Annotated in this window: 221 protein-coding genes, 3 tRNA genes, 1 pseudogene and 1 riboswitch (2 of these 226 only partly in view); of the genes and pseudogenes, 60 read left to right on the top strand and 165 right to left on the bottom strand. The window is 71.8% G+C overall.

Annotated features, from left to right (window positions below):
• A protein-coding gene (locus SNOUR_RS32545) for a histone deacetylase (protein WP_067354192.1) crosses the window boundary here: on the top strand, nt 1–70 show its final stretch. 662 nt of this gene lie to the left of the window's left edge; 70 of the gene's 732 nt are visible here — the last part of the coding sequence; its start codon lies beyond the left edge, outside the window; the stop codon is at nt 68–70.
• A 71-nt stretch (nt 71–141) separates the two neighbouring features.
• Nucleotides 142–1,473: a phosphoribosyltransferase gene (locus SNOUR_RS32540; protein WP_067358971.1), complete on the top strand. Its 1,332-nt coding sequence runs from the start codon at nt 142–144 to the stop codon at nt 1,471–1,473.
• Nucleotides 1,474–1,603: 130 nt separating this feature from the next.
• Here SNOUR_RS32540 and SNOUR_RS32535 read toward each other — a convergent pair whose 3' ends face one another.
• Nucleotides 1,604–2,719, bottom strand: coding sequence for a baeRF3 domain-containing protein (locus SNOUR_RS32535; protein WP_067354191.1), 1,116 nt, complete (start codon nt 2,717–2,719; stop codon nt 1,604–1,606).
• A 441-nt stretch (nt 2,720–3,160) separates the two neighbouring features.
• On the opposite strand from SNOUR_RS32535, the gene SNOUR_RS32530 reads away from it, so the two are divergent.
• Nucleotides 3,161–3,595, top strand: coding sequence for a CBS domain-containing protein (locus tag SNOUR_RS32530; RefSeq protein WP_067354188.1), 435 nt, complete (start codon nt 3,161–3,163; stop codon nt 3,593–3,595).
• Nucleotides 3,596–3,676: 81 nt separating this feature from the next.
• Here SNOUR_RS32530 and SNOUR_RS32525 read toward each other — a convergent pair whose 3' ends face one another.
• Entirely contained in the window at nt 3,677–4,897 is a 1,221-nt protein-coding gene (locus SNOUR_RS32525) for a 4-hydroxybenzoate 3-monooxygenase (RefSeq protein WP_067354185.1), read from the bottom strand.
• A 582-nt stretch (nt 4,898–5,479) separates the two neighbouring features.
• Here SNOUR_RS32525 and SNOUR_RS32520 point away from each other — a divergent pair.
• A complete protein-coding gene (locus SNOUR_RS32520; RefSeq protein ID WP_067354184.1) occupies nt 5,480–6,016 on the top strand; it encodes a hypothetical protein in 537 nt (178 codons plus the stop codon).
• A 46-nt stretch (nt 6,017–6,062) separates the two neighbouring features.
• Here SNOUR_RS32520 and SNOUR_RS32515 read toward each other — a convergent pair whose 3' ends face one another.
• The 3 genes from SNOUR_RS32515 to SNOUR_RS32505 all read right to left on the bottom strand — a co-directional run bounded on the left by SNOUR_RS32515 (nt 6,063) and on the right by SNOUR_RS32505 (nt 8,175).
• Nucleotides 6,063–6,554 carry an NUDIX hydrolase gene (locus tag SNOUR_RS32515; RefSeq protein WP_067354181.1) on the bottom strand — a complete coding sequence of 164 codons (492 nt, stop codon included), beginning with the start codon at nt 6,552–6,554 and terminating at the stop codon, nt 6,063–6,065.
• 137 nt (nt 6,555–6,691) lie between these two features.
• Nucleotides 6,692–7,306, bottom strand: coding sequence for a hypothetical protein (locus SNOUR_RS32510; RefSeq protein ID WP_067354179.1), 615 nt, complete (start codon nt 7,304–7,306; stop codon nt 6,692–6,694).
• A 71-nt stretch (nt 7,307–7,377) separates the two neighbouring features.
• Complete coding sequence (locus tag SNOUR_RS32505; RefSeq protein ID WP_067354176.1) at nt 7,378–8,175, bottom strand: glutamate racemase; 798 nt, start codon at nt 8,173–8,175, stop codon at nt 7,378–7,380.
• 136 nt (nt 8,176–8,311) lie between these two features.
• Here SNOUR_RS32505 and SNOUR_RS32500 point away from each other — a divergent pair, with 136 nt between their 5' ends.
• Nucleotides 8,312–9,460: a glycosyltransferase gene (locus SNOUR_RS32500; RefSeq protein WP_174717987.1), complete on the top strand. Its 1,149-nt coding sequence runs from the start codon at nt 8,312–8,314 to the stop codon at nt 9,458–9,460.
• 4 nt (nt 9,461–9,464) lie between these two features.
• Here SNOUR_RS32500 and SNOUR_RS32495 read toward each other — a convergent pair whose 3' ends face one another.
• Nucleotides 9,465–10,733: a TerD family protein gene (locus SNOUR_RS32495; protein ID WP_067354172.1), complete on the bottom strand. Its 1,269-nt coding sequence runs from the start codon at nt 10,731–10,733 to the stop codon at nt 9,465–9,467.
• Nucleotides 10,734–10,987: 254 nt separating this feature from the next.
• Between SNOUR_RS32495 and SNOUR_RS32490 the strand changes: the two genes are divergently transcribed.
• The 5 genes from SNOUR_RS32490 to SNOUR_RS32470 all read left to right on the top strand — a co-directional run bounded on the left by SNOUR_RS32490 (nt 10,988) and on the right by SNOUR_RS32470 (nt 14,594).
• The gene (locus SNOUR_RS32490) at nt 10,988–11,437 is read left to right on the top strand and encodes a DUF6643 family protein (protein ID WP_067354170.1); all 450 of its coding nucleotides are present in this window, start codon (nt 10,988–10,990) and stop codon (nt 11,435–11,437) included.
• Nucleotides 11,438–11,483: 46 nt separating this feature from the next.
• Complete coding sequence (locus SNOUR_RS32485; RefSeq protein WP_067354167.1) at nt 11,484–12,308, top strand: MOSC domain-containing protein; 825 nt, start codon at nt 11,484–11,486, stop codon at nt 12,306–12,308.
• Between the two features lie 155 nt (nt 12,309–12,463).
• On the top strand, nt 12,464–13,315 hold the full coding sequence (locus SNOUR_RS32480) for an MEDS domain-containing protein (RefSeq protein WP_312634182.1): 852 nt from the start codon (nt 12,464–12,466) through the stop codon (nt 13,313–13,315).
• Nucleotides 13,309–13,773, top strand: a complete 465-nt coding sequence (locus SNOUR_RS32475) for an ATP-binding protein (protein WP_079142998.1) — start codon at nt 13,309–13,311, stop codon at nt 13,771–13,773. Before SNOUR_RS32480 ends, SNOUR_RS32475 begins: the two co-directional genes overlap by 7 nt.
• Nucleotides 13,774–13,991: 218 nt before the next feature.
• Complete coding sequence (locus tag SNOUR_RS32470) at nt 13,992–14,594, top strand: Rv1733c family protein (RefSeq protein ID WP_067354162.1); 603 nt, start codon at nt 13,992–13,994, stop codon at nt 14,592–14,594.
• Nucleotides 14,595–14,903: 309 nt separating this feature from the next.
• On the opposite strand, the gene SNOUR_RS32465 is transcribed toward SNOUR_RS32470, so the two are convergent.
• The 6 genes from SNOUR_RS32465 to SNOUR_RS32440 form a co-directional block, all read right to left on the bottom strand.
• Nucleotides 14,904–15,092: a hypothetical protein gene (locus SNOUR_RS32465; RefSeq protein ID WP_067354161.1), complete on the bottom strand. Its 189-nt coding sequence runs from the start codon at nt 15,090–15,092 to the stop codon at nt 14,904–14,906.
• A 682-nt stretch (nt 15,093–15,774) separates the two neighbouring features.
• A complete protein-coding gene (locus SNOUR_RS32460) occupies nt 15,775–16,623 on the bottom strand; it encodes a helix-turn-helix domain-containing protein (RefSeq protein WP_067354158.1) in 849 nt (282 codons plus the stop codon).
• Between the two features lie 3 nt (nt 16,624–16,626).
• Complete coding sequence (locus SNOUR_RS32455) at nt 16,627–17,133, bottom strand: DUF6879 family protein (protein ID WP_376738555.1); 507 nt, start codon at nt 17,131–17,133, stop codon at nt 16,627–16,629.
• Nucleotides 17,117–17,386, bottom strand: a complete 270-nt coding sequence (locus SNOUR_RS32450) for a hypothetical protein (protein ID WP_067354154.1) — start codon at nt 17,384–17,386, stop codon at nt 17,117–17,119. The genes SNOUR_RS32455 and SNOUR_RS32450 overlap by 17 nt, the downstream gene beginning before the upstream one ends.
• Nucleotides 17,387–17,632: 246 nt before the next feature.
• Nucleotides 17,633–17,839 carry a hypothetical protein gene (locus SNOUR_RS32445; protein WP_067354151.1) on the bottom strand — a complete coding sequence of 69 codons (207 nt, stop codon included), beginning with the start codon at nt 17,837–17,839 and terminating at the stop codon, nt 17,633–17,635.
• A 633-nt stretch (nt 17,840–18,472) separates the two neighbouring features.
• The gene (locus SNOUR_RS32440; RefSeq protein WP_067354149.1) at nt 18,473–18,688 is read right to left on the bottom strand and encodes a hypothetical protein; all 216 of its coding nucleotides are present in this window, start codon (nt 18,686–18,688) and stop codon (nt 18,473–18,475) included.
• 112 nt (nt 18,689–18,800) lie between these two features.
• Between SNOUR_RS32440 and SNOUR_RS32435 the strand changes: the two genes are divergently transcribed.
• From SNOUR_RS32435 to SNOUR_RS32425, 3 genes are all read left to right on the top strand, one after another.
• A complete protein-coding gene (locus tag SNOUR_RS32435; RefSeq protein ID WP_079142996.1) occupies nt 18,801–19,637 on the top strand; it encodes a helix-turn-helix domain-containing protein in 837 nt (278 codons plus the stop codon).
• Nucleotides 19,634–19,843: a DUF397 domain-containing protein gene (locus SNOUR_RS32430; protein ID WP_067354146.1), complete on the top strand. Its 210-nt coding sequence runs from the start codon at nt 19,634–19,636 to the stop codon at nt 19,841–19,843. Before SNOUR_RS32435 ends, SNOUR_RS32430 begins: the two co-directional genes overlap by 4 nt.
• Before the next feature lie 304 nt (nt 19,844–20,147).
• Complete coding sequence (locus tag SNOUR_RS32425; protein WP_067343972.1) at nt 20,148–21,338, top strand: IS110 family RNA-guided transposase; 1,191 nt, start codon at nt 20,148–20,150, stop codon at nt 21,336–21,338.
• Here the strand turns inward: SNOUR_RS32425 and SNOUR_RS32420 are convergent.
• From SNOUR_RS32420 to SNOUR_RS32275, 33 genes are all read right to left on the bottom strand, one after another.
• The gene (locus SNOUR_RS32420; RefSeq protein ID WP_067354145.1) at nt 21,326–21,799 is read right to left on the bottom strand and encodes a hypothetical protein; all 474 of its coding nucleotides are present in this window, start codon (nt 21,797–21,799) and stop codon (nt 21,326–21,328) included. The genes SNOUR_RS32425 and SNOUR_RS32420 overlap by 13 nt on opposite strands.
• 27 nt (nt 21,800–21,826) lie before the next feature.
• Nucleotides 21,827–21,976: a hypothetical protein gene (locus tag SNOUR_RS46475; RefSeq protein WP_159425948.1), complete on the bottom strand. Its 150-nt coding sequence runs from the start codon at nt 21,974–21,976 to the stop codon at nt 21,827–21,829.
• On the bottom strand, nt 21,958–22,245 hold the full coding sequence (locus tag SNOUR_RS49295) for an HNH endonuclease (RefSeq protein ID WP_159425947.1): 288 nt from the start codon (nt 22,243–22,245) through the stop codon (nt 21,958–21,960). Before SNOUR_RS49295 ends, SNOUR_RS46475 begins: the two co-directional genes overlap by 19 nt.
• Nucleotides 22,242–23,090: a sigma-70 family RNA polymerase sigma factor gene (locus tag SNOUR_RS32415; protein ID WP_067354142.1), complete on the bottom strand. Its 849-nt coding sequence runs from the start codon at nt 23,088–23,090 to the stop codon at nt 22,242–22,244. Before SNOUR_RS32415 ends, SNOUR_RS49295 begins: the two co-directional genes overlap by 4 nt.
• A gap of 319 nt (nt 23,091–23,409) precedes the next feature.
• On the bottom strand, nt 23,410–23,637 hold the full coding sequence (locus tag SNOUR_RS32410) for a hypothetical protein (protein WP_067354139.1): 228 nt from the start codon (nt 23,635–23,637) through the stop codon (nt 23,410–23,412).
• A gap of 282 nt (nt 23,638–23,919) precedes the next feature.
• Complete coding sequence (locus SNOUR_RS32405; RefSeq protein ID WP_067354136.1) at nt 23,920–24,588, bottom strand: ScbR family autoregulator-binding transcription factor; 669 nt, start codon at nt 24,586–24,588, stop codon at nt 23,920–23,922.
• Between the two features lie 344 nt (nt 24,589–24,932).
• Nucleotides 24,933–26,798, bottom strand: coding sequence for a DNA polymerase (locus SNOUR_RS32400; RefSeq protein WP_067354134.1), 1,866 nt, complete (start codon nt 26,796–26,798; stop codon nt 24,933–24,935).
• Between the two features lie 95 nt (nt 26,799–26,893).
• Nucleotides 26,894–29,326 carry a phage/plasmid primase, P4 family gene (locus SNOUR_RS32395; protein ID WP_067354131.1) on the bottom strand — a complete coding sequence of 811 codons (2,433 nt, stop codon included), beginning with the start codon at nt 29,324–29,326 and terminating at the stop codon, nt 26,894–26,896.
• 75 nt (nt 29,327–29,401) lie between these two features.
• A complete protein-coding gene (locus SNOUR_RS32390; RefSeq protein WP_067354129.1) occupies nt 29,402–29,797 on the bottom strand; it encodes a hypothetical protein in 396 nt (131 codons plus the stop codon).
• Entirely contained in the window at nt 29,794–29,916 is a 123-nt protein-coding gene (locus tag SNOUR_RS48550) for a hypothetical protein (protein WP_312634179.1), read from the bottom strand. Before SNOUR_RS48550 ends, SNOUR_RS32390 begins: the two co-directional genes overlap by 4 nt.
• Nucleotides 29,909–30,190, bottom strand: a complete 282-nt coding sequence (locus SNOUR_RS32385) for a hypothetical protein (RefSeq protein ID WP_067354122.1) — start codon at nt 30,188–30,190, stop codon at nt 29,909–29,911. Before SNOUR_RS32385 ends, SNOUR_RS48550 begins: the two co-directional genes overlap by 8 nt.
• Before the next feature lie 91 nt (nt 30,191–30,281).
• Nucleotides 30,282–31,022 (bottom strand): recombination directionality factor, encoded by a 741-nt coding sequence (locus tag SNOUR_RS32380; protein WP_067354121.1) that lies wholly within the window; start codon nt 31,020–31,022, stop codon nt 30,282–30,284.
• A 112-nt stretch (nt 31,023–31,134) separates the two neighbouring features.
• Nucleotides 31,135–31,932: a PD-(D/E)XK nuclease family protein gene (locus SNOUR_RS32375; RefSeq protein WP_067354118.1), complete on the bottom strand. Its 798-nt coding sequence runs from the start codon at nt 31,930–31,932 to the stop codon at nt 31,135–31,137.
• A gap of 128 nt (nt 31,933–32,060) precedes the next feature.
• A complete protein-coding gene (locus tag SNOUR_RS32370; protein ID WP_067354116.1) occupies nt 32,061–32,312 on the bottom strand; it encodes a hypothetical protein in 252 nt (83 codons plus the stop codon).
• Nucleotides 32,300–32,821 (bottom strand): deoxynucleotide monophosphate kinase family protein, encoded by a 522-nt coding sequence (locus SNOUR_RS32365; RefSeq protein WP_312634177.1) that lies wholly within the window; start codon nt 32,819–32,821, stop codon nt 32,300–32,302. The genes SNOUR_RS32370 and SNOUR_RS32365 overlap by 13 nt, the downstream gene beginning before the upstream one ends.
• Nucleotides 32,822–32,934: 113 nt before the next feature.
• Nucleotides 32,935–33,177, bottom strand: coding sequence for a hypothetical protein (locus tag SNOUR_RS32360; RefSeq protein ID WP_067354110.1), 243 nt, complete (start codon nt 33,175–33,177; stop codon nt 32,935–32,937).
• A 3-nt stretch (nt 33,178–33,180) separates the two neighbouring features.
• On the bottom strand, nt 33,181–34,212 hold the full coding sequence (locus SNOUR_RS32355) for a LysM peptidoglycan-binding domain-containing protein (RefSeq protein WP_067354108.1): 1,032 nt from the start codon (nt 34,210–34,212) through the stop codon (nt 33,181–33,183).
• A 73-nt stretch (nt 34,213–34,285) separates the two neighbouring features.
• Nucleotides 34,286–34,984 carry a hypothetical protein gene (locus SNOUR_RS32350; RefSeq protein WP_067354105.1) on the bottom strand — a complete coding sequence of 233 codons (699 nt, stop codon included), beginning with the start codon at nt 34,982–34,984 and terminating at the stop codon, nt 34,286–34,288.
• Entirely contained in the window at nt 34,984–36,780 is a 1,797-nt protein-coding gene (locus SNOUR_RS43490; protein WP_159425946.1) for a poly-gamma-glutamate hydrolase family protein, read from the bottom strand. The genes SNOUR_RS32350 and SNOUR_RS43490 overlap by 1 nt, the downstream gene beginning before the upstream one ends.
• The gene (locus tag SNOUR_RS32340) at nt 36,777–37,838 is read right to left on the bottom strand and encodes a hypothetical protein (protein ID WP_067354102.1); all 1,062 of its coding nucleotides are present in this window, start codon (nt 37,836–37,838) and stop codon (nt 36,777–36,779) included. The genes SNOUR_RS43490 and SNOUR_RS32340 overlap by 4 nt, the downstream gene beginning before the upstream one ends.
• A gap of 9 nt (nt 37,839–37,847) precedes the next feature.
• Nucleotides 37,848–38,747 carry a phage distal tail protein gene (locus SNOUR_RS32335; RefSeq protein ID WP_067354100.1) on the bottom strand — a complete coding sequence of 300 codons (900 nt, stop codon included), beginning with the start codon at nt 38,745–38,747 and terminating at the stop codon, nt 37,848–37,850.
• A 1-nt stretch (nt 38,748) separates the two neighbouring features.
• Nucleotides 38,749–41,235, bottom strand: coding sequence for a phage tail protein (locus SNOUR_RS32330; RefSeq protein WP_312634176.1), 2,487 nt, complete (start codon nt 41,233–41,235; stop codon nt 38,749–38,751).
• A gap of 173 nt (nt 41,236–41,408) precedes the next feature.
• The gene (locus SNOUR_RS46470; RefSeq protein ID WP_159425945.1) at nt 41,409–41,759 is read right to left on the bottom strand and encodes a hypothetical protein; all 351 of its coding nucleotides are present in this window, start codon (nt 41,757–41,759) and stop codon (nt 41,409–41,411) included.
• 59 nt (nt 41,760–41,818) lie between these two features.
• Complete coding sequence (locus SNOUR_RS32320) at nt 41,819–42,142, bottom strand: phage tail assembly protein (RefSeq protein ID WP_067354091.1); 324 nt, start codon at nt 42,140–42,142, stop codon at nt 41,819–41,821.
• Between the two features lie 123 nt (nt 42,143–42,265).
• Entirely contained in the window at nt 42,266–42,853 is a 588-nt protein-coding gene (locus SNOUR_RS32315) for a phage tail tube protein (protein WP_067354089.1), read from the bottom strand.
• A 19-nt stretch (nt 42,854–42,872) separates the two neighbouring features.
• Entirely contained in the window at nt 42,873–43,280 is a 408-nt protein-coding gene (locus SNOUR_RS32310; protein ID WP_067354086.1) for a phage tail termination protein, read from the bottom strand.
• Complete coding sequence (locus SNOUR_RS32305) at nt 43,277–43,558, bottom strand: DUF5403 family protein (protein ID WP_067354084.1); 282 nt, start codon at nt 43,556–43,558, stop codon at nt 43,277–43,279. The genes SNOUR_RS32310 and SNOUR_RS32305 overlap by 4 nt, the downstream gene beginning before the upstream one ends.
• Before the next feature lie 4 nt (nt 43,559–43,562).
• Entirely contained in the window at nt 43,563–43,886 is a 324-nt protein-coding gene (locus SNOUR_RS32300) for a hypothetical protein (RefSeq protein WP_067354081.1), read from the bottom strand.
• A complete protein-coding gene (locus SNOUR_RS32295; RefSeq protein ID WP_067354079.1) occupies nt 43,883–44,254 on the bottom strand; it encodes a Gp19/Gp15/Gp42 family protein in 372 nt (123 codons plus the stop codon). Before SNOUR_RS32295 ends, SNOUR_RS32300 begins: the two co-directional genes overlap by 4 nt.
• A gap of 7 nt (nt 44,255–44,261) precedes the next feature.
• The gene (locus SNOUR_RS32290) at nt 44,262–45,200 is read right to left on the bottom strand and encodes a phage major capsid protein (protein ID WP_067354076.1); all 939 of its coding nucleotides are present in this window, start codon (nt 45,198–45,200) and stop codon (nt 44,262–44,264) included.
• Nucleotides 45,201–45,291: 91 nt separating this feature from the next.
• Nucleotides 45,292–45,801 (bottom strand): hypothetical protein, encoded by a 510-nt coding sequence (locus SNOUR_RS32285; protein ID WP_067354074.1) that lies wholly within the window; start codon nt 45,799–45,801, stop codon nt 45,292–45,294.
• A 13-nt stretch (nt 45,802–45,814) separates the two neighbouring features.
• Nucleotides 45,815–46,708 (bottom strand): VG15 protein, encoded by an 894-nt coding sequence (locus tag SNOUR_RS32280; protein ID WP_312634175.1) that lies wholly within the window; start codon nt 46,706–46,708, stop codon nt 45,815–45,817.
• Between the two features lie 91 nt (nt 46,709–46,799).
• On the bottom strand, nt 46,800–48,230 hold the full coding sequence (locus tag SNOUR_RS32275; protein ID WP_376738554.1) for a phage portal protein: 1,431 nt from the start codon (nt 48,228–48,230) through the stop codon (nt 46,800–46,802).
• A gap of 103 nt (nt 48,231–48,333) precedes the next feature.
• On the opposite strand from SNOUR_RS32275, the gene SNOUR_RS32270 reads away from it, so the two are divergent.
• Nucleotides 48,334–49,467 carry an IS630 family transposase gene (locus SNOUR_RS32270; protein WP_312634173.1) on the top strand — a complete coding sequence of 378 codons (1,134 nt, stop codon included), beginning with the start codon at nt 48,334–48,336 and terminating at the stop codon, nt 49,465–49,467.
• A 3-nt stretch (nt 49,468–49,470) separates the two neighbouring features.
• Here SNOUR_RS32270 and SNOUR_RS32265 read toward each other — a convergent pair whose 3' ends face one another.
• Nucleotides 49,471–49,935 carry a GNAT family N-acetyltransferase gene (locus SNOUR_RS32265; protein WP_312634171.1) on the bottom strand — a complete coding sequence of 155 codons (465 nt, stop codon included), beginning with the start codon at nt 49,933–49,935 and terminating at the stop codon, nt 49,471–49,473.
• Nucleotides 49,936–50,156: 221 nt separating this feature from the next.
• Between SNOUR_RS32265 and SNOUR_RS46465 the strand changes: the two genes are divergently transcribed.
• Nucleotides 50,157–50,498 (top strand): hypothetical protein, encoded by a 342-nt coding sequence (locus SNOUR_RS46465; RefSeq protein ID WP_159425944.1) that lies wholly within the window; start codon nt 50,157–50,159, stop codon nt 50,496–50,498.
• On the opposite strand, the gene SNOUR_RS32255 is transcribed toward SNOUR_RS46465, so the two are convergent.
• The 3 genes from SNOUR_RS32255 to SNOUR_RS32245 all read right to left on the bottom strand — a co-directional run bounded on the left by SNOUR_RS32255 (nt 50,495) and on the right by SNOUR_RS32245 (nt 54,275).
• Entirely contained in the window at nt 50,495–51,721 is a 1,227-nt protein-coding gene (locus SNOUR_RS32255) for a terminase large subunit domain-containing protein (protein WP_312634169.1), read from the bottom strand. The genes SNOUR_RS46465 and SNOUR_RS32255 overlap by 4 nt on opposite strands.
• A 395-nt stretch (nt 51,722–52,116) precedes the next feature.
• Nucleotides 52,117–52,542, bottom strand: coding sequence for a phage terminase small subunit (locus SNOUR_RS32250; RefSeq protein ID WP_067354058.1), 426 nt, complete (start codon nt 52,540–52,542; stop codon nt 52,117–52,119).
• Between the two features lie 668 nt (nt 52,543–53,210).
• The gene (locus SNOUR_RS32245; RefSeq protein WP_067354056.1) at nt 53,211–54,275 is read right to left on the bottom strand and encodes an RICIN domain-containing protein; all 1,065 of its coding nucleotides are present in this window, start codon (nt 54,273–54,275) and stop codon (nt 53,211–53,213) included.
• Between the two features lie 1,337 nt (nt 54,276–55,612).
• Between SNOUR_RS32245 and SNOUR_RS46460 the strand changes: the two genes are divergently transcribed.
• Nucleotides 55,613–55,861 carry a hypothetical protein gene (locus SNOUR_RS46460; RefSeq protein WP_159425943.1) on the top strand — a complete coding sequence of 83 codons (249 nt, stop codon included), beginning with the start codon at nt 55,613–55,615 and terminating at the stop codon, nt 55,859–55,861.
• 106 nt (nt 55,862–55,967) lie between these two features.
• On the opposite strand, the gene SNOUR_RS32235 is transcribed toward SNOUR_RS46460, so the two are convergent.
• Nucleotides 55,968–56,037 (bottom strand) — tRNA-OTHER (locus SNOUR_RS32235).
• Between the two features lie 408 nt (nt 56,038–56,445).
• The gene (locus tag SNOUR_RS32230; protein WP_079142991.1) at nt 56,446–57,945 is read right to left on the bottom strand and encodes a recombinase family protein; all 1,500 of its coding nucleotides are present in this window, start codon (nt 57,943–57,945) and stop codon (nt 56,446–56,448) included.
• A 53-nt stretch (nt 57,946–57,998) separates the two neighbouring features.
• Between SNOUR_RS32230 and SNOUR_RS32225 the strand changes: the two genes are divergently transcribed.
• Nucleotides 57,999–60,422, top strand: a complete 2,424-nt coding sequence (locus SNOUR_RS32225; RefSeq protein WP_067354051.1) for a right-handed parallel beta-helix repeat-containing protein — start codon at nt 57,999–58,001, stop codon at nt 60,420–60,422.
• Here the strand turns inward: SNOUR_RS32225 and SNOUR_RS32220 are convergent.
• On the bottom strand, nt 60,392–62,800 hold the full coding sequence (locus SNOUR_RS32220; protein WP_174717920.1) for a hypothetical protein: 2,409 nt from the start codon (nt 62,798–62,800) through the stop codon (nt 60,392–60,394). The genes SNOUR_RS32225 and SNOUR_RS32220 overlap by 31 nt on opposite strands.
• Nucleotides 62,801–63,105: 305 nt before the next feature.
• Here SNOUR_RS32220 and SNOUR_RS32215 point away from each other — a divergent pair, with 305 nt between their 5' ends.
• Nucleotides 63,106–63,954, top strand: a complete 849-nt coding sequence (locus SNOUR_RS32215) for a DeoR/GlpR family DNA-binding transcription regulator (protein WP_067354048.1) — start codon at nt 63,106–63,108, stop codon at nt 63,952–63,954.
• Nucleotides 63,955–64,013: 59 nt separating this feature from the next.
• Nucleotides 64,014–64,487 (top strand): SRPBCC family protein, encoded by a 474-nt coding sequence (locus SNOUR_RS32210; RefSeq protein ID WP_067354047.1) that lies wholly within the window; start codon nt 64,014–64,016, stop codon nt 64,485–64,487.
• On the opposite strand, the gene SNOUR_RS32205 is transcribed toward SNOUR_RS32210, so the two are convergent.
• Complete coding sequence (locus tag SNOUR_RS32205; RefSeq protein WP_174717919.1) at nt 64,436–65,593, bottom strand: PLP-dependent cysteine synthase family protein; 1,158 nt, start codon at nt 65,591–65,593, stop codon at nt 64,436–64,438. The genes SNOUR_RS32210 and SNOUR_RS32205 overlap by 52 nt on opposite strands.
• Nucleotides 65,594–65,838: 245 nt before the next feature.
• Here SNOUR_RS32205 and SNOUR_RS32200 point away from each other — a divergent pair, with 245 nt between their 5' ends.
• Both SNOUR_RS32200 and SNOUR_RS32195 read left to right on the top strand, forming a co-directional pair.
• Complete coding sequence (locus tag SNOUR_RS32200; RefSeq protein WP_067354043.1) at nt 65,839–66,126, top strand: hypothetical protein; 288 nt, start codon at nt 65,839–65,841, stop codon at nt 66,124–66,126.
• 211 nt (nt 66,127–66,337) lie between these two features.
• Complete coding sequence (locus tag SNOUR_RS32195) at nt 66,338–66,838, top strand: ATP-binding protein (protein ID WP_067354040.1); 501 nt, start codon at nt 66,338–66,340, stop codon at nt 66,836–66,838.
• Nucleotides 66,839–66,847: 9 nt separating this feature from the next.
• Here SNOUR_RS32195 and SNOUR_RS32190 read toward each other — a convergent pair whose 3' ends face one another.
• On the bottom strand, nt 66,848–67,168 hold the full coding sequence (locus tag SNOUR_RS32190) for an SHOCT domain-containing protein (RefSeq protein WP_067354038.1): 321 nt from the start codon (nt 67,166–67,168) through the stop codon (nt 66,848–66,850).
• 237 nt (nt 67,169–67,405) lie between these two features.
• Here SNOUR_RS32190 and SNOUR_RS32185 point away from each other — a divergent pair, with 237 nt between their 5' ends.
• The 3 genes from SNOUR_RS32185 to SNOUR_RS32175 are packed head-to-tail and all read left to right on the top strand — an operon-like array spanning nt 67,406 to nt 69,632.
• Nucleotides 67,406–68,026 (top strand): TetR/AcrR family transcriptional regulator, encoded by a 621-nt coding sequence (locus SNOUR_RS32185; RefSeq protein WP_067354035.1) that lies wholly within the window; start codon nt 67,406–67,408, stop codon nt 68,024–68,026.
• Between the two features lie 26 nt (nt 68,027–68,052).
• Nucleotides 68,053–68,640 (top strand): DUF4865 family protein, encoded by a 588-nt coding sequence (locus SNOUR_RS32180; RefSeq protein WP_067354033.1) that lies wholly within the window; start codon nt 68,053–68,055, stop codon nt 68,638–68,640.
• Nucleotides 68,634–69,632 (top strand): phosphotriesterase family protein, encoded by a 999-nt coding sequence (locus SNOUR_RS32175; protein WP_099055741.1) that lies wholly within the window; start codon nt 68,634–68,636, stop codon nt 69,630–69,632. Before SNOUR_RS32180 ends, SNOUR_RS32175 begins: the two co-directional genes overlap by 7 nt.
• Before the next feature lie 435 nt (nt 69,633–70,067).
• Here SNOUR_RS32175 and SNOUR_RS32170 read toward each other — a convergent pair whose 3' ends face one another.
• Nucleotides 70,068–71,294, bottom strand: coding sequence for an ROK family protein (locus SNOUR_RS32170; protein ID WP_067354031.1), 1,227 nt, complete (start codon nt 71,292–71,294; stop codon nt 70,068–70,070).
• A 17-nt stretch (nt 71,295–71,311) separates the two neighbouring features.
• On the opposite strand from SNOUR_RS32170, the gene SNOUR_RS32160 reads away from it, so the two are divergent.
• Both SNOUR_RS32160 and SNOUR_RS32155 read left to right on the top strand, forming a co-directional pair.
• Complete coding sequence (locus SNOUR_RS32160; protein ID WP_376738553.1) at nt 71,312–72,643, top strand: MFS transporter; 1,332 nt, start codon at nt 71,312–71,314, stop codon at nt 72,641–72,643.
• Between the two features lie 197 nt (nt 72,644–72,840).
• Entirely contained in the window at nt 72,841–73,596 is a 756-nt protein-coding gene (locus tag SNOUR_RS32155) for a maleylpyruvate isomerase family mycothiol-dependent enzyme (RefSeq protein ID WP_067354024.1), read from the top strand.
• Between the two features lie 48 nt (nt 73,597–73,644).
• On the opposite strand, the gene SNOUR_RS32150 is transcribed toward SNOUR_RS32155, so the two are convergent.
• The 3 genes from SNOUR_RS32150 to SNOUR_RS32140 all read right to left on the bottom strand — a co-directional run bounded on the left by SNOUR_RS32150 (nt 73,645) and on the right by SNOUR_RS32140 (nt 77,021).
• Complete coding sequence (locus SNOUR_RS32150; protein WP_067354022.1) at nt 73,645–74,310, bottom strand: response regulator transcription factor; 666 nt, start codon at nt 74,308–74,310, stop codon at nt 73,645–73,647.
• Entirely contained in the window at nt 74,307–75,557 is a 1,251-nt protein-coding gene (locus SNOUR_RS32145) for a sensor histidine kinase (protein WP_079142989.1), read from the bottom strand. Before SNOUR_RS32145 ends, SNOUR_RS32150 begins: the two co-directional genes overlap by 4 nt.
• A gap of 183 nt (nt 75,558–75,740) precedes the next feature.
• Nucleotides 75,741–77,021 (bottom strand): geranylgeranyl reductase family protein, encoded by a 1,281-nt coding sequence (locus SNOUR_RS32140; protein ID WP_067354020.1) that lies wholly within the window; start codon nt 77,019–77,021, stop codon nt 75,741–75,743.
• A 177-nt stretch (nt 77,022–77,198) separates the two neighbouring features.
• On the opposite strand from SNOUR_RS32140, the gene SNOUR_RS32135 reads away from it, so the two are divergent.
• Entirely contained in the window at nt 77,199–78,569 is a 1,371-nt protein-coding gene (locus tag SNOUR_RS32135; RefSeq protein WP_067354017.1) for a dipeptidase, read from the top strand.
• A gap of 518 nt (nt 78,570–79,087) precedes the next feature.
• Here the strand turns inward: SNOUR_RS32135 and SNOUR_RS32130 are convergent.
• From SNOUR_RS32130 to SNOUR_RS32120, 3 genes are all read right to left on the bottom strand, one after another.
• Nucleotides 79,088–80,122, bottom strand: coding sequence for an NUDIX hydrolase (locus SNOUR_RS32130; protein ID WP_067354015.1), 1,035 nt, complete (start codon nt 80,120–80,122; stop codon nt 79,088–79,090).
• A 292-nt stretch (nt 80,123–80,414) separates the two neighbouring features.
• Nucleotides 80,415–82,406, bottom strand: coding sequence for a serine/threonine-protein kinase (locus SNOUR_RS32125; RefSeq protein WP_079143593.1), 1,992 nt, complete (start codon nt 82,404–82,406; stop codon nt 80,415–80,417).
• A 227-nt stretch (nt 82,407–82,633) separates the two neighbouring features.
• Nucleotides 82,634–83,590, bottom strand: coding sequence for an ROK family protein (locus tag SNOUR_RS32120; protein ID WP_067354012.1), 957 nt, complete (start codon nt 83,588–83,590; stop codon nt 82,634–82,636).
• A 184-nt stretch (nt 83,591–83,774) separates the two neighbouring features.
• Between SNOUR_RS32120 and SNOUR_RS32115 the strand changes: the two genes are divergently transcribed.
• Entirely contained in the window at nt 83,775–84,815 is a 1,041-nt protein-coding gene (locus SNOUR_RS32115) for a LacI family DNA-binding transcriptional regulator (protein WP_067354010.1), read from the top strand.
• A 396-nt stretch (nt 84,816–85,211) separates the two neighbouring features.
• Here SNOUR_RS32115 and SNOUR_RS32110 read toward each other — a convergent pair whose 3' ends face one another.
• Nucleotides 85,212–86,495, bottom strand: coding sequence for a DUF6986 family protein (locus tag SNOUR_RS32110; protein ID WP_067354008.1), 1,284 nt, complete (start codon nt 86,493–86,495; stop codon nt 85,212–85,214).
• 206 nt (nt 86,496–86,701) lie between these two features.
• Here SNOUR_RS32110 and SNOUR_RS32105 point away from each other — a divergent pair, with 206 nt between their 5' ends.
• Nucleotides 86,702–87,220, top strand: coding sequence for a DinB family protein (locus SNOUR_RS32105; RefSeq protein ID WP_067354005.1), 519 nt, complete (start codon nt 86,702–86,704; stop codon nt 87,218–87,220).
• Nucleotides 87,221–87,324: 104 nt separating this feature from the next.
• Here the strand turns inward: SNOUR_RS32105 and SNOUR_RS32100 are convergent, their stop codons facing one another.
• The 4 genes from SNOUR_RS32100 to SNOUR_RS32085 form a co-directional block, all read right to left on the bottom strand.
• On the bottom strand, nt 87,325–88,287 hold the full coding sequence (locus tag SNOUR_RS32100; RefSeq protein ID WP_067354003.1) for an electron transfer flavoprotein subunit alpha/FixB family protein: 963 nt from the start codon (nt 88,285–88,287) through the stop codon (nt 87,325–87,327).
• A 147-nt stretch (nt 88,288–88,434) separates the two neighbouring features.
• Nucleotides 88,435–89,223 (bottom strand): electron transfer flavoprotein subunit beta/FixA family protein, encoded by a 789-nt coding sequence (locus SNOUR_RS32095; RefSeq protein ID WP_079142988.1) that lies wholly within the window; start codon nt 89,221–89,223, stop codon nt 88,435–88,437.
• 212 nt (nt 89,224–89,435) lie between these two features.
• Nucleotides 89,436–89,942 (bottom strand): flavin reductase family protein, encoded by a 507-nt coding sequence (locus tag SNOUR_RS32090; protein WP_067353998.1) that lies wholly within the window; start codon nt 89,940–89,942, stop codon nt 89,436–89,438.
• A gap of 231 nt (nt 89,943–90,173) precedes the next feature.
• A complete protein-coding gene (locus SNOUR_RS32085) occupies nt 90,174–90,506 on the bottom strand; it encodes a TlpA family protein disulfide reductase (RefSeq protein WP_067353995.1) in 333 nt (110 codons plus the stop codon).
• Nucleotides 90,507–91,001: 495 nt separating this feature from the next.
• Between SNOUR_RS32085 and SNOUR_RS32080 the strand changes: the two genes are divergently transcribed.
• Nucleotides 91,002–91,715: a lysophospholipid acyltransferase family protein gene (locus SNOUR_RS32080; protein ID WP_067353993.1), complete on the top strand. Its 714-nt coding sequence runs from the start codon at nt 91,002–91,004 to the stop codon at nt 91,713–91,715.
• An 89-nt stretch (nt 91,716–91,804) separates the two neighbouring features.
• Here the strand turns inward: SNOUR_RS32080 and SNOUR_RS32075 are convergent, their stop codons facing one another.
• The 4 genes from SNOUR_RS32075 to SNOUR_RS32060 all read right to left on the bottom strand — a co-directional run bounded on the left by SNOUR_RS32075 (nt 91,805) and on the right by SNOUR_RS32060 (nt 96,328).
• A complete protein-coding gene (locus SNOUR_RS32075) occupies nt 91,805–92,509 on the bottom strand; it encodes a B3/B4 domain-containing protein (protein ID WP_067353984.1) in 705 nt (234 codons plus the stop codon).
• Nucleotides 92,510–93,006: 497 nt separating this feature from the next.
• Entirely contained in the window at nt 93,007–94,077 is a 1,071-nt protein-coding gene (locus SNOUR_RS32070) for a threonine aldolase family protein (RefSeq protein ID WP_376738597.1), read from the bottom strand.
• Nucleotides 94,074–94,835 (bottom strand): SDR family NAD(P)-dependent oxidoreductase, encoded by a 762-nt coding sequence (locus SNOUR_RS32065; protein ID WP_067358961.1) that lies wholly within the window; start codon nt 94,833–94,835, stop codon nt 94,074–94,076. Before SNOUR_RS32065 ends, SNOUR_RS32070 begins: the two co-directional genes overlap by 4 nt.
• A 95-nt stretch (nt 94,836–94,930) precedes the next feature.
• Nucleotides 94,931–96,328, bottom strand: a complete 1,398-nt coding sequence (locus SNOUR_RS32060; RefSeq protein WP_067353980.1) for a DUF6421 family protein — start codon at nt 96,326–96,328, stop codon at nt 94,931–94,933.
• A gap of 838 nt (nt 96,329–97,166) precedes the next feature.
• Here SNOUR_RS32060 and SNOUR_RS32055 point away from each other — a divergent pair.
• Nucleotides 97,167–97,850, top strand: coding sequence for a glycerophosphodiester phosphodiesterase (locus SNOUR_RS32055; RefSeq protein WP_067358960.1), 684 nt, complete (start codon nt 97,167–97,169; stop codon nt 97,848–97,850).
• Nucleotides 97,851–97,936: 86 nt separating this feature from the next.
• Here the strand turns inward: SNOUR_RS32055 and SNOUR_RS32050 are convergent, their stop codons facing one another.
• Complete coding sequence (locus SNOUR_RS32050) at nt 97,937–98,470, bottom strand: GNAT family N-acetyltransferase (RefSeq protein WP_067353978.1); 534 nt, start codon at nt 98,468–98,470, stop codon at nt 97,937–97,939.
• Nucleotides 98,471–98,575: 105 nt separating this feature from the next.
• Between SNOUR_RS32050 and SNOUR_RS32045 the strand changes: the two genes are divergently transcribed.
• The 6 genes from SNOUR_RS32045 to SNOUR_RS32020 all read left to right on the top strand — a co-directional run bounded on the left by SNOUR_RS32045 (nt 98,576) and on the right by SNOUR_RS32020 (nt 104,320).
• Nucleotides 98,576–98,962 (top strand): VOC family protein, encoded by a 387-nt coding sequence (locus SNOUR_RS32045; protein WP_067353975.1) that lies wholly within the window; start codon nt 98,576–98,578, stop codon nt 98,960–98,962.
• 111 nt (nt 98,963–99,073) lie between these two features.
• On the top strand, nt 99,074–100,627 hold the full coding sequence (locus SNOUR_RS32040) for an FAD-dependent monooxygenase (RefSeq protein ID WP_067353973.1): 1,554 nt from the start codon (nt 99,074–99,076) through the stop codon (nt 100,625–100,627).
• A gap of 146 nt (nt 100,628–100,773) precedes the next feature.
• The gene (locus tag SNOUR_RS32035; RefSeq protein WP_067353970.1) at nt 100,774–101,397 is read left to right on the top strand and encodes a DUF5134 domain-containing protein; all 624 of its coding nucleotides are present in this window, start codon (nt 100,774–100,776) and stop codon (nt 101,395–101,397) included.
• 122 nt (nt 101,398–101,519) lie between these two features.
• Entirely contained in the window at nt 101,520–102,455 is a 936-nt protein-coding gene (locus tag SNOUR_RS32030; RefSeq protein WP_067353968.1) for a M56 family metallopeptidase, read from the top strand.
• A gap of 23 nt (nt 102,456–102,478) precedes the next feature.
• Entirely contained in the window at nt 102,479–103,273 is a 795-nt protein-coding gene (locus SNOUR_RS32025; protein ID WP_079142987.1) for an HAD family hydrolase, read from the top strand.
• Nucleotides 103,274–103,864: 591 nt separating this feature from the next.
• Nucleotides 103,865–104,320, top strand: coding sequence for a nuclear transport factor 2 family protein (locus SNOUR_RS32020; protein WP_067353966.1), 456 nt, complete (start codon nt 103,865–103,867; stop codon nt 104,318–104,320).
• A gap of 159 nt (nt 104,321–104,479) precedes the next feature.
• Here the strand turns inward: SNOUR_RS32020 and SNOUR_RS46455 are convergent, their stop codons facing one another.
• Nucleotides 104,480–104,704: a hypothetical protein gene (locus tag SNOUR_RS46455; protein WP_159425942.1), complete on the bottom strand. Its 225-nt coding sequence runs from the start codon at nt 104,702–104,704 to the stop codon at nt 104,480–104,482.
• A 206-nt stretch (nt 104,705–104,910) separates the two neighbouring features.
• Between SNOUR_RS46455 and SNOUR_RS32015 the strand changes: the two genes are divergently transcribed.
• Together SNOUR_RS32015 and SNOUR_RS32010 are read left to right on the top strand one after the other, a co-directional pair.
• On the top strand, nt 104,911–105,324 hold the full coding sequence (locus SNOUR_RS32015) for a hypothetical protein (RefSeq protein ID WP_067353963.1): 414 nt from the start codon (nt 104,911–104,913) through the stop codon (nt 105,322–105,324).
• Nucleotides 105,325–105,560: 236 nt separating this feature from the next.
• Nucleotides 105,561–105,770, top strand: a complete 210-nt coding sequence (locus SNOUR_RS32010) for a hypothetical protein (RefSeq protein WP_312634166.1) — start codon at nt 105,561–105,563, stop codon at nt 105,768–105,770.
• Nucleotides 105,771–105,989: 219 nt separating this feature from the next.
• On the opposite strand, the gene SNOUR_RS32005 is transcribed toward SNOUR_RS32010, so the two are convergent.
• Together SNOUR_RS32005 and SNOUR_RS46450 are read right to left on the bottom strand one after the other, a co-directional pair.
• Complete coding sequence (locus SNOUR_RS32005; protein WP_067353961.1) at nt 105,990–107,099, bottom strand: alkene reductase; 1,110 nt, start codon at nt 107,097–107,099, stop codon at nt 105,990–105,992.
• A gap of 298 nt (nt 107,100–107,397) precedes the next feature.
• Complete coding sequence (locus SNOUR_RS46450) at nt 107,398–107,559, bottom strand: hypothetical protein (protein WP_159425941.1); 162 nt, start codon at nt 107,557–107,559, stop codon at nt 107,398–107,400.
• A 173-nt stretch (nt 107,560–107,732) separates the two neighbouring features.
• Here SNOUR_RS46450 and SNOUR_RS32000 point away from each other — a divergent pair, with 173 nt between their 5' ends.
• The gene (locus SNOUR_RS32000) at nt 107,733–108,980 is read left to right on the top strand and encodes a lipase family protein (RefSeq protein WP_067353959.1); all 1,248 of its coding nucleotides are present in this window, start codon (nt 107,733–107,735) and stop codon (nt 108,978–108,980) included.
• A 110-nt stretch (nt 108,981–109,090) separates the two neighbouring features.
• Here the strand turns inward: SNOUR_RS32000 and SNOUR_RS31995 are convergent, their stop codons facing one another.
• Nucleotides 109,091–110,476 carry a C39 family peptidase gene (locus tag SNOUR_RS31995; protein WP_067353956.1) on the bottom strand — a complete coding sequence of 462 codons (1,386 nt, stop codon included), beginning with the start codon at nt 110,474–110,476 and terminating at the stop codon, nt 109,091–109,093.
• 167 nt (nt 110,477–110,643) lie between these two features.
• On the opposite strand from SNOUR_RS31995, the gene SNOUR_RS31990 reads away from it, so the two are divergent.
• Nucleotides 110,644–111,234: a uridine kinase family protein gene (locus SNOUR_RS31990; RefSeq protein ID WP_067353954.1), complete on the top strand. Its 591-nt coding sequence runs from the start codon at nt 110,644–110,646 to the stop codon at nt 111,232–111,234.
• Nucleotides 111,235–111,738: 504 nt separating this feature from the next.
• A complete protein-coding gene (locus tag SNOUR_RS31985; RefSeq protein WP_067353951.1) occupies nt 111,739–113,640 on the top strand; it encodes an AAA family ATPase in 1,902 nt (633 codons plus the stop codon).
• Nucleotides 113,641–113,701: 61 nt separating this feature from the next.
• On the opposite strand, the gene SNOUR_RS31980 is transcribed toward SNOUR_RS31985, so the two are convergent.
• From SNOUR_RS31980 to ribD, 10 genes are all read right to left on the bottom strand, one after another.
• Entirely contained in the window at nt 113,702–114,832 is a 1,131-nt protein-coding gene (locus SNOUR_RS31980; protein WP_067353948.1) for a hemolysin family protein, read from the bottom strand.
• Nucleotides 114,829–116,199 (bottom strand): hemolysin family protein, encoded by a 1,371-nt coding sequence (locus SNOUR_RS31975; protein ID WP_067353946.1) that lies wholly within the window; start codon nt 116,197–116,199, stop codon nt 114,829–114,831. Before SNOUR_RS31975 ends, SNOUR_RS31980 begins: the two co-directional genes overlap by 4 nt.
• A 172-nt stretch (nt 116,200–116,371) precedes the next feature.
• Nucleotides 116,372–116,842, bottom strand: a complete 471-nt coding sequence (locus tag SNOUR_RS31970; RefSeq protein WP_067353943.1) for a PH domain-containing protein — start codon at nt 116,840–116,842, stop codon at nt 116,372–116,374.
• A gap of 45 nt (nt 116,843–116,887) precedes the next feature.
• Nucleotides 116,888–117,736, bottom strand: coding sequence for an ATP phosphoribosyltransferase (gene hisG, locus SNOUR_RS31965; protein ID WP_067353940.1), 849 nt, complete (start codon nt 117,734–117,736; stop codon nt 116,888–116,890).
• Nucleotides 117,737–117,790: 54 nt separating this feature from the next.
• Nucleotides 117,791–118,063: a phosphoribosyl-ATP diphosphatase gene (locus tag SNOUR_RS31960; RefSeq protein ID WP_016571913.1), complete on the bottom strand. Its 273-nt coding sequence runs from the start codon at nt 118,061–118,063 to the stop codon at nt 117,791–117,793.
• A gap of 82 nt (nt 118,064–118,145) precedes the next feature.
• Complete coding sequence (gene ribH, locus SNOUR_RS31955; RefSeq protein WP_039638068.1) at nt 118,146–118,631, bottom strand: 6,7-dimethyl-8-ribityllumazine synthase; 486 nt, start codon at nt 118,629–118,631, stop codon at nt 118,146–118,148.
• 45 nt (nt 118,632–118,676) lie between these two features.
• Nucleotides 118,677–120,032 (bottom strand): bifunctional 3,4-dihydroxy-2-butanone-4-phosphate synthase/GTP cyclohydrolase II, encoded by a 1,356-nt coding sequence (locus tag SNOUR_RS31950; RefSeq protein ID WP_067353939.1) that lies wholly within the window; start codon nt 120,030–120,032, stop codon nt 118,677–118,679.
• Between the two features lie 91 nt (nt 120,033–120,123).
• The gene (locus SNOUR_RS31945) at nt 120,124–120,780 is read right to left on the bottom strand and encodes a nicotinamide mononucleotide transporter family protein (RefSeq protein ID WP_067353937.1); all 657 of its coding nucleotides are present in this window, start codon (nt 120,778–120,780) and stop codon (nt 120,124–120,126) included.
• Nucleotides 120,777–121,412, bottom strand: a complete 636-nt coding sequence (locus SNOUR_RS31940) for a riboflavin synthase (RefSeq protein ID WP_067353934.1) — start codon at nt 121,410–121,412, stop codon at nt 120,777–120,779. The genes SNOUR_RS31945 and SNOUR_RS31940 overlap by 4 nt, the downstream gene beginning before the upstream one ends.
• 1 nt (nt 121,413) lies before the next feature.
• Nucleotides 121,414–122,583 carry a bifunctional diaminohydroxyphosphoribosylaminopyrimidine deaminase/5-amino-6-(5-phosphoribosylamino)uracil reductase RibD gene (gene ribD / locus SNOUR_RS31935; protein ID WP_067358958.1) on the bottom strand — a complete coding sequence of 390 codons (1,170 nt, stop codon included), beginning with the start codon at nt 122,581–122,583 and terminating at the stop codon, nt 121,414–121,416.
• A 187-nt stretch (nt 122,584–122,770) separates the two neighbouring features.
• Nucleotides 122,771–122,901, bottom strand: a riboswitch (FMN riboswitch).
• 167 nt (nt 122,902–123,068) lie between these two features.
• On the opposite strand from ribD, the gene SNOUR_RS31930 reads away from it, so the two are divergent.
• On the top strand, nt 123,069–123,857 hold the full coding sequence (locus tag SNOUR_RS31930; protein ID WP_067353931.1) for an SDR family oxidoreductase: 789 nt from the start codon (nt 123,069–123,071) through the stop codon (nt 123,855–123,857).
• Between the two features lie 56 nt (nt 123,858–123,913).
• Here SNOUR_RS31930 and SNOUR_RS31925 read toward each other — a convergent pair whose 3' ends face one another.
• Nucleotides 123,914–125,170 (bottom strand): ROK family transcriptional regulator, encoded by a 1,257-nt coding sequence (locus SNOUR_RS31925; RefSeq protein ID WP_067353929.1) that lies wholly within the window; start codon nt 125,168–125,170, stop codon nt 123,914–123,916.
• A 70-nt stretch (nt 125,171–125,240) separates the two neighbouring features.
• Here SNOUR_RS31925 and SNOUR_RS31920 point away from each other — a divergent pair, with 70 nt between their 5' ends.
• Nucleotides 125,241–126,545, top strand: coding sequence for an MFS transporter (locus SNOUR_RS31920; protein WP_067353927.1), 1,305 nt, complete (start codon nt 125,241–125,243; stop codon nt 126,543–126,545).
• A gap of 10 nt (nt 126,546–126,555) precedes the next feature.
• On the opposite strand, the gene SNOUR_RS31915 is transcribed toward SNOUR_RS31920, so the two are convergent.
• Entirely contained in the window at nt 126,556–127,044 is a 489-nt protein-coding gene (locus SNOUR_RS31915) for an acyl-CoA thioesterase (RefSeq protein WP_067353925.1), read from the bottom strand.
• Between the two features lie 365 nt (nt 127,045–127,409).
• Complete coding sequence (locus SNOUR_RS46445) at nt 127,410–128,159, bottom strand: hypothetical protein (protein ID WP_159425940.1); 750 nt, start codon at nt 128,157–128,159, stop codon at nt 127,410–127,412.
• Between the two features lie 121 nt (nt 128,160–128,280).
• Between SNOUR_RS46445 and SNOUR_RS31910 the strand changes: the two genes are divergently transcribed.
• Complete coding sequence (locus tag SNOUR_RS31910) at nt 128,281–128,481, top strand: hypothetical protein (protein ID WP_067353922.1); 201 nt, start codon at nt 128,281–128,283, stop codon at nt 128,479–128,481.
• A gap of 1,032 nt (nt 128,482–129,513) precedes the next feature.
• Here SNOUR_RS31910 and SNOUR_RS31905 read toward each other — a convergent pair.
• Nucleotides 129,514–130,899 (bottom strand): uracil-xanthine permease family protein, encoded by a 1,386-nt coding sequence (locus tag SNOUR_RS31905; protein ID WP_067353921.1) that lies wholly within the window; start codon nt 130,897–130,899, stop codon nt 129,514–129,516.
• Between the two features lie 120 nt (nt 130,900–131,019).
• Between SNOUR_RS31905 and SNOUR_RS43485 the strand changes: the two are divergent.
• Nucleotides 131,020–131,479, top strand: a pseudogene (locus tag SNOUR_RS43485) (solute carrier family 23 protein); the annotation flags it as partial.
• Nucleotides 131,480–131,519: 40 nt separating this feature from the next.
• Here SNOUR_RS43485 and SNOUR_RS31900 read toward each other — a convergent pair.
• A complete protein-coding gene (locus tag SNOUR_RS31900; protein ID WP_067353918.1) occupies nt 131,520–131,975 on the bottom strand; it encodes a phospholipase in 456 nt (151 codons plus the stop codon).
• Nucleotides 131,976–132,253: 278 nt separating this feature from the next.
• On the opposite strand from SNOUR_RS31900, the gene SNOUR_RS31895 reads away from it, so the two are divergent.
• Nucleotides 132,254–133,009 (top strand): DUF5995 family protein, encoded by a 756-nt coding sequence (locus tag SNOUR_RS31895; RefSeq protein ID WP_312634163.1) that lies wholly within the window; start codon nt 132,254–132,256, stop codon nt 133,007–133,009.
• Between the two features lie 82 nt (nt 133,010–133,091).
• A complete protein-coding gene (locus SNOUR_RS31890) occupies nt 133,092–134,024 on the top strand; it encodes a TIGR03619 family F420-dependent LLM class oxidoreductase (protein ID WP_067353916.1) in 933 nt (310 codons plus the stop codon).
• Nucleotides 134,025–134,141: 117 nt separating this feature from the next.
• On the opposite strand, the gene SNOUR_RS31885 is transcribed toward SNOUR_RS31890, so the two are convergent.
• From SNOUR_RS31885 to SNOUR_RS31875, 3 genes are all read right to left on the bottom strand, one after another.
• Entirely contained in the window at nt 134,142–135,848 is a 1,707-nt protein-coding gene (locus tag SNOUR_RS31885) for a flavin monoamine oxidase family protein (RefSeq protein ID WP_067353914.1), read from the bottom strand.
• A 155-nt stretch (nt 135,849–136,003) separates the two neighbouring features.
• Entirely contained in the window at nt 136,004–136,810 is an 807-nt protein-coding gene (locus tag SNOUR_RS31880) for a carbon-nitrogen hydrolase family protein (protein WP_067353912.1), read from the bottom strand.
• 179 nt (nt 136,811–136,989) lie between these two features.
• Nucleotides 136,990–137,904, bottom strand: a complete 915-nt coding sequence (locus SNOUR_RS31875) for a LysR family transcriptional regulator (RefSeq protein ID WP_067353909.1) — start codon at nt 137,902–137,904, stop codon at nt 136,990–136,992.
• Between the two features lie 136 nt (nt 137,905–138,040).
• Between SNOUR_RS31875 and SNOUR_RS31870 the strand changes: the two genes are divergently transcribed.
• Nucleotides 138,041–138,565 carry a nuclear transport factor 2 family protein gene (locus SNOUR_RS31870; RefSeq protein WP_079142985.1) on the top strand — a complete coding sequence of 175 codons (525 nt, stop codon included), beginning with the start codon at nt 138,041–138,043 and terminating at the stop codon, nt 138,563–138,565.
• Nucleotides 138,566–138,575: 10 nt separating this feature from the next.
• On the opposite strand, the gene SNOUR_RS31865 is transcribed toward SNOUR_RS31870, so the two are convergent.
• The 10 genes from SNOUR_RS31865 to fmt form a co-directional block, all read right to left on the bottom strand.
• The gene (locus SNOUR_RS31865; protein WP_067353906.1) at nt 138,576–139,031 is read right to left on the bottom strand and encodes an Lrp/AsnC family transcriptional regulator; all 456 of its coding nucleotides are present in this window, start codon (nt 139,029–139,031) and stop codon (nt 138,576–138,578) included.
• A gap of 10 nt (nt 139,032–139,041) precedes the next feature.
• Nucleotides 139,042–140,514, bottom strand: coding sequence for an amino acid permease (locus SNOUR_RS31860; RefSeq protein ID WP_067353905.1), 1,473 nt, complete (start codon nt 140,512–140,514; stop codon nt 139,042–139,044).
• 354 nt (nt 140,515–140,868) lie between these two features.
• Nucleotides 140,869–142,332: a GuaB1 family IMP dehydrogenase-related protein gene (locus tag SNOUR_RS31855; RefSeq protein WP_039638048.1), complete on the bottom strand. Its 1,464-nt coding sequence runs from the start codon at nt 142,330–142,332 to the stop codon at nt 140,869–140,871.
• 171 nt (nt 142,333–142,503) lie between these two features.
• A complete protein-coding gene (locus tag SNOUR_RS31850) occupies nt 142,504–142,947 on the bottom strand; it encodes a barstar family protein (RefSeq protein WP_039638047.1) in 444 nt (147 codons plus the stop codon).
• Nucleotides 142,944–143,408 (bottom strand): guanyl-specific ribonuclease, encoded by a 465-nt coding sequence (locus SNOUR_RS31845; protein WP_079142984.1) that lies wholly within the window; start codon nt 143,406–143,408, stop codon nt 142,944–142,946. Before SNOUR_RS31845 ends, SNOUR_RS31850 begins: the two co-directional genes overlap by 4 nt.
• Before the next feature lie 59 nt (nt 143,409–143,467).
• Nucleotides 143,468–144,457 carry a sugar-binding transcriptional regulator gene (locus SNOUR_RS31840; RefSeq protein ID WP_067353902.1) on the bottom strand — a complete coding sequence of 330 codons (990 nt, stop codon included), beginning with the start codon at nt 144,455–144,457 and terminating at the stop codon, nt 143,468–143,470.
• A 207-nt stretch (nt 144,458–144,664) separates the two neighbouring features.
• Nucleotides 144,665–145,345, bottom strand: coding sequence for a ribulose-phosphate 3-epimerase (gene rpe / locus SNOUR_RS31835; protein WP_039638046.1), 681 nt, complete (start codon nt 145,343–145,345; stop codon nt 144,665–144,667).
• Between the two features lie 131 nt (nt 145,346–145,476).
• Nucleotides 145,477–147,699: an NADP-dependent isocitrate dehydrogenase gene (locus tag SNOUR_RS31830; protein ID WP_067353900.1), complete on the bottom strand. Its 2,223-nt coding sequence runs from the start codon at nt 147,697–147,699 to the stop codon at nt 145,477–145,479.
• A 149-nt stretch (nt 147,700–147,848) separates the two neighbouring features.
• Complete coding sequence (locus SNOUR_RS31825; RefSeq protein ID WP_067353897.1) at nt 147,849–149,288, bottom strand: RsmB/NOP family class I SAM-dependent RNA methyltransferase; 1,440 nt, start codon at nt 149,286–149,288, stop codon at nt 147,849–147,851.
• A gap of 111 nt (nt 149,289–149,399) precedes the next feature.
• On the bottom strand, nt 149,400–150,338 hold the full coding sequence (fmt, locus tag SNOUR_RS31820; RefSeq protein ID WP_067353894.1) for a methionyl-tRNA formyltransferase: 939 nt from the start codon (nt 150,336–150,338) through the stop codon (nt 149,400–149,402).
• Between the two features lie 250 nt (nt 150,339–150,588).
• On the opposite strand from fmt, the gene SNOUR_RS31815 reads away from it, so the two are divergent.
• Entirely contained in the window at nt 150,589–151,143 is a 555-nt protein-coding gene (locus SNOUR_RS31815; protein ID WP_067353893.1) for a hypothetical protein, read from the top strand.
• A 137-nt stretch (nt 151,144–151,280) separates the two neighbouring features.
• Here SNOUR_RS31815 and SNOUR_RS31810 read toward each other — a convergent pair whose 3' ends face one another.
• The 14 genes from SNOUR_RS31810 to pyrR form a co-directional block, all read right to left on the bottom strand.
• Nucleotides 151,281–153,422: a primosomal protein N' gene (locus SNOUR_RS31810; RefSeq protein ID WP_079142983.1), complete on the bottom strand. Its 2,142-nt coding sequence runs from the start codon at nt 153,420–153,422 to the stop codon at nt 151,281–151,283.
• A 115-nt stretch (nt 153,423–153,537) separates the two neighbouring features.
• Nucleotides 153,538–154,746: a methionine adenosyltransferase gene (gene metK, locus SNOUR_RS31805; protein ID WP_067353890.1), complete on the bottom strand. Its 1,209-nt coding sequence runs from the start codon at nt 154,744–154,746 to the stop codon at nt 153,538–153,540.
• A gap of 286 nt (nt 154,747–155,032) precedes the next feature.
• Complete coding sequence (coaBC, locus tag SNOUR_RS31800; RefSeq protein WP_067353887.1) at nt 155,033–156,250, bottom strand: bifunctional phosphopantothenoylcysteine decarboxylase/phosphopantothenate--cysteine ligase CoaBC; 1,218 nt, start codon at nt 156,248–156,250, stop codon at nt 155,033–155,035.
• Between the two features lie 141 nt (nt 156,251–156,391).
• Nucleotides 156,392–156,667, bottom strand: coding sequence for a DNA-directed RNA polymerase subunit omega (rpoZ, locus tag SNOUR_RS31795; RefSeq protein WP_016572365.1), 276 nt, complete (start codon nt 156,665–156,667; stop codon nt 156,392–156,394).
• 79 nt (nt 156,668–156,746) lie between these two features.
• Complete coding sequence (gmk, locus tag SNOUR_RS31790; protein ID WP_052287018.1) at nt 156,747–157,367, bottom strand: guanylate kinase; 621 nt, start codon at nt 157,365–157,367, stop codon at nt 156,747–156,749.
• 38 nt (nt 157,368–157,405) lie between these two features.
• On the bottom strand, nt 157,406–157,729 hold the full coding sequence (locus SNOUR_RS31785; protein WP_016572363.1) for an integration host factor: 324 nt from the start codon (nt 157,727–157,729) through the stop codon (nt 157,406–157,408).
• 205 nt (nt 157,730–157,934) lie between these two features.
• Nucleotides 157,935–158,774, bottom strand: coding sequence for an orotidine-5'-phosphate decarboxylase (gene pyrF / locus SNOUR_RS31780; RefSeq protein ID WP_079143590.1), 840 nt, complete (start codon nt 158,772–158,774; stop codon nt 157,935–157,937).
• Between the two features lie 50 nt (nt 158,775–158,824).
• A complete protein-coding gene (locus tag SNOUR_RS31775; protein ID WP_067353883.1) occupies nt 158,825–159,934 on the bottom strand; it encodes a quinone-dependent dihydroorotate dehydrogenase in 1,110 nt (369 codons plus the stop codon).
• 81 nt (nt 159,935–160,015) lie between these two features.
• On the bottom strand, nt 160,016–163,327 hold the full coding sequence (gene carB, locus SNOUR_RS31770) for a carbamoyl-phosphate synthase large subunit (protein WP_067353882.1): 3,312 nt from the start codon (nt 163,325–163,327) through the stop codon (nt 160,016–160,018).
• Nucleotides 163,320–164,495 (bottom strand): glutamine-hydrolyzing carbamoyl-phosphate synthase small subunit, encoded by a 1,176-nt coding sequence (gene carA / locus SNOUR_RS31765; RefSeq protein ID WP_067353879.1) that lies wholly within the window; start codon nt 164,493–164,495, stop codon nt 163,320–163,322. Before carA ends, carB begins: the two co-directional genes overlap by 8 nt.
• Complete coding sequence (locus SNOUR_RS31760) at nt 164,492–165,130, bottom strand: PH-like domain-containing protein (RefSeq protein ID WP_067353878.1); 639 nt, start codon at nt 165,128–165,130, stop codon at nt 164,492–164,494. Before SNOUR_RS31760 ends, carA begins: the two co-directional genes overlap by 4 nt.
• Entirely contained in the window at nt 165,127–166,413 is a 1,287-nt protein-coding gene (locus SNOUR_RS31755; protein ID WP_067353865.1) for a dihydroorotase, read from the bottom strand. Before SNOUR_RS31755 ends, SNOUR_RS31760 begins: the two co-directional genes overlap by 4 nt.
• A gap of 5 nt (nt 166,414–166,418) precedes the next feature.
• A complete protein-coding gene (locus SNOUR_RS31750; protein ID WP_067353862.1) occupies nt 166,419–167,396 on the bottom strand; it encodes an aspartate carbamoyltransferase catalytic subunit in 978 nt (325 codons plus the stop codon).
• 95 nt (nt 167,397–167,491) lie between these two features.
• Complete coding sequence (pyrR, locus tag SNOUR_RS31745) at nt 167,492–168,130, bottom strand: bifunctional pyr operon transcriptional regulator/uracil phosphoribosyltransferase PyrR (RefSeq protein WP_039638028.1); 639 nt, start codon at nt 168,128–168,130, stop codon at nt 167,492–167,494.
• A 222-nt stretch (nt 168,131–168,352) separates the two neighbouring features.
• On the opposite strand from pyrR, the gene bldD reads away from it, so the two are divergent.
• Nucleotides 168,353–168,853: a transcriptional regulator BldD gene (gene bldD, locus SNOUR_RS31740; protein ID WP_018539834.1), complete on the top strand. Its 501-nt coding sequence runs from the start codon at nt 168,353–168,355 to the stop codon at nt 168,851–168,853.
• 215 nt (nt 168,854–169,068) lie between these two features.
• On the opposite strand, the gene nusB is transcribed toward bldD, so the two are convergent.
• The 15 genes from nusB to rpsD all read right to left on the bottom strand — a co-directional run bounded on the left by nusB (nt 169,069) and on the right by rpsD (nt 183,669).
• Nucleotides 169,069–169,506, bottom strand: coding sequence for a transcription antitermination factor NusB (gene nusB / locus SNOUR_RS31735; RefSeq protein WP_067353859.1), 438 nt, complete (start codon nt 169,504–169,506; stop codon nt 169,069–169,071).
• A gap of 2 nt (nt 169,507–169,508) precedes the next feature.
• Entirely contained in the window at nt 169,509–170,075 is a 567-nt protein-coding gene (gene efp, locus SNOUR_RS31730; protein WP_067353856.1) for an elongation factor P, read from the bottom strand.
• Between the two features lie 66 nt (nt 170,076–170,141).
• Nucleotides 170,142–171,257 carry an aminopeptidase P family protein gene (locus SNOUR_RS31725; RefSeq protein ID WP_067353855.1) on the bottom strand — a complete coding sequence of 372 codons (1,116 nt, stop codon included), beginning with the start codon at nt 171,255–171,257 and terminating at the stop codon, nt 170,142–170,144.
• Between the two features lie 66 nt (nt 171,258–171,323).
• Nucleotides 171,324–172,238 (bottom strand): Pro-rich N-terminal domain-containing protein, encoded by a 915-nt coding sequence (locus SNOUR_RS31720; RefSeq protein ID WP_067353852.1) that lies wholly within the window; start codon nt 172,236–172,238, stop codon nt 171,324–171,326.
• A 229-nt stretch (nt 172,239–172,467) separates the two neighbouring features.
• Nucleotides 172,468–172,908, bottom strand: a complete 441-nt coding sequence (aroQ, locus tag SNOUR_RS31715) for a type II 3-dehydroquinate dehydratase (protein WP_067353851.1) — start codon at nt 172,906–172,908, stop codon at nt 172,468–172,470.
• Nucleotides 172,905–173,996 (bottom strand): 3-dehydroquinate synthase, encoded by a 1,092-nt coding sequence (gene aroB / locus SNOUR_RS31710; RefSeq protein ID WP_067353849.1) that lies wholly within the window; start codon nt 173,994–173,996, stop codon nt 172,905–172,907. Before aroB ends, aroQ begins: the two co-directional genes overlap by 4 nt.
• On the bottom strand, nt 173,993–174,547 hold the full coding sequence (locus SNOUR_RS31705; protein ID WP_067353847.1) for a shikimate kinase: 555 nt from the start codon (nt 174,545–174,547) through the stop codon (nt 173,993–173,995). Before SNOUR_RS31705 ends, aroB begins: the two co-directional genes overlap by 4 nt.
• On the bottom strand, nt 174,544–175,728 hold the full coding sequence (gene aroC / locus SNOUR_RS31700; protein WP_067353846.1) for a chorismate synthase: 1,185 nt from the start codon (nt 175,726–175,728) through the stop codon (nt 174,544–174,546). The genes SNOUR_RS31705 and aroC overlap by 4 nt, the downstream gene beginning before the upstream one ends.
• Nucleotides 175,729–175,843: 115 nt before the next feature.
• Nucleotides 175,844–176,680 carry a shikimate dehydrogenase gene (locus tag SNOUR_RS31695; RefSeq protein ID WP_067353844.1) on the bottom strand — a complete coding sequence of 279 codons (837 nt, stop codon included), beginning with the start codon at nt 176,678–176,680 and terminating at the stop codon, nt 175,844–175,846.
• Between the two features lie 10 nt (nt 176,681–176,690).
• A complete protein-coding gene (gene mltG / locus SNOUR_RS31690) occupies nt 176,691–178,565 on the bottom strand; it encodes an endolytic transglycosylase MltG (protein ID WP_067353842.1) in 1,875 nt (624 codons plus the stop codon).
• Between the two features lie 126 nt (nt 178,566–178,691).
• A complete protein-coding gene (ruvX, locus tag SNOUR_RS31685) occupies nt 178,692–179,156 on the bottom strand; it encodes a Holliday junction resolvase RuvX (RefSeq protein WP_067353841.1) in 465 nt (154 codons plus the stop codon).
• 14 nt (nt 179,157–179,170) lie between these two features.
• Nucleotides 179,171–181,840 (bottom strand): alanine--tRNA ligase, encoded by a 2,670-nt coding sequence (gene alaS, locus SNOUR_RS31680; protein WP_067353839.1) that lies wholly within the window; start codon nt 181,838–181,840, stop codon nt 179,171–179,173.
• Nucleotides 181,840–182,175, bottom strand: coding sequence for a DUF6167 family protein (locus tag SNOUR_RS31675; protein WP_039638013.1), 336 nt, complete (start codon nt 182,173–182,175; stop codon nt 181,840–181,842). Before SNOUR_RS31675 ends, alaS begins: the two co-directional genes overlap by 1 nt.
• Nucleotides 182,176–182,183: 8 nt before the next feature.
• On the bottom strand, nt 182,184–182,618 hold the full coding sequence (locus tag SNOUR_RS31670; protein ID WP_229921457.1) for a DUF948 domain-containing protein: 435 nt from the start codon (nt 182,616–182,618) through the stop codon (nt 182,184–182,186).
• A gap of 439 nt (nt 182,619–183,057) precedes the next feature.
• The gene (rpsD, locus tag SNOUR_RS31665; protein WP_067353833.1) at nt 183,058–183,669 is read right to left on the bottom strand and encodes a 30S ribosomal protein S4; all 612 of its coding nucleotides are present in this window, start codon (nt 183,667–183,669) and stop codon (nt 183,058–183,060) included.
• A 182-nt stretch (nt 183,670–183,851) separates the two neighbouring features.
• On the opposite strand from rpsD, the gene SNOUR_RS31660 reads away from it, so the two are divergent.
• Nucleotides 183,852–184,643: a DUF2470 domain-containing protein gene (locus tag SNOUR_RS31660; RefSeq protein ID WP_067353830.1), complete on the top strand. Its 792-nt coding sequence runs from the start codon at nt 183,852–183,854 to the stop codon at nt 184,641–184,643.
• 33 nt (nt 184,644–184,676) lie between these two features.
• Here the strand turns inward: SNOUR_RS31660 and SNOUR_RS31655 are convergent, their stop codons facing one another.
• The 4 genes from SNOUR_RS31655 to SNOUR_RS31640 all read right to left on the bottom strand — a co-directional run bounded on the left by SNOUR_RS31655 (nt 184,677) and on the right by SNOUR_RS31640 (nt 188,971).
• On the bottom strand, nt 184,677–186,038 hold the full coding sequence (locus SNOUR_RS31655; RefSeq protein WP_067353828.1) for a replication-associated recombination protein A: 1,362 nt from the start codon (nt 186,036–186,038) through the stop codon (nt 184,677–184,679).
• A gap of 105 nt (nt 186,039–186,143) precedes the next feature.
• Nucleotides 186,144–186,785 (bottom strand): vitamin K epoxide reductase family protein, encoded by a 642-nt coding sequence (locus SNOUR_RS31650; protein ID WP_067353826.1) that lies wholly within the window; start codon nt 186,783–186,785, stop codon nt 186,144–186,146.
• A gap of 194 nt (nt 186,786–186,979) precedes the next feature.
• Nucleotides 186,980–188,242, bottom strand: coding sequence for a histidine--tRNA ligase (gene hisS / locus SNOUR_RS31645; RefSeq protein ID WP_067353823.1), 1,263 nt, complete (start codon nt 188,240–188,242; stop codon nt 186,980–186,982).
• A 12-nt stretch (nt 188,243–188,254) separates the two neighbouring features.
• Nucleotides 188,255–188,971 carry an MBL fold metallo-hydrolase gene (locus SNOUR_RS31640; RefSeq protein WP_067353820.1) on the bottom strand — a complete coding sequence of 239 codons (717 nt, stop codon included), beginning with the start codon at nt 188,969–188,971 and terminating at the stop codon, nt 188,255–188,257.
• 226 nt (nt 188,972–189,197) lie between these two features.
• Between SNOUR_RS31640 and SNOUR_RS31635 the strand changes: the two genes are divergently transcribed.
• Together SNOUR_RS31635 and SNOUR_RS31630 are read left to right on the top strand one after the other, a co-directional pair.
• Nucleotides 189,198–190,007 carry a peptidylprolyl isomerase gene (locus SNOUR_RS31635; RefSeq protein ID WP_067353819.1) on the top strand — a complete coding sequence of 270 codons (810 nt, stop codon included), beginning with the start codon at nt 189,198–189,200 and terminating at the stop codon, nt 190,005–190,007.
• A 241-nt stretch (nt 190,008–190,248) separates the two neighbouring features.
• Nucleotides 190,249–191,478, top strand: a complete 1,230-nt coding sequence (locus tag SNOUR_RS31630; protein WP_067353816.1) for a DUF349 domain-containing protein — start codon at nt 190,249–190,251, stop codon at nt 191,476–191,478.
• A 64-nt stretch (nt 191,479–191,542) separates the two neighbouring features.
• Here the strand turns inward: SNOUR_RS31630 and SNOUR_RS31625 are convergent, their stop codons facing one another.
• The 18 genes from SNOUR_RS31625 to pgsA form a co-directional block, all read right to left on the bottom strand.
• Entirely contained in the window at nt 191,543–192,685 is a 1,143-nt protein-coding gene (locus SNOUR_RS31625) for a caspase, EACC1-associated type (RefSeq protein WP_067353814.1), read from the bottom strand.
• Complete coding sequence (locus tag SNOUR_RS31620; RefSeq protein WP_067353812.1) at nt 192,669–193,064, bottom strand: effector-associated constant component EACC1; 396 nt, start codon at nt 193,062–193,064, stop codon at nt 192,669–192,671. The genes SNOUR_RS31625 and SNOUR_RS31620 overlap by 17 nt, the downstream gene beginning before the upstream one ends.
• The gene (locus tag SNOUR_RS31615) at nt 193,057–194,352 is read right to left on the bottom strand and encodes a serine/threonine-protein kinase (RefSeq protein WP_067353809.1); all 1,296 of its coding nucleotides are present in this window, start codon (nt 194,350–194,352) and stop codon (nt 193,057–193,059) included. The genes SNOUR_RS31620 and SNOUR_RS31615 overlap by 8 nt, the downstream gene beginning before the upstream one ends.
• 57 nt (nt 194,353–194,409) lie before the next feature.
• On the bottom strand, nt 194,410–196,950 hold the full coding sequence (locus SNOUR_RS31610; RefSeq protein ID WP_067353807.1) for a RelA/SpoT family protein: 2,541 nt from the start codon (nt 196,948–196,950) through the stop codon (nt 194,410–194,412).
• Between the two features lie 197 nt (nt 196,951–197,147).
• On the bottom strand, nt 197,148–197,696 hold the full coding sequence (locus SNOUR_RS31605; RefSeq protein WP_067353805.1) for an adenine phosphoribosyltransferase: 549 nt from the start codon (nt 197,694–197,696) through the stop codon (nt 197,148–197,150).
• Nucleotides 197,693–198,817, bottom strand: a complete 1,125-nt coding sequence (secF, locus tag SNOUR_RS31600; RefSeq protein WP_067353803.1) for a protein translocase subunit SecF — start codon at nt 198,815–198,817, stop codon at nt 197,693–197,695. The genes SNOUR_RS31605 and secF overlap by 4 nt, the downstream gene beginning before the upstream one ends.
• Nucleotide 198,818: 1 nt before the next feature.
• Nucleotides 198,819–200,573, bottom strand: coding sequence for a protein translocase subunit SecD (gene secD, locus SNOUR_RS31595; protein WP_067353801.1), 1,755 nt, complete (start codon nt 200,571–200,573; stop codon nt 198,819–198,821).
• Nucleotides 200,574–200,727: 154 nt separating this feature from the next.
• A complete protein-coding gene (yajC, locus tag SNOUR_RS31590; protein WP_079142981.1) occupies nt 200,728–201,267 on the bottom strand; it encodes a preprotein translocase subunit YajC in 540 nt (179 codons plus the stop codon).
• 163 nt (nt 201,268–201,430) lie between these two features.
• Nucleotides 201,431–202,519 (bottom strand): Holliday junction branch migration DNA helicase RuvB, encoded by a 1,089-nt coding sequence (gene ruvB, locus SNOUR_RS31585; protein ID WP_067353798.1) that lies wholly within the window; start codon nt 202,517–202,519, stop codon nt 201,431–201,433.
• A gap of 76 nt (nt 202,520–202,595) precedes the next feature.
• The gene (gene ruvA / locus SNOUR_RS31580) at nt 202,596–203,216 is read right to left on the bottom strand and encodes a Holliday junction branch migration protein RuvA (RefSeq protein ID WP_067353795.1); all 621 of its coding nucleotides are present in this window, start codon (nt 203,214–203,216) and stop codon (nt 202,596–202,598) included.
• Nucleotides 203,213–203,764 carry a crossover junction endodeoxyribonuclease RuvC gene (gene ruvC, locus SNOUR_RS31575; RefSeq protein WP_067353793.1) on the bottom strand — a complete coding sequence of 184 codons (552 nt, stop codon included), beginning with the start codon at nt 203,762–203,764 and terminating at the stop codon, nt 203,213–203,215. The genes ruvA and ruvC overlap by 4 nt, the downstream gene beginning before the upstream one ends.
• A gap of 133 nt (nt 203,765–203,897) precedes the next feature.
• Nucleotides 203,898–204,650: a YebC/PmpR family DNA-binding transcriptional regulator gene (locus tag SNOUR_RS31570; protein ID WP_039637994.1), complete on the bottom strand. Its 753-nt coding sequence runs from the start codon at nt 204,648–204,650 to the stop codon at nt 203,898–203,900.
• 63 nt (nt 204,651–204,713) lie between these two features.
• Nucleotides 204,714–205,307: a pyridoxal 5'-phosphate synthase glutaminase subunit PdxT gene (gene pdxT, locus SNOUR_RS31565; protein WP_067353790.1), complete on the bottom strand. Its 594-nt coding sequence runs from the start codon at nt 205,305–205,307 to the stop codon at nt 204,714–204,716.
• 14 nt (nt 205,308–205,321) lie between these two features.
• Nucleotides 205,322–206,233, bottom strand: a complete 912-nt coding sequence (pdxS, locus tag SNOUR_RS31560) for a pyridoxal 5'-phosphate synthase lyase subunit PdxS (RefSeq protein WP_018539801.1) — start codon at nt 206,231–206,233, stop codon at nt 205,322–205,324.
• A gap of 146 nt (nt 206,234–206,379) precedes the next feature.
• Nucleotides 206,380–206,925: a LemA family protein gene (locus SNOUR_RS31555; RefSeq protein ID WP_067353787.1), complete on the bottom strand. Its 546-nt coding sequence runs from the start codon at nt 206,923–206,925 to the stop codon at nt 206,380–206,382.
• A gap of 699 nt (nt 206,926–207,624) precedes the next feature.
• Nucleotides 207,625–208,791 (bottom strand): glycosyltransferase family 4 protein, encoded by a 1,167-nt coding sequence (locus tag SNOUR_RS31550; RefSeq protein ID WP_067353784.1) that lies wholly within the window; start codon nt 208,789–208,791, stop codon nt 207,625–207,627.
• Nucleotides 208,788–209,711, bottom strand: coding sequence for a phosphatidylinositol mannoside acyltransferase (locus SNOUR_RS31545; protein WP_067353782.1), 924 nt, complete (start codon nt 209,709–209,711; stop codon nt 208,788–208,790). Before SNOUR_RS31545 ends, SNOUR_RS31550 begins: the two co-directional genes overlap by 4 nt.
• Complete coding sequence (gene pgsA / locus SNOUR_RS31540; RefSeq protein WP_067353780.1) at nt 209,711–210,364, bottom strand: phosphatidylinositol phosphate synthase; 654 nt, start codon at nt 210,362–210,364, stop codon at nt 209,711–209,713. The genes SNOUR_RS31545 and pgsA overlap by 1 nt, the downstream gene beginning before the upstream one ends.
• Nucleotides 210,365–210,641: 277 nt before the next feature.
• Here pgsA and SNOUR_RS31535 point away from each other — a divergent pair, with 277 nt between their 5' ends.
• Both SNOUR_RS31535 and SNOUR_RS31530 read left to right on the top strand, forming a co-directional pair.
• A complete protein-coding gene (locus SNOUR_RS31535; protein WP_067353778.1) occupies nt 210,642–212,840 on the top strand; it encodes an elongation factor G-like protein EF-G2 in 2,199 nt (732 codons plus the stop codon).
• Between the two features lie 184 nt (nt 212,841–213,024).
• Complete coding sequence (locus SNOUR_RS31530) at nt 213,025–214,683, top strand: AbeC-like domain-containing protein (RefSeq protein WP_067353775.1); 1,659 nt, start codon at nt 213,025–213,027, stop codon at nt 214,681–214,683.
• A 68-nt stretch (nt 214,684–214,751) separates the two neighbouring features.
• On the opposite strand, the gene SNOUR_RS31525 is transcribed toward SNOUR_RS31530, so the two are convergent.
• From SNOUR_RS31525 to SNOUR_RS31500, 6 genes are all read right to left on the bottom strand, one after another.
• Nucleotides 214,752–215,960: a YncE family protein gene (locus SNOUR_RS31525; RefSeq protein WP_067353772.1), complete on the bottom strand. Its 1,209-nt coding sequence runs from the start codon at nt 215,958–215,960 to the stop codon at nt 214,752–214,754.
• Nucleotides 215,960–216,739: a polysaccharide deacetylase family protein gene (locus SNOUR_RS31520; protein ID WP_079142980.1), complete on the bottom strand. Its 780-nt coding sequence runs from the start codon at nt 216,737–216,739 to the stop codon at nt 215,960–215,962. The genes SNOUR_RS31525 and SNOUR_RS31520 overlap by 1 nt, the downstream gene beginning before the upstream one ends.
• A 116-nt stretch (nt 216,740–216,855) precedes the next feature.
• The gene (locus SNOUR_RS31515) at nt 216,856–217,413 is read right to left on the bottom strand and encodes an HIT family protein (RefSeq protein ID WP_039637985.1); all 558 of its coding nucleotides are present in this window, start codon (nt 217,411–217,413) and stop codon (nt 216,856–216,858) included.
• 72 nt (nt 217,414–217,485) lie between these two features.
• Complete coding sequence (gene thrS / locus SNOUR_RS31510; protein WP_067353769.1) at nt 217,486–219,468, bottom strand: threonine--tRNA ligase; 1,983 nt, start codon at nt 219,466–219,468, stop codon at nt 217,486–217,488.
• Between the two features lie 102 nt (nt 219,469–219,570).
• The gene (locus tag SNOUR_RS31505; protein ID WP_067353766.1) at nt 219,571–220,782 is read right to left on the bottom strand and encodes a hypothetical protein; all 1,212 of its coding nucleotides are present in this window, start codon (nt 220,780–220,782) and stop codon (nt 219,571–219,573) included.
• Complete coding sequence (locus SNOUR_RS31500) at nt 220,782–221,369, bottom strand: DUF4365 domain-containing protein (RefSeq protein WP_067353763.1); 588 nt, start codon at nt 221,367–221,369, stop codon at nt 220,782–220,784. Before SNOUR_RS31500 ends, SNOUR_RS31505 begins: the two co-directional genes overlap by 1 nt.
• A 226-nt stretch (nt 221,370–221,595) precedes the next feature.
• Between SNOUR_RS31500 and SNOUR_RS31495 the strand changes: the two genes are divergently transcribed.
• Nucleotides 221,596–222,321 carry an exonuclease domain-containing protein gene (locus SNOUR_RS31495; RefSeq protein WP_067358951.1) on the top strand — a complete coding sequence of 242 codons (726 nt, stop codon included), beginning with the start codon at nt 221,596–221,598 and terminating at the stop codon, nt 222,319–222,321.
• A gap of 137 nt (nt 222,322–222,458) precedes the next feature.
• Here SNOUR_RS31495 and SNOUR_RS31490 read toward each other — a convergent pair.
• The 3 genes from SNOUR_RS31490 to SNOUR_RS31480 all read right to left on the bottom strand — a co-directional run bounded on the left by SNOUR_RS31490 (nt 222,459) and on the right by SNOUR_RS31480 (nt 223,244).
• Nucleotides 222,459–222,530, bottom strand: a tRNA-Val gene (locus SNOUR_RS31490).
• An 84-nt stretch (nt 222,531–222,614) separates the two neighbouring features.
• A complete protein-coding gene (locus SNOUR_RS31485) occupies nt 222,615–223,085 on the bottom strand; it encodes an SRPBCC family protein (RefSeq protein WP_067353761.1) in 471 nt (156 codons plus the stop codon).
• A gap of 87 nt (nt 223,086–223,172) precedes the next feature.
• Nucleotides 223,173–223,244, bottom strand: a tRNA-Val gene (locus tag SNOUR_RS31480).
• 374 nt (nt 223,245–223,618) lie between these two features.
• On the opposite strand from SNOUR_RS31480, the gene SNOUR_RS31475 reads away from it, so the two are divergent.
• Complete coding sequence (locus SNOUR_RS31475; protein WP_003959770.1) at nt 223,619–224,032, top strand: SsgA family sporulation/cell division regulator; 414 nt, start codon at nt 223,619–223,621, stop codon at nt 224,030–224,032.
• A gap of 216 nt (nt 224,033–224,248) precedes the next feature.
• Nucleotides 224,249–224,815, top strand: a complete 567-nt coding sequence (locus tag SNOUR_RS31470; protein ID WP_067353759.1) for a CGNR zinc finger domain-containing protein — start codon at nt 224,249–224,251, stop codon at nt 224,813–224,815.
• A 73-nt stretch (nt 224,816–224,888) separates the two neighbouring features.
• Here SNOUR_RS31470 and SNOUR_RS47300 read toward each other — a convergent pair whose 3' ends face one another.
• Nucleotides 224,889–225,044: a hypothetical protein gene (locus SNOUR_RS47300; RefSeq protein ID WP_167390759.1), complete on the bottom strand. Its 156-nt coding sequence runs from the start codon at nt 225,042–225,044 to the stop codon at nt 224,889–224,891.
• Nucleotides 225,045–225,112: 68 nt separating this feature from the next.
• Nucleotides 225,113–225,559: a hypothetical protein gene (locus tag SNOUR_RS31465; RefSeq protein ID WP_039637974.1), complete on the bottom strand. Its 447-nt coding sequence runs from the start codon at nt 225,557–225,559 to the stop codon at nt 225,113–225,115.
• 173 nt (nt 225,560–225,732) lie between these two features.
• On the opposite strand from SNOUR_RS31465, the gene SNOUR_RS31460 reads away from it, so the two are divergent.
• On the top strand, nt 225,733–226,049 hold the 5' portion of the coding sequence (locus SNOUR_RS31460; protein WP_067353756.1) for a DsbA family protein. 235 nt of this gene lie beyond the right edge of the window; 317 of the gene's 552 nt are visible here — the first part of the coding sequence; the start codon lies at nt 225,733–225,735; its stop codon lies beyond the right edge, outside the window.

Here is a 226,049-nt window from a genome sequence, read left to right as displayed (position 1 = left end):
CCTGCTGACCGCGGACCCGGCCGGGCCCGCCCCGGCCGCCCCGCCCGCGCCGTCCCGACTTGCGGACTGACCGCGGGTGGGGTTATGCCGGAGTCAGGTGTGGACGTGGCTTCCGTCTCCCCTGGGTAGGGGGTGCACACTGTGCTGTTCACTGACCGCGCGGACGCCGGACGGCGGCTGGCCGAGGCGCTGCGCCATGTGGCGAAGGAAAATCCCGTCGTCCTGGGCCTGCCGCGGGGCGGAGTCCCGGTGGCGTATCAAGTGGCCCAGGCCCTCGACGCGCCCCTCGATGTGATCGTGGTCCGCAAGCTCGGCGTCCCGTACCAGCGGGAGCTGGGGTTCGGCGCGATCGGCGAGGGCGGCGTGCGCGTACTGAGCCAGGACATCATCCGCCGGGGCCGGGTCGGCCCCGGGGACGTCGACGCGGTGCAGCGCACCGAGGAGGCGGAACTGGCGCGCCAGGCCGAGCGGTTCCGGGCCGGCCGGCCGCGGCGCGCGCTCGACGGCCGGACCGTGATCGTGATCGACGACGGCATCGCGACCGGGGCGACGGCGGAGGCCGCCTGCCAGGTGGTCCGCGCCCAGGGCGCGGCCCGGGTGGTGCTGGCGGTGCCGGTGGCCCCGCCGGACGCCGCCGAGCGCCTGCGCACCGCCGCCGACGAGTTCGTCTGCCTGTCCACCCCCTACGCGTTCTCCGCGGTCGGCGAGTGGTACCAGGACTTCTCCCAGACCTCGGACGACGAGGTGGTCTCCCTGCTCTCCCAGGCCGCCGCCGGCACGGCTCCCCTGGCCGGTGCGGCGGGCGGCAGGCGGGCCAGGACGGCGCACCGCGCCGGTGACTGGGAGGAGGTGCGGGTCGAGGCCGGGCCGGTCGTGCTGACCGGGGACCTCACCCTGCCGGTGCCGGGCGGACCGGTCGTGATGTTCGCGCACGGCTCCGGCAGCAGCCGGCACAGCCCGCGCAACCGCGCGGTGGCCACCGCGCTGAACCGCGCGGGTCTGGGCACCCTCCTGTTCGACCTGCTGACCCCCGCCGAGGAGTCCGACCGGGCCAACGTCTTCGACATCGACACGCTGGCCCGGCGCCTGGCCGACGCCACCCGCTGGCTGCGGGCCCGGGAGTCCGTCCCGATCGGCTACTTCGGCGCGAGCACCGGCGCCGCGGCCGCTCTGCGGGCCGCCGCCTACCCCGACGCGGGCATCGCCGCCGTGGTCTCCCGCGGCGGCCGGCCCGACCTCGCGGGCCGCTCGCTGCTCTCCTCCGTGGAGGCCCCGACGCTGCTGATCGTCGGCGGCGCCGACACCCTGGTACTGGATCTCAACCGTCAGGCACAGTCCGTGCTGACCTGCGAGAACAAGCTCGAAATCGTCCCCGGCGCGACCCATCTCTTCGAGGAGCGGGGCGCCCTGGACAAGGTGTCCACGCTGGCCCGCGACTGGTTCACCCGCCACTTCCACCTGCTCCCGGCGTAGCGGTGGGCGGGCGGCGACGAACGGCGCGGAGCCGGCGCGACAGACAGTGGCCAACGGGCAACCCGTTGGCCACTGTTGCGCTCGGTGTCGTGCTCGGCGCCCAGCAGCTGGTGGGCCCGGCACCTGGCGGCTAGTACCGGAGCGTCCCCGCGATCCCGCCCACTTCGGCGAGCGCGCCGTCCGGTACGAACCGCACCTCCGCGCCGGTGTCCAGGGACCGCTCCACGATCGAGTCCACGATGTCGTCGACGGCGTCCCGTTCACCGCGCTCGGCCGGCATCAGATGGCCGCCGGTGTCCCGTACCGTCTCCCGGTAGTTCTCCTCCACGGCCAGCAGGGCGACCCGCCCGGTCTCCGCGTTCTGCCGGATCTCGTCCAGCCCGGCCGCGAAGGTCCGCCGACCGCGCGCCCGGTCCAGTTCGGCCAGCACATCGGCGACTTCGGCCTCCGCGCGCTTCTCCGCGTACGGCCGGACGGCCTGCCAGAGGGACTCGGGCGGCCCGGTGGCCAGCCCGGCCTGCGGCACCGGCGTCACCGGGAGCTTGGTGCCGGCGCCGCCGCGCATGACCGTCCCCACGTCGTCGAGGAGGGAGAGCGCCGCCGCCTTGCCGACCACGTACAGCGGCCGGGGGTCGGCCTTGAGCACGGTGGCCAGCGCGATGTCCGCCTCGCGCAGGAACTTGCGGGTGTGCTCGTCACGGAAGGTGCTGGGCACCTCACCCACCTGCAACTGGTCCTCGGGGTCGGGATCGACCAGGCTGCGGGTGAGCGGGAAGGCGCCGCGCCGCACCTCGGTGAGGCGGTCCAGCGCGCCGCTCCACAGGCTGACGTGGTCGGCGGAGACCGCCAGCACCCAGAAGGGGTGCTCGGCGGCGTGCGCGGCGACGAGGTTGCGGGTGAGGAAGGTGTCCGAGAGCACCACCCGGGCCGGGACGGTGCGGCCCAGCGACCACACCTGGTGCTCCCCCGGCGCCGCGAAGAGGACCATGCCCTCCTCGGCATGGGTCAGATCGACCTCCGACGCCGCCTTGTCCAACTGCTCGATGACGTCGATCCGTCGCTCCCTGGAGACGTCCGGATCGGCCTGCAGCCGCTCCTTGGCCTCGGCGAGCATGTTCCGCAGCAGGACCGGGTCCTGTGCGTTGTCCGGCTCACGGCGATGCGTGGGCATCAGCACCGACACGGCGGGGTAGGGCCGCTGCCGGCGAAGCTTGGCGAGTTCAGCAGGGCTGAGCGCAGCATGCATCGGAACCCTTCTTTCGGTGAGCGGATTCACGGAACGGATTCTCGGAGCGGATTCACGGATACGGGTTCACGGAACGGGTTGACGGAACGGATTCACGGACACGGTTTCAAGGAGCGCTGCAGAGCGCGGAATCGAGGAGTCCGGACCGTCCGGAGCAGCCCCTTCGGATAGCCTCGCCCGACCCCCGGCGCGCTACCACACTATGAACGATATGCCCGTTTCTCCGGTGGGGCAGCAGGTGCGGCGGCAGCCGCGTCGCGGCCGTGCGGCAGCGGGATTTCGGGCCGGTCACCGGCGTCCCGGCCCCGGAAGCGACCTTGCGCCATCCGTGGTGTCATCGAAGTGTGGGCGTCCGGCGAACCACGCGGACGCCATGCGACGAACGCTCCGGAGAAGCCCGAGAGGAACCCTCAGAAGAACGCTGCGACAGCGGGAGGAATCATGGCCGGCAAGCTGCGAGCCCGGGACATCATGACCGGCGGCGTGCAATGCGTCGGCGCGCACCAGTCGTTGCAGGACGCGGCGAAGATGATGCGCGACCTGAAGGTCGGCGCGCTGCCCATCTGCGGCGACAACAACAGGCTGACGGGGATGATCACCGACCGTGACATCGTCATCAAGTGCTGCGCCGAGGGCATCGACCCGTCCACGGTGCAGGCCGGTTCCCTGCAGAGCAAGATCCACTGGATCGACGCCGAGGCGGACGCCGGCGACGTCCTGCGCGCCATGGAACAGCACCGGATCAAGCGCCTCCCGGTGATCGACACCAAGGGCGGTCACCAACTGGTGGGCATGATCACCGAGGCCAACCTGGCCAAGAACCTCACCGAGGCGCAGGTCGCCGAATTCGCCGCCCGCGTCTACGCGACCGCCTGACGCGCCCGCCCCAGCGGCCGAGGGCGCCCTCTCCGCGCCCGGCACGACACCCGGCCGCTGGCGGCCCCCGGCGCGGTGTCCCTAGAGGTCCGCCTCCTCACCGAGGTAGAGCCCGGCGAACGCCTTGGCCGCGGCCTCCGAACCGAGCAGCCGCCGCAGCCGGGCCGTGGCCGTCCCGGCGCGGAACCGATCGCCCGACGAGGCGCCGTGCAGCACCTCGGAGAGCCACTGCGAGAACTCCAGGTACTGCCAGACCCGCCGCAGGCTCGCGGCCGAGTAGCCGGCCAGCCCGCGGTCGTCGCCCTTGTAGTGGGCGATCAGCGCCTCACCGAGCAACAGGGCGTCGTTGATCGCGAGGTTCATGCCCTTGGCCGCGATCGGCGCCAGCAGGTGCGCCGCGTCCCCGGCCAGGTGCAGCCGACCGTGGGTCATCGGCTCCACCACGTAGTTGTGCATCGCCAGCACGGTCTTCTCGCTCAACGGCCCCTCGCGCAGCGGCCGGGCGCCGTCGGCGGCCAGCCGGAGGTGCAGTTCCGCCCACACCCGCTCGTCCGGCCAGTCCGCGACCCCGTCCCCGGCCGGGACCTCCAGGTAGTAGCGGGTGACGTGCGCGCTGCGCGCCATGTGCGCGCCGAATCCCCGCGGGTGGATGCCGAAGACCACGCCGTCCGCTGAGGGCGGCGCCTCGGCCAGCACCGCGAGCCAGGCGACCCCGTGGTCGTGACGGGTGATCCGCGCCCGCCCCTCGGGTATCGCCGCCCGGCTCACCCCGCGCGCCCCGTCGGCGCCGACGATGTGGTCACAGGCGATCCGGTGCCGTGCGCCGGTGACCGGATCGCCGAACGAGACCGCGGGGTGCGGCCCGTCGATGTCGTGCAGCCGTACGTCGCGCACCCCGAAGTGCACCGCGCCGCCGGCCCGGTCCGCGTAGGCGGCGAGCAGATCGCCGACCAACAGCGGCTGCGGATAGACGAAATGCCGCCGCCCCGACAGCCGGGCGGTGCGCACCGGGTGCCGACCGCCGTCGAAGCGGAACTCGAACTCCCCCTGGGTATGGGCCCGTTCGAGCAGCCGCTCGGCGAGCCCGTGCCGGGCCAGCGCGCGCACCGCCCACTCCTCGACGAACCCGGCGCGCGGCCGCCGCTCGATGAACTCCCGGCTCTCCGCCTCCAGTACGACGCAGTCGACACCGGCGGCCCGCAGCACGTTGGCCACGGTGAGCCCGGCGGGCCCGGCCCCGACGATGACGACGGAGGCACGGGAGACGGGCGGGGCGGCGGGACGTGGTGCGGGCGAGGACACGGCGGGTGGTTCCCTTCGGGCCGGGCGGAGGATCGCACGCAGTATGGCGGTTGGCCGAAACCATGCGCTCGGCGCCCCGGCCCCCGCTGCCGGTCCGCCACCGCACGATCCCGCACCACTGTCGCCATACCCGTACGTACCACCCCCCGGCCGCCCTGCGAAGCCCCCGCGGCCCGCCACCGGCCGCCCCCGGTGCCGGATCCGCCCGCGGCGCCCGGTGCACGGTCCGGCCCCCGGCAGCGGGTGGGCATCGGGCCGGCGCGGTGCCCACCCGCTGGCGGGGGCACCGCGTCGACCAGGGCGGTCCGGCCGCACGGAGCGAGGGCCGCCGGGCCCGCTCGGCCCCGCGCAGGAGGGCTGCGCGGGCTCTCCGGCCCACCAGGGCCCGTCGCACGCGCTCCTCCGCGCCCGTCCGCGCATGATCCCGGCGCGATACGCGCCCCGACAGCCCCTCGTCGGACGTCCGCGGCCGTTCGGCCGTTCACCCGAACGGCCGCCCCGGATCGCCCCGCACCCACGGGCCTTACTAGCGTCGAACGACGCAACGCGCCGACTGCGCACCGCCGCCACAAGGAGGCCGCCATGCGGAGGCTGATCGCCGTGCCGACCGTGCTACTCGCCCTGGCCGCCGCCGGCTGTGCCGGCGGGGACCGTCAGGACGCGCCGACCGTCTCGTCCGCATCCGACCCTGGCACGGCCCCGAACGGCACGCCGGGGCCCCAGGGCTCCCCCGCCATCCCGGGCCAGCCGGTGAGCTGCGGCGAGATCGCCGACGTGCTGGGCAAGGCGCACGGCGTCGCACTGTTCGCGGACCCCGGCCCGGCCGGCGCGGTGGGCTGCGACGAGGCCCGCGGGGTGATGAAGGAGTTCTTCCTACGGGCGCCCCCGCAGACGGCCGGGCAACAGGGGGCGCTGGCCGTGCGGGGCTGGTCCTGCCAGTACGACGGCGGCCCCACCGGCACCTGGATCACCGACTGCCGGCGCGACGAGCGCGAGATGCACACCGAGGACGCCGGCCGGTCCACCGGCCCCAGCGGCCCGCCGGGAGCGTCCGAACTGCCCGGCCTGCCCGACGAGTCCTCGCCCCCCATGGAGGAGCCGTCGACCACCGACATCTAGGGCCGCGACCGGCCACCGGGCCCTGACCGCGGGACCCGGCCTCCGCCTACGACTCCGCCTCCGCCTCGGCCATGCCGTGGAACCACGTCGGCCCGGCGTCCAGCGCCTTCTCGATCCGCACCAGCGCGTAGTCGTCCAGCTCCGGCAGGGCGTCCATCGCGAACCAGCCGACCTCCAACGACTCGTCGTCGTTGACCCGCGCCTCGCCGCCGACAGCCCGGCAGCGCAGCGTCACGTCGAGGAACTGGCACATGTCGCCGTTGGGGTACCGGGTCGGCGACATGGCCTCGACGAGGACCACGCCCTCGGGGACGACCCGCACCGCGGTCTCCTCGTAGACCTCGCGGACCGCGGTCTCGGCGGGCTGCTCCCCGGGCTCCGGGATACCGCCGATCACCGACCAGTCGCCGGTGTCCACCCGCTTGCTCAGCAGCACCCGGCCGGCGTCGTCGAGGACGACCGCGCTCACCCCCGGCAGCCACAGCAACTTGGTGCCGATGTCGGCCCGGAGGTCACGGATGAAATCGGGGATTGCCATGCCCCGACCCTACGGGACGCCCCCGGACGACTCACCGGACAGCGACGCGCGCGGCCCCGCGCAGACCTACCGGGACCGATGGAGACGGGAAGCCGGGGGCGGGGGGCCGGGAGGCGACCTGGGCGGTCGGCGCCGCGCTACGCCGTCGAGGCCGGGCGGCGCAGTCGCAGCCGCTCGCGGACGCAGCGCACCGCGCCCTCGGCGTCGTCGACGGTGACCGTGAAGGTACGCCCGTCACCGAGCCGCAGCACCATCGCCTCGCCACGGCGGACGACCACGGCGGTGCCCTGCTCGGGGCGCCAGCGATAGCCCCAGCCGCCCCAGTGGCGCGGGGTGACCCGGGGCGCGAAGTCGGCGCCGACGACGGTGTCCAGGGGGATCCGGCGGCGCGGCACCCCCATGTGGCCGCACCGCACCTCCAGGCAGTCGTCGTCCACCCGGACCGCGACACGGACGAAGGCGAGGGTGCCGAAGAGCACCAGCAGGCCGGCCGCGACACAGCCGACCACGGCCATCACCAGCGGCGCCAGGCCGGAGGTCCAGGTGCTGTTGACGGCCAGGTCGACGCCCAGCGCCAGACAGGCCGCACCGACGGCGGCCAACAGCCACTGGAAGCGGTTGGTGGCACTGCCGTGCCAGACCTCGGGAATCTCCGCAGGGGAGCCGCCGGCCGGCCGGACACCGGTCGGGACGCCGTCCGTGCTTCCGCGCTCACCGGGGGCTGCGGCCCCCTCGTGGGGGTGGTCCCTCATGAGACGCAGCGTACGCGCCTTCGCACCCTGGGGCAGTACGCCGGAGCCGTGCGGTGCGCCCCCCCGTGAGGTCAGACGGTGCGCGGGGCGGCCGGGACGGCGCCGGTGAGCAGCCGGCCCTCCTCGTAGGCCAGGACCTCGTCGGGCAGGGTGCCCGGACGGCCGCTGAGGAGCACGTCGAGGGTGCCGGTGGGGGCGGCCGCGGTGGCCGGCTCGGCGCCGATCCGGCGGAGTGCCTGGGCGGCCACCGCCTCGGCGGAGCCGTGCAGGACCAGGGGCGGGGTGCCGGGCTGCTGGAGGGCGGCCCGGATGCGCTCGGCGACCAGCTCGTAGTGGGTGCAGCCCAGGACGACGGCCCGGATGTCGCGCGGGGTGAGCTGCGCGGCGGCGGCCACCGCGGCGTCGATCGCGGCGTCGTCGGCCTGCTCGACGGCGTCGGCGAGGCCCGGGCAGGGCACTCCGGTGACCTCGACGCCCTGGGCGAAGCGGGCGATCAGGTCCTGCTGGTAGGGGCTGCCGGTGGTGGCCGGGGTGGCCCAGATGGCGACCGGGCCGCCGCCGGCCGCGGCGGGCTTGATCGCCGGGACGGTGCCGATGACCGGGATGGCCGGCTCCAGCGCGGCGCGGAGCGCGGGCAGCGCGTGCACGGAGGCGGTGTTGCAGGCGACGATCAGCGCGTCCGGGCGGAGCGCGGCGGCGGCCCGGGCCACGGCCAGGGCGTGCGCGGTGACGTCGTCGGGGGTGCGCGGACCCCAGGGCAGGCCGTCGGGGTCGGTGGAGAGCACCAGGTCCGCGTCGGGCCGCAGGCGCCGCACGGCGGCGGCCGCCGGGAGCAGGCCGGTTCCGGAGTCCATCAGCGCGATCTTCACCCGGACACTTTACTCAACGGTCCGTCCCTCTTGTCATACCGGGCCGGGAAGGACCGGAAGGGAACGGACCCCGACGGCCCGTGTCGGGCGCCGGTCCGCGGCGGGCCCGGTGGGGCAGACTGCGCCCGTGGAAGCGATCGCGTGGATCGGTGCCGGGTCCCTGCTGGCCTGGCTGTGGCTGCTGCTGGGACAGGGCTTCTTCTGGCGGACCGACGTCCGGCTGCCGACCCGCCGGGATCCGGACCGTTGGCCTTCCGTGGCGGTGGTGGTGCCGGCCCGGGACGAGGCGGCGGTGCTGCCGGCGAGCCTGCCGACGCTGCTGGCCCAGAAGTACCCGGGCCGCGCCGAGATCTTCCTGATCGACGACGGGAGCACGGACGGGACCGGCGCGCTCGCCCGTGAGCTGGCGGCCGGCGGGGGCGGGCTGCCGCTGACCGTCGCCTCGCCCGGTGAGCCGGAGCCGGGCTGGACCGGGAAGCTGTGGGCGGTCCGGCACGGCATCGCGCTGGCCCGGGAGCGCACCGCGCCGGAGTACCTGCTGCTGACCGACGCGGACATCGCCCACGAGCCGGACAGCCTGCGGGAGTTGGTCGCCGCGGCCCGCTCCGCGGGACTGGACCTGGTGTCCCAGATGGCCCGGCTTCGAGTGGCGACCCCCTGGGAGCGGCTGATCGTGCCGGCCTTCGTGTACTTCTTCGGGCAGCTCTATCCGTTCCGGTGGGTCAACCGGCGCGGCGCCCGGACCGCGGCGGCGGCCGGCGGGTGCGTGCTGCTGCGGCGGGAGGCGGCGGAGCGGGCGGGCGTGCCGGAGGCGATCCGGCACGCGGTGATCGACGACGTGTCGCTGGCGCGGGCCGTACAGGGTTCGGGCGGGACCGTCTGGCTGGGGTTGGCGGACCGGGTGACCAGCGTGCGCCCCTACCCGCGGCTGGCGGAACTGTGGCGGATGGTGTCCCGCAGCGCCTACGCCCAGCTCCGGCACCGGCCGCTGCTCCTGCTGGGCACGGTCCTGGGGCTGACACTGGTCTATCTGGCGCCGCCGGCCGCCCTGTTGGCCGGCCTCGCGGCCGGTGACCCGGTGGTGGCGGCGCCGGGCGGCGCGGCCTGGGCGGTGATGTGCGGGACCTATCTGCCGATGCTGCGCTACTACCGGCAGCCGCCGTGGGCGGCACCGCTGCTCCCGTTCACCGCGCTGCTCTACCTCCTGATGACCGTGGACTCGGCCGTGCAGCACTACCGGGGGCGCGGCGCGGCCTGGAAGGGCCGCACCTACGGGGCGCCGTGAGCGGTCACTTGCTGGCCGGGGACCAGTTCAGGCCCCAGCCGTAGGCGTGGTCGACGGTGCGCTGGGGGCTGACGCCGGGCGCGGGGACGAGGTAGCGGGCCTCGCGCTGGACGACGAGTTCGCCGCCGGTGTGGGTGATCAGGGCCAGTGCGCACACGGTGGCCGGCACCGTGCAGGCGTCGAGCGTGAACTCGACCGGGGCGCCGTGCTGCGGCTGGAGGGTGACGGTGGCGTCCAGGCCCTCGAAGCTGCGGGCGCCGGAGTAGATCGTCACGAAGATCAGGATGCGCCGGAAGCGGGCCTGGTGGTCGAGGTTGATGGTCAGGTTCTCGCCGGTCGCGACGGCGCCGGTGCGGTCGTCCCGGTCGAGCTGGATGTAGGGCGGGGCGTGCAGGTCGCCGAAAGCCTGGGCGAGCGGGTGCACCACGCCGGCCGTGCCGTCGGTGAGTTCGTATAGCGCGCACAGGTCGAGATCGAGGTCGCCGGAGGGTGGCAGCAGCGCGCCGCGGGCGCCCAGTGCCTCCATCGCCCTGCGGCCGAACTTCTTGCCGAGGCGCTTGCCGGCCCCGCCCGCGCTCCAGTTGAGGTTGACCCGCATCGCTCCGGACGTGCCACCCTGCTTCGTCAACGAGACGGCCGGGGCGTCCTTCGTGAGGGTGACTTTCGTCAGCCGGACGGGAGCCGGCGCGGGAGCCGCGGGCGGCGGGGCGATCGGGGGCGCGACCGGAGGCGGCGGCGCGGGCGCGGGCCCGTCCGCCACGCTGATGCCGAAGTCCGTGGCCAGCCCCGCGAGCCCGGTGGCGTACCCCTGCCCCACCGCGCGGAACTTCCAGCCGCCCTGGCGGCGGTAGAGCTCGCCGAGCACGAAGGCGGTCTCGGTGCCGGCGTCCCGACTGTCGAACCGGGCCAGTTCGGCGCCGCTGCCCGCGTCCAGCACCCGTACGTACAGGCCCGGCACGGCGCCGAAGCTGCCGCCGTCGGCGGAGGCGGCCAGGACCACGGTCTCGACGGCGGGCTCGACGGCGGCGAGGTCCACGCGGAGGGTGTCGGTCATCGCCCCGCCGGCCGGGCGCTTGCCCTCGTGGCGCACCGCGCCGGAGGCGTGCGCGGGCTGGTTGTAGAAGACGAAGTCGGCGTCGTCGCGGACCCTGCCGGACACCAGCAGCAGCGCGGAGGCGTCCACGTCCGGCGCCCCGGGGGCCGGCCGCCAGCCCAGCTCCACCCGGACCGCCGGCGCCGGAACCGGGACATTGCCGCCCTTGAGCATCGACATCGCCGCGCCTTCCTGTCGTCCTGGTGGCCTCGTGCCCCGTCACCGGTGGCCCCCACCAACCTACTTGGCCGGGAACGCCCCGAACGCCCACTGTTCATCTGCGGGAAGGGAGGTCTTTACACGATCCCTACGGGCGATCGCGACCGATTTTCACAAGTTCGCTCGGTTTGGTGACCCGGGGCCGCTCCGAACCCGTAAAACAACCCTCTTGTCAGGCTCCCCAATCGACACATCGTGGGCTTAACTTATGAGGCATGACCTCCCCCCGCTCCACTTACAGCGGCGGCTACTACGCATCGCCTTCCTTCCCGGACACCCCCATCTACGACAGCCTTGTCGCAGAGCGGGGTACTCCGCAGATCGCCCCGATCCGCGTAAACCCGTCGCCCTGGGACACCGGCTCCTCCTCGCTGCCGGCGCTCCCCTCGGCGCTGCCCGCACTTCCGGCCGCGCCCTCCCAGCCGACCCCGGGCCACGGGTACCCGGGCGCCGCGGCGCAGCCGGTCGCCCCGCTGCAGCACACCCCCGCCCCGTACATCCCGCAGCAGGCCGGCACCCGCGGGTACCCGCCGCCGCAGCAGTACCAGCGCCCGGCGCCGGGCACGGGGTACGAGGCGATGCGCCCGGCCGCCCCGGTCGCGCCGCGGCCCGGCTCGCCGTTCGACGATCCGGGGTACGGCCGCCAGTATCCGCGGGGGTACTGAACCGGCCGTTCGACCGGATGCCCGAAGCGGCTGGCAAGATGGGCATATGCCCATGCCGCACGTCCAGTCGCTCCACGTCTATCCGGTCAAGGCCCTTGCGGGGTCCGGTCCCGGCGAAGCGGTGGTCGAGCCGTGGGGGCTCGCCGGGGATCGGCGTTGGCTGGTGGTCGACGCCGAGGGTCGGCAGATCACCCAACGCCAGCAGCGGAGGCTGGCGTTGGCCCGTGCCGAGGAGCTGCCCGGCGGCGCCCTGCGGCTGACCGCGCCCGGAATGCCGCCGCTGGTGGTCCAGGTGCCCGAGCCGACGGGCACCGCCCCGGTCGAGATCTTCGGCAACGTCGTCGAGGCGGTGCCCGCGGCCCCCGAGGCCGCCGCCTGGTGGCGGGGCTTCCTCGGCGTCGAGTCCCGCCTGATGCACATGGACGCCCCGGAGCGGCGCCGCCCCGTGGACCCGCGCTACGGCCGGCCCGGCGACATGGTCAGTTTCGCCGACGGCTATCCGCTGCTGCTGACCACCTCCGCCTCGCTCGACGCCCTCAACTCCCTCATCGCGCAGGGCGACCACGCCGCCGAGGGCCCCCTCCCGATGAACCGTTTCCGGCCCAATGTGGTCATCGACGGCACCGCGCCCTGGGCGGAGGACGACTGGCGGCGGGTGCGGATCGGCGCCGTGGAGTTCCAGGTGGCCAAGCCCAGTGGCCGCTGCGTGGTGACCACCACCGACCAGCGCACCGCCGAGCGCGGCAAGGAGCCGCTGCGGACCCTCGCCCGGCACCGCCGCTTCGGCGACCAGCTGGTGTTCGGCCAGAATCTGATCCCCCGCGGGGCCGGCACGCTCCGCGTCGGCGACCCGTTCGAGATACTCGACTGACGGCCGCACGCGGTCGCCACCGCCCTCATTGCGGGCTGGTCGACGGCTGCCTACAGTGAGCGCACAGCGCCGCCGACGGGACGGGCCGCGGGGGGAGACAGAGAGCTGCTGTGCCGATGCCTGCCAGGGACGCGTGGAGCGATCGCCTCATCCCCGTGCAACGCCTGCGCCCCGGCGACCATGCCTTCGTCGGCTACGGCGACGACGAGGTGCGCTGGGAGACCGTCACTGCCTTCGTCCGACTCGGTCTGGCGCGCGGCGAGAAGGTCCTCGTCCTGCCGTGCCCCGATGTGCCGGAGGAAGAGGTGCTGGCCAGGATCGACTTCCCCAGCCGCAGCACGGTCCGGGCGCGCGAGCGCGGCCAGCTGATGGTTACCAGCATGCGGGAACTCATCCGGCCGGACGTCGGGTTCACCGCCGCCCGGCAGATGGGGCGGCTGCGCCTGGCGACCGACCGGGCGACGGCCGAGGGCTACACCGGGTTGCGGGCGTTCATCGACATGGGCTGGGTGGCCGCGCTCGGCGCCGACGTCGCGACGGTGGCCCGGCGGGAGACCGGCGCCGGCGCGCTGTTCGCCGGGCGGCCGTACACCGAGGTCTGCGCGTACGACCGCCGGCGGTTCGACCGGTCGATGGTGGCCGCGATGGAACGGGCGCATCCGCACGCCGTGCTGGAGCGACTGGGCAGTCTGCGGGCGGTGCGCGCGCCGGACGGGGTGCTGTGCTTCGTCGGCGAGGCGGACGCCGCCAACCGGTCCGCGTTCGTCCGGTCGCTGGAGATCGCGCTGGCGCGGACGGCGGCGACCCGCAGGCTCACCGTCGACCTGACGCGGTTGCACTTCCTGTCGGTGGGCTGCGCGGTAGGTCTGCTCACCCTGGCCCGGGGCGCCACGGGTCACGATCTGGTCGAGGTGCGCTGCGACCGCGGGCAGCGCCAGATGCTGCGGCGGCTGGGCGCCGATGCGGTGCCGCGGCTGGCGCCGAGGGAGGCGGTAGGGCCGTGCTGAATCCGGAACCGGCCGGTCACGATCGGGCGAAGGTGCCGGCGGAGGAGTCCGGCCGACGGCTGCTGCAGCGGCGCTTCACCGCGCGACTGCTGCCGCAGCTGCGACTGCTGGTCGAGGAGTGCGCAGCCCGCGAGGGGCTGAACGAGCCCCGGCGCGGGGAGTTCGTACTGGCGGTGGACGAGATCGCCGGGAACGCCGTGGAGCACGCCGGCGGCGCCGGGCGGCTGGTGCTGCGGCGGGTGGGGGACGAGCTGGAGTGCCGGATCAGCGACGCCGGCCCCGGTTTCAGCGAGGCGGTGATCCCGGAGCTGCTGCCGGGCCTGGACGGCGCGCCCAAGGGGCGCGGGCTGTGGCTGGCGCGGCTGGTGGCGGACCGGTTCGCGGTCGCCCCCGGTACCGGCACGGAGACGGAGGAAGCGCAGGGCGCGGTGGTGACGGTGGCGGTCCGGCTGCGCTGAGGGCACCGCCCCGCGGGGCGGGATCCGGCCCCGTCGTGCAGGCCCCGCAAGCGCACCGAAAGGCCGCCGAACCACGGGAGTTGGCGTACGGGTGGGTCGGCTGGGGCGGATGGTTCCCGACCGTCGGCGGTGCCCGCGGCGCGATGTCGCCCCCTCTTCCCGGAACGCCCGCCGGGGCGCCCCGCCATGCGGTATGCACGGAGACGAGAGGGGGCACGATGCGGGCGATCAGGGGCATCCGGCGCTGGCGGCACAATCCGCTCCGCCGCCGGACCGACCAAGTGGAAGCCTGGCTGGCGCTGGCCGCCGCGCTGCTGATCGCCGTCGGGGCGCCCTGCGCCGGCTGGTTCGCCGGCCGGACCGCGCACGACGCCCTCCTGGCAGCTGTACGGCTCGAACACCGGCAGCGCCGCCCGGTGTGGGCGGTCGCGGACCGGCCGGCGCCCGGCACCCCGGTCGACCCGGGCGCGGAGACGTTCCCGCAGCGCGCCGCGCACCTGCGGGTGGTCGCCCGCTGGACGGGGCCGGACGGCGGCCCGCGGACCGGGGAGGTCGCGGCGCCGCGGCCGGTGGAACCCGGTGACCGGTTCCGCCTGTGGAGCGACGACCGGGGTCGGGCGGTGCCCCGACCGCTGGACGAGGGCACCGCGCGGACGCACACGGCACTGGCCGCGCTGGGCGCCGCGGCGGCCGCCGGCGGGCTCGTCGAGGGCGGCCGGCGGCTGGCCGTACGGCAGCTGATGGCGCGTCGGTTCCGGCGTTGGGACGCGGCCTGGGCGCGCGCCGGGCAGGACTGGGGCCGGGCCGACGCCGGGAGTTGAGGTGGTGCTGACCAGGCGGTGGACCGTGTCGGCCGGCACCCCTCCGGCGCGCTACGGTGGTGCCTCCAGCCTCGCGGCTGGGGCCTCGCAGCCCGCAAAGCGGACATCCGCGGACGGATGACTGCCGGGCCGACATCCACCGTACGAAGTGGGGACACGACACCGCCATGGCACAGGGCTCGGTCCAGGCCGACCCTACACCCTGACACGTGCTGTCCTTCCGCAGCTCAGCAAGCAGGAAGCCCCGCCCGCGCGCCGGGAGAGACGCACGGACGGGGCCTGTTCACTGGGCCACGGGGCCGTCAGCGGTTACTTCCCGTCGCCCCCCTGCGGGGCGGGGTCGCGGGGTGCCTCCGGGGGCATCGGCCCGCCGTCGTGCTTCCCACCGTCCGCCTCGGCCACAGCCGCCAGATCCGCCGGGTGCCGGAACGGGACCCCGCGCCATCCCTCGGCGTCGGGCGTGCGCGTGGCGTACGTCTCGACTGCAAGTGCGCTCATCCGTCTACCTCCTCTTTCGTGAGGGGCCGCGCCGCCGTACCGTCGATGGCGCGGCCCGATGGTCCGCAGGGTTCCTGCGGTTGGGTCACCCGCCCCGGCTGCTCGACTGTCCAGGTTTCCGCCGCCGGGGCGGGAGTCTCAGGTACCGGTCATCTGGGCGCAGGCATGGCAGACCCACATGCCGGGTGTCTCTTCTGTCATCTGGTGCCGGCGTCGGCAGAGCACCTACTGACGGCCCTTGGCTCGGCAGGTGGCGCACGGGTAGGGGCACGGCGGCACCGGCTGGCCCCGGGGAATCGCTGTGGTGCCGGAGTGGCCCCGCTGGGGGGCGTTGGTCCGGGCCGACGTGTTGTCGTGGTCGGCCGGCGTGGGGTGGGTCACGGCGTCTCCCGGTGTCCGTCGTGGTGGTGCCGGATTCCCCGGGCGGCATTGCCGGCGGTGCGCCAGTCGCCGGCCTTCAGTGCTCGGTCCCGCTTCTCGGCCCGCGTCGCGCAGTCGTCGCAACCAGGGACCGGCGTGCCCTCCAGGAGCCACCCGTCAATCGAAAGCTCAATGGGCCCGGTGCTGTACCGGGTTGGACCGCTCATGACTCTCCGCTGTCCGTCGCATGTCGTCTCGGTGACGACACGCTAGGTAGTGAGCGGCTCCAGATTCCAGCCGATTGCACGCGATTGCACGGCAATTACGCGAGGGCGTCCATGGCCGATGTGATCAGCCTCCGAGCCTTCTCGCCGTAGACAGCCATCTCGGCCATGGTCGAGAACGCGTTGCCATACATGGCTACTTCGCTGGGCTGTGTGACCGTGAGGTAGCCGGACACCAGCTCGACGTTGGCTTGCACCTGGTCGAAGATGTAGAAGCCTTCGACCGGCATCCGGGGCCGGCCGACCCGGGAAGGCACTAGCCCGATGCTCACGTTGGGCAGTGCTTCGACCGTCAAGAGGTGTTCGAGCTGTTCAATCTGCGTGTCGGCGGTGCCCAGCGAGTTGGTCAACACTGGCTGCTCCATCAAGAACGCGAAATGCTTCTTTCGCTCGTACAGCACCCGCTGACGGTCCATGCGGACAGCCACCGCATCGGCAACGTCGTCGATCAGCACGCGCCTGCGCTGAACCGCGCGAAGTACGTCCTCCGTGTACCCACAAGTCTGGAGCAGCCCGGGAACGAACGCTGGGGAGTACCACCGAAACCAACGAGTGCGCTGAAAGATCGGGAGGACGCCTTCCTGCGCCCTCCGCAGGCCGGTTCGCTCCATACGGCCCCACTGGACCCACGTGCCGTTAGCGGCCTTCAGAGAGGCTATGAGGTCCTGCGCCTGGTCCTCCACTCCGCACGCCCGGCACCAGGCCGCGATGTCATCGGCGGAGGGTGCAGTCTTGGCAGTGGCGATGCGGGAGACCTTCGACGGGTGCCAACCGCACTTCGCTGCCAGTTGCTTGCCTTCCAGGCCGGCATCCCGGCAGATCTCGCGGAGACGGTCTGCGAGATTCTGCCGGGCTTCCTGGGCGCTGGACGATGACGGGGCTGCCATGGGTCAGACGGGCTTGTACTCCTCGTGCGGGATGGCCCGTTCCCATACGGCTTCGAAGGCGTCGGCGCAGAGCTTCACCACTCGCGGTTCCGTGATGGGTTCCGGGCCGGCCGAGGACCCGTCGCCCGTGAAGTGGTTGAACTTGCCGTGCGAACCGTCGAAGATCCAGAAGTCGTTCCCGGGTAGGGCGATGTCCGATGCGCGTCGACGAGGCAGCCAGCGCACCAGTTCACCGCCTGCGAGGTTCACCGGACCTGTGACGTCGTACTCGAACCGGCAGTAGTCCGAGATCGGTTCGCTGATGATCCGGGCGCGACGCACGACCACTCCACGCGCGGTCAGTTCCTTCACACGCGCGGTCCATCCCTGGTAGGCGGCGGACGCCTCTTCGACTCTGCCCTGTTGCCAGGCGATGAAGGCCGGGTCATCCCGAATGTAGCTGTCCCGCATCTCCAGGTGGACCGCGCTAGTGGTGACGCGGGACCACTGGTCTTCAGCCCTCGTTGGCACCGTTCGACTCATCCTCGCCTTCGTGCTGGGGGATGTACTTGAGCATCACCTTCGGCAGCCGGATGATCGTCTCGTGATCCGGAACGTTGGTCGAGTGCCCGGGGATTGAGCCGATTTCCTGACAAGCCCTCACCTCCGGGTCTGTGGCTTTGTAGGACTGGATCAGCAGGTCTCCGGTGGCCTCGTCTTGCCAGATGGTCGGTGACTCTTCACCCGGTGTGTTCGGGATGATCCCGAGGAACTTCAGCTTCATACCAAGCCTCTCCCTCTGTCGATCCGATTGCGCCCGATTGCACGACCATCACTCTGTGGGGGATGGCCGTCAAGAGCACGCTTAGGCCAGTTCGGAGGGTGGGGCCGCCTGACCCGTAACTCCCCAGTTCTCGCAGGCGGCCCCGGCTCCGATCCTTCCGCACATGAAGGATGCGTGGAGCGTTTCCCGGCCAGCGGCCGGGCCCGTCCGGGCGCCGTTCAGTTCACCCGGAGGGGTCTTGTGGGCTCATGCAGCGGCCTCCTGTTGGCCCTGCTCCTGGCGCTCCAGCGTCTGGCGTTCGGCCGGTGTCGCGGGCATGCACCAGGAGGTGAGGGCATCCCAGGGCGGGTGGTGCGGCCTGGTGAGCACCAGGCACGCCCCGTTGATCTTGGTGATGCGGCCGACGTTTCCTCTGGTGGTGTCCAGGACGATGTCCTGAGCGTCGAAGCGCATGGCGTCTTCCCTGTGGTGGGGCCCGCCCCGGCAGTGACGTACGCACGGGGTGCCGGGGCGGGGGTGGTGGCCGCCCCGGCCGGGCTGGGATGGGCCGGGGCGGCGTGGGAGTCCACCTGACGTGGCCTGCCTGACCGGAGCCGTCAGGTGGACTCTGTGCTCCCCGTGTCTCTTCTGCGATGAGAGACCGGGAGCCCACGAGCGGGGGTGTGGGCTCAACCGTGGGGAGCGTGCCCGGCGGGGATCAACCCGCCGGGGGCTTCAGGGCCGCCGGTGGCGACCGCGCAAGATGATCTGCTGCGGAACCAGTTCGGGGGCCCGCACAACCCGCGGTGCCAACTTGGGGGGGGCGGGCCGAGACCGCCGACGACCAGGGTCGCTCCGTGCTGGTCGCACGTCCACACCGTGGTCGACTCCTGGGTCATGTCGTGCCACCCGAACGGGCAGGGGACAAGGTCCGAGTCGTCGTCGGCCACCGTCGACTCCTGTGCGGCTCCCCGCTGGTCAGCGAGCAGGCGGGCTAGTAGGCGCTGCACGGTCGCCCCCGACCATCGGTCTTCTTGCCGCCGTTCGGCCCTTGCGACTGCTCGTTCCGCTTGCCGTTCTTCTCGCTCAGGTCGTCCGGCCGGCCGCTCACTGGCGCACCGCCTTCAGGTGCCGGGCCACAACGACGGTCTGGCTCGGGGTGAGCTGCGGCGGGGCGACGCGGTGAAGACGAATTCCGCCCTCCCACTCCGTCACCTTCACGGTGCTCGGGTCCGTCTTGATGCCGATCGCCCTCAGGGCGTCGTCGAACTGCGTACCCGCGTCGGCACACGCCTCGTGCGGCGTGCGGGCAGGACTGGTCATGGAGTCCTCCTTGCCTCTCGGTAGTGCTTCCGCTACCGGGGAGGTTCAGCGTGGCCCGTACCTGGGAAGCGTTCAACTGGGCAGAATGGAATGGAAGGTTGGCGATCGAACGGTGAACAAGAACGACTTAAACCCGCATGCGTCTCCTCAGGCGGCCTACGGAGCACGTCTGCGCAGCGCGCGAGAGGTGCGTGGCTGGACGCAAGAAGACCTTGCCGCCCGCATGGACTACTCCAGCGTGCATGTCTCAGCCGTCGAAAATGCTCGGAAACCTCCAACTCTCCGATTCTCGCGTAGCATTGATCGCGCCCTCGGCCTCGTAGGTACAGCAGACGCGTTCGAGCGCCAGTACCGCGAAATCAAACACGGCAGCCTGCTGGAGGGGTTTCCTGAGTACGTGAGCTTCGAGGGTCGCGCCGTGGAGATCAGGCTGTATGAAGTGGGTGTTATCCCTGGCCTGCTCCAGACACCGGAGTACGCGGCAACACTGGAAGCTGACGCAGTCCGGCGGGAAGCCATCACGCCCGAGCAAGCAAAAGAACGGGTGGAGCTGGTGTCACGAAGGCAAGACACACTGGCCCGCACTCCATCGCCCCTGATTCATGCGGTGCTTGACGAGAGCTGCGTTCGCCGACCTATGGGAGACCACACGGTCATGGACGCTCAGTTTGATCGCCTGCTGAAGTTCGCCGAGATGCCGAACACGGTGCTCCAAGTCGCCCCCTTCGCCATGGGTGCGCGGCGGCCCTTCAGCCTGCCCGTCACCGTGCTGACCATGACAGACCGCTCAATCATGTCGTACGCCGAGTCCGCACAGCGGGGTCACCTCGAACGGGACAACGCTTCCGTGGTGCCCATACTGACGGCCTACCATCAGTTGCAGGCCGAAGCGCTCTCTCAGACGGCGTCAGTGGCCATGATCGAGCAGTTGCGAAAGGGCACCCTGTGACGACCGAATTCCCCGAATTCCTCCGTTGGTACAAGTCCTCCTACAGCGGCAACGGCGGCCAGTGCGTCGAGGTTGCCGCTAACCTCGTCGCCTCGCGCGGCGTGGTTCCGGTCCGCGACAGCAAGGACCCGCACGGGCCCGCCGTATCCTTCCCCGTCACGTCCTTCTCCGCGTTCATCGCGGCCGTCAAGAACGGCGCGTTCTGAGACCGGAGCGCAGGAGCGCAGCAGAACGGCCCCCTTCACCCAAGCCGATGGCGAAGGGGGCCGTTCTGTGTCAGGCAGCCTTACGTTGTTGGGCGGGTTGATCGAGCCATTCGTAGGGTTGGGTCGCCCAGGGGTGCTGGGTGTGGCTATCAGGCGGCTGCCGTCCGTGGCTGAACTCGCTTCGCCGCCCGGCACCCCACGACGACCAGGCCGCTGATTGGGAAGTGCGAACGAGTCGCTGTGTAAGGCAATGCCGGCGAGGTCGTCTGTGGTACGCACTGCAACGACGACCGTCTGGAGCATGATGAGCCGGGTATGGGCCGGGATCGACAGCGGCAAGACCCACCACCATTGCGTCGTCCTGGACGCCGACGGCGCCAAGCTGCTGTCGCGCCGGGTGGCCAACGACGAGCCGGAGCTCCTCCAGCTCCTTGCAGACGTCCTCGGACTCGCGGACGACGCAACGTGGGCGGTGGACATGGCCGACGGCGGTGCCGCACTGCTGATTGCACTGCTGGTCAACCACGATCAGGAACTGCTCTACATCCCCGGCCGCGCGGTCAACCGGGCCGCCGACGGCTACCGAGGCGAAGGCAAGACCGACGCCCGCGACGCGCTCGTCATCGCCGACCAGGCCCGCGTCCGCCGTGACCTGAAGCCCATACGTCCCAGCGACGAGATCACCGCGGAGCTGAAGCTGTTCACCGCGCGCCGCACCGACCTCGCATGCGACCGTAACCGGTCGATCAACCGCTTGCGTGCCACGCTGACCAGCATGTTTCCCGCACTGGAACGCGCGCTGGATCTGACCACCAAGGGGCCGCTGGTGCTGCTGACGGGCTATCAGACCCCGCTGGCAATCCGTCGCGTGGGCCTGACCCGTCTCACCAAGTGGCTGAGCGTCCGCAACGTTCGCAATGCGGAGTCCCTGGCCACCGCTGCGGTCAGAGCCGCCGAGCGGCAGCACACCGCCGTCCCCGGCGAAGCGGCCATCGCCTCGCTGGTGGGTGCGCTGGTCGAGGAGGTGATGGCCCTCAACGAGAAGATCGCGGACGTCGACAAGCTCATCGAGGGCCGGTTTCGCCGCCACGAACTCGCCGAAGTGATCACCAGCATGCCGGGAATTGGCTCCCTGCTGGGCGCAGAATTCCTGGCCGCCGTGGGCAGCGACATGGCATCCTTCGCCACCCCGGACCGGCTGGCCGCCTTCGCCGGCCTGGCTCCCGCCCCGCACGACTCCGGGAAGTCCCACGGCAACCTGCACCGACCGCAGCAGTACCACCGCGGCCTCCAGCGGGTCTTCTACACCTCCGCGCTGATCAGCATCCGCAGCGACCCGAACTCGCGCCGCTTTTACGACCGCAAACGCGCTGAGGGGAAGCGCCACATCCAAGCCGTCCTCGCGCTTGCCCGCCGACGAGTCAACGTCTTCTGGGCTCTGATCCGTGACCGTCGGTGTTACCAAGTGATACCTCCAGTCACTCATGCGGCTTGACTTCCAGATTGGGAAGCGAGGTAGGCGGCCACCTTCAGCACGTCGTCCAGGCCGGCCGCCGGGCCGGCCAGCTCCCGGGCCGCCAAGAACAGCTCTTCCCGGGTGAACGCTCCGTCACCGGTGTCGGGCTCGATGGAACGAAACAGGTCCGCCATGGCCTCCCGATGGCAGGCCGAGCGGGCTCCACAATCCGCGCGGCAGGGAGCGTTGTCGTTCGGGCACGGCTCCACCGCTCGCTCCTCGGGGGCCGACGGAACGTTCTCTCCGTCGGCCGCTATGGATGCGAGGGTGACCGATCGCGCGAACCGGCGGGCGGTCTCCGGGGCCAAGTAGATGTACGTCGTTACGTCCTGCCCGTCCTCCAGGCGCTGGACTTCGAGCTCCACGTACCCGTCCGGGTCGTCCCGCACGGTGGTGCGGGCCCCGCCGTCGTACTCGCAAGTGAACTGATCTTCAGTCATGGTGTTGCCTCCAGGGGGGCGTCGGGGTCAGTCGTCGGCATCGGTCAGAGACCACGGGGAGCCGTCGCCACCCGGGTCCACTTCCACTTCCACCTCCGCCTCCAGCTCCCTGTTCAGGTCCATCACGGAGGCGCCGGCCAGGGTGGCGTCCTCCAGGGTCATGAATCGCATGCGCACGCGGCGGCGTTTCCTTTGGTCAGGGCCCAACAGGCCAGGGTGTGGGTGTACTTCGCGGCATTGCAGGTGCGGCAGGCGGCCACGACGTTGTCCGCCGCGTCCCGTCCTCCGCGGGCGAGGGGGAGTACGTGGTCCAGCTCGTCGGCGGGGCCGTCGCAGTAGGCGCAGCCGGACCAGCGGGCGAGGACTTCGTCCCGGGCGTACAGCGGAGGCCGGCGTGGTCGACGCGGGCGCCGAGCTGGAGCCGGACGCCTGCGGCGCCGGGTCACGCGGCTAGCTCCACGTCGAGGTCCGCGCCCTCCAGGGCGAGCGATTCGACGGTCGCGCGGAGGCGGTCCAGGGCCCGCTTCAGCGTCTGCCGGGAAGTGACCTGCGTGATGCCCAGGGCCTCCGCTATCGCGGCGTGGTCGGGTACCGGGAGGCCGCGGGCGTCGTAGCCGTTGTGGAGGTGGGGTTCCGGATCGAACCCGAAGACCATCCGGACGACGCGCTCTGCGTTGCCGTTCAGGGTCTTCAGGAGGGCATGGGCCAGGGCTGCCTTGCGTTCTCGGTCCTGGCGGGCGAGGTCGGAGGGCTCCGCCAGGTCCGCCGGTACCCCGAGGGCATGCGGATCTGCCAGCACCTCCCCTAGCAGAAACGATTCTTCGCCGGCCGGGGCGTCCAGGGACTCCACGCCCTCCAGGGATAGGCGGGCCAGGTGGGCCGTCGCGGGGCTCATCCGGTGGCCTGCTCCGGGGAGGATCGTTGCCAGGTACTCCGCGGCCTCCATGTCGCCGCCGACGATGGCCAGGCAGCCCTTGAATGTGGCGAGGGTTTCGTCCGAAACCGTGGGGCCGGAGGCCGGGTTGGTCGCAAAGGACATCGCCCCCCGGATGTAGTGGTGGGCGTAGGTGGAGAACTTCGACCCTCGCGCCGGGTCGTGGCTGGTCAGGGCCTCCAGGACTGCCACGCGGCCCTCCTGGCGAAGGTCTTCCATCCGGTCGGTGAACCCCGGACGATGCCGGATCTGCTTCTCCGCCAGGCGGTAGATCATCCCCTCCAGGCCGTCCAGTACCTGGGCGATTGCCTCCGCGTCGCCGTTCTGGGCAGCACGAATCAGGGCAGGGCAAAGCATGGGTGGTGCTCCTGGGAACTGGGGGCCCGGATGACCGGCTCGGGGCCATGCGCTGGGGCCCGTGACAGGCGGGAATCCGCACGCCTGTTCGAATCAACGGATAGGGGTATGCCTGGGCAGTGCCGCACGCGTGTTCGAATGCGTGGGTAGGGGTGTGCCGTGGCGGTGCGCGGGCAGGGGGTATCGCCACGCGGCCCCGCGTGCGCGGAGGCGTGGTCAGAGAGGGGGGAAGATCAGCTCAGAGCGAGCGGATACAGAAAGGCCCCGTCACGGCATGGAGCCGGTACGGGGACCTGGGAAGGGAAAGGGTCCGCCCGGCTCAGAGCTGGGGCGGATCAGTGACGCCTACGGCCTGCGACAGGCGGGCAAGGCGGGTCAGAGCACACGCGCGGTCGCGGGACACGCGAGCCGTGCGGGCGTACAGGCGTCGCTGGATGGCGCGCGGCAGGTGGCGCAGCCGGCCCTCGGCGTGGGGGTGGGCGACGACCGCGAGGCGTAGGGCCAGGGCGCGCCGGAGGCTACGGCGGAGCCAGAGGTGGACCGCCACCAGGTGCGGAGGGAACGGGGCGCGACGGACGCGTTCGACGCGTCGCCGGATGCATTCCCAGGCGTGCGCGCTGAGAGTGGGACGATCTTTGATTTCGTGAAGCGATGGATGCAGTGCCACAATCCTGTCCGTGGTAAGCGTGAGTCCCGCGGTCACTGGTCAAGGGTGAGCGGGACTCAAAGGCTGAACATGGCTCCCATCAAGGGGGCGAATGGGCCGGCGCCCGGGGGGCTGCAACCCCGGGGCGCCGGTTTTCCGTTTCCGGTCAGTGCCCCATGCCGGTTAGCTGGCGAGCGGCATATCGTCGCCCGCGATGTGCGCACCTCGCGCCGGGTCGAACTTGAGCTGACGCAGTACGTGATCGTTGATGACGCCGGGCAGGCTGTACCGCCAGATATCCGTGATGTAGTCGTCGAGGTCGCGACGGTCGGAGAACGCCTGCGACATGTTCTGCACTCCCGCGAAAGAGGCAACCAGAGTCCTGGCGGCCCGCTTCACGTCCACGCCGGGGCGGACTTCTCCGTTTTTCTGCGCCTCGACGAGGATCGATGCCGCGAAATCGACCCACATCCGCATAGCCCGTGCCCGGTCGATGGGGTCAGTCCCCTGCTCCATCGTCAGGCGCGCGGCGCCCCGCTGGATGGCATCGTTTTGCAGCCCGTAGCAGAGCAGGTAGCCAGCGTCTACCAGTTCCTGGGCATGCAGCTTTTGCGGAGGTATAACCATTCCCGTGAACTGTTCGTCGAGGATGGCGGCGGCGATGTCCTGCTTGTGGCGGAAATGGTGATAGAGGGCGCCCTGCGTTACCGTGGCCTCTTTCGCGATGTCTTCCACCGTGGTCCCGGCGTAGCCTCGCCGGTCGAAAAGTATCCCCGCACATTCGAGGATGCGCCTACGGGTGCGGATTGCGCGCTCCTGCTGGGGAGTCCGTTCCGCCTGGTCACGAGTCACTTCGTCTCCATTCCACCTTCGCCGAGTCACCCGGCGTGTCCGAACTGCCCACGAAGGTAGTTAGCGCCCCGTTAAGATCACCAATGCGTAGGTTTTCGATAGCTAACGGACGAAACGGACTGAAGATGATCTATGAGCCTGGAGTCATCGCAGGTCAGAGCCCCTGTAGGGGTAGATTCGGACAGTTCGGTATCAACGGCTTCGAGTATCGCAAAGATGGCCGAGTGGCGTAGATCACTGATTGTTTCCTGCGGCCCTTTCTTGATCGCGAAAGGCTCTGCCGCCTGTGTGGGCGTCGATCTCTAGAAAGCGTCCCCGAATGACGCAGCTACAGCCCAGGGGGCTCACGCGGCCTTCGGGGCCCATTCCGGGGGCAGGCCGTAGCCTCCGGCCCACGTCGCGCCATACACCTCCGCGTCAGTACCGATGGGCACCCCGAAAAGATCCATTCGAACCGTCTCCGCTACCTCCCGGGCGATATCGTCCACATCCGCCACGGGGGCCGTGCCCAGCACCTCGTCATGCACCCACAGGTTCAGGTATTGCGTCAACCCCTTGGAATGGAGGTCCAAGAGTGCCTGACCCATCGTGTCGCGGGCGGTGGATTGGCACAGATAAGCCACGCCCTTGTAGAGCTTGTCCCGATCAAGAACTAGGCGTCGATCGGACGGAGTTCGGATTTCGCACCCATTGCTCAGGGCATGGCGTTGCAGACCCCGGGCCCAGCGACGAATACCCGGGTAAGCCCGTGAGTAGCGGGCCAGAGTGTCCCGCATAACTGAAACTTCAAGTCCGGTCTGCTTTGCGAGTGTTGCCGCGCCGCCCTGATACGACGTGCCTAGGCCCGCGATCTTCGCCAAGCCCCTTTGATGCTTGGTGAAGCCTTCCCCGAACATCAAGGTCGCGGTGAAGTCGTGAAGGTTCCGGCCGCTCAGGATCGCTTCGCACATTCGGCGCTCCTGCGACAGAGCCGCCAGGACCACCAACTCCACTGACGATTGGTCCACGCTGAAGTAGGCGCGACCCGGCTCCGCCACGATGCTTCGCCGAATTTCCCATCCCTTCGAAGGGAGTTGTTGGAGCGGCGGGTCCGACACCGACGCCCGGCCGGTCTTGGCCCCCAACGTGTTGATCCGCGGATGGATACGGTCCTGGGCGTCCCGGTTCTCCAACATGGCCACGGCGTACGACGTGCGCCACTTGGACGCCCGCTTGGCACGGAGCACGGCGTCCGCCAACGGGTTGGGCGGGCGGACCTCCAGCCGTTCCCACTTGTCGTTCATGTCGGCCATGGGGAGCAACACGTCCTTGGCCACCGATGGGGCCCCGGAGTCTGTCGTCTCCTCCCAGGTCTCTCCCATGCCCTGGAGGGCGGCCACCACCTGGCGGTCACTGTTGACGTTGTCGACGCCGTACCGGGCTGCCCTCGCTGAGTGCGTGGCCGCCTGCTCCTGGAGCCGGTCCACCAGGCCCTCCGTGTACGGCACGTCCAGGAGCATCCCCCGCCGCTCCATGGCCGCGCAGATGGTCATGAGTTGGTGCTCGTAGGCCACCAGCGTGTCCGGGATGCCGTGACGGACCAGCTCCTGTTCCAGGTGGGGCCGCAGGCGGGCGGTCAACAGTACGTCTAGGCCGGCGTAGCGCTGGTAGACCTCGTCCTGGTACGGCACCTGGGCCCAGCCGGTTTCCTTGGTCAGGCCGTAGCTGCGAAACACGCGGGTTAGGCCGGCCTGGGTGTCCGGGGCCGCCGGGTCCACGTACCAGGCAGCAAGCGGCTTGAGGCTGACGCCCACGCCGCCCTCGAAATCCTGTCTGCTGTCGGAGAGGTGGGCGAGGATCTTGGTGTCCCGCACTCGCGGGGCGACGGTTTCCAGGGGCGCGACGCCGTGGCGGTCGAGGACCAGCAGATCGTAGGCGGCGTTGTGGATCACCAGCTCCGGGCACCGGGTCACCACGGTGCGGGCCAGCTCGACGAAGGCCGGCCCGCGTTCGACCGGGACGACGAACGCTGTGTCGGTCGTGCCGTACTGGACGGTGCGGAGCCGGTGACCGGGACTGAAGGTGTCCAGGCCGCTGGTCTCGGTGTCCAGGGCCAGCGAACGCGGCTGGTGTGTGGTCAGCCAGTCCCGAGCCTGGCGCGCGTCGTCCTCGGTCTCCAGGGCGTGGATGGTGGTCTGGTCGCCGGCCAGTTGATGGCGGTGGATCTTCAATGCGGGCTCCGTGGAGTGCGCCGGCCGCCGGCCCACCGCGTCGTGACATGCGAAAGGGGGCCGCCCCGGCTGGGACGGCCCCCTGGGGCACACGCTTACGTGGTCCTGGGCTGGCCGAATATGTCTTGGCTACCTCCATCGGCTGGGGTACGTGACAGAGCCCGGCAGTCCGCCAGATTGGCCATGACACGCGTTCCGACGGCCTTGGATTCCCGAACACCGGGGAACGTGCGCAAGGCGTCGTAGAACCGGTTGCGCATCATCGGATGCCGGATACCAGACTCCTCCGCCCACGTCCGATAGCGGTCCCAGGTCTCGGTCTTCAGGACGTGGGCACCCTCCTGGACCACGAACTCCTCCCCAATGAACCCAGCCAAGGGATGGGACGTGTCCCGGTAGTGCGCGGTCCGCCGTTCCACTGCCTCAGGGAAGGCCAGGCCCCGACCTGCCTGGTACTCCCGGTGCCACGCCATGGCTCCGCGCACCGCCCATGCGGCGATGCCCTCCCGCTCTTGGGCCAACGTGGCTTTCAGGTGCTTGTTCTCCCGGCCCCGGAAATCTTCCAGCCACGGAACGACCCGCACCCGTTGCCACAAGGCTTGGTCGGTGGCGTCCACGTCCGGCGCATAGTTGGTATCCACCTGGACCAGACACACGGGCCGGAACGTGATCTCTTCACGGGCGTACACGCCCCGCGCGGTGATCGACTGGTCCCCGGTGACGGCCTTCATCAGGGCCTGGTCCAACGGCATGTTGGCGGGCCACTCGGAGGAGATCACCAGGCGACGACCGCGCAACCCCACGATGTCCGCGCGGGGCCCACCGGACTCCCGGCGCTTTTGAAACAGGCTCGGTTCCGCCCGCTTCGTGATCTCGCTGAAAACCTTCTCCAAGGTCTCGGTGAACGTCGTCTTCCCGTTCGTCGTCTCGCCCACGTGCATGACAAAGCACCGCTCTACGCCGTACCCGGTGATGCCGTAACCGGTGAGCATCTGCAAAAAGGCCGGCATATCCGGCGAGTGCGGGTGGCACTCCTCCAGAAACCTTTGCCAACGCGGCGCTTGAGCCTGCGGGCGGTACTCCACGTCCAGTACAGCCGTGTTCATGTCCGCGGGGTCGTGCGGCCGGGCCTGACCCGTGCGAAGGTCCACCACCGCGTTCCGGAACGCCAACAGGTCGGGGTCCGCGTCGAACCGGCCCACCGTCGCGTACACCCCGGGGATGCTCGCCAACATCTCCACCATGCCCTTGACCCGCCCGGACTCCTGGGACTTCAACGCCCACCGGGACCGCTTTTCCGGGTCGTGCCCGGCCTCGTCCTCCAATGCCTGGATCACGGCCCGCACATCGGCGTACAGAGCTTCTTTCGGTACGTGCTGCCAGTGCGTCCCGCGCCACTTGTAGACCCCCACGCCCGGCACCATGCGCACGTGGCCGCCGAGCTGGCGGTACAGGCGCATTGCGTTGCCCAGGTCCGTCAGCGGCAAGGGCCCGGCTTCGCCGGCCGTCGGCGCGGACGATGCCGGTTCGGCGTTGTCCAGGACGTGGAGCGGTGCCCGTCGGACGGCCGCGTGGAGCTGCCCGGGGAACGCCTCCGGGTCGCGGGCGCGCCAGTCGGTCAGGTCGTCCCCGGCGTGGGGAATCTCCAGGCGTCGGACCATGACCCCGGCGCGGACCAGGGCGTCCGCCAGGGCGTTGGTGAACTGGGCGCCGGCGGTGTCGCGGTCGCCGGCCAGGACCACGTCCCGATCCTGGAGGCCCATGGCCAGTTCTTCGACCAGTGCGTCATTGCGGGCCAGGCCGGCCCCGCGGATTGCCACGGCGTCGTAGCCGACGCCCACGGCTGTCAGCGCATCGCCGGGTCCTTCGGTGATCAGGACGGTGTCAAAGCCGCTGTGAGCGGTGAACACGCCGTACTTGCTCCAAGCCGCGCCCTCCGGGCTGGTGATCGACAGCCACCGGGCCGGACACTGCTCGGTCACGTCTCGGCCCTGAAGGCCACGGGGACGACCGCTGAAGTCGTGCAGGGGAACGGTCAGTCTCGGGTACCGCTGGTACGCCGTGGACCGGTAGGGGAACCGGGCGTCGAGGCCGGGGTAGTCCAGGCCCAGGCCCAGGTCCACCGCCCGTGCCGGCTCAAGGCCGAACCGACGGAGCACGTAGTCCCGAGCCTCCGAGTGCTCCGGGTCCAAGAACGCCACGTTCGTGGTGTCCTCGTACTGGGCCAGAGCGGCCAGGCATCCGGGGTCAAGGTCGCCGGGCTGCGGCTTGGCGGACGTCCGGGCTCCTTCGCCGGGGGTCCAGTCGAACAGGTCCGCCGGCCTCATGCCCAGGGCGGAGAGGATGGCGTCCCGGTCGCACCCGGCCCAGCACCGGACCAACAGGCGCCCATCCTCCTTCAGCCGGAAGAACAGGCTGGGTCGTTGGTCGTCATGCACCGGGCAGGGAACCCCGTACTCCCCGCGCTCCTCCAGCACCTCCGGGAAGCGGGCCAGGAACTGGGTCAGGTCCTTGGTCGGGGTCGTCAAGGGGATCTCCTCATGCGAAAGCGGGCGTGTCTGAACCCGTTTGATGGGGTCCGTGACACGCCCGCTTCGGGGAGGTCAGTCGAGATTGCGGAGGGCCTGGAGGACGCGCCCGAACGTCATCAGGTCCATCACCGCGTAGGCGTCCTCCACGCCTCGCCTGGGCGCCTTGACGATCGCCACACCGTGAGGGAACCCCGCGTGGTCGGCCTCGCGGTTTGCCTGCCGTACGTAGTCGGCCAGGCGGATGGAGCGTTCGGCCTTGCACTCGATGACGAACGGGCGGGCGTGGAGGTCTCCCACGTCCCGCGCTCCGGTCTGCGCCGGCCGGACCACGTTGTCCGGGTCGTGCGGGTCGCGCCAGGGGTAGGCCGCTTCTTTCCAGTGGTCCACGTACTGGCCAAGGGCGGTGTTCAGGTAGTGCCGGACCTCCCGCTCCCACCGGGTGCCCTTGGCCTTCGCCGCGTTGGTCATCGGCGGCTCCGTCGAACAGCGGCCAGACCGACGACCATGGTCAGCAGAAACCACGCAGTGCGGCCAACGATGGCCAGTGCCAGGGCGATGACCGCCAGGACCAGGAGCGCGTCAGACACCGGCAGTCGCCTCCGCCGGTACCGTCACGGCCACGTGTTCCGCCGCCACCGTCTCCACCCGGAACGTGCTGCGCTTGACCCAACCACTCTCGTTGCCGGTCGGCTTCACCTTCAGCATGGGCAGCACGCGGCCCTTGTACTGCTCGGTGTAGGTCCGCAAGACGGTTGCCTCCACCATCCGCACGCCATTGCCCCGCCGGGCCGCATAGACCAGGGTGTCCCCCTCGCGGATCTCCTGGCCGGTGAAGTCGTGGATATGGCCCCTCTTGGCCACGATGCGCTCCTCTTTGTTCTTGAGACGGGGCCGGCCGCGTACCGCACTGGTATGCAGCCGGCCCCGAGTTCGCTGTGCCTGGAAGGGCGGGTCAGAACGGGGCGGAATCCGCCGTGACCTGGGACAGGGAGGGAACGGCCGGAGCCGCCTCCGTCGAGGCGGGGCCGTGCACCGTCAGAACCGGCTTTCGGTACGCCACGTCCACGCCGGACTTGGTGGTGAACTCGACCAGTTCCAGTGACAGGGTGCACAGGGCGGGGCCGCCGACGGCCTCCAGCTCCCGCCAGAGCGATTCCAGGGACTTCATGAAGTCCCAGGAACCGGTCATCAGACGGAACTTGCCCAGCTCCGGGGCGTCATGGAGCCTGAATTCCACGCGCTGGTCCGGCTTCGGTCCGTGGCCGGCCTTGGCCGCCGCCTTACGCTCCTGAACCGTGGTGGGGCATCCGCACGGCTGGCCGTGGCGCGGGTCCTCCGGGTCGGTGAACTCCACGCCGTCGCAGGCGTGGATGGGCTTGCCGGTCATGCCGTACAGCGCCATCCGGAACGTCACCGCGTCCGGACCGTCCACGATGACCTTGACGCTGTCCGCGCCGGTCAGCACCTCCAAGGAGTCCTCCTTGGAGGTCTCCCAGGGCTGCGGTGTGCCGCCGTACAGGTCGGCCACGGCCTTACCCACCTCCGGGTCACCGGTCGTGATCCGCCACGCCTCCAGTGCAACGGGGCGGCCGTTGAGCTGCTGCCCGGCACGGAACCGGCCCACGTAGTCGCTGGCGAACGTCTTGGGGCGGGCGTTGGGGTCGGTGTCGAACACGCGAAGGGTGCGGGCCACTGCTGGCTCTCCTTGGGGAAGTGCTTGGAATGAGACAGCGAAAAGGCCCGGCCGCGTGGGCCGGGCCTCTCGCTACTTCCATGCGCTGGGGGCCGTGACAGCCCCGGTCGGCCTACGCCGCGCGCCGCTGGGTGCCGGTCTCCGCTTCCCCGCCGGAGGCCACCGGCCGGCCGATCACCCCGCGCTTGGCCTCCCGCTCCCAGTCGAACACCGCCCGCAGATGAAGGAAGGTCTGGAACAGCTCCTGGCTGTGCCGGACGGGGACCAGCTTCCAGCCCTCCGGACGAACGTGGAGGACGGCCGCCGCGTCGATGGCAGGGAGCGGGACGGACTCCCCGGTGTCGGCCCGGACGATGCGGTCCGCGTTCGCGTACGCGGCGAGCTGCAACGCCACCTCCTCATGCACGCCGCTCCTGGTGGTCTTCCAGTCCAGAACGACGGTTTCCCCGCCAATCCGCGCGATGGCGTCGAACGACCCGGCATAGTTGTGCTCGTCGCTCCAGACCGCGTCTTCCAGGAACAGGAACTCCGGCTGGATGGCGTCCAGGAACTCCCGGAAGTGGTCCGCGTAGCGGCGGAGATCCGGGTGGACCCGCGCCACGTCCTCCCCACGGGCCAGGCGCTCGAACACATCGTGGGCCGCCGACCCGGTGTCGGCCGCCGCCTTCACCACGCGCCGGGGCGCCCCCTTCAGATAGTCGACGGCGCCGGCCCGGTCGTTCATCGCCAGACCCACCAGGGAGCCGACGTTGTCCACGGCTGCCGTGGCCACTTCCTTGGCCGCCCAATACTGAAGGAATCCCTTCGGGAGCATGGACAGGACGGACGTCACGCCGGGTGCCTTGGCACCGGTCTCCGGGTCGACGTAGAACCGGCTCCCGGACCTGCTGATGGTGTTCAGTGCTGCCACGGGTCTCTCCGCTCGCTCTCCGGCCCGCCAGGGGCCGCTCTCAGTCGCTTACGGCGGAATCCGCTGGGGCCCGTGACCACGGCAAAGGGCCCGGACGGAACACTGTCCGTCCGGGCCCCTGCCCTGCGCTATCGGCCGGTGCCGTCGCCCACCGACTCCTCCGGCAGCGTCGCCGGGTTGTACTTCGCCGCCACCTTCCGCGACGCGCCCTCGCCCAGGAACAGGATCACCAGGAACGTGATCGCGTTCATGGCCTGGTCGTTGACGGCCACGTCGGCCACGGCGGGGATGTAGTGGCCCACCAGGACCAGGAGCGCGCCCAGGGCCGTACGGACCCGGACGGGGTTGTCCCGGATGGCCTGGCGGATCAGGTCGAACATGTCTCTCCCAACTTGTCGAACAATGCGCGGACGTTGTCGCGGAGTTCGGACAGCGTCCCGGTGTTGTGGAGCACGTGGTCCGGCGTGATGCCGTCCAGCTCCGTTTCTGAGTTGTGTTTGCCGGCGTCGCCGTCCAGGCCGGCGCCGGGTCGCTCCACGCGGACGACCACGGCGCCCTCCGCGCGGAGCGCGTCCAGCTCGTTGGCGTAGCGGGCGTCCGCCACGACGCACGGCATGTGCCATTCGCTGCCGTGGCGGACCTGCGCCAAGACCGGACGGACCCAAAAATCGGGGTCGCGGTCGCGGATGGCCTGGCCGTACTTCTGGAGGAGCCGCCGCACCTCGGGCAGGGCCTTGGCGCCCTCCCACCCACCGTGGGCCTCCAGCGCGTCCCGCAGGCGGTGTTCCTCGTAGCAGCAGGAGAGGACAAGGGGGTTCAGGCGGGCGAGGGCCGCTTTTAGCTCGTCGGCGAACGCCAGCCGGGTGTAGGCACCGTGGCGCACCAGCATGCTGGCCACGGTGTCTTTCCCGGACCTGGCCTTTCCAACGAGGGCAATGTGCGGGCGGGGCATAAGTCCTCCAGCGCGAGGGGGCGTGATGTGCCCGAATGCGCTGGGGGCCGTTACGACCCGGCGGCCTTGACCAGGGCCGCGATCAGCGTGCCCAGGGAGGTGACTGCGGCCAGGGGCAGGGCGTAGCGCCAGCGCTCCAGGCCCCGCAGCCGGCTTTCATGGTCGGCCAGGGTCTGGCTGACGGCTTCATGGGTCTGGGTCAGGCCCCGCACGTCGCCCCGGAGCGCCACCAGCTCGTCATAGATTTCGCGGGCCCCGATCACCACGGCGCCCACTTCGTCCCGGTCGTTCACCGCTTACCCCTCCACGGTGAACCCGTGCTTATTGCCCAGGAGGCGGAGCGAGGCGATTCCGGGGATGCCGTCCGGCGGTCCGCCGACGCCGGTCCGCTGCTGCCAGTTCGCGTACGCGATGCGGGTCATGGACCCGAACGACCCGTCGCACCACTTGGAGTCCAACAGGCCCTCTGCATGCAGTGCCGACTCCACGGGGCGCACGTCGGAGGGATAGGTGGTGCCGCCCGGGCCCCGGTCCGGGTCGCGGACGGCCGCCGCGCGGATATGGGCCAGGGACACCACCGGCTTGGCCTTGGCCGGAGGCTGGGTGCCCTTCTCCGGAACGGTGATCCTGTCGCCCGGGTGGATCACGTCCGGATTCTTCACCTGGGGATTGATCGCCAGGAGCGCGGCCAGGGAGACACCGGCGGAGGCGGCGATCTTGCCCAGGGTCTGGCCGGCCTTCACCACCACCGTCTTGCCCGTGCCCGAACCGGCGTGGGACCCGCTGGAGGCCGGACCGGAGGCGGCAGTCTTGTAGACGAACCCGCGCTTCCCCTTCAGGGCCGGGTCCGCGGTGGTTACGCCCTCCGCGTACTGCGGCAGGCCGTACCCGTGGACGTAGGCGTCCCGGCGATTGCGGCGCTTGAGGTAGACGCCGTCCCCCTCTGCCGACCCGGTCACGGAGGTATTGCCTTCCACGGTGGTGATCGTGTTCGCGTCGTACGCCACCACGATGCCGGTGTGCGAGTTCGCTGACCGGCCGTAGATCACCTGGGCACCGATGGCCGGGTACGCGGAGTACCGACCCCGGGAGCGGAACCAGTTGTAGGCCGTCCACACCGACGCGGTCACGGGGAACAGGGACCCGGCGCCTGCCTGCCTGGCGCACCAGGAGACGAACGTGGCGCACCATGCTTGGTTCTGGGACCACTCCAGGCCCGGCACGGCCGGGCTGTAGCGCTGGTGGTTATTCCAGTGGCCTCCGCTGAATCCCTCGCGGTAGCCGATCTCTCCGCGCGCTATGCGGATCACGTCTGCGGCCTGCGCCAAGCCATCCTCCTTCTGTCGTGCGTGGAAAGGCCCCGCCGGTAGTGGCCGACGGGGCCGTGTGAACGTGGGTGGGTCAGGACGCGACGCCGTACAGGCGCTGCACGCAGGCCCACACAACCGAGTTGGCCTTGGCGCGGGCCTGCAACTTGATCTCCGGATGCGCCCCGAACCGATAGCCAGGGATCTTGAATGCGGCCTGGATGGGTTTGCCGACGGGGCCGGAGGCCACGGTCTGGCCGTCCACGGTGATGCGGAAGTCCCCGCCGGGGCCGTTGGCGGTGGCCTGCGCGAAAACCTCCATGCGCGGGTGTTGGGCCTCCGGCCAGGCCACTTGGAGGTCCGTCCAGTCGGTGGCCTCGGTGGAAGGCCAGTCAACCGCCTGCGCCGGGCTCATCACGACGGGCAGATGTGGGCGGGCCAGCCCGCCACCCACCACGTCCTCCGAGACGATTTCGTTCCCTTGGGCGTCCTTGATGCGGACGGCCTGGGCCTGCCCCGTCGGGGTGCCGTTCCACACCGAAAACGCCTCGCTACCGTCCCGGCGTCGAACCACTAGCGCGTGTTCCCCCGCGATCGGGCCTACCTCGCCCGCACGGAAGGTCTCCGCGCCGCCGGGTTGCCGAACCGAGAGGCTGCCGCCCTCCCCGATCTTCACGTCACCGTGGACAACTTGATTCATGGCTGGCCGCCGGTTGGCGGCCGTGGTCAGCATCCGTACTTGCGCCTCCAGACGCCGGATACGGTCGGTCAGGTCCTGCGGGACGATCGCCACTAGGCCGCCTCCAAGTACATCTCCGCGGACTCCTGTTGGCCGCGCTGATCAGGGGTGACGCTCAGGCCCACCACCCGGAAAGTGGCGTCCAGGCCACCGGAGAACCATGTGTCGCGGATGCGGAGCCGGACGGTCGCGCCGAGGAGCGCGGGCGTTACTTCTCCGTCCAGGCGGACCCGCACGGACGGGATCACCACTGACTCTCTGGCGCGGGCCAGATCTGCCTTGGCGTGCTCGTCCAACGTGGTCAGCTTCTCCACGCTGTTGTAGTCGCTGTGCCCGTCCAGACGGGGCCACCCTTCCTTCAACTTCTCGGGGTAGGACCACTCGGTGGACATGAGCGGGTGAGACTCTTCAGCCTGGTTCTGGTTGCCTGTCGCTCCCCGGCTCTGCCAGGTGTTGGCCATGCCGGTGGCGTCCTGCGGCCAGGAGTAGGCCAGGACGTTGCCCGGGTAGGTCAGCATCACCGGCACGGACCCGGCCTGGATCTTCGGATAGCCAAGCTGAAGCCGTTTGACGCGTTCGCCGGTCTCCGTCTCGCGGTAGACCTGGATGCGCCACTCAAAGCCGTTCTCGACGGCCGCCAGGCGGTCCAGGGCTTCCCGTACCGGGGTTGCGTCGTACCGGGAGTAGGTCCGGTCCCGCTTGACGCCGGACGTGCCGGCGTAGTCGATCTGGATGCCGATGTCCCCGCCGGCCTTGCCGGCCGCGTACGCCGCCAGGGACCGGGCAATGTCGAACTGGTCCAACTGCCGGGCCTCCAGGGTGTCCCGGATCTCCCGGTGGTCCCAGTAGGAGTCGAACGTGGCCGCCTGAAGGGCAACACTCACCGAGCCCCGGTCGTCGACGGCCGGCGTGGCCGTCCAGACGATGCCGCCCCACCACAGATCCCGGCCGCGCTCCACCCACAGCGCCGTCCGACCGGGCTGCACGGCCGCCTTGATCCGCGCGGCCGTCGCTTCATCCGGCACCGCGAGAGTTCCCCGCAGTGTTCCGGTCTTGCCTATGTAGTCGTCGAAGGCGACCTGTTGGACGGGGAGCACGTCCAAGAGCTGGTCCGTGCGCAGGTCGGTGAACAGGAACCGGTAGCCGGCCAGGGGGAGGTCCGGTTCCGTCTGGCCCCAGTCCAGTCCGTCATCCGGCACTGCCCCGCCATCGAGCGGCGCGACCACGGACCGGATGGTCTCCACGTACCGGTAGAACTCCTCGGTGCGCCGGCCGGACTCCCGCATGGTGCGCGAGAGGTCTCCGTCGGGGAACCAGGCTGCCCGCTGGGTCCTAGTGATTTCCAACTGAACGCCTGCACGGCGGGTGTTGCGGTTGGTGACGTTGTCGGGGTCATCGCCGTTGACGTCTTCCGCCGTGCCGTACTCCACCGCGAACCCGGCGGCCTCCAGGGCCCGGCCGATGCGGGCCGCGGACTCCGTGTCTGCCCCGCCCAGGTGTGTGATCGGAGCCGTACCGGCCAGGCCGTGGTAGCTCACGGTGTAGGGCACCCGGGCCTGAAGGGCCAGGGCCTGGGGCTCGTCGTAGCGCGTCGAAGTCAGGTGCAACGAACGGTTGTCGGCACTCTTCAGGCCCACCATGGAGTAGAACTGGCCGCCGGTCGCACTGGCGACAGCAGAGGCCAGTTCCGTGGTGCCGGCCTCGATGCCGCCACCGTGGATGGCCAGGTGGGCGACGCGGGAGGACGTAGGACGGATATCCAGGCGGTAATCCGTCCCGTAGGTCTCCGCCGCCTCCAGCTCCGCCCAACGCTGATACGTATCCACCGCGCGGGAGTTGGTGGTGGTCACGCCGGGCCCTCCCACCGCAGCGCGGCGATGCTGTACCGCCCGGGAACTTGGTCCAGGGCAGCCGCCGTGTAGAGGCTCACCTCTACGAAGTCACCGGCCTGGAGCACAACGGGAAGGGACGAGGCATGCCCTTGCCCACCGTTGGACCGGGCGACGAACGACATGTGCCACTCCCGGACGCCACCGTTCTTGGTGACCATGACGCGGGCCTGTTCGGCCCCGCCGGGCCACGTCTGTTGGGCGTAGACGGTGTAGAGGCCGCCGACGGGCGCGACCAGACGGGTGGGGTTCGTCGGCGTCCACATCGTTGCGTCGGTGCGCGCGTCCGTGCCGCTCCACCGGACCGGGGTGTAGCGGTTCGCCGCAAGGTTGTAGGCATCGTCCTTGCGGACGGCGACGTAATGGCGTTCTGCCACGCTGCGCCAGCCGTTGCCGTCCCAGCGCTCCAGGCCACGGCCGTTGTCCCGGTACTGGCCGGGGTAGGCGCCGCTGTATCCCAGGCCCCAGCCACCGGCCTGGATACCGCCCAGGGACACGGTGGTCCGGCGACGGTCGGAGACGGCGGTGGCCCAGTCGATACCGCCCGTACCGGCGGACGTGCCCGGCGGCACCGTGATCTCGTACAGCTTCTCTGCCGTCCCGGAGGCCACGGGCGCCTCCGGGTGGGCGGACGGCGTGCCCTGCGCAACGATCAGCGCGGCCGTGGACTGGTCCGACCCGTCGTAGGCGGAGTCATAGACCCGCAGGAAGACAGCGTCCTTCCGCGGATACTGCGCGTCTCCGTCCGCGATCGTCAGCGTCTCCGGCTCCGTCACCGCCACCGGGTACGCCCCCTGTACGGAACTGCCGCTGATCACGGCGCGGCCGGTGCCGATGGTGCATTGCATCGCGCCGGCCGAGGTCAGGGCGAACGGGTTCCCGCCGGGGACGACGCCGCCGCGCGAGGTGAGTTCGGCGTTCGGGGTCCAGGTGCCGACGGGCACCAGTCGGGTGTCCGCCCGGGTCTGTCCGCCGCCCGGGGCATCCCGGTTGACCAGCCAGCCACTACGTACAGTCAATGTTGCCTCTCACCAGAAAGCCGACCGCCACCGCGCGGTGACGGACGCCAGGGGGTCGTAGGTACCGGGCGCCGCCCGGAAGGCCAGGACGGAGACCCCGGGGTCGAACGTGAACGTTTGCTCCGGGGCGCTGCGGGCGGTCACGGTGTAGAGCCGTGACGCGGTGTCGTTGAGGACGGCTGTCCCCTCGGCGCAGTCGACGCGCAGGACATCGGACGCCGTGAGGGTGATGTCGTACTCCAGGCGGCGTCCGGTGTGGAGCTGGAGCAGGGAGGGACGGACCACTGGGCCCCGGAACTCGACAATCGGATGCGCCGGGGCCTCGCCGAGGTTGGGCGCCGCGAGGGTGCCGGTGGACCCTGTGACGCCCCACTCCAGGGGGTAGTCCAGGCCGCCGTCCGTCCAGTCCAGGCCGGGTTCCGGGGCTGGTAGCCCGCAGGTGACGCGGTTCTCCTGGGTCTCGTACCGGCGGGGGTCGGAGCACTCCCACACCACCGACCCGTACGGCTCCCCGCGGGTGTATCGGCGGTCTGCCGGCAGGGCCCGCCGGGTCACCCGCCCCCGCATCAGCCGTCGTGCTCCGGCGAGTTGAACTACCAGGTCTTGTTCCCGCTGGGTCGGGGCGGTCGCCCGGCGGAGTTCGGCTAGGAGCGCGGGGAAGCGCTCCACAGTGTCCGGCAGGATCATGAAGTCGAACTGGAGGGTGCGGGTGCCGGCCAGGAGGTGGCCGGGCCATCCGCCGTGTTGGGTCGGGCGGAGCACGGTGGCCATGTCCAGGTCGGGGAGATCGTCCCACCCTGTCAGTTGCTCGCCCACGTACTCCGTGGTCTCTCCCATGAGCAGACCGCCGTATTGGATCTGCCCGTCCTGGGTGACCTGGTCCCCCGGGGTGTTCAGTAGTTGTGGCACGTCACCCCCTCGCCTTCATGAGCCAGTCCAGTTCACGCGCGACCTGGGCAGGCTGCATGTCGCCGGCGTGAAAGTGATCAATGTTGATTGCGGCCGACGCGCGGTCCCTCGACGGGCCGGGCCGGGTCTGTTCGACCTGGGCCAGTACCGGCCGGCCGACCATGGCCGGCATGTCGGCCGTGATGCCGCCAAGTTGACGTTTGAGCGCTGGGACCTGGTCCTCGATGCCCTGCATGAAGCCCTTCAGCAACAGCCGGCCGTTCGGGGTCAGGATGCGGGCGTCCAGCTCCGCCGGCCCCTTCCAGTCCGGCAGCATGTTGGTGATGCTGCCCAGCTTGTTCTTCAGGCTGGAGATCATGGACGAGATGCCGTTGATGAACCCGCGGATCAGGGACGCTCCGGCGTCCCAGAGCGTGGAGCCCAAGTTGCCCAGCGCATCGCGGGCCCGTCCGGGAAGGGTGCGGAGGAACCCGACAGCCGAACCGATCCCGCTGGAAATCTTGTCGCCCATGGACGACATGGCCGACCGCGCCGCGTCCGCCACGTTGGAGCCCATGGTCTTGACCTGGTCCCACGCCCGCGACGCCAGGTCAGCGAAGTATCCGACCACGGCGGAAACGCCGGACAGAACGACGGAGCCGATCTTGGAAAAGATGGCCCCGAAGAACTTGCCGAGACCGGAAAGGGCGGCCTTGGCCGCGTCCAAGGCGCCGGAGAAGTCGCCGCGCAGCAACGCCGCGATGGCCTTGACCGCCGGGACCACGATGGTGGTGATGTACTTCGACGCCAGCTCCGCCAGGACGCCGGCGACCTTGCCCACCAGCGTGATCACCGGCGTGATGACAGGCACGAGGGCCTTCAACGCATCGGCCAGCAACGTGCCCAGGGCGGTGATCAACGGGGCGCAGGCGACCAGGAGTTCCCCGAGTGCTTTGCCGATCGTCGCCAGGGCGGGAGCCAGGGCAGTGATCAACTGGCCCACCAGGTCACCGAGAATCGGCGCCAGTTCCCCAATCACCGACAGAATCGGCCCCAGGATGGTCGGGAGCTGGTCCAGGATTGGCTTTAGGGCCGTGAGCAGCGCGGACGCGATCTGGCCGACCAGTTTGCCGACGGTTTCCAGGACGGGGCCAAGAGCACCGGCCAGTTGTGAGACGAGTTCCGCCGCAATCGGCAGAATCGCCGCCAGGGCCTGGGCCACCACCTTGACCACCGGGGCAAGTCCAGCCCCCAAGCTCTGGGCCAGTTGAACGAAGACCGGGGCCAGGGTGCCGGCCGCGCTCTGCATCGGCCCGGCCAGGGTCGTGACCAGCGTGTTCAACAGCGGCATGGCCGCCTTCAGCGCACCGCCCAAGATCGTCGAGACGGCCCGGCCGACCGCCGAAACGGTCTCGAACAGCGCGCGGAACGTCTCCTGGGCCTCCGGTGTCGCGGTGACCTTGGCGGCCGTGGCTGCCAGCTCCGAGAGGACCTGGAGGGCTCCGCCGCCGGCTTGGGCCGCCGCCCCCAGGACGTTGCCCAGGGCCCGACCGACATTGGCCAGGACGCCGCCGAACTGGCGGGCCACGCCTACAGCGGCCTCGATGGACTCTTGCATGGCGCCCGACGCAAACGACCGGTCCATCTTGGCCCGGAGGCGGTCCAGGCCCTGGCCCATGGAGGCGGTCATCCGCTCCCACGTCGGAGCCGCTGCGGCGCCGAGCTGGACCAGACCCTGGAGGACTGTTGCGGGAAGGCCGCGCAGGTTCTGAAGGCCCCGGGTCGCCCCCTGAAGGGCCTGGCCCAGCGCGCCGTCCTGGGCCAGCGTGCGAGCCGCGACCAGCGTGTCCTTGCCCATGGCGTTCAGGGCGGAGGCGGTCGCGGACAGCTCCGTCCGCAGGACAGGCAGGACGGAGTTCGCGGTCCGCGTCAGGGTGTCACCCAAGCCGCGGAACAGGTTGCCTTGGACGGAACGTTTCACCTTGTCCCAGGCCGGCCCCAGAGCCTTGGTCTGGCTGACGAAGTCCCTGGCGGCCGGGGCCAGTTTCTCCATGGCCTCCGCGTCGCCCGACAGGGCGTCGGAGACCCCGGACATGCCGACCTTCAAAGCCACGCCGGCCGATGCCAGCGCCAGGACGGCCGGAGCGGCCACCCCGGCCGCGGGGGCCATGGACGCGATGGCGGACGACAGACCCGCCACCGCCGGGATGCTGGAGGCGGCCGTGGACAGCTTGCCCAGCGTCCCGAGCAGGGACAGCACCTTGCGGCCGGCGCCGCCGGAGCTGTCTCCGACGTGGGACACGTCCCGGGCCAGTGTGGCCAGCCGGTCCCGGTCCGCCTCGACGCGGGCCGGGACCGTCATCGGGGGCCGGATGCGCGCCAGCTCCCGGCGCAGCCGGGCTATCTCCCGTTCGGAAACCTCCAGCTTGACCCCGAGGCCCGCGTTCGCGCCCTGGAGACGTTCACGAAGCCGGGAACGGAACTCCGACAAGTCCGGGTCCACGGTCACACGGACCCGTGCACGGACCCGCGCCAGCTTGGCGTTCAGGCGTTCGCGGAAACCTTCCAGGTCCGGGACGGCCTGCACTTGGACGCGGGCTCGCCGCTCGATGCGGTCTAGGTACCGCTGGAGACTGGTGGCGAAGTTCGACGTGTCGGGGAGGACACGGATCGAAAGGCGCCCTACCTCGCGGCCTCCGGGGCCGGCCATGACTTACCCCCTGGTGCAATGGGCTTGGCCAAGGGGTGTCTGGACAGGTCAAGGCGTGGCCGCTCGTGCTTGTCCGCCTTGACCTGTGGAACGGGAACGGGAACCGGGTCCCGCTTGAGTCGCCCGCCAGAGACGCGGACGTTGTTGGCGTCGGCGAAGCGCACGGCGTCCAACAGGGCGGCCAGCAGGTGCGTTTGCACCGTCCAGCCACGATGTTCGGGACCGCCGGCCAGCGATGCGGCCAGGGCGGAATCCGGGGGCAGATGCTCGGTGAGCTGCCAGGCCCGGCGGGGCGTAAGGGCGCCTCTCCACACGTCGGCCAAGTCCAGACCGTAAAACCGCTGGAGGTCCGCCCGCAGTGCCCCGCCGTGGCCCTGATCGACTAGCTGTCCGAGCGCGGAGCTTCCCCCACCTGGGTCTCCGCCTGCCACTCACCGACGGTGCGGACGAACACGGCCAGCGGCCAGTCCTCCATCTCCGCCGCCAGTGCGGCCGGATTGTCGGCCACCAGGAGGAGAAGGTCACGGATCTTCGGCACCAGCTCCTCCAGCTCCTCCGCCCCGGTCTCACCGAAGCGCGCCAGGATGGCGCGGGCGGCCGTCAGGCCGTCGCTGGGCAGCATGAGGATGTTGCGGAGCTGGACCGTGTCACCGGCCCGCGTCTCCAGCGGCAGAGCCTCGTACTCCGCCGCCGCTTCCGCCATCATGTCCGCGCAAGAAAGTGCCAAGGGTTGTCCCCACAGTTCGTGTCGTGCGGTCCCAGGGAAAGAGGTCTTCCGCCCGGAGGAACCGGCCAGGGGAAGAGGTGACGAACCGCTCAGCCGGGTTCGCTAGTCGCCGCTGTGCGGCGGGGGCGGAGGCGTCGGAGCCGCGACCTGGGCCCACTCGCCGACGGCGCCGCCCAGCTTCGACGACCCCAGGAAAGTTCCCTTGACCGGGAACGACACGAAGTCGTCCGACGACATGCCCACCGCGTCAGAGCCCAGGAGAGAGACGCGCGGGTGGTACAGCGGCAGGTAGTTGGTGCCGTCCACCAGGACCACCAACAGCGCCTTGGTCTGCGGCGTCGGCGTGGCCGGGATACGGAACGACTTGTCCGCCTGGACAGCCGCCGGGCCCGCACCGAAGTACAGCTGATAGGTCAGGGCCGTGGCCTGGATGGACTGGAACGTGACGGAGTACGTCACGTCCGGAGTCGTCGCGCGCAACTTGGCGTTTTGCCAACTCCCCTTGATCTCCGGGTCGTCACCGTCCCGACCGAACTCCGGAAGGGAGTCAAGCTTGGTGTGCCCGACGTTCTCCCAGAGCCCACCCGGCTTGGTCGGGTCGGACAGGTCGGCCGGCTTCTCGGTGTCCGGGTCCGCGATGAAGATGTAGCCGCCGGCCGGGACGATGGCGGCGTTGTCGATCAGAGCCAAACTGTTCTCCAGGGGTAGGTCAGATGGGGCGCGCGGTCACGCGGTAGGTGGCCTGGAACCGGAACAGGTCCGGCCCGGCCGCTGGTTCGCCCACGCGGATCTCCGCCGGCCCCGACACGTCCTCGAACCGGCTCAGGTAGCCGTCGGCACCGCGGAATTGATCTCTGCACGCCTCCGCCAGCGCGACCCGGGCCGTGCGGGCCAGGCGGGAGGCGTCGCGCCGGTCGGGGGCCGCGCACTGCACGTCGATAAGGGCCACGTCGACCCCCAGGGGATTGGAGGAGCCGCCCGGTACCCGGCGGGCCACCACCAGCGGAAGCCGGTCGGCCCAGTCCTCCGGCCAGACCACGCGCACCGTGGCACCGCTCAGGCCAGTCCGGAGTGCGTCGACCACCAGGGCGTCCACATCAGGAAGCACGGGTCTCATAGCCCCGCCTCGATCGCGTGAATGCCGGGCACCCAACGGCCGTTCGGCGCGAGATGGCCGTAGTTAATGGCGAACACCGCCGGGTCTTCCATGACCACGGTGGAGTCCGTACGGCGGGTGCGCACCTTCGTGTGAGCGGCCAAGGCCCCGGTATGCCGGTGCGCCTCGACGACGGCCCGGACCCGGTCGGCCCGGTGGTCCAGCTCGTCGGCGACCGCGTCCCGGACGCCGCGCAGGTGCGCCACGACGCTGTCCGTGTTGGGCTTCACCGTCGCCATGGGCTCACCCTCGTTTCCGTATTGTCGCCACGTCATGGGCCAGGCGCCGGCCCCCGCCGAACCGCTGGGGCTCACCGACCACGGCCCAGACCTCCCCGGCCCACTCGACGCGGGACCAGGGCCCGGCCGGCAGCGACCGGGCGTACACGCGGTACTCGGTGCCGGTCAGGTAGCCGGCCTCTCCGCTCTCGTCCGTGATCGCCGGAAGGACCCGGGCCCGGAGCGTCACCGGGGTGCCGGGGCCCGGCTTGGTGCCGCCGTACCCGTCGTCGACCTCCACCGTGGGGTAGACCGTGACCCGGTCCGGACCGGAGTCCAGCAGGCTCACAGCGCACCCCCCAGGGACTCCACGGGCACCGCAAACACCCCGGACGCGCCGACGGCCGCACGGAGCATCCGCGCCTCGCCGTCGGTCAGACCGACCCCGACCGGGAGCGATGCGGAAAGCTGATACTGGTAGGCACCTTGCAGCTCCGACCGGTACCCCTCCGGGTTGCGGACTCGCCGCTCCGCAGCCGCCAGCGTGATGGCCACTGCGACGGCCGGGGCCTTGGCCGGGTCGGGCCAGGCATCCCCGTACGCCCGCACCAGGGCGGAGGCGTCCGCTAGAGCCGCCTCCGCCTGGGCTCGTTCCTCCCCGACCAGCTCACGGCCCAGACGCTGTTCGAGGGCCGCTGTGTCTGCCAGGGGTTTCATGCGGCCCCTACTTGTCGGCCGGGGGCTTCGACGCGGTGGGCATGTCCAGCTTCACCGCGCGCACCAGCTTCTTGGGCGGGTTCTTGCCTGCGCCCACCGGGTCCGTCATGACGTTGAACCCGGCGTACATGTTCACGATGGAGCGGTCCCGCAGCTTGGCCGCGTCGTAGTCGCGCACCCACCGCATGCCCAGGCCGTTGTAGGACTGGCTGGAGCCGCTGATGACACCGGCCGGGATGGCCGGGGCCCGGGTGGCCAGGACGAACGCGGACGGAACGAACGCGTACGCGGCACGGGGGTTGATCGCGTTGGAGGTCACCAGGTTGAAGCCGGCCAGGTTGCCGACCATGGCCTGTCGCAGTGCCGAGTCCGAACCGGACTTGGACACGTCGTTCAGGCGCCCCGACTTCAGCAGCGCGGTTTCCACGTCCGAGCCGATCAGGAGCGTCCGGTCGTTGGTGGGCACCTCGTTCTTGTTGAGGGCCGCGCGGGCGTCGATGAAGGCCGGGAACGGGTCCTTCTCATCGATGGTGATCGCCGGAACGCTGTACGTCGCGGTCTCGATCAGGTTCGCCACGCCCGCGTCAATGGCCTTGGCCACGGCGTTGACCTGCGGCTGGAGCACCTGGGAACCAAAGTCCTTGATGTCCAGGGTCAGTTCCTCGTCCGTGATCGCCACGGCCGAGTAGATGTCCTTGTTGAGCTGGACGGTGATGGAGTCCTCCGCCAGCTCGTCCAGGACAATGTCCGAACTGCGGTCGCTGCGCCAGTCATACTCACGGGCGTTGAGCTGCGCCGGAATCCGGACCGTGACCGAGTCGGCCTTGGCACCGGTGAAGTCGAACCCGGCGTTCGACCAGACCAGGTTGGACAGGACCAGCTCTCGTTCCAGGAGCCCCAGGGCCGTGGCCGCGATGGTCTCCGACTTCAGAAATGCGTTTGCCATGTGCTCCGCTCAGAACGGCCCCCGAGCCAGCACGCAGCACGGCCAAGGGCGTTGGACATGAACCCTTGGATTTGGTGCTGCTTGGTGCCGCCTACCGGCGGGCGCGCGGGATGCTGGCTGCCAGCTCTCCCGGATCGCGGGGGGCCGGCGTGACCGACGGATCGAGGCCGCCACGGCCCATGCCGTCGGCCCGGTTGTGGAACAGCTCTGCCAGGGCCTTGGCGTCCGCCTCGCGGGCGTCGTCGTCGGCCCCGGTGATCCGGACGGCCAGGGCGTCCGGCAGGTGGTAGCGGCGGGCCAGACGCTCCCGGTGCAGTTCCGTCTCCAGCTCCGTGACCTGGTCGGCCACGGCCTGGAACTCCTCCGGAGTCTTGGCCGCCTTCAGGGCGTCCGCCGTCTCTTGTGCCGTGGTGCGGTACTTCGCTGCTTCCGCCCGTGCGGCCTTCAGCTCCGCGCGGAGGGCGTCGGCGTCCAGCTCCTGGCCGTCGCCCTGCTCCTCCGACTGCGCCGGCTCTTCCGGACCGTTCGTCCCGTCGGTCGGGACCTGTTCGACGTCGGCCGGAGTCTCGGCCGGCTCGGCGGGGGTGGGGGTGGTCTCCATGCAGGAACCTCTCTCAGCTTCGTGATGATTCGATGTGGCGACGCCAGGCCCGCCGGGCCTCCGCGCCGGTCATGCCGCGGGTGACTTCCTGCCATTGGCGGTCGAAGTCGCGGGCCTGGGGCGTCATGAAGGCATTGCGGGAGTAGATGGGGACCGTCTGGCAGTGGCACCCGTTGTGGTAGCGGGTCAGGTCTTCCCGGGCGACCGGAGGCCGCCGGTTCGCGCGGACCCGACCGTCCGGGGAGTCTTTGGGCTTGCGCCGGCCGCCTCCGGCCGCCGTGGCCTGGGACGTGTAGATGGCGCCCCGACTGGCGAGCATCGCGCAGAACGCGCACGGGTTGCCGTCGGTGATCCTGGCCCAGCCGACGACCCGCCGGTCCCGCTTCGACGCCTGGTCGATCAGGTCCCGACCGGCCCTAAGCGCCTCGCGGTCGGCCGCCCCGGCGGAGGACCGGCCGGCAGTGTCCACCGCGTCCTCCAGTTCCTGGAGGAACCCGCCGTCGTCTAGCCGGCCCCGGTCTTGGTCGTCGTCGACCTGGTCCAGGTGCTGACGGACCTTGGCCGGCCCCTGGGACACCAAAGACGCCACGGCCGCCCGGTCGTGGGACTCCTCCGGCTCCTCCGGCCAGTCGAACCCGTCCAGCGTGATTTCCTCGCCGTCGTCCGGCTCCGGCAGGCGGATCGTGTCCGTCTGGTCCGCCCAGTCCTCCCGTAGTTCCCCCAGGGTCGTGGTCTCACCGACGTACTCCCCGGACAGGGACGGGACGGTATACCCGGTCTCCAGGGCCCGGTAGAGGCGGTAAAACGCTGCTGCCTGATCGCGTGAGCGTCGCCGTTCACGGCGGATCAACGCCAGCATCCAGGCCAGCCATGCCGAACCGCTCGCCTCCAGAGAGTGCGGATTCACCCGCGACCACTGGGCCAGCGCATGGGCAGCAACATTCGCGCCGATACGCTCCTGCGCCTGCCAATGCTCCTCCACCAGGGCGGCGGTCGCCCTACGCAACGCGGGCCCCGGCCGGCTCGGCGGCCACCACGGCGGAGGCCATACGGTCCGCCATCCTCAGGCCGGGGTCGTCGGCCTCCTGGATCTGCGCCCACTCCTCCACGTCCCGGGCCGTCACGCCGGGGATGCGCGACCACATCGCGCGGGGCGGAACCTGGAGCATCTGCACCGCCTTGCCCAGCGCGTCCACGGTCTGGGAGAGGGAGCGGCTTTCCGCGTCCTTCCACAGGACTTCGGCCCGGGAATCGGGCTCCACGCCCATCACCGTGGCGCACAGAGCCAGCACCTGTTCCCAGGACTCCCCAAGGGAGTGCTGGAACTCGCCCACGGCGCGGGACAGCGCCATCTCGGTGGACGCCATGGCCTCCGCCGACAAGTTCGTCAGCGACCCAACACCCAGGTACATGGGAGGAAGCTGGGACAGGGCGGCCATGTGCTTCGTCGCCAGCTCGATAGAGTCCAAGAACCCCGACAACGGAGTCTCGTCCAGCTGTGAGAAGCGCGTGTCCGCGTCCGGGGCCACCAGGAACCGGGAGGCATCCGCCTGGATCGGCACCACCTCGGGGCGCCCGTTCCGGTCGTACAGAATTTCCCCGGTATCCGAGTCCCGCCGGAACTCCGGTGCCATACCGGAGATCGTCCGCACCTTGAACGATCCGAACGTCTGGGCCACCAGCAGGTCAAACAGCGTCTGATTGACCCGGTCCTGAATCGGGATCATCGGCTCCACCACGCCCGTCACCCGGCCCTCCAGGTCGAGGTCCGGTGCGAACCGGACCACCGGACAGACGGTGAAGCCGTGCGGCCGGGAGTCCAGGAGCCGGGGCCCGGCTTTGCCCCCGACGTAGAAGTCGTGCACGTGGGTGGCGTCGTACAGCCAGGCTCGTGTCTCCACGCCCTCCCCGTCGGGGACGGTCTCCACTTGGAGCGCCCACAGCGGGAGCGCGTCGGCGGCCGGGTCGTCGTACGACGCGTACAGCAGCCGCGGGGACACCCCCCGAATCACCGGCCGCTCTGGGTTCGCAGGGTCCGGCAGGACCGTGACGAACGACTGGCCGTAGGTCAACGCGGCCCGGTGAACCGGGGTCTGGCGGGAGTCCATGCGCTGGTCCTGCCAGACACGCCACTCCGCCGGAGTCTCCTCCGACAACCCCGGACCGTCGGCCCCGTCCGTGCTCCGCCGGTACCCGTCCACGGCCATGGCCTGAGACGGGGTCTTCACCAGCAACGGAAGCCAGTTGGACACTGCCCGCTTGGCCAGCAGCTTGTACTCCTCCGTCGCCGTGCGGGGCGTATACGGGCCGTCGTGCTCCCCACGCATGTAGCGGTCGATGCGGTCCAGCCGCTCCCGGTCCGCGCGCAACCGCGCGAATCCCAGATCTACCCGCGTCGCCGGGGAGTGCGTTGCCTCTATCAAGATCACCTTTCAGGAGCTAGTGCCGTGTCAGTCAACGTTTGCCCTGTTGTGATGTGACGCGCCGCCCGGGGTTCTTCGCCGGATGACGGGCGGCGGTCACCGTGTGTGGGTGGCGGAACGAGTTCGCGTACGCGAGATCGATGATGACGAGGGTCAGCGGCTGCTGCGGATCATCCGTCGGGGCAGCGGATCGGTGGTGACTTGGCGACGGGCCCAGATGGTCTTGCTGTCCGCGCAGGGCATGCCCGTGGCGAGGATCGCCGAGGTGTCGTTCACCAGCGCGGACCGGGTCCGGGATGTGATCCACAACTTCAACGCCGACGGCTTCGACTCGCTGTATCCGAAGTACAAGGGCGGGCGGCCGAAGACGTTCACGTTGCCCGAGCGGCGTGAGATCAAGAAGATCGCGAAGTCCAAGCCGGCCGAGCACGACCTGCCCTTTTCTACCTGGAGTCTGACCAAGCTGGCGGACTTCCTGGTCGCCGAGGGGGTGGTCGACGACATCAGCCACGAGGGCCTGCGCATCCTGCTCCGCGAGGAAGGCGTCTCCTTTCAACGCCTGAAGACCTGGAAGACCTCCCGCGACCCCGACTACGCGACCAAGAAGGCGAGGGTCGAGCACCTCTACGCGATCGCCGACGGCGAGGTCATACCCGAGGAGGGCGAGCCCGACGTCATCTTCTGCGTGGACGAGTTCGGCCCGCTCAACCTCATGCCGCACCCCGGCCGGCAGTGGGCCGAACGCGGCGGCAAGCACAAGGACCCCGACCGTGAGCCACGCCGCAGGCGCCGGGCCACCTACAACCGCTACGGCGGCGTGCGTCACCTCTTTGCCGCCTTGGACCTGAACCGGGACCAGCTCTACGGTCACATCAAGCCCGTCAAGAAACGCACCCAGTTCCTGGAGTTCTGCCGCTACCTGCGCACCCTCTACCTGCCGTCGATACGGATTGCGATCGTCTGTGACAACTTCTCCCCACACCTGACCACGAGGACGTGCCAGCGCGTCGGCGACTGGGCCACCGCGAACAACGTCGAAATCGCCTACACGCCGACGAACTCCTCCTGGCTCAACCGCATCGAGGCCCAGTTCACCGCCCTGCGCTACTTCACCCTCGACGGCACCGACCACGCCACCCACAAGGAACAGGGCAGCATGATCCGCCGCTACATCATCTGGCGGAACCGTCACATCGACGACCGGCGCCTACGCGCCGTCGTCGGCAGGGCAAACGTCGCCTGAGGCTCAGCCGAGTTTCTTGCGCATCTTCACCGAGGTCGTCTCGTAGCCGAGCGACTGGTAAAGGCCATGTGCGCCGGTGTTGAACCCGGCGACGCTGAGACCCAGAGTATGAGCGCCCCGCGCCCGGGCGTATTCCTCGCCGAGGAGCATGGCCATTCGGCCCAGGCCCCGACCACGCTTGTCGGCGTCGATCGCAATGTCCCAGACCCACCAGGCACCGGCGTCGTCACTCCTGTCCGGTCCGATCCAGAGGTAGCCGACGGCTACCCCGGCATCGTCGACCACGTCGAAGACCGCGTGATCCGGGGTCGGTGTCCCGGACGGAAAGGAGTGCGCCATGGTCTCGTCCGCCTGCCGGTAGGCGTCCTCGGACGTCTGCCCCAGAGCAACGAGCTCCTTGGCGTACTCGGCTCGACTACGTTCGAGCCAGGCAGGGAAGTGTTCGGCGTCCAGAGGACGGAGGGTCACAGGCACCGGCCTAGCCTCCCATACCGCCGACGCCTGAGCGGTGTCACCCCCGCTCAGGCGTCATGGCACACCATCAACAGGGCAAACGTTGACTGACACGGCACTAGGCATGTTCATCCGACGTGCGGCATGGCGCACATCACCACTGGTGTGCACTCGGAGTGCGGACACGGCCATGCCGTTGCGCCACCCTGGACCCATCCAGAACAACGGAGGCCAACGTGAAGGAACAGTTCTTACGTGAGCTGACTGCCGTACAGCGACTGGGAATCCTGTCCGACGACAACCAAGGCGGCCATCTCGCACGCGAATACCTGGTCCGCCGCGCTGCCGCCCTGGACCGCCTCGCGGAAACCGATGATCCGGGCGGCCCACTGACCGCGCTTCACAGCGCTGACACTGTCTTGGACGCCGTCCACTACGCACACGCACTGATCGAGTACGACTCTCAGCACCGCACAACTCGCGGCCCCATCCCGGCACACGCGCCGTGCTGGGAGGAAAACCCGCGAGGCTATGCACGGCAAGAACACGCAATGTGGCTCTTGGAGCACGACGTCTAGAAGAAGTACACGGACCCGGACCTCTCCGGGGCCCGGGTCTTGCCGGATTCGATCAGTCGATGCCGCGCCAAGTCGGCCAACAGCATGGCCGCGTAGGCGTCGACCTTGTGGGCCGACTCCCGGTTCGGCTTCCCGAAGGACAGGCCGTACCGGTTCGGCCGGCGCCGGGCGTTCAACACGTGCCGGCGCAGCGTGCGCCCCAACGGGGCGTCCTCGCCCAAGTGCCGGAGCTGTCCGTCCTCCACGGCCGCCACCAGCCGCTCATTGGCCAGAGTGAGTTCCTGGAGGCCGCCACGCATGTCCCGCCCCACAGCGGATTGCGGACTGGCTTTGATGACCAGGCGGTCCCGGTATTCCTCGCTCCAGGCGTCCACATAGGACTCCCACAGCGCCACGTCTGCAAAGAACGCCTGGACGTCGAAGCGCTCCAGGGCGTTGCGGACCGCACCGTCCACGGCCTGGCGGTCCACCTCCCACTTGTCGCCAGCCGGGCCGTCGGGCTTTTCCCAGACCGCCACGGGAACGATCAGGCGGTCTCGTATTCGAACGGCCACCAAGGCTGTGGAGTCGTCGGTCCGGCCACCGTCGAACCCGAGGGTCACCGCGTCGCCGTCCTCCAGGCGGTCATCCACCGCGCAGTTATCCCAGTCCTCTGGGCTGATCAACTGGTCCTCGGCGGTCACCAGTTGATTCAGGAACATGCGCTGGGACCGGCTCCGCGGCATGTGGCCGGAGTAGATCGTGGAGACGATCCACTCCACGTCCAGCCAGTCCGCATCGCCCCGGGCCGCGATGATCCCGGCCCGAAGCTGGTCCGGATCGGACAGATCCACGGGCGGGGACTCCACAGAGTCGTAATACAGGCCGGAATCCCGGCTCTTGCCCTCCGCCCACTTGCTCCAGGCGTGCCAAGTCTGCTCGGCCACGGAGTCCTCCCCGGGAAGAGGAGCGTTCGTGATCTCCATGGTTCGAGCGCCGCCGCCACGGCTCTTGCCCACGTTGCCCGCGATGGTCATCGCCATTTCGTGGCCGCCGTTGGCTTGGACCCAGTGGTGGGTCTCGTTCATCACCACGAACGTGGACCGGCCACCCTCCAGGGCACGCGGTGAGCTGGTCACCGCCTCGATCACGCCGCCCGCACGGGAGTAGATGATCTCCTTGCCCAGGTCGATGCCGAATTCCGCGATGCACTCCGGCGAGAACATGCCGGGGAACAGACGCATCGTGTTCCGGGTCTGATCCTTACTGACCGCGCAGACCTGGACCCACGGAGCCGGGTGCGGAACCGCGATGGGCCTCCCGTCTGCCCGCCACCCGCCGAAGCGGCACGGACCCACGAACTCCACGGCCGCCAGAGCCGCCAGGAACGGGTCCTTCCCCCAACCCTTCAAGCGCCGAATGGTGCCCTGTCGTCGGGTGAACTCCCCGGCGTCGTTGATCTCGAACCAGCGGAGCGCTATTCGGACCTGTTCGTCCGTGAAGCGCCACGGCTGGCCCGCGTCAGGGCCGTCCGGCTGAAGGAGGTAGCGGGAGGTCCACCGGAGCACGTCCCACCCCAGGGTCCTCGTCTCGTCCGGCACTGTGTCCGGCCACGTACGGACCGGTTCCAATGCCAAGGTCACCCACCCGCCGCCTTCCGGTACGCCTCCATGAGCGTCACGCGAGCCGCCTCCGCCGCGTCCTCCCCGGCGTCGCCCCGCTCCAACTCCACACGCGCCCGACGCCGGGCACCCTCCGTCGTCAGTAGGTCCGTCATCGCCGACATGACCGACTGGAAGAGCTGGGCAGAGAAGTTCGACTGGCCCAAGTTCCGGCTCATGGCCTCCGCCACGTACACCGCTGTGAGCCAGTCCGATTGCTCGTAGAACTGGGCCTGGCCGCTGTCCTTCAGCGACTGGAACCAGCGCTTCGCGATCGGGTGCCAGTTGCCGGAGGCTCGGGGGATCGTCGGGGCCTTGCCGGCCTCCGCCTTCACCAGGGCGGGACCGTCCGGTTGGTTGCGCCGCCGGCGCTGATCGCTTCTCTTCGGGACAGGGCCCGGCATGGTGTCGCCTCCGGGGTCATCTGTTGATGGGTAGCACAACTTGGCCTGCCACCAGGGGGTTTGACCTCGCAACTGCTCGCCTCTAACCTGTACTGGTCTAGGTTTTCACCCTGCGAATGCGCGACGGGCGAGCGCGGGGGATCAGCGATACACGTTTCTCCCAGTATCACGTTTCGAGATTCGTACTCTGTATGCGGCCGCTAGGAACGAGCCGCATACGGGCCGTCGAGGGCGTCTCTCGGTTACGACCACAGGTGTGTGGTTGGGCCGAGCACGCCTTTTTTGCTTTGCCCGACCGCCCTCAAAGGGAAGGATTCGTCGGGCACATGGAGTACGTCGGGTGGGCTGCGACCGCCGTAAGTACCGTCACCGGCATCGTGTGGGTCTCCAGTCACGCACTTGACCAGGTCCCACGCGTTTGCCGCAAGGCCCGCACAGCGATCAGGTCGATCCGGGCTGTCAGGGATGAGATCCGCAACTGTCCTCACGACTAGGCACTGTCCGACGGGTCACGCACGATCAGCCTGTCTCTGTGTCCTGACTGAGGACGATGGACAGCCGTTCCAACGGCCCGCCGGACAGGTGCTGGACGCCGTGGCCGCTTCGCCGACCACGGCGTTCAGCGTTCAGCAGGGGAGAGGGCGTGTCGTGAGCGCGGTGCTGGGGGCCTACCAGTCGCTGTCCTGGATCGGGTCCAGGCGCCACATCTGGTTTTCCCAGCCAACCCAGTCCCACTGCTGGACGTGCGTGCCGTTGTCGTTCTTCGCCGCGCCGCCGTCGACGTCCAGCACCTTGCCGCTGTGCTTGGCCACCAGACGGTAGTAGCCATCGCCGACCGGCTCGATGCGCCACTTCTGGTTGTCGCCGCCCACCCACTCCCACTGGTGGACACGCGCCCCGTTACGCGTTTCGCCCGGACCTCCGCTTACGTCCAGCACCTTGCCGCTGTGCTTGGCCACCAGGCGGTAGTAGCTGTCGCCGACCGGCTCGATGCGCCACTTCTGGTTTTCCCAGCCAACCCAGTCCCACTGCTGGATGCGGGCGCCGTTGTCGTTCTTCGCGGCGCCGCCGTCGACGTCCAGCACCTTGCCGCTGTGCCTGGCGACCAGACGGGCCCGGGTAGGAATCTGCGCCCGTGGCGCCCCTGCCGGGGGAACGGGCAGGTGGGTGTCCAGCGCCTCTCCCAGCCAGGCCACCCGATTGGTCCACATGGGGTCGTCCTGCGCAGCCCGCTGAGCGGAACCACGGATCACGGGCGCATTGCCATCGTCGTCGTAGCCGTGCCGGCTGAGCAGCAGGCGGATCTCCATCTCGACCAGATCGACCACTTCATCAGCGTCGGGACCCACCATCCCGTCGTATTTGTTGAGGAGCGTGACGATCGCCGGCACGCCCGCCGCACGGGCCTCACGCACGTGCTCACGAGCCTGGGGCATAACGCCGTCCAACGCGGAGACGACCAGGACAGCACCGTCCACCGAGTGCGACTTCAAGAGACTGGTGACGTCGGCACCGGGGCAGTCGAGGTGCCGGTACCGGCGCTGGGACGTCTCGTAGTCGAAGCGCCGGACACCGCTGCCGAGGGCCACCTCTCCTGCCCTGGCCTCGCCCCCCGCGGCCTTCGCCAGCACCCTGGCCAGCGCGGTGGCCGTCGTGGTCTTGCCGTGCCCGGCATCCCCCAAAGAAGCAATGGTCAGCTCGGGCTTGATGCCCTGGAATCCGCTGGCGGCCACAGCCGCTCCTCTCTGCCGCCGCATCCACAGCAGCGGGCCGCGCCATGATCCCCACCACGCACGAGACCCACAAGATCACCACGGCCTTTCAAGCCACCCCCGTCGCCTCGCCGACCGAGGCACGCCACGTGGCAGCGAGCTCACCTCCTGCCGCACTCCCCCGCTCGACCGGCCTTCCGACCCGGCGCTGACCTATCGGACGCGCCCTAATGCGGGCGATTCCGTTCGACGGGGGCGTAGCCGGTCAGCGCCCCCCGTCGAACGACCTTGGAACCCGTACACATTCTGAGCCGCTATCACGCTTCGGTCTTTCTCATGATGTGACTGGGGTCACCCCCAGGGTGAATCGGACACATCGGACGGTGCGAAAGCGGCTCCCGAGGCTGCGATCCGTCGTTACCCGAGCATGACCGCACGCAGGACACTCGCCACCGCACTCGGGCTCACCACTGCCGCACTCGGAGCGGGACTAGCCAGCGCCGCCCCCGCATCCGCCGGCGGAATCATCGTGATCGCGTCGCCGGCGTTCGACAATGGTTGCGCAAACCGCCACGCCGTAGCGCACGTCAGCGGCAAGGTGGCCCATGGCAACGGAACGGCCACCGGTAATCTCGCCGGCCTCCCCGTGGCCTCCCCCCTCAACCAGTGCGGTGGGGCCGATCTCCGAGATCGATTCCTGGACCCCTCCTACCTATGGGAAGGCAGGACTGACGGTATTACACAGGGTCTTCTCGCTGATGGATCATAGAGCGACGGGCGCAATTGCTCAGCCCAGTTCTCCCGGATGCCGCTCCGCCGGCCTCCGCCTGGACACCCGCCTCCGCCTGGCCGCCGCACCCTCCGCGCTGGACTTCCGCGCGTGATGCCACCGGCACAGCGCCTGAAGGTTCGCCGGGTCGTGGTCGTCGCCCGGGACGATGTGGTCCACGTCCGTGGCTGGTGCCGTGCACCGCGCCCCCGTGTCCCGCAGGACCGCCACGCACTGGAAGCCATCCCGCTTCAGGACGGACAGGCGCAGTACGGGCCAGTTGCGGGGCAGCCGAGAACGCCGGTCACTACCCATCCAGGGCAAAGAGATTCCTTTCCGCGCCGCCCGCCTCACGTCGATGATGCTCACAGCGCCCAACCGTGGTCAGCCCGGGGCATCCGGGAACAGAGCAAGGGGGGTGGGGTCTACGGAGCAAGGGGGCACCTCCGAACAAGTAGGTGGGGGATCGTTTCAGCACTCCCATTCGGGTGATCAGTGCATGGTCATACGTAGGCATGGGCAGCCCTCGGGCGACTCGAACCAGCCGCCGAGTCAGCCCTAACTCCCCCTTTGCTGAAAGGCAATCGCCATGCGCCGTATCGCTGCCGTCGCCCTCGGAACCGTTGTCTTCCTCGGGATCCTGACTGTTCCGTCCCAGGCCCAAAGCGCAGATGCACCCGGCGGCGGCACCGTCGGTGACTCGCTCAATTGGGTGCTTAATACCTCGAACAATGCCCTCATGGGCCAACTGGCATATAACGCGCCCGCGACGAATTTCCAATTCGAAGTCCTAGCCGGCAAGACGGCAAAGCTGGCCGAAGTTTTGGGCGATGTGTAGGGCAGGCGGAATCGAACCGTCACTAACGCCGTGTTCAGCACCGACGACCAGCCGGGCCCACTAGGGCAGGGTGCGCGCCGACACTGCGCCCCTACCCACCCGTAGGCGACCCCGGCCGGAATCGAACCGGCACCCCCGACCGTCGGTAGGGCGCTCTCCCATTGAGCTACGGGGCCTGGGGCTCAACTCCCGCGCGTCATCCCGGAAGACACCGGGGCGCGCGGGAGGAGCCGGGCGGGCGCGACGCTCACGCCTCCACGTCGGACGCTGGAGTCCGCGGCGTGGGGCCCGCCTTCATCTGAATTAGATGGGGACCGTGACAGGCCGCCGGGAGGTCCCAGCCCCGCGCTCCGGCCTTGGGGCCGAAAAACGGCCCCACGCACCTACTTTCTTACGTACGGATATAGAAAAGAAGGACGCTGGGGCCGTTTTTCGGCCCCAGAACCGCCCCTTTGGTCACTCTCTGTTCGGCCGGGCTAGCTCAACGCGAGAGGGAGTCGAACCCTTGGCGGGCTTGGCTCCCTCAATGTGATGTGGCTCTCGATCCTGCATCACACGGTCGAATTCCTCGGCCTTTCCATCGCCTACGCGACCTGCTCGGGTTCCGCCCACTCGACGGTGACTCGCTTCTTGCCCACAAACTTGTGCCCCTGGCCCGGAGCCTTGGTGACCGTTACGCGGTCAATGGCAAGCCGCAGCAGGTCACGCTTGGCGGACAGGTCGGACGCCTCCCACATCTGCTCGAACATATCCAGGTCGTCGAACATCGTCAGATCAATCCTCGGCCCGGCGAACTTCGCTTGCCTCTCCGCAGCTGCCGCCAGGTCCGCCTCAGCCTGCTTCAGCAGACGTGGGTAGTGCTTGCCTGCCGCACCGTCGTACAGGCCCGCTTGCCGGTCCTCGACAAGCCGCTGAACGGCCGCCTCGGCGGCTTTCACGGCTGCCACGGCCTCTCGCGCCTCCTCCGTCTCCTCCGGGGCGTTGAGCGCCTGCCAGCGCTGCGCCACAGCCGCCATCAGCGGGTCGCCCATCTCCAACTCGCCCAAACGCCACAACCATTCCTTCGTCACGTACTGCTCCAGCGTCATGCGCTTCACGCTGGCCGGGGCCGGGCACACTCCGCCGTGCATGTTGCGGGAGCACGCCGTGGACTGCCCTGACGCTGTCATGGCGGAGCCGCAGCCGGCGCAACGCACAAGGTCCGTAAGGAGATGCAGAGTTCGGCCGGGTCGGAACCCTTCCGGCAACTGGTGACCGTGCAGAACTCTGCGCGCCCGCTCCGCCAGGTCAGAGGGGATCATGCGGGCCATGTCTTCAGCAACGCCCACCTTCCGGCCCCTTTCATCTCGGTACGCCTGCCGCCGCTTCTGGCCCTTGCCGCCGCTTCCGACTTGCCAACCCTCGTACACGGGGTTATCCACGATGTCTCGGACCGTGCCAGCGGTGAAGTCCTTACCTGTGGCCGTGCGCATGCCTGCGCTGTTGTACTCACGGGCCAGCGCGCGGGCGGCCTTACCTCCGGCTATCTGGTAGAACACGTCCTCGATGACGCCCCAGCGCTCCGCCGGGCGTATCTTCCGGTCCTTCGGGTCGTTGATCTCCAAGCCGAGGGGTGCAGCGGACAGCCAACGGCCCTCTCGTCGCTGGCGATCCTTGGTGGTGCGTACGTTGTGACTGAGTCGCTGGCTGTACTCGTACGCGTCTTCCGCCCGCTGGATGATCCAGCGCCGGTCACGCTCGTTCGAGCTGTCCAGACGCTCGTAGTCGAAGATGACGCGGGCGGTTCCCAGGATGGGGACCACAGCTTCGGCACCCTTGCGGCTGAACCGGTCCAGGAAGGCACACCACAATGCGTCGGTCTCGCCGCCGAGGACGGCAGCCATGGCGGCGTCGTACTGCGGACGTTGCACGTCAGACCAGGCTGAAAGGTTCTCCTTCCAAACCCTGCGCACCTGGTAGCCGTTCTCGTCGGCCCACCGCCGCCCCCTATCCTCTTGTGCACGCAAGCTGAGGGCCTGTTCTCCCTCCCGAACGATCTTGCTTTTCCGAAGGAGGAGGTCCACCAGTGGGCGAGCGTCATTCATCTTTCAATCCTCTGACCAGCGGAAACGGTCCGCAATCCGTACGGTCCAAGGGTGTGGGTTCCGTCCAGGTGACGCACTCCGGAACGTCGCGTTGGCGGCGCCGCACCGGTGAGTACAGTTCGCTCGCCGCCGCCCTGGAGGCCGCCGGGGACGGTGACGTCCTGACCGTGCCGGCCGGGACCTACCGGGAGAACCTGGTGCTCCAGCGGGCGGTGACGCTGCGCGGGCCGGAGGGGTCGCGCGGCTCGGTGCGGATCGCGCCGGCCGACGGGGTGGCGCTGACGATACGGGCCTCGGCCACCGTCCACGACCTGCACCTGGAGGCGACCGACTCGGCGTCGCCGGCGCTGCTGGTGGAGGACGGCGCCCCCGAGTTGACCGACATCCGGGTGGTGACCCGGTCCGCGGCGGGGATCGAGGTGCGCGGCGGGGCCCGTCCGACGGTGCGGCGCTGCACGGTCGACAACGCCGGCGGGGTCGGCATCAGCGTCCTGGACGGCGCCGGCGGGGTCTTCGAGGAGTGCGAGGTGATGGCCGCCGGCCAGGCCGGGGTGGCGGTGCGCGGCGGCGCCCACCCGCGGCTGGAGAACTGCCGGATCCACCACACCTCGGGCGCCGGGCTGTCGCTGTCGGGCGAGGGCAGCGCGGTCGAGGCGGTGGGCTGCGAGCTGTACGAGATCAAGGGCACCGGCATCCAGGTCGCGGCGCGGGCCGCCGGCCACCTCACCGACTGCACGGTGCACCGCACCACCGCGGACGGCGTCACCCTGGACACCGACGCGGTGCTCACCCTCGCCGACTGCGACATCCACGACATCCCGGAGAACGCGGTGGACCTGCGGTCCCGGTCGGTGCTGACGCTGACCCGCAGCACCGTGCGGCACTTCGGGCGCAACGGCCTGTCGGTGTGGGACCCGGGCACCCGGGTGGACGCCAACCAGTGCGAGATCCACGACAGTACGGGCGACTACCCGGCGGTGTGGGTCAGCGACGGCGCGACCGCGGTGCTGGACTCGACGCGGGTGCACGACGTCCCCGACGCGCTGTTCGTCCTGGACCGGGGCTCCCGGGCCGACGTCGTGGACTGCGACATCGCGCAGGTCCGCAACACCGCGGTGTCGGTGAGCGACGGCGCCACCGTCCAGCTGGACGACTGCCGGATCCGGGAGGTCTCGACCGGTGCGTGGTTCCGCGACCACGGCAGCGGCGGCACGCTCGCCAACTGCACCGTCGACGGGGCACAGACCGGCGTGATCGTCACCAAGGGCGCGGACCCCACCATCGAGGGGTGCACGGTCAGTTCGCCGACCGAGGCCGGCTTCTACGTCTCGGCGGAGGGCCGCGGCACCTTCCACAGCTGCCGGGTCACCGGCAGTTCCGGCTTCGGCTTCCATGTGATCGACGGCTGCCGCACGACGCTGACCCGGTGCCGTACGGAGCGGTGCGCGCGCGGCGGGTACGAGTTCGCCGACGCGCTCGGCGACGGCAGCGGCGGCGGGCCCACGGTCGAGGACTGCACCAGCGACGAGAGCCGGGCCCCGCAGGAGCCGACGGTGACCGCCCCGGCGGTGCAGCAGGCCACCCAGACCGCCGGCCTGCTGGGCAACGTCCCGGCGCCGCGCCCGGCGCCGGCCGTCGCCGCGCCCCCACAGCCGCCGGTGACCGGCCGGCCCGCCGAAGAGGTGCTGGGCGAACTGGACACCCTGGTGGGGCTGGACAGCGTCAAGCGGGAGGTGCGCACCCTGATCAACATGATCGAGGTGGGGCGCCGCCGGCAGGAGGCCGGCCTGAAGGCCGCGTCCGTCCGCCGCCACCTGGTGTTCACCGGCTCCCCCGGGACCGGCAAGACCACGGTGGCCCGGCTGTACGGCGAGATCCTGCACTCCCTGGGGGTGTTGGAGCGCGGCCATCTGGTCGAGGTGTCGCGGGTGGACCTGGTGGGCGAGCACATCGGCTCGACGGCGATCCGCACCCAGGAGGCGTTCGACCGGGCCCGCGGCGGGGTGCTGTTCGTGGATGAGGCGTACGCCCTCTCCCCCGAGGACTCCGGGCGGGACTTCGGCAAGGAGGCCATCGACACCCTGGTGAAGCTGATGGAGGACCACCGGGACGCGGTGGTGGTCATCGTGGCCGGCTACACCGCGGAGATGGAGCGGTTCCTGGCGGTCAACCCGGGTATCTCGTCGCGTTTCTCACGGACCATCAGGTTCGGTGACTACGCGCCGGAGGAACTGCTGCGGATCGTCGAGCAGCAGGGCGAGGAGCACGAGTACCGCCTCGCCGACGGGGCCGGCGAGGCGCTGCTCACGTACTTCACGGCGCTGCCCAAGGGGCCGTCGTTCGGCAACGGCCGGACGGCACGGCAGACGTTCGAGGCGATGGTCGAGCGGCACGCGGGTCGGGTCGCCAAGCTCACCGACCCGAGCACCGACGACCTGAGCCTGCTCTACGCCGAGGACCTGCCCGAACTCGCCTGACCCTCGGTGCAGTTGGTGCGCTGGGCCGGTATCCCCGGGCCCAGCCGGGCGAGCAGTTCGGCGCGCACCCGGTCGAAGACCGGATCAGCCTGGTAGTCGCCGTGGCCCAGGATCTGGGCGGGCAGCGGGTTCTGCAGGGTGCGACCGAAGGCGAGCGGGTCGCGCAGCGGACCCTCGTCGACGGCCCGGCCGTCCTCGCAGGAGAGCAGGATCGGGCCGCCGATGGGGTCGGTGAAGCGCCACAGGTTGCGCCAGTCGTCCATCTCGCGGTGCAGGCCGGTGAGGGCGGGCGGGCCGAAGAAGGCGGGGAACCAACGGCCGTAGAGGCGTTCCAGCGGGCTGCCGTAGGTGAGCAGGGCGACCCGGCTGCGGGTGACGAGATCCAGCTGCCAGACGGCCGCCGCGGCCAGCACGCTGCCCTGGGAGTGGCCGGAGATCACCAGTCGGCCGTCGTACTGCTCGGTCCAGGTGGCCATCCGCCAGGTGAGGTCGGGGACGGCGCGCTCGGCGTAACAGGGCGGCGCGAAGGGGTGCGCGGCGCGCGGCCAGAAGGTGCCGACGTCCCAGAGGATGCCGATGGTGCGGCGGGCGGAGTGGTCGCGGTAGGCGCGCCGGCCCATGGTGAGCAGCAGGATCACGCCGGCGCCCATCAGCCAGGAGCCGAGGGACTCGGCGGTCTCGGCGGCGGCGTGCACGAACGGCGCGGCGCCCTCGGTGGCGCGGCCGGGCGCGCGGTCGGTGAGCCAGGCGCCGGCCACCGCGCCGGCGCCCAGGACGAGGGTGACGGCGGCGATGGCGGCCACCAGGACCGGCGCCGCGTCGGTGAGTCCGGCGCGGGCGATGGTGCCCGCGATGCGCTCGGTGCGCAGCACGTCGGGGCGCTCGCGCGGGTCGTAGAGGCCGGGGACGTCCCTGGCGACGCGCTTGCGGACGGCCAGCACCCGGACGCCGGCCAGGACGGCGACGGCCGCGACCACCACCAGCAGCGCGGGCAGTACCGACGCCTGCCAGGAGAGCACCACCGGCGGCCCGGGGATCGGGGCGTGGTCCTGGCCGGGGGTGGCGGGCCCGTCGATCCAGTCGGCGAACCGCTGGGCCACTCCCCCGGACAGCACCCCGGCGACCGCACAGGACAGCAGCGCGACGGCCGGCCCGCCCATGCCGCGCAGCGCGGTCCGGGTCTCGTCCCGGGCGGCGCGCTGGAGGAACCAGGCGGTCACCACCAGGGCCAGCACCAGCACGCTCTGGCAGACGGCGATCCCGCCGAACGCCGCGACACCGGGCAGCGGGCCGTGGCTCCGCGCCGCCGGCCGGACCCAGGCGGCATAGCCGGCGGTGAGCGCGAGCACCGCCAGCGCGGCGTACGGCAGCGCCCGCACGGCGAGGCGGTCGGTCTCCTCGTCGCGGGCCGCCTCGCTGCGGGCGGTGCGCCAGACGATGACCAGGGTGCCGGCGGCGAGCAGCAGGACCAGGCCGGTCAGGGTCCGGCCGACGGCGGTCAGGGCGGTGGCGCCGGCCCGGCTGTCGGTCCGGAGGGAGGCGACGAGCAGGGCGGCGGCGATGGTCAGCACCCCGGCCGCGGTGTGCGCGGCGCGCAGCCGGGCGACGAGCCGGCGGCCGTACCAGAAGCCGTCCAGGCCCAGCGCGGTGCGCTCGTGGGCGGGGGTGTCACGGGAGGCGCCGGGGCGACGCGGCGGCGGGGAGGCGGACTCGTAGGCGCTCCAGGTGCGGTGCGAGAGCCACCACAGGAAGCCGACGACCAGCAGGGGCAGCAGGGAGGCGAGGACCAGGCGGCGGCCGGGCGTGCTCCACCAGCCGCCGCCCGCGGGGTCGAGGAAGCCCAGCCAGGACTTGCCGGTGACGCAGACCGGGGTGCCGGCGCACTGCCAGGCGCTGAGGTCGAGGGCGACCTCGCAGGCCGCGGCGGCCAGCAGGACGGTGAGGGTGAGGGCGAGCAGCCGCACCAGGAGGTCGTAGATCCGCTGCCCCCGGTGGTCGGGCGGGGCGGCCGGGCGCATCCAGTGGGCGAGGTTGGCGACCATGAACGGCAGCAGGACCAGCCAGAGCGCGCGGGCACCGTTGCCGGAGGTGAGGTTGGACCAGCAGTACGCCTCGCGGACCGGCTCGGTCCGGTAGTCGTCGGGCCGCTGCTCGGCGTCCGCGTCGTCGGTGCGGCGGTAGCAGGCGGCGGTGTCGTCGCCGGTGATCCGCTGGACCCGCGGGTCGCCGAGCATCTCCTGCGGGGTGGTGCCGCCGACACCGTGGACCAGCAGCTCCAGGGCGAGCTGCGGCTGCGGTGCGGTGGCCGGTGGTGCGCCCCTCGTCGGACCGGGATCCGTCGAGCGGGCGGGTGGTGGTGTGGTGGCCGCGGTCTCCACTGGCTCTCCCCCGATGTCAGTGCGGTGCGGTGTTGTGGGGCGGCCGGGGTCGGTCGTGGTCGGTGGTGCGTGGGCCGCCGCTTCGGATTGTCCCTGCCCTCTGGGAGCGTTCGCACCCCGGTTCCGGTTCCCGGAGCGCCGGTTGTGGCTCCCGGGACGGCGGTTGCCGTTCCCCACTTGTGGTGTGCCCGGATCGGGGTGGCTGTCGGACCCGCGTGCGAGGATGTGGTCAGCACAGATCGCAGGCGGCGGACAGCCGGCGGAAGGACCCGGGGCGGTGAGCCGGGTGGAAGGGACGGGCCGCGGTGGGCGACAACCAGAATCTCCTCGCGGAGCAGCGGCGGGCCCTGATCCTCGACGAGGTCAGGCGACGCGGCGGCGTGCGGGTCAACGAACTGACCCGCCGGCTGAGCGTCTCGGATATGACGGTCCGTCGCGATCTGGACGCACTCGCCCGCCAGGGCATGATCGAGAAGGTGCACGGCGGCGCCCTTCCGGTGGGCGATCCCAGCGCGCACGAGCCGGGTTTCGAGGCGAAGTCGGGGCTGGAGCTGAGCGCCAAGGCGGAGATCGCCAAGGCGGCGGCCGAGTTGGCGGTACCGGGCAGCGCGATCGCGCTGGCGGGCGGCACGACGGCGTACGCGCTGGCGCAGCGGCTGCTGGAGGTGCCGGAGCTGACGGTGGTGACGAATTCGGTGCGGGTGGCCGATGTGTTCTACAACGCCCAGCGGGCGGCGGCCAGCGGCGGCGAGGGCCGGCCGGCCGCGGAGGCCGCGACGGTGGTGCTGACGGGCGGGATGCGCACGCCGTCGGACACCCTCGTCGGCCCGGTGGCGGACGCCGCGATCCGGTCGCTCCACTTCGACCTGCTCTTCCTCGGGGTACACGGCATATCGGTGGAAGCGGGACTGTCCACGCCCAATCTCGCGGAGGCGGAGACCAACCGGCATTTCGTGCGGTCCGCGCGGCGGGTGGTGGTGGTCGCCGACCACACCAAGTGGGGCACGGTCGGCCTGAGTTCGTTCGCCGCGCTGGACGAGGTGGATGTGCTGGTGACGGACGCCGGGCTGTCCGCCGAGGCGCGGGCCGAGTTCGCGGACCGGTCCACGGAGCTGGTGGTGGCGGGCGAGCCGACGGGCGACGCAGACAGCTGACGCCACGTCAACTATGGTGTCCGGCGCAGCAGGACCCGCCCGCAGGAGGTGTGCGCCCCATGGCCCGACGACTCCGCCCCGTCGCGCTCGACTTCGCCGTATCGGCGCCGCTGCGGCTGGTGTTCACCGCCGAGGCCGCCGCCCCGCCCGAGGTCGTCTACGCCGCACTGGCGGACGACGTACCGGGCTGGGCGGACTGGTTCACCGGCGTCGCACGGGCCGCACCGACGGATGACGGCCTCGGCCGCGAGGTGCGCCTCACCGGCGGCACCCGGTTCGGCGAGACGCTCATGGCCGCCGAGCCCGCCGCACGCTACGCCTACCGGGTCGACACCACCAACGCCCCAGCTTTGCAGGCCCTGTTGGAGGACTGGCGACTGACGCCGGCCGGCGCCGGGACCCGGGTGCGGTGGACGTTCGCGGCGGACGGCCCGGCGCCGTTCCGCTGGCTGATGCCGCTGGCCCGGCCGGCGCGGGCGCCTCAGTCGCCCCAGGAGCCGGTGTCGAGGAAGTGCTCGATGGTCCGGGTATAGGGGGCGATGTCGAGCCCCTGCTCGGCCAGCCAGTCGTCCGAGTAGTACTTGTCGAGGTAGCGGTCGCCGGGGTCGCACAGCAGCGTCACCACGGAACCGGTGCGGCCCTCGGCGACCATCTCCGCGACGATCTTCAGGGCGCTCCACAGCCCGGTGCCGGTCGAGCCGCCCGCCTTGCGGCCGATCGCCCGCTCCAGCGCGCGGACGGCGGCGACGCTGGCCGCATCCGGGACCTTCATCATCCGGTCGATCGCGCCGGGCAGGAAGCTCGGCTCCATGCGCGGCCGGCCGATGCCCTCGATCCGGGACGCGGTGGCGCAGTCGGTCGAGGCGTCGCCGGCGAGCCAGCCGTCGAAGAAGCAGGAGTTCTCCGGGTCGGGGACGCAGATCCGGGTGTCGTACTGCATGTAGTGGACGTAGCGGGCGATGGTCGCGGAGGTGCCGCCGGTGCCGGCGGTGGCGACGATCCAGGTCGGCTCGGGGTAGCGCTCCAGCCGCAGCTGCTGGTAGATCGACTCGGCGATGTTGTTGTTGCCCCGCCAGTCGGTGGCCCGCTCGGCGTAGGTGAACTGGTCCATGTAGTGGCCGCCGGACTCGGCGGCGAGCCGGGCGGAGACCTCGTAGACCGTCCGCGGGTCCTGGACCAGGTGACAGGTGCCGCCGTGGAACTCGATCAACCGGGTCTTCTCCCGGCTGGTGGTGGCCGGCATCACCGCGATGAACGGCACGCCGATCAGCGACGCGAAGTACGCCTCCGAGACGGCCGTGGAGCCACTGGAGGACTCGATCACCGGCTTCCCGGGGCGGATCCAGCCGTTGCACAGCCCGTAGAGGAAGAGCGAGCGGGCCAGCCGGTGCTTGAGGCTGCCGGTGGGGTGCGTCGACTCGTCCTTGAGGTAGAGGTCGATGCCCCACTTCTCGGGCAGCGGGAAGCGCAGCAGATGGGTGTCGGCGGTGCGGTTGGCGTCCGCCTGGACCTTGCGGACGGCTTCGTTGAGCCAGTGCCGGTAGTCCTGATCCGAGCGGTCCACATCGACGGTCGGCTGGACCGACGGGGCCTTTTCCTGGTCTCCAGGCCGGCTCTGCGGCTGTTGTGCGGTGCTCACCGGCGCGCTCCTCCAGGGGTCTACGGGCCCGCTTGGAAGGTCGGGCCGGTTTCGACTATAACCACCCGGCGCACGCTTCTCACCTGCATAAACATCACTTTGAGAGGCCCCAAGGAGGCCCTGGGGGAAGGGTGTTGTGCGCCTTTGCGCCCCATGCGGCACTGGTGTACGGGGCGCGGTGGCGGCAAACTTCCCTACGGGGGGCGGTGGACGACACCCGCCCGCGACACCGGGGAGTGGTGAGGATGGCCGAGCCGGAATACAACGCGACCGGCGTACGGATCGAGCGGTCGTTGCGGTCCTTGACCAGGGCGGGGCAGGTCCGCATCAGCGGCGGCCGGCTGGCGCTGCTGACCAGCTACGGCAGGGAGATCGACAGCGCCCCGCTCGGCGCGGTGGAGGCCCACAAGCCCCTGTTCGCGGCCCGCGACCGGGCGCTCGCCATCCTCAACGGCAACCGCTACTCCCTCACGCTGGGCGCCCGGGACCGCTTCCTCAACGCCGTACAGGCGGCCCGTCGGCCACGCGCGTGAACGCCGGCCGGGGCCCCGTGCGCCCCGATACACCGGACAGCCCCCACGGCCGAGCCGGTGCGGTTGCGGCGGTGCACCGCCTGCCCGACCCTGGACACGTATCACTGAGGGTTCACCAGCGATGACGCTGTGGCGCAGCCGGTATCGCTGGTTCCGATCTTCGCCCCTCCCCGGTACGAGGGGCGCCCGGCCTCATCAGGGAGTCGCGGTCGTGATCAGGCAGCCCAGCAGACACTGCACGGTGGAGCTCCAGGCCGTCCCGGCCCGCATCGGCCATGTGCGCGGGATCGTCTCCGCGCAGCTGCGGCACTGGCATCTCGACGCCTTGATCGACCCGGCCTCGCTCGGGGTGACCGAGCTCCTGGCCAACGTCCACCGGCACGCCCGCCCCAGCAAGCAGTGCACCGTCGAACTCTGCGTCCTGCTCGACCAGTTGACGGTCTCGGTGCACGATCTCGATCCCCGGCTGCCGCGCCTGCGGACCGCCGACAGCTGGGAGACCTCCGGCCGCGGGCTGGCGCTGATCGCGGCGCTCAGCGAGAGCTGGGGGGTACGCCCGCACACCCCGGGCAAGGTCGTCTGGTTCACCCTCCCCGCCCTGACCACCGCCCCCGAAGGGGCCCGCGCGCTGCGCACCCACTGGGACACCGCGCCACTGGAGGAAGCGGGCACCGACCCCCGCCCCCGGAACCGGAGCGCGAGGGTCGGCTGACGCGGGGATTCAGGCCGCCGCGCCCCCCTTGCGGCCGGCGCCGAAGTGCTCCTCCAGTACGGACAGCCGCCGCCAGTACTCCTCCTCGTCGATCTCGCCGGCGGCGAACCGGCGCCCCAGGACGGCGATCGGCGTCGGGGTGTCACCGCCGCCCGCGGGCCGGGGGCCGGGCCACGGCCCGCGGAAGGCCCGGCCGGGGCCGCCGTGTCGCCACACGGTGCGGCGCAGCAGGGTCACCGCACCGAGGACGACGGCCGCCCAGACGAGCGGGACGAACAGGATCCAGGGACCCGGGCCGCCGCCGGACCAGTGTTCTGCCAATGCGTTCATGGAAGTCAGCTCCTTGACGGGACGCGCCGGACGATCTCCACCCACGGGCCGGCCGGAGTCGCCGGGTTACGCCTTCGAGACTCGCTCCCCCGGCCCCGCGCGTCGTCGTACGCCCGGCGACAGTGCGCGTACGACGCACGGGGTACCGCCCCTCCCCCCGGGAGTACCCCGCCCCGGAGCCGCGCCCCTCCCACCTCGCTCTTGATCTTTGTAACTACTGGTATGTACAGTCGCCGTATGAGCAGCACACGGGACAGCGCAGCGGCGGCCGGCACGCCCCCGCCCGGCAGCACTCAGGAACGGCTCGTCATCAGCACCCAGGAACTCCTGTGGGAGCGCGGCTACGTCGGCACCAGCCCCAAGGCGATCCTCCAGCACGCGGGGGTGGGACAGGGGAGCATGTACCACCACTTCGCGGGCAAGTCCGACCTCGCGTTGGCGGCGATCCGACGCACCGCGGACGACATGCGGGCGACGGCCGAGGAGATCTTCGCCGCTCCCGGCACGGCGTACGACCGCGTCGCGGCCTATCTGCTGCGGGAGCGGCAGGTGCTGCGCGGCTGCCCGATCGGGCGGATGACGCAGGACCGCGACGTGGTGCAGGACCCCGAACTCCGGGCGCCGCTGGACGAGATGTTCGGCTGGCTCCGGCGCCGGATCGCCGAGGTCCTCGCCGAGGGGCAGCGACACGGCGAACTGTCCGACGCCCTCGATCCGGCGGCCGTCGCGGCCAGCGTCGCCGCGGTCGTCCAGGGCGGCTACGTCCTGGCCCGGGCGGCCGAGGACCCCGCACCCTTCGACGCGGCCGTGCACGGCCTGCTCGCGCTGCTCGCCGCGCAGACCACGCCCACCCCCTGACCTGCCCCTTCCTCCTCGGAGCCGCCATGCACGCCATGCAGTACAGCGTCACCCTGCCCGCCGACTACGACATGGAGATCATCCGGCACCGGGTGCGGACCAGGGGCCACCTGCTGGACACCTTCGAGGGCCTCGGCCTGAAGGCGTACGGCATCCGGGAGCGCGGCACCGACGGCTCGCCGGTCAACCAGTACGCGCCGTTCTACCTCTGGGCCGACCAGGCGGCGATGAACCGCTTCCTGACGGGCGACGGGTTCCGCGGCGTGATCCGGGACTTCGGACGGCCGGCGGTCCACAACTGGCAGGGCCTGTACCACCGTCCGGGCCCCGCGGCCGGCCACGCCCCCGCCACCTTCACCCGACGGACCGAACCGCTCCCGGAGAGCGCCGACGTGGCGACGGCCATCGAGGACGCACTCGCCACCCACGAGAAACTGGCGGCCACGGAGGCGGTGCACACCACTGCGCTGGGCCTCGACCCCCACCACTGGGAACTGGTCCACTTCACCCTCTGGACGGGCGCCGCCCCCGAGTCCGCGGCCGGCGAGCGCTTCCAGGTGCTGCACCTGTCCACGCCGGACCTCGCACGGCTGGACGGCGGGCGGCAGTGGTGACCCCGCGCCCCGCATCCGCCCCCGGCCACCGCACCGCGCCCGCCGGCCCCACCGTCCGCACCGTCCTGGGCGACCTCGCCCCCGACCGGCTCGGCGTCTGCGACGCGCACGACCACCTCTTCCTGAGCAGCCCCCAGCTGCCCGGCCAGGAGCTGGCCGACGCCGCGGCGGCCGGCGCCGAACTGCACGCCTTCCGCGCGGCCGGCGGGACGGCCGTGATCCAGTGGACGCCCTACGGCATGGGGCGGCGCGCCGCCGAACTCCCGCGACTGGCACGGGAGTCGGGAGTGACGATCGTCGCCGCGACCGGCCTGCATCAGGCGGCGCACTACGGCCCCGGCGTCCTGGAAGGACTCCCGGCGGACCCGGCCGCGCTGTTCGTCACCGAACTGACCGAGGGCATCGGCGCCACAGGCGCCACCGGCACCACCACCGGCGACGATGCGGAGCCCCGGCCGCGGGCCGGCATGATCAAGGTGGCCGGCGGCTTCCACGGACTGGACCACCACGCCCGGCGCACCATGACGGCCGCCGCCGAGGCCCACCGGGCGACCGGCGCGGCCATCGGCGTCCACCTGGAGCTGGGCACCGGGGCGCTGGACGTCCTCGACCTGCTCTGCGGCGAACTGGCGGTCCCGCCGGATCGGGTGATCCTCGGCCACCTCAACCGCTCGCCCGACCCCGCCGTGCACCGGATGGCCGCCGAGGCCGGCGCGTACCTCGCCTTCGACGGACCGTCGCGCGCCAACCACGGCACGGACTGGCGGATGCCGGACGCGGTGGCGGCACTCTGCGACGCCGGATTCGCCGACCGCATCCTGCTCGGCGGCGACACCACGACGGCCGCCGCCCGCTCGGTGAACGGCGGCCCCGGCATGCGGTATCTGCTGCGCAGACTCCGACCACGGCTCGAACTCGCCGTGGGGACGGCGGCGGTGACCCGGATGCTCACCACCAATCCGGCCCGTGCGTTTGCGGCCGCGTGGCCGTGACGGTTGGCCTGTCCGCTGCGCTTGGCCGGCTTCCCACGTTGTCGGCTGTCCCGCCGTGCCCGCCTGACGGCGGGGGCCGATGTCCGCTGCGCGGGGCCGGGCCCGCCTGGCGGCGGGATCGTGCGTTGTCCGCTGCGCGGGGCTGTTGGGTGCGGTGACGGGCCTGCGGGGGTGGTGTGCCGGACTGCTGGCGCTTTACGTCCTGCACACCACCCCCTCCGGCCCGTCCCCTCCCGTTGTGGGTCATAAAGACGGCGAGTGGGAGCTGACGCCGGTGGTCCGGTGACGGTCACCACTCCACAACGAACCCGCAGGGGCCCACCGGCATACGCCCCCACCCACCAGTTCCCATGACCATCCACGGGAGGTGCCGAACAGCCCCGCGCAGCGGCACCGCCCCGCGCAGCGGACCCGCACGCAGTGGGCGGCCCCCTGTCACGCGGACGCGTCGAGAATGACCAGCGGATCGTCCAGCACCGGCTGCCAGGCCAGCTCCGCCGCGCCCACGAGGCTGTTGTGGTCCAGGCTGCAGGGGAGGATGGGGACGCCGCCGCTGCGGCCCCACAGGCTGCGGTCGGCGACCACTGCCCGGAGGCGTTCGGGGTCGGCTTCGACGAGCGCTCGGTGGAGGCCGCCGAGGATGATGCGGTCGGGGTTGAGGATGTTGACCAGCCCCGCGAGGCCCAGGCCGAGGCGGTCGATGAGCAGGTCGGCGGCGGCGCGTACGCCCGGGTCGGCGTACTCGTTGCGGAGGAGTTCGCCGGCCTGGTGGAGGAGGGAGACCTCCGGTCCGGGCTCCCGGCCGGCGGCGACGAGGAAGGCGAGCGGGTCGGCCTCGACGTCCAGGCAGCCGCGGCTGCCGCAGTGGCAGGGCGTGCCCTCGGGGTGGACGGTGAGGTGGCCGACCTCCAGGGCGAGGCCCGAACTGCCGCTGTGCAGACGGCCGTCGAGCACCAGGGCCCCGCCGACGCCCCGGTGGCCGGAGGCGACGCACAGCAGGTGACGGGCGCCGCGGCCGGCGCCGTGCCGGTGTTCGGCGAGCGCGCCGAGGTTGACGTCGTTGCCGGTGAAGCCGATCTTCTCGGTGACGCCGGGGATGCCGGCGTCGGCCAGCGCGCGCAGGAAGAGTTCGCGTACCGGGGCGCCCGAAGGCCAGGCCAGGTGGAGCGGGTTGAGCGCCTCGCCGTCCGGTTCGGCGACCGCGGAGGGCACCGCGAGGCCGGCGCCCAGGCAGCGTCGCCCGGTGTCGCGCAGCAGGGCGGCGCCGGCCTCCACCACCTCGGCGAGGACCTGCGCGGGGTCCGCGGGGATGATGCCGCAGCTGGGCGTGGTGGCGACGATCCGGCCGCCGAGGCCGACCAGGGCGGCGCGGTACCCGTCGGCGTGGATCTGTGCGGCGAGCACGACCGGGCCGTTCTCGTTGACCGACAACCGGTGGGACGGCCGTCCCTGGGAGCCCGCGGAGGCGTGCGGCCGGGAGTCGACGGTGATCAGGCCGAGCGCTTCGAGCTCGGCGGCCACCGCCCCGGCGGTCGCGCGGGTCACGCCGAGTTCGGTGGTCAGGACGGCACGGGTGGGCGCGCGTCCGGTGTGTACGAGCTCCAGTGCGGGTCCGAGGGCGCTGCGGCCCCGCTCCAGCCTGGTTGTCCGAGTCTGGGTCACACCTCTATTCTGGCTTTGTGCCGACGCTAAACAAAATACGCACGGCCTTGACGCGCAATCGGGCCCAGATCGCCTCCGACGCCTCGAAATCCCCTCCATCGCCGCATAGCCGGACGGCGTGTGCCGTCCCGGTACCGGCCGCCCCCGGGGCGACCCGGCTGCGCGCCGCGATCACCGCGTTCTTCGCCATGGACGGCTTCCTCTTCGCCGGCTGGGTCGTCCGGATCCCCGCGATCAAGGCGCAGACCGGCGCCGGCGCGGGCACGCTGGGCCTGGCGCTGCTGGGCGTCTCGGTCGGGGCGGTGGCGTTCATGATGCTCACCGGGCGGCTGTGCCGGCGCTTCGGCAGTCATGCCGTGACCGTGGCCTCCGGTGCCGCGCTCGCGCTGAGCATCCTGCTGCCCCCGCTCGCCCGTTCGGCCACCGCGCTCGGCCTGGTGCTGCTGGTCTTCGGCGCGGCGTACGGCTCCCTCAACGTCGCCATGAACAGCGCCGCCGTCGAACTGATCGCGACCCTGCGCCGCCCGGTGATGTCCGGCTTCCACGCCGCCTTCAGCCTGGGCGGGATGGTCGGCGCCGGGCTCGGCGGGCTGGTCGCGGCGCACCTCTCGCCCTTCGTGCACCTGCTGGTGCTGGCGGTGTGCGGACTGCTGGTGACGGCCGTCGCGGGCGTCGCGCTGCTACGGCGACGTACGGGAGCGGGGACACCGGCGGCTCCCCCCGAGGAACGCGTCGAGCGGCACTCCCCGGCGGCGCCCGATCGGCCGCGGGGATCCCGGGTGCCCGGTCGGACCCGCCGGCTCGTGCTCGTCTTCGGCGTGATCGCGCTGTGCACCGCGTACGGCGAGGGTGCGCTGGCCGATTGGGGCGCGCTGCACCTCTCCCAGGACCTGGCCGCCTCACCGGGCCTCGCGGCCGCCGGCTATGCGGTGTTCGCGCTGGCGATGACCGCCGGGCGGCTCTCCGGGACCGTGCTCGTCGAGCGCTTCGGCGCGGCGCGGGCCCTGGTCGCGGGCGGCGGCACGGCGGCGGCCGGGATGCTGCTGGGGGCGCTGGCGCCGACCGCGTGGGGCGCCTGCGCCGGATTCGCGGTCGCCGGTCTGGGGCTGGCCAACATCTTCCCGATCGCCATCGCACGGGCCGGGGCGACGGGCGGCCCGGACGGGGTCGCGGTGGCCTCGACGATCGGCTACGGCGGCATGCTGCTGGGCCCGCCCGCCATCGGCTTCCTGGCCGAGGTGTGGGGCCTGCCGGTGGCGCTGACCACGGTCGCGCTGCTGGCCGCGGTGGCGGCTCTGGTCGCGCATCTGACGCGTGGGGCGCACCGGAGCGAGGTCGCCCGGCCCTGAGCCGGTTTGCGCGTACGGGTGGGGTGACGAACCGTCATCTTTGGTAGGGCGACGGGGCGTTGTGGCCGATGGTGTGGCCGACGGCGACGGGCTCGCCCTTTTCGGTGACGTGTCGGCGGACTCCATCGCAGGGTGCGCCCAGGCGGCGGGCGGCCCGGGGCGGTGCGTTGTCAGTGGTGGCTGGCAGACTCGGGGGCATGGAGATCACTGAGTTCGTCGAAACGCTGCGACTGGACGGCGGGCTGCTCGCGGACGCCGCCGACGAGGCCGGGCCCGACGCCCCCGTGCCGGCGTGCCCCGAGTGGCGGATGCGCGATCTGGTGCTGCACATAGGGCGGGTCCACCGCTGGGCGGCGGGGTTCGTGACCGAGCCCGGGGATCGGCGGATGCCTTTCCCGGAGGCCCCGGAGCTGTCCGACGACGAGCTGGTGCCGTGGCTGCGCGAGGGGCACCACCACCTCGTCGTGGCGCTGCACACCGCGCCGAAGGACCTGCGGACGTGGGCGTTCCTTCCCGCCCCGTCCCCGCTGGCCTTCTGGGCGCGTCGGCAGGCCCACGAGACGTCGGTGCACCGGGTCGACGCCCAGCAGGCGGCCGGTGTCCCGCTCACGCCGCTGCCGGCGCGCTTCGCCGCCGACGGTGTCGACGAACTCGTGGCGGGCTTCCACGCCGGTGACCGCAGCCGGCTGCGCCCGGACGCACCCCGGACGCTGCGGCTGCGCGCCGTCGACACCCCCGGCGCGGACTGGACGGTGCACCTCACCCCCGACGCGCCACCACGCACGGTCCGGACGCCCGACGCACCCGAGGCCGGGGCCACCGCCGACTGCACCGTCGAGGGCCCGGCCGAGCGGCTGTATCTGGCGCTGTGGAACCGCCTCCCCTGGGACGGGCTGACGGTCTCCGGCGACGCGTCGCTGCGGACGCTGTGGCAGGAGCGGGCGGGCATCTGACCGGTGCCCGACGGGCCGGCCGCGGGTGGCCGGGCGATGAGCGCCCGGCTACCCGAGCCAGCCCGGGCGCACCAGCCCCGACTCATAGGCCAGCACCACGAGTTGGGCGCGGTCGCGGGCGCCCAGCTTGACCATGGTGCGGCTGACGTGGGTCTTGGCGGTGAGCGGGCTGACCACCAGCCGGCGGGCGATCTCCTCGTTGGAGAGCCCGATGCCCACCAGGGCCATCACCTCCCGCTCGCGTTCGGTGAGCGCGGCGAGTTCGGCGGCCGGCGCCGGCTCCTTGGAACGGGCGGCGAACTCCGCGATCAGCCGGCGGGTCACCCCCGGCGAGAGCAGCGCGTCGCCGGCCACCGCCGCGCGCACCGCCCTCAGCAGCTCCTCCGGTTCGGTGTCCTTGACCAGGAAGCCGGAGGCCCCGGAGCGGATCGCCTCGAAGACGTACTCGTCGAGTTCGAAGGTGGTCAGCATGACGACCTTGACGTCCCGCAGTGTCGGGTTCTCGGTGATCCGCCGGGTGGCGGCCAGGCCGTCGACGACCGGCATCCGGATGTCCATCAGGACCACGTCCGGCCGGTGCGCGCGGACGGCGGTCAGCGCCTCCTGGCCGTCCGCCGCCTCGCCGACCACCTCGATGTCGGACTGGGCGTTCAGCAGCGCCTTGAAGCCGGCCCGGACCAACAACTGGTCGTCGGCGAGCAGTACCCGGATCACGACTCCTCCTCGATGACGGTGCGGGCCGCGGCGGCGAGCGGGATGCGGGCCCGGACCCGGAAGCCGCCGTCCGGCCGCGGCCCCGCCTCGACGGTGCCGCCGAGCGCCGCGGCGCGCTCCCGCATCCCGGCCAGCCCATTGCCACCGCCGGTCAGCTCCTTGGTACCGGCGGTGGCCGGGCCGTCGTCGACGACCCGGATCTCCAGCGCACCGGGAGCGTAGCGGAGCCGCACCCGGGCGGTGCGCGAGCCCGAGTGCCGGACGATGTTGGTCAGCGCCTCCTGGACGATCCGGAAGGCCGCGAGGTCGGTGCCGGGCGGCAGGGCCGCGGGGGTGCCCTCGGTGGTGACGTCCACGGCGAGGCCCGCTCCCCGGGCCTGTTCGGTGAGTTCGGGCAGCCGGTCCAGGCCCGGGGCCGGGGCGCGCGGGGCGTCTCCCGGGGTGCGCAGGGTGTCGAGGACCTGTCGGACCTCGCCGAGCGCCTCTTTGCTCGCGGCCTTGATGGTGGACAGCGCGGTCCGGGCCTGCTCGGGGTCGGAGTCCAGCAGCGCCAGCCCGACGCCCGCCTGGACGTTGATGACCGAGATGCTGTGCGCGAGGACGTCGTGCAGTTCGCGGGCGATCCGCAGCCGCTCCTCGTCGGCCCGACGGCGCTCGGCGGCGGCGCGTTCGGCCCGCGTCCTGGCCAGTTGCTCGCGGCGCACCCGGGCGAGTTCGGAGGCCGCCAGCACGGCCGCCACCCAGGCGGTGACGAGCAGTTCCTGGGCCCAGGGCGCCGGTCCGAGGTACGGGGGCAGCCAGCGGTAGAGCCAGTGCGCGACCAGGAGGTGGACCAGCCACACCCCGCCCACCGCGCACCAGGCGACCGTCCGGTACCCGGCGACGATCGCCGCGTAGGCGCCGAGGGCCAGGGTGACGAACACCGGCCCGTACGGGTAGCCGGCCGCGAAGTAGGCGGCGCAGCAGGCGGCGGTGCCCAGCGCCGTGGCCCGCGGATAGCGGTGCCGGAAGAGCAGCAGCAGGGCGCCGGCGAGGAGCAGCGCATGGCCGAAGGAGTCGAGCGGGACACGCCCGTGCGGGTTGCGGGCGGCGGCGTTGCTGCCGAGGGTGACCAGCAGGGTCACCGCGAGCGTCGAGCGCCACGGCAGCCGGCCGTCCGCCCGTATTCCGGGTTGCGGGGCCGCCGCCCACAGCTCCCCCGCAGCGCCGAGGCGGCGCCGCGCCCACGGCGGCCGTGCGTTGTCCATGCCGCAACGCTAGACCGCGGCGGGCGCGGCGGCGTCCGCCCGGCGGGGTGGTCGCGCCTACTCCCGGTGGAGTACCCGGCCGGGCGCCGGGCCGCCGTCCCGGACGTCCGGGACGGCGCCCACGCGACACTCACGGCGGCGCCGCGCCCCTACGAGGACGGCGGCGCGGCACCGCCTGACTCCTCACCGCCGTTCGGCCACCGGCTCCTGGTCGCCGACCTCCGCCGGCGGGACGGCCGACGCGGTCTCCCGGGACGCCTCCGCCCGGTCGAAGGCGTCCAGCGCGCGCCGGGCCACCGGATGCGCCCGGACCAGGTCGGCGAGCGTGGCCTGACCGCGGGTGATCTTGGCGAACGCCCGCCACGCCGGCCGCAGTCCCGTCACCGCGGCGTGGAACATCCCCGGGCGGCGCGCGAAGGCCGCCAGCATCCGGCGGCCGACGCCCATCTCCACTCCCAGCCCGGCCTTGATCGCGAAGGCGTAGTTCAGCGCCTGGCGGCGGGCGTCGACCGCGTCGTGCGCCTCGGAGATCCGCACCGCCCACTCGCCCGCCAGCCGCCCGGAGCGGAGCGCGAAGGAGATGCCCTCGCGGGTCCAGGGCTCCAGCAGGCCGGCCGCGTCCCCGCAGACCAGCACCCGGCCGCGGGAGAGCGGGGAGTCGTCGGCACGGCAACGGGTCAGATGGCCGGAGGAGATCGCGGGCTCGAAGCCGGCCAGGCCGAGCCGGCCGATGAAGTCGTCCAGATAGCGCTTGGTGGCCGCGCCCTCGCCGCGGGCGGAGATCACACCGACGGTGAGGGTGTCGCCCTTGGGGAAGACCCAGCCGTAACTGCCGGGCAGCGGGCCCCAGTCGATGAGCACCCGGCCCGCCCAGTCCTCGGCGACCGTCTCCGGCACCGGGATCTCGACCTCCAGCCCGAGGTCGACCTGGTCCACCTTGACGCCGACGTGCGCGGCTATCCGGCTCGCGCTGCCGTCCGCGCCGATCACGGACCGGGCCAGCACCACCTCGCCGTCGGCGAGCACCACCGCGACGGTCCGCCGGTCGGGGACGTTGGCGCCGTGCTGCTCGACCCGCGAGACGGTGACACCGGTCCGGACCCGGGCGCCGGCGTCCTTGGCGGACTCCACCAGCGCCGCGTCGAACTCGGGGCGGTCGACCAGCCCGAAGAGCGTGTTCTTGGAGCGGCGGGTGCGCGTCAGCTTGCCGTTCAGCGAGAAGGTGACGGCATGCACCCGGTCGCGCAACGGCAGTTCGAAACCGGGCGGCAGGGAATCCCGGGACGGGCCGATGATGCCGCCGCCGCAGGTCTTGTAGCGGGGGAGTTCGGCCTTCTCCAGGAGCAGGACCCGGCGTCCCGTACACGCCGCGGCGTGTGCCGCCGAGGCGCCCGCGGGCCCCGCGCCCACCACCACCACGTCCCACACCTGCTGCTCGCCCTCGGCTGCCTGCTCGCTGCTCACCTGTGCTTCCGCTCCCGTCCGATGCCTGGCTGCGCGTACCGCCCGCATCCTACGGGCCGCGTCCGGCCGAACCGCCTGTGGGAAGATCGGTGGCACGCACACGTACGTCCGGCCCGCCCGGCTCACCCCGCCGGACGTGCCCCATGTACCCAACGTCGCGCCCACAAGGAGCGTTCCATGTCTGACAGCCCGCTCGCCCAGACCGTCGCCGCACTGCAACCACGGGCCAGGACCGAGCTCGCCGAGCTGGTGGCCTTCAAGTCGGTCGCGGACTTCGCGCAGTTCCCCAAGAGCGAGAGCGAGGGCGCGGCCCGCTGGATCGTGGACGCCCTCCAGGCCGAGGGCTTCCAGGACGTGGCACTCCTGGACACCCCCGACGGCACCCAGTCCGTCTACGGCCACCTCCCCGGACCGGCCGGCGCCCCCACCGTCCTGCTGTACGCGCACTACGACGTCCAGCCGCCGCTGGACGAGGCCGCCTGGGTCTCCCCGCCGTTCGAACTGACCGAGCGCGACGGCCGCTGGTACGGGCGCGGAGCCGCGGACTGCAAGGGCGGCGTGATCATGCACCTGACCGCGCTGCGCGCCCTCAAGGAGCACGGCGGCGTCCCGGTCAACATCAAGGTGATCGTGGAGGGTTCGGAGGAGCAGGGCACCGGCGGCCTGGAGCGGTACGCCGAGGCACACCCCGAGCTGCTGACCGCCGACGCCATCGTCATTGGCGACGCCGGCAACTTCCGGGCCGGGCTGCCGACGGTCACCGCGACGCTGCGCGGCATGACCCTGGTGCAGGTCCGGGTCGACACCCTCGCCGGCAATCTGCACTCCGGCCAGTTCGGCGGCGCGGCCCCCGACGCGCTGGCCGCCCTGATCCGGATCCTGGACTCGCTGCGCGCCGAGGACGGCTCGACGACCGTGCGCGGGCTGACCACGGATGCCACCTGGGAGGGCCTGCAGTACCCGGAGGCGGACTTCCGCTCGGACGCCAAGGTCCTGGACGGCGTCGAACTGATCGGCACCGGCACCGTCGCCGACCGCCTCTGGGCCCGGCCCGCCGTGACGGTCCTCGGCATCGACTGCCCGCCCGTGGTCGGCGCCACCCCGTCCGTACACGCCTCGGCGCGCGCCCTGGTGAGCCTGCGGGTGCCCCCGGGCTCCGACGCCGCCGAGGCCACCAAGCTGCTGACCGCCCACCTGGAGAGCGCCGCCCCGTGGAGCGCGCGGGTCACGGCCGAGCAGGTCGGCCAGGGCCAGCCGTTCCGCGCGGACACCAGCAGCCCCGCCTACGCCTCGATGGCGGCGGCGCTCAGCGAGGCGTACGACGGCCAGGAGATGCAGACCTCCGGCATGGGCGGCTCGATCCCCCTGTGCAACACGCTGACCGCCCTCTACCCCGACGCGGAGATCCTGCTGATCGGCCTCAGCGAGCCGGAGGCCCAGATCCACGCCGTCAACGAGAGCGTGTGCCCGGAGGAGTTGCGGAGGCTGTCGCTGGCCGAGGCGCTTTTCCTGCGGAGCTATGCGGAGGGGCGGGGCGGAGCCGCCTGACGGCGGGGTGGTCCCGATACGCCTGTCCGCCTGACGGCGGTGGTTGCGGGTCCGCTGCGCAGGACGGTGCCGCTGCGCGGGGCTGTTCGGCAGCGGTGCCGGGGCTGCGGGGTGGGGGTTGTCCGGACTGCTGCGCTTTACGTCCGGACAACCCCCACCCCGCAGCCCCGTCCCCTCCCGTGAGTGGTCATGAAAACGATGAGTGAGGGTGCCGGCCCGTGGTCCCCTACGGGTTCGTCGTCGAGTCGTGACCGTCACCGGACCACCGGCATCAACGGTCGCGCACCTGTCTTTCCCACCCCACAACGGGAGGGGACGGGCCGGAGGGGGTGGTGTGCAGGACGTAAAGCGCCAGCAGTCCTGCACACCACCCCCGCAGGCCCGTCACCGCACCCAAAAGCCCCGCGCAGCGGACAACGGAACAACCCGCCGTCAGGCGGACACGCGCCGCAGGCGCAAAAGGCGAACCCCCACGGCGGGGTAGCCGACAACGTGCGGCACCCCCACGGGAACAACCGCTAGCCCACGGGAATACCAGCCTCAAGGTGCAACGGGCATCCCCGCTCCCGCGCCCGTAGGGCCCATCGGAGTCGGTTCCAGCGGACTGGCGGCAGCATGGTCTCCGCCTCGGCTTCGGTGACGAAGCGCCATTCGCGCAGTTCGGAGCCGGGAAGCAGCAGTTCCCGGATCTGGGCGGGGGTGAGCGTGCCCCCGTCGAAGAGCAGGCGCAGGCCGCCGAAGCCGGGGGGCTTGGGGGCTTCCCAGTCGAGGACCAACAGCTTGGGGGCGCGCGGGAGTTGGATGCCCAGTTCCTCGGCCACCTCGCGTATGCCGGCGCGGGCGGGTGCCTCGCCCGGTTCCACGATGCCGCCGGGGAACTCCCAGCCGGGCTTGTACGTCGGGTCGACCAGCAGGACGCGGTCCTGGTCGTCGAAGAGGAGCACTCCGGCGGCGAGGGTCTCCGCGGTGGGCTCGGGGGTCTGCACGATGTCGCAGGCACCGGCGCCGGTGCGGACGGCCTCGGCGACCCGTTCGGCGGTCTGGCGCGGGGTCAGCGCCGAGGTGTCGACGACGTGCGCGTCGCCCTTGAGCCAGTCCAGGGCCTGCGCGTAGGGCTCCAGGTGTTCCAGGCACCAGCGGCGCACGGACGCGCTGCCCTCGGGGTCGCCGGGCGTCTCCTCGCGGTGCGCTATGCGCTCGCGCAGGATCGTTTCCTCCGCATGGATCAGGACATGTCGGACGGGTATCCGGCGGGCGGCGAGGGAGCCGAAGATCTCGTCGCGGTACTCCTGGCGCAGCAGCGTCATCGGCGTCACCAGCGGGCCCGGCACCTCGGTGAGCAGTGCCGCCGCGGTGTCCACCACCATGCGCCGCCAGGACGGCAGGTCCTGGTAGTCGTCCACCTCCTCGAACCGCTTGGCCGGCAGCATCAACCGCAGCCCGCTGCCGAGGAGTTCGGGGTCGTAGAGCGTGCTTCCGGGAAGCAGGTCGAGCAATTCTTGAGCCGCAGTGGTCTTGCCCGCACCGAACGTGCCGTTCAGCCAGACGATCACGGTTTCCCCTCTTCCCTAGACCCAGGTGAGTTGCCCGCAACACCCTGCCACGGAAACGCTCGGGGCCACGGGCCGCGCACAGCACCGGGAACACCGCCTCGAAGAACACACCGCACGGGGGATTCCGGTCCGTCTCCCCCGCCGCGAAGCCCCGGCAAACAAGCGCTCCCCCGCCCCTTCAGCACCGAAACCCCCACCCGCGCACGGCCTCCGGTCCGCCGCGGGCGGGGCGGTACGTCGCATATGCCGGAGTCCCATGGAGATCCCGGCATCCGGGGAGCGTCGGCGAGGCTCAGCAGGTCCGCAGTCCCGGGACCGGCTGGTCGTTCTCCCCTCCGGTGAGGTAGACGACGCTGACGTAGACACCGGAATTGCCGCTGTCGTCATCGGTCTTGGCCCACCACACGTTGGTCCACTTCCCGTACGTCTCGCGACGGCCCAGCTTCGCCTGGCAGTAGAAGTAGTTGGTACCCATGTTGAGGTGGCCGACCTGCTGGAAGGACGCGGTGTAGGAGTTCGCGGTGCGCCACACGTCGCAGTTGGCCTTGCCGCCGCCGACGTCGGCGCAGGACGGGCCGCGGGTCGGTCCCCCGCCGCCGGTACCGCCGCTTCCGCCGCCGGCGCCGCCGGCCGTGGACCCGGACCCGCCGGTGGTGGTGCCGCCGTGCGCACCGCCCGCAGTGCCGCCCTGGCCGCCGCCCGAGGCCCCGCCGCCGACCGTGCCGCCCTGGCCGCCGGTCCGGCCCCCGTCGGCCTGGCCGCCCGTACTACCGCCCGGGACACCGGGCTTGGGGTTGCCGGACGGGGAGGTGTCGCCCGAGGGGCTCGCCGCGTCGGACGGCGACGGGGCGGTGGCCTTGCCGTCGCCACCGACCCCGCCCTTGCCGGCGGACACGCTCGGCCGGCCCGCCGTCGGCGTGGTGGCCGGTGCCGCCGGGTGCCGTCCGCCCGCGGTGTCCCGGTCGCCGGAGCCCCCGCCGACCAGTCCGTAGGTGATCCCGCCGCCGGCGGCCAGCACCGCGAGGACGGCGGCCACCGCCAGCAGTACCCGGCGGCGCCGGCGGGCCGGCAGCCGGGTGGTGTCGCCGTCCGGTCCGCCCGGATACGGGTGCGGGCCGGCGGCCCCGGCCATGCCGCCGGCGGCCGTGGCCGACGGGTCGTGAGCGGGGGCCTGCGGCGCGTACGGGGCCGGCGGCTGCGGCACGGGGCCGCCCTGCGCGCCGGGCCCGCCGAGCCAGCCGGCCGGCGCCGCGGCACCCGCGGGACCGGGCACCGGCCCGGCCCCCGCCGTGACGTCCGTGGCGGTGGGCGCGTACGGCAGGCCGGGCTGGGCGACCGACGGCGAGGCGGGCGGCGTCACACCGGGGTCGCGGCCCTCGGCCACCGCCTGGAGCATGCTGCGGGCCTGGGCGGCGGACGGGCGGTCGGCCGGGTTCTTGGCCATCAGGGCGTGCAGGACGGGCGTCAGCGGCCCGGCCCGGCGCGGTGTGGGGAGCGGTTCGGTGACGATCGCGGTCAGCGTCGAGTACACCGACGTACGGCGGAACGGCGCACTGCCGCCCTCGACCGCCGCGTAGAGCGTCATGCCCAGCGACCAGATGTCCGAGGCCGGGGTGGGGTCCATGCCCTGGGCGCGCTCGGGCGGCAGGTAGTCCAGCGAGCCGACCAGTTCGCCGCTGCGGGTGATGTTGGTGGTGGCGCCGTCGCCGGGGGCCTCGATGCTGGCGATGCCGAAGTCGGTGAGCACCACCCGCCCCCTCCCGGGGCCCGAACGGCCCGCGGGGTGCCCCCATCCCTCCAACAGGACGTTGCCCGGTTTGACGTCGCGGTGCAGCACGCCCACCTGGTGGGCGGCGTCCAGCGCGTCCATCACGGCGGCGCCGATCCGGGCGGCCTCCCGGGGGTCCAGCGGCCCGTGCTCGCCGACGGCGTCGTCCATCGACGGGCCGTCCACCAGCTCCATGACGATGACCGGACGCCCGCCCTCCTCGATGACGTCGTGGACGGTCACCACGCCGGAGTGCCGGATCCGGGCCGCGGCCCGCGCCTCGCGCTGCATACGGGTGCGCAGGTCGGCGAGTTCGGGCGCGGAGGCGTCCGTATAGGCCCGCAGGACCTTGAGCGCGACCTCACGGCCCAGCACCTGGTCGTCGGCCCGGCAGACCACGCCCATGCCGCCGCGGCCGATCCGCCCGGTGACGCGGTAGCGGCCGCCGAGCACCCGCCCGGTCAGGTCGTCGTCGTTGCCGCGCTGGGGTCCGCCGCGGGAAGCGGCCCGCGGCACACCGCCGCCGGGCACCTCACCCGCCGGCCCGGGGCCGTTCGCACCGCCCGCCGCACCGGACCCGTTCGCACCGTGCTGCTCGCGCTCCCCCGAAGTCACCGTGCCGATCCCCTCGCTACCCGAATCCGTGCCCCACAGCGGCCTGTGCGTCCTGGACACCGGGGCGTTCGCCGCGGCCTCGGACGGCCGGCACCAGACTACGGGGCGGAGGGGGGCGGCCGGTGCCCTTATGGGGCAGGGGTGAACGCATCGAGACGGGACCGTTGTGCGGCGGCCGCGGCGGCGCCCACCACCCCGGCGTCGGTTCCCATTTGGGCGGGGACCACGGTCAGTCCGGAGACGAAGGACAGCGTCGCGTAGTCCCGCAGGGCGGTGCGCAGCGGGTCGAAAAGGACATCCCCGGCGCCCGCGACCCCGCCGCCGATGACCGCTATGTCGATCTCGACGAGGGTGGCGGTGGCGGCGATGCCGGCGGCCAGCGCCTGGCCGGCCCGTTCGAAGGAGCGCAGCGCGACGGCGTCGCCGGCGCGCGCCGCGGCGGCGACCGCGGCGGCGCTGGCGTCCCCGTCGGCGCCCGGCCGCCAGCCGTTGGCCAGTGCACGGCGGGCGATGTTGGGGCCGCTGGCGATCCGCTCCACGCAGCCGCGCGCGCCGCACGGACACGGATCGCCGTCGAGGTCGACACTGATGTGCCCGATGTGGCCCGCGTTGCCCGAGGGGCCCGGATGCAGCCGCCCGTCGAGGACCAGTCCGCCGCCGACCCCGGTGGAGACCACCATGCACAGCGCGTTGTCGTGGCCCCGGGCCGCGCCCTGCCAGTGCTCCGCCGCGGTCATCGCGACCCCGTCGCCGACCAGCGTCACCGGGAGCTCCCCCACCAGCGCGCGCACCCCGGCGACCAGCGGGAAGTCGCGCCAGCCGGGGATGTTGACCGGGCTGACGGTGCCGGCCGCGGCGTCCACCGGGCCGGCGCTGCCGATGCCGACGGCCGCCACCCGCGCCCAGTCCGGCGCGGCGGCCAGCTCGCGGACGACCTCGGCCACCGCGCGCATCACGGTGGCCCCGTCCTGGTCCGCGGGGGTCGGCCGGGCGGCCCGGACGACGAGTCTGCCCTGCGCGTCCACCAGAGCGCCGGCGATCTTGGTGCCGCCAATGTCCAGGGCTGCGCTGAGGTCCGTCTGCATCGGTGTCGAATTCTCCTGGTGGGCATGGGGGGCCGGGGTACCGACCCGGCGTGAGAACGCCAGTCTTCCGGCATTTGACAACGTTGTCTAGGGGCTATGCTCGTCGCCACACGGTGGCCGGCCGCGCGCCCCGTCCGGCCGCGCCCACCACCGCATCCGTCCCCCGCCAGACAGGACCGCACACGTGACCGAGACCGCCCGCGGTACCTCCCATCGCTACGGCACCCGCCCCACGATGAAGGATGTCGCGGCGCGCGCCGGCGTCGGCCTGAAGACCGTCTCCCGGGTGGTCAACGGCGAGCCGGGCGTCACCCCGGACACCGAACGTCGCGTCCAGGAGGCCATCACCGCGCTCGGCTTCCGCCGCAACGACTCCGCGCGGATCCTGCGCAAGGGCCGGACGGCCAGCATCGGCCTGGTCCTCGAAGACCTCGCCGACCCCTTCTACGGCCCGCTCAGCCGCGCCGTGGAGGAGGTCGCGCGCAGCCACGGCGCCCTGCTGATCAACGGCTCCAGCGCCGAAGACCCGGCCCGCGAGCAGGAGTTGGTGCTGGCGCTGTGCGCCCGCCGGGTGGACGGGCTGGTGATCATCCCGGCTGGCGACGACCACCGCTATCTGGCACCGGAGATAGCCGCCGGCGTCGCGACCGTCTTCGTCGACCGCCCGGCCGGCCGGATCGACGCCGACGTGGTCCTCTCCGACAACTTCGGCGGCGCCCAGGCCGCGGTCGCCCACCTGATCGCGCACGGCCACCGCCGGATCGGCTTCATCGGCGACCAGCCGCGCATCCACACCGCCAAGGAGCGGCTGCGCGGCTACCGCACCGCGATGGCCGACGCCGGACTGCCGGTCGCCGACTCCTGGGTCTCCCTCGGCCCGACCGCCCCCGACCCGGTCCGCGCCGCGGCCACGGCCATGCTGGCCGCGCCCGAGCCGGTCACCGCCCTGTTCTCCGGCAACAACCGCGTCACCGTCACCGCCGTCCGGGTCCTGCGCGACCATCCCCGCCCGGTCGCCCTGGTCGGCTTCGACGACTTCGAACTGGCCGACCTGGTCCACCCCGCCATCACGGTCGTCGCCCAGGACTCCGCCCACCTCGGCCGCACCGCCGCCGGCCTGCTCTTCCGCCGCCTCGACGGCATCGACGACCCCCCGCAGCGCCTGGAGATCCCCACCCGACTGATCCCCCGCGGCTCGGGGGAGATCGCACCGCCGGAGGGCTGACGGGCTGCCCACCCTCCAGGGCTGCCCGCTCCTGACGCGCGAGCGGTGTGCAGCCGTTGCGCAGGCTGCGCCACGGCCCCTTCCGGCCCGGTCCATCGGACAACACACCTAGTGCTCGCGCACCGCCCGAACAACGAGCGTTCCGCTCTTCCTCCTCCCCGTGAGGGGGGGCCGGAAGAACGGTCGTGCGGCAGTCCCCAAAGCCGTACTCCCCGAGTAGGACGGGCCACCTCTCCACCGGGTAGTCCAGCGCCTGACCACGGCGGGGTCCTCGTCCGGTCCGCGGGGAATATAGGACGCCTGGCATCCGTAGCACGTTGGAGCGATACAGCAAGCCTCCGGAGTGACGACGTCTCCGTCCCGCGCTCCCGAGGGCGCGGGACGGAGACGAGGGGCTCAGACCGACATCACCCCCCGCCCCGCCAGCCCGTCGAGCTCGGTGCGGGTGAGGCCGGTGAGGCGGGCGACCTCGGCGGGGTCGACGGCGCCGCAGTCGAGGCCGCGGAGGAGGTAGGCGCTGAGGGCCTTGGCGGTGGCGGGCTCGTCCATGACGTCGCCGCCGACCTTGGCGACGTAGGCGGCGAGCCGGGCGGCGGCTTTCTCCAGGCCCTCGCGGTAGAAGGCGTAGACGGCGGCGTAGCGGGTCGGGAGGTGGCCCGGGTGCATGTCCCAGCCCTGGTAGTAGGCGCGGGCCAGGGCGCGGCGGGTGAGGCCGTGGTGCAGCTTCCAGGCTTCGTGGACCTGGGCGGTGGGGCCGACCGGCAGGACGTTGGTGGAGCCGTCGGAGAGGCGGACGCCGGTGCCGGCGGCGGCGACCTGCATGACGGCCTTGGCGTGGTCGGCGGCGGGGTGGTCGCTGGCCTGGTAGGCGGCGCTGACGCCGCAGGAGGCGCTGTAGTCGAAGGTGCCGTAGTGGAGGGAGGTGGCGCGGCCCTCGGCGGCCTCGATCATGCGGGCGACGGTGGCGCGGCCGTCGGCGCCGAGGATGGCCTGGGTGGTCTCGATCTGGATCTCGAAGCCGATCCGGCCGGGCGTGAGGCCGCGGGCCTTCTCGAACGCCTCCAGCAGTCGGACCATGGCGGTGACCTGCTCGGCGTAGGTCACCTTGGGGAGGGTGAGGACCAGGCCGTCGGGCAGGCCGCCGGCCTCCATCAGGCCGGTGAGGAAGATGTCCAGGGTGCGGATGCCGCGGTCGCGGACGGCGGCCTCCATGCACTTCATGCGGATGCCCATGTAGGGGGCGGCGGTGCCGTCCCGGTACGCGGCGGCGACCAGCGCGGCGGCGCGGGCGGCGGTCTCGTCCTCCTCGGCGTCGGACCGCAGGCCGTAGCCGTCCTCGAAGTCGATGCGCAGGTCCTCGACGGGCTCGCGCTCCAGCTTGGCGCGGACCCGTTCGTAGACCGGGCCGGCGAGCTCGTCGGAGAGGCCGAGGACGCCCGCGAGGGCGGCGGCGTCGGGGGCGTGCTCGTCGAGCATCGCGAGCGCCTGGTCGCCCCAGGAGCGGAGGGTGCCGGCGGTGAAGGCGTCGCCGGGGACGTAGACCGTGTGGATCGGCTGGCGGGTGCCGGGGTCGCCCGGGTAGCGCCGGGCCAGGTCGGCGTCCACCTCGGCGAGGGCGGCTCCGATGCCCTCGCGTACGGTGTCCGCGAGGCTCGTCGCCACGGTCTCCTGCTGCCCCATTTCGGTACCCTCCCGGTGCTTGTGCCCGCTGTCGCCATCGACCCGAGCGTTTCCGTCTAACGGAATCAACAATCCGTATAGCGAAGCTAGTGCTGTCGGTTGGCGAGGTCAACACCCTTCCCGGCCGTGGCGACGCAGGTCACCGGCCTGCACCAGCCCGCCAACCCCCTGGCGCGACCCGCCCGCCGCGCCCCAGAATCCCCCTCATGACATGGACCGCACCCCGGATCGAACGCCGGGACATACCCGCCGCCGCGAGCGAGCGCGCGATGCTGCAGGGCTGGCTCGATTTCCACCGTGACACCCTGCTCGCCAAGTGCGCGGGCCTCACCGGCGAACAGCTCGCCCGGCCCGCCACCCCGCCGTCCCCGCTCACCCTGCTCGGCCTGGTGCGTCATCTGAGCTACGTCGAACGCGTCTGGTTCCGGCAACGGTTCGCCGGCGAGCAGATCGACGGCCTCTACTACACCGAAGCGGACCCGGACGCCGACTTCAACGACCTCGACCCGGCCCGGGCCGAAGCGGAACACGCGGCCTTCCGCGCCGAGATCGCGGCCTGCGACGCGGTCGCCGCCGGCCGCGACCTGGACGACACCTTCACCGTCCGCGGGGGCCGCACCCTCAACCTGCGCTGGGTCTACGTCCACATGATCGAGGAGTACGCGCGGCACAACGGGCACGCGGATCTGCTGCGCGAGGCGCTGGACGGCGAGACCGGGGACTGACCTGGCGGCCGGCGGGACGCCGCACGGCCGAAGGCCCCGTACGTCCGGTGCGTACGGGGCCTTCGGCCATGCGGTGCCGGTGGGCCTCGGCGGGCCCGGCCGGGTCAGCCCTTGCGGGACTTGACCTCGTCGGTGAGCGCCGGGACGACGTCGAAGAGGTCGCCGACCACGCCGTAGTCGACCAGGTCGAAGATCGGCGCCTCGGCGTCCTTGTTGATGGCGACGATGGTCTTCGAGGTCTGCATACCGGCGCGGTGCTGGATCGCGCCGGAGATGCCCGCCGCGATGTACAGCTGCGGCGAGACCGACTTGCCGGTCTGGCCGACCTGGTTGGTGTGCGGGTACCAGCCGGCGTCCACCGCGGCACGCGAGGCGCCGACGGCCGCGCCGAGCGAGTCGGCGAGCGCCTCGATGACCGGGAAGTTCTCGGCGCCGTTGACGCCGCGACCACCGGAGACCACGATCGCGGCCTCGGTCAGCTCCGGGCGGCCGGTCGACTCGCGCGGGGTGCGCGAGACGATCTTGGTGCCCTTGGAGGCGTCGGCGACGGTCACCGCGAGCTGCTCGACCGCACCGGCGGCCGGGGCGGCCTCCGGGGCGGCGGAGTTGGGCTTGACGGTGATGACCGGGGTGCCCTTGGTGATCCGCGACTTGGTGGTGTACGAGGCCGCGAAGACCGACTGGGTGGCCACCGGGCCCTCGTCGCCGGCCTCGACGTCCACGGCGTCGGTGATGATGCCGGAGCCGATGCGGACGGCCAGGCGGGCGCCGATCTCCTTGCCCTCGGCGGAGGACGGCAGCAGGACGGCGGCCGGCGAGACCGCGTCGTAGGCGGCCTGGAGCGCGTCGACCTTGGGGGCGACGAGGTAGTCGGCGAACTCCGGGGCGTCGGCGGCCAGGACCTTCACCGCGCCGTGCTCGGCGAGCACGGGGGCGGCGGTGTCCACGCCGGCACCGAGGTGCACGGCCACCGGCTCGCCGATGCGGCGGGCGAGGGTGAGCAGTTCGAGGGTGGGCTTGCGGACGGCGCCGTCCACGTGGTCGACGTAGACAAGGACTTCAGCCATGGGAATTGCTCCTGCAGGAAGAGTGCGGGCGAAGGGAGGACGGATGGTTCCGACGGACCGTCAATTACGGGCGGGGAGGCGGGAGATGACGCCCGATCCCGACCGCGGAAGCGGTGCCGGTCCGGGGCCGGGCCCCGGACCCGCGGCCTAGATGAACTTCTGGCCCGCGAGGAACTCGGCGAGCTGCTTGGCGCCCTCGCCCTCGTCCGTGACGATCGTGCCCTTGGTACGGGCCGGGCGCTCGTCGGCCGACTCGACCTTGGTCCAGGCACCCTCCAGGCCGACCTCGTCCGCCTCGATGTCCAGGTCGTCCAGGTCGAGGGTCTCCAGCGGCTTCTTCTTCGCCGCCATGATGCCCTTGAAGGAGGGGTAACGCGCCTCGCCCGACTGGTCGGTGACGGAGACGACGGCCGGCAGCGCGGCCTCCAGCTGCTCGCTGGCGGTGTCGCCGTCCCGGCGGCCGGTGACCTTGCCGTCGGCGACGGCGACCTGGGAGAGCTGGGTCGCCTGCGGCACGCCGAGCCGCTCGGCGAGCAGCGCGGGCAGCACACCCATGGTGCCGTCGGTGGAGGCCATACCGCAGACCACGACGTCGTAGCCGGTCTTCTCGATGGCCTTGGCGAGCACGAGCGAGGTGCCGAGCGCGTCGGTGCCGTGCAGGTCGTCGTCCTCGACGTGGACGGCCTTGTCGGCACCCATCGACAGCGCCTTGCGCAGCGCGTCGGTGGCGTCCTCGGGGCCGACGGTCAGGACCGTGATCTCGGCCTCGCCGTCGTTGGCTTCCTTGATCTGCAGGGCCTGCTCGACGGCGTACTCGTCGAGCTCCGAGAGGAGACCGTCCACGTCGTCCCGGTCGACGGTCAGGTCCTCGGCGAAGTGCCGGTCGCCGGTGGCGTCGGGCACGTACTTCACACAGACAACGATCCTCAAGCTCACGCCGGCTCTCCTACCTGCTTCGTCTCTTCAGAACTGCCTTGTGCTGGCAGCATAGGCGCCTCACGGGGCGGCTCCCGGTCGGATACGGATCCCCGCGCCGACCGTCATATTACTCGCCAGTACATACACTCTGTTGCCCCGAATCAAGGCCGTCGAAATGTGACCTTCCCAACGGCCCTGATCGGGCGACGAAGCAGGTCCGGAGGAACCCGTCAGTCGCGCAACGCGTTGAAGCGGCCTTGGTGGTAGAGGAGCGGCCGCCCCGGCCCCGCGGGGTCGCCGACGACCGGCTGGGCGAGCACGATCCGGTGGTCGCCGGCCGGGATCCGGGCCACGACCCTGCACACCAACCAGGCCAACACGCCGTCCAACAGGGGCACGCCCTCGGGACCGGTGCGCCAGGAGGTGGCCGGGCCGAACCGGTCGGCGCCGCTGCGGGCGAACGTGGCGGCCAGCTCCTGCTGGTGCTCGCCGAGGATGTGGACGCCTATGTGCTCGGCCTCGGAGACGGTCGGCCAACTGGAGGCGCCGGTGCCTATGCCGAAGGAGAGCAGCGGGGGCTCGGCGGCCACGGAGGTGAGGGAGGTGGCGGTGAAGCCGACGGGTCCGGAGCCGGCCGCCGTGATCACCGCGACGCCCGCGGCGTGCTGACGGAAGACGGAACGCAGAAGTTCGGGGGAGGCGGTGCGGGGCGTGCCGACATCGGGCGAGGCCGTCATGGAGTTGTCCTTCTGCTGTGGGCTACGAGCCCGGGCGGGGCCGCCGGCGGCCGAACGGCGGGCGGCGGCAGGGGTGTCGTCGCTGCTCACGCGCCGGGACAGCGCGCGCTGGCGGTCCGCAGAAGGTCGACGTGCGCGCGTCCGTACAGAAGGAGGGGAATTCCTGGCCGCATCACGTCAGGCTGACGAGGCGCGCCCCGCAGCGTCAAGTGCCGCCGGGCATCTGGGAGATCAATCACTGACCGCCGCCCCCAACGCCGCGATGACGTCGGCCTTCCGCGGTTGGCCCGAGGCGCGGCGGACGATCGCACCGTGCCGGTCGAGCACCAGGACCGTCGGCGTGCGCAGGACGCCCAGGCGCCGCACCAGGTCCAGCCGGTCCTCCGCGTCGATCTCCACATGGGCCACGCCGTCGACCATCCCGGCGACCTCGGCGAGGATGCGCCGGGTGGCCCGGCAGGGCTGGCAGAAGGCGCTGGAGAACTGGACGAGGGTCGCCCGCTCCCCCAGTTCCGCACCGATCCCCGCGGCATCCAGCCGCGCCTCGTCGTCCCGCTTGCGCACCTTCGTCCTTCCGTCGTCCCTCCGTCGCCGCGACGGAGGGAGGCCGAGGGCGCCGGCCCGCCGCCACGAACACCGCGACGCGCACGAGGCGCCCTGCCGTCCCCGTCATCCCAGGGTGCAGCGTTCACCCGACCACAAAGATTCCCGGGACCACCCACCGGACGTCGGCGGGCGGGGTTCCGCCCCCGCGGAACGGCGGACCGACCCGACGGCGAGCGGGGCCGGCAGGGCGGACACCCCGCACACACGGGCACGGAGAAGGGCCGGTGGTCGGGCCGCTGCCCGAGGTGCCGGGTGTACCGTCCCCTGCGCCGGGCAACCGGCCGAGACCTGCGGTTTTCCCCGCCCACGTGACGAGAATCTCCCGCTCCGGGCGGCTCGGGCGCTGGCCGCAGGGGCGGACATCGGGCACGATCTCCGGAGCCGCAGAGTTACGACTGCGTAGGTTTCCGCCGGGAGAACCCTCCCCAGGCACAGAGAAGGGGTCCCCCGGACATGGCCGAGTTCGTCTACCCGCCCGTCATCGGCGCCGCCCGCACGCTCTTCAAGACGATGGACCTGAAGTTCGACATCGCCGGCACCGAGCACATCCCGCAGCGCGGCGGGGCGGTACTGGTGAGCAATCACATCGGCTATCTGGACTTCGTCTTCTGCGGGCTGGCGGCGCGCCCGGCCAAGCGCCTGGTGCGCTTCATGGCGAAGGAATCGGTCTTCCGCCACAAGGTCTCCGGGCCGCTGATGCGGGCCATGAAGCACATCCCGGTGGACCGGACGCAGGGCATGCACGCCTACAAGCACGCACTCTCCGCGCTGCGTTCCGGGGAGATCATCGGGGTCTTCCCGGAGGCGACGATCTCCGAGTCGTTCACCCTGAAGAACTTCAAGTCGGGCGCGGCACGGCTGGCCCAGGAGGCCGGCGTCCCGCTGCTCCCGATGGCGCTGTGGGGCACCCAGCGGCTGTGGACCAAGGGCCACAAGCGCCAGTTGGGCCGCCAGCACTTCCCGATAACGATCCGGGTGGGCGAGCCGGTCGAGGCCGACCCGGCCGAGCAGGCCGAGAAGATCACTGACCGGCTGCGGGCCCGCGTCCAGGACCTGCTGGAGGCCGCCCAGCGCGCCTACCCCGTACGCCCCCGGGACGCCGAGGACACCTGGTGGATCCCGGCCCACCTCGGCGGCACGGCCCCGGCCCCCGGCGGCGGCGCATAGGGCCTGTCCGACGGGTCATGGCCGGGTCCGTGGCGTCTGGCACGGCCTTGCCGACCCTGACCCATCGGACAGGCCCTAGTCTCCCGGGCTCAGGATTCCTGCGCCCAGACCTCTCCCACCTCGACGCGGGCACCCGGGCACGCCTTCTCCAGCGCCTCGGCGAGCTCGGTGCCCGCGGTCCGCAGCTCGTCCCACGTCATCGGCGCCATCCGCTCCAGCAGGAAGAGCGCGTTGACCGACCCCTCGGTGAGCCGGGTGCGCACACCCTGCCGCCAGTTCCAGCGCCGACAGGTCACGCCCTCGTCGTCGCACCAGACCACCTCGCCCGCCTCGGGGTGCTCCACCGCCTCCGCCCCGCCGGCGGCGGTGGCGAACGGCTCGTCGCCGGCGGCCCGGACGAGCCGCATCTCCCCCTGGATCCGGTCCAGGTCCTCACCACCGACCGGGATCAGGTGCGCGACGCTGATCGCGTTGTAGACGTCGACCAGCCGGTTGATCCGCGGCAGCCCGCCGTCGGCCAGGGCACGCTTGGCGAGCGCCTCGGCGGAATTGCGCGTACGGGAGGGCTTGCAGCCGAACGCGGTGTAAGCGGCGCGCCAGGCGGCGATGTGCGGATCGTCCTGCGGCGCCCGGCCGTCGAGCCGCGCGACGAGCCGCCGGGCGGCCTCGTCCAGCAGCGCCGAACTGAACTCGTCGCTGGGTCCGTTGGTCAGGCCGTGCGCCTCCACGGCGAGATAGCCGAAACCGGGCGCGAGGGCACGCACCTCGTCGGCGACGTGCAGGGTGCGGATCATGGGCCGTACCTCGGAGCTCTCGGGAACATCTGCCAAAGTCGAGGCCGGGCGACGGCCTCCTCCGGCATTGGAGCATGCCGACGGGCGGTTCAGCAAACGGTACCTCTCGGTCCAGCGCATTGGACTGGCTTCCCACGTTGTCGGGTGTCCCGCCGTGGGGGTTCGCCTTGTGCGCCTGCGGTTCCGCTGCGCGGGGCTGGGCCGTTGTCTGTTGCGTTGTCCGCTGCGCGGGGCTGTCGGGTGCGGTGACGGGCCTGCGGGGGCGGTGTGCAGGACTGCTGCGCTTTACGTCCTGCACACCACCCCCTCCGGCCCGCCCCCTCCCGTTGAGGGTCATGAAGACGGTGGATGAGGGCTGAGGTCAGTGGTCCCCTGACGGCCGTCAGTACTCCGCCAACGCACCCGCAGGGACCCACCCAGGCGCACCCCTACGGTCTGGAATCCACCCACCAACGGGAGGGGACGGGGCTGTGGGGTGAGGGGTGAGGGAAAAGCCCTTATCGGCCCATTTCCTCGCGGATCGCCGAAAGGAACGCGTCCACGTCGGACTCCGACGTGTCGAAGGCGCACATCCAGCGGACCACCCCGTCCTGCTCGTCCCAGAAGTAGAAGCGGAAGCGCTTCTGGAGGCGTTCGCTGACCTCGTGCGGGAGGCGGGCGAAGACGCCGTTGGACTGGACGGGGTAGAGGATCTCGATGCCGGGGATCTCGCGGACGCCGGCGGCCAGGCGCTGGGCCATGGTGTTGGCGTGGCGGGCGTTGCGGAGCCAGAGGTCCTTGGCCAGCAGCGCCTCCAGTTGGACGGAGACGAAGCGCATCTTGGACGCCAGCTGCATGGAGAGCTTGCGCAGGTGCTTCATGGCGCGGACCGCGTCCGGGTTGAGGACCACGACGGCCTCGCCGAAGACCGCGCCGTTCTTGGTGCCGCCGAAGGAGAGGATGTCGACGCCCACGGCGTTGGTGAAGGCGCGCATGGGGACGTCGAGGGTGGCGGCGGCGTTGGCTATCCGGGAGCCGTCGAGGTGGACGAGCATGTTGCGCTCGTGGGCGTGGTCGCAGATGGCGCGGACCTCGTCCGGGGTGTAGACGGTGCCGAGTTCGGTGCTCTGGGCGATCGAGACGACCTGCGGCATGGCGCGGTGCTCGTCGTCCCAGCCCCACGCCTGGCGGTCGATCAGCTCGGGGGTGAGCTTGCCGTCCGGAGTGGGGACGGTGAGCAGCTTGAGGCCGCCGATCCGCTCCGGGGCACCGCACTCGTCGACGTTGATGTGCGCGGTGTCGGCGGCGATCACCGCGCCCCAGCGGTCGGTGACGGCCTGGAGCGCGACGACGTTGGCGCCGGTGCCGTTGAACACCGGGAACACCTGGGCGCGCTGTCCGAAGTGGCTGCGGAAGACGCGCTGGAGGTGCTCGGTGTAGTCGTCCTCGCCGTAGGCGACCTGGTGGCCGCCGTTGGCGAGGGCGAGCGCGGCGAGCACCTCGGGGTGCGCACCGGCGTAGTTGTCGCTGGCGAAGCCGCGGATCTGCGGGTCGTGGTGCTGCCGGGCGTCGGTCTTCGCCCGGTTCACGGCTTGGGGGTCAGCCACAGACGCTGTCCATTCACTTCCTGGGCGGGCCGGTCCCAGACACCGGCGATGGCCTCGGCCAGCTCCGTGACGTCGGTGAAGCCCGCGAACTTGGCGTTCGGTCGCTCGGCGCGCATCTGGTCGTTGACGAGCGCCTTCACGATCAGGATGGCAGCCGCGGCGCGCGGTCCGCCCTCGCCCCCCGCCTTGCGGAAGCCGTCGGCCATGGCGAGGGTCCACGCCTCGGCGGCCGCCTTGGCCGCGGCGTAGGCGGCGTTGCCCGCGGTGGGCTTGCTGGCGCCGGCCGCGCTGATCAGCACGTAGCGGCCGTTGCCGCTGCGTTCGAGCGCCTCGCTGAAGGCGAGGGAGGTGTGCTGGACGGTGCGGATCAGCAGCTTGTGCAGGGTGTCCCAGTCCGCCAGGTCGGTCTCGGTGAACGTCGAGCAGCCGCGCCAGCCGCCGACGAGGTGGACCACGCCGTCCACCCGGCCGAATTCCTTCTCCGTACGGGCCGCCCATTCGCGGGTCTGGTCGAGGTCGAGGAGGTCGACGGTCTCGCCGATGACCGTGGCGCCGCCGTGGGCGTAGCGGGCCGCGTCGACGGCCTCGGCCAGCCGCTCGGGGTTGGCGTCCGAGCCGACCACCACCGCGCCGGCCTCGGCCAGCCGCAGCAGGGTGGCGCGGCCCGCCGGGCCGGCCGCTCCGGCCACCGCGATGACCGCACCCTCCAGCGATCCCTTGCCGCCCGTCGAAGTGCCCATCTCCGTCGCCTCCTCGTCCTGCCCCTGGACGGCCGCCCGCCGGGTGTTCCGATCCCTGTGCCGCATGATCTGATCCTGCTCGGTCCGCGCGCCCGTCACACCGCCGCCGGCGCTTCGCTGTGGGCGGTGATGCCCTTGGTCGAGGCGATCACGGAGCGCAGCTTCTTGGCGAGCGCCTCGTAGAACATGCTCAGCGGGAACTCGTCGGGAAGCACGTCGTCCACGAGTTTGCGCGGCGGCTGGTCCAGGTTGAGGGCGTCCGGACCCTTGGCCCAGACCGAGCCCGGGTGCGGGGCGAGGTAGGTCGAGACGAGGTCGTAGGCGGCGAACCAGTGGACCAGCTTGGGCCGGTCGATGCCGTCGCGGTAGAGCTGCTCGATCTCACCGCAGAGCTGGTTGGTGACCTTGGGCGCCCGCTCCCAGTCGATGTGCAGCGTGTTGTCCGTCCAGCGTACGACGTCGTGCTTGTGGAGGTAGGCGAAGAGCAGCTGGCCGCCGAGGCCGTCATAATTGCGCACCCGGTCGCCGGTGACCGGGAAGCGGAACATCCGGTCGAAGATCACCGCGAACTGCACGTCCCGGGCCTGCGGGTAGCCCTCGGCCTCCAGCTTCACGGCCTCCTTGAAGGCGGTGAGGTCGCAGCGCAGCTCCTCCAGGCCGTACATCCAGAACGGCTGGCGCTGCTTGATCATGAACGGGTCGAACGGCAGGTCGCCGTGGCTGTGGGTGCGGTCGTGGATCATGTCCCAGAGGACGAACGCCTGCTGGCAGCGCTGCTGGTCGTCGAGCATGGCCGCGATGTCCGCGGGGAGTTCGACGCCGAGGATCTCCACGGCGGCCTCGCTGACCCGGCGGAAGCGGGCGGCCTCGCGGTCGCAGAAGATGCCGCCCCAGCTGAACCGCTCGGGGGCCTGGCGGACCGCGATGGTCTCGGGGAAGAGGACGGCGGAGTTGGTGTCGTAGCCGGCGGTGAAGTCCTCGAAGGTGATCCCGCAGAACAGGGGGTTGTCATAGCGGGTGCGCTCCAGGTCGGCGAGCCAGTCCGGCCAGACCATGCGCAGCACGACGGCCTCGAAGTTGCGGTTCGGGTTGCCGTTCTGGGTGTACATGGGGAAGACGACGAGGTGCTGGAGGCCGTCGGCGCGCTGCTGGGCGGGCTGGAAGGCGAGCAGCGAGTCGAGAAAGTCGGGGACCCCGAAGCCCTCGTCGGCCCAGCGGCGCAGGTCGTCGACGAGCGCCTGGTGGTAGGCGGCGTTGTGCGGGAGCAGCGGGGCGAGCTCGCGGATGGCCGCTATGGCGCAGTCGACCTCGTGGCGCACGGCCGCGGCGCTGGGTGCGCCGTCCGCGGCGAGGTCGATCGCACCGTCCTTGGACTGCCACGGGCGGATGTTCTCGATGGCGTCCTTCAGCACGGGCCAGGCGGGGTGCGCAACCACGGACTCATCGGACAGGGTGCCGCCCCGGACACCCACAGGCGAAAGAATTTCCGTCATGACTGCCCTCCGGCGGTAGATCGTCCTGTGGAGACACCGTAACCAGGCAAGGATCGCCCATTCAAGTGGGGTCGGTGAAAAATATTCTGCGGACACCCCATGGTCACGACTGTTTTTCCTGTGGGGTACGGGTTCGACCTCACTTCCTGCCCCTCTTGGCGATGGATTCCGCGTTTTCTCCGGCACGGACAGGGGTAGAAGTGGGGATCATGGAGCGTCCGGACGGGTGGCGGGCACCGGGCCGGACCGGGCACCGGTGAAGTACGGAATGAGCCCCTATGCCCCGTTTCGCTCGATACCCCCGGGCAGGCACCTCGTCCGGTACGGCGAAGCGCATGACGAGGACGCCCGCGACCAGGGCCCGGTCGCCGGACGAGTGCCTGTCGTCACGTGTCGCCGGATCAATGCCTGTCGTCACGTCAACTTGCCTTGGCGGGAGGGTTGTTCGCCCTGTCTGGCGCGGCCGATGATGCGCGGTGTCGCGGCCGGAAACTGCGTGGCACCTCCCGCTTGCGGTGCGGCCGACTCGCTCTTCCCGTCGGCGATATGACCTGTCGTCAGACGCAGGACGGGGCGGGTGGAGCGGCGCCTCGTCCGGGCCCGGGAGGAACGTACCGAGGCGGTGCCGGCGGATCTGGCGCGGATGGCGCGGCCCGGACGGCCGGCGGGGCGTAGACGGCGCCGCACGGGGGCACTCGTACGGGCTAGAGGGCACTTGTCCCTACGTCGCTGCCGCTCGTCAGCGGATTAGGCTGTGCGCCATTTCGGGCGGCAGTGCGCCGGCGGCGACATGTGCACGGAGCCGACCGCAACCGAGCCGACACAAAGCGAGGCAGCCTTGTCCTTTCTCACCATCGGGCACCGCGGAATGATGGGTGTGGAGCCTGAGAACACCCTGCGCTCCTTCGTACGCGCCGAACGCGAGGGCGTCGACGTCATCGAGCTGGACCTGCACCTCAGCAAGGACGGTGCACTGGTGGTGATGCACGATCCGGACGTCGACCGGACCACCGACGGCACCGGTGCGATCGCCGAGCACACCCTCGCCGAGCTGCGGGAGCTGGACGCCGGGCGGGGCGAGCGGATCCCGGTGTTCGAGCAGGTGGTGGACACGGTGCGGCTGCCGCTCCAGGCGGAGATCAAGGACGTGGCGGCGGCGCAGGCGCTGGCCGAGGTGGTGCGGTCGCGCGATCTGACCGACCGGGTGGAGATCATCTCGTTCCACGACGAGGCACTGGCAGCGATCCGCACGCTGCTGCCGGGCGTGCGCACCGGGCTGGTCGCCGAGCGGTACGGCGCCGATGTCGTGGACCGCGCCAAGGCGGTGGGTGCGGAGGTGGTGTCGCTGGACATCCGGCGGCTCACCCTCGAACTGGTCGAGCGGGCGCACGCCGCGCAGTTGAAGGTGCTGGGCTGGACGGTGAACACCCATGACCAGCTGCGGCTGGCGCGCGGGCTGGGGCTGGACGGCGTGGTGACCGACCAGCCGGAGATCCGGCGGGCGGTGCGCTTCACGGCGTAGCCGGCGCGGTACGCGGGCCGGCGGCCGGACGGCACGTCACGGGGCCGCCCGGTCCGTCCGATCGGGGCCGCGGTCGGGGCCGGTGGTCAGCCCAGCGGCTTGACCAGCAGCTCGAATTCCAGGTCGGCGCGCTGCGGTATGCCGAACCGCTCGTCGCCGTACGGGAACGGGCTGAACCGGCCGGTGCGGCGGTAGCCCCGGCGCTCGTACCAGGCGATGAGTTCCTCGCGCTGCCGGATGACGGTCATCCGCATCTCCGGGGTGCCCCAGGTGGTCAACGCGGTGCGCTCGGCCTCGGCCATGATCACCTTGCCCAGGCCGGCGCCCTGGAGGTCCGGGCGGACCGCGAACATCCCGAAGTAGGCGTGGTCGCCGCGGTGCTCCAGCTGGCAGCAGGCGATCAGCTCGCCGTCCCGCTCGGCGACCAGCAGCCGACCGCTCTCGTTGCGCACCACCTCGGCGACGCCGTCCGGGTCGGTGCGCTGGCCGTCCAGCAGATCGGCCTCGGTCGTCCACCCGGCGCGGCTGGCGTCCCCGCGGTAGGCCGACTCCACGAGCGCGACGAGCGCGGGGACGTCGGCCTCGGTGGCGTTGCGGAAGGTCAGCGAGCTGGTGGGCATGGGAGCGGGGTCCTCTCGGCCGTGGCGATGGCGGAAAAATCGAGGCTAACAAGACGCGCCGGCCGACGGCAGGGCCGGACGGTCCCCGCGGCGTAGGGTCCAGCCATGGTGCAGGTACTGAGCAGCAGGATTCTGGTGCGGCCGGCCGATCCGGAGCGGTCGCGGAAGTTCTACGGCGAGGCGCTGGGGCTGGCGATCTACCGGGAGTTCGGCACCGGTCCGGAGCGCGGCACGGTGTACTTCCTCGGCGGCGGCTTCCTGGAGGTCTCCGGGCGGGCGACGGCCGCCCCGACGCCGACCCTCCAGCTGTGGCTCCAGGTGGACGACGCGACACGGGCGCACGAGGAGCTGGTGGAGCGCGGGGTGGCGGTGCTGCGGCCGCCGGTGCGCGAGCCGTGGGGGTTGATCGAGATGTGGATCGCCGACCCGGACGGGCACCGGATCGTGGTGACCGAGGTCCCCGCCGACCATCCGCTGCGCTACCGGCCCTGACCCGGCGGACCGGCTCGCGCCCGGTGGCGCGGGCCGGAGTGCGTCCGGTGCAACTCTGGGTTGCACAACGGTCACTGGTGGTGGGTCCCCGCGGTCGCTAGCGTCGCGGGTATGACCACCACGGAATCCCCCATAGGCGGGGAGCACTTCGACGTCGTCATCGCGGGCGGCGGACCGGTCGGCCTGACATTGGCCGCGGAGTTGAGACTGCAGGGCGTCGCGGCGCTCGTCCTGGAGCGGGGGCGGCGCGGGGAGGGCGAGCCGCGCACGCTGGTGCTGCACTCCCGGACGCTGGAGACGCTGGACCGGCGGGGCCTGCTGGCGGAGTTCACCCGCGCCCAGGAGAGCCTGCCGGGGCTGGCGGACTTCCGGCGGCAGCTCGACGACCGGGCCGCGCGCGGCCACTTCGCCGGTCTGTACCTGCTCGGCCGGCACTCGGCGGAGCCGGCCGAGCAGCCGCACGGCCTGGCCCTCACCCACCAGGTCCTCAAGAACCTGCTCGCCCGGCGGGCCGAGGACCTCGGCGCGGTGGTCCGCTACGACCAGGAGGTGACCGGCCTGGCCCAGGACGCGGACGGCGTCACCGTCCATGTGCGGACCGCGGACGGCGACACCACGGTGCGCGCGGACTTCCTGGTCGGCTGCGACGGCGGGCGCAGCATCGTGCGCAAGGACGTCGGGATCGGCTTCCCCGGCACCGACCCGTCGTTGGTGTCCCGGATGGGGCGCGGCCACGTCGAGGTCCACGGGGACGGGGAACTGCCGGCCGCCTGGCAGCGCACCGACGGGGGCTGGTTCATGCGGATGCCCGACGGGCGGATCGCCGTCACCGAGTGGGAGCCGCCGGCGGACCTGGAGAGTCCGGAGACCGTCGACGAACTGGCCCGGGGCATCGAGCGGGTGACCGGGCAGCAGGTCACCCTGAGCGATGTGGACTTCGTGACGCGCTTCACCGACAGCGCGCGCCAGGCGGACCGGTACCGCGTGGACCGGGTGCTGCTGGCCGGCGACGCGGCGCACATCCACTTCCCGGCCGGTGGGCAGGGCGTCAACCTCGGCCTGCAGGACGCGTTCAACCTGGGCTGGAAGCTGGCCGCGGTGTGCCGGGGCCGGGCGCCGGAGGGGCTGTTGGACAGCTATCACGCGGAGCGGCACCCGGTCGCCGCGCAGGTGCTGGAGAACACCCGCGCCCAGGTCGCGCTGATGCGGCCCGGCCCGCAGGTGGACGCGCTGCGGGCGCTGTTCACCCGGCTGATGGCGATGGACGAGGTCAACAAGTACCTCAGCGACGTCATCTACGGCACCGGCATCCGCTACGCGGCCGAGCCCGACGGGCATCCGTTGACGGGGACGTTCGCCCGCGATCTGCCGGTGACGACGGCGGACGGCACGACGCGGCTGGCGGAACTGCTGCGCCCGGGGCGGCCGTTGCTGCTGGGGCTGGAGGGGCCGGATGCGGACGGCGCCCTCAAGGCCGCCGCGGGGTGGGCCGACCGGGTCGAGATCGTCCCGGCCGCCGCCCAGGCGCCCAGCGCGGCAACGGCGGCGCTGTTGGTGCGGCCGGACGGCTATCTCGCCTGGGCGAGCGACGGGCCGGTGGCGGAGGACGCGCTGCGCGCGGCGCTGACCGCCTGGTGCGGGCCGGAGCGGGTGGCCGCGGACTGACCGGGGCGCCGGGGCACCGCCGCGCCGACCGGTGGTGCGGGCCGGCCTTCCTGCGCTCCCGGATTGCGCCTGTGCGCTCCTGTATGCCACGCCCCTGCCGGGCATCCTGCGGGTGCTCACCGTCCCCCCGGTCCGGGAGGTGTTCCATGCACACACCGTCACTGGTCGGCTGGTTGCTGGTGCTGCTGTGCGCGGCCACCGGCGGCTACTGCCTGTCCCGTACCCGCACCGGCCCCCCGGAACAGCGGACCACGGCCCGCGGCGAGGCGCTGATGGCGCTGGGCATGGCGGTGATGGCGCTGCCGGCCTCCGTGGTGGCGCCGCCGGCGTGGTCGCCCTGGGTGTACACGGCGGTGTTCGGCGCGTCGGCGCTCTGGGCGCTGGTGCGGCGCCATCTGCATCACGCGGTGGGGGCGCTGGCGATGGTCTACATGGCGCTCGCGATGGTCGGCATGCAGGACATGCCGGGGATGCACGCCGCGTCCGGCATGGCGGGGATGCCGGGGATGCACGGCGCGCACGGGATGGCGGGGATGACCGGGGGGTCGCACGGCGCGCCCGCCGGCATCCCGCTGCTGACCGGCCTGCTGCTCGTCTACTACACGGTCTATGTGCTCGCCGCCGGGATCCGGCTGGCCCCCGCCGGCGCGCCGGGCGCACCGGGCGCCGCCGCCGGGGCCTCCGTCGCCTGCGCCGGCCCGCCCGTCGTCCTGCGGGCCTGTCAGGTGGCCATGGGGCTGGGCATGCTCGCCATGCTCCTGGCACTCTGAGGCCCGTCGCGCGCCATCGACCGTGCCGCCCCGCGCGCCGCACACCCCCGTGGGGCGTGGTGTACGTCACTTCCGTCGCAGGACCGTACCAACCGGTAGCGGACCGCTCATAGGCTGACGCCATGATGGTCCCCCTCGCGCTGATGATCCTCGGCGTGCTGGCCGCGGCGATGGCGCCGCGCGTGATGGCCCGTTCGGACTGGCCCGACCGTGAGCCGGTGCTGGCCCTGTGGGTGTGGCAGTGCGTGGTGGCGGGTGTTCTGCTGTGCTGTGTGCTCGCCATGGCGCTGAGCGCGGCCGCCGCCTGGGACGCGGTGCGCAGCCCGGTCTTCGGATTCGCCCCGCGGGTGGTCGTCGAGGCGTACGCGCTCAACACCTACGGGCCGTGGGCCGGTGTGCTGGCGTTGCTGCTGGCGGGCGGCGGCGCGTGGACGGTGGTGGCGCTGACCCGCGAGGTGCGGGCGGCGCGGGCCCGCCGCCGGCGACGCCGGAGCGAACTGCTGCGCCGCTCGCCGCTGCTGCCCGGCGAGGACCCGCGCGGCAGTCGTCTGGTGGTCCTGGAGGGCGACCGGCCGGGGGCGTTCCTGCTGCACCACCCCTCTCCCCAACTCGTCATCACCACCTCGGCGTTGCAGCGCCTGAGGGGTCGTCAGCTCGATGCGCTGATCGCCCACGAGCAGGGGCACCTGCGGGCCCGGCACGACGTCCTGCTGCACTGCGCGTCGGCGCTGGCCGCCGGCTTCCCGCAGATCCCGATGTTCGCGGCGTTCCGCGACCAGGTGCACCGGCTGGTCGAGATGGCCGCCGACGACGTCGCCTCGCGCCGCTTCGGCCGACTGACCATCGCCCTGGCACTGGTCGAACTCAACGAGGACAGTGGGGTGTTCGGGCCCTGCCCGCCCCAGCTGGCCCAGGTCCCGCAGCGGGTGAACCGGCTACTGGCCCCGGCCGCCCGCCTGACCCCCGGCCGCCGCCTGCGGATGACGGCCTATGCGCTGCTGCTGCCGGCCGTCCCGCTGCTGGTGGCGTTCGGCCCCGGGCTGCACGCGCTCACCTGACCGGCCGCCGGACAACCGTCACCATGGAGACCATGACGACCACCAACGGCACGCCCCGCGGTACGGCCGGCGGCGGGATCGACGGCGTCCTGTTCGACTTCTCCGGGACGCTGCTGCGCATCGAGCCGGCCGAGTCCTGGCTCCGCGCGTCCCTCGCCGCCTTCCACGCCGTCCCCGGAACGCCGCCCTGCCCCCTCGCCGACGGCGAGATCGTCCGGCTGGCCGCGGCCCTGGAGCGGGCCGGCGCCCTCCCCGGCGGCGCCTCGCCGGCCACGGTTCCCGACGAACTCAAAGCCCTGTGGGACCTCCGCGACCGCGACGCCCGCCACCACCGCGCCGTCTACACCGGCCTGGCCCGCCAAGTACCGTTCCCCAAGGCCGAGTTGTACGACCCGCCGGGCGCCGGCCGCTCCCTCTACGACACCCTCTACGACCGCCATATGACGGCCGACGCCTGGTTGCCCTACCCCGACGCCGCCGAGGTGCTGGCCGCGCTCCACCTGCGCGGCATCCGTACCGGCGTCCTCAGCAACATCGGCTGGGACCTCCGCCCGGTCCTGCGCGCGCACGGCCTCGACCACCACCTCTCCGCCTGTGTGCTCTCCTTCGAGCACGCCCTGCAGAAGCCGGACCCACGGCTCTTCGCGCTCGCCTGCCGGGAGTTGGGGGTGGCGCCGCCGCACGTGCTGATGGTCGGCGACGACCGCACCGCCGACGGGGGCGCCACCGCCGTCGGCTGCGCCTACTTCCCGGTGGACCACCTTCCCGTCCACTGCCGCCCCGATGGCCTGCGCCCGGTGTTGGAGCTGATCGGCTGAGCGGCGCGCGCACGGGGCCGGGCCGCCCCACCGGGAAGGGGCGGCGGCGGACCGGGGTAGCGCGCCCCCGACCGGTGCGTGATCGTCTGCCGGTGCGGCTCGTCCGGGAGCGCGACGCGCCGCGAACACCGGGCCCGCACGCCCCGTCCCGACCAGGAGGCCGGCCCATGTCCGCCCTCGCCCCGTACCTCGACGCACTGTTCTCGCTCGCCGGCCGTCGGCCCCCGTACCCCGGTCGACGGTCCAGCGGGCGATCCCGGCACCCCTCTCGACCACGTCGCGGTGGGCGTCGGCGCCGTGCACGGCCAGCGGCTCCGCGCCGATGATCCGCAGCGTGTCGCCGACGGAGGAAGGGACCTGGTCGCTGACCGCGATCCGCACCGGGTCCCGATCGTCCAGGCCGCGGGCGCGGCGACCGGTGTCCCGGGCCACGACGAGGGCGGAGAGGTTGCCGGCCCACGGCAAGGCCGCCGACCGCGCCCCCTTACCTCCCAGGTAATCGCCCCCCTCCTCCCCCCACGACAAGATGGGGACGCCCCTGACACACCCACCCCCACCCATGCATCGACTACCCGAAGGGACGCCCCCACCATGACCACGACCACGCCGACGACCACCCGCTCCGTGGTGGAAGAACTGCTGCACCGGATCGGCGAGGGCGACCCGGAGCGCATCGCGGAGCTGTACGCCGACGACGCCGACTGGAAGCTGGACTGGCCGGAGGCCGAGCACGGCCGCACCGCCACCCCCTGGATCCGTCACCGCACCACCCGCGCCGACGCCGCCGCCCACTACCGCGAACTCGCCGAGCACCACATCCCCGAGGCCGCGGCCACCGAGATCGAGCGGATCCTCGTGGACGGCCCCGAAGCCGTCGTCCTCGGCGAGATCCGCCAGACCGCACGGACCACCGGACGCGCCTACCGCGCCCGCTTCGCCCTCCACCTCACCGTCGAGAACGGACTGGTCACCCGCCACCACGTCTACGAGGACAGCCTCGCCGTGACCCGGGCATTCGCACCGGCGGCCCACAACACGAACCGCTGACCAGCCCCCCGGATCACGCGGCTTGCTCGGGTTACTCGGGTACCTCGAATTTCCTGCGTTCCCCGGGTTCCCGGCATTGGCACCGGCGAGCCGCCTGATCCCGCACCACGACCAGCGGCTACCGAAAGCGGTGAACGGCCCTGCGGCGTACCCGGCTATTCAGAGTCGGTAGCCGAGGATTCTCCAATCGGCCGGAGTGCCGTTTTCCGTCAGGAGGTTGCTCAGCGGCATCGTGAGGTGCGTTTGAAGCGGGGTTTCGTCATTGGGGACGGCCACAGCCTGCACCGACATGGAGCCGAGAAGCGCGGTCGCGAGCACGAGACCGACGAGTGCACAACGCGTATTTTTCATGTCGTGCCAACGAACTACCGGCAACAACGTCACCGTGCGGCGCCCACCGTAGCCTGGCTGGGCTAGAGCGGCCGATCCACCAGGACCGACCTCGCCGAGAAACCGTCGGGACCCTCCGTGCCGGGAAATATCCACGGATGACTTCCCGCCCCTCGGTCGCCTGCGAAATCCGCCCCGTCACGAGTGGCCAAATCCCCTGCGAGGATGGCCTTTCCGACGATCCTGGGGGGAATCCGTCCGTGCGCACCCCTGCCGACTATCTGGAACTGGCACGTACCGAGGACGACAGCACCGCCCTGCATCGACTTGCGCAGTGCCCGTATCCCTTCGTCTGGCATGCACTGGCGGTCAATCCCCGTACCGCGCCCGAGACCCTGGTGGAACTGAGCACGGCCCACGACAGCACCTGGAACGACAACAGGCTCCTGTGTCTGCTGGCGGAGCATCCCGGTGCGGACCTCATGGTGTTGCGGGCCGTGCGCGATGCCGTGGCGGCGAAGCTCGCCGAGGGCGAACGCCCCTATGCCGCCGTGCTCGCCCTGGCAGCACGAACCGAACTCGCGACGGAAGAGGTCCGACGGCTCGGGACGCTCCGCGGGGCCTCCGCCCGCCTACGCACCCGGCTCGACAGGCACCTCGCACTCCGCGCCTGACGCCCCGCCCGAGGGCATCTCAGCGCACCCCCGCCGACGCCGGCGTACGTCTTCCACGACACCGCCACCCCGATCACGCAGCCAGACACGAGCCCGCCGTCGCCACCATCAACTCCAAGGCCACAGACCCCAGATGCGGTGTGCGGCAACAGGCAGGGCACAGTCGGGGAGGACCGCCATCGACCAGGGAGGAACCATGCGAGCCCGCAGGGCTGCTGAAGGCCGGCCGGGCACTCGTGCTGAACACCTCCGACACCCCTGCCGACCGCGAAGAGAGCGAGTTCGGCGATCCGCCGCAAAGGATCTGGGCGGCATGCGTCCTGCCGTACGTAGGCGTCGCCGACGTCCGCCGGATCGTCTTCCGTACGGTCACCGACTCGACGGACGCAATGCGCGCATCATGGCTGCGCCAGGCACGTCGGCAAGCCGCCGCGCTGATGGTCTGACGCCGCCATGCGGTGCGGGCAGGCACGTCTGCAGGGCGGTGCGGTCGGCGGGTACCCGAGGCCGCTCCTTTCCCGACGAGGTCCGTCACACCAGGTGTGGTGGGAGTACCAGCCCTGGTCCACCGACGTGGGTCGGCAGTGGGCTTGTGCCTGGTTGGTGGGTCGGGTGCGGAGCGGCGGTGGTGGCTGGGCAGGAGGTGTCGCTGTCCGGCCCGCTCTTCAGGGCGTCGCATGGGCACCGGCTTCGGCCAGTGCCGGGTAGTCCGTGTAGCCGCGGTGGTCGCCACGGTAGAAGGTCGTGTGGTCGGCCGGGGCGACGGCGCTGCCGTTCCGGAGTCGTGCCACCAGGTCGGGGTTGGAGATGTACAGGGTGCCGAAGGCCAGGATGTCGGCCAGGCCGTCTTCGATCAGGTGCAGGTCGTCCGGCCCTGAGGGCCAGGAGTCCGGTGTCTCGTGTGGGTTGAGCATGAAGGCCGAGGGCCAGGCATTGCGCAGGCGCTTGGTGAGCGCGCGGTGACCGGGGAACTCGAGGATGTGGAGGTAGGCCAGGTCGCCCCGCAGCTCGGACACCAGGGCCGCGTACAGGTCGTCGACGTCGGTCTCGGTGAGTCCGAAGGCGGGGCAGCCGGGTGAGATCCGCAGGGCCAGGCGCTGCGGGCCGATCCGGGCGGCCACGGCGTCCACCAGTTCCAGCACGAAGCGGATGCGGCCCGTGATGGAGCCGCCGTAGCGGTCGGTGCGGCGGTTGGTGTTGTCGGACAGGAACTGCTGGATCAAGTATCCGTAGGCACCGTGCAGTTCGACGCCGTCGAAGCCGGCCCGTATCGCGTTGTGCGCGGCCTGCGCGAAGTCTTCGATCGTCTCCTGGATCTCCGTGACGCTCAGTTCGCGCGGCACGGGGTAGGGCTTGCGGACGGCGGGCTCGGCGCCGCTGACGCGCACCACACCCTCGGCTGCCACGGGTGAGGGAGCGACGGGGTGCAGCCCGTCGCCGAGGAGTTGGGGGTGGCTGTTGCGCCCGGCGTGCATGAGCTGGGCGTAGATCCGGCCGCCCGCCGTATGCACCGCGTCGGTGACCGGGCGCCAGGACCGCACCTGTCGCTCGTCGTGCAGGCCGGGGGTGTCGGTGTATCCCTGGCCCACACGGCTGGGCTGCATCGCTTCGGCGACGATCAGGCCCGCCGTGCTGCGCTGCACGTAGTACTCGGCCGTCAACGCCGTGGCGGACAGGCCCTCGCCGTAGGCGCGGCGGCGGGTCAGTGGTGCCATGGCGATGCGGTTGGGCAGCGTCATCGAGCCCACGGAGATGGGGTCGAAGGCGGTCGTCATAGCGCGGGTTCCTTCCCTGATGAGAGTCGGTGTGGCAGTCGCCAACCCTGACGACCGCCCCGCTCCACAGCCAGTTGGCCCGATACTTCCGGCGATATTCGACAGCGTGCCAGGCACCCCTGACGATTTCTTCCGCACCTCGTGAAACGGGTGTCGATCGGGCAGGCAAGAAGGGAGGAAGCGCCCGGGACGCCTTCAGGCGATCCGGGTCCGGCAACTCGGCGTCGAAGTCGACGTCGACGTACGCCACCGAGGTGCGAAGCAGTTCGGCGCGTCGCCGTCGCACCGAGGTCTGCGATCAGCCCGTGACGGACGCCAGAGTCCGGCAGCCGACGCGACCGTCCTCCGCGAGCGACTCCAGCAGCGCATGATCCTGGTCCGACAACGTCACGTGCTCGCCGTTCGGGTCGGCTTCCGGCTGCTGCAGCGCGGCGCACGCCTGGTCAAGGCCGACCCGCACGAGGCGGGCTTCTCCGGTGCGGACCAGAGGGGGGCGAATCCGCGGCTACGGGCTCAACCGGTTCGTCCCCCCTGTCATTGAGCCCGCCTGAAGACCACGGTGGGGAAAACCCCCTGACGGGTGGGGTGTTCGTCCCAGTGTGCCGAGCATGCCGGGGGCGGCAGAGTCCGGTCATGAACTTTTTTCGACTCCATGGGAGATCAGCCAAGCGCGGTGCGCTCGCTCTGGTGTGCGCCGTGACCGTACTGGCGGTGACGGGGTGCGGCGACGGCCACCAGCGGTCCTCCTCGCCTGCCGCCTCTCCCTCGTACCAGCAGCCCGCAGCACGCGGTGCGGTGATCTCTGCGACCCCTGTGGCGGACTTGGACGCCAAGGAGGTCGTGGCCCGTCTGGCGAAGACCGGCATCGGCGCGGCACAGGTCCGCTACGGCGTGCGGGCCCACCGGATCGTGTATCGCACCGTCGACATCAAGGGCGAGCCCACCACGGCGAGCGAGCTGGTCGCGCTGCCGAAGAACGATGACCGCGATCTTCGGGTGGTGTCCTGGCTGCACGGCACGCAGGTGTACCGAGGGGAGGTGGCCTCGGTGAGTGACAAGTCCACCGACCGGGCCACGGCGTTGTTCTTCGCCTCGACCGGCCGAGCGGTGTCCGCACCGGACTACCTCGGCCTGGGAAAGGGCCCCGGGATCCATCCGTACGGGAACCCGGAGGCGACCGTCAGCGCTTCGGTGGATGCGTTGCGGGCGGCTCGTGCCTTCGCCCGCCGGGACGGTCGCACGCTCGACCGGCGTGTACTGGTCAGCGGGTTCTCCCAGGGCGGACCGGCCACGATGATGGTCGGGCGGGCCCTGCAACAGGGCGTCGACCCGTACTTCCGTCCGGGTGCCCTGGCCCCGATCTCCGGCCCGTTCGATCTGAGTGCCTTCGAGGCCGCCGCGGCAGCCGACAAGGTCGTCCGGTCATCGCTCTACCTCGCCTATTTCGCCACCGCCTGGAACCGGATGTACGGCCTGTACGACACGACGGACCAGGCATTCCGTGCCCCCTATGACAAGACGGTGGAAGCGCTGTTCGACGGCGACCACCAGGCGTCGGAGATCGCGACCGCGCTGCCGGCGACCTCGAAGGAACTGTTCACCGATGAGTTCCTCCAGAAGGTGCGCAACCCCACGGGGATTCTGCAACGGAAACTGCAGGTGATGGACACCACCTGTGACTGGCGGCCCGCAGTCCCGGTGCGCCTCTTTCACGCCAGGGGCGACAAGGACGTCTCCTTCGCGAACTCCCTGTACTGCCAACGTCAGCTGGCTTCCCACGGGGCCGATCAGCAGCTCAGCGATGTCGGGCAGTTCGACCACTCCACGACGGTCCTCAAGGCCCTGCCACAGGTGGTGCGCGAGTTCGGCTCCGCCCGCTGAGCCGGCCCGCGATCGGCCGGCGGTCACAGCGAGGCCGAACCCCCTGGCAGCCGCTGGGTCCTGCTGGCCGCCTGCCGGAGGAGTCGGCGGTCGGCCTCGCGGCCTGACCGCTACCGGATCCCGAGCTCGCGCAGGACGCGGTGCTGAGCTGGTGCTGGCTTGGCCGGGAAGTACAGGTAGCACACCCCGCCCGAACCGCTCTTGACCTGGCCTTTTTCGTCGTGGCGCTTCGTTCGCAGCCAGATGTTCTCGAACTCGTGGCGTTTGTAGACGCGGCGGACGGCGGGGTCGGTGGGGGAGGCCGGGTCGTTGGCGATCACGTCGCCGGTCGGGGTGAAGCCGATGACGGTCATCAGGTGGCCGGCGGTGCCGTAGCCCGCGCCGTCGAGTTCGGTCTTGAGGAAGGACTGGGAGGTGATGACGGGGATGCCGGCGTGGACGAGGCGTTCGGCGTCGGTGAGGGAGGACAGCCGGGTGACGAGGCCCTGGAGGTCGGGGTAGGTGGCGGCGTAGGCGGCGTTGAAGGGCCAGTTGCCGCAGCCCTCGTACTGGTAGTCGTAGGTGTAGCGGGCGGCGTGGCAGACCTGGGGGTCGGCGTAGGAGGGGTCCACCCAGGCGAGCTGCCGGCGGGTGGGGCGGTGGCCCCAGTACTCGATGATCATTTCGGAGGAGGTGGGGCTGCACCACGCCTCTCCCCCGTTGTCGTACTGGGGGTACTGGCCCTTGTGGATCTCCTGCGAGTAGCGGGGGACGTGCAGTTCGCAGCCGACGAGGCCGGGTGTGGAGACCGGCACCTCGAAGCGGTCGGGGAGGTCGGAGGCCATCGCGCCCAGTCGCCAGACGGTGGGGGTGGCGGTGGTGCCGGGGCGGCGGTGGAGGGTGAGGCGGAGCTGGTAGGCGGCCAGGCGGAGGCCGCTCGCGGGGTCGTCGAGGGCGAAGGTGTCGGTCGAGACGGCGCTGCGGCCGTCCTTCTGGCCGTCGACCGAGGTGCGCCGGATGTCGGTCTCGCCGTCGCCGGCGGTCCAGCGGCCCATGACGTACCAGGGGGTGTGGCCGCCGTCCGAGTACGTGCCGCGCAGTTCGACGGCGATCCAGGTGCCGGCGGGGGTGTGCGCGTTCCAGGAGGCGACGGCCTCGGTGGCCGGGACCGGGAGGCGGTGCACCGGGCTGGTCCAGGTGGCGTACTCCCAGGTGGCGGTCTTGCCGGTGTGCGGGTCGCGGTACTCGGTGGTGCCGGCGGGGCGGGCGAGGGCGACGCCGGGGCGGCGGCCGGACACCACGCGGGTGCCGTGGCCGGTGCCCTGGTGCCAGTCGGCGGCGGTGGTCCAGGCGTGGTAGTCCACGGGGCTCTTCGATCGGCGCGGGGTGGTCTCGGGAACCGGCAGGGCGGGCCGGCGGGCGGGCTCGCCGGCGGCGGCCAGGGGGCTCGCGGCGGCGCCCGCGGCGACGGCGAGTGCGGCGGCCAGGACGGTGCGCCGGGGCGCGGAGCTGGTCATGTGAGGTCCCCCAGTCGGTGCGGACGGCTCGCGGTGCGGACGGTCGGGTCCGGTGCGGTGCGGCGGATGGGCTCAACTATCTCCGTTCCGGGCGGGCTTAGGAAGGCGGTTCGACGCGCGTCGCGGCAGGAATATTGGTATGGACCACTGGCGCGTAGGCTGGTGGGATGACTCCCGTTCCGGACCCCGTACTGACCTCGCTGGCCGCCCGGCTGCGCACCCTCCCGCCGTCGTGCGGCCCGGTGCGTCTGGTCGCGGTGGACGGACACGCGGGATCGGGGAAGAGCACCTTCGCCGGGCGGCTGGCGGAGGCGCTCGGCGGCGCTCCGGTGGTACACACCGACGACCTCGCGACACACGAGGAGCTGTTCGCGTGGAACGGCCGGTTCCGGGAGCAGGTGCTGGCGCCGCTGTCCCGGGGCGGGACCGCGCGCTACGAGGTCTACGACTGGGTGCGCCGGGAGTTCACCACGGTGCGGGAGCTGGCGCCCGAGCCGGTGGTACTGGTCGAGGGCGTGGGCACCGGACGACGCGAGTTGCGGCCGTACGTCGCGTGCCTGCTCTGGATGGAACTGGCGCGCGAGCATTCATGGGAACGGGGTCAACTCCGGGACGGTCCGGGGCTCTCCGCGTTCTGGGATGGCTGGATTCCGGCGGAGCGCGCGCACTTCGCGGCCGATCCGTCCCGGCCGTATGCCGATCTCCTGGTGCACCAGGGGCAGATGGGGTACGAGGTGTGCGTGGGACCCGCCAAATAGCATTGACGGGGCCCGGATTTCACCGTGTGTAGCCGACCATGGCTGACACGCCGCCAGTCGTCGACCGGGACCCGCCGAGTACCCCAACTCGGCTTGACCTGGGGGGCGTACAGGACTTACGTTCTCAATGTGCGGTTCAACGGACCGCCTGCAGACGCGAAGCCCCCGGTTGTTCCCCCGTGATCGGGGGCTTCGTCCTGTGCGAAAGCACCTTTCGCGGCGCTCGCCGCGCGGCACTTCCCTCACCCAGGGTCACCGCTCGCTTCGCGCCGATGCGCCCCCTTTCACTCCCCCGTCTCCACCTCGTGCGGCCCTCTACGACCTGCACCGACAGCGCAGGTACGATGCGAGTCTGTGCCACCGCAGGACCCGGACCCGGGTGCGCGACAGGGCAACTCCCGCCCGCCGCACGCCGGTTCGCCAAGGGCCGGCCAGGCCCCGGGCCCACGGCGCGGCACACGTCCGGTGGTACACCACGGGGGGACGTTTTGTGGGGGGGACGGGATGGATGTCGGCGCTCAGGGTTCGCCCGCTCCGGCTGAACTCGCCTGGCTGCGCGCGGTCGACGCCTACACCATGGGGGCCTACCCCCAGGCCGAGGAGGAGTTCCGGGCCGCGGTGCGGCTCGATCCGACGATGGCCGACGCCTGGCTCGGGCTCCACGCGCTGCGCGCGGACACCTCCATGGCGCTGCTGCGGATGCACCAGCACCGCGACCGCTTCGGCGAGCAGCGCGCCCGCCACCGACGCGCTCTGAACTCCTGGTACTGGCTGGGCTGGTGGGTCCAGCCGGTGCTGGAGACCAGCCGCGATCTGCTGCTGGCGCACGCTTCCCACTGGCTCGACGGCCGGCACGTCGCCGAGTTGGACCAGGCGCTGGCCGGCTGCCCACCGGTGGAGGCCGACCCCCAGGTGCGCTTCCTGCACGCCTGCCGCGCCTACCTCGTCAAGGACTGGGAGCAGCTCGTCCGGCACACCGAACCGCTGCTCGGCGATCCGACGCTGGGCATCGAGGCGGGGCTGTTCGGCGGGATGGCGCGGGTGCGGATGGAGACGTACGGGCAGGCCGAGCCGCTGCTGGCCGCCGCGCTGATGCGCTGCCGCAGCGAGCAGCCGCAGCGCAAGGAACTGCGCTACTGGCTCGCCCGCGCCTACGAGGGCACCGGCCGCAGCGCCGCCGCGCTCCCCCTCTACCGCGCGGTGCACCGGGTCGATCCGACGTTCATGGACACCGCGGCCCGGCTCGCCGCCATCGCGGAGGCGGACGGGCTGGACGAGGGCGCCGGCCTGGCGCCGGTCTCCGCCCAGGGCCCGGCCCAGGAGGCCGGCGGCGACCTCGACCCGCTGGCGCCGCTGGACCCGGTGGACGGCCGGGAGCTGTTGGTGGCCGGCGAACCGGCCGGCGCGCAGGCGGAGCCGGCCGGACCGTCCGCCGGGGACGACGGTACCGCCCGGATCAAGACGACCGCGCCGGGCCGTCGCGGCGGCGAGTTGCTGCCCACCGGGCCGGCCGATCCGGTGCTGCTGGAGAAGGCCCTGGCGGAGCTGGAACGGATGGTTGGCATGGAGCCGGTCAAGCGGCACGTCAGGGCGCTGTCGGCGCAGCTGCGGATGGCCCGGCTGCGGGCCGGCCAGGGCCTGCCGGTGGCGCCCCCGAAACGGCACTTCGTCTTCTCCGGCCCCTCGGGAACGGGCAAGACCACGGTGGCCCGGATACTCGGCCGGGTCTTCTACGCGCTGGGGCTGCTCGGCGGCGACCATCTCGTGGAGGCCCAACGCGCCGACCTCGTCGGCGAGTTCCTCGGCCAGACCGCGGTCAAGGCGAACGAGCTGATCGACTCGGCGCTGGGCGGGGTGCTCTTCGTCGACGAGGCGTACAGCCTGTCCAACTCCGGCTACAGCAAGGGCGACGCCTACGGCGACGAGGCCCTCCAGGTGCTGCTCAAGCGGGCCGAGGACAACCGCGACCGGCTGGTGGTCATCCTGGCCGGCTACCCCGAGGGCATGGACCGGCTGCTGGCCACCAACCCCGGCCTCTCGTCCCGCTTCACCAGCCGGGTGGACTTCCCCAGCTACCGTCCGCTGGAACTCACCAGGATCGGCGAGGTGCTGGCGGCCGAGAACGGCGACCGCTGGGACGAGGAGGCCCGCGACGAGCTGTGCAGCATCAACGGCCACGTCGTCGAGCAGGGCTGGATCGACGAGTTGGGCAACGGTCGCTTCCTGCGCACCCTGTACGAGAAGAGCTGCGCCTACCGCGATCTGCGCCTGTCCACCTGGCAGGGCACCCCGACCCGGGACGATCTGGCCACCCTTCGGCTGGCGGACCTGATGCAGGCGTACGGCGAGGTGCTCTCGGGCCGCGGGCCGGATCCGCAGGCGCCGCCGAAGGGGCTGGACCTGTAGGGCGGAACGCGGAGGGGCGCGCCGGTGGTCCGGCGCGCCCCTGTGTCGGGTGCGGCGTGGCTCAGCCCGCCAGCGCGGGATCCTCGGCCGCCGCCGGCGCCCCCTCGCGCGGCTCGCCGACCCGCCCGGCCCCCTCACGGGGCGCCGGACCGGCCGTCCGCTCCGTGCGGTGCGCCGGGTCCCGGACCTCGCCGACCAGCATCTCCAGGACGTCCTCCAGCGCGACCAGGCCGAGCACCCGGCCGCCGGCGTCGGCGACCGCGGCCAGGTGGGAGGCGGCCCGGCGCATCGCGGTCAGCGCGTCGTCCAGGGGCAGTTCGGCGCGGAGGGTGGCCATCGGGTGCCAGATCCGCTGCGGCACCGCCCGGTCCCGTTCCTCCAGGTCCAGGACGTCCTTGACATGCAGATAGCCCATGTAGGCGCCGCCCGGCGCGCAGACCGGGAAGCGGGAGTAGCCGGTCCGCACGGTCAGCTCCTCCACCTGGCGGGGCGTCACCGTGGGCTTGACGGTGATCAGCCCGGCGGGGTCCAGGAGCACGTCGGTGACCGGGCGGCTGCCGAGCTCCAGGGCGTCGGAGAGCCGCTCCTGCTCCGCGGGGTCGAGCAGGCCCGCCTGGCCGGAGTCCTCGACGAGGTGGGTGAGCTGCTCGCTGGTGAAGACCGCCTCGACCTCGTCCTTGGGCTCGACGCGGAAGAGCCGCAGCACACCGTGGGCCAGCGCGCCGAGCAGCGCGGTGACCGGGCGGCACAGCCGGGCGAAGGCGACCAGGCCGGGGCTGAACCACAGGGCGGTCTTCTCGGGTGCGGCCATCGCCAGGTTCTTCGGGACCATCTCGCCGATGACCAGGTGGAGGAAGACCACCAGGGCCAGGGCGATGGCGTAGCCGAGCGGGTGGACCAGGGCCGCGGGCAGCCGGACGGCCTCGAAGACCGGTTCCAGCAGGTGCGCGACGGTCGGCTCGGCGACCGCGCCGAGCGTCAGGGAGCAGACGGTGATGCCGAACTGGGCGGCGGCCATCATCTGCGGGAGGTTCTCCAGGCCGTGCAGGACCCGGCGGGCCCGCTTGGAGCCCATCACGGCGAGCGGCTCGATCTGGCTGCGGCGGACCGAGACCAGGGCGAACTCGGCGCCGACGAAGAAGCCGTTGGCGAGCACGAGCAGAACCGCGAAGAGGAGCTGGGCCGCGCTCATCGGGCCACCTCCGCTCCGGCCGCGACCCGCTCGCGGGCGGCCTCGGGGACGGCGGGGGCGGCGGGTGCCAGCCGGACCAGCCGTATCCGCTCGGCGCGGTGGTGGGCGACCAGCCGCACCCGCAGCCGCCAGCCGTCGAGCTCGGCGGTGTCGCCGGGGGCCGGGATCCGGCCGAGTATGTGGGCGACCAGCCCCGCGACGGTCTCGTACGGGCCGTCGGGGGCCTCCAGACCGATCCGGCGCAGAGTGTCGACCCGGCAGCCGCCGTCGGCGTCCCACGCCGGACGGCCGTCCTCGGGCGGCGCCTGGCCCAGTTCGGGCAGGTCCACCCGGTCGTGTTCGTCGCGGACCTCGCCGACGAGTTCCTCGATGATGTCCTCCAGGGTCACCACGCCGGCGGTGCCGCCGTACTCGTCGACGACCACCGCGATCGGCTGCTCGCTGCGCAACCGTTCCAGCAGCGGCTGCACCGGCAGCGTCTCGGGCACCAGCAGCGGCGGCACGGCGATCCGGGCCGCCGGGATGCGCAGCCGCTCCTCGGCGGGGACCGCCAGCGCGTCCTTGAGGTGCACCATGCCGACGATCTCGTCGAGCCGGGTGCGGTAGACGGGGAAGCGGGAGAGCCCGGTGGCGCGGGTGAGGTTGACGACGTCCTCGGCGGTGGCGGTGGCCTGGAGGGCGCTGACCCGGACGCGGGGCGTCATCACGTTCTCCGCGGTCAGGTCGGCCAGCGAGAGGGTGCGGACGAAGAGGTCCGCGGTGTCCTGCTCGATCGCCCCGGCCCGGGCGGAGTGCCGGGCCAGCGAGACCAGCTCGCCGGGGGTGCGGGCGGAGGCCAGTTCGTCGGTCGGCTCCACGCCCAGGGCGCGGACCAGCCGGTTGGCGACGGTGTTCAGCAGGGTGATCACCGGCCGGAAGAAGCGGGAGAAGGCGTCCTGCGGGCCGGCGACGAACCGGGCGACCTGGAGCGGCTTGGAGACCGCCCAGTTCTTGGGCACCAGCTCGCCGATGACCATCTGGACGGCGGAGGCCAGCAGCATGCCGACGACCACCGCTATGCCCGGGACGGCGCCCTTGGGCAGGCCCAGGGCGAGCAGCGGTCCGGACAGCAGCCCGGCCAGCGCCGGCTCGGCGAGCATGCCGACCACCAACGAGGTGATGGTGATGCCGAGTTGGGTGCCGGAGAGCTGGAAGGAGAGTTCCCGCAGTGCGGAGACCACGGTGTCGGCCCGGCGGTCGCCGCCTGCCGCGGCCCGTTCGGCGTCCGCCTTCTCGACGGTGACGAGTCCGAACTCGGCGGCCACGAAGAAGCCGTTGGCGAGGATGAGCGCGAGTGCCGCAAGGAGGAGCAGCAGGGGGCCGATCATGCCGCCGCCTCCGTCGTATGCGGGGGTTCGGGAGGGGCGGCGCAGGTACTACAGGACGATCCGTCCATTGCCGGAGGGAGTCACTCCTCGGTTCGTTGGGTCCCCTTGAGGGGCGGGGCGCGGGCGCACCCCGGAGAACAGAGTAAACAGCGGGGCCCGCGTTGGGGCAGGGTCAGCGGGCCGTGTGGTCGACGGCACCGTGGATCTCGACGAGATCGCGCAGGGCGCGGGCGTCGCGGATGGCCTGCTCCCGGGCGATGCCGGGCTGGATGCCCATCGCGGGCAGACTGGTGCCGTCGGCGAGGTCCAGATGGACCCACGGGTCGCCGGCCCGGAGGTTGACGCGCAGGACCTGGGCCCAGGCCAGGTCGCGCCGGGTGGTGAGGTTGACGACCGTGACGCCCTCCTGCCGCGCGACCACCCTGGGGCGGCTGAGCAGCAGGAGGACGGCGCCCACCAGGACCCCGGTGCCGACGAAGCTGATCCGCTCGCCGCCGGTCAGCTCCGGCAGCAGCACCGCGACCGCGACGAGGGCGGCGAGCTGGGCGATGCCCACGGCGTACAGGACGGCCCGGGTGCGGGCCGGCCGGAAGGTCACCGGCAGGCCGGGCAGGGAGTCAGCGGGGGACGCGGGCGCGGACACGTGTCGTCTTCCGTCGGAGGGGGTGGGGGTGCGGGCGGCGGTGCGTCAGAGCCGGCAGGCGTGGATGCCGGTGGTCAGGATCGCACGGGCGCCGAGGTCGTAGAGCTCGTCCATGATGCGCTGGGCGTCCTTGGACGGGACCATGGAGCGGACCGCGACCCAGCCTTCGTGGTGCAGCGGGGAGACGGTCGGGGACTCCAGGCCCGGGGTGAGCGCCACGGCCTTCTCCACGTGCTCGACCCGGATGTCGTAGTCCATCATCACGTAGCGGCGGGCCACCAGGACGCCCTGCATCCGGCGGAGGAACTGGCGTACCTTCGGGTCGTCGTCCGGGGCGCCGGTGCCGCGGATGACCACGGCCTCGGACTTCAGGATCGGCTCGCCGATGATCTCCAGGCCGGCGTTGCGCAGGGTGGTGCCGGTCTCCACGACGTCCGCGATGATCTCGGCGACGCCGAGCTGGATGGCGGTCTCCACCGCGCCGTCGAGGTGGACGACGGAGGCGTCCACGCCGTTGTCGGCGAGGTGCTTGGTGACCAGGCCGGAGAACGAGGTGGCGATGGTCATGCCGCCGAAGTCGCCGACGTCCTTGGCGGTGCCGGGGCGGGTGGCGTAGCGGAAGGTGGAGCCGGCGAAGCCGAGCTGGAGGATCTCCTCGGCCGGCGAGCCGGAGTCCAGCAGCAGGTCGCGGCCGGTGATGCCGATGTCGAGCTTGCCGGAGCCGACGTAGACCGCGATGTCGCGGGGGCGGAGGAAGAAGAACTCGACCTCGTTCTCCGCGTCGACCAGGACCAGTTCACGGCGGTCCTTGCGCTGGCGGTAGCCGGCCTCATGGAGCATCGCCGACGCAGGCTCGGACAGTGAACCCTTGTTGGGGACAGCGATGCGCAGCATGACAGCGATTTCCTTTGCGGCTGGGAGAGTTGGGGGATTGCGGAGGGGGCTGGCTCAGAGGTGGGCGTAGACGTCGTCGAGGGAGATCCCCTTGGCGACCATCATCACCTGGAGGTGGTACAGGAGCTGGGAGATCTCCTCGGCGGCGGCGTCGTGCGACTCGTGCTCCGCGGCCATCCACACCTCGGCGGCCTCTTCGACGATCTTCTTGCCGATCGTATGGACACCGGCCTGCACCAGCTCGGCGGTCCGGGAGGTGGCGGGGTCGCCGGTGGCGGCCTTCTGCTGGAGCTCGGCGAAGAGCTCCTCGAACGTCTTCTTGGACATGATGGCGCCTACCCTACGCGGTGACGTCACTGCGGCGCGCAGCGCCTCGGCTGAAGGCCCGCGGGGTGAGACGGGCGGCCACTCACCGCCAGGGCTCCGAGACCGTACGGAGTGTGGCCGCGGTGGCGACCGCCGCGGTGACCGCCTCGTGGCCCTTGTCCTCGGTGGATCCGGGCAGTCCGGCACGGTCCAGCGCCTGCGCCTCGGTGTCGCAGGTCAGCACGCCGAAGCCGACCGGGACGCCGGTGTCCACCGCGACCTGGGTGAGGCCCTGGGTGACGCCCTGGCAGACGTAGTCGAAGTGCGGGGTGCCGCCCCGGATGACCACGCCGAGCGCGACCACCGCGTCGTAGCCGCGGCCGGCCAGGACCTTGGCGACCACCGGCAGCTCGAAGGTGCCGGGCACCCGCAGCAGCGTGGGCTCGTCGATGCCCAGCTCATGCAGGGCCCGCAGCGCGCCGTCCACCAGGCCGTCCATGACCTGCTGGTGCCACTGCGCGGCGATCACGGCCACCCGCAGGTCGCCACAGTTCTTCACGGACAGTTCGGGTGCGCCCTTGCCGCTCATGGTTCTCCTCGTACGAGTGATGTGCCGGTGCCCGGCTGACGGTGCTTACTGGTTGTCGCAGGTGGTCGCGGTGCCGGCGGTACCGGTGCCGGCGCCGGGGGTGCCCTCCAGCCAGGGCAGGTCGTGTCCCATCCGGTCGCGCTTGGTGCGCAGGTAGCGCAGGTTGTGCTCGCCGGCCTGGACGGGCATCGGCTCGCGTCCGGTGACGGTGAGGCCGTGCCGCACCAGGGCGGCGGTCTTCTCGGGGTTGTTGGTCATCAGGCGCAGCGAGCGGACGCCGAGGTCGCGGAGCATCTGGGCGCCGGCGCCGTAGTCCCGGGAGTCGGCCGGCAGGCCCAGTTCGAGGTTGGCGTCGAGGGTGTCCCGGCCGCGCTCCTGGAGCTCGTAGGCGCGCAGCTTGGACAGCAGCCCGATGCCGCGCCCCTCGTGGCCGCGGAGGTAGACCACCACGCCGCGGCCGGCCTCGCTGATCCGGCGCAGCGACGCCTCCAGTTGGGGGCCGCAGTCGCAGCGCAGCGAGTGGAAGACGTCGCCGGTCAGGCACTCGGAGTGGACCCGGACCAGGACGTCCTCGCCGTCGCCGAGCTCCCCGGCGACCAGCGCGACGTGCTCGACGCCGTCGACCGTGGAGCGGTAGCCGTACGCGGTGAACTCGCCGTGCGCGGTCGGCAGCCGGGTGGCGGCCTCGCGGCGGACGGTGGGTTCGAATGGGGGTCCCCCCTGTTCGAGCGGAGCCGAGAACTCGGGGGAACTGCGGTAGGCGATCAGGTCCTCGATGGAGATGATCGTCAGGCCGTGCTTGCGGGCGAACGGGACCAGTTCGGGCAGCCGCAGCATGGTGCCGTCCTCGCCGGCGATCTCGACGATGGCGGCGGCCGGGCGGAGTCCGGCGAGCCGGGCGAGGTCCACCCCGGCCTCGGTGTGGCCGTTGCGGACCAGGACGCCGCCGGGCTTGGCGCGCAGCGGGAAGATGTGGCCGGGCCGGACGAAGTCGCCGGGGGCCGAGCCGCCGGCGGCCAGCAGCCGCAGGGTGGTGGCGCGGTCGGCGGCGGAGATGCCGGTGGAGACGCCGTGCGCGGCGGTGGCGTCGACCGAGACGGTGAAGGCGGTGCCCATCGACTCGGTGTTCCGCTCGACCATCTGCGGGAGGTCGAGCCGGTCCAGGTCGGTGCCCTCCATGGGGGCGCAGATCAGACCGCGGCACTCGCTCATCATGAACGCGACGATCTCCGGGGTGGCCTTCTCGGCCGCGACGATCAGGTCGCCCTCGTTCTCGCGGTTCTCGTCGTCCACCACCACGACCGGCCGGCCGGCGGCGATGTCGGCGATGGCCCGCTCGACCGGGTCCAGCCTGAGGTCGCCGGTCTCGGCCTCGGCGTACCAGCTCTGCAGTGCGGTCATGCTCCCACTCCCTCGTTCGCCTCTCCGCCCATCCGGCGCAGAGGTGCGCCTTTCGTTGTCGAGTGCAGCCGGGCGGCCGCATGTGCGTCGCTCACAGCAGGGCTCCTTCCAGTGCGGGGCGCTCGGCGGTGGCCCGCGAGCGGAGCCACCAGTCGCGCATGCCCCAGGCGACGAGGGCGAGGTAGACGACGTAGACAAGGCCGGAGAAGGCCAGGCCGCTGCTGAAGGCGAGCGGGACGCCGACCACGTCGACCAGCAGCCAGGCGAACCAGAACTCGACCAGCCCGCGGGCCTGGGCGACCATCGCGGCGAGCGTGCCGACGAAGATGTAGGCGTCCGGCCAGGGGTTCCAGGACAGCTGCGGGACCAGGGTGAACAGTCCGCCGACGGCCAGGGTGCCCAGGGCGGTGCCGCCGATCAGCAGCCCGCGCTCGCGCCAGGTGGCGAACCGGACGGCGATCGAGCCGTCCTGGGCCTGTCGGCGGCCGCGCTGCCACTGCCGCCAGCCCCACACCGCCACCCCGATGACCAGCAGTTGCTTGCCGACGCCGCCGCTGAGGTGGGCGGAGGTGTAGGCGGCGACGAGGATGACGCCGGAGAGGAACTGGGCGGGCCAGGTCCATATCGAGCGCCGCCAGCCGAGCGCCAGGGCGGCCAGGCCGATGGTGTTGCCGATCATGTCGGACCAGATGACCCGCTGTCCGAAGACCGTGAAGGCCGGGCCGTTGAGCCAGTCCAGGACGCTCACCGGTCCATCTCCTTGATCTCCGCGAGGTCGTCGGCGTCCTTGTCGCCCCGGCCGAGCAGCCGCTCGACGTACTTGGCGAGCACGTCCACCTCGAGGTTGACCGGGTCGCCGGGCTGCTTGATGCCGAGGGTGGTCAGGGCGAGGGTGGTGGGGATGAGGCTGATGGTGAAGTAGTCGTCGGCGGCGTCCACGACGGTGAGGCTGACGCCGTCGACGGTGATGGAGCCCTTCTCGACGACGTAGCGGGCGAGTTGGGTCGGCAGCGCGACCTTCACCAGCTCCCAGTGCTCGCCGGGGGTGCGCTCGACGAGGGTGCCGGTGCCGTCGACATGGCCCTGGACGAGGTGTCCGCCGAGCCGTCCGCCGAGTGCCATCGGGCGCTCCAGGTTGACCCGGGAGCCGGTGGTCAGCGCGCCGAGGCTGGAGCGGTGGAGGGTCTCGGCCATCACGTCGGCGGTGAACTCGCCGTCCGCGGTGTCCACGACCGTCAGACAGACGCCGTTGACGGCGATCGAGTCACCGTGCTTGGCGCCCTCGGTGACGACGGGGCCGCGCAGGCGGAAGCGGGCGGCGTCGCCGAGGTTCTCGACGGCGACGACCTCACCCAGTTCTTCGACGATTCCGGTGAACACGTCAGTTCTCCTCGGGGCGGAAGGCAGAGGCGGGCGCGCCGGGGGTCGCCCCGGACGGAGTCCGGGCGAGCCCCGCGGCAAGGGCGGTGGCGGACGACGGGTGCGCGGGGGTGGCGGTGATCCGCAGGTCGGGGCCGAGGCGGGCGGTGTCGGTCACATCGAGCCGCAACGCCTGGGCGATGGTGGTGATTCCGGCGTCGCCGACGGCGGCCGGGCCGGCGCCGAGCAGCACCGGGGCGAGGTAGCCGACGACCTTGTCGACGGCTCCGGCGGCGAGGAACGCCCCGGCGAGCGTGGGTCCGCCTTCGAGCAGGACGGACCGCACGTCGCGGGCGAACAGGGCCTGGAGCAGGGCGGGGATGGACAGCCCGCGCCCCTGGGGGGCGCGCGGCAGCCGGACGAGCGGGGCGAGCCCTTCGAGATGCGCGGCGTCCGCGTCCTCGGCGACCGCGATCAGGGTCGGGGCGGTGCCGTCCAGGACCCGCGCGCCGGCCTTGACGGCGGTGGCGCCGGAGTCCACGACGACCCTCAGCGGCTGGCTGACCTCGTCGTCCGCGAGCCCGGCGACCCGCGCGCCGAGCTGCGGGTCGTCGGCGCGGGCGGTGCCGGAACCGACGATCACGGCGTCCGCCGCGGCGCGCAGCCGGTGCACGTCGGCGCGGGACTCGGGCGAGGAGATCCAGCGGCTGGTGCCGTCGGCGGCGGCGATCCGGCCGTCCAGGGTGGCGGCGTACTTCCACAGCACGAACGGGCGGCCGCGCAGCACCGAGGTCAGCCACGCTTCGTTGCCGGCCGCGGCCTCGTCGGCGAGGAGTCCGCCCTCGACGTCGATCCCGGCTCGGGCCAGGGTCAGCGCGCCGCCGGTGGCGGTGGGGTTGGGGTCGGCGACGGCGTAGACGACCCGGGCGACACCGGCGTCGATCAGTGCCTGGGCACAGGGGCCGGTGCGACCGGTGTGGTTGCAGGGCTCCAGGGTGACCAGGGCGGTGCCGCCCCGGGCGCGCTCGCCGGCGGCCCGCAGGGCGTGGATCTCGGCGTGCGGTCCGCCGGCCCGCTGGTGCCAGCCCTCGCCCGCGGTGCGGCCCGCGGAGTCCAGGACGACACAGCCGACGACCGGGTTCGGGCTGGTGCGACCGAGACCACGGGCGGCGAGCTCGATGGCCCGGCGCATCGCCGCGGTCTCTTCGGGGGCTGGGGTGGCCACCGGGTCCTCCTGCCTCTTCGGGCACGGACTCCGGGGCTGTCTGGACGACAGGAGCGGACGCTGAAGCCGCGCACACCGAGGCCGGAAAAGCACGGCCCGACCGGAAAAGGACGTCCGGACGCGCCGCCGACGGCGGTGTACTCGAACTCGCCCGCCGCGCACTGCCTCCCATCCGGACTTTCACCGTCGGTGCAGGAATTCCACCTGCTCAACCGGCCGCTGGCTGCGGACGGGTCGCGGACTATTACCGCCGGTTCGGAATTACACCGACCCCGGAGTGCGCTGCTGCTTATGTCAGTACAGCCCCAGTCTGCCACGGCTGATCGTCCCCCATGCGAGCGAAGCCCTGTGGGCTGCCTCACAGGATGCGGGCGCGCCGCCTGTCGGAGCCGCCGCCGATGTTCCGTCATGGGCGGGTACCTCTCCCCCTCTCAAGGACGGACGGAACCGCGATGACGGTCACGACGGACATCCTCGTCACCGGCGGCACGGGCACCCTCGGGCGTGCCGTGGTCGGCCGGCTGCTGGACGGCGGCCACGGCGTCCGGTCGCTGAGCCGGCATCCGCACACCGGCACCGGGCGCCGCCGCCCGCGGTCGTACGCGGTCGATCTGCGGGACGGCACCGGGCTGGCCGAGGCGGTGGCGGGGGTGGACACGGTGGTGCACTGCGCCTCCACCCCCGCCGGCGGCGACACCGAGGCAGCCGGGCGGCTCGTCGAGGCGGCGCGCCGGGCCGGGGTCCGGCACCTGGTGTACATCTCGATCGTCGGCGTGGACCGGATCCCGCTGCGCTACTACCGCGCGAAGCTCGCCGTGGAGCGGCTGGTGGAGCAGTCCGGGCTCGGCTGGACGGTGCTGCGCACGACGCAGTTCCACGACCTGCTGCTGCGGCTGGTCAGGGCGGGCGCCCGGTCGCCGGTCGTCCCGCTGCCGGCCGGGACCCGCGTGCAGCCCGTCGACGTCGGCGAAGTGGCCGACCGGCTGGTCGAGTTGGCGCTGGGCGGGCCGGTCGGGCACGTCGCCGACATGGGCGGGCCCGAGGTGCTGACGGCCGGCGAGGTGGTCCGGATGACGCTGGCGGCGGGCGGGCGGCACCGGCTGCCGCTGCCGGTGTGGCTGCCGGGCCCCTCGGCGGCGGCGCTGCGGCGCGGGGAGAACCTCGCCCCGGAGCACGCGGTGGGCCGGCGCACCTACGCGGAGTTCCTGGCGGAGCGGGCGGGTGCGCGGGCGGGCGGGTGAGCGCGGCGGCCGGCGCGGTGCGGCCGGGCGCCGGCCGCGGGGCGCGTCGGGGCGGCTCAGGGGGTGGAGCCGAAGAGGTCGTCCTGGGCCGCGTCCCGGGCGGCGAGCACCGCGCCGCGCAGCACCGCCCGGCCGCCGACCGTCCCGGCGCGGACGTCGGTGCGCAGCGGGGAGAGCCGGGTCAGTCGTGCGGCGACGCGTTCGGCCAGCGGGTCGCCGCCGGCCCGGCCGATCTCGCCGCCGAGCACGACGCACCCGGGGTCGAGCACCGCGCACACGCCCGACACGCCGAGCGCGATCCGGGCGGCCAGCGCGTCGAGGAAGGCGGCGGGGCCGTCGGCGGTCACCGCGTCCCGGACGAGGGCCTCGGCGGGCGGCGCGTCGGTGTGTTCCGGGGTGTCGTCGGGGGCGGGCGCGAGGCCGTGTTCGGCGGCGAGCCGGACGATCGCGGCGGAGCCGGCGAGGGAGTGGAAGCCACCGTCGCAGCCGGCGGCGGAGGGCAGTCCGCCGGTGCCGGGGACGGGCAGGAAGCCGATCTCGCCGGCGCCGCCGGAGGCGCCGCGGCGCAGCGTCCCGTCCAGCACCACCGCGGCGCCGGTGCCGTGGCCGAGCCAGAACAGGACGAAGGTGTCGCGGTCGCGGGCGGCGCCGTCCCGCTGTTCGGCGAGGGCGGCGAGGTTGACCTCGTTCTCCAGCAGGACGGTGCCGGCACTGCGGTCGCGCAGGGCGCCGATCAGCGCGTCGTGCCAGGCGGGGGTGGAGCCGCCGAGCCGCCCGGTAGCCGGATCGATCAGGCCCGGCGCGCCGATGGCGAGGGTGTGCGGGCCGGCGGCGCCGGCCTCGGCGAGGGTCGCGTCGACGGCGGCGAGCGCGGCGGTGCGGGCCGCCGCGGTGGGGTCGGGCGCGTCGCGGGCGGGCCGGTCGCCGTCCCCGGGCGCGCCGAACGGGCCGATGGGGACGGTGCGTTCGGCGCGCGGCCGCCCGAGGAGGTCGGCGACCGCGACGGTGAGGCTGTGGGTGCGCAGGTCGAGGCCGACCAGATGGGCCCGGTCGGCGACGATGGCGTAGAGGCGGGCGTTGGGTCCGCGTCGCCGGGCGCCGCTCTCGCCGACGACGGCGATCAGCCCGGCCTCCTGGAGGCGGTCGACCAGATCGGCGACGGTGGGTCGGGACAGGCCGGTCAGCCGTTTGAGCTGACTTGCCGTCAAGGGGCCCTCGGACTGCAGGAGTTGCAGGGCCAGCCGGTCGTTGATCAGCCGGGCGGTGGTCGGGGAGGCGGTGCGACCGGCGGCTGCCGCGAGCGGTGCATGCATGGCTGGATCCTTCCCTCCTCACAGGCGGTCATCCTTATTATCAGGCAGGGTTCCTGATAATTTGCCGGCCATGGCTGGCAACGGCGTTCCCGACGCCACTCCCCGTGCCCCGCTGCCTCCACTCCCCGACCGCCGACTGCGCCGTGCCCGCTGGGCGACAGCCGCGGTGTTCCTCGTCCACGGCTCGGTCACCGGAAACTTCGCCACCCGGATCCCCTGGATCCAGGACCACACCCAGATCCCCCCGGGCCAACTCGGCCTGGCCCTGGCCTTCCCCGCGATCGGCGCGTCGCTGGCCATGCCGCTGGCCGCCCGGCTCAGCCGCCCTCCCGCCACCCGGCCTCCACCCCCAGAAGGCGGCGCTACGCGCCGAACCCCCTCAGGCACCCGCGCCGCGCTGCGCGGACTGCTCGCGCTGTGGACGCTGTCACTGGCGCTGCCCGCCCTCGCCCCCGGCCTGCCGGCGCTCTGCGGCGCGCTGTTGGTCTACGGCGCCACCTCGGGCATGGCGGACGTGGCGATGAACGCGCTGGGCGTGGAGACCGAGGACCGGCTGGGCCGGCCGATCATGTCCGGGCTGCACGGCATGTGGAGCGTGGGCGCGCTGCTCGGGTCGGCTGCCGGCACCGTCGCCGCGCACGCCGGTACCGATGCCCGGCTGCACCTCGCGGGCGCCGCCCTGGTGGCGACGCTGCTCGGGGTGCTGGCCTGCCAGGGCGTGCTGGACCTGCGCAGCGCCCCGGAGGAGCATCCGCCGCCGCGGTTCGCGCTGCCGCCCCGGTCGGCGTTGATCATCGGCGCCATAGGGTTCTGCGCGGTGTTCGCCGAGGGCGCCTCGCTGGACTGGTCGGCGGTCTACCTCCGCGACCGGCTGGGCACCGACGCCGGGCTGGCGGCGGCCTGCACCACCGCGTTCTCCTGCACGATGGCCGCCGCCCGGCTGGCCGGGGACAAGGTGGTGGCCCGCTTCGGCCCGGTGCGCACGGTCCGGGCGGGCGGCGTGCTGGCCACCGCCGGCGGGCTGCTGATCGTCACCGCCGGCCATCCGGCGCCAGCGATGACCGGCTTCGGGCTGGTCGGCCTGGGGATCGCGGTGGTGGTCCCGCTGGCGTTCGCGGCGGCCGGGCACAGCGGCCCGGCCCCCGGCCAGGCCATCGCGGGGGTCGCCACCATCACCTACACCTCCGGGCTGATCGCCCCCTCGGCGATCGGCGGCATCGCCCAGGCGACCTCGCTGACCGGCTCGTTCCTGCTGGTGACGGCGCTGACCTCGGGTCTGGTGGCGGGGGCCGGGGTGCTGCGGGTGCCGGGCCGCACGGCCTCGGCGGGCACACCGGCCGCCGCCGACCGCGGACGCGACCCGAAGCGCTCCTGACCGCGGCGGCTCAGGCCGCGTCGGCCCCGGCGGCGTCGGCCTGCTCCGGGCGGAGCAGGCCCGCGGCGATCGTCCGGGCCCGGTCCGACCAGGGCGTGGGGCGCAGCGCCTGCGGGTCGACCCGGACCAGGACGCGGTGGCCGCGGGCGTGGGTCTCGGCGCCGTCGGCGGAACAGAGCCGGAAGCCGTACGTCAGGCCGGTGCGGCCGAGGCGCTCGACCCACAGGTGCACGGCGTAGCGGCCGGCGCTGGTGACCGGGCGCTCGTAGGAGACCTTCATCTCCTTGATGACGTTGCACATGTCGCCCGCGGCGGCCCAGTCGCCGTCGAAGCCGAAGCCGAAGCCGTGCCAGTACTCGGCCCAGGCCCGCTCGGCCAGCAGCGGGTAGCGGGAGTTGTGGAGCATGCCGAGCGCGTCGAGGTCGTCGAAGTGGACGGTGACGGGGACCAGCTGCCCGTAGGTGACGGGGCCGGCGGCCTGGAGGGGTTCGACGCTCACGGGTGGTGCTCCTGGGGTTCTCAAGGGGGTGGTCCGGCGCTGGCGCGGCCGACGGGGCCGGCGCGACAAGCCCGAGCCATCGTAAGCGACTGCTTAGAATGCTTCGCGTCCCCCTGTGAAGAACACATGAACAACCGGAGCAGTCATGGGCCTCGGTGTGCGCTGGACCGTGCACGGCGACGGGCGCAACCCGGCCGGCCGCCCATGAAGAGCCCCTCATGGGCACCCCTTCCCAAAAGTGGCCAGCGAAGAGCAGAGCACGCTTAGCACTCCTGGATCTGCGGCTCACCGGGCCTTCTTCAGAATCACCAGCCAAGGCCCGCCTTCCACCGATGTACGCATCTGGCTCTTTGAGTGACCAGACGTTATTCATTTACCCCATCGGCATCAGGAAGCATATTCGAAATTAGACGGCGCTTTCTCAGCACGGCCAGTTCAGCAAGCGCCTCACGGGCTTTATCGACTTGCCCCTCTACCGCTTCGGGAGATGCGTGGCCCACTTCGCGAGCGAGACGGGCCAGGCATTCGACTAATTTGCTGCGAATACGTCGGAGGACATCTTCTTCAAGGCTACGAGTGGGGAGCGGATAAGTGATCACCATATTGACGTCCGCGACCCTGTTTCCCGTTGCGAGCGCGAGGTCCACAACAGAAGGAGATGCAGCGAGGTGATATAGCTCATCAATGAAGCCATACAGCATAAATGAAACAAAAATCTCGCGTTCGAATATGATTCGCCTACCCACTTCCGCAGGCGGCTCCTGCGATGCATCTTCCGCTCGCTCTGAAACAGTCGCCGGAGAAAGATTTCGCGAAGCTCCGCCATCCAGAGAATTAGGTGGGTGTTGGGCTATTGATTCTTCCGCTCGACGACGGCGCGAAAGCCAAAAGCTCACGTCTCCGCCCCACGAAGATACGGCCAGCTGAAGAGCATCCCGCCCGGGGAGCTGCTTGCCACTCAACCATGCATAGTAGGTGCCCCGGGTGATGCCGGCGGCCTTGCAGGTTGCTCTGACGTCGCCAGCTGCTCCAACGCTGTCCCGCAACGCCCTGAGCTCGATGGCGAACGCATGCAGAGGATCTTCCGGGTTCAGAGGATTGGGTCTGCGTCCCATGTCGCCCCAGTAGTCCTGCGTAGTCCTGAGATGTGGATAGGTAGTCCAGGATCCTAGTTCAGCCGATGGCCTGCATGGATGCTGAAACCGTTCATCTCGGCTGTGTACAGGGGAGGTTGAAGTGGGACTGCCCATCTACGTCAGGCTGCTCCTGGTCCTGGCGGCGCTGCTGGCAGCGGTCATCGTCGGCGTGACGGCCGGCTTGCTCACACGGTGGGAGGGAGCCCGCACGCCGACGTGCATCAGGGGCGGGTCAGCCGCGACTGGCGTCGCGCTGACGCTCTTCCTGCTGGTACTGACGAGTCTCCGCGCCCTCGGGTGACCCGTCGAGAACGACACGGATCACGTCCGCCTGTCGGCGCCTACGGCGAGAGGCCCCTCGCTTTGAGGGGCCTCTGGCCAACTCAGGGGTCAATACACCCTCAACCTGGCGTTGCTCCTCCTGTGCAGGGAAGACACCACCCGGAACACTTCACGCCCCATCGGGTGGATGCGTGCCATCTGCGGAGCCACATCCCAGGCTTTCCACACGAGTAGCCAGTTCGTGGGTGAACGTGTTCTGTTAACCGAAGGAGAGCCGCGCCTCATCGTCATGAGCAACCGAGACTTCCCCCAGCACCACAGCCATGGACACGCCGAGGGCTTTGCCGAGAACAGCAGCGACGGCTGGTGGGAGCGCAGGTATGACCCACCCGCTCTCATAATGTGCCGAGCCGTCCACCCCGCTTCATATGCGCACCGCTGCCCGCACACTGACGACCACCGGGCCTACGCCGCAAGCGGGCGTACGTTTCGCATCGTCCGCATGCGGCTGGCCCCTGGTGAGGGCTACCTGGCGCCGACCGAATATCTCCCCCACGATGGATCGACCGATGGCGACAGTCTTCCTTCGACAGCGGCATTCTGGCTTGGCCGTTGGCCTCGCGGAGTACTTCCATCGTTGGTCCAGGAGGCAACAGCCGACACGCCTAGGCCGTGTCCGGTGAAACATAGGCAATTCACCGGACAGGCCGTAGGCCGCTTACCTCACGCGACTGCTCTGGGTGCTCAGAATCCGGGGCTCACCCAGTGCGCCATGACCCCGGTGCGTCCGTCGCCCTGGTTGAGGATGGAGGCGCCGCTGCTCGCCCCGACGCGGTACGTCTTGAGCTCCACCGTGTCCCCGGCGGCGAAGGCGTGAAGGCATTAGCGGCCAGAAGGGCATTTCTGGTGACTCGACGGGATATCGCTCGTCAGTCAGCCGGAAGGTCGCGGAGAAACGTTCCCGCCACTGACGGGGGTTCCACAGTGCGTCCCTCAGCCCGAGTTCGGTGAAGGAGGCTTGGACACGAAGGGCTGGCCCTTCTGCTGAGCCTCAGTCGCTGCGGCCAGCAGGACCGTCATAGTCGCTGGTTCCGGCGTCCAGGAGTGGTATGCGCCGCTGGCCGGCTGCGTGCGACAGCCAGCGCAGGCCGTGGTAGCCGGTCAGCACGATGAGCGTCCCAAGTGCGATGCCGCCGAGTTCGAAGTGTTCGGTGAACTTCAGTGAGACCCCACCGATGGCGATGATGATGCCGGCCGCAGCGGGGATGAGGTTCAGGGGCACGGTGAAGTCGACCTTGTTTCGGATCCAGATCTGGGCGCCCAGCAGGCCGATCATGCCGTAGAGGATCACCGTGATGCCGCCCAGCACCCCGCCGGGGATCGCGGCGACCACCGCGCCGAACTTCGGGCACAGGCCGAAGAGGAGCGCGAAGCCGGCGGCCGCCCAGTAGGCCGCGGTGGAGTAGACCCGGGTCGCCGCCATCACGCCGATGTTCTCGGCGTACGTCGTGGTGGCAGGGCCGCCGACCGCGGTCGACAGCACTGTCGCCGTGCCGTCAGCGACGATGGCCAGGCCCATCTTGTCTTCAAGGGGGTCGCCGGTCATCTCTCCGACCGCCTTGACGTGTCCGGCGTTCTCGGCGACCAGGGCCACCAGGACCGGCAGAGCCACCAGTACTGCCGAGGCTGAGAAGTTCGGCGCGTGGAAGGTCGGCAACCCGACCCAGTCAGCCTTGGCGACGCCGGAGAAGTCGATGCGCCAGTGGTCGGTCACTTTCCCCGCGCCGTTGGCCGAATGAATCATTCCGGTGGTGCGGTCGAGTACCCAGGACAGCACGTAGCCGAAGACCAGACCGAGGAAGATCGCAATCCGGGACCAGAAGCCTCGGAGTACAACGAGAGCAAGGCCGGTGAACATCATGGTCGCGAGGGCCGTCCACTGATCCTGTGGCCAGTAGGTCGACGCCGTCACAGGGGCCAGGTTGAAGCCGATCAGCATCACCACGGCGCCGGTCACCACCGGCGGGAGAACTGCGTGGATCACGCGGGGCCCGAGAACATGAATGACGATGCCGCAGCCCGCCAGAGCGGCGCCGACCACGAGCATTGCGCCAGTCAAGGTCCCAGCGTCTCCTCCTTGGCCAGCGATCACGGCGGATACACCGACGAAGGAAAGGGACGACCCCAAGTAACTCGGGATGCGCCCGCGGGTCATGACCAGAAAAAGCACTGTGGCAACGCCAGATGCCATGAGGGCGAGGCTCGGGTCCAGGCCCATGAGAACCGGAGCGACGAAGCATGCGCCGATCATCGAGACCACGTGCTGGGCTCCGAGCGCAATCGTGCGCCCCCATGTCAGGCGTTCCCCGGGCTTGACGACCTCCCCTGGCTTGAGGTGCCGCCCGTCTCCGTGAACCTTCCACCCCACGCCGACCATGACCACTCTCCGCTCCTGCGACGCCCTGCACGTCACAGAGCCGAAGGGATTCATAGTCGAACAATGGCTTCAGGACAAACTTGGTCCGCTTGGTTGGCGATCCGCGGCGCTGATGCGCTTCTGTCTCAATGTGGGTTCTCTAAGGCGGACTGGACCGGTCTGCCGTCCTTCCACGGCCCGAGTTTCCAGTGGTCGGCGATCCTGGTGGCGTGCCCGTCGTGATCGTGCTGGTCGCGGAGAACGCCGGGCACGTCAAGGCGGTCGGCGAGATGACCGGGGACCCGCTGGACGACAAGCTCGGCACCGCGATCTCCGCCGACGGCGCGGCCTCGGTGCTCTCCACCGCGCTGGGCGGCCCGCCGAACACCACCTACTCCGAGAACATCGGCGTGATGGCGGCGACCCGGGTCTACTCCACCGCGGCCTACTGGGCGGGATCGCCCTGGGCACCATCGTGGTGCTCACCGGCTACCACGTCCTGCGCGCCCTGGCGCCGGCGCACCTCAAGGAGCAGCAACCGCTGCTGGACGAGGGCGCCTCCGCGTACGACGCGACGGACGGCCCGGACGAACGGTCGTGACGACGCGACGGCTCGGGGCGCGCCCCGAGCCGTCGCCGGTTCACGAACCGAGGTTCTTGACGGCCTCGTAGTACGTCCAGGCCAGCCCGTCGCAGGACGTCTTCGTCGCGCCGGAATATCCCGCGCAGACCCGCTTCAGGTCCTCGTAGAGGGCGCTGTCCAAACGCGCCTTGTTGGCGGAGAAAGTGCCCGCCTTCTTGTAGTTGCGGTAGCCGAAGTCATGCCGGGCACAGGAAAGTTTGAAAGGGAATCCGAAGGGATTGTCCGGGGACTTGGAGCAATAGTCGGTGGACCAGTCGAAATCGTAGGAGGCCCATTTCGCCTGATTGTTGCGGGCCGCCAGCCAGTTGTCGTAACTCGCCGCGCTGGTCTGCGTGAAGCTCGCCATCACCTGCGGCTTGTCGGCGGGGGCGGCCTGGGCCGGGGCGGCGGCCACGGCCAGCGCGGAGACCGCGAGTAACGGTGTGACCAGCGTGGCGACGAGTCTTCGGGACACGAATCAACCTCCGGAAATCCACGCCGCGTTCGGGCGGCGTTTCCTGGCATGCCAAATGGATGTGGGTGTTCTCAAAGGACATGGCGGAGACTTCGCCGTTCCCGCGGCCCGACCAGAGATGCGCAGCGCGAATCGACGCGGCAGTGGGTACCGCGGGACGAGCCCGGCGCGGATCGGTGGGAAGAGCCTCAAGACGGCGGGCCGATTATTACTCCGTTCCGGTCAACTGTCCACGGGATTAGGCATATTCGGGGGTATGCCAATGCCACGCTGAACGGATGACGACCTTTCAGCAACATGCCGGAAACGGCCCGCCGCACGCCGTCGCGGAATCCGTCGCCGGGCCCGCCGGCGGCGCCGGACCTGCGACGACCGCGGGAGTGGCGCAGGTACTGGAACGAATGCGGGCGCTGGACCGGGCGCTGCCCACCGACGACGGGGTGGCCGTGTTCAACCGGGTCTATCTGGCCGTCACCGAGGCCGTCGCCGAGCGGGTCGGCGACGGCGCCTTCGAGGACCCCCGGGCCGCCGGCGAACTGGACGTGCGCTTCGCCCTCCGCTACTTCACCGCGGTGGACGCCGACGCCACCGGGCTGCGGCCGCCGGCCTGCTGGCGTCCGCTGTTCCAACTGCGCCGCCACCCCCGGATCCGCCCGCTCCAGTTCGCCCTCGCCGGCATCAACGCGCACATCGGCCACGACCTCGCACTGGCGGTGGTGGACACCTGCCGGGCGCTGGAGTGCGAACCCCCCGCTCTGGAAGGCGACTTCGACCGCATCGGCACGCTCCTGACCGGCCTGGAGGAGGGCATCCGGGAGACCCTGATGCCCGGCCCCGACCTCCTGGACATCGCCGATCCGCTCACCCATCTCGTCGGGTCCTGGAGCCTGGAGATGGCCCGCGACGGCGCCTGGGCAGCGGCCCGGATGCTGTGGGGCGCCCGCCGGCTCCCGGACGTGGCCGAGGAGTTCGCCGACCGCCTGGACGCGAGCGTCGGCCTGATCGGGCGCTGTCTGCTGACCCCGCTCGGCTAGGGCGTCGCGTGTCCGAGGGGCACCGAAGCGCTCGGTGCCGACGTCGTTCCGCGGCCGGGCGCCCCGTCGTAGGGTGCGGTCCATGACGTTACGACTGGGACTGGGGTTGCCCCAGATGCCGCAGTACGACCCGCGGCGCGATGTGCGGGACGTGGCCCGCGCCGCGGAGGAGATCGGATTCGACAGCGTCTGGGGCTTCGAGCGGACGCTGATCCCGAACGAGCCGCTGGACGGGCTCTACGGCGTCCCGGGCCGGCCCTGGCCCGACTTCTACCGCCACTGCGCCGACCCGTTGGTCACCCTGACGCTGGCCGCCGCCGTCACCGACCGGGTCCGGCTGGGCAGCAGCGTGCTGGTCTCCGGGCTGCATGCGCCGTTCCCGCTCGCCCGGATGCTGGCGACGCTGGACGCGGCCAGCGGCGGGCGGGTGCTGGCGGGCCTGGGGACCGGCTGGTCCCAGGACGAGTACCGGGCCGCCGGGGTCACCGCGTACGCCGACCGCGGCGCCCAGCTGGACGAGCTGCTGGACGTCTGCGCGGCGGTCTGGGGCCCCGACCCGGTCGCGTACCGGGGCCGCTGGACGGAGATCGCGCCGGCCTCGGTCGGCCCCAAGCCGGCCCGTCCGGTCCCGGTCTACCTGGCCGGGAGCAACGGCCGAGCCCTGGAGCGGGTGGCGCGGCGCGCCGACGGCTGGCTCCCCGGCCATCTGACGGGCGCCCAACTCGCCCCGCTGCTGGGGAGGTTGCGGGCGGCGGCCGAACGGCACGGCCGGGACGCCGGGGAGCTGGACGTCGTCCTGCGGGTCGGGGTCGACCTGACCGGCGCGCCGCTGCCGGAGGACGGCCGCCGTCCGTACACCGGCAGCCACGAACAGGTGCTGGCGGATCTGGCCGGTGCCGCCGACGCCGGTGCCCGGGAGGTCCTGCTGGACTTCCAGGTGCACTGCCGGGACGGCAAGGAGCTGACCGACCGGGCCGCCGACCTGTACGGGCGGATCCGGGCGGCCGGGCTGTAGCACCGGGCCGGCGGGCGCGACCGGCCGGGCGGAAGCGGAGGTGCGCGGGGCCCCGGTCGATCCGGGGCCCCGCGCACCTCAGTTGGCGCTCGCGTCGACGCGGCGCCCTGGGACCGCTCAGTCCTCCGGGAGCTCCACCGGAGCGATCTCGTCGTAGACGTCGCCGGGGCCGGGGTTGGTCGCGTCGGTGCCGCCGCCGAGGTGGTGCATCACGCCCCAGACCGCGTTCAGCGCGGTCTGGATGGCGCCCTCGGCCCAACCGGCCGTCCAGGAGATGTCGTCGCCGGCGAGGAAGATGCCGCGCTTGTCCTCGGGGAGCAGCTCCTGCATGAAGTGGGTGAACAGGCGCCGCTGGTAGCGGTAGTGGCCGGGCAGGTTGGCCTTGAACGCGCCCATGAAGTAGGGCTCGTTCTCCCAGGACACGGTCACCGGGTTGCCGATGATGTGCTTGCGGATGTCGACCTTGGGATAGATCTCGCCGAGCGACTTGAGCATGACCTCCATGCGCTCGTTCGCCGACAGCGGCAGCCACTTCAGGCTGTCGTCGCACCAGGTGTAGGAGAGGCAGATGACGGCCGGCTGGTCCGGGCCGTTGTCGAGGAGGTACGTCCCGCGCGTCATGCGGTCGGTGAGCGTCATCGACATCACGTCGCGCCCGGTCTCTTCGTCCTTGTCCAGCCAGAACGGCCGGTCGACGGGGACGAAGAGCTTGCTGGACTCCATGTAGTGGGTGCGCTCGATCGCCGTCCAGTGGTCGATCGGGAACAGGTCGTCGTCACAGTCGATCTTCGACAGCAGCATCCAGCTCTGCGCGGTGAAGACCACCGCCTTGTAGGAGCGGATGTCGCCGGAGGCGTCGGTGACGGTGATGCGGTTGCCGGCGGTGCGGTGCAGCCGGGTCACGGCCGGCCGCGGCACGCCGCCGTGCAGCGACGACAGCGAGGTGCCCGGCGCCCAGTGCACGATCTTGCGCGGCTCGCGCTCCCACAGGCGCAGCGGCAGCTGCTGGGAGCCGCCGACGATGCCGCGATGGTGGTCGTCGGCCTCGGTGTAGACGACCCGCAGGATCTCCAGGATGGAGTTGGGGAAGTCGGTGTCCCAGCCGCCGGTGCCGAAGCCGACCTGGCCGAAGATCTCACGGTGCCGGAAGGAGGTGAACGCCTTGGAGTCGCAGAGGAAGCCGTAGAAGGTCTGGTTGTCGAGCTTCTCGACGAGCTGCGCCCAGATCTCGCGGATGCGCGGGACGTCGCGCTCGCGCATGGCCTGGTTCATGTCGGAGAAGTCGGCGCCCTCCTCCAGGCAGGCGTTCCACGCCTCGGCGACCTGGCGGTAGACCGCGGGCAGGTCGTCGAGGGTCTCGGCGTAGTGCGACTCGCCCTTGAGGTCGACGACGGTCGAGGGGGTGGACTCGGCGAGCGGGTTGGGGAACGGCCGGGTCGTGAGGCCCACCAGGTCGATGTAGTGCTGGAGCGCGGTGGAGGACGGCGGGAAGCGCATCGCGCCCAGTTCGCAGTTGAGCACACTCTCGTCACCTGCGGCGGAGCAGCCGTCGAAGCCCACGGTGCGCAGCCGGCCGCCTATCTGGTCCGCCTCGTAGACGACGGGCTTGAGGCCCATCTTCATCAGCTCGTACGCGGTGACGATGCCGGAGAGGCCGCCGCCGACGATGGCGACCTCGGTGCCGTGCTCGGTCGCCGGGATCTGGCCCAGGCCCGCCGGGTGCGCGAGGTAGTCGTCGTACGCGTAGGGGAAGTCCGGGCCGAACATGGTGATCGGCGGCTGCGCGGTGGTGTGCGGGACGGCGGGGGGCACCGTGGACGTCATCGGGCGGACTCCTTGCGAGGGGGCGGGCATAACGGGGCGTATAGGGCGCTGGTGGGCGCGCCGGGACGCCCTCGTGGGCGGGGGGGGACTTCAGGCCGCGACGGCGGACCGGGGGGCGGTGCGGGCGGGGTGCGACGGGCGCGGTGCGGCGCCGGTCAGGCGAGGTCGGTGTAGAGCTCCGGCCTCCGGTCCTGGAGGTAGGGGTTGTTCTCCCGCGCTTCCTTCAGGAATTCCGGGTCCACCGCGGCCTGCACCAGCTGCTCGGAGCGCCCGGCACGGGTGCGGACGACCCCGTCGGGCCCGGCCAGGCAGCTGAGGCCGACGAACTCGAACTCGCCCTCCGCGCCGACCCGGTTGACGTACGCCACGTACATCTGGTTCTCGAAGGCGCGGACCGGGATCATCTGCTCCGGCACGATCTGGAAGGGGTGCATCTGCGCGGTGGGCACCAGCAGCAGATCGGTCCCGGCCAGCGCGTGCGCCCGGACGTTCTCCGGGAACTCCACGTCGTAGCAGATCAGCAGGCCGATCCGGAGCCCGTCCAGCTCCGCCTGGACGACCTGCCGCTCCCCCGGGGTGAACCACTCGCGCTCGAAGCAGCCGAAGAGGTGGGTCTTGCGGTAGTTGGCGAGCGGGGTGCCGTCGGGGCCGATCAGCCGGGCGGAGTTGTAGACCACGCCGTGCTCTTCGGGGGCGCGCTCGGGGTAGCCGTAGAGCACCGCGATCCGGTGTTCGGCGGCGATCGCGGCGACGGCCCGGGCGCTGGCGCCGTCGGCCGGCTCGGCCAGGCGGTGCAGGTCGCCGCCGATCGCGTAGCCGGTGAGGAACAGCTCGGGGCAGGCGAGCAGCCGGGCGCCGGTCGCGGCCGCCTCGCGGGCCGCCTCGTCGAGGACCTTCAGGTTGTGCGCCACGTCGCCGGGCCGTCCCGAACTCTGCAGCAGGGCGGTGTGCAGTGGCGACATGGGACCCCTCGGTGACGGCGGTGCGGGCGGGACGCATTGACGGTACGGGGCGCCGACGATCCGGGACAAGGCGCCACCGTTGCGCGGCGGCGGACGATTCGTTGCGCCTTCAAGGGTCACCGCGGCGATTCGTTGCACGGGGCATTCGCGCCGGTCGGGCGGGGCGCCCGCGCAGTGGCTCAGGCCACCACGGCGGCCACCGTCGCGCGCACCACCCCGCGCAGCCACACATGGCCCGGGTCGGCGTCCTGCCGGGGGTGCCAGGCCATCACCATCCGCAGCGGCGGGAGGTCCAGCGGGACGGGCAGGGTGCGCAGACCCAGTTCCCGGACCATCGAGGCCCCGGCGCGCTCCGGGCCCATGCCCACCGCGTCGCTGTCCCGCACCATCATCAGCGCCGCCGCCAGGGTCGGGACGGTGGCGATCACCCGGCGGCGCAGCCCGTGCTCGGCCAGCGCGGCGTCGATGGGGCCGGTCAGCCGCCCGCGCCGGGAGAAGTTGAGGTGCGGCGCGTCGGCGTACCGGCGGACGGTCAGCGGCCCGGCGGCCAGCGGGTGGCCGTCCCGGACGACCGCGACCGCGCGGTCGGTGAACAGCGGCTCGGTGCGGATCTCCGACTGCGGGCCGTCGCCCACGCCCAGCCCCAGGTCGGCCGCGCCGTCCCGCAGCAGCGGCAGATCGGCATGCCCCTCGCCGAGGAACCGCAGCACCACCCCCGGCGCCTGCCGGGCGACCCGGGCGAGCAACGCGGGCCCGACGACGGTGACGAAGAGGTCGCTGGCGTTGATGGCGAAGCTGCGGGCCAGCCGCGCCGGGTCGACGGGGGCGGACGGGGTCAGCACCACCTGCGCGGCCTCGACCAGCCGCCGCACCTCGGCCTTGATCTCCAGGGCGTGCGGGGTCGGCACCATGTGGCGGCCGGCGCGGACCAGGATCGGATCGCCGACGGTCCGCCGGATCCGGCCGAGCGCCCGGCTCATCGCGGGCCCGGAGAGCCCGATCCGATCGGCGGCGCCGGTGACGCTCTCTTCCTCCAGGAGTGCGTCCAGGGCGATCAGCAGGTTGAGGTCGATGTTTGCGTATCGCGCAATCATGGCGGGCACACCTTGCAGTTGAGATCAACTGAGCGGGACTCTACGCCCGGCCCACGATCACGTCAGCACCGCCGTCGACCGACGCCCCCGGACCCACACTGGACCTCAAGTCCGCTTGAGGTCGCAGGATCACGGCATGACCCCACACGAGAGCGCGACCGCCGCCCCGACCACCCCCGCCGCCGAGGCCGCCGAGACGGCGCGGCAGCTGCGCCACCTCACCGACCGCGCCGCCGTCGCCGACCTGCTGGGCCGCTATCTGCGCTCCCTGGACGAGGGGGTGTTCGACGAGGCGTGGGGCCGCGCCTTCTACGCCGCGGACGCCACCGCCGAGATGCCGCTCGGCACCGTCCGAGGCCGGGACGCCATCGTGGCGCGGATCCGTGCGGGGATGGCGCTGTTCGACCGGACCGTGCACCTGGGCGGCGCCCCGGTCATCGAGATCGACGGCGACCGGGCGACCGCCCACGGGCCCCAGCTGAGCACCCATGTACTGGCGGACGGATCCGAGGCGCTCTTCGTCTCCGGCGGCCGGGCCGAGACCGAGCTGGTGCGCACCCCGGACGGCTGGCGGATCGCCGCCTCCGCCCTGCGCGTCACATGGACCCGGGGCACCCCGCCGCGCCTGCCGGCGGGAACGGGACCGGCGGACGCCGCCTGAGCGCCGAACCTCAGCCGGGCGCCCCCGCCCCGTAGCGTCGCAGCAGCGGGGAGAGGACCAGGACGGACTTGGTGCGCTCGACGAACGGTTCGCCGGCGATCCGCTCCAGGACCCGTTCGAAGTGCCGCATGTCGGCGGCGAAGACCTGCACCAGGGCGTCCGCCTCACCGGTGACGGTGGAGGCGGACGCCACTTCCGGATAGCGCGACAGGCCGCGGTGGATCGCCTCGGGCGAGGTGTTGCGGCGGCAGAAGATCTCGATGAACCCCTCGGTCTCCCAGCCGAGGGCGGCGGGGTCGACGCGCACCGTGAACCCGGTGATCGCGCCGTCCGCCCGCAGCCGGTCCACCCGGCGCTTGACCGCCGGCGCGGACAGTCCGACCTCCTGGCCGATGTCCGCGTAGCTGCGGCGGGCGTCCTCGGCGAGGGCGTGGACGATGCGTTCGTCGAGATCGTTCAGTCGCACTGCGGGTGGATCACTTCTCTGCGGTGGCCAATCGGGAGCGGCGCATGCCGTATCCGAAGTAGATCACAAGGCCGACCACCATCCAGACACCGAAGACCACCCAGGTCACCAGGCCGAGACGGGTCATCATGAAGGCGCAGAGCAGGAAACCGATCGCGGGGAAGATCGGGGAGAACGGGGTGCGGAACGCCCGCGGCATGTCCGGCCGGGTCTTGCGCAGCACGATCACGGCCACGTTGACCAGCGCGAACGCGAAGAGCGTGCCGATGCTGGTGGCGTCGGCCAGCTCGCCGAGCGGCACCGCGGCGGCGAGCACACCGCAGAACAGGGAGACGATCACGGTGTTCACCCGGGGCACGCCGCTCTTGGGGTGAACCTTGGAGAACGTCTTGGGCACCAGCCCGTCCCGGGACATCGCGAAGAGGATCCGGGTCTGGCCGTAGAGCACGGTCAGCACGACGCTGGCGATGGCGACGACGGCGCCGAAGGCCAGCAGCACCGACCAGTAGTCGTGCCCGGTGACGGTCTTGAGGATCCCGGCGAGCGCCGCCTCCGAGCCCTTGAACTCCTGCCACGGCAGGGCGCCCACCGCGATGGCCGCGACCAGGCAGTACAGGGCGGTGACGATCACCAGCGAGAGCATGATCGCGCGGGGCAGGTCGCGCTGCGGGTTCTTGGCCTCCTCGCCCGCCGTGGAGGCGGCGTCGAAGCCGATGTAGGAGAAGAACAGGGTGGCACCGGCGGCGCTGACCCCCGCCATGCCCATCGGCATGAAGTTGGCGAAGTTCCCGGACTTCACGCCCTGGATCGCGACGCCGCAGAAGAGCAGCAGCGTGGCGATCTTGACGATCACCATGATGGTGTTCGCCCGGGCGCTCTCCCGGGCGCCGCCCAGCAGGAACACCATGGCCAGCACCACGACCAGCAGGGCCGGCAGGTTGAAGTAGCCGCCCTGGCCCGGCGGCGCGGAGAGCGCGTCGGGGATGGTGAAGCCCAGCGTGCCGCCGAGGAACTCGTTGAGGTACTGGCCCCAGCCGACCGCGACGGCCGCCACCGAGACGCCGTACTCCAGGATCAGGCACCAGCCGCAGACCCAGGCGACCAGCTCGCCGAGGGTGGCGTAGGCGTAGGAGTAGGACGAGCCCGAGACCGGGATGGTGCCGGCCAGCTCGGCGTAGGAGAGCGCGGAGAACAGCGCCGTGACACCGGCGATGACGAACGAGAGGACGACCGCGGGCCCGGCGTCCGGGACGGCCTGGCCGAGGACCACGAAGATGCCGGTGCCGAGCGTGGCACCGATGCTGATCATCGTCAGCTGCCAGACACCCATCGAGCGGCGGAGGGTGCCCCCCTCGCCCCGGCCCCCCTCGGCGACCAGGCGCTCCACCGGCTTGCGGCGCATCAGCCGAGTGCCGATTCCTCCGGCGGCGGGCGGCCCGGAATAGCTGTCCCGCGAGGGCGGGACTGCGCCGTTCTCCAACACAGGGGGCTCCTTCGTCGCTGCCGGTCAGACTGACACGTTCCGGCACATTCCGGTGACAGGACCGCAGCGGTCGGGCAGGCAGGACGAACCACCCTGCAGCAGGAGACCGCCGAGCAGGCGGTCTCCGCCACTCCACGTACAGCGCATGACCTTACGGCCCCTCGTTGACCTGCCGTAATGCAGGATCCTTGCGCAACCGCGGTGGAACGTTGCGCACGGCGGCGAAGGGCGGCGGAACGTTGCGCTCCACCTCAGTGAATCACGGTCCCGTCCGTAGAACGCAACCGGCCCCGCACCAGGTCGGTGCGGGGCCGGTGAGCGGCGCCGGCGGAGCCGGCAGCGGGCTCCTGGAGGTCAGCTCCAGCTGTTGTGCAGGGGCTTGCCCTCGGCGTAGCCGGCGGCGCTCTGCACGCCGACCACGGCCTTCTCGGCGAACTCCTCGACCGAGGCGGCGCCGGCGTACGTGCAGGAGCTGCGGACGCCCGCGATGATCGAGTCGATCAGGTCCTCGACGCCGGGACGGGCCGGGTCGACGAACATCCGCGAGGTGGAGATGCCCTCCTCGAACAGCGCCTTGCGGGCGCGGTCGTAGGACGACTCCTCGCTGGTGCGGTTGCGCACCGCACGCGCGGAGGCCATGCCGAAGCTCTCCTTGTACGGCTGGCCCTCGGCGGTGTGCTGGAGGTCGCCGGGCGACTCCAGGGTGCCCGCGAACCACGAGCCGATCATGACGTTGGACGCGCCCGCGGCCAGCGCCATGGCCACGTCGCGGGGGTGCCGGACACCGCCGTCGGCCCAGACGTGCTTGCCGTACTTGCGGGCCTCGGCGGCGCACTCCAGCACCGCGGAGAACTGCGGGCGGCCCACGCCGGTCATCATGCGGGTGGTGCACATCGCGCCGGGCCCGACACCGACCTTGATGATGTCCGCGCCGGCCTCGATGAGGTCGCGCACACCGGCGGCGGCGACGATGTTGCCCGCGACGATCGGGACCTGCGGGTCCAGGGCCCGAACGGCCTTGATCGCGCTGATCATCGACTCCTGGTGGCCGTGCGCGGTGTCCACGACGAGCGTGTCCACGCCGGCTTCCAGCAGCGCCTTGGCCTTGCCGGCCACATCGCCGTTGATGCCCACGGCCGCCGCGATCCGCAGCTTGCCGTCCGCGTCCGTGGCGGGGGTGTACAGGGTGGCGCGCAGCGCGCCCTTGCGGGTCAGGATGCCGACCAGCATGCCGTCCGCGTCGACCGCGGGGGCCAGCTTGCGGTTGGCGGCGTCGAGGCGGTTGAACGCCTCGCGGGGGTCGATGTCCGCGTCCAGGACCAGCAGGTCCTTCGACATGACCTCGGACACCTGGGTGAAGCGGTCCACCCCGGCCAGGTCGTGCTCGGTGACGACACCGACCGGCCGGCCGCTCTCGACGACGATGCCCGCGCCGTGCGCGCGCTTGGGCAGCAGCGACAGCGCGTCCGCCACGGTCGAGACCGGGGACAGCACGATCGGCGTGTCCAGCACCAGGTGGCGCTGCTTGACCCAGGTGATGACGTCGGTGACGACGTCGATCGGGATGTCCTGCGGGATGACCACCAGACCGCCGCGGCGGGCGACCGTCTCGGCCATGCGGCGGCCGGCGATCGCCGTCATGTTGGCGACCACGAGGGGGATCGTCGTGCCGGAGCCGTCGCGCGAGGCGAGGTCCACGGCCTGGCGGGAGCCCACCGACGAGCGGCTGGGCACCATGAAGACATCGTCGTAGGTCAGGTCGTAGGGCACCGAAGAACTCTCTTCGAGGGCGCCGTTCTTCGGATTGAGGAATCGCATACCGCCAGGATACGGGCCCTGACCAGGACTCATGTGATAGTCCTACGGCCACCTGGGCCGTGTGTGTGATCCGCCAATCCGCGGTCCACCCACCAAGACGCCGCCTCACGGGACGCACGCGTCACATCGCGGAACGACGCGGAACGGTGCCCCGCGGAGCCGCGCCCCCGGCTACGTCCCCTGCCGGCCGCGCCCGCCGGCCATGATCACCGAGAGCCCGGTGTCGGTGTCCCGCCAGTAGCCCACGGCGTCCGCCAGCACCTGCTCGAACACGCTCCAGTCCTCCGGCACGGCGCCCGCGTACCCCTGCCAGTCGGTGACGACCAGCAGCCGGCCGCGGGCCGGGGGGCACCAGGACAGATCGGTCAGGCAGTCGGCCAGCGCGTCCCAGTTGTGGCCGAAGTACGCCGGGAAGTCCAGGGCGGCGGCGCACCGGTCGAGGAACCCGGCCTTGTCCGCGACCCCGTCGAGATCCAGCGCGGCAGCGCTCCAGCCGGCGTCCTCGGCCGCGGCCAGGGCGTCCGCCACCGGGCGGTCGGCCGGCCAGGGCAGCACCCCCGCCGGCGTCCGCCCGTCGAGCACCGCGGCCAGTGCCGGGGGTACCTCGGGGCTCACCGCAGCACCGCCTTGAAGTTCTTGTAGTGGTCGTCGGTGTAGAAGAACTCGTGGTGCTTGCCGGTGATCAGACGGCGGGCACCGCGGTTGCGGGCGCCCGGGGTGTCGACCGTGTACTCGTGGTAGTAGCCGCGCGGCTCACTGGGCAGCCGCTTCTCGTAGTTGCCGAAGACGGTGCCGTCCTTCGGGTACGGGAACGGCCCGCCGGCGTCGATCAGCTTGAGGGTGCGCTGCGCCTCGGCGGGCAGCTTGCCGGCCGGGACGGTCGGCAGGCCCTTCGCCCAGCCCGGTGCGGTGGTGCCGCCGGACGGCCGGCTGGCGGTCGCGGACGGCCGGTGCGTGCCGGCCGAACTCCCTTTGCCGTCACCGCCGGTGGAACAACCGGTCAGGACGAGGAGCAGCGCGGCGAACAGCGCGCCGACGAGGGCGGCGGCCCGGCGCGGGGCGGTGTGGATCAGCATGCGCCGATGCTGTCACAGCCACGCGCGGGCTGCTCGCCGGCGGGCTCCCACGACCCGCTTCACTTCCCGTCCGGGTCCGCCCGGTCCAGGGCCGGCCGCGGGCCGGGACCGGTCTCCAACAGCAGGTGGTCGGCGGCCGCGGTGTCCGTCACCAGGCTCGTCACGAGCCCGGAGCGGAGCACCGCGCCGATGGCCGCGGCCTTGCGCCGGCCGCCGGCGATCGCCACGACCTCCGGGATGCGGCGCAGCCGGTCCGCCTCGACGGTGATGCACCGCTCCCCGAGATCGCGGCCGATGCGCCGGCCCTCGGCGTCGAAGAGGTGCGCGGACATCTCGGCGGCCGCGCCCAGCGAGGCGTAGTGCTCCCGCTCCTCCTCCGACAGCATGTCGTAGACGGTCGAGACGCCCGGCTCCCACGAACCGATGGAGACGCAGGCGACGGTGACCTTGTCGAAGTACTCGAAGGCGCGGGCGATGCCGGTCTGGCCGCGCAGCGCGGCGGCGGTCGCCGAGTCGGGCAGCAGCATCGGCGCGTAGATCGGGTGCGCCTCGCCGCCGGAGACGTCGGCCGCGCGGCGGACCGCCTCGACCGAGCCGCGGTCGGCGGTGCCGGCGTCGTAGACCCCGGTCAGCTGGACGACGGTGCACGGCGGCAGCCGGTGCAGCGCCGCCGCCATGTGGATCGTCGAGCGGCCCCAGGCGAGGCCCAGCACATCGCCCTCGGCGACGAGTTCGCCGAGGAGGTCGGCGGCCACCTCGCCGAGGTTCTCCGGGTCGGCGGCGTCCTCGGAGGCGTCCGCGGGCGATTCGACGACGACCGCGTGCCGCAGGCCGTAGCGGGCGCGCAGGGCGTCGGAGCGCTCCGCGTCCAGTTCGGAGGGCACCCGGATCTCGATCCGTACGAGATCACGCTCCAGGGCCGTCTCCAGGACACGGGCGACCTTGAAGCGGCTGACGCCGAACTCCTCCGCGATCTGGATCTTGGACTTGCCCTCGAGATAGAAGCGGCGGGCCATGGCCGCGGCCTGCACCAGCTCGGCGGGGCCCATTCCGGACTGCGGGCGGCTGGCTACCACGAAAATCTCCCCTTTTGCGCATCTGATCGAGTCTTTGCTCATCCTTTCAGAAACCCGAGGTGTACGGGGACCAAGAGCGGCACGACGGGCATGAACGCTCGGTTGCCACCAGGTCAACCGCCGGCACGCAGCGCGCCGGACGGACCGGTCCCGGGCCCCGTGACGAGCCGGGCGACTCGATCAGTGGGCGCAGCCCCAGCTCGCGGCCGTCGCCGCCTCGGCCTTCTCCCGCAGGTCGCGGACGGCCTTGGCCGGATCGTCCGCGCCGTACACCGCAGAACCGGCCACGAACACGTCGGCGCCGGCCTCCGCGCACCGCTCGATGGTCTCCGCCGAGACCCCGCCGTCCACCTGGAGCCACATCTGAAGACCGTGCCGCGAGATGAGCTCCCGGGTGCGGCGGATCTTCGGCAGCATGATGTCCAGGAACGCCTGACCGCCGAAGCCGGGCTCGACGGTCATGATCAGCAGCATGTCGAGTTCGGGCAGCAGGTCCTCGAACGGCTCGATCGGGGTCGCCGGCTTCAGCGCCATCGACGCCCGCGCCCCCTTGGCCCGGATCTCCCGCGCCAGCCGCACCGGCGCCCCGGCCGCCTCCGCGTGGAAGGTGACCGAGCCGGCCCCGGCCTCCACGTACTGCGGCGCCCAGCGGTCCGGATCCTCGATCATCAGGTGAAGGTCGAGGGGGGTGTCCGTCGCCTTGCTCAGCGACTCGACGATCGGCACGCCGAGCGTGAGGTTGGGGACGAAGTGGTTGTCCATCACGTCGACATGGAGCCAGTCGGCGCCCTCGACGGCCCTCGCCTCCTCGGCGAGGCGGGCGAAGTCTGCGGACAGGATGCTGGGGTTGATCAAGGCCATGCCCCCAGTATGGCGGTCCCGTCACGGACCGACCGCGCCGGGCCGCGAGAGCCCCGTCACCCCGGCGACACCGGGCCGCCCCGGCCGGACGCGCGGCCCGGCCGGGGCGGACGAGGTGGGTACTACGGTGCTCAGCCCTGCAGGGCCGCCAGCGCCTGGTTCAGCGTCTTCGAGGGACGCATCACCGCGGACGCCTTGGCCGGGTCGGGGCGGTAGTAGCCGCCGATGTCGACCGGGGAGCCCTGCACCGCGATCAGCTCGTCGACGATGGTCTGCTCCTGCTCGGTCAGCGTCTTGGCCAGCGGCCCGAACGCCTCGGCGAGCTGCGCGTCGTCGGTCTGCTTGGCCAGCTCCTGGGCCCAGTAGAGCGCCAGGTAGAAGTGGCTGCCGCGGTTGTCGATGCCACCCAGCTTGCGGCTCGGCGACCTGTTCTCGTTGAGGAACGAACCGGTCGCGCGGTCGAGGGTGTCGGCGAGGACCTTGGCACGGGTGTTGTCCGTGGTCGTCGCGAGGTGCTCGAAGCTGACCGCCAGCGCGAGGAACTCGCCCAGGCTGTCCCAGCGCAGGTAGTTCTCCTTGACCAGCTGCTGGACGTGCTTGGGGGCGGAACCACCGGCACCGGTCTCGAACAGGCCGCCGCCGTTCATCAGCGGGACGACCGAGAGCATCTTGGCGCTGGTGCCCAGCTCCAGGATCGGGAACAGGTCGGTCAGGTAGTCGCGCAGGACGTTGCCGGTGACCGAGATGGTGTTCGCGCCGCGGCGGATCCGCTCCAGGGAGAACGCGGTCGCCTCGACCGGGGCCAGGATCTTGATCTCCAGGCCCTCGGTGTCGTGCTCCGACAGGTAGGCGTTGACCTTCGCGATCAGCTGGGCATCGTGCGCGCGGGTCTCGTCGAGCCAGAACACCGCCGGGTCGCCGGTGGCGCGGGCGCGGCTGACGGCCAGCTTGACCCAGTCCTTGATCGGCGCGTCCTTGGTCTGGCAGGCGCGGAAGATGTCACCGGCGGCGACGGCCTGCTCGATGACGACGTTGCCCTGCGCGTCGACCAGGCGGACGGTGCCCGCGACCGCGACCTCGAAGGTCTTGTCGTGGGAGCCGTACTCCTCGGCCTTCTGCGCCATCAGGCCGACGTTCGGCACCGAGCCCATGGTGGCCGGGTCGAACGCGCCGTGCGCCCGGCAGTCGTCGATGACGGCCTGGTAGATGCCGGCGTAGCTGCTGTCGGGGAGCACCGCGAGGGTGTCCGCCTCCTGTCCGTCCGGACCCCACATGTGGCCGGAGGTGCGGATCATCGCGGGCATGGACGCGTCCACGATGACGTCGCTGGGGACGTGCAGGTTGGTGATGCCCCGGTCGGAGTCGACCATGGCCAGCTCCGGGCCCTCGGCCAGCTCGGCGTCGAAGGACGCCTTGATCTCGGCGCCGTCGGGCAGCGCCTCCAGGCCCTTGAAGATGCCGCCGAGGCCGTCGTTCGGGGTGAGGCCGGCCGCGGCCAGCGCCTCGCCGTACCGGGCGAAGGTCTTGGGGAAGAAGGCCCGTACGACGTGGCCGAAGACGATCGGGTCGGAGACCTTCATCATCGTGGCCTTCAGGTGCACGGAGAACAGCACGCCCTCCGCCTTGGCGCGCGCGACCTGGGCGGCGAGGAACTCACGGAGCTGGGCGACGCGCATGACGGAGGCGTCCACCACCTCGCCCGCGAGCACCGGAACCGACTCGCGCAGCACGGTGGTGGTGCCGTCCTCGGCCACCAGCTCGATGCGCAGGGAGCCGTCCTCGGCGATCACTGCGGACTTCTCGGTGGAGCGGAAGTCGTTCTCGCCCATGGTCGCGACGTTGGTCTTGGAGTCGGCGGTCCAGGCGCCCATGCGGTGCGGGTGCGCCTTGGCGTAGTTCTTCACCGACGCGGGCGCCCGGCGGTCCGAATTGCCCTCGCGCAGCACGGGGTTGACGGCGCTGCCCTTGACCTTGTCGTAGCGGGCGCGGGTCTCGCGCTCCTCGTCGGTCTTCGGGTCGTCCGGGTAGTCCGGCAGCGCGTAGCCCTGCTCCTGGAGCTCGGCGATGGCCGCCTTGAGCTGCGGGATGGAGGCCGAGATGTTCGGCAGCTTGATGATGTTCGCGCCGGGGGTCTTGGCCAGCTGGCCGAGCTCCGCGAGGGCGTCGGCGATCCGCTGGTCCTCCTTCAGGCGCTCGGGGAAGCTGGCGATGATCCGGCCCGACAGGGAGATGTCGCGGGTCTCCAGCGTCACCCCGGCCGTCGCGGCGTACGCCTCCACCACCGGCAGGAACGAGTACGTCGCCAGGGCCGGGGCCTCGTCAGTGTGGGTGTAAATGATGGTCGAGTCAGTCACCGGGTACTCCGCTCCATCCACGTCTCAAATATTGCTCGACATCAAGATATCAAGATTGCTCGACATCAAGATATCTGGTGCCCCGATCCGCTCCCGCGGCGGTGCGGCCCCTCGTACGACCGGGGCCGCCCACCACGGAAGCGGGCCCGTCAACCGGTCCGCCGCAACAGCGCCAGATACATCGCGTCGGTCCCGTGCCGATGCGGCCACAGCTGGACGTCCGGCCCGTCGCCGAGCTCCGGAACACCCGGCATCAGCGGCCGGGCGTCGATCCACTCGGCCTCGACCGCCGGGCCGCCGCGCCCCTTGAGGACGTCCTCGACCACCGCCCGGGTCTCCGCCGGATGCGGCGAACAGGTCGCATAGCCGACCACACCGCCGACCCGCACCGCCGCCAGCGCCTGCCGCAGCAGCTCCCGCTGGAGCGGCGCGAAGCCGTCCAGGTCCTCGGGGCGGCGTCGCCAGCGCGCCTCGGGCCGGCGGCGCAGCGCGCCCAGGCCGGTGCACGGCACGTCCACCAGCACCCGGTCGAAGGCCCCCGGCCGCCACGCCGGACGGGTGCCGTCTGCGGCGATCACCGCGTACGGCCCGGGGTTGCCGTCCAGCGCCCGGGCCACCAGCCGCGCCCGGTGCGGCTGCTTCTCCGACGCCAGCAGCGCCGCGCCCCGCTGCGCCGCCAGCGCGGCCAGCAGCGCCGCCTTGCCGCCCGGCCCCGCGCAGCCGTCCAGCCAGGTGCAGTCCGGGCCGTCCAGCGGCGCGCCGGCCAGCGCCAGGGCGACCAACTGGCTGCCCTCGTCCTGCACTCCGGCGCGGCCCTCGCGCACCGCGTCCAGCGCGCCCGGCTCCCCGCCCTCGGCGAGCCGGACCGCGTACGGCGACCACCGGCCCGGCACCGCGCCGTCCTCGCCCGCGGCCGCCAGCAGTTCCTCCGCGGTGGACCGACCGGGCCGCGCCACCAGCGTCACCTCGGGGCGCTCGTTGTCCGCGGCCAACAGCTCCTCGATGCCCGCGCGTCCGCCGCCCAGGGCGTCCCAGAGCGCGGAGACGACCCAGCGCGGGTGCGCGTGCACGATCCCCAGGTGCTCCTCGGGATCCTCGTCGTACTCCGGCGCCACCCGCTCCAGCCAGTCGTCCAGATCGTGCGCCGTGACCTTGCGCAGCACCGCGTTGACGAACTTCGCCCGGCCGTCGCCGAGCACCACCCGGGCCAGCTCCACGGTGGCGCTGACCGCGGCGTGCGGGGGGATCCGGGTGCCGAGCAACTGGTGTGCGCCGAGCGTCAGCACGTCCAGCACCGGCGGGTCCACCTTGCGCAGCGGCCGGTCCACGCAGCGCGCCAGGATCGCGTCGTAGGTGCCCTGGCGGCGCAGCGAACCGTAGACCAGCTCGGTGGCCAGCGCCGCGTCCCGGGTGTCGAAGTCGCCGGCCTCCCGCGCCTTGCGCAGCAGCGGCGGCAGGACCAGATTCGCGTACGCGTCCCGCTCGTCCACGGCCCGCAGCGCCTCGAACGCGAGGATCCGGACCGGGTCCTTCTTCGGGCGGCGGTAGGGCTTGCGGGTGCCGTGACGACGCGGCGGCTGCTGACTCACAGAAAGGTGCTCCGGTATTACGGGACGGGGTCCGCCCCAGCCTACGCGGGCCGGGATCCGGCGGCGCGGGCGGACGGCCCCCGGCGGCGCACCGCAGGAGCGGTCGGCGACCTAGTCGCCCAGGCGCTCGCCGGCCGCGATCCGCACGCCGCGCGCCCAGTCCGCGGCCTGCATGGGCTTCTTGCCCTGCGGCTGGACCCAGAGCAGCTGCACGGGGTGGCTGCCGCTGCCCACGTGCACCGTCTTCTTGGTGACGCCCAGTTCGCCCGGCTCCAGGGCCGGTCCGTCGTGCCCGGCGGCCGGCTCGGCCGCCATCACCTTCAGCCGCTCGCCGCGGAAGACCGTCCAGGCGCCGGGCGCCGGCGCACACCCGCGGACCACCCGGTCCACCCGCAGCGCGGGCGCCGTCCAGTCGATCCGGGCGTCCTCGACCTCGATCTTCGGGGCGAGGGTGACCCCCTCCTCCGGCTGCGGCACCGCCTTGAGGGTGCCGTCCTCGATGCCGTCCATCGTGGCGACGAGCAGACCGGAACCGGCGAACGCCAGCCGGGTCAGCAGATCACCGCTGGTGTCCGCGGACCGGATCTCCTCGGTGAGCACCCCGTACACCGGGCCGGAGTCCAGCCCCTGCTCGATCTGGAACGTGGTGGCGCCGGTGATCTCGTCGCCGGCGAGCACCGCGTGCTGCACCGGCGCGGCGCCCCGCCATGCCGGCAGCAGCGAGAAGTGCAGATTGACCCAGCCGTGGGTCGGGATGTCCAGCGCCACCTTGGGCAGCAGCGCTCCGTAGGCGACCACCGGGCAGCAGTCCGGCGCGATCTCCCGCAGCCGGGCGAGGAAGTCCTCGTCCCGCGGCTTGACGGGCTTGAGCACCTCGATGCCGGCCTCCTCCGCGCGCTCCGCGACGGGGCTGGCGACCAGCCGGCGGCCCCGACCGGCCGGCGCGTCGGGCCGGGTCACCACGGCCACCACCTCGTGCCGGTCCGAGGCGATCAGGGCATCGAGAGCGGGTACGGCGACCTCGGGGGTACCGGCGAAGACAAGCCTCATGGGTGACGGACTACCTCTCACGCGCTGCGGAACGACGCACCAGTCTAGGGGCCTTGGCGCAGGTCATGGGCCGGAACGCCAGGGGGCGTGCAAAGTCGTCCGCGCCCCGCGCACACGCTCGTACGCCCCTGCACCGTGACCAGAGTCGCTGCTGGCGCGTTGGTCAAGCAGCATTGACCGCTTCACGGGCCGCTTTGGCGGCCCGATCGCTTTCCCCCTTCCTTTCCACGCCGGTTCGAGAGGCTTGCTCATGGCCGACCACGCAACCCACGACGCCCAGGCGCGCGCCAGCCTGCATCTCCTGGTGCGGGACATCGAGCGGGTCCGCCGGCAGGTGGACGCCCTGCGCACGCTCACCGCGCAGCTCGGCAACGTCTACCGGCCGCGGCGCACGGGCCCCTCCGCGGGCTTCGTCGTCTACGGACGGGCACCCGCCCCCACCGTGCGCCTCGCCCAGGAGCTGCGCGACAGCGTCGAGACCCTCGTCACCGCGGCAGTCGACTTCGACCGCTCGCTGGGCTTCTCCTGGGACGCGGTGGGCTCCGCGCTCGGCGTCACCAAGCAGGCGGTGCACCGTCGTTACGGCGCCCGGCGGGCCGCCACCCAGACGTCCGGCGACAGCGGCGACGAGGCGGTGCGCTCCCCCGACGCCTCGGCGGCCTCCGCGGCCCGCGCGGTCAGCATGGCCGGCGGCCTGACCGGCCCCGCCGCCGTCCCCGCCGCCCGCTCCATGCCCACCCAGCCCACCGCGTCCTCGCGCGACGAGGCCCGCCCCGGCGCCTTCCCCGGCCCCCGCAACGGCTGAACGACTCCCCCGCCCCCGGGCACCGCGCCCCGTGCCGCACCACGCGCCGGCACCCGGGACCGCCTGCCGACTAAGGTCCCGGTGCGCTGCGTGGTGCGGCACGGGGCCGTCCGCGAGCGCGGCCGACGCGGCGCCCCTCAGCCCAGGTCCAGCGGATCGACCCGCACCCGGAGCGGCTGCCCCTCCCGCTTGACCAGCCGGGCCGTCTGCGCCGCCTTCAGCGCCGCCGCCAGCGCCCCGCCCCGGCCCGGCCGGACCCGTACGAGCACCCGCTCCCACTCCTCGCCCGGCGGAGGATCCCCCGGCCGACGGGGCCGTCCGGGATCCGGCACCGGCACCGGTACCGGGCCCAACACCTCGGCATCCGCGGGGAGTTCGGCCGCCGCCAACAGCCCGGCCACATCCTCGGCACGGCCCGCCACGGAGGCCATCCGCGACACCGGCGGGAACCCCAGCTCCGCCCGCTCGGCCAGCTCGCGGACCGCATGGCCGACCGGATCCCAGCGCACCAACGCCTGCACGGGCCGCAGCGTCGGCTCCGCGATCACCACCACCGTGCCGCTCTCCGCCTGGCCGCGGACCAGCGCCGCCGCACCCAGCCAGCGGCGCAGCGCCTCCTCGCCGGCGCGGAGATCCGGCCGGCCCAGCAGCGCCCAGCCGTCCAGCAGCAGCGCCGCGGCATAGCCCGCGCCCTCGGCGAGCGGTTCGGCGCCGGGCGTGCTCACCACCAGCGCGGGCACGTCGGGGACCGTCTCCAGGATGTGGTCCCGGCCCGAGGTGCGGACCGGCACGCCGGGAAACGCCCGCCCGAGCTCCTCCGCCGTCCGCCGTGCGCCGACGATCTGCGCCCGCAGCCGGGTGCCGCCGCACTCCGGGCAGGCCCAGTCCGGCGCCGCCTGCCCGCACCAGCCGCAGCACAGCGCGCTGCCCTGGCTCTGCGCCTCCAGCGGCCCCGCGCAGTGCCGGCACCGGGCCGGCTCCCGACAGCGCCCGCACGCCAGCCGGGGAACGTACCCCCGCCGGGGGACCTGCACCAGGACCGGCCCCCGGGCCAGCGCCTGGCGCGCCGTCTGCCAGGCGAGCGACGGCAGCCGGGCGGCGCGCGCCGCCTCGTCCCGCGCCTCCTCGGTCTCGTCGACGGTGCGGACCAGCGGTGCCACCCTGCGCACCACCTCGCGGTCGGCCGTCAGCGCGCGCGCCCAGCCGTTCTCCACCAGTTGGGTGGCCTCGACCGTGCGGCCCACGTCCCCGACCAGGCACGCGGCCTTCTCATGGACGGCACGGAGCAGGAGCACGTCCCGGGCGTGCGGATGCGGTGCGTGGATCTCGCTGTGGCTGCCGTTGCCGTCGTCCCAGATGGCGACGAGCCCGAGGTCCGCGACCGGTGCGTACATGGCGGCGCGGGTCCCCACCACGGCCCGCACCGCGCCGCGGCGTATCGCCAGCCAGCGGCGGTAGCGCTCCTCGGGACCCGACTCCGCCACCAGCAAGGTGTGCCGCCCCGACCCGATCAGCTCGGTCAGCGCCGCCTCGACCCGGGCCGCCGACCTCCCGTCGGGCATCACGACCAGGGCACCGCGGCCGGAAGCCAGGGTGGCGGCCACCGCGGTGGCGAGCTCGGTCGGCCAGTGCGGCCCCGGGAGGGCCGTCCACACGGCCCGTGGCGCGTCCCCCCGGGCCAGCGCCTCCAGGAACGCCGGTCCGGCCGGATACCGGCTCCAGCTCGCCGGCGCCGGGGCCGCGGGCGGCGGCGGGGGCACCGGGAAGCGGGCCGCCTCGGCCTTGGCGTTCCGCGGCGGGAGGGCGAGTTGCAGGACGTCGGCGAGCGAGCCTGCGTAGCGGTCGGCCACCGCCCGGCACAGCGCCAGCAACGGCTCGCTGAGCACCGGCTCCGGCGAGACGACCTGGGCGAGCGCGGCCAGCGGCCCGCGGTAGTCGGACTCCGGGATCCGCTCGACGATGTAGCCGTCGAGCAGGCCCCCGCCCTCGCGGCGCCCCTCGCGCACCTTGCCGGTGCCCGCGCCGAACCGCACCCGCACCCGCACCCCGGGTTGGGCCTCGGCGTCCATGGCGGCGGGCACGGCGTAGTCCCAGAGCTTGTCCAGGTGCACGGGGCCCTTGTCCACCAGCACCCGTGCCACCGGCAGCCGGGGCGCCAGCGCGGCCCCCCGCCAGGTGCGCGGCTTGGCCCGCTCCGCCTTCGTCTCCCGCACGGTCTCCCGGATCAGGGCCAGTTGCTCGCCCTGCTCCCCCGGTTCCCGCCCGTTCTCCCTGCTCACAGCAACCAGTCTTAGCAGACGGCACCGACAACGGCGGGTGCGCGGGAACGGCCGAGGGCCCCGGACCGACCAGCGGTCCGGGGCCCTCGGTGGTAGCCCTGGTGGTGCGGAGCCTTTACAGGCCCGCGGCCTTGCGGAGGGCCTCCACCCGGTCGGTGCGCTCCCAGGTGAAGTCCTCCAGCTCACGGCCGAAGTGGCCGTAGGCGGCGGTCTGGGAGTAGATCGGGCGGAGCAGGTCGAGGTCGCGGATGATCGCGGCCGGGCGGAGGTCGAAGACCTCGCCGATGGCCTGCTCGATCTTGTCGGTGTCGACCGCGTTGGTACCGAAGGTCTCGACGAAGAGACCGACCGGCTCGGCCTTGCCGATCGCGTAGGCGACCTGGACCTCGCAGCGCGAGGCGAGGCCGGCGGCGACCACGTTCTTGGCGACCCAGCGCATCGCGTACGCGGCCGAGCGGTCGACCTTGGACGGGTCCTTGCCGGAGAAGGCGCCGCCACCGTGGCGGGCCATGCCGCCGTAGGTGTCGATGATGATCTTGCGGCCGGTCAGGCCGGCGTCGCCCATCGGACCGCCGATCTCGAAGCGACCGGTCGGGTTGACCAGCAGGCGGTAGCCGTCGGTGTCCAGCTTGATGCCGTCCTCGACGAGCTCGTTGAGGACGTACTCGACGACGAACTCGCGGATGTCGGGCGCCAGCAGCGAGTCCAGGTCGATGTCGCTGGCGTGCTGGGAGGAGACCACCACGGTGTCGAGGCGGACGGCCTTGTTGCCGTCGTACTCGATGGTGACCTGGGTCTTGCCGTCAGGGCGGAGGTAGGGGATGGTCCCGTTCTTGCGGACCTCCGAGAGCCGGCGCGAGAGGCGGTGCGCCAGGTAGATCGGGAGCGGCATCAGCTCGGGGGTCTCGTCGCAGGCGAAACCGAACATCAGGCCCTGGTCGCCCGCGCCCTGGCGGTCCAGTTCGTCGTCGTCGCCCTCGACGCGGAACTCGTGGGCGGTGTCGACACCCTGGGCGATGTCCGGGGACTGCGCGCCGATGGACACCGACACGCCACAGGAGGCGCCGTCGAAGCCCTTCTTGGACGAGTCGTAGCCGATCTCCAGAATCTTGTTCCGGACAAGGTTGGGGATGTCGGCGTACGCCTTGGTCGTCACCTCGCCGGCCACGTGCACCAGGCCGGTGGTGATCAACGTCTCCACGGCGACCCGAGAAGTCGGGTCCTCCTTGAGGAGCGCGTCGAGAATCGTGTCGCTGATCTGGTCAGCGATCTTGTCGGGGTGGCCCTCGGTGACGGACTCCGAGGTGAACAGGCGGCGGGACACATCGCTCCCTGGGGTTGCAGCGGCTGCTGGCTGATCATTTAGCGGAACGGCCGAGAGCTGCGCTCGGCCGGATCCGCTGCCAGTTTATCGGTCGAATGTGGCGTCCGGGCAATCAGTCTCGATTTATGGAACCCCCGTGACCTGGGACACCACTGACTCACGGTAGTGACGATCACCTTGTGGATCGGTCGGGTCAAGGGGGCACACCGATTTTTGGTGGCCGAATAAGGATGCTCGCCGGCCCGCCACGGAGGTTCCGCGCGGGTCGGCGGCGTCAGGGGCGGGACTAGGCCAGTCGGGGGACGGCCAGGTCCCAGACGGTGTCCGCGAGGGCTTCTTTCGGACCGTACGGGACGGGGGTCTCGGTGCCGTCAGTGGCCAGGATCACGGCCTCGTTCTCGGCCGAGCCGAAGGTCTTGTGCTCACCGACCTCGTTGACGACCAGGAGGTCGCAGCCCTTGCGGGCGAGCTTGGCGCGGCCGTTGGCGAGCACGTCGTCGGTCTCGGCGGCGAAGCCGACGACCAGCTGGCCGGGGCGGGCCCGGTCGGCGGAGAGCTCCGCGAGGATGTCCGGATTCCGTACCAGGGCGACCGGTTCCGGCTCCTGGCCCTCCTGCTTCTTGATCTTGCCGGTGGCGTAGACCGCGGGGCGGAAGTCGGCGACCGCGGCGGCCATCACCACCGCGTCGGCGTCCGCGGCGGCCTTCAGCACGGCCTCGCGCAGCTGCCGGGCGGTGCCGATGCGGACCACGTCCACGCCGGCCGGATCGGGCAGCTCGGTGTTGCCGGCGACCAGGGTGACCCGGGCGCCGCGGGCCGCGGCGGTGCGGGCGAGGGCGTAGCCCTGCTTGCCGGAGGAGCGGTTGCCCAGGTAGCGCACCGGGTCCAGCGGCTCGCGGGTGCCGCCGGCGCTGACCACGACGTGGCGGCCGGCCAGGTCCTGCGGCAGGCCCCTGGTGCCACGGGCCAGCACCTGGCGACACAGCTCGAAGATCTCCACCGGGTCGGGGAAGCGGCCCTTGCCGGTGTCGACGCCGGTGAGCCGGCCCACCGCGGGCTCGATGACCAGCGCGCCGCGGCGCCGCAGCGTGGCGACGTTCTCCTGGGTGGCGGGGTTCTCCCACATCTCGGTGTGCATCGCGGGCGCGAAGACCACCGGGCAGCGGGCGGTGAGCAGGGTGTTGGTCAGCAGGTCGTCGGCGAGGCCGTGGGCGGCCTTGGCCAGCATGTCGGCGGTGGCCGGGGCGACCACGACGAGGTCGGCGGCCTGGCCGATGCGGACGTGCGGGACCTCGTGGACGGACTCCCAGACCTCGGTGGTGGCCGGGTTGCCGGACAGCGCCGACCAGGTGGCCTCCCCGACGAAGTGCAGCGCCGAGGCGGTCGGCACGACGCGCACGTCGTGACCGGACTCCGTGAGCCGGCGCAGCAGCTCGCACGCCTTGTAGGCGGCGATCCCACCGCTCACCCCCAGGACGACCCTGGGCCGCTCCCGCTTGTCCATCGTTTCCCCGCTCCCCGAGCCTAGGTCCGAACGCATGACCCTCAACCTATGCCCTCCCGGCACACCAAGGGCCCGGCAGGGGCACCCCCAACGTGGAGCTGGGGGGACCCGCCGGGCCCTTGGTGAGGGTTGCGGTGCCGCTTACTGGCCGACGGGACCCTCGATGGCCTCCGAGGTCAGCAGACCGGCGTTGATCTCGCGGAGCGCGATCGACAGCGGCTTCTCGTGCACGTGGGTGTCGACCAGCGGGCCGACGTACTCCAGCAGGCCCTCGCCGAGCTGGGAGTAGTACGCGTTGATCTGGCGCGCACGCTTGGCGGCGTAGATCACGAGGCTGTACTTCGAGTCGGTGGCCTCGAGCAGCTCATCAATGGGCGGGTTGATGATGCCCTCGGGTGCGGTGATGGAAGAGGACACTCTCTACCTTCCGAAAGGGGATGAAGCAGGTGATGGCGCGCAGGCGCCGAAATCCGTGGCGCCGCGATCGGGACCGGAGTCAGTCGCCGGTGGTCCGGTCTTCAGGGCGGCGCAGCATCAAGGCTAGCAGCTCACGGCTGACGTCCTCGACGGAGGTGTTGACGAGCGTCACGTCGAACTCCTTCTCCGCCGCGAGTTCGATCCGGGCTGCCTCCAGGCGCCGGTCGATGACCTCGGGCGCCTCCGTGCCGCGGCCGGTGAGCCGGCGGACCAGTTCCTCCCAGCTCGGCGGGGCCAGGAAGACCAGATTGGCGTCCGACATGGACTCACGCACCTGGCGGGCGCCCTGCAGGTCGATCTCCAGCAGGACCGGCTCGCCGGCCTCCAGCCGGTCCAGCACCGCCTTGCGCGGGGTGCCGTAGCGGTTGCCGGCGAACTCGGCCCATTCCAGCAGCTCACCGTTGGCGATGAGCTTGTCGAACTCCTCGTCCTCGACGAAGAAGTACTGGACGCCGTGACGCTCCCCCGGGCGCGGCCTACGGGTGGTGGCCGAAACCGAGAGCCAGATTTCCGGATGGACCTTGCGCAGATGCGCGACGACCGTGCTCTTGCCGACCCCCGAGGGGCCGGAGAGCACGGTCAGGCGCGGTTGTCTGGCCGGGGGTACGGGGGCGGACCCCCGGGAGACTGCTGAACTCATGCAGCGATTATTCCAGCTACCCGGCGGTGCCGAGAAACTCAGGAACCCGTGCTGCCGAACTCACGCTCCAGCGATGCGATCTGGTTGGACCCCAGACCGCGCACCCGGCGGCTCTCGGAGATGCCGAGTCGCTCCATGATCTGCTTCGCGCGGACCTTGCCCACGCCCGGCAGGGACTCCAGGAGGGCGGAGACCTTCATCTTGCCGATGACATCGTTTTTCTGGCCCTGCTGGATGACCTCGTGCAGGGAGGCCCCGGAGTGCTTGAGCCGATTCTTGACCTCGGCGCGCTCCCGGCGAGCCGCGGCGGCCTTTTCGAGCGCGGCAGCGCGCTGTTCAGGGGTAAGGGGCGGAAGAGCCACGCCTACGTCACCTCGGATGTCGAACTGTCGGATACGGACCGGTGTGGAACCTAGTCGCCCCGCAACAGCGGAGCAACGAGCAACGCGCTTACGTGCAGTGCTCTCGACGGAGACTAGCGGCCGATCGCGCTGGAGTCAGCGAGAACAGACGAAAAGTCCTGGTCAGACTCAGCTGACCAGGACATTTCGGGACCAAATAACCGCGTTATGCGACGGCCGCACGCACTTCGTCGGCGCAGCGGGCCGCCGCCGCGCGCAGTGCGCCGGTGTCCGGACCGTGCTTCAGCACTCCCCGGCTCACGCTCGGGACCACGTTGCGGACCGCCTTGCCGAAGACGGTGGGCAGGTCCGCGGGGGTGGCGCCCTGCGCCCCGATGCCGGGCGCCAGCAGCGGGCCGTTGATCGCCAGGTCGAAGGCGGAGAGATCGCCGAGGGTGGCGCCGACGACCGCGCCGAAGGACCCCAGGGGCTCGGCCCCGGCGTTCTCGGCGGCGAGGTGGCCGAGCATGGTCGCGGCGACGCTGCGGCCGTCCTCGCGGACCGCCCGCTGGACCTCCGCACCCTCCGGGTTGGAGGTCAGGCCGAGGACGAAGAGCCCGGCGCCGCTCTGCCGCGCCAGCTCCACGGCGGGCTGCAGGGAGCCGTAGCCGAGGTACGGGGAGACCGTGAGCGCGTCCGAGAACAGCGGCGAGTCCGGGCGCAGGAACGCCTCGGCGTAGGCGCTCATGGTGGAACCGATGTCGCCGCGCTTGGCGTCCATGAGGATGAGCGCGCCGCGGTCCCGGGCCTCCTCGACGGCGGTCTCCAGGACGGCGATGCCGCGCGAGCCGAACCGCTCGAAGAAGGCCGACTGCGGCTTGAAGACCGCGACGTGCTCGCCGAGCGCCTCCACCACGGTCCGGGTGAACCGGGCCAGGCCCGCGACGTCGTCGTTCAGGCCCCAGTCGGCCAGCAGCGAGGCGTGCGGGTCGATGCCGACGCACAGCGGGCCGCGCTCGTCCATGGCACGGCGGAGACGCGCGCCGAAGGGCGGAAGAGAATCCAGCCGCCCGGAGGGCGACGTTGAGGGGCGGTGGTCGGGCGAGGGGCTGGCTGTCATCCGGTCACCTTCTTGTGGTCGGCGCCGACCGCGTCGGCGAGGGTGGCGTACGGGCTGTTGCGCAGGCGCGCGGCCAGGCCCTTGTGGATCGCGCGGCACCAGAACGGGCCCTGGTAGATGAAGGCGCTGTAGCCCTGGACGAGGGTGGCGCCGGCGAGGATGCGCTGCCAGGCGTCCTCGGCGGTCTCGATGCCGCCGACGCCGATCAGGGTGATCCGGTCGCCGACCCGGGCGTAGAGGCGGCGCAGGACCTCCAGGGAGCGCTCCTTGAGGGGGGCGCCGGAGAGGCCGCCGGTCTCGGCGATCAGCTTCGGGTCGGAGGCCAGGCCCAGGCCCTCGCGGGCGATGGTGGTGTTGGTGGCGATGATGCCGTCCAGGCCCAGTTCCAGGGCGAGGTCGGCGACCGCGTCCACGTCCTCGTCCGCGAGGTCGGGGGCGATCTTGACCAGCAGCGGGACCCGGCGGTCGGTGACCGTGCGGTCGGCGGCCTCGCGGACCGCGGTGAGCAGCGGGCGCAGGTGGTCTGTGGCCTGGAGGTTGCGCAGCCCCGGCGTGTTCGGCGAGGAGACGTTGACGACCAGGTAGTCGGCGTGCCGGGCCAGGCGCTCGGTGGAGGTGACGTAGTCGCCGATCGCCTCGGACTCCGGCACGATCTTGGTCTTGCCGATGTTGACGCCGACGGTGGTCGGGAAGACCGGGTTGCGGGCGGCCAGGCGGGCCGCCACCGCCGCCGAGCCGTCGTTGTTGAACCCCATCCGGTTGATCAGCGCGCGGTCCGGCACCAGCCGGAACAGCCGCTTCTTGGGGTTGCCGGGCTGCGGCTGGGCGGTGACCGTGCCGATCTCGACGTGGTCGAAGCCGAGCATGGTCATGCCGTCGATGGCGACGGCGTTCTTGTCGAAGCCGGCGGCCAGGCCGAACGGGCCGTGCATCCGGCGGCCCAGGGCCTCGGTGCGCAGCTCCTTGTGGCGGGGGGCGAGGGCGGCCGCGACGAAGGTGCGCAGCACGGGGAGGCGGGCGGCCAGGCGGATCCAGCGGAAGGCCAGGTGGTGGGCCTTCTCGGGGTCCATGCGCTGGAAGACCAGCTGGAAGAACAGGCGGTACATGGTGAGGTCAGGGCCTTTGCGCGAGGGGTCGGGTGGGCTCATGAAGAGGGGGACACCGCTGCGGTGTCCCCCTCTGCCGGCCTACTCCTCGCGGGCCGCGGTCAGTTGCCGGGCGTGCTCCTGGAGGGAGCGCACCCCGACGTCGCCGCGGGACGTCGCCTCGATGCCCTGAACGGCGGCGGCCAGCGCCTGGACCGTGGTCAGGCACGGGATGCCGCGGGCCACGGAGGCGGTGCGGATGTCGTAGCCGTCGAGCCGGCCACCGGTCCCGTAGGGGGTGTTGACGATCAGGTCGACCTGGCCGTCGTGGATCAGCTGGACGATGGTCTTCTCGCCGTTGGGGCCCTGGCCCTCGGACTGCTTGCGCACCACGGTGGCCTTGATGCCGTTGCGGCGCAGCACCTCGGCGGTGCCGGAGGTGGCCAGCAGCTCGAAGCCGTGGGCGACCAGCTCGCGGGCGGGGAAGATCATCGAGCGCTTGTCGCGGTTGGCGACGGAGACGAACGCCCGGCCCTTGGTGGGCAGCGCGCCGTAGGCGCCGGCCTGCGACTTGGCGTACGCCGTGCCGAAGACCGAGTCGATGCCCATGACCTCGCCGGTGGAGCGCATCTCCGGGCCGAGGACGGTGTCCACGCCGCGGCCCGAGGCGTCCCGGAACCGCGACCAGGGCATGACCGCCTCCTTGACGGAGATCGGCGCGTCCATCGGCAGCGTGCCGCCGTCACCGGTGCTGGGCAGCATGCCCTCGGCCCGCAGCTCGGCGATGGTGGCGCCGAGCGAGATCCGGGCGGCCGCCTTGGCCAGCGGGACCGCGGTGGCCTTCGAGGTGAAGGGCACGGTGCGCGAGGCGCGCGGGTTGGCTTCGAGGACGTAGAGGATGTCCCCGGCCATGGCGAACTGGATGTTGATCAGTCCGCGGACGCCGACGCCCTTGGCGATGGCCTCGGTGGAGGCCCGCAGCCGCTTGATGTCGAAGCCGCCGAGGGTGATCGGGGGCAGCGCGCAGGCGGAGTCGCCGGAGTGGATGCCGGCCTCCTCGATGTGCTCCATGACGCCGCCGAGGTAGAGCTCGTGGCCGTCGTAGAGCGCGTCCACGTCGATCTCGATGGCGTCGTCGAGGAACCGGTCGATGAGGACCGGGTGCTGGTCGATCAGGCCGGCGTGCCGCTCCAGGTACTCGGCCAGCGAGGGCTCGTCGTAGACGATCTCCATGCCGCGGCCGCCGAGCACGTAGGAGGGACGGACCATGACCGGGTAGCCGATCTCGGCGGCGATGCCCTTGGCCTCGGCGAAGGAGAAGGCGGTGCCGTACTTGGGGGCCGGCAGCCCGGCCTCGGTCAGCACCCGGCCGAACGCGCCGCGCTCCTCGGCGAGGTCGATGGCCTCGGGCGAGGTGCCGACGATCGGCACGCCGTTGTCCTTGAGGGCCTGCGCCAGGCCGAGCGGGGTCTGCCCGCCGAGCTGGACGATCACGCCGGCGACCGGGCCCGCCTGGGACTCGGCGTGCACGATCTCCAGCACGTCCTCCAGGGTGAGCGGCTCGAAGTAGAGCCGGTCGGAGGTGTCGTAGTCGGTGGAGACGGTCTCCGGGTTGCAGTTGACCATCACGGTCTCGTAGCCGGCGTCGCTGAGCGCGAAGCTGGCGTGGACGCAGGAGTAGTCGAACTCGATGCCCTGGCCGATGCGGTTGGGGCCGGAGCCGAGGATGATCACCGCGGGCTTCTCGCGGGCGGCGACCTCGGTCTCCTCGTCGTAGGACGAGTAGAAGTACGGGGTCCGCGCCGCGAACTCGGCCGCGCAGGTGTCGACCGTCTTGTAGACCGGGCGGATGCCCAGCGCGTGCCGGACCTCGCGGACGACGTCCTCGCGCAGGTCGCGGATGGCCGCGATCTGGGCGTCCGAGAAGCCGTGGCGCTTTGCTTCCGCAAGGATTTCCGGTTCGAGCTTGTCGGCGGCCGCGATCTCGTCCGCGACCTCCTTGATCAGGAAGAGCTGGTCGACGAACCACGGGTCGATCTTGGTGGCGTCGAAGACCTCCTGCGGGGTGGCGCCGGCCCGGATCGCCGCCATGACCGTGTTGATCCGGCCGTCGGTCGGGACCTGGGCCCGCTCCAGCAGTTCGGCCTTGTCGCCCGGCTCGCCGGTGAAGGCGAACTGGCTGCCCTTCTTCTCCAGCGAGCGCAGCGCCTTGTTGAGCGCCTCGGTGAAGTTGCGCCCGATGGCCATCGCCTCGCCGACCGACTTCATGGTGGTGGTGAGGGTGGCGTCGGCGGCCGGGAACTTCTCGAAGGCGAACCGCGGCACCTTGACCACGACGTAGTCGAGGGTGGGCTCGAACGACGCCGGGGTCTCCCGGGTGATGTCGTTGGGGATCTCGTCCAGGGTGTAGCCGACGGCCAGCTTCGCGGCGATCTTCGCGATCGGGAAGCCGGTGGCCTTGGAGGCGAGGGCGGACGAGCGCGAGACCCGCGGGTTCATCTCGATGACGATCACGCGACCGTCCTCGGGGTTCACCGCGAACTGGATGTTGCAGCCGCCGGTGTCGACGCCGACCTCGCGGATGATCGCGATGCCGACGTCCCGCAGGATCTGGTACTCGCGGTCGGTGAGCGTCATCGCCGGCGCGACGGTGATCGAGTCGCCGGTGTGCACGCCCATCGGGTCGAAGTTCTCGATGGAGCAGACGACCACGACGTTGTCGTGCTTGTCGCGCATCAGCTCCAGCTCGTACTCCTTCCAGCCGAGGATGGACTCCTCCAGGAGCACCTCGGTGGTCGGGGAGAGCGTCAGGCCCTGGCCGGCGATCCGGCGCAGCTCCTCCTCGTCGTGCGCGAAGCCGGAGCCGGCGCCGCCCATGGTGAAGGACGGGCGGACGACGACCGGGTAGCCGCCGAGCTCCTCGACACCCGCCAGGACGTCGTCCATGGAGTGGCAGATGACCGAGCGGGCGGACTCGCCGTGGCCGATCTTGCGGTTGACCTCCTCGACGACCTCCTTGAACAGGTCGCGGTCCTCGCCCTTGTGGATCGCCTCGACATTGGCGCCGATCAGCTCGACGCCGTACTTGTCGAGGACGCCGGACCCGTGCAGCGAGATCGCGGTGTTCAGGGCCGTCTGCCCACCGAGGGTGGGCAGGAGCGCGTCGGGGCGCTCCTTGGCGATGATCTTCTCGACGAACTCCGGGGTGATCGGCTCGACGTACGTGGCGTCGGCGATCTCCGGGTCGGTCATGATCGTGGCCGGGTTGGAGTTGACCAGGACGACGCGCAGGCCCTCGGACTTGAGGACCCGGCATGCCTGGGTGCCGGAGTAGTCGAACTCGGCGGCCTGACCGATGACGATCGGGCCGGAGCCGATGACCAGGACGGACTGGATATCGGTGCGCTTAGGCACGCTGGCCCTCCATCAGAGAAACGCTGTGCTGATTGTTGTCTCGCATGAGCTCGACGAACCGGTCGAAGAGGTACGCGGCGTCGTGCGGGCCGGCGGCCGCCTCGGGGTGGTACTGCACGCTGAAGGCCGGCTGGTCCAGGAGCTGGAGCCCCTCCACCACGTTGTCATTGAGGCAGACGTGGGAGACCTCGGCGCGGCCGAAGGGGGTGTCGGAAACCTTGTCGAGCGGCGCGTCCACGGCGAACCCGTGGTTGTGCGCGGTGATCTCGACCTTGCCGGTCGTGCGGTCCTGCACCGGCTGGTTGATGCCGCGGTGCCCGTACTTGAGCTTGTACGTGCCGAAGCCCAGCGCCCGGCCCAGGATCTGGTTGCCGAAGCAGATGCCGAACAGCGGCGTCTTCCGGGAGAGCACCTCGCGCATCACGGCGACCGGGTGGTCGGCGGTGGCCGGGTCGCCCGGCCCGTTGGAGAAGAACACGCCGTCGGGGTCGACCGCGTAGACGTCCTCGGCGGTGGCGGTGGCCGGCAGGACGTGCACCTCGATGCCGCGCTCGGCCATCCGGTGCGGGGTCATGCCCTTGATGCCGAGGTCGACCGCGGCGACGGTGAACTTCTTCTCACCGATCGCCGGCACGACGTACGGCTCCTTGGTGGCGACCTGCGCGGAGAGGTCGGCGCCCTGCATCTCGGGCTGCTGGCGCACCTCGGCGAGCATCGTGCCCTCGTCGGGCAGCGCGTTGCCGGAGAAGATGCCGACCCGCATCGCGCCGCGCTCGCGCAGGTGGCGGGTGAGCGCGCGGGTGTCGATACCGCAGATGCCGACGACGCCCTGGTGGCGCAGCTCCTCGTCGAGGGAGCGGCGGGAGCGCCAGTTGGACGGGACCCGGGCGGGGTCGCGGACGACGTAGCCGGAGACCCAGATCCGCGCGGACTCGGGGTCCTCGTCGTTCACGCCGGTGTTGCCGACGTGCGGGGAGGTCATGACGACGACCTGGCGGTGGTACGAGGGGTCGGTCAGCGTCTCCTGGTAGCCGGTCATGCCGGTGGAGAACACCGCCTCGCCGAAGGTCTCCCCCACGGCCCCGTAGGCACGGCCGCGGAAGGTGCGGCCGTCCTCCAGGACGAGTACGGCGGGGATTTTGCCGGTCCCCTTGGTGGAGGTCGTCATCGTGCGCCTTCCGTTTCGGTGTGCTCGGTGGTGTGCTCGGTGCTGCTGAGCTGGTTGATGGCCTCGACCCAGGCGGGGTGTTCGCCGGCCCGGTCGGAGCGGAAGCCGGAGTCGATCTGCTTGCCGCCGTGCTCCCAGGTGACGACCAGCAGGCCGCCCTCGGGGAGGACCTTGCCGGCGATCCCCTTGTCGAGACGGGCACCGCGCAGGGCGGCGGCCGGTACGAAGAAGTCGGTGGCGCCGGGCCGCACGACGTCCAGGCCCTGTTCGGTCAGGGTCAGTTCGGCCTTGCTGCGGGTGCCCAGGTCACGGGCGACGATCCGGTCGAGCCACTGCCCGGCGGTGGTCGAGCCGTGGTAGCGGCCGCTGAGGGTCAGCCGGGCCTCGCCCGCGTCGGCGGTTTCAGGCAGCGGCGGCTCGCCGCCGCCGGCCAGGGCGGTGGGGGGCGACGGGCGGGACGGCAGCTCGGGCAGATCGCCCTGGAGGGTGCCGCGCCACTTCCAGCCCTGGCGCATCAGCCAGTAGACGAAGACGACGAAGACCAGCAGACCGACCACCCATGCGATGCGTCCGGCCCAGTCGGTGACCGGGGCGGAGTGCGGCGCCGCGGCCAAGTGGATGAGTGAAGGAGTCACGCCAGCTTCCCGTCGACGAGCGTTTTACGGCCCCGCAGGAAGGTGTGGGTGACGCGTCCCGGCAGCTCACGGCCCTCGTAGGGGGTGTTGCGGCTGCGGGAGGCGAAACCGGCGGGGTCCACCTCTCCACGGTAAGCGGAATCGACCAGCGTGAGGTTGGCGGGCTCGCCGGCCGCGACGGGGCGCCCGTGGCCGGCCAGCTGCCCGATCCGGGCCGGGGTGGCGGACATCCGGTCGGCGACGCCGGCCCAGTCCAGCAGCCCGGTCTCGACCATGGTGTGCTGGACGACCGACAGCGCGGTCTCCAGGCCCACCATGCCCATCGCCGCCGCGGCCCACTCGCAGTCCTTGTCCTCGTGCGGGTGCGGGGCGTGGTCGGTGGCGACGATGTCGATGGTGCCGTCGGCGAGGGCCTCGCGCAGCGCCAGCACGTCGCGCTCGGTGCGCAGCGGCGGGTTGACCTTGTAGACCGGGTTGTAGCTGCGCACCAGCTCGTCGGTGAGGAGCAGGTGGTGCGGGGTGACCTCGGCGGTCACGTCGATGCCGCGGGACTTGGCCCAGCGGACGATCTCCACGCTGCCGGCGGTCGAGAGGTGGCAGATGTGGACCCGGGAGCCGACGTGCTCGGCGAGCAGCACGTCCCGGGCGATGATCGACTCCTCGGCGACGGCCGGCCAGCCGCCCAGCCCCAGTTCGGCCGAGACGACGCCCTCGTTCATCTGGGCGCCCTCGGTCAGCCGCGGCTCCTGGGCGTGCTGGGCGACGACACCGCCGAACGCCTTCACGTACTCCAGGGCGCGCCGCATGATCACCGCGTCGTCGACGCACTTGCCGTCGTCGGAGAAGACCGTGACGCCGGCCGCGGACTCGTGCATCGCACCCAGCTCGGCGAGCTTCTTGCCCGCCAGGCCGACGGTGACCGCACCGATGGGCTGCACGTCGCAGTAGCCGGACTCCTTGCCCAGCCGGTAGACCTGCTCGACGACGCCGGCGGTGTCGGCGACCGGGAAGGTGTTGGCCATGGCGAACACCGCGGTGTAGCCGCCGCTGGCCGCGGCCCGGGTACCGGTCAGGACGGTCTCGGAGTCCTCCCGGCCGGGCTCGCGCAGATGGGTGTGCAGGTCGACCAGGCCCGGCAGCAGGACCTTGCCGTCGGCCTCGACGACCTCGGCGCCCTCGGCGGACAGGCCGGCGCCGACCGCCTCGATGAACTCCCCGTCGATCAGGACGTCCTGCGGCGCACCACCGAGCACCTTCGCACCGCGGATCAGGATCTTGCTCATGGGTCTTACTTCTCCTCGGTACGGGGGTTGGTGAGGGCGGGCTCGTTGCCGCCGAGCAGCAGGTAGAGGACGGCCATCCGGATGGAGACGCCGTTGGCGACCTGTTCGACGACCGTGCAGCGGTCGGAGTCGGCGACCTCGGCGGTGATCTCCATGCCGCGGACCATCGGGCCGGGGTGCATCACGATGGCGTGCTCGGGCATCCGCGCCATCCGGTCGCCGTCCAGGCCGTAGCGGCGCGAGTACTCGCGCTCGGTCGGGAAGAAGGCGGCGTTCATCCGCTCGCGCTGCACCCGCAGCATCATCACGGCGTCGGACTTGGGCAGCACGCTGTCGAGGTCGTAGGAGACCTCGCACGGCCAGGTCTCGACGCCGACCGGCACCAGGGTGGGCGGCGCGACGAGGGTGACCTCGGCGCCGAGGGTGTGCAGCAGGGCGACGTTGGAGCGGGCGACGCGGCTGTGCAGGACGTCGCCGACGAGGGTGATGCGCTTCCCGGCGAGGTCCTGACCGAGCCCGGCGTCCGGGCCGACGAGCCGGCGCCGCATGGTGAAGGCGTCCAGCAGGGCCTGGGTGGGGTGCTGGTGGGTGCCGTCACCGGCGTTGATCACGGGGGCGTCGATCCAGCCGGAGGTGGCCAGCCGGTAGGGGGCGCCGGAGGCGCTGTGCCGGATGACGACGGCGTCGACGCCCATCGCCTCCAGGGTCTGGGCGGTGTCCTTGAGCGACTCGCCCTTGGAGACGCTGGAACCCTTGGCGGCGAAGTTGATGACGTCCGCGGAGAGCCGCTTCTCGGCGGCCTCGAAGGAGATCCGGGTCCGGGTCGAGTCCTCGAAGAAGAGGTTGCAGACGGTGCGTCCGCGCAGGGCGGGGAGCTTCTTGATCGGCCGGTCGGCGACCCGGGCCATTTCCTCGGCGGTGTCGAGGATCAGCACGGCGTCGTCCCGCGTGAGATCGGCGGCCGAGATGAGGTGACGCTTCATCCGGTTCTCTCCGGGTGTGAGGGAGGTGTACGGGAATGTCCGTCGAGCAGGCATGGGTGCGGGCCCGGGGTCACCGGGGTCCGTACGCGCGTGCGCTAGCGCTCGTCGGCCGGGACGGTCTGCTCGGCCGCCGAGGACGCGGCGTCGGAGCCGGGGCGGGACGGAGCGGAGCGCAGGCCGAGCAGCACGGCGTCGCGGCCGTCCTCCTCGGTGAGCTGGACCTTGACCGCCTCCCGCAGCGACGTGGGGAGGTTCTTGCCCACGTAGTCGGCGCGGATCGGCAGCTCTCGGTGGCCGCGGTCGACCAGGACAGCCAGCTGCACGGCACGCGGGCGCCCGATGTCACCCAGGGCGTCCAGGGCGGCGCGGATGGTGCGCCCGGAGAACAGGACGTCGTCGACGAGGAGGACCAGCCGGCCCTCGATGCCGTCGGTGGGGATCTCCGTGCGGGCCAGCGTGCGGGCCGGGCCCAGGCGGAGGTCGTCGCGGTACATCGTGATGTCGAGCGAGCCGACCGGAATGGCGCGACCGGTGATCTCCTCGAGCTTGGCGGCCAGCCGCCGGGCGAGGAATACGCCGCGGGTGGGGATTCCCAGCAGCACCACATCGTCCGCGCCCTTGGCGCGCTCGACGATTTCGTGGGCAATACGGGTCAGCATCCGCGCGATGTCGGGGCCTTCGAGCACCGGCCGGGCGGGAGCTTGCGTGCGCGAGTCGGAACTGCGTGCGTCCATACGAAACGGACCTCCTTCTCCGCCTCACGGGACGGACTTTAAAGGACGTCGGAATTACGGGGTTCAGGCTATCAGGAGGCCCTCGGGGACCCGTACGCCCCCCTGACGGGTGATGGTCTGCCCCATTCGGCTTGACGAAGTCAGATTACGCTGCGTAACCTCACAGTGAGTTACCAGCCACGCGGCGGAGCCGCATGTCGATACAGCCGTCTGGGGAGCTTTATGTCCAGCGAATACGCTAAACAGCTCGGGGCCAAGCTCCGCGCCATCCGTACCCAGCAGGGCCTCTCTCTCCATGGCGTCGAGGAGAAGTCCCAGGGCCGGTGGAAGGCCGTGGTCGTGGGGTCGTACGAGCGCGGCGACCGTGCCGTGACCGTCCAGCGCCTCGCGGAGCTCGCGGACTTCTACGGCGTGCCGGTGCAGGAACTGCTGCCGGGCACGACGCCGGGCGGCGCCGCAGAGCCGCCGCCGAAGCTCGTGCTGGACCTGGAGCGCCTGGCCCACGTACCGCAGGAGAAGGCCGGCCCGCTCCAGCGCTATGCCGCCACCATCCAGAGCCAGCGCGGGGACTACAACGGCAAGGTCCTCTCGATCCGCCAGGACGACCTGCGCACCCTCGCGGTGATCTACGACCAGTCGCCTTCGGTGCTCACCGAGCAGCTGATCAGCTGGGGCGTACTGGACGCGGATGCCCGCCGGGCCGTGCAGCACGAGGAGATCTGACCGGTCTCGCCCCTTCGCTTCACCAGCAGAAACGTACCGCCGCTCCGGGCTGCCCGGGGCGGCGGTCGGCGTATCCGGGGCTGCCACGGCCCCCAGGCGCTCGGATACGGACACGGGGCGCGAGGCGCAGACGAACGGGCCCGGAGCGATGTCGTATCGCTCCGGGCCCGTTCGGTGCCTCGGGTCTCGAGCCGATCAGCGGCCGTACGACCGGATCAGCGCGTCTCCTCGCGGCGCAGCCCCGGCTTCAGCTCCTTGAGCCGGGCCAGCAGGCCGTTGACGAAGGACGGCGAGTCGTCCGTGGAGAACTCCTTGGCCAGCTGCACGGCCTCGTCGATCGCCACCGCGTCCGGCGTGCCGTCCACCCACAACAGCTCGTAGGCCCCGAGCCGCAGGATGGAGCGGTCGGCCGCCGGCATCCGGTCCAGGTCCCAGTCGACCGAGTAGGTGGAGATCAGCTCGTCGATGCGGGCGATGTGGTCCGCGTACCCCTCGACGAGTTCCAGGGTGTACTCGTGCACCGGCGGCTGCCGGGGGTCGGTCCGGGCATGGCGCATCCAGTCCGCGAGCACGGACTGCACATCGGCACCGCGCTGGTCGGCCTCGAAGAGGATCTGGAAGGCGCGCTTACGGGCCTTGGTGCGGGCAGCCACGGTTAGCTGTTCACCCGGCCGAGGTAGTCGCCGGTACGGGTGTCGACCTTGATCTTCTCACCGGTGGTGATGAAGAGCGGGACCTGGATCTCGTAGCCGGTCTCCAGCGTGGCGGGCTTGGTGCCACCGGTGGAGCGGTCGCCCTGGAGGCCCGGCTCGGTCTCCTTGATGAGCAGCTCGACGGCGGCCGGCAGCTCGACGTAGAGAACCTGGCCCTCGTTCTGCGCGACGACGGCCTCGAAGCCCTCGAGCAGGAAGTTGGCGGCGTCACCGACGGTCTTGCGGTCGATGTGCAGCTGGTCGTAGGTGTCCATGTCCATGAAGACGAAGTAGTCGCCGTCCATGTACGAGAACTGCATGCCGCGCTTGTCGACGGTCGCCGTCTCGACCTTGGTGCCGGCGTTGAAGGTCTTGTCCACCACCTTGCCGGAGAGCACGTGCTTGAGCTTGGTACGGACGAAGGCCGGGCCCTTACCGGGCTTGACGTGCTGGAACTCGACGACGGACCAGAGCTGGCCGCCTTCGAGCTTGAGCACCATGCCGTTCTTGAGGTCGTTCGTGGAAGCCACGGTTGCGGAATCTCCTGGACTACAGGTGGTGGATACCGAGGAACCGCCCGCAGCGAGCCCGGTGGCTCACAGGGCGAGCAGCTCCTTGGTCGTGATCGTGAGTAGCTCGGGTCCGCCGTCCGCCTCGGGGCGGACGACGAGGGTGTCGTCGATCCGGACACCCCCACGGCCCGGGATGTGGACCCCTGGCTCGACGGTGACCGGCACGCAAGCGTCCAGTTTACCCATGGCGCCGGGTGACAACTGAGGGTCCTCGTCGATTTCGAGTCCGACACCATGCCCGGTCCACGGTCCGAGGCCGTCGCCGTGGCCCGCCGTCTCCAGGATATGACGGGTCACCCGGTCCACCTCGTGGCACTCCACGCCCGGTGCCAGCGCCTCCCGACCGGCCTTCTGGGCGGCGAAGACCAGGTCGTACAGCTCGATCTGCCAGTCCGCCGGGGTGGTGCCGATGACGAAGGTCCGGCCGATCTCGCAGCGGTAGCCGCGGTAGTTCGCGCCCAGCCCGACGGTCAGGAAATCGCCCTCCTCGACGCGCCGGTCGGTGGGCAGGTGCCCGGCACGCCCGGAGTTCGGGCCGGTGGCGACGGAGGTGGAGAAGGCCGGGCCGTCCGCGCCGTGGTCGACCAGGCGGCGCTCCAGTTCGAGCGCGAGGTGCCGCTCGGTGCGGCCGACCAGGATCGACTCCAGGAGTTCGCCCAGCGCCTGGTCGCTGATCTCGGCGGCGATCCGCAGGCAGGCGATCTCGTCGTCGTCCTTCACCAGCCGCTGCGCCTCGACGGCGCAGGCCAGGTCGGCGAGCCGCATCCGTGGGGCGACCTGGGACAGCGCCCGGTGGCGGGTGACGGTGAGGTGGTGCTCCTCGACGGCCAGGACCTCCGCGCCCGCCTTGGCGGCCAGGCCGGCGGCGGCCACGACGGGGTCGGTGTCGCGGGCGGGCAGCACCGTGACCCGCACGTCGTCGGCGGGCCGCCCCTCGGTGGGGTCGCCGGTCAGCGGACGGCAGCAGACCAGCACATCGCCGCCGGGGCCGCCGGGGCCGAGCAGCAGGGCGGCGCCGGGTGGGGTGCAGCCGGTGAGGTAGCGGACGTTGGCGGGGCGGGAGATCAGGGCGGCGGTACTCCCGGTTGCGGCGCAGCGGTCGCGCAGCTGCGCGCGTCGGACTGCGTACAACTCGGACATATCGCCAGCGTACGACCGGTCTCCCCGGGCGGCCGTTCGAGACGGCCGCCCGGGGGACGGGACCGGCTACCAGCTGGGCGGGCTGGCGAGGCTGCGGGCGACGACCTCGTCGAGGGCCCGCACGGTGGTGGCGACGTCGTGCTGGGAGTTGTCGACGATCGGCAGACCGGAGCCGTACCAGCCGGCCATCCGGCCGTGGATCCGGGCCACTTCCTCGTCGGAGAGGCGGCGGTTGCCGGAGCGTCGGGCGTTGCGCTCCAGGACGACCTCCAGGCCCGGGAGCAGCACGATCGGCAGCAGGCCGGGGCCGACGTGGCGTTTCCAGCCGCCGAGGCCGACCACCGGGCGGTCCGGAAAGACCGCGTCGTCGAGGATGCAGGAGATGCCGTTGGCGAGGAAGTTGCGGGCGGCGAAGCCGCAGGTGCGGCGGGCGAGCCGGTACTGCGCCTCGGAGTTGTCGTTCCAGCCGGACTGCGGGTCCGCGAAACCGGCCCGGACCCATTCCCGGACGTCGTCCAGGCTGATGTGCGCGGTCGGCACCCGCCGGGTGTCGGCCCAGTGCCGGGCGACGCTGGTCTTGCCGGCGCCGGCCGGGCCGATCAGCAGCACCGCGACGGCGGCGTGCGCGGCGTCCGGGGTGGCGTTGCTGGGCACCGGGACGAGGGCGCCGGGGGGCAGCTGGACGTGGCCGGTGATGTCCCCGCTGTGCTGGGCGGGCGGGTTCGGGTGCGGCGCGGCGGGCGGGTTCGGGTGCGGCGCGGCGGGCGGGGCCTGGTGGGGTGCGGGGGCGGGCCAGCCGCCCTGGCCCGGGGCGGCGGGCGCCGGCGGCGCGGGAGGGGGCGGCGGGACCGCGGGGGCGTGCGGCGCGCCGGGCGGGTGGGGCTGGCCGGGGTGCGGCGTCCAGTTCATGCTCATGCCGGCGCCTTGGGTGTGAAGCGGGCCGCGGGGCGGTGGCAGCGGAGCCCCCACTGCGTACTGCATCCGGTGGCTCTCCGTCTCGTGCGGTCGACGTGGTGCGGGGCGGCGCACCGGGCGGGGTGGCCCGGTGCGCCGTGACGACAACTGCGGGGCGGGTACGGGTCGTTGCCGTCCCACCGCCGGGTGGCGCTGCGGTGAACCGTACTCCCCCGGCGGCTGCCGGAAGGTGTCCCTACCCCCGGCGTCCGTCGAATGAACGGCCGGGGGGACGGGTGTGTGGCCGACGCGCCGGTCAGGCGTCCAGTTCCTCGGCGAGGGCGCGCAGCGCGAGGCGGTACGAGCCGATGCCGAAGCCGGCGACGGTGCCGCTGGCGACGGCCGCGATGACCGAGGTGTGGCGGAACTCCTCGCGGGCGTACGGGTTGGAGATGTGCACCTCGATCAGCGGGGCGGTCCGCTGGGCCGCCGCGTCCCGCATCGCGTACGAGTAGTGCGTGAAGGCACCGGGGTTGATCACGACCGGGAGGGAGCCGTCGGCCGCCTCGTGCAGCCAGCGGACCAGCTCGCCCTCGTCGTTGGTCTCCCGGACCTCGGTCTCCAGGCCCAGCTCCTTGCCGAGCCGGGCGCACTCGGCGACCAGCCCGGCATAGGAGGTGGCGCCGTAGACGTCGGGCTCACGGGAGCCCAGCCGGCCGAGGTTGGGACCGTTGAGGACCAGCACCCGGCGGCTCATGAGGCGATCTCCGCGTGCGCGGCGAGCAGCATCGCCGGGTCCGGGCTCTCCAGGACGACCGGCTTGGCCAGACCGTCCAGGACGATGAAGCGGAGCCGGTCGCCGCGGGACTTCTTGTCGACCTTCATGGTCTCCAGCAGCTTGGGCCACTGGTCGCCGCGGTAGCTCAGCGGCAGCCCGACGGAGGCCAGGACGGCGCGGTGCCGGTCGGCGGTGGCGTCGTCCAACCGGCCGGCGATCCGGCCGAGTTCGGCGGCGAAGACCATGCCGACGGAGACCGCGGCGCCGTGCCGCCAGTTGTAGCGCTCGTTCTTCTCGATGGCGTGGGCCAGGGTGTGGCCGTAGTTGAGGATCTCCCGCAGACCGGACTCCTTGAGGTCGGCGGAGACCACCTCGGCCTTGACCCGGATGGCCCGCTCGATCAGCTCGGCGGTGTGCGGGCCGTCGGGGCGCTTGGCGCCCTCCGGGTCCGCCTCGATCAGGTCGAGGATCACCGGGTCGGCGATGAAGCCGGCCTTGATGACCTCGGCCAGCCCGGAGACGTAGTCGTGGACCGGGAGGCTGTCGAGCGCGGCCAGGTCGCACAGCACCCCGGCCGGCGGGTGGAAGGCGCCGACGAGGTTCTTGCCCTCGGCGGTGTTGATGCCGGTCTTGCCGCCGACCGCGGCGTCCACCATGCCCAGGACGGTGGTCGGGACGGCGATCCAGCGCACTCCGCGCAGCCAGGTCGCGGCGACGAAGCCGGCGAGGTCGGTGGTGGCGCCGCCGCCCACGCCGACGATCACGTCGGTGCGGGTGAATCCGGTCTGGCCGAGCGCCTTCCAGCAGTACGCGGCGACCTCGGCGGTCTTGGCCTCCTCGGCGTTCGGCAGCTGGATGGCGATCGCCTCGTAGCCCTGGCCGGCCAGGTCCTCGCGCAGCGCCTCGCCGGTGGCGGCCAGCGCCTCGGGGTGCAGCACGGCGACGCGCTTGGCGGCGGTGCCGATCAGGCCGGGGAGTTCGCCCAGCAGCTGCCGCCCGACGAGGACCTCGTACGGATCGGTGCCGGCGGTACCGCCGACCTGGATGCGGGTGGCGTGCTCCGTCATGCCTGTTCCTCCCTGCCGGCGGGGCGCGCGTGCTCCGCGGCCGGCCGTAGCTCCAAAGCGTCCACGATCGCGTCGGCGACGGCCGCGGGGGGGCGGTCCCCGGTGGCGATCACGGCCCGCGCGACCTCGGTGTAGAGCGGGCGGCGCCGCTCCATCAGCTCGCGCCACTGCTTGCGCGGGTTGACCGCGAGCAGCGGACGGGGCGCGTCCAGCCCCACCCGCTTGACGGCGTCGGCGAGTTCGACGTCCAGGAAGACCACCGGCAGGCCGGTCAGCAGCTTCCGGGTGCCGTCGTCCATGATCGCGCCGCCGCCGAGCGACAGCACGCCGGGGTGGGTGTCGAGGGCGGTGCGGACCGCCTCCCGCTCCAGCTCGCGGAAGTGCCCCTCGCCGTCCTCGATGAAGATCTCGGCGATCGGCTTGCCGGCGGTGACGACGATGTCGGCGTCGGTGTCGCGGTAGCCGACGCCGAGCCGCTCGGCCAGCAGCGCGCCCACGGTGGACTTGCCGGCCCCGGGCGGGCCGACCAGCACGACGACGGGCGCGGTCACTTGATCGCCAGGTTGTCGAGGAAGCTGCGGACGTTGCGGTGGGTCTCCGGCACGCTGTCGCCGCCGAACTTCTCCACCACCGCGTCGGCCAGCACCAGCGCCACCATCGCCTCGGCGACGATGCCGGCGGCCGGGACCGCGCAGACGTCGGAGCGCTGGTGGTGCGCCTTGGTGGCCTCGCCGGTGGTGACGTCGATCGTCGCCAGCGCCCGCGGCACGGTCGCGATCGGCTTCATCGCGGCCCGGACGCGCAGGAGTTCACCGGTGGTCAGGCCGCCCTCGGTGCCGCCGGAGCGGCCGGAGGCGCGCTTGATGCCCTCGTCGGTGGCGACGATCTCGTCGTGCGCCTTGGAGCCGGGCACCCGCGCCAGGTCGAAGCCGTCGCCGACCTCGACGCCCTTGATGGCCTGGATGCCCATGAGGGCGGCGGCCAGCCGGGCGTCCAGCCGGCGGTCCCAGTGGACGTGCGAGCCGAGGCCGACCGGCACGCCGTAGGCCAGCACCTCGACGACGCCGCCGAGCGTGTCGCCGTCCTTGTGGGCCTGGTCGATCTCGGCGACCATCGCCTTCGACGCGTCGGCGTCCAGGCAGCGCACCGGGTCGGCGTCCAGCTTCTCGACGTCGGCGGGCGTGGGGTAGACGCCGTAGGGGGCCTTGGCCGAGGCCAGCTCGACGACGTGCGAGACGATCTCGATGCCGGCCGTCTCCTTCAGGAAGGAGCGGGCGACGGTGCCCAGGGCGACCCGGGCGGCGGTCTCGCGGGCGGAGGCGCGCTCCAGGATCGGGCGGGCCTCGTCGAAGCCGTACTTCTGCATGCCGGCGAGGTCGGCGTGGCCGGGGCGGGGCCGGGTCAGCGGGGCGTTGCGGGCCAGCGTGGCCAGCTCCGCCTCGTCCACCGGGTCGGCGGCCATGACCTGCTCCCACTTGGGCCACTCGGTGTTGCCGACCATGATCGCCACCGGGGAGCCCAGCGTCCGGCCGTGCCGCACGCCGCCGAGGAAGGTGACCTCGTCCTGCTCGAACTTCATCCGGGCACCGCGGCCATAGCCGAGCCGGCGGCGGGCCAGGGCGTCCGCCACCATCTCCGTGGTGATCGGCACGCCGGCGGGAAGGCCCTCCAGCGTCGCCACGAGTGCGGGGCCGTGCGACTCCCCCGCCGTCAGCCAGCGCAACCTGCTCAACGGTGCTCCTCAGTACTGCTCATATGCTGCTCATCCGCGTACGGTCTCCTCCGATCCTCCCACGTCGCACCGGTCGCGTGGCGCGCCGTCCAGGGTGCGGACCGAAGCGAGGCGGTCAGCGGGCCGCGAGCGCCGACTCGCCGGCCCGGCGCATCGCGGCGAGCGGCGCCGGCGCCCGGCCGGTCATCTGCTCGACCTGGAGGACGGCCTGGTGGACCAGGAGGTCCAGGCCGCCGACGACGGCGCCGCCGCGGTCGGCCCAGGCGGCGGCCAGCGCGGTCGGCCAGGGCTCGTAGAGCACGTCGAAGAGGGTGCCCGGCCGGTCGGGGACGGCGGCGGCGAGCGGGTCGGTGCTGCCCGCCGGGGTGGTCGCGACGACCAGCGGTGCCTCGAAGGCCGCGGCGGCGTCGTCCCAGGGGGCGGTGCGGACCGGGACCCCCAGCCGCTCGCCCCAGCCGCGCATCTCGTCGGCGCGCGCCGCGCTGCGGACGTACGCGGTGACCTCGCCGGTGCAGATCCGGGCGAGCGCGGCCAGCGCCGAGGAGGCGGTGGCGCCGGCGCCGAGCACGGCGGCCCGCTCGACCTGCTGGACGCCGCGTTCGCGCAGCGCGGCGAGCATGCCGGGGATGTCGGTGTTGTCGCCGCGCCGGCGCCCGTCGGGGGTGAACACGACGGTGTTGACCGCCTCCACGGAGGCCGCGGTGGGGCTGATCTCGTCCAGCAGCGGGATCACCGCGCGCTTGAGCGGCATGGTCAGCGACAGGCCCGCCCACTGGGGGCCGAGCTTCTCCAGGAACGCGGGCAGGGCCGCCTCGTCGACCTCGTACCGGCCGTACTCCCAGCCGGTCAGACCGAGTTCGTCGTAGGCGGCGCGGTGCAGCACCGGCGAGAGGGAGTGCGCGATGGGCGATCCGAGGACCGCCGCCTTCTTGTGCTCGGGGCTGTGGGACACCGGTCGGCCTTCAGTTTCCGTTCTGCTTCTGTTCTTGCTGCCGCTTGTTGAATTCCTGGACGAGCTTCGAGTGGTCGGCGTAGTTGGTGGTGAAGTCCGTCTTCTTGCCGTCCACCGAGATGAAGTAGAGCCACTTCTCGGAATCGTCCGGATTGATCGTCGCCTTCAGTGCGTCGGCGCCGGGGTTTCCGATCGGACCGGGCGGCAACCCCCGGTAGAAGTACGTGTTGTAGGGGTCGTCGAAGTTCCGGATCTCCTTCGTACCGATATTGATCTTGCTCTGGTTCTTGAGGTAGTTGAACGTCGAGTCGAATTCCAGCTTCTGGTTCGTGGCCGTGTTCGTCGGGGCCAGCCGGTTGTAGACGACGGCCGCCATCTTCCGGAAGTCATCGTGCGTCATGCCCTCGGCCTGGGTGAGGCTGGCGACGGTGATGAGCTGGAGCGGAGAATCCAGATGGAATTTCTTGGCGTTCGTTTCGAGATCGTACTTCTGGTATTCCTGGTTGGCCCGCGAGATCATCTGCCGGAGCACGTCCGCGGGTTTGGCGTGATCGCCGACGCTGTAGGTCGAGGGGTAGAGGAAGCCCTCCAGCGGGTCCTTGATCTTCGGGGAGTCGTCGGCCCAGGACGGCAGGCCGAGGTTCTTGGCCTGGCTGTGCGCGATCTCCTTGGTGGTACCCGTCTTGAGCTTGAGCTTCTTGTCGATCAGCTCGTAGACCGCGCTGGAGCGCAGGCCCTCCCGGATCGTCAGACCGTTGCGGCTCTTGGGATCCAGCATGAGGTCGATGGCGGCCGCCGCCGACATCTGCTTGCGCAGCGTGTACGTCCCGGGCTGAAGGCTCTGCGCCTTCTTGTTGTCGCCGGCGGCCTCGGTGAACGCGCCGGCGCTCTTGATCACGCCGTCGCGGGCGAGGATCGTGCCCATCTCGGAGAGCAGCACCCCGTCCGGGATCTGCACCTGCACCTCACCAGTGCCCTCGCCCTCGTAGTCGGGGGACGAGCCGAAGTGGCGCATGAAGAAGTCGTAGCCGAAGTAGCCGACGCCGCCGACGACTCCGGCCAGGGCGAGGGTCACGACCAGGCAGGCGGTACCGCTGCGCCGCTTGTTCTTCTTGTTCTTGTTCTTCCGGCCCCGGCGGTCGCGGCCGGACTGCCGGTCGTCCTCGTCGTCGTAGCCCTCGTCCTCGGCGTCCGGGTCGTCGGCGAAGAACGGGTGGTCCCGCTCCGGGGCGCGCGGCTCCAGTCCGTCGGCGTCCGGTGCCGCCCGCCAGTCGTCGCCGGCGCCCGGCTCGTCGTGGTGCGGGCCGGCCTGCGGGTGCTGCTGCGGTCCGGGGTCCGGCGGGTAGTCGGCCGGCCGCTGCGGGTGCGGGGCCTGTCCGTAAGGCTGTCGGTGCGGGTCCGCCGGGGCCTGCTCCGGCATCCCGTGCTGCGGGGCCGGCGGCTGGGCGGGAATCTGCTGGGTCCCGTCGAGCGGGTAGCCGTCCTGGCCGGCGTAGTACTCCTGGCCCGCGTACTCCTGGCCCGCGTAGTGCTGGCCGGTGTGCTGGGGGGCCCGGTAGTCCTGGCCCGGCTGGAGGTACGGATCGGGCTGCGGGTGCTGCCCGTAGGGGTCGTACGGGTCGTACGACCCCTGGCCTCCCGGCTGCTGGGTGCCGTCCCAGCCGCCGTGGCCCGCCGGGTACTGCTGGGGGTGCTGCTGCTGGTGCTGCGGGTGCGGGTGCTGCGGGTGCTGCTCGTGGGGGTACTGCTGGTGGGGATACCCGGCGGGCTGCTGTCCGGCCCACTGCGGCTGCTGGTCCTGGCTTCCGTACGGACCCCGGTCTCCGTAGAGCGGGTCGTCGGGATGCCACGGTTCGGAGCCGTAGCCCCGGCCATACTCGGTCATCGATCCCCTAGAGCCGCGAGGCGGGGCGCTCCATCCGGGCAGCGCCTGACGTACCGTTCCGCCTCTACTTGCACGCGCGGCTGTTCGAACCGCCGCCACAACGCGCGGAACGTTACCGTACCGCGATCAGATGACCACTTCGACGGGCTCCCCGGGCGGCCGCCCGGAGGTCCGTTCGGTCTCCAACGCGCTCTGGAGGATGACCACCGCGGCGGCCTGGTCGACCACCGAGCGGCCCTTCTTGCTGCGGACGCCGGAGGCCCGCAGCCCGTGGGTCGCGGTGACCGTCGACATCCGCTCGTCGACCAACCGGACCCCGACGGGGGCGATGTTCCCGGCGAGTTCCTGGGCGAAGGCCCGGACCTTGGCCGCGGCCGGCCCCTCTCCCCCACTGAGGGAGCGGGGCAGGCCGACCACGACTTCGAGCGGCTCGTACTCCTCGACGATCGCCTTGAGCCGCCGGTGCGCCGCCGGGACGTCCCGCCCCGGCACGGTCTCGACGGGGGTGGCGAGGACCCCGTCGGGGTCGCACGAGGCGACCCCGATCCGGGCGTCCCCGACATCCACGGCGATGCGGCGGCCGCGTCGCATCTCACTCACGGCCGTCAGGCCGCCTCGGCCACGAGGCGCTCGACGGCCTCGACGGCCTCGGGCACCGCGGCGGCGTTCTGCCCGCCGCCCTGGGCGACGTCCGGCTTGCCGCCACCGCCACCGCCGAGCGTCTTGGCGGCGGTACGGACCAGGTCGCCGGCCTTGATGCCGCGCTCACGGGCGGCCTCGTTGGTGGCGATGACGGTCAGCGGACGGCCGCCCGCCACGGTGAACAGGGCCACCACCACGGCGCGGTCGCCCTGGATCCGGCCGCGCACGTCGAGGACCAGCTTGCGCAGGTCGTCGGCGGAGGTGCCGTCCTGGACCCGGGCGGCGACCAGGGCCACCCCGCGGACGTCCTTGGCGCCCTCGGCCAGCCCGGCCGCGGCCTGCAGCACCTTCTCCGCGCGGTACTTCTCGATCTCCTTCTCGGCGTCCTTCAGCTTGGCCAGGACACCGGAGATCTTCTCCGGCAGCTCCTCCGGGCGCCCCTTGACCAGCTCGGTGAGCTGCGAGACGACGGTGTGCTCACGGGCCAGGAAGCGGTAGGCGTCCACGCCGACCAGGGCCTCGACACGACGCACGCCGGAGCCGATGGAGGACTCGCCGAGCAGCTTCACCAGGCCCAGCTGGGCGGTGTTGTGGACGTGCGTACCGCCGCACAGCTCCTTGGAGAAGTCACCGATGGTGACGACGCGGACCCGCTCGCCGTACTTCTCGCCGAACTCGGCGATGGCGCCCTGCTTCTTGGCCTCGTCCATGCTCATGACCTCGGCGTGCACATCGAGTTCACGGGCCAGGACGTCGTTGATCTTCTGCTCGACGTCGGTGAGGACCGAGCCGGGCACCGCCGTCGGCGAACCGAAGTCGAAGCGGAAGCGGCCCGGGGAGTTCTCCGAACCGGCCTGGGCGGCCGTCGGGCCCAGGGCGTCGCGCAGCGCCTGGTGGGTGAGGTGGGTGGCGCTGTGGGCGCGGGCGATGGCCCGGCGGCGCTGGATGTCGATGCCGGCGTACGCGGCGGAGCCGAGCACCACCTCGCCGACCTGCACCACGCCCTTGTGGACGATGACGCCGGGGACCGGCTGCTGGACGTCGCGCACCTCGACGACGGCGCCGTTGTCCAGCTTGATGCGGCCGGTGTCGGCGAGCTGGCCGCCGCCCTCGGCGTAGAACGGCGTGCGGTCCAGCACGACCTCGACCTCGTCGCCCTCGTGGGCGGCCGGGGCGGAGGCGCCGTTGACCACCAGGCCGACGACGGTGGACTCGCCCTCGGTGTCGGTGTAGCCGGTGAAGACCGAGGAGCCGGAGGAGTCGGCGATCTCGCGGTACGCCGACATGTCGGCGTGGCCGTGCTTCTTGGCCTGGGCGTCGGCCTTGGCGCGCTCCCGCTGCTCCTTCATCAGGCGGCGGAAGCCGTCCTCGTCCACCGACAGGCCCTGCTCGGCGGCCATTTCGAGGGTGAGGTCGATCGGGAAGCCCCAGGTGTCGTGGAGCAGGAACGCCTTGTCGCCGGCGAGCACCGTGCCGCCGCCGGCCTTGGTCTCGGTCACCGCGCTGTCGAGGATGTTGGTGCCGGCCTTGAGGGTCTTGAGGAAGGCGGCCTCCTCGGCGAGGGCGACCGTCTCGATCCGCTTGCGGTCCTCCAGGAGCTCCGGGTACTGCTGCCCCATCGCCCGGATGACCACGTCGAGCAGGTCGCCGACGACCGGGCCGGTGGCGCCGAGCAGCCGCATGTTGCGGATGGCGCGGCGCATGATGCGGCGCAGGACGTAGCCGCGGCCCTCGTTGCCGGGGGTGACGCCGTCGCCGATGAGCATCGTGGAGGTGCGCATGTGGTCGGCGACCACGCGCAGCGAGACGTCGGAGTCGACGGCGGCGCCGTAGCGGACGCCGGTGAGCTCACCGGCCTTGTCGATGACCACGCGGAGGGTGTCGGTCTCGTACATGTTGTGCACGCCCTGCAGGATCATGGCGAGGCGTTCCAGGCCGAGGCCGGTGTCGATGTTCTTCGACGGCAGCTCGCCGAGGATCTCGAAGTCCTCCTTGCCGAGGCCCTGGCCGCGCTCGTACTGCATGAAGACCAGGTTCCAGATCTCCACGTAGCGCTCGTCGTTGACGGCCGGGCCGCCCTCGACGCCGAACTCGGGGCCCCGGTCGTAGTTGATCTCCGAGCACGGGCCGCAGGGGCCCGGGACGCCCATGGACCAGTAGTTCTCCTTCTTGCCCAGGCGCTGGATGCGCTCCTTGGGCACCCCGACGACCTCGTGCCAGATGCGCTCGGCCTCGTCGTCGTCCAGGTAGACGGTGATCCAGAGCTTCTCGGGCTCCAGGCCGTAGCCGCCCTCCGCCACGGGAGTCGTCAGCAACTCCCAGGCGTACTTGATGGCGCCTTCCTTGAAGTAGTCGCCGAAGGAGAAGTTGCCGCACATCTGGAAGAACGTGCCGTGCCGGGTGGTCTTGCCGACCTCTTCGATGTCCGGCGTGCGGACGCACTTCTGGACGCTGGTGGCGGTCTTGAACGGGGGCTTGACCTCGCCGAGGAAGTACGGCTTGAAGGGGACCATGCCCGCCGGGACCAGGAGCAGCGTCGGGTCGTCCGCGATGAGCGACGCCGACGGCACGACGGTGTGCCCGCGCTCTTCGAAGAAGCGCAGCCAGCGGCGGCGGATTTCAGCCGACTCCATCAGTGGTCCTCATTTCCGGTCGGTCCGGTCAGGCCGGGTGTTCTCGTGGTTCGGTAGGGCAGGTGAGGCACCGCACGGCGCGGTGCGGGCAGCTCGCGCACCTCAGTGGGCTCCGCGAGCCCGAGGGCGTCGTGCAGTTGCTCTTCACGGTCCGCCATTCCGGCCCGTACGTCCAATGCAAATTGACGCAGCCGGTGGCCGGTCTCGACGGCCTTGTCCGCGGCCTGCGCGGCGAGGCTGTCGGGCTGCAGCTTGCGCAGCTTCTGGTGGACCTTGTTGGTGGCCCACACCCCGGCGGCGGCGCCGGTGGTGAACCAGAATGCACGGCGGAACATCGCGGTGATCAGTCCTTGGAGCGACGGGAGCGGCGCCCGCCACGGCGGGCGCCGGGCAGGGTGCGGCCGACGACGACGGTGCGGTCCGGCTCGGGCAGGCCCTTCTTGCCGATCGCGCGCCGTACGCCGTAGCCGAACGCGGCGACCTTGACCAGCGGCCCGCCGAAGGCGGAGGAGACGGTCGAGGAGAGCGCCGAGGCGTTGGCGGTGACCTCTTGGACGTCGGCGGCGATGGCGTCGACGCGGGCGAGCTGGGTGTGCGCGGAGCGAACGGTCTCGGACGCGTCGGCGAGGAGCGGAACGGCCTGTTCGGACACCTGGGTCACCATCTTGGTGGTCGCCTTGAGGGTCTGTGCGAGCCTCACCAGCACGAGGGCGAGGAACGACACGAGGATCGCCCAGAAGACGGCCACGAGGATCCCGGCCACCTCTCCACCGGACACGCTGGCACCACACTCCGACTGGTCTGCTCTGGTCTGGTCTCGTCCTGCTCGAACGGCAACCTTGACCTTATCGCGCCGTGACTGTCCGTCCGTACCGCGTCGCCGTTCCCGTCCGGGTCACCAAGAGGCGAGAGCGCACGGTCCGTTGCGGGTCGACCACGCTCCGTCGGGTGAGCGGCGCCTCGCGCGGCGGCGCCGCCCGCCGCCGCGGGACGCGGCCATCGCCCCTCGCCGGACGGTCCGGCCCGACGGCGCCGCGCACGCCCACCGGGGACGGGGCTCGACAACCCCTGAACTCCCGCTCGCGGGAAGGGAGTTGACCGCCTGATCGGCAGTCCGGGAGGTGCGGATCACCGCCCCGGAAACACGCCGGCCCGCCGGCTCCCCGTCCACGAGTGGAGGGGAGCCGGCGGGCTGAGCGGTGTGCCGGCCGAGTGGATCAGCGGGCGTAGTACTCGACGACGAGCTGCTCGTCGCAGATCACCGGGATCTCCTTGCGGTTGGGGTCCCGGTCCAGGCGGAACGCCAGCGCCTGGAGGTTGACCTCCAGGTAGCGCGGGGTCTCGCCGTCGGTGGCGTAGCCACCCTCGCGGGCAACCTGGAAGGGGTGCTTCTCGCGGCTGCGCTCGCGGACCATCACGACGTCGCCGGGGCGGACGCGGAAGGACGGCTTGTCGACCTTGCGGTCGTTCACCGAGATGTGGCCGTGCACGACCATCTGGCGGGCCTGGTAGATGGTCCGGGCCAGACCGGAACGCAGGACGAGCGCGTCCAGACGGCGCTCAAGCTCGACGATCAGGGCCTCGCCCGTCTTGCCTTCGACCTTCCGAGCGCGGTCGTAGGCACGGACCATCTGGCGCTCACTGATGTCGTACTGAGCGCGCAGACGCTGCTTCTCCAGCAGGCGGACCTTGTAGTCGCTGGTCTGCTTGCGGCCACGGCCGTGCTCGCCGGGCGGGTAGGGACGGGCCTCGAAGTACTTGACTGCCTTCGGCGTCAGCGCGATGCCGAGCGCGCGGGACTTCTTGACCTTGGGACGCGACTGGTTCACGTGGAACGTTCCTCCATGTAAGTTAGGTGAGGCTTACCTTAGCGCGAGGAGAACGCATGTTTCGACCTGGGATCCACCTGGCCGGCGCGGACCGCACCGGAACGGGTCAGCCGCGTCCCGTGGAAGACGCCCAGCGGCCCTCGGCGGCTGAGCGCGTACGAACTCTCGTCGACTCCCATGGTATGGCGTCGCTGGACATCCCCGGAGTCGAGGATTCCGACGAGGCCGGCCTCTCGGCCCCCGTCTGCCGGACCGTGACGCCCGAAGGAGACGTGCTGCTCTTGGTTCCTGGGGGTTCCGCGGCCGCTCGGGCCGCCGCGCACGCCCAGGACGACGACCTTCCCGCCGTGATGGAGATCACGGATGTGGCGCCGGTTTCGGTGCCCTACCGGATCCGCGGCCGCGCCTGGGTGGCCGGCTGGCTCACCCCCGTGCGCAACGAGCAGCGCGCCCGGGCCGCGATGCTGCTCGCCGAGCGGCACCCGGTGGGCGAGCTGCTGGGCATCGACGAGGCCCTGGCACCGGACCCGGCACCGGGCCTCTACGGGCGGCCCGCCTGGATGCTGCTGCGCCTGGAGGTCGGCGAGGGTGCGGTGGACGACCTGTGGGGCGCGGAGCCCTTCGAACCGGAGGAGTTCGCCGCCGCGGCACCCGACCCGCTGGTCGCCCACGAGGCGGAGCTGCTCCAGCACCTGCACACGGCCCACGCCGAGCAGGTGCGCGGGCTGTGCGCGCTGCTCGGCGAGCGCGCCGAGGTCTGCGGGCTCGGCGACCGGGCCGTGCCGGTGGGGCTGGACCGCTTCGGGCTGCGGGTCCGCTTCGTTCAGGGGTCCGGGGGGCGTCCCCCGGGGGACGGCGGCACCGACCGCGACCGGCGGACCTTCGACGCCCGCTTCGACTTCCCCGAGCCGGTCCGGGACATCGTCGAGCTGCGCCGGGCGATGCACGTCCTCTTCGAGGCCGCGGCGAGCTGACCGCCCGGCCCGGCCGCGCCGGGCACCGGCCGGTCAGTCGCCGCCGCTCTCGCCGCGCAGCCGGGCCCGCACCCGCTCGGCGACATCGGCGTAGCGCGCCTCGGTGCCGTGCCGGGTGGGGGTGTAGTAGCGCGTGCCGTGCACCGCGTCCGGGGCGTACTGCTGGGCCGCGATGCCGCCCGGCAGGTCGTGCGGGTACTGATAGCCCTGGCCGTGACCGAGCTTCTGGGCGCCCTTGTAGTGACTGTCGCGCAGGTGCGCGGGCACCGGCCCGGCCTTGCCGGCGCGGACGTCCGCCAGCGCGGCGTCTATCGCCAGATACGCGGCGTTCGACTTCGGGGCGAGGGCGAGCGCGATGGTGGCCTGGCTCAGCGTGATCCGGGCCTCGGGGAAGCCGATCAGCGCCACCGCCTGGGCGGCGGCCACCGCCGTCTGCAGTGCCGTCGGGTCGGCCAGGCCGATGTCCTCGCTGGCCGAGATCATCAGGCGGCGGGCGATGAACCGCGGGTCCTCCCCCGCCTCGATCATCCGCGCCAGATAGTGCAGCGCGGCGTCCACATCGGAGCCGCGGATGGACTTGATCAGGGCGCTGGCGACGTCGTAGTGCTGGTCGCCGGCCCGGTCGTACTTCACCGCCGCGCGGTCCACCGCCTCCTCCAGCGTCTGGAGGGTGATCTCCTGCTCCCGCTTGGCCAGCGCCGATCCGGCACCGGCCTCCAGGGCCGTGAGCGCCCGCCGGGCGTCGCCGCCCGCGATCCGCAGCAGATGGGCCTCGGTGTCCCCGGGGAGGGTGACCGCCCCGCCGAGCCCGCGCTCGTCGGTCAGTGCCCGGCGCAGCAGGCCCCGCAGGTCGTCGTCGGTGAGCGGTTCGAGGGTCAGCAGCAGGGAGCGGGAGAGCAGCGGGGAGATCACCGAGAAGTACGGGTTCTCGGTGGTGGCGGCGATCAGCGTCACCCAGCGGTTCTCCACCGCCGGCAGCAGGGAGTCCTGCTGGGCCTTGCTGAAGCGGTGGATCTCGTCGAGGAAGAGGACGGTCTCCTTGCCGTAGCCGCCCGAGGCGCGGCGGGCGCCGTCGATGACCGCCCGGACCTCCTTGACGCCGGCCGTGATCGCGGAGAGCTCCACGAAGCGCTTGTTCGTCGCCTGGCTGACGACGTACGCCAGGGTCGTCTTGCCGATGCCGGGCGGGCCCCACAGGAACACCGACGACGGGCCCGCCGGGCCTCCGGCACCCTCACCGACCAACCGCCGCAGCGGCGAGCCGGGCTTGAGCAGATGCTGCTGCCCGACGACCTCGTCGAGGGTGCGGGGGCGCATGCGTACGGCGAGAGGGGACCCCGCCGGGTCCTTCTCCTGACGGTCTTCCGCGGCGGCGGTGAACAGGTCGGGCTCCACGCCTACGGAGCCTATGTCACCCCACTGACAACGCCCCGGCCGCCGGGGTCGGCGGGCCGGGGCGGGGAACGGTTCCGGACGGGTCCGGAAAGGCTCCGGGGCGGCTCAGAGCAGGCTGCTCCAGTACGACCACCAGCGGGTCAGGATCAGCAGCGCGATCACGCCGTACCAGAGCACCGGGACCACCCAGTGGAACTCCAGGACCGCGTCGCGCAGCCCCCGGGGCGCCGGGATGATGCCGTGCTTGAGGTTGTGCACGGTGGTGTACCAGAACATCAGGACGGTCACGCACCACGTCAGCGTGCACCACAGGCAGAGCGCGTTGATGTCGTAGAGCGACTGGGTCATCAGCCACATGCAGAAGACCGCGGCCAGCAGCGTGCCGACGTTGAGGCCGAGCCAGTACCAGCGGCGGAAGCGGGCACCGGCCAGCAGGGCCATGCCGATCGCGACGACCACCCCGAAGCCGACCAGTCCGGCCATCGGGTTGGGGAAGCCGAAGACCTCCGCCTGCTTGCTCTGCATGACGCTGCCGCAGGAGATGATCGGGTTGAGGCTGCACGCCGGCTTGAAGTTCGGGTCCTTCAGCAGCTCGAACTTGTCCAGGGTGATGACCCAGGCAGCCAGCCCGCCGAGCGCACCGGTGATCACCAGGAGCAGGGCGAAGGCGCGACCGGAGCCGGTCGTCTCCGCGGCGCCCACGTGGTCGTCGTCGGTGGACACGTCGTCAAGCTCTGTCGTCGTCATATGGCCGTTCCGTCGGTCCCGTGGGAGGTGTCACCCGGCCGGCGGACCCGGCCGCGACCTTCATTGTGCCGCACCTCCCTGTGAACCCGGGGCGCTCTGCGCGGATCCGGGGTGATGCGGCGCGGCCGCCGTTGACGCGAGGGGCCCGGACGGCGCACTGCCGTCCGGGCCCCTCGGGATCTGTCGGGTCGGGCTCAGCCCAGCGCCCGCCGGACCTCGTCGACCACCGCGTCCAGCGCGATCGGGGTCTGCTCGCCGCTCACCAGGTCCTTGAGCTGGACCACGCCCTCGGCCAGGTCCCGCTCCCCGGCGACCAGGGCCAGCCGGGCACCGGAGCGGTTGGCGGACTTCATGGCGTTCTTCAGGCCCTTGCCGCCGTACGCGAAGTCGGTCGCGACACCGGCCCGGCGCAGCTCGGTGACCTTGCCGAACAGCACCCGGCGGGCCTCCTCGCCGAGCGGGACGGCGTAGACGGCGGTGGCGGCCGGGATGTCGAGGGTGATGCCCTCGGCCTCCAGGGCCAGCACCGTGCGGTCCACGCCCAGCGCCCAGCCGACGGACGGCAGCGCGGGGCCGCCGATCATCTCGGACAGGCCGTCGTAGCGGCCGCCGCCGCCCACCGCGGACTGCGAGCCCAGGCCGTCGTGGACGAACTCGAAGGTGGTGCGGGTGTAGTAGTCCAGGCCGCGGACCAGCTTCGGGTCGTCCTCGAAGGCCACGCCCGCCGCGGTCAGCAGCTCACGCACCTGCTCGTGGTAGGTCTTGCACGCCTCGCAGAGGTAGTCGCGCAGCATCGGCGCGCCGATCAGCTGCTCCTGGACCGCCTCGCGCTTGTCGTCCAGGACCCGCAGCGGGTTGATCTCGATCCGGCGGCGGGTGTCCTCGTCCAGCTGCAGCCCGCGCAGGAAGTCCTGGAGCGCGGCGCGGTAGACGGGGCGGCACTCCTTGTCGCCGAGCGAGTTCAGCAGGATCCGGAAGTCGCGCAGGCCCAGCGAGCGGTACGCCTGGTGGGCCAGGATGATCAGCTCGGCGTCCAGCGCCGGGTCCTCCGCACCGATCGCCTCGGCGCCGACCTGCGAGAAGTGCCGGTAGCGGCCCTTCTGCGGGCGCTCGTAGCGGTAGTACGAGCCGGAGTACCAGAGCTTGACCGGGAGGTTGCCGCCCTTGTGGAGGTTGGCCTCCAGCGCGGCGCGCAGCACGGAGGCGGTGCCCTCGGGGCGCAGGGCGAGCTTGTCGCCGCCCTTGGTCTCGAAGGCGTACATCTCCTTGGTGACGATGTCGGTGGACTCACCGACACCGCGGGCGAACAGCTCGACGTTCTCGAAGCCGGGCGTCTCGATGTAGCCGTAGCCGGAGTTCCTCAGCGGTACGGAGATCGCCTCGCGCACCGCGAGGTACGTCGCGGAGTTCGGCGGGATCAGGTCGTAGGTGCCCTTGGGTGCCTGAAAGGTGCTCACGGAAGGTTCTCGTCACATTCCTCGTCGCGGAGCGGCGGTCGGGGTGCCGTCTCCGAGGCCGGCGGCCACCTGCCGGAGGAAGGGGTTGGTGGCGCGCTCGCGGCCGATGGTGGTCTGGGGGCCGTGGCCGGACAGGACGACGGTGGAGTCCTCCAGCGGCAGGCACACGCGTGCCAGCGACGTGAGGATCTCGGCGTGGTCGCCGCCCGGCATGTCGGTACGTCCGATGGAGCCGGCGAACAGCAGGTCGCCCGAGAAGAAGACCGAGGGGATGTCGGCCTGCTCGGGCATCCGGAAGGTCACCGACCCCTTGGTATGGCCCGGGGCGTGCGCAACCGAGAACTCCAGTCCGGCCAGTTCCAGGACGCTGCCGTCGGCCAGTTCCTTGACGTCGTCCGGCTCGCCCACGGTCAGCTCGCCCATGAGCTGCTGACCGATGGAGCGGCCCAGGGCCTTCTCCGGGTCGCTCATCATGTAGCGGTCCTCGGGGTGGATCCAGGCGGGGACGTCGTGCGCACCGCACACCGGGACGACGGACGCCACGTGGTCGATGTGGCCGTGCGTGAGGATCACCGCGACGGGCTTGAGCCGATGCTTCCTGAGCGCGTCCTCGACCCCGGGGGCCGCTTGGTGGCCCGGGTCGATGATCACGCACTCCTCGCCGGCGGCGGGGGCGACCAGGTAGCAGTTGGTCCCCCAGGCCCCGGCGGGGAACCCGGCAATCAGCACGTTCGTCCTTAAAGATCGGCGGGGAGCGGCCAGCGGGGCCGCGCCCGGAACATCTCGGCAGCTCCAGAGCCTACCGGCGGGACTCCCGGCAGGGCGAACCCGTATACGGTACGGCCACGACCGGCGCCTGTCGTCGCACCTCCCGCCGTCCGCCCGGAACGGCGGGCGGGAGTCCGGCGAGCGGGCCCGGCGGCAGCGATCGACGCCCAGGACAAGGAGGCGACCGGTGGTCAACAAGGACCGGCGGCGGCGCGAACTCGCCCGGCAGAAGTACGCGCGCCAGCAGCAGCGGCGGGTCGATTCCGCACGGCGGGCCAAGCGCCGCAACGTGCTCATCGCGGGCGTCGTGGCCGTGGCCCTGGCCGCGGGCGCCACCGCCTACGCGTCCGTCAAGCTGATCGGCGGCGACCGGTCGACCACCGACGACGCGTCCGCCGACCCGTGTGCCCGGCCCGCCCCGGGCTCGCCGTCGAAGAAGACCTGGCCGAAGGAGCCGGCGATGGCGATCGACTCCTCGGCGCCGTACACCGCCCACCTGGCCACCACCTGCGGGCAGCTCACGTTCACGATGGACGCCGCCAAGGCGCCGCACACCGTGAACTCGTTCGCCTTCCTCGCGGGCCAGGGCTACTTCGACCACAGCCGCTGCCACCGGCTGGTCGACCAGAACATCTACGTCCTGCAGTGCGGCGACCCCAAGGGCACCGGCGAGGGCACGCCCGGCTACACCCTGCCGGACGAGAACCTCAAGGACCCACGGATCAAGGGCAATGTGTATCCGGCGGGCACGGTCGCCATGGCCAACCGCTACGACGGCACGAACCCCAAGACCCGCAATTCCGGCGGCAGTCAGTTCTTCCTCGTCTACAAGGACAGCCAGCTGCCGCCGAACTACACGCCGTTCGGCCGGGTCACCGGCGGGATGGACGTCCTGAAGAAGATCGCCGACGCCGGTTCGCACCCCGAGCCGGCGACCGGCAACACCGCGCCCAACGCCACGGTGGTCATCGACCGGGCGACGGTCGGGAAATCCTGAGCGATCGGGCCGACCGAGGGCGCGTTCCGGCGTCCCGGCTGCAATTTCGGTCGTGCTGGATGCGGACAGCCGACCTCCGGTCGCCTAGATTGGCGTTGTGAAGGGTGCCTGCTCCGACGGCCTGCCACCCTCACCGCAATTCAGCCCGTCGGACCGGCCGGGGCGCTGCCCCGCCGGACAGAAACTGTGGACGATGCCGGGGGGCCACAGGCCCGCGTCGGCATCATGTGGAGGAGGCGCTGTGAGCAGCGACCCATGGGGCCGCGTCGATGAGACGGGGACCGTGTACGTGCGTACCGCCGACGGCGAGCAGGTCGTCGGATCGTGGCAGGCGGGAACCCCCGAGGAGGCCCTCGCCTACTTCGAGCGCAAGTATGAGGGCCTGGTCGTGGAGATCGACCTCCTGGAACGGCGGGTCAAGACCACCGACCTCTCGGCGAAGGACGCACAGACCGCCATCGACCACCTGCGCCAGCAGGTGGACGAGCACCACGCGGTGGGCGATCTGGCGACGCTGGGCAAGCGGCTGGACGCGCTGGTGGCCGTGGTCGACTCGCGGCGCGAGGAGCGCCGGGCGGCGAAGGCCCGACAGACGGACGAGGCCCGGCAGTCCAAGGAGAAGCTGGTCGCCGAGGCCGAGGAGCTGGCCGCCAGCGAGCAGTGGCGGGTGGCCGGCGAGCGGCTGCGGGCGCTGGTGGACACCTGGAAGGGCCTGCCGCGGCTGGACCGCAAGACCGACGACGAGCTGTGGCACCGCTTCTCGCACGCCCGGTCGGCGTTCTCCAAGCGGCGCAAGGCGCACTTCGCCTCGCTGGACGCGCAGCGCGAGGACTCCCGCAAGGCCAAGGAGAAGCTGGTCGCCGAGGCCGAGTCGCTGTCCGGCTCCACGGACTGGGGGGCCACCGCCGCCCGCTACCGCGAGCTGATGCAGGACTGGAAGGCCGCCGGGCGCGCCCAGCGCGAGCACGAGGACGACCTGTGGAACCGCTTCCGCGGTGCGCAGGACGTCTTCTTCCAGGCGCGCGGCGAGGTCTTCGCGGAGCGCGACGCCGAGCAGGGGGAGAACCTGACCCGCAAGGAGGAGCTGGCCGCCGAGGCGGAGAAGCTGCTCCCGGTCACCGACCTGAAGACGGCCCGGGCCGCGTTCCGCGGGATCAACGAGCGGTGGGAGGCCATCGGCCACGTGCCGCGGGACGCGCGTCCCAAGATCGAGGGCCGGATGCACGCCGTCGAGCGGGCCATCCAGGACGCCGAGGAGGCCGAGTGGCGGCGGACCAACCCTGAGGCGCGGGCCCGCGCCGCGGGGCTGACCGGTCAGCTCCAGGACGCCGTCGACAAGCTCCAGAAGCAGATCGACCAGGCCCGGGCGGCCGGCAACACCGCCAAGGCCGACAAGCTCGGTCGGGAGCTGGAGGGCCGCAAGGCGCTGCTGGACCAGGCACTGAAGGGCCTGGAGGAGTTCGGCGGCTGAGCCGCCACCCCTGCTGACGGCCCGCCGGGCTTCCCGGCGGGCCGTTCGCCTGTTCCGGGGCGTTTCACAGCCGGCTGCGGTGGCCCGGCTCCATCAGGTCGAGGGCGTGCTTGAGCACCTCGCACGCCTGGATGTGGTTACCGGACTCCTGGAGCAGGTCGGCCAGCCGCCGGCAGACCAGCACGGCCTCCGGTCCGTAGACCTGACGGGCCTGGTGGAACGCCTGCTCCAGGACCTCGATGGCCTCCTTGATCTGCCCGGTCTCGGCGAGGAGTTCGGAGAGCTCCAGCTGCACCGGCAGCAGGCTGCCCGCGTCCTTCGGGCCGCGCTCCCTGAGGGCGAGCCGGAGCACCGGCAGCGCGTCACGGCTGTTGCCGGCCGCCCGCAGCATCCGCGCCAGGCCGAGGCCGGACGCCACCATGGCGGCGCGGACCTCGGCGTCGAGCACCGGCCCGGCGGGGGCGCGGCGCTGCGCCAGCGCCCGGTTGCGGGCCAGCGGCAGCCGTCCCACGCCGTTCTCCTGGGCGCGCTGCGGCAGGGGCCGGTTCTTGGCGCCCAGCCGCTCGGTCAGCGCCCGGTAGAGGGTGTCGAGGTCGAGCAGTTCGGGGCCGTCGGTCAGGCCGTGCCGGAGGATGCCGAGCAGTTCGCCGGTGAAGGCGGTGTGCCGCTCGCCGTCCGGGGCCAGGGCGACCCGGTCCCGTGGGGAAGCGGTCAGGACGTACGCGCCGTCCACCGCGGCCCGGGCGGCCAGGACGTCGCCCTGGCCGGCGAGCGTGCGGACGGCCCGGCCGCTGAAGCAGCAGTCCAGGACGATGATCTTGCGGCGGGCCCGGGCGGACCGGATGGCGCCGCGCAGGTGCTGGTAGGCGACCGCGGTGTAGCCGACGCCGTCCCGGGAGCCGGTCAGGCCGAGGTAGAGGTCGGCCGACTCGGTGTCCCGCATGCCGTGGCCGGCGTAGTAGACGACGAGGGTGTCGGTGGCCTCGTCGCCGGCGCGGTGCACGGGGTCGAGCATCGCGTCGGCACTGCCCGGGTCGAGCACCACCTCGCAGTGCGGCTCCGGCAGGCCCCAGACCGTGGCGTCGCCGAGGGTGGCCGCCAGGTCGCGCAGGTTGGCCTCGACGGACGGGAGCGCGTCGAGGTGGTGGTAGGAGGCGGTGCCGAGCAGTACGGCCCGGGAGGTGGCCGGATCAGGCAGTCCGGTCATCGCCCCCGGGCTCCCGGGCCTCGTCCAGCAGGGCGGCGATCCGGCGCACCGTCTCCGGGTCGCCGGCCGCGTCGCGCGGGATGCGGATCTCGATCTCGCCGGCGCGCAGGGTGAGTTCCGGGGCGCGGCGGCGGGCGTCCCGCCACTGGAGGACCGACACCGCGAGCGAGCCGCCGGAGACCGCGGTGCCGAGGGCCAGTTGGAGCAGGTCGAAGCCGAGGCCCATCTCGCCGGGCCGGGGGCCGCGAGAGGCGGTGAGGGTGCCGCGCACCTGGCGGTGCAGCCCCTCGTCCTCGTGCAACCACCGCATCAGGGAACGGAGTTCCTCCTCCGGGTCGCCGCCCGGTTCCGTTGCCGCCCGTACGTCGAGATCAGTCACGATCCCGCCCCCTCCTGTGTTCGGTTGCCGCGTTGACCCGTGAGAACAGTTCCAGTGCCTCCGCGCCGGCCCCGAGCCGCGCCAGGCACACCGCCTGCCAGTACTGGCTGGTCAGGGTGGTCGGATGATCCGGCCCCAGGGCCGAGGCGCAGACCTGGGCGACCGCGGTGATCATCCGCACCGCTTCCTGGATGTCGCCGCGCAGGACGAGGTTGACCGCCTCGCGCTGGCGCGACCGGGCGCTCTCCGGCGTCATGCTGCGCAGCAGCAACTGGCGGGTGCCGTCGCTGAGCGTCAGCGGCCGGTGGACGTCCGGGCCGGCCGTCTCCGACTGCGGGATCGCCGCCCAGTCCAGCAGCTCCGGCGCGGAGGCGTCCAGGGCCGGCGGGCTGTAGACGAACTCCACGGCCTGCTCGCGGACGCAGCGCGCCACCAACTCCCGCAGCCCCTGCCCGTCGTCCGCGTCCAGCAGCTCCGCGAGCGCCGCCTCGGTCTCCGCCGCGGACGGCCGGTCCCGCGGATCCTGCCGGCACAGCGCGTCCACCAGCCGCGCCAGCTCCTCCGGGAGCCCGCCGTCGGCCCGGCCGGCCAACCGCGGGACGCCCGGGCCGACCGCCAGCTCCACCAGCGCGCCGACGTCGACGGCCTCGGTGCCCAGTGGCGGCGTGCCGGTCAGCATCAGGTACAGGCAGGCGCCGAGCCCGTACAAGTCGGCGGCGGTGCCGGGGAGTTCGCCCCGCATCAGGTCCGGGGCCATGTACTGCGGGGTGCCGATCAGCGCACCGGCCTGGGTGATGGCCGGTTCCTCGACGAGCCGGGCCAGGCCGAAGTCCTGGAGCACCACCCGGCCGGCGCGGGTGATCGCGACGTTGGTCGGTTTGACGTCGCGGTGCAGCACACCGGCCGCGTGGGCGGCGGCCAGCGCCCGGCACATGCCCAGCCCGACCTCGGCGGCCAGCGGTGGCGGCAGCGGCCCGTGGCTCTCGACCAGTTCCGCCAGCCCCACCCCGTCCAGCAGCTCCATCACGATGTACGGCGTGCCCTCGTGGACGCCGCTGTCGTAGACGTGCACCACTCCCGGGTGGCTGATCCGGGCCAGCCCCTGGGCCTCCCGCCGGAAGCGCCGCAGGGCCGTCGAGGCCGCGTCCGGACCGCCCACGGACAGCAGCCGTTTGACCGCCACCCGGCGGTCCAGGCCGGTGTCCACCGCCTCGTGGACGGCGCCCATCCCGCCCCGACCGATCAGCCGGACGAGGCGGTACCGCCCGCCGAGCACGTCCTCCCCCATCGCCCTCCCCCTCGTCTCCCCCGCCGTCCGCCCCCCGCCGTCCGCCCCGCGCCGTGCTCAGGGCCGACGTGCCGAGGTCACCCGGTAGACGTCGTAGACCCCCTCGACGCCCCGGACCGCCTTGAGCACATGGCCCAGGTGCTTGGGGTCGCCCATCTCGAAGGTGAAGCGGGAGGTGGCGACCCGGTCGCGGGAGGTCTGTACGGCCGCGGAGAGGATGTTGACGTGCTGGTCGGAGAGGACCCGGGTGACGTCCGACAGCAGCCGGGAGCGGTCCAGCGCCTCCACCTGGATGGCGACGAGGAAGACCGAGGACTGGGTCGGCGCCCACTCGACCTCCAGGATCCGCTCGGGCTGCTGGGAGAGCGAGTCGACGTTGACGCAGTCGCCGCGGTGCACCGAGACGCCGCTGCCGCGGGTGACGAACCCGATGATGGGGTCGCCCGGCACCGGCGTACAGCAGCGGGCCAGCTTGACCCAGACGTCGTCCACACCCTTGACGACCACGCCCGGGTCGGCGCTGGACCGGCGCTTGGAGCGCGGCCGGATCGGCGTCGACTCGGCGATGTCCTCGGTGGCCTCGTCCTGTCCGCCGAGCGCCTGCACCAGCTTCTGGACGACGCCCTGCGCGGCGACATGGCCCTCGCCGATGGCGGCGTAGAGCGAGGAGATGTCGGGGTAGCGCATCTCGTGCGCGAGGGTGACCAGGGAGTCGCCGGTCAGGATCCGCTGGATCGGCAGGTTCTGCTTGCGCATCGCCCGGGCGATGGCGTCCTTGCCCTGTTCGATGGCCTCGTCGCGGCGCTCCTTGGAGAACCACGCGCGGATCTTGTTGCGGGCGCGCGGGGACTTCACGAAGCTCAGCCAGTCGCGGGACGGGCCCGCGCCGGGCGCCTTGGAGGTGAAGACCTCCACCAGGTCGCCGTTGTCCAGCGTCGATTCGAGCGGCACCAGACGGCCGTTGACCCGCGCCCCTATCGTGCGGTGGCCGACCTCGGTGTGCACCGCGTACGCGAAGTCGACCGGGGTGGCGCCGGCGGGCAGCGCTATCACGTCGCCCTTGGGCGTGAAGACGAAGACCTCGTTGCGCGAGAGGTCGAAGCGCAGCGACTCCAGGAACTCGCCCGGGTCCTCGGTCTCCTTCTGCCAGTCCAGCAACTGCCGCAGCCAGGCCATGTCGTTGACGGTGTCCTGGCCGACGCCCTTGCCGCTGCCCTTGGGCGCGTCGGTGCGCACCTTGGAGGCGCCGGCGACCGCCTCCTGCTTGTACTTCCAGTGCGCGGCGATGCCGTACTCGGCGCGCCGGTGCATGTCGAAGGTGCGGATCTGGAGCTCGACGGGCTTGCCGCTGGGACCGATCACCGTCGTGTGCAGCGACTGGTACATGTTGAACTTGGGCATCGCGATGTAGTCCTTGAACCGGCCGGGGACCGGATTCCACCGCGCGTGGATGGTGCCCAGGGCCGCGTAGCAGTCCCGGACCGTGTCGACGAGGACGCGGATGCCCACCAGGTCGTAGATCTCGGCGAAGTCGCGGCCGCGCACGATCATCTTCTGGTAGACGCTGTAGTAGTGCTTGGGCCGGCCGGTGACGGTGGCCTTGATGCGGGCGGCCCGCAGATCGGCCTGGACCTCGTCGGTCACTATCGCGAGGTACTCGTCCCGTTTGGGCGCCCGCTCGGCGACCAGCCGGACGATCTCGTCGTACATCTTGGGGTAGAGGATCGCGAAGGCGAGGTCCTCCAGCTCCCACTTGATGGTGTTCATGCCCAGCCGGTGCGCCAGCGGGGCGTAGATCTCCAGCGTCTCGCGGGCCTTCTTCTCCTGCTTCTCCCGCTTGAGGTAGCGCATGGTGCGCATGTTGTGCAGCCGGTCGGCGAGCTTGATGACCAGCACCCGCGGGTCCTTGGCCATCGCGACGACCATCTTGCGGACCGTCTCGGCCTGCGCGGCCTCGCCGAACTTGACCTTGTCCAGCTTGGTGACGCCGTCGACGAGCAGCGCGACCTGGTCGCCGAAGTCCCGGCGCAGGGTGTCGAGCCCGTACTCGGTGTCCTCGACGGTGTCGTGCAGCAGGCCCGCCATCAGCGTCGCCGGGTCCATGCCCAGCTCGGCGAGGATGGTGGTGACCGCGAGCGGGTGGGTGATGTACGGGTCGCCGCTCTTGCGCTTCTGGCCGCGGTGCCAGCGCTCGGCGACCTGGTAGGCCCGCTCGACCTGGCGCAGGGTGGCCGTCTCGATCTTGGGGTCGTTGCTCCGCACCGCCCTCAGCAGCGGCTCCAGGACCGGGTTGTACGGGCTGGAGCGCTGGACGCCCAGACGGGCGAGGCGGGCCCGGACGCGGTTGGGCGAGCCGGAGCGGCCGGCCGGGCCGGCCGGCAGGTTCCTGGCCGGCGGCTGCGACGCCGGGGACGGGCGGGACCGGCCGGCGGGGGCCTGGGACGCGGTGGGCGCGGCGGTGCCGTCGGCCGCGCCCTGCCGCTCGGGCTTCGGCGCGTCGGAGGAAACCGCGGACTGCGGCTTCGGCTCGTCCGGACGCACGGCGGGGGTTCCCGTCGGACGCGGTCCGGGGGAGAGCGGCTGGGCCTCGTCTGGCAAGGGCACTCCTCATGCGGGTACGGACCCCAGGGCCTCGAAGCGGCCGGGGTGCCATGGTATCGAGCCCATGGCCATGACTGCCCCGCGGCCATGGGTCCGTACATGACACAGCAGCGGGGGCATCCGGAATGTTCCGAATGCCCCCGCTGTCGTCACGGGTGCCGGACGGTGCCGGCGACGAGCCCTCAAGCGGGCTCTCAGACGGTGATCAGGGCCTCCAGCGGAGCGCCCTTCAGGCCCTCCTCCAGCCGCTGCCTGCCGTCCAGAAAGCCCAGCTCCAGCAGCACCGCCAGGCCCGCCACCTCGGCGCCGGCCCGTCGGATGAGCTGGAGCGAGGCGTCCGCGGTGCCGCCGGTGGCCAGCACGTCGTCGATCACCAGGACCCGGTCGCCGGGCGCCAGGGCGTCCGCGTGGATCTCGATCTCCGCGGTGCCGTACTCCAGCTCGTACGCCTGGCCGAGCGTCGCGCCGGGCAGCTTGCCGGCCTTGCGGACCGGGACGAAACCGATGCCGGCGGCCACCGCGACCGGTGCGGCGAGGATGAAGCCGCGGGCCTCCAGGCCCACCACCTTGTCCACCCGGAAACGCTCGCACAGGTCGACGAAGGCACTGGTCAGGGCGCGGAACGCGGACGGATCGGCGAGCAGCGGGGTGATGTCCTTGAACATCACGCCCGGCTGCGGGTAGTCCGGGACGTCCGAGATCCGGCTGAGCAGCAGCTCGCGCAGCTCGACGGGGGCGCTCATCGACGCCTCCCCGAGGGACGGCCACCGCGGCCACGGCCACGGGTGTCGGTCTGTCCCCGCTGGCCGACCACCGCGGCGCCCTCGGCGTCGTCCTCGACGCCCTCCGCCTCACCGGCGCCGCCCTCCTCCTGGCGGGCGGCTTCCTTGGCGGCGGCCGAGGCGCGCTTGGCGGCGACCCGCTTGGCCAGCGCCTTCATCTCCGGCTCGCCGTTCTTCAGGTCGGCGACCAGCGGCGTCGCGATGAAGATCGACGAGTAGGCGCCGGCGGCCAGACCCACGAACAGGGCCAGCGAGATGTCGTTCAGCATGCCCGCGCCCAGGACGCCACCGCCGACGAAGAGCAGACCGGCGACCGGGAGCAGCGCCACGACGGTGGTGTTGATCGAGCGCACCAGGGTGCCGTTGATGCTGCGGTTGGCGATCTCGCTGTAGGTGAAGCGGCTCTGCTTGGTGATGTCCTTGGAGGCTTCCTTCAGGCTGTCGAAGACCACCACGGTGTCGTAGAGCGAGTAGCCGAGGATGGTCAGCAGACCGATGACGGTGCCCGGGGTGACCTCGAAGCCGACCAGGGCGTAGACGCCGACGGTGATCGTCAGGTCGTGGATCAGGGCGACCAGTGCCGCGACCGCCATCCGCCACTCGAAGGCGATGGCCAGGTAGAGCACCACGAGGACCATGAAGATCCCCAGGCCCAGCCACGCCTTGTTGGCGATCTGCTCACCCCAACTCGGACCGACCAGCTGGGTGTTGACGTCCTTGACCGGGACGTTGAGGTCCTTGGCGATCTCCTCCTGGACGGGCAGCGACTGCTTGGTGTCCAGACCGCTGATCTGGATGCGCAGCGCGCCGCCGCCGAGCTTCTGCACCGTGGCCTGGTGGCCGGGGGCGGCCGACTCGGCGTGGTGCTGGGCCTCCGAGGTGGAGACGGAGGTGTTCGGGGTGGTGAAGACCGCGCCGCCGGAGAACTCGATGCCGAAGTTCAGGCCGCGCACCGCCAGGCCGACGATGGCCGTGATGGTGATCAGGATCGAGACGCCGTACCAGATCTTGCGCTTGCCGATGAAGTCGTAGCCGACCTCGCCGCGGTAGAGCCGGGCGCCGATGTTGCCGAGCTTGGACATCTCACGCCTCCTTCGTCTGGGTGGGGGCGGTGCGACGACGACGCAGCGGGGGCTTGGCGCCCAGACGCTTGGGATCGAGACCGGACCAGGAGTGCCCGTCGGAGAAGAACTTCCGCCGGGCCAGCAGCGTCATCAGCGGCTTGGTGAACAGGAAGACCACGACGACGTCGAGCAGGGTGGTCAGGCCGAGCGTGAACGCGAAGCCCTGCACCTTGCCGACGGTGACGATGAACAGCACCGCCGCGGCCAGGAACGACACGAAGTCGGAGACCAGGATCGTGCGGCGGGCCCGCGGCCAACCGCGCTCGACGGCCGGGCGCAGGGTGCGGCCCTCGCGGATCTCGTCCCGGATGCGCTCGAAGTAGACGATGAACGAGTCGGCGGTGATACCGATGGCGACGATCGCGCCGCAGACCGCCGGGAGGTTCAGCGCGAACCCGATGGCGGGGCCGAGCAGCGTCATGATCGTGTACGTCAGGATCGCCGAGACGCCCAGGCTCGCCAGCGCGACCAGCGCCAGCCCGCGGTAGTAGGCGACCAGGTAGACGATGACCAGCGCGAGGCCGATGGCACCGGCGATCAGACCGGCGTGCAGTTGCTCGCCACCGAGCGCCGCGGTGACCGTGGTCTCGTCGTCGATCTTGAACGAGAGCGGCAGCGCACCGTAGGACAGCATGTTGCCGAGGTCCTCGGCGGACTGCTGGGTGAAGCCGCCGGAGATGGTGGCGTTGCCGCCGTTGAGCCGCTCGTTGACGCGCGGGTCGGAGACCACCGCGCCGTCCAGCACGATCGCGAACTGGTTCTGCGGCGGCGTCTTGGTGGCGAGCTTGCCGGTGATGTCCGCGAACTTCTTGCCGCCGTCGGAGGTGAAGTCCATCTGGACGATCCAGCCCTGGCCCTGCTGGCTGTCGAAGACCGCCTTGGCGTCCTTGACGTCCGTGCCCTCGACGCCCACCGGGCCGAGCACGTACTTCTGGGAACCGTCGTCCTTGCAGGCCACGACCGGGTCGGTGGGCTTGGAGCCGGCGGCCTGCTCATTGGCCTGGGCCAGGCCCTTCTTCGTGGAGCAGTCCAGCGCCGCGAACTGCTTCTGCAGCGCGGGCGGGATGTCCGCGCCGCCGGGGACCGGCGGAGTCGGCGGCGTCGAGGACTTGTCCGACGCGGAGGCCGAGGGCGAGGCGGACGGCTTCTTCAGCGCGTCGGTGACCGCGCGGCCCTGGCTGGTGGAGCTGGCGCTCGGGGTCGGCGAGGCGCTCTGCTGCGAGCCCTTGCCACCGGTGGCCTTCTCGCCCTCCTTGCCCTTGCCGCCCTGCGAGGGGCTGGGCTTGGGCTCGGGGGCCTTGGTGCCGGCGGCGGTGGTCAGCACCGGCCGGAACGCGAGCTGGGCAGTGGTACCGACCTGCTGGCGAGCCTGTTTCGCGTCCGTCCCCTTGGGGATGTTCACGATGATGTGGTTGCTGCCCTGGGTCTGGACCTCGGACTCGGTCACACCGAGACCGTTGACCCGCCGCTCCATGATGCCGGCGGCGGTGTTCATGTTGGTCTCGTTGATCGCGTTGGGCTTGCCCGGCTGGTTCTGCGCCGCCAGCGTGAAACTGGTGCCGCCCGCCAGGTCGATGCCCAGGCGGGGAGTCATCGTGCCGGAGTAGAACATGCCTCCGACGAGCGCCGCCATCGCGATCAGGACCAGGATCAGGGTGCGCCCCGGATGCCCCTGGCTCGCGGGCGCCCTGCGGCCCTTCTTCGGTGCTGCCACCTTGTCGTTTCTCCCTGTCCAACCCCTCGGCCTGGGTTGTCTGCCGAGCGGGCACGAAGTCTTGTGGGGACGTGCCCCCGCCGGAGCCTAGACCGTCCGGGAACCGCGGTGCGCCCGATCGGGGGCGTGCCGCGGTTCCACGCTACGGAACGGACTACTTCGCGTCGGCGTCGCCGGCCTTCTTGTCCTTGCCGGTCTCGGCGGCCGGCTCTTCGGCCTTTCCGGCCTGGTCGCCCTCGGCGGCCTCGGCCTTGTCGGCGGCGGGCTCGGTGCCCTCGCCGGCCTCGGCCTTGTCCAGGTCGATCTTGCCGGACTTGTCACCCTTTTCAGTGGCCTTGTCGGCACCGTCACCGGTCAGCGACGAGACATCGTCCGGTACGACCGGGCTCTCCTCGGCGACGATCGGGTCGGCACCGTCCAGAATGCGGTTGTACTCCTCATCCGCGAGCACCGCGCCGATGGCGTTCTTCGCGTAGATGGCGTGCACACCGGGAGCGACCTCCAGGAGGACGGTGTCCTCGTGGATTTCCTTCACGGTGGCGTACATGCCACCGATCGTCCGGACGCCGGTGCCGGGCTGCATCTCATTGCGCATCTGCTGGGCCGCCTGCTGCTTCTTCTTGGCGGACCGCGTCATCAGGAACATGGCCCCGATGAGGACGATGAAGGGGAGGAGAGTCACGATATTGGGCACGGGACGGAAATCCTTCGCACGACCGCTGCTCTCGCGGTCTCATATAGCGGGGTGGGTATACCGATCCTTACGGACGGCATCGGCGGAGTCTAAGCGAGTCCGCACCACAGGAACAACGCCCAGCATCGCACCGCAGTTCCTGACCGGGCGAGTCTCCGCGCCGTCATGCCTCGAACAGGCCGTGCTGACCACCGCCGCCCGCCTGCTGGGGCGGCACCAACCCGAGGTGGGCCCAGGCCGCCGGGGTCGCGATCCGGCCGCGCGGCGTACGGGCCAGCAGCCCCTCGCGCACCAGGAAGGGCTCGGCGACCTCCTCGACCGTCTCGCGCTCCTCCCCCACCGCGACCGCGAGAGTGGACAGCCCGACCGGGCCGCCGCCGAACAGCTTGAGCAGGGCGGTGAGCACCGCCCGGTCGAGCCGGTCCAGCCCGCGGCCGTCGACCTCGTAGACCCCCAGGGCCTGCGCCGCGACCTCGCGGGTGATCACGCCGTCGGCCTTGACCTGGGCGTAGTCGCGGACCCGGCGCAGCAGGCGGTTGGCGATCCGGGGCGTGCCGCGGGAGCGGCCGGCGATCTCGGCGGCGCCCTCGGGCTCTATCGCCACGTCCAGCAGGCCGGCGGAGCGGTGGATGACGCGCTGGAGCTCGGCGGGGGCGTAGAACTCCATGTGGCCGGTGAAGCCGAACCGGTCGCGCAGCGGCGGCGGCAGCAGCCCCGCCCGGGTCGTCGCCCCGACCAGCGTGAACGGCGGGAGCTCCAGCGGGATGGCGGTGGCGCCCGGCCCCTTGCCGACGATCACGTCGACCCGGAAGTCCTCCATCGCCATATAGAGCATCTCCTCGGCGGGCCGGGACATCCGGTGGATCTCGTCGAGGAAGAGCACCTCGCCCTCCTGGAGGGAGGAGAGGATCGCCGCCAGGTCGCCGGCGTGCTGGATGGCGGGACCGGAGGTGATCCGGATCGGGGCGCCCATCTCCGCCGCGATGATCATGGAGAGGGTGGTCTTGCCGAGCCCGGGCGCCCCGGAGAGCAGGACGTGGTCGGCGGTGGCGCCACGGGCCCTGGCCGCCTTCAGCACCAGGTCGAGCTGCTCGCGCACCCGCTCCTGGCCGACGAACTCGTCCAGGTCCTTGGGCCGCAGCGCGGCCTCGACGGCATTCTCCTCGCCATCGGCGTCGGCCGCCACCAGCCGGTCGGCCGGGGCACCGGCGCTCTCCTCGGCGGTCGACGGTGCGGTGTCGTCCCAGTTCACTGCGGATTGCCTCGCGGGGTCGGGGCGGCCGGGCCGCCTGCGTGGTCGTAGGGTCGGGGGCGCCGGAGCGCGTCGGTCAGCGGGCCCGGTTGAGGGTCCGGAGGGCCGCCTTGAGCAGCTGCGGCACCTGCGGCGTGCCGCCCGCGGAGGCGGCCGCCTCGGCCTGCGGCGCCACCGCGGCGACCGCCTCGTCGGCCTCCCGCGCGGCATAGCCCAGCCCCATCAGCGCGGCCTGGAGCTGATCGCGCCAGCCGGCCGGCGCCGCGGCCTTGGCCACCGGGCGGGCGGCGCCGGTCGGTGCGCCGAGCCGGTCCTTGAGCTCCAGCAGCAGCTTCTGCGCGCCCTTCTTGCCGATGCCCGGTACGGCCGTCAGCGACTTCTCGTCCCCGGTGGACACCGCGAGCCGCAGCGCGTCCGGGGAGTGCACCGCGAGCATCGCCTGGGCGAGCCGGGGGCCGACGCCGCTGGCGGTCTGCAGCAGCTCGAAGGTCTGCCGCTCGTCGTCGTCGGCGAAGCCGTAGAGGGTGAGCGAGTCCTCGCGGACGACGAGGGAGGTGGCGAGCTTGGCGTGCTCGCCGACCCGGAGGCCGGAGAGGGTGTTCGGCGTGCACTGGACGGCCATGCCCACACCGCCGACCTCGACGACGGCGAGATCCGGTGCGAGGGCCGCGACCGGGCCGGAGACAAAGGCGATCATCGGGTGCCCTTCAGCGTGCGTACGGGAGCGGGGGTGCGACGGGCCGCGGCCTGGGCCTGCTGGAGGCGGTTGACCGCGGGGGCCCGCCAGATGTGGCAGATGGCCAGGGCGAGGGCGTCGGCGGCGTCTGCCGGCTTGGGCGGCTCGGCGAGCCGCAGCAGGCGGGTGACCATCGCGCCGACCTGCGCCTTGTCGGCCCGTCCCGAGCCGGTGACGGCGGCCTTGACCTCGCTGGGGGTGTGCAGCGCGACCGGCAGTCCGCGGCGGGCCGCACACAGCATGGCGACCGCGCTGGCCTGAGCGGTGCCCATGACCGTACGGACGTTGTGCTGGCTGAACACCCGCTCCACGGCGACGTATTCGGGGCGGTGGGTGTCGAGCCACTCGTCTATGCCGCGCTCGATCAGCACCAGGCGGCGCGCGGTGTCCGCATCCGCCGGGGTCCGCACGACGCCGACGCCGACCATGGTCAGGGGACGCCCGGCGACCCCGTCCACCACGCCGACCCCGCACCGGGTCAGTCCCGGGTCCACCCCCAGCACCTTCATCGGCCCCGCCCCTCGCCGTCGTTCGGTCGCCTGTTCCTTATGTTCTTGCAGGTTAGTGGCTGCCACTGACAAACCGACGGGCCGGCGGGGTGTGTCCCCGCCGGCCCGTCGTAGACCGGTAAGCCCGTGGCCGTCAGGCGTCGACCTTGGCCATGACCTCGTCGGACACGTCGAAGTTGGCGAAGACGTTCTGCACGTCGTCGCTGTCCTCCAGCGCGTCGATCAGCTTGAAGATCTTGCGCGCGCCCTCTTCCTCCAGCTCGACCTGCAGGGTCGGGACGAAGTTGGCCTCGGCCGAGTCGTAGTCGATGCCGGCCTCCTGGAGCGCGGTGCGCACCGCGACCAGGTCGGTGGCCTCGCTGAGCACCTCGAAGGACTCACCGAGGTCGTTGACCTCCTCGGCACCGGCCTCCAGGACCGCGTCCAGCACGTCGTCCTCGGACAGCTCGCCCTTGGGGACGATCACCACGCCCTTGCGGTTGAACAGGTACGAGACCGAACCCGGGTCGGCCATCGAGCCGCCGTTGCGGGTCATCGCGACCCGGACGTCGGACGCGGCACGGTTGCGGTTGTCGGTGAGGCACTCGATCAGGACGGCGACGCCGTTGGGGCCGTAGCCCTCGTACATGATCGTCTCGTAGTCGGCGCCACCGGCTTCGAGGCCGCCACCGCGCTTGATCGCGGAGTCGATGTTCTTGTTCGGGACCGACTGCTTCTTCGCCTTCTGCACGGCGTCGTACAGCGTCGGGTTGCCTTCCAGGTCGACGCCGCCCATCCGCGCCGCGACCTCGACGTTCTTGATCAGCTTCGCGAAGAGCTTGCCGCGCTTGGCATCGATCACGGCCTTCTTGTGCTTCGTCGTAGCCCATTTAGAGTGGCCGGACATCCGCCTGTCTCCTTCGCGTAACCCATTTCAGAAACGATCGCCCTAGATCCTACCGGGATTGCGTCAGGCCCCCGCACGCACCATGTCCACGAACAACGCGTGGATGCGGTGATCGCCGGTCAACTCCGGATGGAACGACGTGGCCAGGACGTTACCCTGCCGCACCGCCACCGTATGCCCACCGTACGTCGCAAGGACATCGACGGAGGCACCGACCGACTCGACCCAGGGCGCCCGGATGAAGACGCCCTCCACCGGGCCACCGTCGACCCCGGCGACCTCGACGGCCGCCTCGAACGACTCGTTCTGCCGCCCGAAGGCGTTGCGGCGCACGATCATATCGATGCCGCCGAGCGTCTCCTGGTCCTCGCGGCCGTCCAGCAGCTTGTCGGCGACCATGATCATGCCGGCGCAGGTGCCGTAGACCGGCCGGCCGGCCCGGACGAAGGCGCGCAGCGGCTCCAACATCCCGAACACGACCGCCAGTTTGGACATGGTGGTGGACTCGCCGCCCGGAATGACCAGGCCGTCGACCGCGGCGAGCTCCTCGGGACGGCGTACCGGCAACGCCCGGGCGCCGGCGTCCGCGAGCGCCGTGAGGTGCTCGCGGACGTCGCCCTGGAGCGCCAGCACACCGATGGTGGGAGTGGTGCTCATCAGTTTCTGCGTCCTTACCAGCCGCGGTTGGCGTAGCGCTCGGCCTCGGGGAGGGTGTCGCAGTTGATGCCGACCATGGCCTCGCCCAGGTTGCGGGAGACGTCCGCGATGACCTTCGGGTCGTCGTAGAAGGTGGTGGCCTTCACGATCGCGGCGGCGCGCTTGGCCGGGTCGCCGGACTTGAAGATGCCGGAGCCGACGAAGACGCCCTCGGCACCCAGCTGGCGCATCAGCGCGGCGTCGGCCGGGGTCGCGACGCCACCGGCGGAGAACAGCACGACGGGGAGCTTGCCCAGTTCGGCGACCTCCTTGACGAGCTCGTAGGGGGCGCGCAGCTCCTTGGCGGCGGCGAACAGCTCGTTGTGGTCGCAGCCGCGCAGCTTGGCGATCTCGCCCTTGATCTGACGCAGGTGACGGACCGCCTCGACGACGTTGCCGGTGCCGGCCTCGCCCTTGGAGCGGATCATGGCCGCGCCCTCGGCGATCCGGCGCAGCGCCTCACCGAGGTTGGTGGCACCGCAGACGAAGGGGGTGGTGAAGGCCCACTTGTCGGAGTGGTTGACCTCGTCGGCCGGGGTGAGGACCTCGGACTCGTCGATGTAGTCGACGCCGAGCGACTGCAGGACCTGGGCCTCGACGAAGTGGCCGATCCGGGACTTGGCCATGACCGGGATGGAGACGGCGTTGATGATGCCGTCGATCATGTCCGGGTCGGACATCCGGGCCACCCCGCCGTCCTTGCGGATGTCGGCCGGGACCCGCTCCAGGGCCATGACGGCGACGGCACCGGCGTCCTCGGCGATCTTCGCCTCTTCCGGCGTGACGACGTCCATGATCACGCCGCCCTTGAGCTGCTCGGCCATTCCGCGCTTGACGCGCGCGGTTCCGGTCTCGGGGGTCTGGGGCGTGGTGGGCGTGCTGGACACGTTGACCTCACTCAGTGCGGGTGGTTGTACTTCGCCGCCCACACAACCGTTGGTCAGCGGCCCGGGAAAAGGGCCAATTAGAGGCCGGTGGCTTGTCGGGTCTGCCGTCGCGGCATCCGGACGTACCACTTCCGCTTCGTGGTCGGTCAGTTCCCGCCCGAGCGGTCGTCCAGGACGGCCGGCGGCTCGTCGTCCATCTCGAAGGCCATCGGGAACGGCGCATGGCCGGCCAGCCGCAGATAGCGGACCAACCGGTGCCGACGGACCGCCCGCGCGGCCCGCACGGCGTCGTTGTGGAACCGGCGCGCCATCGGCACCCGGCGCACCGCCGCGATCAGCTCCGCGACCGTCCGCTCCCCGCCCGGGGCCTCCCGCACCGCCTCCACCTGCGCCTCGTCCTCGAAGACCGCACGCAGCGCCTGGCTCAGCTCGCTCTCCGCGACCTCGCGATGATCCTCCGCCGCCTGCCGGGCCTCGTGCGCGGCCTGGTACAACACGATCGACGCGGCCGGATCCAGCACCCCCGACGTGCCCACCTCCTGCGCGACCGAGGCCCGCCGCAGCAACTGGGCGTCCAGCGCCGCCTTCGCCGCGTCGATGCGCGCATGCAGTCGGTCGAGCCGACCGGCCGTCCAGCTCAGGTAGACACCGATGAGGACGATCGCGGCGGCGATCCAGATAAACGTGGTCACGCGGGGTCACGTTATCGCCTTGCGGCTGGCTTCCTCGCACGTAGTCGGCGTTCCCGCCGTAGGGGTTCGCGTTTTGCGCCTGCGGCGGGGCGAATCCGCTGCGCGGGGCGGGGCCGCCTGACGGCGGGGTGGTGCGGGGCCGCCCTGACGGCGGGGTGGTGCGGGGCCGCCTGACGGCGGGGTGGTGCCGCTGTGCCTGTCCGCCTGACGGCGGGGGTGGTTGCGGGTCCGCTGCGCGGGACGGTGCCGCTGCGCCTGTCCGCCTGACGGCAGGGGTGGTTGCGGGTCCGCTGCGCGGGGCGGTTCGGCAGCGGTGCCGGGGCTGCGGGGTGGGGGTTGTCCGGACTGCTGCGCTTTACGTCCGGACAACCCCCACCCCGCAGCCCCGTCCCCTCCCGTGAGTGGTCATGAAAACGATGAGTGAGGGTGCCGGCCCGTGGTCCCCTGCGGGTTCGTCGTCGAGTCGTGACCGTCACCGGACCACCGGCATCAACGGTCGCGCACCTGTCTTTCCCACCCACCCACGGGAGGGGACGGGCCGGAGGGGGTGGTGTGCAGGACGTAAAGCGCAGCAGTCCTGCACACCACCCCCGCAGGCCCGTCACCGCACCCAACAGCCCCGCGCAGCGGACAACGCACAACGGCCCAGCCCCGCGCAGCGGATCCGCCCCGCGCAGCGGACAACGCAAGACCCCGCCGTCAGGCGGACCCGCGCCGCGCAGCGGATCGGCCCCGGGCTCCCACTCGTTCGTCGGTCGCCACGGCCGAGGCGCCCGCCGTCACCGTCTCGTAGACGGCGAGGATGTCGGCGCCGACCGTGGTCCAGTCGAAGCGGCGGACGTGCTTGGTGCCGCGTTCGCGGAGTTCGGTGAGGCGGTCAGGGGCGTGCAGCAGGCGGACGGCCGCGGCGGCCAGCGCCTCCGCGTCCTCGTTGGCGAAGAGTTCGCCGGCCTCGCCCTGGTCCAGGACCTGGGCGAACGCGTCGAGGTCGCTGGCCAGTACGGGGGCCCCGGCGGACATCGCCTCCACGAGGATGATGCCGAAGGACTCGCCGCCCGTGTTGGGCGCGACATAGACGTCCACGCTGCGCAGCAGTCGTGCCTTGTCCTCGTCGGAGACCATGCCGAGGAACTCGACACGGGAGCGCAGTTCGGCGGGCAGGCCGGCGACGGCCTCGTCCTGGTCACCGCGGCCGGCGACCAGCAGTCGGGCGTCGGGGACCGCGGCGAGGATCGCGGGCAGTGCCTTCATGAGGACCGGCAGGCCCTTGCGGGGCTCGTCGATCCGGCCGATGAAGCCGATGGTGCGGCCCTGCCATTCCGGCCGGGGCTCGGCCCGGGCGAAGAAGTCCACGTCCACGCCGTTGGGGATCACCACCGCGTCGCCGCCGAGGTGCTCGACCAGGGTCCGGCGGGCGTACTCGCTGACCGCGATCCGAGCGCTGATCTTCTCCAGGGCGGGCTGGAGGATCGGGTACGCGGCGATCATGGCGCGGGAGCGCGGGTTGGAGGTGTGGAACGTCGCCACGATCGGGCCCTGCGCCGCCCAGCAGGCGAGCAGGCCCAGGGACGGCGAGGCCGGCTCGTGGATGTGGATGACGTCGAAGGCGCCGTTCTGGAGCCAGCGGCGGACCCGGGCGGCGGAGAGGAAGCCGAAGTTGAGGCGGGCGACCGAGCCGTTGTAGGGCACGGGGACGGCGCGGCCGGCCGGGACGACGTAGGGCGGCAGCGGGGTCTCGTCGTCGGCGGGGGCCAGGACGGAGACCTCGTGGCCGAGGCGGATCAGGTGCTCGGCCAGGTCGCGGATGTGGAACTGCACGCCGCCGGGGACGTCCCAGGAGTACGGGCAGACGATGCCGATCTTCACGCGGGCTCCGTTCCGGCGTCGCCGCGCGGCTCCAGATCGGCGAGCCACAGGCGCTGGAGCATGTGCCAGTCCGTGGGGTGGTCGGCGATGCCGGAGGCGAAGGCGTCGGCCAGCGCCTGGGTCATCAGGGCGGCCTTCTCGGTGCGGGTGCCGTTCTGCGGCACCTCGATCTCCGGGTGGACCCGGCCGCGCATGATGGGGGTGTCGTCGTACCAGAGGGTGACCGGCAGCAGCATCGCGCCGGTCTGGAGGGCCAGCATCGCGGGCCCGGCCGGCATCTTCGCCTCCTCGCCGAAGAACTTCACCGGTATCCCGGAGCTGGACAGGTCGCGGTCGGCGACCAGGCAGACCAGGCCGCCGGCGCGCAGCCGCCGGGCCAGCGTGCCGAACGCGGCGCCGCCGGTGTGCGGCAGCACCTCCATGCCCAGTCCCTCGCGGTAGGCGACGAACCGGTCGTAGAGGGACTCCGGCTTGAGGCGCTCGGCGACGGTGGTGAACGGGGTGTCGAGCTTGGTGGTGACCCAGACGCCGGCGAGGTCGTAGTTGCCCATGTGGGGCAGCGCCAGGATCACCCCGCGATCGCTCTTGAGGCCGTCCTCCAGGTGGTGCACGTCCTCGGGGGTGAAACCGGCCTTTATCCGCTCCGGGCTCCACACCGGCAGCCGGAAGGACTCCATCCAGTAGCGCATGTACGACCGCATCCCGGCCCGGGAGAGCTCGGCCAGTCGCTCCGGGGAGGCATCCGGGACGACCCGGGCGAGGTTGGACTCCAGGCGCTGGACGCCCTTGCCGCGGCGTCGCCAGGCCAGGTCGGCGAGCTGCCGCCCGAGCTGCACCGCGACCCCTTCGGGCAGCCGCTTGACGGTGCTCCAGCCCAGGCCGTACAGCCCGTCCGTCAGCTTGTCGGTGTCGATCCGCATCAGCCGTTCCCCCCTTGCGCCACGGCGTCGGCCTCGGCCGACTCCCGCCGTACCGTCACCACACGTTGGCCGAGGGTGACGGCGCTGCCGACCGCGACCACCCACAGGGCGATCGGCAGCAGGACCTCGACGCCCGGCACGCCGAACGTGTGCAGCCCGGACAGACCGCAGGCGACCAGCGTGATGACCAGCCGCTCGGCCCGCTCCACCAGGCCGTTGACGTCCACCGGCAGCCCGATGGCCTCACCGCGCGCCTTGGTGTACGAGACGACCTGGCCGCTGGCGAGGCAGAAGATGGCGATCGCGCAGAGCATCAGGCTGTCGCCGCGGCCGGCGTACCACAGGGCCAGCCCGCCGAAGATCGCCGAGTCCGCGACCCGGTCGAGGGTGGAGTCCAGGAAGGCGCCCCACCGGCTGGAGCGCCCCAGCTGCCGCGCCATGTTGCCGTCGACCAGGTCGGAGAAGACGAACAGCGTGATCACGACCGTGCCCCAGAAGAACTCGCCCCGGGGGTAGAAGACCAGGGCGCCGGCGACCACACCGCCGGTTCCGACGAGGGTGACCGCGTCCGGGCTGACCCCGAGACGGATGAGCAGGGCGGCGAACGGTGTGAGAACACGCGTGAAGAACGCACGCGCGTACTTGTTCAGCATGACCTTCCCGGAAAGTCGATACGGGCCGCGCGGTCAAGGGGCCACCGGCTGGCCCATCGTAGCCACGCGGCCGTGGGGCACCGCGAACGCATCGCGGCGCGGGGTGCATCCCACAAGCTCGGACCGGCCCTCGCGCGCCCGCGAGCGCGCCGGCGGGCCCCGCAGGACGGCCGACGGCCCCCTTGAGCACACCGCGCGGACGTGCCACGTATGGACGCATCCTGAACCCGGTGGAAAGCTCGAATCACCGCAAAGTGTCGACCTGGAGGCGAGACACATGAGCGAGAAGTCGAGTACGAACCCAGGAGCCGCCGGAAGGGCACCGGCGGCCGACCGGCCCGCCGCCCTGCGCAATGTGGTGCTGGTCGGCCACAGCGGCTCGGGAAAGACCACTCTGGTCGAGGCGCTGGCACAGGCGTCCGGCGCGGTCAACCGGGCGGGCCGGGTCGAGGACGGTGGCACCCTGTCCGACTACGACGAGATCGAGCACCGGCAGCAACGCTCCGTACAGCTCTCCCTCGTCCCGGTCGACTGGGGCGGAATCAAGATCAATCTGTTGGACACCCCCGGATACGCCGATTTCGTCGGGGAACTCAGGGCCGGTCTGCGTGCGGCGGACGCGGCCCTTTTCGTCGTCTCGGCCGCCGACGGCGTGGCCGGCGCGACCCGGATGGTCTGGGACGAGTGCGCGGCCGTCGGCATGCCGCGCGCCCTGGTGGTCACCCACCTGGAAGCCGCCCGCGCCGACTTCGACGAGATGACCCGGCGGTGCGCGCTGACCTTCGGCGGCGACGACCTGGACGCCGTCCTGCCCCTGTACCTGCCGCTGTACGGCACCCCCGGGTCCGACGGCCACGCCCCCGTCGACGGCCTGATCGGCCTGCTCTCCCAGCGCGTCTTCGACTACTCCTCGGGCACCCGCACCGAGCGCGCGCCCACCGACGACGAGCTCCCGCTGATCGAAGCGGCCCGCAACCGCCTCATCGAGGGGATCATCGCCGAGAGCGAGGACGAGACCCTCATGGACCGCTACCTCGCGGGCGAGGACATCGACCTCAAGACGCTCGTCGGGGACCTGGAGACCGCGGTCGCCCGGGGTTCCTTCCACCCCGTGCTGGCCGCCGCCCCGGCCGTCGAAGGCGCCAAACAGGGGCTGGGCACGGTCGAACTGCTGGAGCTGATCACCGGTGGCTTCCCCACCCCGGCGGAGCGCGAGGCCCCCGCGGTGACCGGCCCGGACGGCTCGCCGCGGCCGAGCCTGGGCTGCGACCCGGAGGGTCCGCTGGCCGCCGAGGTGGTCAAGACCTCCTCCGACCCGTACGTGGGCCGGCTCTCCCTGGTCCGGATCTTCTCCGGCACCCTGCGCCCGGACGACACGGTGCACGTCTCCGGGCACGGCCTGACGGATCGCGGCCACGAGGACCACGACGTCGACGAGCGGGTCGGCGCGCTGTCCGCGCCGTTCGGCAAGCAGCAGCGGCCGCTCCCCCGGGCCATCGCCGGCGATCTGGCCTGCGTCGCCAAGCTCACCCGCGCCGAGACCGGCGACACCCTCTCCGCCAAGGACGACCCGCTGCTGATGGAGCCGTGGGCGATGCCGGACCCGCTGCTGCCGGTCGCCATCCGGGCGCACAGCAAGGCGGACGAGGACAAGCTCTCCCAGGGCCTGGCGCGGCTGGTCGCCGAGGACCCCACGATGCGTCTGGAGCACAACCAGGACACCCGCCAGGTCGTCCTGTGGTGCATGGGCGAGGCGCACACCGACGTGGCCCTGGAGCGGCTGCGCTCGCGCTACGGCGTCCAGGTCGACGCCGTCGAGCACAAGGTCGCGCTCCGGGAGACCTTCAGCGGCTCCGCCGCGGGCCGCGGCCGGCACGTCAAACAGTCCGGCGGCCACGGCCAGTTCGCGATCTGCGAGATCCAGGTCGAACCGCTGCCGGGCGGCTCCGGCATCGAGTTCGTCGACAAGGTCGTCGGCGGCGCGGTCCCCCGGCAGTTCATCCCGTCCGTGGAGAAGGGCGTCCGCGCCCAGGCCGCCCGCGGGATCGCCGCCGGGAATCCGCTCGTCGACATCCGGGTCACCCTGCTCGACGGCAAGTCCCACTCGGTGGACTCCTCGGACGCCGCGTTCCAGACGGCGGGTGCGTTGGCGCTGCGGGAGGCCGCCGCGCAGACCAGGATCGACCTGCTGGAACCGGTCTCCGAGGTGCGCGTCCTGATACCGGACGAGTACGTCGGCCCGGTGCTCAGCGACCTCTCCGGCCGCCGCGGCCGGGTGGTGGGCACCGAGCAGTCCGGCGCCGGCCGCACCCTGGTCCGCGCCGAGGTGCCGGAGATCGAGATCGGACGGTACGCCGTCGATCTGCGGTCGCTCTCGCACGGCACCGGCCGCTTCAGCCGCGGCTACCTGCGGCATGAGCCGATGCCCGGCCAGCTCGCCGCCCGGATGCGGGAACAGGAGGCGGTCAGCGCCTAGTTAACGGTCGGTCAGCCGCTGTCCCGGACAACCCACTTGGGCCGGGCCGGCGGCTGTACGCTGGGACTCCACCGCCGCGCCGCGCGTTCCGGGCCAACCTGCGAGCACGCCGGCCCGGCAGGTGTGCGCGTCGGCGGAGTCGGGTAGAGCGCATCAGCGGATACGCGCGTGATGGGGGCGGGTAGTGGCAGACGGCTTTGACTTCAGTCCGGGGGCGCAGGTCCCCATCTCGGGAGGTGCCGGACAGACGGCGGCGACCCAGGCCCTGGCCTCGGCCGCCTACCGCGACTGCAAGCTCTCCAAGATCTCCGAGGCGGACTCCGATTCAGGGAAGTCCGAGATCAAGAAACCCAAGCTGTCGCTGTTCGAGCCCAACCTCGGCGAGGCGTTCTCCCGCGCCGTCCAGGTGCGGATGCTCGGCGGCGGCCGCAAGCCGCTGATCCAGTCCTTCGGGACGGAGCCGCAGACGATCGTCGAGCACTGCCTGTCGGCCACCCGCATCCGCAAGCAGCGCGACAGCCGGCTGACGGTGCTGATGGTGGTGTGCGGGCTGCTGTTCCTGCCCGGTGTGCTGCTCTGGCTGGGCGCCTTCCAGCTCCGGAAGATGTTCTCCAAGGACGGCGAGGGCAAGGGCATCTCCCTGGCGGGCGGGGCGCTGCTGGTCCTGCTCGCGCTGGCCGGCCTGTTCTTCATGGTCAAGCTGCCGTTCACCGGCTTCTGGCCGCTGTACGCCCGCGGCATGCTCATCGCCCCGGTGGTGGGCTGGTGGCTGGCCAAGCAGATCTGCGAGCGGACCGCGGTGACCCTGCGGGAGGCGTGGAAGGGGCTACTGGAGGGCGGCGGGGTCGCCGCGAAGATCCCCGAGGCGGTGCCGCAGGACCCCAACCACACCTCCGCCGAGACCCTCCGGCACAACCTCGCCAAGGTCTCCGCCGAGCAGCGCAGCAACGTCGTCTTCTACGCCGGCCCCAAGGGCATACTCGGCATGGGCACCCGCTGGGGCAGCTGGCAGCTGGCCGAGGAGCTCCGGCCGGCCCAGGAGGGCACCGACATCCACCCCTTCCGCAGCTGGGACGTGATCCGCGCGATCCACGACCGGCTGCGCCTGCTGGAGCGCAGCCCGCTGCACACCGGCGGATTCCAGCAGCCGCCGTCCGTCCGCCACTGGATCGTCTCCCCGGTGGGCGAGAAGGCCAAGGCCGTCGGCCGCCCCGACGGCGCCCACGTCGACGGGTACGAGGTCCGCGGCCACGAGATAGAGCGGATCTGCAACGAGCAGCAGTTCGGCAGCGGCGACCGCCACTACCTCGGCGTCCAATTCGTCCTGTGGGACGGCCAGTTGGTGCTCACGCTGATGATCACCGTCACCGTCCTGCACGAGACGCTGCGCATCGAGGTCAGCGGTCACGCCCTCGGTCCGGTCAACTCCCTCTTCACGAGCAAGCCGGAGCCCAAGACCAAGGAGATCGCCAAGGTCGTCCGGTTCTGGGAGACCAGGACCCAGACGCTGCCGCTGATCGAGCCGTCGGAGGTGGTCCGGCTCGCCGCCCGCGCCCCGCTGACGTGGTTCCCGCCGGTGCTGGACTTCCTCGGCGGCAAGCTCGCCCTCCCCGAGCCGTTCGGCCTGCGCCACGTCTGGGCCGACAAGCCCTGGCGCCACCGCTTCATGGCCGATGACGCGCTGCGCGCCGCGACCCCGGTGCTGCGGGCGGTGCACGCCGCCGCGATGAGCGTCCTGCAGGAGCACGGCGTCAACACCGAGCGCTTCGACAACCGCTCCCTGGTGCTCAGCGGCATGGTGCAGAGCGCCGAGCCGAAGAAGGCCGACGAGTACCACGCGTAGCACCACCCCGCGCACCGCACGGACGGGCGCGCGCACGGCCTCCCGCCGTGCGCGCGCCCGTCTTTCGGCTAGCGGAAGATCCCGGTGTGCCCCAGCGAGTACCGCCCCGGCTGCGGGTACACCGCCAGTCCGTGCGGGCCCAGCCCCACCGGGATCTTCGCCAGGGTCTTCCCGGTGTGGGTGTCGAGCGCGTACACCTCGGAGTTGTACCGCCCGGACAGCCACAGCACGTTGCCGTCCGAGGAGACCCCGCCCATGTCGGGGCTGCCGCCGCCGCGGATGTGCCACTTGTCGGCGAGTTCGCCGGTCTTGAAGTTCAGCAGCGAGATGCTCCCCTCGCCGCGGTTGGAGATGTACATGGTGCGGGAGTCGCGGCTGACGTAGAGCCCGTGCGTGCCCTTGCCGGTGGGCAGCAGCTTGGGCCGGCCGAAGGTGTCGCCGTTCAGGATCCACACGCCGTCGGCCATCATGTCGGCGACGTACCAGGTCTTCCCGTCCGGGGAGATCTTCACGTCCTGGGGCATGGCGCCCTCGAACGGCAGCTTCTGCTGGCCGATCACCGCCATCTTCGCGGTGTCGACCTTGAGCAGTTCGCCGGAGAACTCGCAGGAGACGATGAAGTACTTCCCGTCCGGCGAGAAATCGGCGTGGTTGACGCCCGCGCAGCTGACCGGGACGGTCTTGCGGACCTCCATCGTGTGCGGGTCCCGGAACACCAGCTGCTTGTCCATCGACGCCATCACCACCGCGTACTTCCCGTCCGGCGTGAAGTAGAGGTTGTACGGGTCGTGGACCTTGACCGGCTTGCCGGCCTTGCCGGTGGCCGGGTCGATCGGGGTCAGGTCGTGGCCCCGGTTGTTGTTGACCCACAGGGTCTTCATGTCCCAGGACGGCACCACGTGCTGCGGCTGCACGCCCACCGGGATCGTCTCGATGACCTTGTACGTCTTGGGGTCGATGACGCTGACCGTGTCGGAGCCGGTGTTGGGCACGTACACCCGCGACGGGTAGTGCTTGACCTGCGGCGCCAGCCGGTTCGGCCGGTCCGCGGCGTACAGGTCGTGCTCGTCCAGCGGCGGCGGCATCCCGGGCAGGCCCTGGGCGACGGCCTTGTGGGGCGAGGGCCCGACGGGCCGCGTGGGGGCGGACTGCTCCCCGCCGCCGGCACAGCCCGCCGCCACCAGGGCGCAGGCCACGACCAGCAGTGCGGCCCGGCGGGTGGAGCGGTCGGGGCGGGAGCCGGTAGGACGGGAGTGGGTACGGTTCCGGTCAGCCATCAGGTCACAAGCTCCGTTGTCGTCACCGCGCGCAGACCGCGCCGGCGGAGGCCGTCGAGGATCGGGGGCAGCGCGGCCACCGTGCCGGCGTGCCCGAGGTGGAGACTGACGACCGAGCCCGGGCGGATGCCGTCCAGGACCGTGCGCTGGACGGCCGGGGCGCCGGGGTCGTTCGCATCGAGGGAGTCCACGTCGTACGACAGGACGTGCGGGTAGCCCGCCCGACGCGCCAGCCGGATCACCTGCCCGGTGGCCCGCTGGGTCTGCGAGGGGCGGAACCAGCTGCCGATACTGCCGGTGAGCTTCCGCAGCCGGTCGGCGCACTGGCTGATCTCGGCGTACGCGGCGTCGGCGGGCAGCGCGCAGATGTTGCGGTGGTGCATGGTGTGGTTGCCCAGCTCGTGGCCGCCGTCCAGGATGCGGCGGGCCATCGCGGGCTGCGCGTCGAGCCAGTCGCCGACCGCGAGCACGGTGATCTTGGCGCCGGCCCGCTCGGCCTCGCCGAGCAGCGCCTCGGCCAGCTTGGGGTCGCCCCGGCCGTGGAAGGTGAGGGCCACCGCGTGGCCGTCCCGCGGCCCGTGTTCGATCTCCGCGGGCAGGCCGGGCGCGCGGGTCGGGGGCCGGGCGGCGGGGTGCCGGGCGGGGGCGGACCGGCCCGTCGCTCGGGGGCTCGGTCCGCCGGCGGCCTGTACGGAGGGGGCGGAGTCCGCCGATCGCTTGGGGTCACAGCCCGACGCAAGCGCACCGGCCGCCGCGGCCGAGGCGGCCACGCGCAGCACGGAGCGACGATCCAGGGAGGTCACCACCCCATTAGAGGGGCAAGAATTCCCAATCGGGGCGATTCATACGATTCATCCGTGCGCGTGTCGCCCCGTTCACCCGGCGCGCACCCCGGCTACGCCGGCCAGGCCGCGGCCAGCATCGCCCGGGTGTCGGCGAGGAGTTGGGGCAGCACCTTGGTGTGCCCTACCACCGGCATGAAGTTGGTGTCGCCGCCCCAGCGGGGGACGACGTGCTGGTGGAGGTGGGCGGCGATGCCGGCGCCGGCGACCGCTCCCTGGTTCATCCCGATGTTGAAGCCGTGCGCCCCGGACGCGCCGCGCAGCGCCGTCATCGCCCGCTTGGTGAAGTCCGCCAGCTCCGCCGTCTCCGGCTCGTCGAGGTCGGTGTAGTCGGCGACGTGGCGGAACGGGACGACCATGAGGTGGCCGCCGTTGTACGGGTAGAGGTTCAGCACCGCGTACACGTACGTACCGCGGGCGACCACGAGGCCGTCCTCGTCCGACTTCGAGGGAATGGTGCAGAACGGACAGCCGTCCTCGGCCCCCGGGCCGCTCGGCTTGTTCTCCCCCTGGATGTAGGCCATCCGGTGGGGCGTCCACAGGCGCTGGAAGGCGTCCTGCGTCCCGACTCCGATCTGCTGTTCCGGCTCACTCGTCATGTTGCGAAGCATATTCTCCCCGGCCGGCGAGGGAAGCGGCGAGGGGCGGTCCCGGTGGGACCGCCCCTCGTCACCTCGACTCCGTCAGACCTGGACGCGGCGCTCCACCACGTCCAGCAGCTTGGCGATCGCCTCGTCGCGCGGGATGCCGTTCTCCTGCGAACCGTCGCGGTAGCGGAACGACACCGCCCCGGCGGCCATGTCCTCGTCACCGGCGAGGATCATGAACGGCACCTTGGCCTTCTGCGCGTTCCGGATCTTCTTCTGCATCCGGTCCGAGGAGGAGTCCACCTCGACCCGCAGCCCCTTGGCCTTCGCCTCCGCGGCGAACTCCTCCAGGTACGGGACGTGGGCGTCGCCGATCGGGATGCAGGTCGCCTGCACCGGGGCCAGCCACGCCGGGAAGGCACCCGCGTAGTGCTCCAGCAGCACCGCGAAGAACCGCTCGATGGAGCCGAACAGCGCCCGGTGGATCATGACGGGCTGCTGCTTGGAGCCGTCCGCCGCGGTGTACTCCAGGCCGAAGCGGGCGGGCTGCTGGAAGTCGACCTGGATGGTCGACATCTGCCAGGACCGGCCGATGGCGTCCTTCGCCTGGACCGAGATCTTCGGCCCGTAGAACGCGGCGCCACCCGGGTCGGGCACCAGCGGCAGCCCCTGCTTCTCGGCCGCCTGGCGCAGCGCCTCGGTGGCCTCCTCCCACTCCGCGTCCTCGCCGATGAACTTGTCGGACTCGGGGTCGCGGGTGGACAGCTCCAGCTCGAAGTCGGCCAGGCCGTAGTCGCGCAGCAGGTCCAGGACGAACGTGAGCAGGTTGTCCAGCTCGTCCGCCATCTGCTCCTTGGTGCAGTAGATGTGCGAGTCGTCCTGGGTGAAGCCGCGGGCGCGGGTCAGGCCGTGCACGACGCCCGACTTCTCGTAGCGGTAGACCGTGCCGAACTCGAAGAGCCGCAGCGGGAGTTCGCGGTACGACCGGCCGCGCGCCTTGAAGATCAGGTTGTGCATGGGGCAGTTCATCGCCTTGAGGCGGTAGTTCTGCCCGTCGAACTCCAGCGGCGGGAACATCGCCTCGCCGTAGTTCGGCAGGTGCCCGGAGGTCTCGAAGAGACTTTCCTTGGTGATGTGCGGGGTGTTGACGAACTCGTAGTCCGACAGCTCGTGCCGCTTGCGGGAGTAGTCCTCCATCACCCGGCGCACGACGCCGCCCTTGGGGTGGAAGACGGCGAGGCCGGAGCCCAGCTCCTCCGGGATGGAGAAGAGGTCCAGCTCGGCACCGAGCTTGCGGTGGTCGCGCTTCTCGGCCTCGGCGAGGAAGTCCAGGTACGCCTTGAGCTCGTCCTTGGTCGGCCAGGCGGTGCCGTAGATGCGCTGGAGCTGCGGGTTCTTCTCGCTGCCGCGCCAGTAGGCGGCGGCGGACCGCATCAGCTTGAAGACCGGGATGTGCCGGGTGCTGGGCAGGTGCGGGCCGCGGCACAGGTCCTTCCAGCACAGCTCGCCGGTCTTGGCGTCGAGGTTGTCGTAGATGCTGAGCTCGCCGGCGCCGACCTCGGCGGAGGCGCCCTCGGCGGCGTCCGCCGCGGAGCCCTTCAGGCCGATCAGCTCCAGCTTGTACGGCTCGTCCACCAGCTCGGCGCGGGCCTCGTCGTCGGACACCACACGGCGGGCGAACTTCTGCCCGCGCTTCTGGATCTCCTGCATCTTCTTCTCGATGCGCTTGAGATCGTCCGGGTGGAAGGGCTTCTCGACGTCGAAGTCGTAGTAGAAGCCGTCCTTGATCGGCGGACCGATGCCGAGCTTGGCCTCCGGGAAGAGCTCCTGCACGGCCTGGGCCATCACGTGCGCGGCGGAGTGCCGCAGGATGTTCAGGCCGTCCTCGGAGGTGATCTCCACGGGCTCGACCTCGTCGCCGTCGGCCAGCTCGTGGGTGAGGTCCTTCAGCTCGCCGGCCACCCGTGCGGCCACGACGCTGCGCTCGCCCTGGAAGAGGTCGGCGGCCGTAGTGCCCGTGGTCACCACGCGTTCTTCCCGCTCGGAATCGCGTTGGACGGTCACACGGACGTCTGACACCGGTCTCTCCTGACTCATGTCTCTCTCGCGTCAGCGTTTGCTGCGCTCCCGAATCGTACCGAGCCGCAGGACCGCACCGCGAAACGGATTGCCCCCGCCCGCTCAGGCGTCCGCCGGCGGCCCGCCGCACGCCGCGTCGGCGTCGTCGAATCCCCCGTCCCCGGGCTCCGCAGGATTCTCCCAGAGTGCCTTCAACAGCCGGTCGCGGTCGGCCGGATCGACCTGTACGGGGGTGACGTCCCGGCCGCCGGTGATCCGCCGGAAGCCGCCCCGGCTCTCCAGCCGGCCGCTGACCCGGATCGGCAGCCCGGCCAGATGCGCGTGCCCGGCGATCCGGTAGTCCTCCTCCTCCAGCGCGGCCCGCACCTGCCCCACGTCCGCCCCGGTGATCACCCGCAGCCGCACCGACCCCGGGCCGTCCGGCCGTTCCCGGCGCAGCCGCACGACGGTGCCGGTCACCCGCACCGGCAGCGACGGCTCGGTGCGGACGTAGCGCCGGGCCGCCTGCTGGAGCGCGGGCAGGTCGCCGGGGGAGAACTCGACGGGTTCGGGGCGGGCCGCGGAGCCGGCCGGGGTGCCGGCCGCGGGCGACCAGGCGATGCTGATCCGCACCCCCTCCGCGCCCCGCACCAACGCGATCAGCGCCTGCGCCAGCTCGTGGCAGACGCCCAGCCCGACCGCCGCGTCGAACGCCTCCATGCCGCCGGTGGCCCGCTGGTAGTCGGTGGCGTCCCGGGCCGCGTGCAGCGCCCGCTGAAGCCCGGCGACCACGTCCCGCCCGGCCGGTACGGGGACGAACGCGGCCAGGTGCCGCCCCGCCGGCGCCGGGCCGACCAGCACCTGGCCCAGGAACCCCTCGGCCCGCCGCTTGTGCCGGGCGCCGTAGAAGCCGGCCCGGGAGTAGCTGCCCAGCGCGCCGGCGGTCAGCAGGGCCCGGGCCGCGCCGCGCAGCTGCTCCTGCGCCACCCAGTGCGCGGTGCCGGGTCCGCCGTCGGGCACCTCGCGCTCCCAGCGGACCTCGTCGCTGGGCACCGCCAGTCCGACCAGCACCTCCCGGGCCGAGGGCGCGGCGCTCCGCTCCAGCGCCGCCAACGCCTCGGCCAGCAGCTCGGCGCTGTCCGGAAAGAGACGGTCGTGGGGCACCAGCAGGCTGGTGCCGCCCGACCCGTCCGGCGGGATCCAGCGGGCGTAGTCGCCGGCCGGGCCGCCCCGGCGCCGCCAGCCGTGCCGGGCCAGCAGGGCGCCGAGCACCGCCGGGTCGAGTCGCGCGGGGTCCGGTGACCGCGCGCCGTAGTCGTCGATCGGCCGGTCCATCAGGGCCTCCCTCCCGCCCCGACCCGCGTCATGATCTCGCGGAGCGCGCGGTCGTCGAAGATCCGCGTGGTCGGGATCCGCACAGTGGTCCTGCGCCGACCGGTCACCGGATGGCCGGCGAGGTTGATCCAGTAGCAGCAGTGCCGCAGTTCGAGGTGGTCGTGCCCGGCCCGCAGCCAGTCCTCCGGATCCCGCGGGACGAGCATCACGACGAGGATCTTGTGCACCGCCACCGGCGTGCGGGCCAGCTTCACCAGGTGGTCGTTGTCGAGCGTGAAGGCGAAGGTGGGCCCGGGCGGGCGCGGGGCGGTCTGGTAGGTGCACTTGAGCTGCACCTTGATGGTCACCTCGTCGTCGACGGCGTGGTCGGGCGCGGCGTGGCTGACGTGCCAGTCGATCCCGTTGTCCGGGAAGGGCTGGGCCAGCGAGCACCCGGAGGCGGCGGCGACCGCGTGCAGGTAGCCCACCTGGAGTGTTTCCATGCAGGCCGTGGTGGCCAGGCCACCGCGCTGCGAGGTGAGTGAGGGCCGGGGGTACCGCCCGCTTGCGGGGGACAGCCCGCCCGGTTCGGGCTGCGCGAGGGTCATCGCGGGATGCCTTCCGGGCCGTGGCGAATCGATGCGGCGGGGCGGCGGGGCGGGACCCGGCGCGGGGGAGACGCCGGGCCGCGCGGTGTGCGCCGGCCCGTCACTGTGGTTGTCTCCGCGTCAGACCGGCCGCAAACAAGGGCGGTTCGAGCCGACCTGGTCTCGGGTATCACCAGCTCGGGTGACGTGCACCGTCATCCCCCGTACGACCGCGAGGAGTTGGATGATGCCGCGCTGGTATGACGGTCCACTTGCCGCCTTCGACACCGAGACGACGGGCATCGACGTGGAGCGCGATCGCATCGTCTCGGCCGCCCTGGTCGTCCAGGAGACCCCGCGCGCCGCCCCGCGCATCACCCGCTGGCTGATCAACCCGGGGGTGGAGATACCCGAGGCCGCGACCGCGGTGCACGGACTCACGGCCGATCACCTCGCGCTGCACGGCCGCTGGCCGGCGCCGGTGCTGGAGGAGCTGGCCCGCGCGCTGGCCGCCCAGGCGGTGGCCGGTCGGCCGCTGGTGGTGATGAACGCGCCGTTCGATCTCACACTCCTGGAGCGGGAGTTGAAGCGCCACCGCGCCAGCTCACTGGGCACCTATCTGGGGGCGTACCCCCTGCACGTCCTCGACCCGCGCGTCCTGGACAAGCACCTGGACCGCTACCGCAAGGGCCGTCGCACCCTCACCGATCTCTGCGCGCACTACGAGGTCGAGCTGACCGACGCCCACGAGGCGGCGGCGGACGCACTGGCCGCGCTGCGGGTGGTCCGGGAGGTGGGCCTGCGCTTCGCCGACCGGCTGGAGGGGCTGCAGCCGGCCGAGCTGCACACCCGGCAGGCGGTCTGGCACGCGGCCCAGGCCCGCGGCCTCCAGGCGTGGTTCGCCCGCAGCGGCTCCCCCGAGCCGGTCGACCCGCACTGGCCGCTGCGGCCGGAACTCCCCTCCGCGGCCTGATCCCTCATCAGGACTCCCACCGCGCTCTCCCCGAGGGTCACCGCCGTCGACCGCGCAAGCGCGCGCCCCGGATCACGGCCGCACCGACCAACAAAAAGGACCGGACCGCCTTTTGGCGGCCCGGTCCTCGATCCCGGTGGGCGATACTGGGTTCGAACCAGTGACCTCTTCGGTGTGAACGAAGCGCTCTCCCACTGAGCTAATCGCCCGGGTGTCGGCGGGGTTTCCCTCGCGAACGACCTGAACGATACAGGTCGTCACGCCCTTCCATCAAATTCCTGTCCCGCCGCCCCTCACCCGCGGGCCAGCCAGGCCCTCAGACCGCGCCGCCCGGCCCGCATCATCAGCGCGTGGTTGATCCGGAACACCGGCCGTCCCAGCAGCGCCCAGCGCCGCAGCACCGGCTTGCGGACCTCCACCTCCTGCTCGAAGACGGCCCGCGTACCGCCCTCCCCCGGCATGATCGTCCAGCGCGCCCAGCCGGCCAGGTCCCCGCGCATCCCTATTTCCAGCACCCGGGCCCCCGGATCCCGCAGGGTCTCGGTCGCCACCACGGTCAGCTCGTACGGCAGGAAGGACCGGAACCGCGCGGTGCCGCTGCGGTCGTCGAGCGGGACGACCTCACGCACCTGCGGCCACCAGCAGGGATACGCCTCGGCCCGCCCCAGCACCGCGTAGACGACGGCGGGCGGGGCATGCAGCAGCCAGACGCTACGGAAGCGGTAGCGGTGCAGGCGGCAGGATCGACCTGACGAGTCGGGCATGATCCCAGTGTGCGCCCCCGCCGCCCGGGAACGGCCCAACAACCGCGACGGCCCGGAGACTTGAAGTCTCCGGGCCGTCGTCCGGGGTGGGCGATACTGGGTTCGAACCAGTGACCTCTTCGGTGTGAACGAAGCGCTCTCCCACTGAGCTAATCGCCCGGGCGCATCGACAACATTACCGCACGTCGGGGGCGCTCCTGACCACCGTCGCGACATCGCCGATCTCCACCCGGCACGCACCGGGCACCCGGCCGTGCGCCGGGCACCGACCCCCGACGCCCGGCACGCCGAACCGACCGAGATCATCGCGAAGCGCTCCCCGCTCCATTACTCTGCGTATTCGTATCGCCTATGCAACCGGCATGTTCGCCTGGCCGAACTCACCGCCGAGGACGCTCGCGCAATCCGCCGTAAGAGGTACCTGAAGCCACACAAAACCGTCAGAGGGGTTTACAACGGCACCGTAGGTGGCATGTCGATTTCGCCGACGTGCGAATCCCCGAGCGCACACTGAGCGAAAGGCCCTGGCGCTTATGAACACCACGGTCAGCTGCGAGCTGCACCTGCGCCTCGTTGTGTCGAGCGAGTCCTCACTGCCTGTACCCGCGGGCCTGCGGTATGACACGGCCGATCCGTATGCCGTGCACGCCACCTTCCACACCGGAGCCGAGGAAACGGTTGAGTGGGTCTTCGCCCGCGACCTCCTCGCCGAGGGCCTGCATCGGCCCACGGGCACCGGAGACGTCCGCGTGTGGCCGTCCCGGAGCCATGGACAGGGCGTCGTCTGCATCGCCCTGAGCTCCCCGGAGGGGGAAGCCCTCCTGGAGGCGCCGGCGCGGGCACTGGAATCGTTCCTCAAGCGGACGGATGCCGCCGTACCACCCGGTACGGAACACCGGCATTTCGACCTCGACACCGAGCTCTCCCACATCCTGGCGGAGAGCTGAGACGCAGCACGCACACCCACCCGCTCACACTTGCGACCGTCCGACTCGGGGAGACGGCGCAGGACCGACAAGTTCACACGGCACACTTCGGCGCCGTCGTCGCGGACCCACCGCGGGGACGGCGCCGAGGCTTGTCCCAGGCGCTAGAGTCGGCGACCATTCGCCAACGACACCGGGGCGGCAGCGGCCGACCCCACCCGGCCAGGGAGCGGAACCGTGATGATCACCCATGACACCCGGTGCGCGCTGGACGCGGTCGTCGATCTGCTGAACACCGCCCCCGAGGGCGACTCCCCCGGCGCCCCGGACAGCCTGACCGACCTCGCGGCCCTCGCGGAGTTCGTCCGGCGCAACGATGTCAGCGACGTGGGATCCCTCGGCCCGGACGACCTGGCGGCCGTACGGGCCGTCCGGGCGCGGTTCGCTGAGGTCTTCGCCGCCGGCGACGACCGCGCCGCCGCCGCACGGCTGAACACGCTGGTCGCCTCGGCGGGCACCACCCCGCGACTGACCGACCACGACGGCTACGACTGGCACGTCCACTACTTCGCGCCGGGCGCCTCGGTCGCCGACCACCTGGCCGCGGACGGCGGGATGGCGCTGTCCTTCATCCTCGTCGCCGGGGAGCGCGAGCGGCTGCGGCGCTGTGAGGCACCGGACTGCCGGCACGCCTTCGTCGACCTCTCCCGCAACCGCTCGCGGCGCTACTGCGACAGCCGGACCTGCGGGAACCGGCTGCACGTCGCGGCGTACCGCGCACGGCGGCGGGAGGCGGCGGGCTGAGCGACCGCGGCGGGTACGGCCCGCGGTCGCACGGCGACAGGCGGGCCGGGTCCGCACCCGGCCGGTGCGGACCTCAGAGGATGTAGAGGTCGTGTACCGCGCCTAGCAGGAGCAGTAGGCCGATCACGGCTAGGAAGAGCATCAGCGGCGGCTGGGACAGCGCGAACAGGCAACCGCGTGGCTCGGGGGACGGGGCGTCGTCTTGGGCGAGGGCGCACTCATCGTTCATCTCGCGCGCATCATCGCGCAGATGATCGTCCCGGAAGCCGCGATAGGCCGCTCAGCAGCGGGAGTTCATCAGATCCCGTGCTTTTTCAGGATCGCTTCGATGTCCGAGAAGTCATCCTTGGGAGCGCTGCCCGCGCTCGGCGCGGGGGTGCTCTTCGGGGCCTTCCGGCCGGGGCCGAGGGACGGCGCAGAGGCGGCCGGCGCCACCGCCGGCGCCCCGGAACCCGCCGCGGCCCGGCGCTCCTTGCGACCGGCTATCCCACGGCGCCGCTCCACCAGCCTGCTGATCGCGAACAGCCCCGCGGAGAGTGCGAGCACCCCGAACCCGGCCCAGACCGTGGGCTTGAAGACGATGCTGGTGACCCAGTCGATGACACCCGTCATGACCAGGCCGATCGGGATCAGGGCGAAGGCGGCGATCCGGGTCGCGGCCAGGAAACGCTTGCGATAAGCGGTCAGCGCGGCGATACCCAGGCCCGCTGCCGACACCGCGGCACAGACTGTCGAGGTCAGCATCCGGTCCTCCTGCCGGTCCCATGGGCGAGCGGGCGTTCCGCGCTCCCCTCCATCCTGCCCCCTCCGACCCCGCACAGGCCATGTCCGGGCCAGGACCTCAGGGAGATCTCCGGGTCGCCCTCCTCCGCAGGTCCGGGTTCCTCCCCAGGGCGGCGGGCTGGAAGACTGGCCGTATGAACGACGCCGCCGCCTCCGGCCCCACCAGTCCCGTCAGCCCCGACCGCCCCGTCCTGGACGTGTGGTGCGATCTGCAGTGCCCGGACTGCGCCACCGCCCTCGCGGACGTACGGGCGCTGCGCGAGCGCTTCGGCGACCGGCTGGAGATCCGGCTGCGGCACTTCCCGCTGACCAAGCACAAGCACGCCTACGCGGCCGCCCAGGCCGCCGAGGAGGCCGCCGAACAGGGGCAGGGCTGGCCGTACATCGAGGCGTTGCTGGCGCGGACCGCGGAGCTCGGCAAGCACGGCGAGAAGGTGCTGCTCGACGTCGC

It is taken from the genome of Streptomyces noursei ATCC 11455 (assembly GCF_001704275.1).
GTDB lineage: Bacteria > Actinomycetota > Actinomycetes > Streptomycetales > Streptomycetaceae > Streptomyces > Streptomyces noursei.
Note: the sequence above shows the minus strand (reverse complement) of the source record. Positions and strands in the feature narration are given on the sequence as shown.

What these genes read in the sequence shown, in the direction of transcription:
- SNOUR_RS32535 (WP_067354191.1), bottom strand. Translation starts at nt 2,719, where the DNA reads ATGCATGCTGCGCTCAGCCCTGCTGAACTCGCCAAGCTTCGCCGGCAG.
- SNOUR_RS32530 (WP_067354188.1), top strand. Translation starts at nt 3,161, where the DNA reads ATGGCCGGCAAGCTGCGAGCCCGGGACATCATGACCGGCGGCGTGCAA.
- SNOUR_RS32520 (WP_067354184.1), top strand. Translation starts at nt 5,480, where the DNA reads ATGCGGAGGCTGATCGCCGTGCCGACCGTGCTACTCGCCCTGGCCGCC.
- SNOUR_RS32515 (WP_067354181.1), bottom strand. Translation starts at nt 6,554, where the DNA reads ATGGCAATCCCCGATTTCATCCGTGACCTCCGGGCCGACATCGGCACC.
- SNOUR_RS32510 (WP_067354179.1), bottom strand. Translation starts at nt 7,306, where the DNA reads ATGAGGGACCACCCCCACGAGGGGGCCGCAGCCCCCGGTGAGCGCGGA.
- SNOUR_RS32495 (WP_067354172.1), bottom strand. Translation starts at nt 10,733, where the DNA reads ATGTCGATGCTCAAGGGCGGCAATGTCCCGGTTCCGGCGCCGGCGGTC.
- SNOUR_RS32490 (WP_067354170.1), top strand. Translation starts at nt 10,988, where the DNA reads ATGACCTCCCCCCGCTCCACTTACAGCGGCGGCTACTACGCATCGCCT.
- SNOUR_RS32485 (WP_067354167.1), top strand. Translation starts at nt 11,484, where the DNA reads ATGCCCATGCCGCACGTCCAGTCGCTCCACGTCTATCCGGTCAAGGCC.
- SNOUR_RS32470 (WP_067354162.1), top strand. Translation starts at nt 13,992, where the DNA reads ATGCGGGCGATCAGGGGCATCCGGCGCTGGCGGCACAATCCGCTCCGC.
- SNOUR_RS32465 (WP_067354161.1), bottom strand. Translation starts at nt 15,092, where the DNA reads ATGAGCGCACTTGCAGTCGAGACGTACGCCACGCGCACGCCCGACGCC.
- SNOUR_RS32460 (WP_067354158.1), bottom strand. Translation starts at nt 16,623, where the DNA reads ATGGCAGCCCCGTCATCGTCCAGCGCCCAGGAAGCCCGGCAGAATCTC.
- SNOUR_RS32450 (WP_067354154.1), bottom strand. Translation starts at nt 17,386, where the DNA reads ATGAAGCTGAAGTTCCTCGGGATCATCCCGAACACACCGGGTGAAGAG.
- SNOUR_RS32445 (WP_067354151.1), bottom strand. Translation starts at nt 17,839, where the DNA reads ATGCGCTTCGACGCTCAGGACATCGTCCTGGACACCACCAGAGGAAAC.
- SNOUR_RS32440 (WP_067354149.1), bottom strand. Translation starts at nt 18,688, where the DNA reads ATGACCAGTCCTGCCCGCACGCCGCACGAGGCGTGTGCCGACGCGGGT.
- SNOUR_RS32425 (WP_067343972.1), top strand. Translation starts at nt 20,148, where the DNA reads ATGAGCCGGGTATGGGCCGGGATCGACAGCGGCAAGACCCACCACCAT.
- SNOUR_RS32420 (WP_067354145.1), bottom strand. Translation starts at nt 21,799, where the DNA reads ATGACTGAAGATCAGTTCACTTGCGAGTACGACGGCGGGGCCCGCACC.
- SNOUR_RS32415 (WP_067354142.1), bottom strand. Translation starts at nt 23,090, where the DNA reads ATGCTTTGCCCTGCCCTGATTCGTGCTGCCCAGAACGGCGACGCGGAG.
- SNOUR_RS32390 (WP_067354129.1), bottom strand. Translation starts at nt 29,797, where the DNA reads ATGACCAACGCGGCGAAGGCCAAGGGCACCCGGTGGGAGCGGGAGGTC.
- SNOUR_RS32370 (WP_067354116.1), bottom strand. Translation starts at nt 32,312, where the DNA reads ATGTTCGACCTGATCCGCCAGGCCATCCGGGACAACCCCGTCCGGGTC.
- SNOUR_RS32365 (WP_312634177.1), bottom strand. Translation starts at nt 32,821, where the DNA reads ATGCTGGTGCGCCACGGTGCCTACACCCGGCTGGCGTTCGCCGACGAG.
- SNOUR_RS32320 (WP_067354091.1), bottom strand. Translation starts at nt 42,142, where the DNA reads ATGATGGCGGAAGCGGCGGCGGAGTACGAGGCTCTGCCGCTGGAGACG.
- SNOUR_RS32310 (WP_067354086.1), bottom strand. Translation starts at nt 43,280, where the DNA reads ATGAGACCCGTGCTTCCTGATGTGGACGCCCTGGTGGTCGACGCACTC.
- SNOUR_RS32305 (WP_067354084.1), bottom strand. Translation starts at nt 43,558, where the DNA reads ATGGCGACGGTGAAGCCCAACACGGACAGCGTCGTGGCGCACCTGCGC.
- SNOUR_RS32295 (WP_067354079.1), bottom strand. Translation starts at nt 44,254, where the DNA reads ATGAAACCCCTGGCAGACACAGCGGCCCTCGAACAGCGTCTGGGCCGT.
- SNOUR_RS32290 (WP_067354076.1), bottom strand. Translation starts at nt 45,200, where the DNA reads ATGGCAAACGCATTTCTGAAGTCGGAGACCATCGCGGCCACGGCCCTG.
- SNOUR_RS32285 (WP_067354074.1), bottom strand. Translation starts at nt 45,801, where the DNA reads ATGGAGACCACCCCCACCCCCGCCGAGCCGGCCGAGACTCCGGCCGAC.
- SNOUR_RS32255 (WP_312634169.1), bottom strand. Translation starts at nt 51,721, where the DNA reads ATGCGTCTGTTCCCCGGCATGTTCTCGCCGGAGTGCATCGCGGAATTC.
- SNOUR_RS32250 (WP_067354058.1), bottom strand. Translation starts at nt 52,542, where the DNA reads ATGCCGGGCCCTGTCCCGAAGAGAAGCGATCAGCGCCGGCGGCGCAAC.
- SNOUR_RS46460 (WP_159425943.1), top strand. Translation starts at nt 55,613, where the DNA reads ATGCGCCGTATCGCTGCCGTCGCCCTCGGAACCGTTGTCTTCCTCGGG.
- SNOUR_RS32230 (WP_079142991.1), bottom strand. Translation starts at nt 57,945, where the DNA reads ATGAATGACGCTCGCCCACTGGTGGACCTCCTCCTTCGGAAAAGCAAG.
- SNOUR_RS32210 (WP_067354047.1), top strand. Translation starts at nt 64,014, where the DNA reads ATGGCCCGACGACTCCGCCCCGTCGCGCTCGACTTCGCCGTATCGGCG.
- SNOUR_RS32200 (WP_067354043.1), top strand. Translation starts at nt 65,839, where the DNA reads ATGGCCGAGCCGGAATACAACGCGACCGGCGTACGGATCGAGCGGTCG.
- SNOUR_RS32190 (WP_067354038.1), bottom strand. Translation starts at nt 67,168, where the DNA reads ATGAACGCATTGGCAGAACACTGGTCCGGCGGCGGCCCGGGTCCCTGG.
- SNOUR_RS32185 (WP_067354035.1), top strand. Translation starts at nt 67,406, where the DNA reads ATGAGCAGCACACGGGACAGCGCAGCGGCGGCCGGCACGCCCCCGCCC.
- SNOUR_RS32180 (WP_067354033.1), top strand. Translation starts at nt 68,053, where the DNA reads ATGCACGCCATGCAGTACAGCGTCACCCTGCCCGCCGACTACGACATG.
- SNOUR_RS32155 (WP_067354024.1), top strand. Translation starts at nt 72,841, where the DNA reads ATGGAGATCACTGAGTTCGTCGAAACGCTGCGACTGGACGGCGGGCTG.
- SNOUR_RS32145 (WP_079142989.1), bottom strand. Translation starts at nt 75,557, where the DNA reads ATGGACAACGCACGGCCGCCGTGGGCGCGGCGCCGCCTCGGCGCTGCG.
- SNOUR_RS32135 (WP_067354017.1), top strand. Translation starts at nt 77,199, where the DNA reads ATGTCTGACAGCCCGCTCGCCCAGACCGTCGCCGCACTGCAACCACGG.
- SNOUR_RS32120 (WP_067354012.1), bottom strand. Translation starts at nt 83,590, where the DNA reads ATGCAGACGGACCTCAGCGCAGCCCTGGACATTGGCGGCACCAAGATC.
- SNOUR_RS32110 (WP_067354008.1), bottom strand. Translation starts at nt 86,495, where the DNA reads ATGGGGCAGCAGGAGACCGTGGCGACGAGCCTCGCGGACACCGTACGC.
- SNOUR_RS32105 (WP_067354005.1), top strand. Translation starts at nt 86,702, where the DNA reads ATGACATGGACCGCACCCCGGATCGAACGCCGGGACATACCCGCCGCC.
- SNOUR_RS32100 (WP_067354003.1), bottom strand. Translation starts at nt 88,287, where the DNA reads ATGGCTGAAGTCCTTGTCTACGTCGACCACGTGGACGGCGCCGTCCGC.
- SNOUR_RS32090 (WP_067353998.1), bottom strand. Translation starts at nt 89,942, where the DNA reads ATGACGGCCTCGCCCGATGTCGGCACGCCCCGCACCGCCTCCCCCGAA.
- SNOUR_RS32080 (WP_067353993.1), top strand. Translation starts at nt 91,002, where the DNA reads ATGGCCGAGTTCGTCTACCCGCCCGTCATCGGCGCCGCCCGCACGCTC.
- SNOUR_RS32075 (WP_067353984.1), bottom strand. Translation starts at nt 92,509, where the DNA reads ATGATCCGCACCCTGCACGTCGCCGACGAGGTGCGTGCCCTCGCGCCC.
- SNOUR_RS32065 (WP_067358961.1), bottom strand. Translation starts at nt 94,835, where the DNA reads ATGGGCACTTCGACGGGCGGCAAGGGATCGCTGGAGGGTGCGGTCATC.
- SNOUR_RS32060 (WP_067353980.1), bottom strand. Translation starts at nt 96,328, where the DNA reads ATGACGGAAATTCTTTCGCCTGTGGGTGTCCGGGGCGGCACCCTGTCC.
- SNOUR_RS32050 (WP_067353978.1), bottom strand. Translation starts at nt 98,470, where the DNA reads ATGCCCACCAGCTCGCTGACCTTCCGCAACGCCACCGAGGCCGACGTC.
- SNOUR_RS32045 (WP_067353975.1), top strand. Translation starts at nt 98,576, where the DNA reads ATGGTGCAGGTACTGAGCAGCAGGATTCTGGTGCGGCCGGCCGATCCG.
- SNOUR_RS32040 (WP_067353973.1), top strand. Translation starts at nt 99,074, where the DNA reads ATGACCACCACGGAATCCCCCATAGGCGGGGAGCACTTCGACGTCGTC.
- SNOUR_RS32035 (WP_067353970.1), top strand. Translation starts at nt 100,774, where the DNA reads ATGCACACACCGTCACTGGTCGGCTGGTTGCTGGTGCTGCTGTGCGCG.
- SNOUR_RS32030 (WP_067353968.1), top strand. Translation starts at nt 101,520, where the DNA reads ATGATGGTCCCCCTCGCGCTGATGATCCTCGGCGTGCTGGCCGCGGCG.
- SNOUR_RS32025 (WP_079142987.1), top strand. Translation starts at nt 102,479, where the DNA reads ATGGAGACCATGACGACCACCAACGGCACGCCCCGCGGTACGGCCGGC.
- SNOUR_RS32020 (WP_067353966.1), top strand. Translation starts at nt 103,865, where the DNA reads ATGACCACGACCACGCCGACGACCACCCGCTCCGTGGTGGAAGAACTG.
- SNOUR_RS32005 (WP_067353961.1), bottom strand. Translation starts at nt 107,099, where the DNA reads ATGACGACCGCCTTCGACCCCATCTCCGTGGGCTCGATGACGCTGCCC.
- SNOUR_RS32000 (WP_067353959.1), top strand. Translation starts at nt 107,733, where the DNA reads ATGAACTTTTTTCGACTCCATGGGAGATCAGCCAAGCGCGGTGCGCTC.
- SNOUR_RS31995 (WP_067353956.1), bottom strand. Translation starts at nt 110,476, where the DNA reads ATGACCAGCTCCGCGCCCCGGCGCACCGTCCTGGCCGCCGCACTCGCC.
- SNOUR_RS31990 (WP_067353954.1), top strand. Translation starts at nt 110,644, where the DNA reads ATGACTCCCGTTCCGGACCCCGTACTGACCTCGCTGGCCGCCCGGCTG.
- SNOUR_RS31985 (WP_067353951.1), top strand. Translation starts at nt 111,739, where the DNA reads ATGGATGTCGGCGCTCAGGGTTCGCCCGCTCCGGCTGAACTCGCCTGG.
- SNOUR_RS31980 (WP_067353948.1), bottom strand. Translation starts at nt 114,832, where the DNA reads ATGAGCGCGGCCCAGCTCCTCTTCGCGGTTCTGCTCGTGCTCGCCAAC.
- SNOUR_RS31975 (WP_067353946.1), bottom strand. Translation starts at nt 116,199, where the DNA reads ATGATCGGCCCCCTGCTGCTCCTCCTTGCGGCACTCGCGCTCATCCTC.
- hisG (WP_067353940.1), bottom strand. Translation starts at nt 117,736, where the DNA reads ATGCTGCGCATCGCTGTCCCCAACAAGGGTTCACTGTCCGAGCCTGCG.
- SNOUR_RS31960 (WP_016571913.1), bottom strand. Translation starts at nt 118,063, where the DNA reads ATGTCCAAGAAGACGTTCGAGGAGCTCTTCGCCGAGCTCCAGCAGAAG.
- ribH (WP_039638068.1), bottom strand. Translation starts at nt 118,631, where the DNA reads ATGAGCGGCAAGGGCGCACCCGAACTGTCCGTGAAGAACTGTGGCGAC.
- SNOUR_RS31950 (WP_067353939.1), bottom strand. Translation starts at nt 120,032, where the DNA reads ATGACCGCACTGCAGAGCTGGTACGCCGAGGCCGAGACCGGCGACCTC.
- ribD (WP_067358958.1), bottom strand. Translation starts at nt 122,583, where the DNA reads ATGCGCCGGGCCATCGAGCTCGCCGCCCGTGGTCTCGGTCGCACCAGC.
- SNOUR_RS31930 (WP_067353931.1), top strand. Translation starts at nt 123,069, where the DNA reads ATGACGGTCACGACGGACATCCTCGTCACCGGCGGCACGGGCACCCTC.
- SNOUR_RS31925 (WP_067353929.1), bottom strand. Translation starts at nt 125,170, where the DNA reads ATGCATGCACCGCTCGCGGCAGCCGCCGGTCGCACCGCCTCCCCGACC.
- SNOUR_RS31920 (WP_067353927.1), top strand. Translation starts at nt 125,241, where the DNA reads ATGGCTGGCAACGGCGTTCCCGACGCCACTCCCCGTGCCCCGCTGCCT.
- SNOUR_RS46445 (WP_159425940.1), bottom strand. Translation starts at nt 128,159, where the DNA reads ATGGGACGCAGACCCAATCCTCTGAACCCGGAAGATCCTCTGCATGCG.
- SNOUR_RS31905 (WP_067353921.1), bottom strand. Translation starts at nt 130,899, where the DNA reads ATGGTCGGCGTGGGGTGGAAGGTTCACGGAGACGGGCGGCACCTCAAG.
- SNOUR_RS31895 (WP_312634163.1), top strand. Translation starts at nt 132,254, where the DNA reads ATGACGACCTTTCAGCAACATGCCGGAAACGGCCCGCCGCACGCCGTC.
- SNOUR_RS31890 (WP_067353916.1), top strand. Translation starts at nt 133,092, where the DNA reads ATGACGTTACGACTGGGACTGGGGTTGCCCCAGATGCCGCAGTACGAC.
- SNOUR_RS31885 (WP_067353914.1), bottom strand. Translation starts at nt 135,848, where the DNA reads ATGACGTCCACGGTGCCCCCCGCCGTCCCGCACACCACCGCGCAGCCG.
- SNOUR_RS31880 (WP_067353912.1), bottom strand. Translation starts at nt 136,810, where the DNA reads ATGTCGCCACTGCACACCGCCCTGCTGCAGAGTTCGGGACGGCCCGGC.
- SNOUR_RS31875 (WP_067353909.1), bottom strand. Translation starts at nt 137,904, where the DNA reads ATGATTGCGCGATACGCAAACATCGACCTCAACCTGCTGATCGCCCTG.
- SNOUR_RS31870 (WP_079142985.1), top strand. Translation starts at nt 138,041, where the DNA reads ATGACCCCACACGAGAGCGCGACCGCCGCCCCGACCACCCCCGCCGCC.
- SNOUR_RS31855 (WP_039638048.1), bottom strand. Translation starts at nt 142,332, where the DNA reads ATGCGATTCCTCAATCCGAAGAACGGCGCCCTCGAAGAGAGTTCTTCG.
- SNOUR_RS31845 (WP_079142984.1), bottom strand. Translation starts at nt 143,408, where the DNA reads ATGCTGATCCACACCGCCCCGCGCCGGGCCGCCGCCCTCGTCGGCGCG.
- SNOUR_RS31840 (WP_067353902.1), bottom strand. Translation starts at nt 144,457, where the DNA reads ATGGGCCCCGCCGAGCTGGTGCAGGCCGCGGCCATGGCCCGCCGCTTC.
- rpe (WP_039638046.1), bottom strand. Translation starts at nt 145,345, where the DNA reads ATGGCCTTGATCAACCCCAGCATCCTGTCCGCAGACTTCGCCCGCCTC.
- fmt (WP_067353894.1), bottom strand. Translation starts at nt 150,338, where the DNA reads ATGAGGCTTGTCTTCGCCGGTACCCCCGAGGTCGCCGTACCCGCTCTC.
- SNOUR_RS31815 (WP_067353893.1), top strand. Translation starts at nt 150,589, where the DNA reads ATGGCCGACCACGCAACCCACGACGCCCAGGCGCGCGCCAGCCTGCAT.
- coaBC (WP_067353887.1), bottom strand. Translation starts at nt 156,250, where the DNA reads ATGGACAAGCGGGAGCGGCCCAGGGTCGTCCTGGGGGTGAGCGGTGGG.
- gmk (WP_052287018.1), bottom strand. Translation starts at nt 157,367, where the DNA reads ATGAGTTCAGCAGTCTCCCGGGGGTCCGCCCCCGTACCCCCGGCCAGA.
- SNOUR_RS31775 (WP_067353883.1), bottom strand. Translation starts at nt 159,934, where the DNA reads ATGTACCGCCTGTTCTTCCAGCTGGTCTTCCAGCGCATGGACCCCGAG.
- carA (WP_067353879.1), bottom strand. Translation starts at nt 164,495, where the DNA reads ATGACGACCTCCACCAAGGGGACCGGCAAAATCCCCGCCGTACTCGTC.
- SNOUR_RS31755 (WP_067353865.1), bottom strand. Translation starts at nt 166,413, where the DNA reads ATGAGCAAGATCCTGATCCGCGGTGCGAAGGTGCTCGGTGGTGCGCCG.
- SNOUR_RS31750 (WP_067353862.1), bottom strand. Translation starts at nt 167,396, where the DNA reads ATGAAGCGTCACCTCATCTCGGCCGCCGATCTCACGCGGGACGACGCC.
- pyrR (WP_039638028.1), bottom strand. Translation starts at nt 168,130, where the DNA reads ATGGACGCACGCAGTTCCGACTCGCGCACGCAAGCTCCCGCCCGGCCG.
- bldD (WP_018539834.1), top strand. Translation starts at nt 168,353, where the DNA reads ATGTCCAGCGAATACGCTAAACAGCTCGGGGCCAAGCTCCGCGCCATC.
- SNOUR_RS31725 (WP_067353855.1), bottom strand. Translation starts at nt 171,257, where the DNA reads ATGTCCGAGTTGTACGCAGTCCGACGCGCGCAGCTGCGCGACCGCTGC.
- SNOUR_RS31720 (WP_067353852.1), bottom strand. Translation starts at nt 172,238, where the DNA reads ATGCAGTACGCAGTGGGGGCTCCGCTGCCACCGCCCCGCGGCCCGCTT.
- aroQ (WP_067353851.1), bottom strand. Translation starts at nt 172,908, where the DNA reads ATGAGCCGCCGGGTGCTGGTCCTCAACGGTCCCAACCTCGGCCGGCTG.
- aroB (WP_067353849.1), bottom strand. Translation starts at nt 173,996, where the DNA reads ATGACGGAGCACGCCACCCGCATCCAGGTCGGCGGTACCGCCGGCACC.
- mltG (WP_067353842.1), bottom strand. Translation starts at nt 178,565, where the DNA reads ATGACCGAGTATGGCCGGGGCTACGGCTCCGAACCGTGGCATCCCGAC.
- ruvX (WP_067353841.1), bottom strand. Translation starts at nt 179,156, where the DNA reads ATGCGACGCGGCCGCCGCATCGCCGTGGATGTCGGGGACGCCCGGATC.
- alaS (WP_067353839.1), bottom strand. Translation starts at nt 181,840, where the DNA reads ATGGAGTCGGCTGAAATCCGCCGCCGCTGGCTGCGCTTCTTCGAAGAG.
- SNOUR_RS31675 (WP_039638013.1), bottom strand. Translation starts at nt 182,175, where the DNA reads ATGTTCCGCCGTGCATTCTGGTTCACCACCGGCGCCGCCGCCGGGGTG.
- SNOUR_RS31660 (WP_067353830.1), top strand. Translation starts at nt 183,852, where the DNA reads ATGGCGTCGCTGGACATCCCCGGAGTCGAGGATTCCGACGAGGCCGGC.
- SNOUR_RS31650 (WP_067353826.1), bottom strand. Translation starts at nt 186,785, where the DNA reads ATGACGACGACAGAGCTTGACGACGTGTCCACCGACGACGACCACGTG.
- SNOUR_RS31625 (WP_067353814.1), bottom strand. Translation starts at nt 192,685, where the DNA reads ATGACCGGACTGCCTGATCCGGCCACCTCCCGGGCCGTACTGCTCGGC.
- SNOUR_RS31615 (WP_067353809.1), bottom strand. Translation starts at nt 194,352, where the DNA reads ATGGGGGAGGACGTGCTCGGCGGGCGGTACCGCCTCGTCCGGCTGATC.
- SNOUR_RS31605 (WP_067353805.1), bottom strand. Translation starts at nt 197,696, where the DNA reads ATGAGCGCCCCCGTCGAGCTGCGCGAGCTGCTGCTCAGCCGGATCTCG.
- secF (WP_067353803.1), bottom strand. Translation starts at nt 198,817, where the DNA reads ATGTCCAAGCTCGGCAACATCGGCGCCCGGCTCTACCGCGGCGAGGTC.
- ruvA (WP_067353795.1), bottom strand. Translation starts at nt 203,216, where the DNA reads ATGATCGCCTTTGTCTCCGGCCCGGTCGCGGCCCTCGCACCGGATCTC.
- ruvC (WP_067353793.1), bottom strand. Translation starts at nt 203,764, where the DNA reads ATGAAGGTGCTGGGGGTGGACCCGGGACTGACCCGGTGCGGGGTCGGC.
- SNOUR_RS31570 (WP_039637994.1), bottom strand. Translation starts at nt 204,650, where the DNA reads ATGTCCGGCCACTCTAAATGGGCTACGACGAAGCACAAGAAGGCCGTG.
- pdxT (WP_067353790.1), bottom strand. Translation starts at nt 205,307, where the DNA reads ATGAGCACCACTCCCACCATCGGTGTGCTGGCGCTCCAGGGCGACGTC.
- SNOUR_RS31545 (WP_067353782.1), bottom strand. Translation starts at nt 209,711, where the DNA reads ATGCGGATCGACACCGACAAGCTGACGGACGGGCTGTACGGCCTGGGC.
- pgsA (WP_067353780.1), bottom strand. Translation starts at nt 210,364, where the DNA reads ATGCTGAACAAGTACGCGCGTGCGTTCTTCACGCGTGTTCTCACACCG.
- SNOUR_RS31535 (WP_067353778.1), top strand. Translation starts at nt 210,642, where the DNA reads ATGAGCGAGAAGTCGAGTACGAACCCAGGAGCCGCCGGAAGGGCACCG.
- SNOUR_RS31525 (WP_067353772.1), bottom strand. Translation starts at nt 215,960, where the DNA reads ATGGCTGACCGGAACCGTACCCACTCCCGTCCTACCGGCTCCCGCCCC.
- SNOUR_RS31515 (WP_039637985.1), bottom strand. Translation starts at nt 217,413, where the DNA reads ATGCTTCGCAACATGACGAGTGAGCCGGAACAGCAGATCGGAGTCGGG.
- SNOUR_RS31505 (WP_067353766.1), bottom strand. Translation starts at nt 220,782, where the DNA reads ATGGACCGGCCGATCGACGACTACGGCGCGCGGTCACCGGACCCCGCG.
- SNOUR_RS31500 (WP_067353763.1), bottom strand. Translation starts at nt 221,369, where the DNA reads ATGACCCTCGCGCAGCCCGAACCGGGCGGGCTGTCCCCCGCAAGCGGG.
- SNOUR_RS31495 (WP_067358951.1), top strand. Translation starts at nt 221,596, where the DNA reads ATGCCGCGCTGGTATGACGGTCCACTTGCCGCCTTCGACACCGAGACG.
- SNOUR_RS31485 (WP_067353761.1), bottom strand. Translation starts at nt 223,085, where the DNA reads ATGCCCGACTCGTCAGGTCGATCCTGCCGCCTGCACCGCTACCGCTTC.
- SNOUR_RS31475 (WP_003959770.1), top strand. Translation starts at nt 223,619, where the DNA reads ATGAACACCACGGTCAGCTGCGAGCTGCACCTGCGCCTCGTTGTGTCG.
- SNOUR_RS47300 (WP_167390759.1), bottom strand. Translation starts at nt 225,044, where the DNA reads ATGAACGATGAGTGCGCCCTCGCCCAAGACGACGCCCCGTCCCCCGAG.
- SNOUR_RS31465 (WP_039637974.1), bottom strand. Translation starts at nt 225,559, where the DNA reads ATGCTGACCTCGACAGTCTGTGCCGCGGTGTCGGCAGCGGGCCTGGGT.